Raw genomic sequence first — 230686 nt, 5'->3', positions numbered from 1 at the left:
ATGGCAATGCACCCGGCAGGATCACCTGGCGGAACAGGCTGAACCCGGACAAACCATAGCTACGGGCCATTTCCACCAGCGCCGGATCTACGTTACGAATACCGTGGTAGGTATTGAGGTAAATCGGAAACAACGTGCCTAAGGCGACCAGAAAAATCTTCGCTGATTCGTCGATGCCGAACCACAGGATCACCAGTGGAATCAACGCCAGGTGCGGCACGTTACGAATCATCTGCACCGAACTGTCGAGCAGGCGTTCGCCCCATTTCGACAACCCGGTGATAAACCCCAGGGCCAAACCAATACTGCCGCCAATGGTGAAACCGAGCGCCGCACGCCAGCCGCTGATAGCCAGATGCGTCCAGATTTCACCGCTGCGCACCAAGCTCACACCGGCTTCGATAACGGCAATCGGCGCGGGGAGAATCCGCGTCGACAACCAGCCTGCCGACACCGATAACTGCCATACCGCCAGCAGCAAGATCGGTAACGCCCAAGGCGCCAGATTGTGGATGATTTTTTTCATGGCGCGCCTCAGCTCTGGGACGCGGCTTTGGGAAGAATATCGTTGGCGACCATCTCACCGAACGGGCTGACGTAATTGGCGCCTTTGGGTAGCTCAGGTCGTTCGATGTCCAGGTGCGGGAATAACAATTCGGCTACGCGATACGACTCTTCCAGGTGTGGGTAGCCAGAGAAGATGAACGTATCAATGCCCAAGTCCGCGTATTCCTTCACGCGGGCGGCCACGGTCGGACCGTCACCCACCAGCGCAGTACCCGCACCGCCGCGTACCAGACCGACGCCGGCCCACAGGTTGGGGCTGACTTCCAGATTGTCGCGACTACCGCCATGCAATGCGGCCATGCGCTGCTGCCCGACCGAGTCAAAACGCGCCAGAGAAGCCTGGGCGCGGGCGATGGTTTCTTCGTCCAGGTGCGAGATCAGACGGTCGGCTGCTTGCCACGCTTCGGCGTTGGTTTCACGGACAATCACATGCAAACGAATACCGAAACGTACGGTGCGACCAAGCTTCGCTGCTTTGGCGCGCACTTGTTCAATCTTCTCGGCAACAGCCGCCGGTGGCTCGCCCCAGGTCAGGACCATTTCAACCTGTTCGGCCGCGAGGTCTTGCGCCGCCTCGGAAGAACCGCCGAAGTACAGCGGCGGACGCGGCTGCTGGATCGGCGGATAAAGCAGTTTGGCGCCCTTCACGCTGATGTGCTGGCCGTCGTAATCAACGGTTTCGCCTTCCAGTACCCGGCGCCAGATGCGGGTGAATTCTACTGAAGCCTGATAACGCTCTTCGTGGCTGAGGAACAAACCGTCACCGGCCAATTCTTCCGGATCGCCGCCCGTGACCAGATTGAACAACGCGCGACCGCCAGACAGTCGATCCAGCGTCGCTGCCTGACGCGCTGCAACCGTCGGGGAAATGATCCCGGGGCGCAGCGCAACAAGGAATTTCAAACGCTGGGTCACCGGAATCAGCGACGCGGCAACCAGCCACGAGTCTTCGCACGAGCGGCCGGTAGGGATCAAAACCCCGCCAAACCCCAGACGATCGGCCGCTTGCGCGACTTGTTGCAAATAACCGTGGTCGACGGCGCGAGCGCCTTCAGCGGTGCCAAGGTAATGGCCGTCGCCGTGAGTAGGCAGGAACCAGAAGATATTGAGGCTCATGGAGTGGTCTCCTTAGGGATTCGATTACGGTGCTGTGGCAACGGCCGCCGGTGGCGTCCAGATCACGTCTTTGATGCTCAGCGGCTTGGGAATCAGCTTGAGCTGATAGAAGCTGTCGGCAATTTTCTGTTGGGCGGCGATCACCTCAGGGGTCAAAAATTGCGCACCGTAACCTTGGCGTTTCACCGAGGTCAGGGTGATGTCCGCAGGCAGACCGAGCAGGGGCGCAACCTGTTGGGTGACATCGTCCGGGTTGGCTTTGGACCACTCACCGACCGCGCGCACTTCTTCCACCAGGGTCTTGATCACCTCAGGATTTTTCAGCGCGTAAGGCTTGGTCGCCAGGTAGAACTGATGGTTGTCGACGATGCCTTGCCCGTCGCGCAAGGTGCGCGCTTGCAGTTGCTGTTCGGCGGCAGCCTGGTACGGGTCCCAAATAACCCAGGCATCGACGCTGCCACGCTCGAAGGCGGCGCGGGCATCGGCGGGTGGCAGGAACACGGTCTGGATGTCGGTGTATTTGAGGCCGGCATCTTCAAGCGCACGCACCAACAGGTAGTGCACGTTGGAGCCTTTGTTGAGGACGACTTTCTTGCCTTTGAGCGCCTGCACCGATTTGATCGGCGAGTCCTTCGGCACCAGGATTGCTTCGCTGTGTGGCGCTGGCGGTTCATAAGCGACATACAGCAGATCGGCACCGGCCGCTTGGGCGAACACGGGCGGCGTTTCACCGGTAACGCCAAAGTCGATAGAGCCTACGTTCAGGCCTTCCAGCAACTGCGGACCGCCAGGGAACTCAGTCCATTGCACGTCCACACCTTGTGCAGCGAGACGTTTTTCCAGCGTGCCCTTGGCTTTGAGCAGCACCAAAGTGCCGTACTTTTGATAACCGATTCGTAGCGTCTCGGCCTGAGCCTGAGAAATAACGCCGAAGGACACAGCCGCCACAAACAGAGCGACCAGACCGCGGCGCAAAATAACAGTGCGCATAGCGCTCTCCTTTTTGCGATTGGGTGTTGGCTGCACCTGCTTGGCCGTTAGCGGCTGAGTAAGGCGAGTTTTAAAACTAAAAAATAAAAGGCTTTAAATGCTCCAGCGAGCACTCAGTAAACGTTCATTCAACAGGCGTGGATCGATCGGCTTCGGACGTCGGGCCATGGCGCTGAAGAACAGATCCAGCGATTCGTTGAGTCGCTGTTCCAGCTCCGGCGCCAACTGCGCCTGGGCGCTGCCTTCGCCATAAGCGATCTGACTGTCTTCGGCGAAAATACCGTGCAGCATTTCCTGCGCTTTCAATGCTGACAGCACCGGTTTTAGCGCGTAATCCACCGCCAGCATGTGGGCGATGCTGCCACCGGTGGCCATCGGCAAAACCACTTTATGCGCCAATGCGCGTTCGGGCAGCAGGTCCAAAATAGTCTTCAAGGCACCGGAAAAGGATGCTTTGTAAACCGGTGTGGCAATCACCAGGCCATCGGCGTTTTCAATCTGTTGCAGCAGGTCGATCACTTTCGGGCTATCGAACCGTGCGTGTAGCAAGTCTTCGGCCGGGAAGTCCCGTACCTGGTAACTCACCACTTCCACACCTTGCTCCTGCAACCAACGCTGAGAACGCTCCAGCAGCACCCCGGAGCGGGAGCGTTGGCTGGGACTTCCACCGAGTGAGACGACCAGCATTCAGATGATTCCTTGAACGGTGTTGGCGATTCGCAGTGTGCGATCTCGCTTCAATGGCATGACCTTAACAGCTGATTTATATATCCATAAATCATATTTATTCATTTAGTTATGCAATAAAGAAATATACAAACACATTTATTACGGGCAAAAAAACAGGCCGTGAAAACGGCCTGAAATCCCTGCTTATTGAATGCCCTCATCGCGAGCAAGCTCTCTCCCACAGTGCATCGGGATAAATCACACAGACAGGGTCAACCAAAGACCCCCTGCGGGAGCAAGCCTGCTCGCGAAGCTGTATCAGAAGCAACGCACTGATCACTTGTTCGGTTGTGGCGTCAGGCGCAGGTAAGGTTTCACTGCGCGATAGCCCTTGGGGAAGCGCTTTTTGATTTCGTCTTCGTCTTTGAGCGAAGGCACGATCACCACTTCATCACCGTCCTGCCAGTTGGCTGGCGTGGCCACTTTGTAGTTGTCGGTGAGCTGCAGCGAATCAATCACCCGCAAGATTTCATGGAAGTTGCGGCCGGTGCTCGCCGGGTAGGTGATGGTCAACCGCACCTTTTTGTTCGGATCGATCACGAACAGCGAGCGCACGGTGAGCGTGTCGTTGGCGTTCGGATGGATCAAGTCGTACAGGTCCGACACCTTTCGGTCGGCATCCGCGAGAATCGGGAAGTTGACGGTCGTGCCTTGGGTTTCGTTGATGTCTTCGATCCACTTGTGGTGCGAGTCCACCGGGTCTACCGACAACGCGATGGCCTTGACCCCTCGCTTGGTAAATTCATCTTTCAACTTGGCGGTGAAGCCAAGCTCGGTGGTGCACACCGGGGTGAAGTCCGCCGGATGGGAAAACAGCACGCCCCAGCTATCGCCCAGCCATTCATGAAAACGGATGGTGCCGGCACTGGAATCCTGTTCGAAGTCGGGGGCGATGTCGCCAAGTCTGAGGCTCATGGTGCTGCTCCTGGTGAGTGCTTGATGAGCTCAACTGTGCCTGTATTTCGCTGACATTAAAAAGAATAAATATCGATTTATTTAGATCTTTTTTGAATATTAAACATCTGTTCACTGGACCTCAATGACTAACCGGACGAGTATCGCCCTCAAGGTTCGAGAAGGCCTTGAGTAGCTGCAAAGAGGGAAATTCAAGGCGGGATTACGGGGGTGACCTCGCCTTGAAAACGTAAAAGCCCCGCGCGGCGAAATGCCGGGCGGGGCTTTTTTTACAGCAGTTACGCGATGGCTATTACAACAGCGGGATCGAGTAGCTGACGATCAGGCGGTTTTCATCCTGGTCACGTTGACCTGGGATGTCGTTACGCCACATAGCGTTTTTCCACATGAAGCCGAGGTTTTTCAGCGGGCCTTCTGGTACGACGTAAGCCAGGGTCAGGTCGCGTTCCCACTCGGTCTTGTCGCCGGTAGCGTTATCGATGTTGTCACCACGCAGATAGACAATACCGGCGGTCGCGCCTGGCAAGCCAAGCTTGGCGAAGTCATAAGAGTAGCGACCTTGCCAAGTACGTTCGCCGGCACGGCCGAACTTCTGGATCTGCATGTCGGTGATAGTGCCGTTCGAAGAACCGTCACCCTGGTTCAGCCATGGGAAGTCGCTGTCGCCATTGCTGACCTGGTAACCGCCACCGAAGGTGTGACCAGCAACCGTATACAGGAACAGGCCGCTGTAAAGATTGTTGTCGACTTTACCCTTCGTGACAGTACCGCCGTAGTAACCGGTGGTGAAGTAGTTCTTGTCGTTAGCGTTGGCACCGTCGTCCTTGCTGTTGAAGTAACGCAAGTCAGATTTCAGTACGCCAGGACCGATCGACCAGTTATGCACCAGGCCCAGGAAGTTCTGTTTGTAGAAGTCTTCCAGTTTGCCGTAGTAGTACTGAGCGGTCAGATCCTTGGTGATCTTGTAGTCACCGCCCGCATAGATGAAATTATTGCTGTCGCGGCCCGTCGCGGTAGGGCTGTTGGCACCCGAAATCGACAGTTGCTCGTTGTTGCTCGAGTTACGACCCTTAACCTGTTCGATCTTACCGCCAACCAACGTCAAGTCAGTGATGTCGTTGGAAGTGATCTGGCCACCCTGCCAGGTTTGCGGCAGCAAACGACCATCGTTGGTTACGATGACCGGGTTTTTAGGCTGCAAGGTACCCAGTTTCAGTTCGGTCTTGGAAATCTTGGCTTTGGCAGTCAGGCCCAGGCTGGAGTAGTCATCAACCGCTTCGCCGTTGGACTTGCTTGGGAACACAGTGCCGCCGTAAGAAGTAGCAGTGGCGCCGTTGGTGCCGCCGCCCGAATCCAGCTTGATACCCAACAGGCCGATAGCATCGACACCAAAGCCGACAGTACCTTGGGTGTAGCCGGAGATGAAGCGCAGGTCGAAGCCTTGGCCCCATTCTTCGTTTTTGCTCTGAACGCCTGCTTTTTTGTTCGCAGCCGAGCCAGCAGCCGCATCACGGTTGTCAGTGTTGATGTAGAAGTTGCGCAGCCCCAAAGTAGCTTTGCTGTCTTCGATGAAACCGGCGGCGCCTGCTTGCTGCGCCAAAACCCCTACGGCCACAGCCAGGGCCAAGGTGGACTTGTTCATTGTTTCGCTCCTCTCGTTCTAATTCTTGTGTTCCTGGTCCTGGGTCGAGTGCCCGGGATCCTAAGATGCGCGATTAGCGCCAGACCGTGACTAACAAGTCAATCGTAACCATGTGTGTCTACGACCAAGGTCTAACCGCAGTAAATCTGTCCCGCAGAGTAATGGCTTCTTGATAATTCCAAAAAGAATTATTTCGTCCTTTTTCATATCGCTTAGGAATATACGCGTCTGCCGTTGACCCAACACTGTAGTCGAGACAATCCGCAGGCTCATTCCTAAACGGAATTGATCTGCTTTTTTTTAGATCATTCAGCTTTGATCAATGCCTTCAAGCGTCAAGCCCTGACGAGAAGGCGACGCATGATGGCCAGACGGGCACTATCCAGTCAAATTGTTACAGTTTGTATATCGGTTTTATTTCGACGAGCATTCCCCCGCAAAACGGGGGAACGATCACTTCAGAGGGTTTTTTCGAAAATCTTCGAATTACGCTGGTAGTTGTACAGCGAGGCTCGCGCCGATGGCAGGCGCTCGACGCTGCTGGGCACAAAACCGCGCTCACGGAACCAGTGCGCGGTGCGGGTCGTCAGTACGAACAGGGTTTTCAAACCCTTAGCGCGGGCGCGGGTTTCGATGCGCTCCAGCAGCTCATCGCCACGGCCGCCGTGGCGATACTCCGGATTCACCGCCAGGCAAGCCAGCTCACCCGCATCCGAATCGGCAATCTGGTACAGCGCTGCGCAGGCGATGATCATGCCTTCGCGCTCAACCACGCTGAACTGCTCGATCTCACGCTCCAACACTTCGCGCGAGCGACGCACCAGAATGCCCTGCTCTTCCAGTGGACTGATCAAATCCAGCAAACCGCCGACGTCTTCGATAGCCGCTTCGCGTACCACCTCAAACTGCTCTTGCGCCACCAATGTACCGCCGCCGTCACGGGTGAACAGCTCAGTGAGCAGCGCGCCATCTTCGGCGTAACTCACAATATGACTGCGAGCCACCCCGCCACGGCAAGCTTCAGCGGCCGCATCCAGCAGCTCAGCCTGATAATTGCTGCCCAGTCGCTGCAAATGCGCCGGTACTTGTTGCGGGCGCAATTCACGTACCAGCCGACCGTTTTCATCGATCAAACCCAGGTCAGCGCCGAACAGCAGCAATTTGTCGGCACCCAGGTCGATAGCGGCACGGGTGGCCACGTCTTCGCAGGCCAGGTTGAAAATTTCACCGGTCGGCGAGTAGCCCAGTGGCGACAACAGCACAATGGAGCGCTCGTCCAGCAGCCGATTAATGCCTTTGCGATCAACCCGACGCACTTCGCCGGTGTGGTGATAGTCGACCCCTTCGAGCACGCCGATTGGCCGCGCGGTCACGAGGTTGCCGCTGGCGACGCGCAAACGCGAGCCCTGCATCGGCGAAGAAGCCATGTCCATCGAGAGCCGCGCTTCAATGGCGATGCGCAACTGGCCGACCGCATCGATCACACACTCAAGCGTTGCAGCATCGGTGATGCGCATGCCGTGGTGATAATGCGGCGTCAGGCCGCGTGCGGTGAGGCGGGTTTCAATTTGCGGGCGGGAACCGTGAACCAGCACCAGTCGCACGCCCAGGCTGTGCAGCAGCACCAGGTCGTGGACGATATTGCCGAAGTTGGGATGCTCCACACCGTCGCCGGGCAGCATGACAACAAAGGTGCAATCGCGGTGGGCATTGATGTAAGGCGAAGCGTGACGAAGCCAATTAACGTATTCGGGCATGAACCTGGGCCTGTAATAAATAGCAGCCAAAAAATGGGCGAAACTGAAAACGCACAGCGGGCTGGTGGTTATCGTCGGAACAGGCTTGGCGACACGCGCGCTCTCCTCATGAATACGGGTTTTAACAACGGCGATTAAAGGCTTTGCGCCGGTGTCAGGCAATAGTGTTCGATCAATTGACGTAATAGATGCACGGTAGGCTGCAAACGTGACATTTCGAGGTATTCCCCCGGTTGGTGCGCACAGGCGATATCACCCGGGCCCAACACCAGCGTTTCGCAGCCAAGTCGCTGAAGATAAGGCGCTTCGGTGCCGAACGCTACTGCTTCGGCGCGATGACCGGTGAGCTTTTCAGCCACCCGCACCAATTCGGCATCCTCGGCCTGCTCGAATGGCGGCACTTCTGGAAACAACGGCGCGTAGTCGATTTTCACCTGATGCCGCTCGGCAATCGGGTTGAGCTTCTGCAAAATCGCTGCCCGCAAGGCTTTAGGGTCCATGCCTGGCAGTGGCCGCAAGTCGAATTCCAGAGAACACTGGCCGCAGATACGGTTGGGATTATCGCCGCCATGAATGCAACCGAAGTTCATGGTTGGCTGCGGCACGCTGAACTGCGGATTGCGAAATTCACGCTGCCATAGCAGCCGCAAACCGCGCAGCTCGCCAATGGCATCGTGCATCGCTTCAAGGGCGCTGTGGCCCAGGCTTGGGTCGGAAGAATGACCACTGCGCCCCAGAATATCGATGCGTTCCATCATAACGCCTTTGTGCAGGCGTATTGGCTTGAGGCCGGTCGGCTCGCCGATAACCGCCGCACGACCCAGCGGGCGCCCGGCAGCGGCCAAGGCGCGAGCGCCGGACATCGAGCTTTCTTCATCGCATGTCGCAAGTATCAGCAGCGGCTGTTTGAAAGGCTGGTCGAGCAACGGCTTGACGGCTTCGATGGCCAGCGCGAAAAAGCCCTTCATGTCGCAACTGCCCAACCCCACCCAACGACCATCGACCTCTGTCAGTTTCAACGGATCGGTTTTCCACAACGCACCGTCAAACGGCACCGTGTCGCTGTGACCGGCGAGCACCAGGCCACCGGGGCCGGAACCAAAACTGGCCAGCAGATTGAATTTGCCGGGGCTGACGGGCTGGATGTCGCACGCAAAACCCAGGTCACTGAGCCAGGTCGCCAGCAAGTCGATGACCGGGCGATTGGTTTGGTCGAGGCTGGGTTGTGTGCAACTGACAGACGGAGCAGCGATCAACGCAGCGAATTGTTCTTTCATGGACGGCAAAGGCATCGCTGACTCCCAACACACGATTTGAAGTCCATCATAGAACCATCCGGCGACAGGAATAAACCGTCGCGGCGCGGAGGACAGATGAGTCCTGTACACTGCACGACCTTGGCAGCCACACATTCCCCCGGCTGCGCTCCCGATCCTGGATTTTCCGGCCATGCAGAAAGAAACTGAAATCAAACTCCGCGTCAGCCGCGAAACCCTCGCAGCCCTGCGCGAGCACCCGCTACTGAAAAAACGCAACAAAAGTGGCTGGGAACGCCGTGAACTGATGAACCAATACTTCGACACGCCAGAGCGCGACCTGGCACGCGCCAAGGTTGCCCTGCGCTTGCGCCGCGACGGTGAAGAAGTGATCCAGACGCTCAAGACCCGCGGCCAAAGCATTGCCGGCCTGTCGGAACGTAATGAATACGACTGGAATCTGCCGAAAGCCAAACTCGACGTAAAAAAACTCGACGGCGAATGCTGGCCTGCAGAACTGGCCGAACTCGACAAGAAAACCCTGAAGCCGATCTTCACCACCGATTTCGTTCGCGAACGCGCTGAAATCGCGTGGGGCCGTGGCAAGACCAAAGTGGTCATCGAAGCCGCGCTGGACCTGGGCCATGTGGTGGTCGGCAAGCAGAAAGAAGAAATCTGCGAGCTGGAGCTGGAATTGCGTGAAGGCGAGCCGGCCGCCCTGCTGGAACTGGCCGCCGAGCTGGCCGCAACGCTGGCCTTGATGCCTTGCGATATCAGCAAGGCCGAGCGCGGCTATCGCTTGTACGACGCCAACAGCTATTCGCTGAGCCTGCCTGCGCCTCAGATCACTGCAGAGATGCCGCTGGACGACGCCTTCGCCGCGCTGGCCTGGCACCTGCTGGGCAGCAGCCAGCGACTGGCCGAGCAGTATCGCTTCAATGGCCATTGGCGCCTGCTGCAAGACTGGGTCGAGAACCTCGCCGAATTGCGCGCGCTGCTCAGCAGCCTGGGCCAAGCCGCGCCGCGCCAATCGACTCACGATCTGCGCATTGCGCTGGACGCATTGCTGGAAGACTGGCGCCCGCTGGTTCAAGCAGGCCTTGATGACGAAGACGTGCGCAAAGCGGCGCCGGAGCAGTTCCTCGAAGAGCTGCAAGACCCACGTTGGGGCCTGTTCTCGCTGAACACCTCGCGCTGGTTGCTGGCCCGCACCTGGACTGCCGATCGCAACGTGCGTGGCAATCGCCAGGGCGCTGCCCAACTGGGTAGCTGGTTGCCGCGCCTGCTAGGCGAGGAAGCGACGTCCCTGCAATTGCAACGGTATCAGCAACAGCCAGAAGACCTGGCAGAGCAACTGCCGCGCATCGAACGCATCCAGGCGTGGATGCACCACGCCCGCAACGTGCTTGATATCCCGGAAATGGATCGCCTGTACGGTGAGCTGAACAAACTCGCGCAACTGGCCAATGAGCCGATCACCGATGAATCGCTGGATGCGCGCAAGCAGCAGGCGATTGCGGTGTATCAGAATCGCGCGTGGAAAATGCTGCTGCGCATGTAATACCGCCGTCGCCAGCAGCAGGTTGGCTGGCTGGCTGGCTGGCTCCCACAGTTGCAATGCACGCCACTGTGGGGGCAAGCCTGCTAGCGATGGGGGCAGCAAATCCCCCTGAATTTCAGACCGGCAAACAGGTGGTGGACTTGATCTCCGATAACGCCACGATCGAGTTGACCTCCTGGATCCCCGGCACCATCGATAATTTTTCGAAGAAGAAGCGCTCGTACGCTTCGATGTCCGCCGTCACGATTCGCAGCAAAAAATCCACCGACCCCATCAAGACATAACACTCCAGCACTTCAGGGAAGCCGCGGATCGCCTCGGTGAACTCGGTGAAATTCGAGCGGCCATGGGCGTTGAGTTTGATCTCGGCGAAAATCTGTGTGTTCAGCCCGATTTTCTTGCGATCAAGCAGTGTCACCTGACCCCGAATGATTCCCTCCTCCTTCATCCGCTGAATACGCCGCCAGCACGGTGATTGAGAAAGCCCTACCTGTTCGGCTATTTGCGCACTGGACAGCGAAGCGTCCTCTTGCAGTAACGCCAGAATCTTGCGGTCATAGCCATCCAGCTCGCTGTGCATAATTGAACCTTAAATTGATGATTTGGCGAATCATTCGATTCGAAAAATGCCTGATACGGCCCATCATAGATAAGAAATGCCCCGCGCAGAATGTAAAAATTCCTCCAGTAATTAAGGGGAATCACCATGCCGCACTTGGAAGCTGTCAACACACCGCAAACCCGGGCAGATGCCTGGAACGTCGGCAATGCTCACTGCCGTGTTCAGTATCAATTACTGGCCGAAGCCGAGCCGGATGTGCTGTGCCGCGCACTGAATCTGTTTGCCCTGCAGTGCCTGACGCCGCAGCAGGTGAATGTGCAGCGAACGGACGATTTGATGTCGATCGACATCGTCATCGACGGCCTCAGTTGGCACCGTGCACAGGTAATTGCAGAAAAATTACGTAACCTGATCAGCGTCTGCTCGGTAGACCTGCAAGCGGCTGATTGTGCGTGGGATGAACCCGCTCAAGCGGCGGGTTGAGAAAACTCGACACGGCTTTGTCGAGTAGTGGCCCAACGGTTGGCGGGTGCGCGACTATCCTTTGCGAACTGTTGTTCATGAGGAGCCCGCATGTCCGTTCAACTTGCCATTCAGGACCGCTGGCTGGATCTCAATGATTTGCTGCGTGAACTGGTCGCCCAAGGCTTTATCAGCCAGGATGCGGCCGAACAAGCGCTGAATGCCCGCCGCCGACACGCTGCCAATGGGCAACTGCATCCGCTGGAGTTCATCGCCAGCCAGCACCTGGACGACCTTAGCCGTCCGGGCAAACACCTCGACCTGGAGAGCCTGACGCTGTGGCTGTCGCAGCAGGCTGGCCAGCCGTACCTGCGCATCGATCCGCTGAAAATCAACGTCGCGGCCATCACCCCGCTGATGTCTTACGCGTTCGCCCAGCGCCACAAGATTCTTGCGGTGTCCATCGACCGTGACGCGGTGACCGTTGCCAGCGCCCAGCCTTACGTCACTGGGTGGGAGGCAGACCTGACCCACGTGCTGAAGTTGCCGATCAAACGGGTTGTGGCTAATCCAGTCGACATCCAACGCTTCAGCGTAGAGTTTTTTCGCCTGGCAAAATCGGTCAGCGGCGCAACCAATGCCGACCAGCAAATCAACACGCTGGGCAACTTCGAACAATTGCTTAACCTCGGCGCCAGCGACCAGGAGCCGGACGCCAACGATGCGCACATCGTCAACATCGTCGACTGGTTGTTCCAGTACGCCTTCCAGCAGCGCGCCAGCGATATCCACATCGAGCCCCGACGCGAGCAAGGTACGGTAAGGTTTCGCATCGACGGCGTGCTGCATAACGTTTATCAATTCCCGCCACAAGTGACCATGGCGATCGTCAGCCGCCTGAAGAGCCTCGGGCGAATGAACGTCGCGGAAAAACGCAAGCCGCAGGATGGCCGGGTCAAAACCAAAACCCCGGACGGTGGCGAAGTCGAATTAAGGCTGTCGACGTTACCGACAGCCTTCGGCGAAAAAATGGTCATGCGGATCTTCGACCCGGAAGTCCTGCTAAAAGACTTTGACCAGTTGGGGTTTTCCGCCGAAGACCTGCGCCGCTGGCGTGACATGACCAGCCAGCCACACGGCATCATTCTGGTCACGGGCCCCACAGGTTCGGGCAAGACCACCACGCTTTACACCACACTGAAGAAACTCGCGACGCCAGAGGTCAATCTCTGCACCATCGAAGACCCGATCGAAATGGTCGAACCGGCATTCAACCAGATGCAAGTCCAGCACAACATCGACCTGACCTTTGCCAGCGGTGTACGCGCATTGATGCGCCAAGATCCGGACATCATCATGATCGGCGAGATCCGCGACCTCGAAACCGCCGAAATGGCGATTCAGGCCGCGCTCACCGGTCACTTGGTGCTTTCGACGTTGCACACCAACGATGCGCCAAGCGCCATCAGCCGCTTGCTGGAACTGGGCGTGCCGCATTACCTGATCAAAGCCACGGTACTGGGGATCATGGCCCAGCGATTGGTGCGCACCCTGTGCCCGCATTGCAAGGCACCCCTGACGCTGGGCGAAGAAGACTGGCAAACACTGACCAAACCCTGGCAAGCACCGTTGCCCGGCAATGCCCAACGCGCCATTGGCTGTCCCGAGTGCCGCGACACCGGGTATCGCGGGCGCGCCGGGGTGTACGAAATCATGCAACTGACTGACGGCGTGAAAGCGCTGATCGGCCCAGACACCGATTTGTTGGCAGTACGACGCCAGGCCTTCAAGGAAGGCATGCGCAGCCTGCGGTTATCAGGCGCTCAAAAAGTGGCCGCCGGGCTTACCACCATCGAAGAAGTGCTGCGGGTGACACCGCAGAGCGAACAAAAATGAAATCCTTTTGTGTCTCCTGATGATGCAGCGGGGACTAACCGGTTCTTATCCCCGACCTACGCCGCTACACTCCTGCGATTGCAACTTCATAGATCCACAATCAACAGGGAATCGTTATGCAGATCGGTAGCGTGCTTTTACTTTTTGTCGGCCTGGTGGTCGTCATTCTGTTCATGGGCTTCAAGGTTGTACCTCAGGGTTATCAGTGGACGGTCGAGCGTTTCGGCCGCTACACCAACACCCTCAAGCCAGGCCTGAATATCATCATTCCAGTGATGGATCGCATTGGTCGCAAGATCAACGTGATGGAAAGCGTCCTGGACATCCCGCCACAGGAAGTCATCACCGCCGATAACGCCACCGTGCAAATCGATGCCGTGTGTTTCTTCCAGGTAGTCAATACCGCCCAGGCGGCTTATGAAGTAAACAACCTCGAGCACGCCATTCGCAACCTGCTACAAACCAACATTCGTACCGTACTGGGTTCCATGGAGCTGGATGCAATGCTCAGCCAGCGTGACGGTATCAATGAGAGGCTGTTGCGCACCGTTGATGAAGCCACGGCGCCGTGGGGCATCAAAATCACCCGGATTGAAATCAAGGACATCAGTCCTCCGGCAGACCTGATGGCTGCAATGTCGGGACAGATGAAAGCCGAGCGGATCAAACGTGCCCAAATCCTTGAAGCCGAAGGCCTGCGTGCTGCAGCGATCCTGACCGCCGAGGGTAAAAAGCAGGCCCAAATTCTCGAGGCCGAGGGTGGTCGTCAGGCCGCGTTCCTCGAATCGGAAGCGCGTGAACGTCAGGCCGAAGCCGAAGCCCAGGCTACCAAAGTGGTGTCCGAAGCCATCGCTGGCGGCAACGTGCAAGCGGTCAACTATTTCGTCGCACAAAAATACATCGATGCGCTGGGCCGACTGGCCTCCGCCAACAACAGCAAAGTGATCCTGATGCCGCTGGAAGCCAGCTCGATGATCGGCGCCGTGGGTGGTATCGGTGAAATCGTCAAAGCCACGTTCGACAACAAGAAAGTCTGAGGCACGCCATGTGGGCATTCCTGCAACATTTATCGTTCTGGGATTGGTTGGCATTAGGCACGGTGCTGCTGATACTTGAAGTGTTCGGTGCGGGTGGTTACTTGCTGTGGATCGGCATGGCCGCCGCAGCGGTGGGCGTGGTGACATTCGTGTTGCCGGGCATTTCGTGGGAATGGCAGTTTCTCCTGTTTGGCATGTTGTCCATCGGCACGGCCCTTTTCTGGTGGTGGCGCCAACGCAGTGCGGTACGCGAAAGCGATCAACCAAACCTCAACTTGCGCGGACAAGAACTGATCGGCAAAACCTTCGTGGTGCATGAAGCCATCGTCGATGGCCGCGGCAAGATAAAGGTCGCCGACGGCGTGTGGATAGCACGAGGGCCTGACGCAGCGCTCGGTAGTCGAGTGCGGGTGATCGAGCAGCAAGGTGCGGTTTTGCTGGTCGAACCGGTGTAATCGGCCTCGATGGAACTCGACTGGGTGATTGGCAATCAAACGCCGTAGATAACCCAGTGGAGTCACCCATCATGCGTCTCAGAATTGCTGTCGCTACAATCGCTTTGCTGTCCCTTCCAGTCGGCTCGGCGATGGCCGACGGCTTTTGGCGTAACGTCATATCGTCGGGTGCAACTACCGGCTCTACGTACCTGACCTTCAAGGATCACAAGTTGATCGTTGCCGCTCAGGATGACGCCGGCAGCTTCGTTGCCAGCGACGGCAATATCCGCGGCCCATACCTGGAAGCCGCAATGCAAAAAGTACGCGCCGACAATCCGGACCTGCACGCCACCGACATGGAACTGGCTAACGCCATCCTGGCCAAGAATGCGGTTGCGTCCGAATAAGCCTTGAAACCCTGTGGGAGCGGGCTTGCTCGCGAATACCGTGTAACGGTTACAGATCATGTGGCTGATAAAACGTATTCGCGAGCAAGCCCGCTCCCACATTGGTTTGAGAGTGCGATGCCTCAGCGGTAATCGTCGACCGGCACACACGCGCAAAATAGATTGCGATCGCCGTAGACGTTGTCCACCCGATTCACCACTGGCCAATATTTATGAACCTTGGTGTGAGCATCCGGCGTTACGGCTTGCTCAATGGTGTAAGGCCGATCCCACACCCCGGTGATGTCCGCCAACGTGTGCGGCGACCTTTTGAGCGGATTGTCTTCAGCCGACCAGTTGCCGTTTTGCACTTCGGTGATTTCTGCACGAATACTCAGCATTGCGCCGATAAAGCGGTCCAGTTCAGCCTTCGATTCACTTTCAGTGGGTTCGACCATCAATGTGCCCGGCACCGGAAATGACATGGTCGGCGCATGAAAGCCGTAGTCCATCAGACGCTTGGCAACGTCTTCCTCACTGATACCGGTCAGCGCCTTCAGCGGTCGCAAATCCAGAATGCATTCGTGGGCGACACGCTCGTTTCGTCCGGTATAGAGAATCGGAAATGCGCCTGAAAGATGCCGGGCCAGATAGTTCGCAGCCAAAATCGCTACTTCACTGGCATCGGCCAGTTGCGGCCCCATCATGGCGATATACATCCAACTGATCGGCAGAATGCTCGCGCTACCCCAAGGTGCCGCGCTCACGGCCCCGTTCTGCGGTAAAGGCCCCTCGATGGGCACCACAGGGTGATTGGCCACAAAAGGCGCCAGGTGCGCCCGAACACCAATCGGCCCCATGCCCGGCCCGCCGCCGCCATGCGGAATACAAAAGGTCTTGTGCAGATTCATGTGGGACACATCGGCGCCGATGTCCGCCGGCCGCGCCAAACCGACCTGAGCGTTGAGGTTGGCACCATCCATATACACCTGGCCGCCATGGCTGTGGATAACTTCGCAGATTTCGCTGATGCCCTCCTCGTACACCCCGTGAGTGGACGGATAAGTAGCCATCAGGCAGGCGAGTTTTTCACCCGCATTCGCGGCTTTGATTTTCAGGTCATCCAGATCCACGTTGCCCGCCTCGTCGCATTCGACGATGACCACCCGCATGCCGGCCATTTGCGCCGAAGCAGGGTTGGTACCGTGGGCAGAGGATGGAATTAAACAGATATCCCGTGCAGCTTGATGGCGGCTCTCGTGATATTTACGAATCGCCAGTAACCCTGCGTACTCGCCTTGCGCGCCAGAATTGGGTTGCATGCAGATCGCATCAAAACCGGTAATCGCGCAGAGCCAACGCTCCAGTTCCTCGATCATCAGCGAGTAACCTAGCGCCTGCTCCTTGGGTACAAACGGGTGCATGTTGGCGAATTGCGGCCACGTAATGGGGATCATTTCACTGGTGGCATTGAGTTTCATGGTGCAGGAACCCAACGGGATCATTGACTGGTTGAGCGCAAGGTCTTTGTTTTCCAGCTGTTTGAGATAGCGCAACATCTCGGTTTCGCTGTGATGGGCGCTGAACACCGGATGGCGCAGATACGGTGACGTGCGCAACAAACGGTCGGGAATGCCGCTAGCCAGCGCTTCAGCATCGAGGGCTTCGATATTCAACCCATGGTCCGCCCCGAGGAACACGTCGAACAGTTTGGCCACGGTAGCTTCGTCAGAGGTTTCATCGAGGCTCAGCCCCAGTCGCCCACGCCCCAAAATTCGCAGGTTGATGTGCGCAGCTCGAGCGCTGTCGATAATCGCAGTTTGGGTACCGCCGACGTCTAGAGTCAGGGTGTCGAAAAAGTGCTGGTTAAGCCGAGCGATGCCGTGACGCTCAAGGCCAGCGGCAAGAATGCACGTCAACCGATGAACACGCTGGGCGATGCGCTTCAGACCTTCAGGGCCGTGATAAACCGCATAAAAACTCGCGATATTGGCCAGCAGCACTTGAGCGGTGCAGATGTTCGAGTTGGCCTTCTCACGCCGAATATGTTGCTCACGGGTTTGCAAGGCCATGCGCAGCGCGACATTGCCACGGGCGTCTTTCGATACGCCGATGATCCGCCCCGGGATTGCTCGCTTGTACTCATCGCGGCTGGCAAAAAAAGCGGCATGCGGACCACCGTAGCCCATTGGCACACCGAAACGCTGCGACGAACCGAACACCACGTCAGCCCCCAACTCTCCCGGCGGCGTCAGCAGTAACAGGCTTAGCAGATCGGTCGCTACACACGCCAGCGCTTGTTGCGCGTGCAGGTAATCGATCAAGGGCTGTAAGTCGCGGATCTCGCCGTGGGTGTCAGGATATTGCAGCAGCGCGCCAAATACCTGGTGCTGCTTCAAGTTATCCACAGCATCGACAATCAACTCAAAACCAAAACCTTCGGCTCGAGTCTGCACCACCGAAATAGTCTGCGGATGACAGTTTTCATCAACGAAAAACAGCGTGCTCTTGGACTTGGCCACGCGTTTGGCCAGGGCCATGGCCTCCGCCGCCGCAGTGGCTTCATCCAGCAACGAAGCATTCGCCAGTTCCAGCCCCGTAAGGTCGATGGTCAGTTGCTGGAAATTCAGCAGTGCTTCGAGCCGGCCCTGAGCTATTTCCGGCTGGTAAGGTGTGTATGCGGTGTACCAGCCAGGATTTTCCAGCACATTACGCGCGATCACCGAGGGCGTGAGTGTGCCGTGGTAGCCCATGCCGATAAGGCTAGTCCAGAGTTGGTTCTGCTCGGCGTAACCGCGCAATTTGGCCAGCGCCGCCTCCTCGTCGAGGGCGGGCGGCAAATCGAGCGCCCGGTTAAGGCGGATTCCCGGCGGCACTGTTTGCTCGATCAGCTCGACGCGGCTGCCCAAGCCGAGGCTGTCGAGCATCGCTTGTTGCTCGGCGGCATCCGGTCCAAGGTGGCGGCGAAGAAAAGCGTTGGGGTCGCGTAACTGGCTCAAGGACGGCAACTGGGACATGACGGGCTCTCTCTTGACTGGCGCTCAGCGTCGATGCAACACGGTCAAAGCAGCATAGCAGTCGATACTCATGCGCACGGATGGCGCCGTCGGCCAATCGGGATCATCATGCTCGGCGCATGCCTACTGTCCGCTGATCGGGTGTTTACGTTTATGAGCCAATTGCCTTTCCTGCCCTTTTCCAAACCCACCATCGACGAAGCCACGATTGCGGCTGTCGGCGACGTACTGCGCTCAGGCTGGATCACCAGCGGCCCCAAGGTTCAGGCTTTCGAAGCCCAACTGTCGGAATATTTTGGCGGGCGCCCGGTGCGCACGTTCAATTCCGGCACTTGCACCATGGAAATCGCTTTGCGCATTGCCGGCATAGGGCCGGGCGATGAAGTGATTACCACGCCCATTTCCTGGGTCGCCACCGCGAACGTGATTCTGGAAGTCGGCGCGACGCCGGTGTTCGCCGACATTGATCCGGTCACGCGCAACATCGACCTTGATCAGCTGGAAGCGGCGATCACGCCGCGCACCAAAGCGATTATTCCGGTGTACCTCGCCGGGCTGCCGCTGGACATGAGTCGCCTGTATGCAATCGCTGAAAAACACAATTTGAGGATTATCGAAGATGCGGCTCAAGCGCTGGGTTCGAGCTGGAACGGGCAGCGCATCGGAGCGACTGGCGACTTCGTGTCCTTCAGTTTCCAGGCGAACAAAAACGTCACCAGCTCTGAAGGCGGCTGTTTGGTGCTGAACACGGAAGAAGAGGTACGGCTGGCAGAAAAATACCGTTTGCAGGGCGTGACTCGCAGCGGGTTCGATGGACTCGACGTGGATGTGCTGGGCGGGAAGTTCAACATGACCGACGTCGCCGCAGCCATCGGCCTGGGGCAATTCGCCCACATCGAGGCCATCACCGCGCACCGTCGAATGTTGGCCAAGCACTACTTTGCATGTTTCGGGGACGATTTCGAAGCGCAATACGGGGCTCAACTGCCGCCGGCGGATTTCGAAAACAGCAACTGGCATTTGTTTCAACTGGTGCTGCCGGAACGCAGCGACGGCAAGCCAGCGCGAGCCACATTCATGGAGCAGATGCAGGCGTTAGGGGTGGGGATCGGTTATCACTACCCGCCGATTCACCTGCTGAGCCTTTACCGCGAGCGCGGTTTCAAGGAGGGCATGTTTGCGGTGGCGGAACGTGTTGGTCGGCTGATTGTTTCATTGCCGATGTTCACTGCCATGAGCAAAACGGATGTTGAGCGGTCGGTGGCAGCGGTCAAAGCTGTACTGAAGCCGTAAACCTGTGGGAGCGGGCTTGCTCGCGAAGAGGGCGTGTCAGTCGAGATAAATATTGACTGATACACCGCTTTCGCGAGCAAGCCCGCTCCCACATGGATGTTTCAGGTCGAAGATTATTCGCCGATAGCGGCTTTGTAGCCTGCGGCATCAAGCAGCTTTTGCATCTCGGCAGCGTTGCTCGGCTTGAGCTTGAAGATCCATGCGCCGTACGGGTCGGTATTGAGCAGTTCAGGCGAGCCGCTCAGGTCTTCATTGACTGCAATGACTTCACCGGCAACCGGGGAGTAGATGTCCGAGGCAGCCTTGACCGACTCCACTACACCCGCCTGGCCGCCAGCCGCGAAGACTGTTCCGACTTCGGTCAGCTCAACGAACACCACATCACCCAGAGCCTCCTGAGCGTGATCGCTAATGCCCACGGTGACGGTGCCATCGGCTTCAAGTCGGGCCCATTCGTGACTTTCGGCAAAACGCAGGTCCGCAGGGATATCGCTCATGTTCTGTGTCCTCAAAAGAATTGTCAGCGGTCGTTGTCCGCCAGAAAAAGGTTTAGATCAAGGTTTTACCATGGCGTACGAAGGTCGGCTTGACCACTCGGACCGGGTACCACTTGCCACGGATTTCCACTTCCGCGCGGTCGGCAGTCGCCATCGGCACGCGCGCCAGTGCAATCGACTTGCTAAGCGTAGGAGAGAAACTACCACTGGTGATCTCCCCTTCGCCAACATTGGCGACGCGGACCACCTGATGAGCGCGTAAAACCCCGCGTTCTTCCAGTACCAGACCGACCAATTTGTGCTGTACCCCACCCGCCCGCTCGCCTTCCAGGGCCGTACGGCCGATGAACTGACGCGTGCCCGGCTCCCAGGCAATGCTCCAGGCCATGTTGGACGCCAGAGGCGAAACGTCCTGGTGGATGTCCTGACCGTAAAGGTTCATGCCGGCTTCGACTCGCAAGGTGTCACGCGCGCCCAGGCCGATCGGGGAAATGCCCGCGCCCACCAGATCGTTTAAAAACCCCGGTGCCTGGCTGGCTGGCAGCATGATTTCAACCCCATCCTCGCCGGTATAACCGGTGCGCGCGATGAACCAGTCACCGTCGGGCTGGCCTTCGAAAGGCTTGAGGAGCTGGATGAGATTGCCGCGAGACTGGCTCACCAGTTCGCCTATTTTGTGCCGGGCGTGCGGGCCCTGAATGGCCAGCATCGCTAACTCCGAGCGCTCGATGATCTGCGCATCAAAGCCATCGAGATGAGCGCGCATCCACGCCAGGTCTTGATCGCGGGTGGATGCATTGACCACCAGGCGATAACCGTCCTCAAGACGGTAAACGATCATATCGTCGACGATCCCGCCATTCTCGTTGAGCATGGCGCTGTACAAGGCGCGGCCGGTGCTGTGCAGGCGTTCAACATCATTGGCCAGCAAATGCTGAAGCCATTCCTTGGCCTGAGGGCCGCTGACATCGATTACGGTCATATGGGATACATCGAAAACTCCACAATCGCGGCGCACTTGATGGTGTTCCTCAACTTGCGAGCCGTAATGCAGAGGCATATCCCAACCGCCAAAATCGACCATCTTCGCGCCAAGGGCGAGATGAAGGTCATACAGAGGCGTACGCTGTCCCATGGGTTTCTCCTTCCGGGCGTGGCGAAGGTGCGGGCAAGCACTGCACGGGTGAAAGCCTTGAACTAGAGGGCTTTCAGCCGATTTCAGCCACTTGGTCTGTAGGACGGACCGCACCGAATGCCGCGCATTGTAGCTGCAAGGTGTAGGACTGACACCTAGGTGTTTCGATGCGCCGACCTTCGAATCAATCCGATGACTGGTAGCAAGCCGACCAAAACCAGGGTCAGGGCTGGCAGGGAAGCCCTCGCCCACTCGCCTTCGCTGGTCATTTCAAAGATACGAACCGCCAGCGTGTCCCAGCCAAACGGGCGCATCAGCAGGGTCGCAGGCATTTCCTTGAGCACGTCGACAAACACCAGCAGTGCGGCGCTCAGGGTGCCGGGCAATAACAACGGCAGATACACTTTGAAAAACAGTCGTGGCCCGCTGACTCCAAGGCTACGCGCTGCTTCGGGCAAAGAAGGCCGTATACGCGCCAGGCTGTTTTCCAGTGGCCCGTAAGCCACCGCAATGAAGCGCACCAGATAAGCCAGCAGCAACGCCGACAAGCTGCCCAGTAACAAAGGTTTACCCGCGCCGCCCAGCCAACTCGACACCGGGATGACCAGTTCGCGGTCCAGGTAACTGAACGCCAGCATGATCGACACCGCCAGCACCGAACCCGGCAAGGCGTAACCGACGTTGGCCAGGCTGACGCCGGAACGAATGGCCCGCGTCGGCGCCAGACGCCTGGCAAATGCCAGCAGCAGGGCGACGCTGACGGTCATCAACGCCGCCATTCCCCCCAGGTAAAGCGTATGAACGATAAGCCCGGTGTAACGCTCATCCAGATCAAAACGCCCGCGCTGCCAGAACCACACCACCAATTGCAGCATCGGAATGACAAATGCGCAGGCAAACACCAGCGCGCACCAACTCGTGGCCGCCAGCGCTTTGAAGCCGTGCAGGTGATAAAGAGCCTTGATGCGTGGACGCTCATTGCTTGCCCGGTTGGCACCGCGCGCGCGACGTTCGCCATAGAGCACCACCATCACCACCAACAGCAGCAGGCTCGCCAGTTGCGCGGCGGTTGATAGGCTGAAGAAGCCGTACCATGTTTTGTAGATGGCGGTTGTGAAGGTGTCGAAATTGAACACTGACACCGCGCCGAAATCCGCGAGGGTTTCCATCAACGCCAAGGCCACGCCTGCGCCAATGGCTGGACGGGCCATTGGTAACGCAACGCGCCAAAACGCCTGCCATGGCGATTGGCCAAGGACTCGAGCGGCTTCCATCAAGCCTTTGCCTTGCGCTAAAAACGCGGTGCGGGCCAACAGGTAAACATAGGGATAGAAGACCAGCACTAATACCAGGATCACACCACCGGTGGAGCGGACCGTGGGCAAACGCAGCCCCGCGCCGAACCCTTCTCGCAGCAATGTTTGCACGGGGCCGGCAAAATCCAGCAAGCCGACGAAAACGAATGCCAGCACGTAGGCGGGAATCGCGAACGGCAGCATCAACGCCCAATCCAGCCAACGCCGCCCAGGGAATTCACACAGGCTGGTCAGCCACGCAAGGCTGACACCCAGCAGCGTCACGCCGACACCAACCCCAAGCACCAGCGTCAGCGTATTACCGAGCAGACGCGGCATCTGGGTTTCCCAAAGATGGGACCAGATCTGATGATCGATGGTTTGCCAGGAAAGCAGCAGGACACTAAGGGGCAGCAGGACCAACGCAGCGATGGCGAAGACCAGTGGATACCAACGGCGTTGAGCGGGGTGGGCCAAGGAGATTCTCGTTCAAATGATTGTGCCCACGCTCTGCGTGGGCACACATCTTGTGACGCTCAGCGTCACGCCTCGACGCCGAGCGTCGGTTGATGCATTCCCACGCCGCGCGTAGACGCTATCCGTGTTGCAGTCAGTTCCAGCCAGCGCGATCCATCATGCGAATGGCTTCAGCCTGGCGCTTGCCAGCGATTTCAACGGGCAAGGTATCAGCTACAAACTTGCCCCAGCTAGCGACTTCTGCAGAAGGTGGCACGGCAGGGTTGGCCGGGAACTCCTGGTTGACGTCAGCGAAAATCTTCTGCGCTTCTGGAGTGGTCATCCATTCCACCAAGGCCTTGGCTGCTTGCGGGTGTGGCGCGTGCTTGGTCAGGCCAATGCCGGACAGGTTGACGTGTACGCCACGATCACCCTGGTTTGGCCAGAACAGCTTCACCGCCAGATCAGGCTTCTGCTTGTGCAGGCGACCGTAGTAGTAAGTATTGACGATGCCGACGTCGCACTGACCGGCGTTGATCGCCTCCAATACCGCGATATCGTCGGAGAACACATCGGTGGACAGGTTATTGACCCAGCCTTTGAGGATTTTCTCGGTTTTCTCGGCGCCGTGGACTTCGATCATCGTTGCCGTAAGCGACTGGTTGTAGACCTTTTTCGCAGTACGCAGGCAGAGACGACCTTCCCAGTTCTTGTCGGCCAGCGCTTCATAAGTGGTCAACTCGCCCGGTTTCACTCGTTCGGTGGAATAGGCGATGGTACGCGCCCGCAGGCTCAGGCCCGTCCAGGCATGAGCAGAAGAGCGGTATTGCAGCGGGATATTGGCGTCGATCACTTTGGAGGTAAACGGTTGCAGGATGCCCATTTGCTCGGCTTGCCAAAGGTTGCCGGCATCAACGGTGAGCAACAGGTCGGCGGTGGCGTTTTCGCCTTCAGCCTTGATGCGCTGCATCAACGGCGCTTCCTTGTCGGTGATGAACTTCACCTGCACACCGGTCTTCGCGGTGTAGGCATCGAAGACCGGTTTGATCAGCTCGTCGATGCGTGAGGAGTAGACCACCACTTCGTCGGCAGCCTGGGCAAGCGTGCTGCCAATCAGGGTCAGGGCGAGTGCTGTCAGTAGACGCTTCGGTGCCAACATGGGAGCAGTCTCTCGATTGAAAAATGAGGCCAAATGATAAGGACTCACATTTACCTTCTCAATCGAACAGTTCGCGGGTGAGTTACCAGATGTTACCTACAAAGACTTGCGCGAATGGGTCAGGCCTTGGCCAGTGCCGGTAAATCCCCGGTCAACCCCAGTGCCTCACGCACAAAAAGCGCTTTGGCTTCTGGCATCTGCTCAACCAGCTTCAGCCCGGCGTTACGCAACCAGCGCATCGGCAGTGGGTCGGCCTGGAACAAGCGTTCAAAGCCTTCCATCGCCGCCATCAACGCAAGGTTATGCGGCATGCGCCGACGCTCATAGCGGCTGAGCACTTTAGGATCGGCCAAGCGTTCGCCGCGAGCAGCCGCTTGCAACAACACCTCGGCCAGCACTGCAGCATCGAGAAAACCAAGGTTCACGCCTTGCCCGGCCAACGGGTGAATTGTGTGAGCGGCGTCACCGATCAGCGCCAGACCTTCAGCGACGTAACGCTTGGCATGACGCTGGCGCAGCGGCACGCATAACCGCGGATCGGCGTGCGACACCGTACCGAGCCGCCCCTCGAACGCCCGCTCCAGTTCTTGACAGAAAACTTCGTCGTCGAGCGCCATCAGTCGTTCGGCTTCGCTGGGCGTGGTCGACCAGACGATCGAACACCAATCGTGCTGACCGTCCCGCTCAAGCGGCAAAAATGCCAGAGGACCATTGTCGGTAAAGCGCTGCCATGCAGTCGATTGATGCGGTTTGGAGCTGCGTACACTGGTCACAATCGCGTGATGCAGGTAATCCCATTCGCGCGTGGCTACACCGGCCAGACGCCGAACCGCCGAATTGGCGCCATCCGCGGCGATCACCAGCGGTGCGCGTAACGTGCGGCCATCAGCCAGGGTCAGCAACCAGTCGTCGCCAGATCGGCGTAACTGCTCCAGCCGCGCATTGGCCAACATCCCCAAATCGCACTGATGCAAACGGTCGAGCAAGGCGTCCTGAACCACACTGTTTTCGACGATATGCCCCAGCACTTCAGCGTGCACACTGGCTGCCGAAAAATGTATGTGGCCGGTGCCGCTGCCGTCCCAGACATGCATGTCGGTGTAAGGGCTGGCGCGCCGATTGACGATGCCGTCCCACACGCCAAGGCGCTCGAGAATCCGCTGGCTGGCGGCCGACAACGCACTCACTCGCGGCGCGAACGGTGCCTGCTGATCGAAGGGTTTTACGCTCATCGGGCTGCCGTCCAGCAGCAGGACTTCAAGCCCACTGTCCTGCAACGCCAGCGCCAGGGCGCTGCCGACCATTCCGGCCCCGACAATCAGCAGATCTGCACGCATGTCCATGCTTAAGCCTGTCTCGCTTGCGGCTTGAGCCGCACGTAAAGGGTTTTCTCGACGCGCGCCACCAGGGTGCCGGCGCCGTCGTGAATATCGACCTGCAACTGCGGAAGGTATTTTTCGCCATTCGCCGTTTGACGACGAATCTCGTCGAGCAGGGTTTCGTCAATCGTGAACCGGGCAAATACCGGGCCTTTGCCCGGCGAGATGAAATCGATGTCGGCCGCTTTGTCCCAGACGATGTAACGATGACCGAGATTTTCCATCAGCATCAGCATGTAGAACGGGTCGACCATCGAGTACAGGCTGCCTCCGAACTGAGTGCCGACGTAATTGCGATTGAACCAGTTCAGGCCCATCGAGACCCGTACTTCACGAAAATCATCGCTGATGTGTCGCACCCGAACGCCGGCGCCGAGGTACGGCGGGTAGAAGGTCATTATCCAGCGCATCAGATGCGCCTTGCCTAACTTGTCGGCCAGCCACTTAAGCATCGGGACGTGTTCCCAAGCCCATGGCCTGACGGGCAAACCAGCGCTTGGCTGGTGGCAGCAGATCAAGGCCGAGCAAACCGAGATTGCGGCCAAACGAAACCAACGGCTGGGTGTTGCCGAACAGGCGCGTGACCTGATCCGAAAAGCCTACGGTCAGGTTCTGATCCATCCGCTGACGCTCGCGATAGGCCTGCAATGTCGCGAAATCACCGGGCTTCGTTTCGCTGGCCAACAGCGCATCGGCCAATGCCTGCGCATCACGCAGTGAAAGGTTGAAACCCTGGCCGGCAATCGGGTGCAGGCTGTGGGCGGCGTTGCCGAGAATCGCCAGATGCGGACGCACCTGTTCTTCGGCTTCAATCAGCGTCAGCGGGTACAGGTGCCGCGCGCCGACTTGCTTCAACGTGCCCAGGCGATAGCCGAACACGCCCTGCAACTCGCTGAGAAAACTGCGCTCATCCAGCGCTGCCAGTCGTTGCGCGTCCATGCCCAAACGGGTCCAGACCAATGCACAGCGGTTGTCTGGCAAGGGCAGTAATGCCATCGGGCCTTCGTCGGTGAACCGCTCGAAGGCCATGCCGTTGTGCGCTTCGCTTGGTGTGATATTGGCGATCAACGCGCTCTGGTTATACGGGCGTTTTTTGATGCCGATACCCAGTTGCTCGCGCAGGCCGGAGCGGCCGCCATCAGCAAGCACCGCCAAATCGCATTCCAAGGTGGTTTCATCGTTCAGGGTCAGGCGGTAACCATCAGTCAGCGGCTCCATGCGCGTCACTTCCGCAGGGCAACGCCAGCTGATGACATCCTTGTCCAGACCTTGCCAAAGACACTGTCCGAGCCAGGCGTTTTCCACGACATAACCCAGCGCTGGAACACCTTCTTCCATCGCCGACAGTCGCGCGGTGGAAAAACGCCCGCGGTCGGAAACGTGAATCTGCTTGATCGGCTCGGCGCGACGGGAGATTTCCTGCCACACACCCAGCCGTTGATAAATCTGTTTGGCGCCGTAAGACAGCGCTGAAGAACGCGCGTCATAACTGGGTTGGTACGTGTCGCCGGGGGCGAAAGGCTCGATCAGCACAATCTTCCAGCCACGGGCCTTGGCGCCGGCTTGTAACGCCAACGCGAGGCTTGCGCCGACTAAACCGCCTCCGATGATTGCCAGATTGACTCGACTCATGCCGCTTGTGTCCGTGCTTGCGCCATCAAGGCTTCGATCTCGGCAACCGTTTTGGGTACGCCTTTAGTCAGGATTTCACAGCCGGTTTTAGTCACCACCACGTCATCCTCGATGCGCACGCCAATGCCGCGCCATTTTTTCGCTACGTTCTGGTTGTCCGGGCCGATGTAGATCCCCGGCTCCACGGTCAGCGCCATGCCGACCTCCAGCACGCGCCACTCGCCGCCGACTTTGTACTCGCCGACGTCATGCACATCCATTCCCAGCCAGTGGCCGGCGCGGTGCATGTAAAACGCCTTATAAGCTTCACTGGCGATCAATTCGTCGACGTCACCTTGCAACAGCCCCAGCTTCACAAGCCCCGTGGTAATGACCCGAACCGTGGCTTCGTGGGCCTGGTTCCAATGCTTGTTCGGGGCAATTTCGGCGAACGCCGCTTCCTGCGACGCCAACACCAACTCGTAAATCGCCTTCTGTTCCGCCGAATACTTACCGTTGACCGGCCAGGTTCGGGTGATGTCGCTGGCGTAGCAGTCGATTTCGCAACCCGCGTCGATCAATACCAGGTCACCGTCCTTGAGCACCGCGTCATTCTGCTGGTAGTGCAGGATGCAGCTATTGCGCCCCGCCGCGACGATGGAACCGTAGGCCGGCATCTTCGCCCCGCCCTTACGGAACTCGTAATCCAGTTCGGCCTCCAGGCTGAACTCATGCAGCCCGGCACGGCTGGCCTGCATCGCGCGAATATGCGCCTGAGCGGAAATGCGTGCGGCTTCGCGCATGACCTTCACTTCTGCCGCCGATTTATACAGGCGCATGTCGTGCAGCAGATGATCCAGCGCAACAAATTCGTTCGGCGGCTGGGCACCGAGGTGCGCCTTGGAACGGATGACGTTGATCCAGTCCATCAGGTGCCGATCGAATTCCGGGTTGCTGCCCATCGCCGAATACACCCGGTCGCGCCCTTCAATCAGGCCCGGCAGGATGTCGTCGATGTCGGTGATCGGGAACGCATCGTCGGCACCGAAGTCGCCAATAGCGCCTTCCTGACCGGCGCGCAGGCCATCCCATAGCTCCCGTTCGGCGTTGCGCTCACGACAGAACAGCACGTACTCGCCGTGCTCGCGCCCGGGCATCAACACGATAACGGCCGAAGGTTCGGGGAAACCGCTGAGGTACTGGAAGTCGCTGTCCTGCCGGTAGACGTGCTCGACGTCACGGTTGCGTATCGCCACCGCGGCAGCAGGCAGAATCGCGATGCTGTTGGGTACCATCTGCGCCATCAAGGCCTTGCGGCGACGGCTGTATTCCGACTTCGGGATATGAATCATGGGCAGATGGCTTTTCCTGGCAGGCGATTAATGCAACGACGGCTTGGCAGCAGCGGGCGCATCCGGTTTTTTGGTTTCGGTGAACAGCAGCAAGGGTGCTACGCGCAAGTACTCCATGACTTCCATGTAGTCGCTTTCGCCGTCGTCGGACTCTTCCAGGGCATCTTGTACCTGGGCAATGGCGGCCAGGTCCTGCAGCACTTCCGAGGCTTCAGTGCTCAACGCGTTGTCACGGTAGGTCAGGCCAAAACCGGTGAGGAAGCCCTGGCACCATTGGCCCAATGCGGCTGCACGGTCGGCAAGTGGCGCGTCATCGGTCGGCAGCAACAGCACGACAGTCATGTCATCGCCGGTCAGCTCTCCCTTGACCATTTCCTGCAAGCCGATCAGGGCATTGCGAACGTTGTCTTGTGGCTCACCTTCGAGCAACTCGGCGGCATCGACCAACCAGCTGTCGGCTTCGAAACCGGCACCGCCGCAACTACGGCCTAACAACAGGCCATGCAGTTCTGCAGGCGAGACGGGATGGCCGCTGGTGGACAGCAGAGTGGCGAAGGCTTGGTACGGGGAATTCTGAATGGGCATGGGCAGCTAGGCGCCAGACGGCGCTATGTCTAGAATGAAGGCCTTGTATCCTACATCGACTCCTGCGAAGGAGCGAGCTTGCTCGCGATGAACCCCGGAACGCCGCGGAGCGTCAGGGACCAAGCGTTATCATTGGCGACCGTCGCGAGCAAGCTCGCTCCTACCGTCCAACACCCATCAGACAGTGAAGACAATGGAAGACACCGACCTGCAAGCGCTGATGGCGAGACTTGAGCTACTAATTAGCCGAGTCGAGCAACTAAAGAGCCAAAATGGACTCCTACTAGCTCAGGAAAAGACCTGGCGCGAGGAACGCGCGCACCTCATTGAAAAAAATGAAATCGCCCGGCGTAAGGTCGAATCGATGATTTCGCGCCTCAAGGCCCTGGAGCAAGACTCATGAGTTCAAGCAATAGCGTTACCGTGCAGATCCTCGATAAAGAATATTCGATTATTTGCCCGCAGGAAGAGCGCAGCAATCTTGTGAGCGCCGCCCGTTACCTGGACGGCAAGATGCGTGAAATCCGTAGCAGCGGCAAAGTCATTGGTGCCGATCGCATCGCCGTGATGGCCGCGTTGAACATCACACACGATCTGCTGCACAAGGAAGAAAGCCCGGATCTACAGGCCAGCGGCTCGACTCGCGAGCAGGTTCGCGACCTGCTGGATCGCGTCGATCTGGTGCTCGCCACCGATCCGGACGTCACCAAGGGCTGAAACGCGAAACCGCTTGGGGTATACTTGCGCTACTCCCTGGGGTGCTTGCCAGTTGACGATGTCCCTGAGCCGATTCGCACTACCCTGGAGGTTGCACGTTGGGCTGGTGTGCATGTCCGCTAGACGGAAAGCCTTAAAGCCTACTGCATCTTCCACCTTGAACTTTCGGGTTCAAGGGCTAAGTCAGCAGCGGTTCATCCGGGGAGCCTGATTCCAGTCCGATGCAGGTTTAAATACCGGCATCGGCTTTTTTACGGGTACGCTTTGAGTACCCGACCCGCGAGCCCGAACCCATGACCGAACCTGCGCTGCTTTCCCGCCCGCAACTTCGACGCATGCTGCGCAAGGCTCGCCGCGCGCTGACACCCAGTCAGCAGCGCCATGCCGCACTCGGGCTGTACAAACAATTGGCCCAGCAGCCTGCTTTTCGCCGTGCAAAACACATATCCCTGTACCTGCCCACCGACGGTGAAATCGACCCCCGCCTGTTGTTGCGTGCGGCACAACGCCGAGGCAAGGCGACTTACCTTCCGGTACTGAGTGCCTGGCCACGAACCAAAATGGTCTTCCAGCGCATTCGCCCCGGCGAGAAACTGACGCCCAACCGCTTTCGCATCCTCGAACCACGGGCCAATATCGCCCGTCAACGCAAGGTATGGGCGCTGGACCTGGTGTTATTGCCGCTGGTGGGGTTTGACGATGTCGGCGGACGCCTGGGGATGGGCGGCGGTTTTTATGACAGAAGCCTTGCGTACATGGCGCGCCGCAAAAACTGGCGCAAGCCGACGCTGCTGGGGCTGGCCCACGAGTGTCAAAAGGTCGAACGGTTGGCTCAAGCGAGCTGGGATGTGCCGTTGCAGGGAACGGTTACAGACAAGGCGTGGTATTTCGCAGATCAGGCGCCACTGTAGTCAGCAGCGCCCAAAAAAACCTCAGCGTTTGAAGGCTGCTGGCTGTTGTTGAGCGATTTCTATCGGTGCGTCAGTCTTGTTGTTCCACAAGCTTTGGGCATAGCCAGTGGTCACGACGCCCAGACCGAACAAAATAACCAAAATCCATAATAAATCCGGTTTGCGTTTCATCGATTGCCCCCCAAAGGCATATCAACACGATGACAGCAGCGGTTTCCGTTGTAGGCCGTGCAGCAGCGTCAAGCTAAGAAGGCCGGCATTTTGCGGCAACGTGAACCTACACGCAAACGCTGGCGCCAACCGACCGTCGGTTTGTCATAAAATTGCCAGACAACTTGCCCAATGATCTCGCAAGGAGCAAAAACCATGGCCTATTGGCTGATGAAATCCGAGCCCGACGAACTCTCTATCAAGGATCTTGAACAGCTCGGTAAAGCGCGCTGGGACGGAGTTCGCAACTATCAGGCGCGTAATTTCCTACGCGCCATGGCCGTAGGTGACCAGTTTTTCTTTTATCACTCGAGCTGCCCCGAGCCCGGCATAGCCGGTATTGGCAAGATTGACGTGGCGGCGTATCCGGACCCAACGGCACTCGAGCCTGCGAGCCACTACTTCGATCCCAAGGCAACGCCTGAGAAGAACGCCTGGAGCGCGATAGACGTCGCCCATGTCGAGACGTTTCCCAAGGTGCTGAAGCTGGATTATTTAAAGCAGCAAACCGCGCTGGCAGAGATGCCATTGGTGCAGAAGGGTTCGCGGCTGTCGGTGATGCCCGTGACGCCGGAGCAATGGGCAGCAGTTATTGCATTACGAGCTTGAGCGGTACGGAGCCCGAAGAATTTATTCGCGAGCAAGCCCGCCCCCACAGGAGATGCGTGGACACCGAAAGTCCAATGTGGGAGCGAGCCTGCTCGCGATGAGACTCGCACAAGCAATGAAGGCCTTATTGAATAATGAGGTTGTTGAACAACAGGTCTTCAACCACCGGCTTACCGGTTTCGTCATTCATCACTTGCTGGGTTTGCTTCAAGGCTTCTTGACGCAACTTTTCCTTCGCATCGACATTATTCATGGTGTCGGTAGTCTGCTGGGCGAACAGCGCCACCAGTTGATTGCGAATCAACGGTTCATTAGCTTTCACTGCCTTGGCGGCCTCGTCACCGGTCACCCGCAACGCCACGTCCGCTTTGTAGACCTTAAGCTTGGGCGTGCCATCCAGCCCATAATTGCCCACGAATGGCGGGCTGAGGGTGATGTAACTGACCTTTGGAGCTTCACCTTCTTTAGCTTCTTCGGCCATCGCTGCCACTGGCAGGGAAAGGGCCAGCATCAACATGATCCACGCTTTCACAATTCGCTCCTTATCCGGTTTGCGGCCTAGCATAACGACCCTCCGCTCAAGCACAAGCTTATGGCTGGCTATCAGGTTGGGGCATGCTCGTTGACCCATCGACTCACACACCTACACTTATCGGCCATCACTCCCAAAGGAATAGCCCTGATGAAAGCCGTGCTGTGCAAAGCCTTCGGCCCTGCCGAATCGTTGGTGCTGGAAGAGGTCGCCAGCCCTGTGGCGAAGAAGAATGAAATCTTGCTGGAGGTGCATGCCGCCGGGGTAAATTTTCCGGACACGTTGATCATCGAGGGCAAATATCAGTTCAAGCCGCCCTTCCCCTTTTCGCCGGGCGGTGAAGCGGCCGGCGTTGTCAGCGCGGTCGGCGAAAAAGTCAGCCATTTGAAGGTCGGTGATCGGGTCATGGCATTGACCGGTTGGGGCAGCTTCGCCGAAGAGGTCGCCGTGCCGGGTTACAACGTGCTGCCGATTCCACCGTCGATGGACTTCAACACCGCCGCCGCTTTCAGCATGACGTACGGCACTTCGATGCACGCGCTCAAACAACGTGCAAACCTGCAACCGGGCGAAACCCTGCTGGTACTCGGGGCTTCTGGTGGCGTTGGTCTGGCCGCCGTAGAGATCGGTAAAGCCATGGGCGCTCGCGTGATCGCGGCGGCCAGTAGTGCCGAAAAACTCGCCGTGGCCAAGGCAGCCGGCGCCGACGAATTGATCAACTACAGCGAAACCAACCTCAAGGACGAAATCAAACGCCTGACCGATGGCCAAGGTGCTGACGTGATTTACGACCCGGTTGGCGGTGACCTGTTCGACCAGGCCATCCGAGCCATCGCCTGGAACGGGCGTTTGCTGGTGGTCGGCTTCGCCAGCGGACGCATTCCGGAGTTGCCGGTCAACCTCGCACTGCTGAAAGGGGCTGCCGTGCTCGGGGTATTCTGGGGCTCATTCGCCCAGCGCCAGCCACAAGACAATGCGGCAAACTTCCAGCAATTGTTTAGCTGGTTTGCCGAGGGCAAGTTGAAGCCGTTGGTGTCGCAGGTGTATCCGTTGAGCAATGCGGCGCAAGCGATCAATGATCTTGGGCAACGCAAAGCGGTCGGGAAAGTGGTGGTGCAGGTCCGTTGAACCCAAGGCGATCCGAACTTCATATAAAGTTCGGAGCGCTGCCCGCTATGTGCCTATCCTCGTGATCATTATCGAGCATTGCTGTTAAGTGATTAACTGCAATGCCGGTCAGGGCCGCAAAGCGATTGCCTGATCAGTCTTGGACTTGCAGCGTTTGAGCCGCGCTTCCAGATTGCGATCCGGCATGGCGTGACTGCGCAGCGCATGGGCGGTCTGCTCGACATAATCGCGTGTCGTACCGTAGCGCCCACAAGCATTTTCGAATACCTGGCTCAGCACATGATCCGGCAAGTTGCCGGCATAGCTGGGCAGGTGACGCTCCAACACAAAACCCAACGCCTGAACCTGGCTGCCATCTTCAAGACGGCAATTGAGCCAATGCGGGCGATAGGATGGAAATGGCATTTCGCGTTGCCACAACGCGTAAAGCGAGGCGTCGAGTTGCTCCTCAGGCAGGCGATAAGCAAATCCACTGCAAGAACCGCCACGATCCAGGCCAAACACCAGCCCCGGCACTTCCGGGGTGCCACGATGTTCGTGCGACCACAGGTATAGGCCGCGGTGATAACCGTGCACCCGGCCACGCATACGTTCCACCGCGGGGCATTCCGGGCGCCAGATCAGCGAACCGTAGGCAAATAACCACACAGGGCCGCCCTTGTGGCGGGCCATGGTCGACTGCATAGAACTGAGCAATTGTTCGTGAGTAAGCTGCGGCCCAAGATCGAGTCGCGGAGGGTATGGCAGATTCAGAAAAGCAGATTCAATGGCGCTCATGGCGAATAGCGTTCAGCTCCCCGCGGATAAAGAATTACTTAATAGAACGCACCGCTGTAACAATAAGGCACATATGTTTTAAGGCAATTAAAGTGCCAGGGCACAACGCGTCACTCATCTCGTGATTGATATATAACCTACCGGCATTTATATAAATCTATAAATACCGATCAGCTATATACAGCGTTATAAGGCATGAACTGGATCAAGATTAATGATCAAGATCGAGGATCAAGATCGAGGCGCGTACGCAAAAACATCGGCGCGCATCTGGTGGGCATCCATTCCGGCTTCGACCAGTGCGTCCAGCGTGCCGTAGACCATCGCCGGCGAGCCACTGGCGTAGACATGCAGCGGCTTGAGGTCAGGGAAATCCTCGCAGACCGCCTCATGAAGCATGCCGCAACGACCTTCCCATCCGCATTGGTCGCTGACCACTTTGTGCAGGAACAAATTGGGCAGTTTCAGCCATTCGTCCCAATGCTCGATCTCGTAGAAGTCTTCAGGGCGGCGCACACCCCAATACAGATGCACAGGGTGTTTGAAACCCGCCGCGCGACAATGCTCGATAAGGCTATGGATCTGGCCCATGCCGGTACCGGCAGCGATCAGTACCAAAGGGCCGTCCGGCAATTCCGCCAGATGGGTGTCGCCGAAGGGCATTTCGATTCGCACCATGGCATTGCGCTGCAACTGCTCAATCAGGCTCAACGCACTGCTTTCGCGCGCCAATACATGAATTTGCAAGTCACGGCCCGCGTGCGGTGCCGAGGCGAGGGAAAATGCTGATTTTTCACCACTCTCGCGCTCGATCATCAAGTACTGACCGGCGTGATAGCGAGGCGGCTTGCCCGCCGGGGCACGTAAGCTGACACGCCAGGTGTCACCGCCGACGTCCCTGCACTCAATGACCTGACACGACAAGCTGCGCACCGGCAGTTCTCCCAGCGCGAGCACGCCATCCCACAGCACAATGCAGTTTTCCAGCGGCTCAGCTATGCAAGTGTAGAACTCACCATGGTCGCGCACATTACCGTCCTGCTCGACCCGACCTTCCACCAGCAGCGCTGCGCACACATGGCAATTACCGTTGCGACAGCTTTGCGGGCATTCATAGCCCAGACGGCGTGCGCCATCTAGAATCCGCTCGCCGGGCAGAATCTCGAGCACTGCTCCGGAGGGCTGCAAGGTTACGCGCATCAATCTATTCCTAACTGGTTCCAGATGGCATCGATCCGCTGGGTGACGGCATCGTCCTTGACGATGACACGCCCCCACTCGCGGGTGGTTTCGCCCGGCCATTTATGCGTGGCATCGAGCCCCATCTTCGACCCCAGGCCGGAAACCGGTGAGGCGAAGTCCAGGTAGTCGATCGGCGTATTGTCGATCATCACCGTGTCGCGCTTGGGGTCCATGCGCGTGGTGATGGCCCAGATCACGTCATTCCAGTCGCGTGCGTTGATGTCGTCATCAGTGACAATAACGAACTTGGTGTACATGAACTGTCGCAAAAACGACCAGACGCCCAGCATTACGCGCTTGGCGTGCCCCGGATACGACTTCTTCATGGTCACGATGGCCATGCGATACGAGCAACCTTCAGGCGGCAGGTAGAAGTCAGTGATCTCCGGGAATTGCTTTTGCAGGATCGGCACGAACACTTCGTTCAGCGCCACGCCCAGAATCGCCGGCTCATCGGGTGGCCGGCCGGTGTAGGTACTGTGGTAGATCGGTTTGATCCGATGGGTTATACGCTCGACGGTGAACACCGGGAAGCTGTCGACTTCGTTGTAATAACCGGTGTGATCGCCATAGGGGCCTTCGTCCGCCATTTCACCTGGGTGAATCACGCCTTCGAGGATGATCTCGGCAGTGGCCGGCACTTGCAGGTCATTGCCGCGACACTTCACCAGTTCCGTACGGTTACCGCGCAGCAAACCGGCAAAGGCGTATTCGGAAAGGCTGTCTGGCACTGGCGTCACCGCGCCGAGAATGGTCGCCGGGTCTGCCCCCAGCGCCACGGACACCGGGAACGGCTGCCCCGGATGTTTTTCGCACCATTCGCGGTAATCCAGAGCACCGCCACGGTGACTCAACCAACGCATGATGACTTTGTTGCGACCGATCACTTGTTGCCGATAAATACCGAGGTTCTGGCGATCCTTGTTTGGACCTTTGGTAACGGTCAGGCCCCAGGTAATCAGCGGGCCGACATCGCCAGGCCAGCAGGTTTGCACGGGCAACATGGCCAGGTCGACATCGTCGCCTTCGATAACCACTTCCTGGCACACCGCGTCTTTGACGACTTTGGGGGCCATGGCGATGATCTTGCGAAAAATCGGCAGCTTGGACCAGGCGTCTTTCAGACCCTTCGGCGGCTCTGGCTCCTTGAGGAACGCCAGCAGCTTGCCGATTTCGCGCAGTTCGCTGACGGCCTCGGCGCCCATGCCCATGGCGACCCGCTCGGGGGTGCCGAACAGGTTGCCGAGTACCGGAATGTCGTAACCGGTCGGGTTTTCAAACAGCAACGCCGGGCCTTTCGCCCGCAACGTGCGGTCACAGACCTCGGTCATCTCCAGCACGGGAGAGACGGGAATCTGGATGCGTTTCAACTCTCCGCGCTGCTCAAGTTGCTGCACGAAATCCCGAAGATCCTTGAATTTCATTGAAGATGCCACCCCGAAAATAGGCGTACATCCTACCTGCTCTGACGCTCAAACAGCAGCATTGTCAGTGCTGCGTATCGATCAATCTTCAATTGTGCCCAGCAAAACCGGAGTGAACAAAGGACTCAATCTGGCACTGCCGATATCGGACAGGTGATCTTCGTCCTTGTACTGCGAATGACCACCCACTTCGATACTGCACACGCCGTCCGGACACATCAGCGGCGTCGGGTCGATGACATGCACGCCTGGGTCAGCCGCGCTCATCGAGTCGAACAGCTCGCTGAGGAAGTGTTGCCGCGCCAGGTGCTCTTTGAGTGGACGCCCCAAACCCTCGGCCGAGCGACCGATGCGGGCCAGGCTCGTCAAGCGGGCAATGGTGCCCTTGCGCTGCAGCGGCACTTCCTTGAACAGCCAGACCTGGGCGCCCGCCTCTCTCAATGCAGCGACACGCGCCTTGAGCGCAGCGGCCATGCGCTGTTCTGCCTGGGCAGTATTGTCGTGTTCGTTAAGCAGCACTTTTTTGTCACCGTCTTCACGTCCGTAAACGTAAAGGCTCCAATTGGAGGCGAGGACAACATCCTTGATATGCAGGCTACGAACCCTCTCCATGGTTTTTTCGTTGAAGTCCTTGCAACGCTGGCGCGGTTCGTCACTGAGCACGGGCGGACAGGCGCTCATGCTATACAGCCAAACCGGGCGTCCTTCACGTTGTGCGTTATGTTCGATGGCAGGTAACAGCGCCGCTGCGTGACTGTCGCCCCAAAACAGCTTGGTGGGCGCAACGTCAGTATTGCCGCCAACCAGGCAAGCCTTGTCGAGATTTTTGTCCGAGGTGACGAGCATGCATTTCATCTGCCCGGCCTTCCAGTCCCTGGACTCGGCATACTCCAGCGCCTTGCCGGTAAGCCGCTGAGGAACACCGTCTGCCGATCGTACCGCCGAACCGATAATCGCCAGAGCGGCCATGGTCAGCAAACCCGTAGCCAACACCGGCCTGCGCCCTGCGAGCAGACGTTTTTCGCGAAACGGCAGTTCGACGAAACGATAGCTCAACCAGCCAAGACCCAGCGCCAACGCAATCCAGCCAGCCGCTTCGAGTGGCTGAATTCCGTCGATCGATATGGCATTGGCGTAAACGTAGACCGGCCAGTGCCACAGGTACAGCGAGTAGGAGATCAAACCGATCCACACCATCGCGCGCAAACCCAACAATCTGCCGACCCATGTCGAGCCTTGGCTGCCCGACCAAATCATGGCGGTCGCACCCAGAACCGGCAGCAACGCTGCCCAACCCGGGAACGCAGTGCCTTTGTTGAAAGTAAACACCGCAACCAGCACCGCAGCCAACCCCGCAAGCCCTACAGCCTGGTAAAGCCAAGGTCGCACTGGCTGCCTGGATGCAGGCAGAACTGCCAGCATCGCACCGCACAACAGCTCCCAGGCCCGGGTCGACAACGAGAAGAAGGCCACATCGGGCTTGCGCTCGATATAGGCGATGTTCAGCCCAAAAGACAGCAACAACACGGCGAACAACATCCAGCGCCAATGTCGGACATAGCGCATCAACAACGCCATCAGCAGCGGAAAGAAAATGTAGTACTGCTCTTCAACAGCCAACGACCACATGTGCAGCAGAGGCTTCAGATCGGAGGCCGGCTGAAAATAGCCATCCTCGCGCATGAACAGGATGTTGGAGGCAAACAACGCCTGATAGCGCACCGTGCGCCCAAGTTCCGAGAAGTCCTTGGCTGTCAGCAGTAGCCAGCCCAGCGCCAGCGTTACCAGTAGCACCACGCTCAAGGCCGGAATGATGCGTCGGGCACGGCGTGCCCAGAAATCGACGAAGCTGAAACGCTGCGCACTGATCTCACGGAACAGGATGGAGGTAATCAGGAAACCGGAAATGACGAAGAAGACATCGACGCCGACGAAGCCGCCACTGAACGTGCTGAAGCCGAAGTGAAACAGCACGACCGGAATGACGGCCAGAGCCCGCAAACCGTCGATATCACGGCGATTGCCAAACGTGTGCATGACGCCCCTTGTCGTTTTAGATACAAAACCGGTTAAAAAAGGGGCTCACCGGTAGCGCGAATGGGATATTCGAAGGAGGTCAACCAAGGACGTACCTGTCAGAACACGCGATCAATCGCCAGCCAGATTAAACGCACGGTACGCCCGGCGATATATCAGCTGTGTGCGGGCGGTGACGCCCCTGGAATGGGCGCCAGTTTATTACAGCCCGCTGCGTTTGTATCCAGATACAAATGCACCAGTACATTTCTCACAGGCAAAAAAAAACGCCCGGTTAAGGGCGCCCTTTTTGAAACGTGTTACGACTTACTTGCGCTTCATCGACAAGAAGAACTCGTCGTTGGTCTTGGTCGTTTTCAACTTGTCGACCAGGAACTCGATGGCGGCGATTTCGTCCATCGGGTGCAGCAGCTTGCGCAGGATCCACATACGCTGCAACTCGTCGTCAGCCGTCAGCAACTCTTCGCGGCGGGTGCCGGAACGGTTGATGTTGATGGCCGGGAACACACGTTTCTCAGCGATACGACGGTCCAGAGGCAGTTCCATGTTGCCGGTGCCTTTGAATTCTTCGTAGATCACTTCGTCCATCTTCGAGCCGGTTTCAACCAGCGCGGTGGCGATGATGGTCAGCGAACCGCCTTCTTCGATGTTCCGCGCAGCGCCGAAGAAACGTTTCGGTTTCTCCAGGGCGTGGGCATCGACACCACCGGTGAGGACCTTGCCGGAGCTCGGGATCACGGTGTTGTAGGCTCGAGCCAGACGCGTGATGGAGTCAAGCAGGATGACCACGTCTTTTTTGTGTTCAACCAGGCGCTTGGCCTTTTCGATCACCATTTCAGCAACCTGCACGTGGCGGGTTGGTGGCTCGTCGAACGTCGAGGCAACCACTTCGCCGCGAACGGTACGCTGCATTTCGGTTACTTCTTCCGGACGCTCGTCGATCAGCAATACGATCAGATGAACTTCAGGATTGTTACGAGCAATGTTGGCTGCGATGTTCTGCAGCATGATGGTCTTACCGGCTTTCGGCGGTGCAACGATCAAACCGCGCTGGCCTTTGCCGATCGGGGCGCACAGGTCGATGACACGACCGGTGAGGTCTTCGGTGGAACCGTTGCCGGCTTCCATCTTCATGCGCACGGTCGGGAACAGCGGGGTCAGGTTCTCGAAGAGAATCTTGTTTTTCGCGTTCTCGGGACGATCGTAGTTGATCGTGTCGACCTTGAGCAGGGCGAAATAGCGCTCGCCTTCCTTCGGAGGACGAATCTTGCCAACGATGGTGTCACCGGTGCGCAAGTTGAAGCGACGGATCTGGCTCGGCGAGACGTAGATATCGTCTGGGCCGGCAAGATAGGAAGCGTCAGCGGAGCGAAGGAAGCCGAAGCCGTCCTGGAGAATCTCCAGCACGCCATCACCGGAGATTTCCTCGCCGCTTTTAGCGTGCTTTTTGAGCAGGGAGAAAATCACGTCCTGCTTGCGCGAACGGGCCATATTTTCTATGCCCATCTGTTCGGCCAATTCGAGCAGTTCGGTAATCGGCTTTTGCTTGAGTTCAGTCAGATTCATATAGGAATGACGTAATCATTTATGGAGGGGGGGAAATTAAGCTTTTGGCTTAATGAGGCCGCGCCGCAGAGAAGGCGACAGGATCGCGTACTTATTCGAAAAGGAGTGCGTCGGCGACGGCTAGCAGGGGGCAATGGAGAAACCAGTGCGGGGCCGAATGTACCACCTGAGTTTCGGAGCGTCTAGCCCTCAATAACGAAAAAGCCCCGCAATTTGCGGGGCCTTTTTTTGACACGTTACAACGACACTCAGATGTTGGCGTCGAGGAAAGCCGCCAGTTGCGACTTCGACAGTGCACCGACCTTGGTCGCTTCAACGTTGCCGTTCTTGAACAACATCAGCGTCGGGATACCACGCACGCCATGCTTGGCCGGGGTTTCCTGGTTTTCATCGATGTTCAGTTTGGCAATGGTCAGCTTGCCTTTGTAGGTCTCGGCAATCTCGTCCAGAACAGGAGCGATCATTTTGCAAGGGCCGCACCATTCAGCCCAGTAGTCGACCAGTACAGCGCCTTCGGCCTTGAGTACGTCGGCCTCGAAGCTAGCGTCGCTAACGTGTTTGATAAGATCGCTGCTCATGGAAGTCTCCAGGTTGTAAGCAAAAAAACGTGGCCCATCATAGCCGCCCTTCCCTCGTTCAGGAAGCCGCAGATGATTGAGTCTCGCTATGGTGGTCCATGAATTTGGGTATAGCTCAAGTCACGAGGCCGCGGGGGCGACAAACGTAATGCCGGTACGCAGCGCCGCATTACGCACATGCTCGCGCATTGCCTTTTGCGCGGCGCCGCAAGATCGACGCGCCAGCGCGCGGAGGATTTTGCGGTGCTCCTGCCAGGTTTCCATGGCTCGCTCGGACCGGATGAACGGTAGCTTTTGGCTTTCCAGGAATATATCGGCGCTGGCTGTCAGGATGCTCAGCATCGCTTGATTGCCGCTGGCCAGCAGGATGCGCCGATGAAATTCAAAGTCCAGACGCGCAGCCGCCTCGAAATCACCGGCCTTCAATTCGTTGCGCATGGCAGCAACGTTGTCCTCCAGAGCATCGAGCTCAAACGTACTTAATGTGAGCGCCGCCAGCCCCGCCGCGAAACCCTCCAAGGCATAACGCAACTGGAAAATGTCCAGCGGCGAAGCCTGGGCTGCGAATGGCCAGCTCAGGGCACAATCCGCAGCAGGCAACGCCACCGACGACTGCACAAACACGCCTTTGCCCGGCTGAATACTGATGACGCCCAGCGCACTCAACGATGACAACGCTTCGCGCAGCGATGCACGACTGACCCCCAATTGCACGGCCAGGTCTCGCTGCGAAGGCAAGGCATCCCCCGGCCCGAAACCCCGTTCGATAATCAATTTACGGATCGCTTGCAGTGCCACTTCAGGTACGGCTCGGGAGATCGAGTTCATGGTGTTTTCAGACGAACCAGGCCAATGAGCCGCTAGTTGTAAAGCTATTCGAGGTGCCCGGCAAGTCGTGCCCCATGCGGGTTCGGTGAGTTGCGGCGATGCGCTATCGGAGTGCGAAAAGCCCTTCAACTGTTCAGACCAGTAAGACCGATTTCATCCAGCAAATCCGGGGTTGGCGCTATCGAATTCCGAGGTTGGCATGGGCCGTGCTCTGTCGAACCGCAGAAATCACTTCTCGCCGATTCGGAGATTTGCCATGACCCAGCGTTACAGCACCCTTCTCGCAGCCTTGTTTGCCAGCCTGATGCTGAGCCAGGCACCCGCCCACGCTGATGGTCTGGAGGATGTGGTGAAACGCGGCGTGCTAAAAGTTGCCGTACCGCAGGACTTCCCGCCCTTCGGCTCGGTCGGCCCGGACATGAAGCCGCGCGGCCTCGACATAGACACTGCCAAATTGCTGGCCGACCAGCTCAAGGTCAAACTTGAACTGACCCCGGTGAACAGCACCAACCGCATTCCATTCCTGACCACCGGCAAGGTCGACCTGGTGATTTCCAGTCTCGGCAAAAACCCGGAGCGCGAGAAAGTCATCGATTTTTCCAGCGCCTACGCGCCGTTCTACCTGGCGGTGTTCGGCCCGCCCGACGCCAACATCAAGAGCCTGGACGATCTCAAGGGTAAAACCATCAGCGTTACTCGGGGCGCTATCGAAGACATCGAGCTGACCAAAGTGGCGCCCGAAGGCGTCACCATCAAGCGCTTTGAAGACAACAACTCGACCATCGCCGCTTACCTCGCAGGTCAAGTTGACCTGATTGCCAGCGGCAACGTGGTGATGGTCGCAATCAGCGAGAAGAACCCGAAACGCGTGCCAGCGTTGAAAGTGAAGCTCAAGGATTCACCGGTGTACGTCGGCGTGAACAAAAACGAGCCGGCGCTGTTGGGCAAGGTCAACCAGATACTTGCCACCGCCAAGACCGACGGCGCGCTGGAGAAAAACGCCCAGACCTGGCTGAAAGAACCGCTGCCGGCTGATCTCTGATCGTCGCGGAGGAATCTCTATATGGCTTATCAGTTCGATTTCATGCCCGTGGTGCAAAACACCGACCTGCTGTTGCGCGGCGCCCTGTTCACCCTTGAGTTGACCGCCATCGGTGCGGTGTTCGGGGTTGGCCTGGGCATCGTCGGGGCACTGGTACGCGCGTGGAATATCCGCCCTTTTTCAGCAATCTTCGGGGTTTACGTCGAATTAATCCGCAACACGCCGTTTCTGGTGCAGTTGTTCTTCATCTTTTTCGGTTTGCCGTCGCTGGGCCTGCAAATTTCTGAATGGCAGGCCGCGGTGCTGGCAATGGTGATCAACCTGGGCGCTTATTCCACCGAAATTATCCGCGCGGGCATTCAAGCGATTCCGCGCGGCCAACTGGAGGCCGCAGCTGCGCTGGCGATGAGCCGTTTTGAAGCCTTCCGACACGTCATCCTGCTGCCAGCATTGGGCAAGGTGTGGCCGGCACTCACCAGCCAGATCATCATCGTCATGCTCGGCTCGGCGGTCTGTTCACAAATTGCCACAGAAGAACTCAGCTTCGCCGCCAACTTCATTCAGTCGCGCAATTTCCGCGCCTTTGAAACCTACGCCCTGACCACGCTGATCTACCTGTGCATGGCGCTGCTGATCCGCCAATTATTGAACTGGATCGGGCGTCGCTACATTTCGAGGAGCAGCCAATGAGCGATTTCACCTTGTGGGACATCGTGCGCAACCTGCTCACAGGCCTGCAATGGACGTTGGCGTTGTCGCTGGTGGCGTTTATCGGCGGCGGCGTGATCGGGCTACTGGTGATGGTCATGCGCATTTCCCACAAAGCCCTGCCGCGCAATCTCGCGCGTACCTATATCGAACTGTTTCAGGGAACGCCGCTATTGATGCAGTTGTTTCTGGTGTTCTTCGGCGTCGCATTGGCCGGCGTGGAAATTTCAGCGTGGATGGCGGCGGCAGTGGCCCTGACGTTGTTCACCAGCGCTTATCTGGCCGAGATCTGGCGTGGCTGCGTCGACTCCATCCCCAACGGCCAGTGGGAAGCTTCGTCGAGCCTGGCGCTTAATCCGCTGGAGCAATTGCGTTACGTGATCCTGCCGCAAGCGCTGCGCATCGCGGTGGCGCCGACCGTGGGTTTCTCGGTGCAAGTGGTCAAAGGCACCGCTGTCACCTCGATCATCGGCTTCACCGAACTGACCAAGACCGGCGGCATGCTCGCCAACGCGACGTTTGAACCGTTCATGGTCTACGGCCTCGTTGCCGCCGGCTACTTCCTGCTCTGTTACCCCTTGTCCCTCAGTGCGCGCTACCTGGAAAGGAGACTGCATGCCTCTGCTTAGAATTTCGGCCCTGCACAAATATTACGGCGACCACCATGTGCTCAAGGGCATCGACCTGAGCGTCGAGGAAGGTCAGGTGGTGGCAATCATCGGCCGCAGCGGTTCGGGTAAATCCACTTTGTTGCGCACATTGAATGGTCTGGAGTCGATCAATGACGGTGTGATCGAAGTCGACGGCGAATACCTCGATGCCGCCCGGGCTGACCTTCGCAGCCTGCGACAGAAAGTCGGGATGGTGTTTCAGCAGTTCAACCTGTTCCCACACCTCACCGTCGGCGAAAACGTGATGCTCGCGCCGCAAGTGGTGCAAAAAGTACCGAAGGCCAAGGCTAAAGTGCTGGCGCGAGAAATGCTGGAGCGGGTGGGCCTGGGGGAAAAGTTTGATGCGTTCCCGGATCGCCTGTCTGGCGGGCAGCAACAGCGGGTTGCGATCGCCCGCGCGTTGGCAATGTCACCGAAAGTGCTGCTGTGCGACGAAATCACCTCGGCCCTGGACCCGGAACTGGTTAACGAAGTGCTGAGCGTGGTCCGACAACTGGCCCGGGAAGGTATGACGCTGATTATGGTCACCCACGAAATGCGCTTTGCGCGGGAGGTTGGGGATAAGTTGGTGTTCATGCACCAAGGAAAAGTGCATGAAGTGGGCGATCCGAAGGTGTTGTTTGCCAATCCGCAGACGGCGGAGCTGGCGAACTTTATTGGGACGGTGGAAGCGACAGCCTGAAAAACTTCAGGGCCTTTGCGGCCTTCATCGCTAGCAGGCTAGCTCCCACACTGAAGTGCATTCCAAGTGAGGGCGATACTGACCTCCATAAGGGCAGCACTCCAAGGCGCAAGCAATGCTGACCTCCACAAGGGCATGCATTCCAATGTGGGAGCAATGCAGGCCTCTACAAGGGCACGCATTCGAATGTGGGAGCAATGCTGACCTCTACAAGGGCACGCATTCCAATGTGGGAGCAATGCTGGCCTCTACAAGGGCACGCATTCCAATGTGGGAGCAATGCTGGCCTCTACAAGGGCACGCATTCCAATGTGGGAGCAATGCTCACCTCCGCAAGGGCACGCATTCCAATGTGGGAGCTAGCCTGCTAGCGATTGACCGCGCAGCGGTCACAGACTTTCTGTGCTGAATCAAGGCTTTCAGCTCTGCGCGTTGGCGGCAGCGTTTGATCGTGGCACGATGTCTGGGTTATCGACCGAGACCCCCAGACCATGCCGCAATCCCAAGCCAAGAATCTGTCCCTGATCGCCGCAATCGACCTGGGCTCCAACAGCTTTCACATGGTCGTGGCCAAAGCCCAGAACGGCGAAATCCGTATTCTCGAACGCCTCGGAGAGAAGGTTCAGCTGGCCGCCGGCATCGACGAAGAGCGCCAACTCAACGAAGAATCCATCCAGCGCGGGCTCGACTGCCTGAAGCGCTTTGCCCAACTGATCAACGGTATGCCGCTGGGCGCCGTGCGAATCGTGGGGACCAACGCCCTGCGTGAAGCGCGCAACCGTGGCGAATTCATCCGCCGCGCCGAAGAAATCCTTGGCCACCCGGTAGAAGTCATCTCTGGCCGCGAAGAAGCACGCCTGATCTACCTTGGCGTATCCCACACCCTCGCCGACACGCCGGGCAAGCGCCTGGTTGCGGATATCGGCGGCGGCAGCACCGAGTTCATCATTGGCCAACGATTCGAGCCATTGTTGCGCGAAAGCCTGCAAATGGGCTGCGTCAGCTTCACCCAGCGTTATTTCAAGGACGGTAAAATCACCCCGGCCCGCTACGCCCAGGCTTACACCGCGGCGCGGCTGGAGATCATGAGCATCGAGCACGCTTTGCATCGCCTCACCTGGGATGAAGCCATTGGCTCCTCGGGCACCATTCGCGCCATCGGCCTGGCGCTGAAGGCCGGTGGCCACGGTACGGGCGAAGTGAACGCGCAAGGCTTGGCCTGGCTCAAGCGCAAGATTTTCAAACTGGGTGACGCCGACAAGATCGACTTCGAAGGCATCAAGCCTGACCGCCGTGCGATTTTCCCGGCCGGCCTGGCGATTCTTGAAGCGATTTTCGATGCGCTAGAGCTGCAACGCATGGACCACTGTGAAGGTGCATTGCGTGAAGGCGTGCTTTACGACCTGTTGGGGCGTCATCACCACGAAGACGTCCGTGAACGCACGCTAAGCTCGCTGATGGAGCGTTATCACGTCGATCTGGAACAAGCAGCCCGGGTTGAGCGCAAAGCGCTGCATGCCTTCGATCAGGTCGCTGAAGATTGGGATTTGGATGACGGCATCTGGCGCGAACTGCTGGGCTGGGCAGCCAAAGTGCACGAAGTGGGCCTGGACATCGCTCACTATCACTATCACAAACACGGCGCTTACCTGATCGAGCACTCGGACCTGGCCGGGTTCTCCCGCGAAGACCAACAGATGCTTGCACTGCTGGTGCGCGGCCATCGTCGCAACATTCCGCGGGATAAGTTTGCCGATTTCGGCAACGACGGCATCAAGCTGATCCGCTTGTGCGTACTGCTGCGCTTTGCGATTTTGTTCCACCACATTCGCGGCACCCAAGAAATGCCTCAGGTCGTTCTGAGGGCTAACGGTGACAGCCTGGACGTGTTGTTCCCGAAAGACTGGCTGGACGAAAACCAGCTGACCCAAGCCGATTTCGCCCTGGAAGCGGAATGGCTGACGCGGGTTGGTTTTACCTTGAACGTTCGCTGACACAACACCTGTTCGTGTGGTGGCGGGCTTGCCGTGGTGAGGGGATTTATCCCCGTTCGGCTGCAAAGCAGTCGTGAAGTCGCTGGATGCGGCCTGCTGATGCGCCACTGTTCAAGTTTGGGGGTTACTTCGCAGCCCTACGGGGATAAATCCCCTCGCCACAGAATCGCTACACCGTTGTCGATCCAAACAAAAATGGCGATCCGCAGGGATCGCCATTTTTTTACCTCGATTGCAGCAGGTTAGCGCACCGCCAGGATCGGGCTGCCCAGACGCTCCAGCAGCGTGGCCTGGGCACTGCGCGGGTTCTGGTTGCCGGTCGGCGTATTGCGGATATAACGACCGTCGGCCTGCAGGCTCCAGCTGTGGGTGTTATCGGTGAGATACAACTCCAGCTCTTTCTTGACCCGCATGATCAGCTTCTTGCCCTCTACCGGGAAGCAAGTCTCGACGCGCTTGTCGAGGTTGCGCTCCATCCAGTCGGCGCTGGACAGGAACATTTGCTCTTCGCCGCCATTGAGGAAGTAGAAGACTCGCGTGTGCTCCAGGAAACGCCCGATGATCGAGCGCACGTGGATGTTGTGCGAGACGCCGGCAATGCCAGGACGCAAGCAGCACATGCCGCGTACCACCAGATCGATACGAACGCCAGACTGACTGGCCTTGTACAGCGCGCGAATGATCTTCGGATCGGTCAACGAGTTGAATTTTGCGATGATGTGCGCCGGTTTGCCGTCGAGGGCGAACTGCGTCTCGCGGGCAATCATGTCGAGCATGCCCTTCTTCAACGTGAACGGCGCATGCAGCAGTTTTTTCATGCGCAGGGTTTTACCCATGCCGATCAACTGGCTGAACAGTTTGCCGACGTCCTCGCACAACGCGTCGTCGGAGGTGAGCAAGCTGTAGTCGGTATACAGGCGCGCGTTGGCGGCGTGGTAGTTGCCGGTACCCAAGTGGGCGTAACGGACAATCTCGCCAGCCTCGCGTCGTAGAATCAGCATCATCTTGGCGTGCGTCTTGAAGCCGACCACGCCGTAGATCACCACCGCGCCGGCCGCTTGCAGACGGCTGGCCAGTTGCAGGTTGGACTCTTCGTCGAACCGTGCCCGCAATTCAATGACCGCCGTGACTTCCTTGCCGTTGCGCGCGGCGTCCACCAGCGCATCAACAATTTCCGAGTTGGCACCGGAGCGGTAAAGAGTCTGACGCACGGCAAGAACATGCGGGTCCTTGGCAGCCTGGCGCAGCAGATCGACCACCGGCGTGAACGACTCAAAAGGGTGCAGCAGCAGAATGTCCTGCTTGCTGATCACACTGAAAATATTCTCGCTGTTCTGCAGCAATTTCGGAATCTGCGGCGTGAACGGCAAGTATTGCAACTCTGGATGGCTGTCCAGGCCCGTGATGCTGAACAGACGGGTAAGGTTGACCGGACCGTAGACTTTATAGAGCTCGGTCTCGTGCAAGTTGAACTGTTTCAACAGGTAGTCGGACAAGTGTTTCGGGCATGTGTCGGCCACTTCCAGTCGCACCGCATCGCCGTAGCGCCGCGAGAACAACTCGCCACGCAGGGCGCGCGCCAGGTCTTCCACGTCTTCGGTATCGACGGCCAGATCAGCGTTACGGGTCAGGCGGAACTGGTAGCAGCCCTTGACCTTCATGCCCTGGAACAAGTCATCGGCGTGCGCGTGAATCATCGATGACAGGAACACATAGTTGTCGCCGGGGCCGCCAACCTCTTCCGGCACCTTGATGATGCGTGGCAGCAAACGCGGGGCCGGGATAATTGCCAAGCCGGAATCACGGCCAAACGCGTCAATACCTTCGAGCTCGACGATGAAGTTCAGGCTCTTGTTCACCAACAACGGGAACGGGTGAGTCGGGTCGAGGCCGATCGGGGTGATGATCGGTGCGATCTCGTCACGGAAATAACGGCGAACCCAGGTTTTGAGCTTGGTGGTCCAGTAACGACGACGGATGAAGCGAACCTGATGTTTTTCCAGTTCCGGCAACAGAATGTCGTTAAGAATCGCGTATTGGCGGTCGACGTGACCGTGCACCAACTCGCTGATTCGGGCCAGGGCCTGATGCGGCTGCAAGCCATCGGCGCCGGCTTGTTCACGGGCGAAGGTGATCTGCTTTTTCAGCCCGGCCACACGAATTTCGAAGAACTCGTCCAGGTTGCTGGAAAAAATCAGCAAAAACTTCAGCCGTTCCAGCAACGGGTAGGACTCATCAAGCGCCTGTTCCAGCACGCGGATGTTGAACTGCAGTTGCGATAACTCGCGGTGGATGTACAGGCTGCTGTCATCCAGGCCGGGTATGGCAATCGCCGGCACCGCCGCAGCGGCTTCGGCCACCACCGCGGGTGGAGCTGGCTCCAGCTCCGGCGGGGTTTCGGCGATTTGCTCTACCACGGGTTGAGCCTCTTTTACGGCAACTTCAGTGAGTCCTTCGGTATTCATGGAATGTTCCTGGGAGGGCTATTTTTGCTCTCGTAACAATTGAGCAGCACGAACGGCAAAGTACGTCAGGATGCCATCAGCGCCTGCACGTTTAAAAGCGGTCAGGGATTCAAGGATAACCCCTTCGCTCAACCAGCCATTCTGTATTGCCGCCATGTGCATGGCGTATTCGCCGCTGACTTGATAAACAAACGTCGGCACTTTGAATTCTTCTTTGACCCGGTAAAGGATGTCCAGGTAGGGCATGCCTGGCTTGACCATGACCATGTCCGCACCTTCTGACAAGTCAGCCGCCACTTCGTGCAGGGCTTCGTTGCTGTTGGCCGGGTCCATCTGATAAGAGGCCTTGTTGGCCTTGCCCAGGTTCAACGCCGAACCGACCGCATCGCGGAACGGGCCGTAATAGGCACTGGCGTACTTCGCCGAGTAGGCCATGATCCGCACATTGACGTGATCGGCCAGTTCCAGCGCTTCACGGATGGCCTGGATGCGACCGTCCATCATGTCGGAGGGGGCAACTACCTGAGCGCCGGCGGCAGCGTGGGACAAGGCTTGCTTGACCAGCGCATCAACGGTGATGTCGTTTTGCACATAGCCTTCTGCGTCGAGAATGCCGTCCTGGCCGTGCGTGGTGAACGGATCGAGCGCAACGTCTGTAATCACACCCAGCTCAGGGAATTGCGCACGCAGGGCACGTGTGGCGCGTTGGGCAATACCGTCCGGATTCCAGGCTTCGGCGGCGTCCAGCGACTTGAGCGCTGGCGGCGTAACCGGAAACAATGCCAATGCCGGTATGCCCAACTCGACCCATTTGGCCGCCTCGATTAGCAACAAGTCGATGGTCAGGCGTTCAACGCCCGGCATCGAGGCCACCGCTTCACGGCGGTTTTCACCGTCCAGGACAAACACCGGCAGGATCAAGTCATCGACGGTCAGCACGTTTTCACGGACCAGTCGACGCGAGAAATCATCGCGGCGGTTGCGGCGCAGGCGGGTGGCGGGGAACAGGCGATTGGCGGGGGTAAAGCTCACGGCAGACTCCAAAGCCCGCGCTGGCAGGCGAGCGTGACAGTTATAAGCGGCCATTATGACGAACAGATGACAGTTGTGCTTAGCCCCGTTACACGTAGCCGCATTCCATTGTCATTGTAGGAATTGTTCACGTCGAGACACATTTGGACACTTTCATGAATGTGCACGAAGGGGTAGGCTGCGCGTTCATTTCGCCAGCACCCAGACAATGCTCCAACAATTTCTTCAGGAATTCGGCTACTTCGCCCTCTTTCTCGGCACGTTCTTCGAAGGCGAAACCATCCTGGTACTCGCGGGCTTCCTCGCGTTCCGCGGATACATGGACCTCAAAGTGGTCATGATCGTGGCGTTCCTCGGCAGTTACGCCGGTGATCAGCTGTGGTATTTCCTGGGGCGCAAGCACGGCCGTAAATTGCTGGCGCGCAAGCCGCGCTGGCAAATGATGGGTGATCGGGCACTGGAACACATCCGCCGGCATCCCGACATCTGGGTCCTGAGTTTCCGTTTTGTTTATGGACTGCGCACGGTAATGCCAGTGGCAATTGGCTTGTCCGGTTATCCGCCCGGCCGTTATTTGCTGCTGAACGGTATCGGCGCAGCCATCTGGGCTGCCGCGTTGGCCGCTGCTGCGTATCATTTCGGCGCGGTACTGGAAGGCATGCTCGGCAGCGTCAAAAAGTACGAGTTGTGGGTACTTGGCGCGCTGCTGCTCCTCGGCCTGGGCTTGTGGCTGCGTCGACGCTTCAAGAACGCCCGCCTGGCCAAGAAGATCTACGCCGACGAGCAAGCCTTGAAAGCCGAACAAGCCAAGGACGACACTAAGACGCCAGTCGAGTGAAGCGGTTTCTGCAACAGTAGAGACCGATACCGCTAAGTAGGCTGTAGCTGAGTACACCAACCCAGCCTACGGCGCTCGCCGGCCACAACCCGACTGTCGGCGCCAGCCAGATCAGCGGCAAGTTGGAGGCCAACCGCAGCAGCTCCAGCTTCAACGCCCACGGGCGATTCTCCAGGGCCACGCCCAACGTGAACAATCCAAGTGCCACCGCGCCCCAACCCAGTACCAATGCGGCTGTCGGCAAGCTCTGCTCCAGGTTCATCAAGTAGCTGCCCAGCGCGATATAAACGCAAAACTGCAAGGCCACGTACCACTGCTGGCGACCGTCCAGCGCTACCTCGAATTTACGAAACTGACTCAGGTCCGGTTTGCTGATCGGGTACCGGGCCGCGACATCCGCTGGCCGCCAACCGGTCGGCATGAACCAGATTCGCAGCTTGTCCCATACGCTCCCGGCACGCCGCGCATCGCTCCAAAGCTGCGCGTAAAACTGCACGTTTGCCCACAATGGATTCCAGCTCGACAGCGGCGTGGTAACACCGAAAATCACCGGCTCGTTGTCGTCTTCTTCCTGAAACGAGCCAAATAGACGGTCCCAAATAATGAACACCCCGCCGTAGTTGCGATCCATGTAAAGAGCATTTTGTGCATGGTGGGCCCGATGATTGGACGGCGTGACGAAAAACCACTCGAACCAGCCGAGCTTGGGAATGTGTTTGGTATGCACCCAGAATTGATACAGCAGATTCAGTGCGGCAACGCTGACGAATACCAGCAATGGCACGCCAAGCACCGCCATTGGCAGGTAGAAAATCCAGCTCAGCAGGAACCCGGTACTGGTCTGGCGCAGGGCCGTGGAGAGGTTGTAGTCCTCGCTTTGGTGATGCACCGAATGCGCCGCCCAGAGGATGTTGCGTTCATGCCCCATGCGGTGCAGCCAGTAGTAGCAGAAGTCATAGAGGACAAAGGCAAATACCCAGACCCACAGGCTGTCGGAGGCGAGTTCGAACAGCGCCAGATGCTTGAGGGCAAATGCATAGGTCACCAGGCCCACGCCTTTGGTCAGCAGGCCCGTGGTGGTCGACAACACGCCGGTGCTGAGGCTGTTGATGGCATCCGCTACCCGATAATTGCTCACCCCGCGCCAACGATCAGCCAGCAACTCGACGGCAATCAGCACGAAGAAAAACGGCACCGCATACAGAATGAAGTTCATGGGGCGACCTGATCGCAATCATTCAGCAAAGATTAGGTGTAGCTGCGAATTAACCCTATGGCAACGAGTGACAAATTAGTGGACATTTAACGCCATGAATCTGGAGAAAAAGCCCATGAGCAAAAAAATTGCAGTGATCCTTTCCGGCTGTGGCGTATACGACGGCGCCGAGATCCACGAAAGCGTGATCACCTTGCTGCGACTGGACCAACGCGGCGCTCAGGTTGAGTGTTTCGCACCCGACATTGCGCAGTTGCACGTGATCAATCACCTCACTGGCGAGGAAATGCCTGAGTCGCGCAATGTGCTGGTTGAATCGGCGCGGATTGCCCGGGGCAACATCAAGGACATCCGTGAAGCCAACGTCGAGGATTTCGACGCGCTCATCGTACCCGGCGGTTTCGGGGCGGCGAAAAACCTTTCCAATTTCGCCGTTGAAGGCGCTGCCTGCGCTGTACAGCCAGAGGTTCTGGCGTTGGCAGAGGCCTTCGCCGAAGCGGGTAAACCGGTCGGGCTGATCTGCATTTCGCCGGCGCTGGCTGCAAAAATCTACGGCCCGGGTGTGACCTGCACCATCGGCAACGATGCCGACACGGCGGCGGCGATGAACAAAATGGGCGCTACCCACACAGAGTGCGCCGTCGGCGATATCGTTGAAGACAAAGCGCGCAAACTGGTCAGCACCCCGGCCTACATGCTCGGACAGTCGATCGGAGAGGTAGCGACCGGCATCAACAAACTGATCGACCGCGTGCTCGAACTGACCCACGAAAACGACGCCTGACACTGTTCAACTGTAGGAGGGTTGCAGGTAATTCAGGGTTTTCGGGTCAGCCGCGTAAGGATCCGGTCCAGCGCATTGGCGAACGCCTGCTTTTCGCGGTCGCCAAACGGTGCCGGGCCGCCGCTCATCTGGCCCTGTTCACGCAGATCGGTGAACAGGTTCCGTACCGCCAAGCGGTCTCCCATGTTCTGCGCATCGAACTCCTTGCCGCGCGGGTCGAGTGCAGCAACACCCTTCTTTACCAGCCGATCAGCCAGCGGCACGTCACTGCAAATCACCAGTTCACCGGGCACCGCGTGTTCCACCAGGTAATCATCGGCGGCATCCGGGCCACTCGGCACGACGATCAGTTTGACCAGCGCCAAACCCGGTTTGATTTGCGGCTGGCCCGCCACCATCACCACTTCGAATTGGCGCTTGAGGGCGAACTTCACCACCAGATCCTTCGCCGCCCGAGGGCAAGCATCGGCATCGATCCAGACACGCATTGTTTTTTCCTTTTCCAAAAAGCATCGTCGGATCGCTGCCCGGAACTAGCTCGCCCCCCCAGGTTTTATGCAACCTTGGGGGAGCGAGCCTGCTCGCGATTGTGAGCGCAGCAAATGCCGTTAAGAAACCGGCACTCGACGCTTTTCAGCTACCCGACTGCGGCCATACAGCACGATGATCGCGAAGATAGCCACCGCCTGAGCACTCAGTGAATAGGCATCAGCGTGGATCCCCAGCCAGTCGAAGTCAAAGAACGGCACCGGCCGCGTACCGAAAATCCCGGCCTCCTGCAGCGCTTTCACGCCATGACCGGCAAACACCACCGACAACGCGCACAGCAAACCGGCATTGATGCTGAAGAACAACGCCAGTGGCAGCTTCGCCGAGCCGCGCAGGATTACCCACGCCAGCCCCACCAGCAACACCAGCGCCGTCGCACCACCCGCCAACACCGCGTCATGCCCCGCAGGTCCGGCCTGCAGCCACAAGGTTTCATAGAACAGGATCACTTCGAACAACTCGCGATAGACCGAGAAGAACGCCAGGATCGCAAACCCGAAACGACCGCCACCGCCCACCAGGCTGCTCTTGATGTAATCCTGCCAGGCCGCCGCATGACGGCGGTCATGCATCCAGACGCCGAGCCACAGCACCATGACGCTGGCAAACAACGCCGTCGCACCTTCGAGTAACTCGCGTTGCGAACCGCTGACGTCAATCACGTAAGCAGCCAACGCCCATGTCCCCAGACCGGCCAACAACGCCAAGCCCCAACCGACGTTAACGCTGCGCACCGCCGATTGTTGGCCGGTATTGCGCAGGAAGGCGAGAATCGCCGCCAGCACCAGAATTGCTTCCAGACCTTCACGCAGCAAAATCAACAAACCGGAGATAAAACTCAGGGACCAGCTCAAACCATCACTGCCCAGCAGCCCCGCAGACTCTTTCAATTTTGCCTTGGCCGTGTCCAGCCGCTGTTCGGCCTGAGCCACTGATAGCCCGTCCTGCAACGACTGACGGTACGCCATCAACGATTTTTCGGTGTCTTTGCGCACCGCTGCATCGACGTTGTCCAGAGAGCTTTCAACCAGTTCAAAGCCTTCCAGGTAAGCCGCAACCGACAAGTCATACGCCTGATCGCGGTCACCCGCACGGTAAGCGGCAATGCTCTTGTCGAGGGTGGCAGCGGTGTAATCAAGCAACTGCGCAGGCCCACGCTTGACCTGAGGCGGCTGAGCACGCTGCGCACGGAACGTCGCCGCCGCCTGCGGACCTTCGGCGGCCTGCACTTCGGCCGGCGTCTGACGGGCCAGGTCGGCAATATTGTAGGTCTTGTCGGATTTTGCTGCCGCGGGATCCGCGCTGAAGCTGGCAATGTAAGTCGCCAGGTCCCAACGCTGACGGTCATCCAACTGATCGGCGAACGCTGGCATATCGGTGCCTTCGACGCCCAGACCCAAGGTGTTGTAGATCGCGAAGAGACTCAGGTGATCGGTGCGCACTGCATCGCGAAGGTTCGCTGGAGGCGGCGTCAGACCGACAGCGGCCGGACCATCACCGGCGCCCGCCTCGCCATGGCAAACCGAACAATGCTGGGCATACAGCGGCGCACCGCGAACCGGGTCCGGGGTAATGATCGGCGCTTGACTGACTTCATAGGTCACGGCCAGTTTCGCGCCCAGTTGCCGGGCCTGGCGGGTAACGTCAGCGCCGTCCTTGCGGGCATCGACCGCGCTGCGCAGGTCACTGGCGCCTTGCTCCAGATCCGCGCGCCCAGGCGTGGCTGGCAGCTCGGCGATCACGCCCTGCAGCACGCTCAGAAACTCCTGTTGTTCGCGGTATTCGGTGTCATTGATGACCTTGCCCGCCTCGACCGATTGCGGGTAATCAGCGCCGATGTAATCAAGCAAATGCAGCGCCTTGTGTGCGTTATCAGCAGTGTCGGCCAATGCGTAGGCGCTACAGAACGCGAGCATCGGCAGTGCTAGCCACGCCAGAAATCGGGAGGGGGCGGTCATGAATCGATCTCAATGGGTAATACGAAGTAACACATTGTTCCCTTCCAGGTGATTTCACTCAAGCGTTGTCGATTGTTTCGTCCGGTGGGGCGGCAACATAGGGCATTAAAAAAATGCCATCACCAAGCCATTACACTTGTTTATACTGCCGCGCCTTCGATAGATCGAAACGGCATTTAAGCTCCTCGGTTTATGAGGAATTGGCAGGACGCCAGTCTGCGCCAATAGGTCTTAACAGCCCGACCAGCATTTCGGCTGCTAAAAATAATCAGGGAAGAAACACCTCCATGGCATCCCGCGCCTTAACTTTGATCGCGCTCAGCGCCGTCACGCTGTTGTCCGGCTGTTCAGCCTTTCGTAATTACGATTCCGAACTCGCGCAAACCAACCAGCAATTGGCCTCTGGCAATGTCGACGCCGCGCTGACCCTGCTGGAAAAGAACAACACCGGCGATGACAAAGACCTGCTCTATTACTTCGAGAAGGGTGAGCTGCTGCGTGCCAAGGGCGATTTGTCCGGCAGCCAGAACGCTTGGACCAGCGCCGATGTGGTGGTGGGCAAATGGGAAGATTCGGTCAAGCTCGATACCGATAAATACCTGGCTCAGTTCGGCAGCTTCATGGTCAACGACAAGGTTCGTCGCTATGAAGGCTATGACTATGAAAAAGTCATGCTGACCACGCAAATGGCCCTCAATCTGCTGGCAGTCAACGACTTCGACGGTGCGCGCACCGCTATCAAGAAGACCCATGAGCGTGAAGCGGTCATCGCCGACTTGCGTGACAAGGAATACCTCAAGAGCGAAGACGAGGCTGAAAAACAAGGCATCAAGACCCAGTACAAAGACTTGCAGGGTTACCCGGTCGCCAGCCTCGATGCGCCTGACGTGGTCAGCCTGAAGAACAGCTACCAAAGCGCTTTCAGCCACTACCTGGCCGGTTTCGTTTACGAGGCGCTGGGTGAAAAAGACCTCGCCGCGCCGGGTTATCGCAAGGCCGCCGAGCTGCGCCCCAACACTGCGCTGCTGGAGCAAGCGCTGGTGAATCTCGACAAGCCAAGTGGCAAGGACGAGGAAAGTGACATCCTGATCGTCGTGCAAAGCGGTCTGGCGCCCTCCCGAGACTCGATCCGTGTACCGCTGCCACTGCCTATCAGCGGCAATGTGGTGATCACTGCGCTTTCGTTCCCGATCATCAAGGCCGACACTTCCACCGCGCCGTTCGCCCAAATCGGCGTCGATGGCCAGCAACTGAACCTGACCCAACTCAACAGCACCACCGCCATGTCGCGCCGCGCCCTGCGTGACGACATGCCGGGGATCATTCTGCGCACCACGGTTCGCGCGGTAACTCGTGGCGTTGCGCAAAAGAAAATCAACGAAACCAATCCGCTCGCAGGCCTCGCGGTCGGCATTACTTCTGCCGTACTTGAAGGTGCCGACACCCGTACCTGGCGCACCCTGCCGGATAACACCCAAGTGGTGCGTCTGCGTCTGAAGAAGGGTGAGCATCAGGTCACGCTGCCAAACGCTGTCGGCGGATCGGTGGTTCGGGTCACCGTGGATCAACGCTATCAAGTGATCAGCCTGCGCGCCGTGAGTAACCAGGTGTTCGCCAGCGGCTTGGCCGCCCATGTGATCACGAGCGTTAACCCGACGGCCGTGGCCACCCTTAAACAACCTTGAGAATGGAGTCTTGTATGCGTTTCAAATTCATCGCCGTGGTTGCCCTGGCCCTGCTGGCTGGCTGCGCAACACCGCCGCCACCAGAGCCAGGCAGTGCGGCCAGCAAAGTCGTGGCCATGGGCAAGCTCAAGAACATCGTGGTCGGCGCCATGCGCGTCGCCCGGGAAAACGGCTTCATGACGGTCAACGCACAACTGAGCAACACCAGTTTCAACAACAAGACTTTCTACTACCGCTTCGCCTGGCTCGGCCCTGAAGGCTTCCCGATTGGCGATGAGGAAACCTGGAAAAGCCAGATGATGTACGGCGAACAGACCAGTTTCATTCAAGCGATTGCGCCCTCCGCCAAAGCCGTGGATTTCCGTCTGGAAATCAAGACGCCTTAAGTCACAGCCACTATTCGTTCAGTTATAGAGAGCATTCCCATGTTTTTACGCTTTTCGTTCATTGCCGTTATCGCCCTTCTGGCCAGCGGTTGCGCCAACACTTCGCCAACCCTGGGCAGCAAAAACATCAGCTATGGCGACACCAAGGCTGTAGAAACCGTGACCAACGAGTTCGGTTCCACCGACTTGCAGATGATCGCCGAAACCATGACCCGCTCCCTTGCCCAGTCTGGCATTTTGCAGGGCCGTCCAGTGGTGCAGGTTTACGACGTGAAGAACAAGACCAGCGAGTACATCGACACGCGTGAAATCACCACGAGCATCAAAACTCAGCTGATGAAAACCGGTACCGCGCGCTTCGCCAGCGACAATACCGCGATGCAAAGTCAGGTTGATCAACTGAAGCTGCAAAACCAGAGCGGCCTGTACAAGAAAGGCACTGTGGCCAAGACCGGCAACATGATCGCGGCCAAATACCGCCTCGAAGGTTCGATCAGCTCGATCGTCAAGCGCAGCGCCGACTACAAGGACGTCTTCTACAAATTCAGCCTGCAATTGATCGACGTTGAAAGCGGTCTGGCCGAGTGGATGGACGAAAAAGAGATCCGCAAGACCACGGAGCGTTAACCAATGCGTGCATGGATTGGCATGATGGCCCTGGTTTGCGCATTCAGCGCCCAAGCGGCGCCTAAAGTTGCAGTGACCGACCTGGCCTACCAGGAGCGAGTGGAGCAATACATCCACATCGTTTCGGCGCAAAGCAATTTCCAGGCAAACCGCTACAGCGCCAGTGGTTCTTCGAGCTACAACGAAATCGAAGCCACCAGCAGCTACATCGAACAAGGTGAGCTGCGTAAATTCACCGGCGACATCAAGGGTGAAATGCTGCGCTCCGGGATGTTCCAGTTAGTGCAAGGCACGCCTTACACCGCAGCGTCCAAGGGTGATGTCTATGACGTGATCAAACGCATCAAGGCCGGCAACTTCAAAGGCGCCGACTATGTGCTGTTCGGAACGGTGTCGGACATCGACTTCAACCGGGACATTAACGAACTCGCCAACACCAACAGCTATTCGGCGGTATTGGCGCTGACGCTGGTGGCAGACTTCAGCCTGATCAACACCAAAACCTTCGAAATCACCTCGGCCTTCACGGCGATGGGCGAAGGTCAGGACACCAAGTTGATGAACCATCGCGATGTTCGCATCTCGCTGAATCGCCCGCGCGTAGTCCGTGACGTGTCCAAATCGCTGGGTGAAGACGTGGCCCGCCAATTGAGCGAGCAACTCGGTGGCAACGTCAGTGAGCAACCGGGGCAAGCGCCGTTGCGCAACAACCTGCCGAGGGACACGGCGCCGGTTATTTTGCGCTGAAGCGTGTTTGCCGCAATGAAAAAGGCGACCTGAAGAGGTCGCCTTTTTTGTACCTGACCGCTTTTACATCGCCGCTTTGCGCAGCGTCGCCATGAACGCAGCCGCACCGATGAACAGGCCGGCAAAGGTTCTGTTCATACGTTTTTGTTGCTTGGGCGTGCGTAACAAACGCAGCACCTTCGACGCCAGCCCGGTGTAACCGGCCATGACGACCAGATCAACGCACACCATTGTCACGCCGATGATCAGGTACTGAGCCAGCAGCGGCGCGTGCGGGTCAATGAACTGCGGCAACACAGCCAGCATGAACACCAATGCCTTCGGGTTGCTGATGTTCACCAGGAAACCGCGAAAAACCAGTACCAGCGGTTTGCCGATCGGCCTTACCGCCGCGTTGTCGGTCATCTCGCTGGGTAGCGCGCGCCATTGCTTGACCGCCAGATAAACCAGATACGCCACGCCAAACCATTTGATCGCATAGAAAGCCGTCGCCGAGGCCGTGAGAATGGCGCCCACGCCTGCACCGACAATCGCAATTTGTACCGCCAGGCCCAGTTGCAGCCCCAATGCGTTCCAGTAACCGCGCCAGAAACCGTATTGCAGACCACTGGACATCGACGCAATGGCGCCGGCACCGGGCGACAAACTGATCACCCAGCAGGCGGCAAAAAATGCCAGCCATGTTTGAATCTCCATTGCACACCTCGACTCGGACTCGTTTCAGGTGTCTAAGCTAATGCGGCTTTGGCCGGATGACTACCGATTTTTACCGGGTGCGGGCGTCAGCCGACCAATGTTCAGGGGGACCGGCCCATTCGCCAGCAAGCCCGCGCCCACACTGATCGAGCCACTGGATAAGAAAGTGGTCAACGGTAGGAACGGGCTCGCTTACGAAGGCGGTGCGTCAGGCGAAAGAAGAACTACTTTTCAAACCCGCTGGAGGGGAATACATCCGTGCCGCGCCAACGCCGGACAGAACGCTGGAAGAACAGGCTGTTAGGCACTTGCACCATGGCGCTGCCGGTGCCGAGCTCTTCGGCTTCGATCAGTGTGGTGTACAGCAAATTGATTGCCACCACCCGGCCTTTGACGCCTGGCTTATCGGTGGTGTCTACCAACTCGACCACGTCGCCCAAACGAAACGGGCCGACAGTGAAAATCAGAATGGCGCACAACAGGTTGGAGAGCACGCTCCACATGGCGAAAAACGCCACGGCCGCTACGGCAACAAACCCCGACAGCGCGGTCCAGAGCACCGTCGCCGAGACCCCAAGCCGTTCGAGCACGAAGATCAGCGCACTGCCCATGATCAGCCAACGCAAGCCTCCGCGCAGCGGCATCAGCAACTGCGGCGGAAACGGATAACGCTCGCCCAACCGGGTCAGGCATTTGGCGACGAAGCGCTGAGCGAAGTAGCCCGCCAATAGAATCAGCAGGATCTGTACGCCGAGCCAGATTGGCTCGACCCACATTGCCGGCAGCGGCAATTTGAAAGCGTCCATCAGGACAACGCCTCCAACTCCGCCTGCATGCTTTCAAGCAGTTCCAGAGCTTCCATCCAGGCCTCTTCCAGCTCTGCTTCACGCACCTTCAGCTTGGCTTGTTCAGCCAGCAGATCACGCAACTCATTCTTGCGTGCAGGTTCGTAAATATCACTGTCGCCCAGACTGGTATCGATTTTCGCCAGCTTTTCGTGCAGCTTGCCCAACTCGGCTTCCAGCTTGTCGGCTTCACGTTTGTGCGGCGCCAGTTGCTGACGCAACGCCGCTGCAGCCTGACGCTGAGCCTTCTTGTCAGTCTTGTCAGGATTAACCGGTGTATTGCTGACCGGGGCATTGCGCTGACGATATTCGACCAGCCAGCGGGTGTAGTCTTCCAGGTCGCCGTCGAACTCCTCGACCTTGCCGTCCGCCACCAGATAGAAATTGTCGGTGGTGCTTTTGAGCAAATGACGATCGTGGGACACGACCAGTACCGCACCACTGAACTCCTGCAGGGCCATGGTCAGAGCCAGGCGCATTTCAAGGTCCAGGTGGTTGGTCGGTTCGTCGAGCAGTAACAGGTTCGGTCGGCCCCAAGCGATCAGTGCCAGTGCCAGGCGAGCCTTTTCGCCACCGGAGAAGTTCAGCACCGGTTCGTCGATGCGCGCACCACGAAAGTCGAAACCGCCGAGGAAGTCGCGCAGGGTCTGCTCACGCTCGGTCGGCGCCAAGCGCTGCATGTGCAGCAACGGGCTGGCCTTGGAGTCGAGGGAATCGAGTTGATGCTGGGCGAAGTAGCCAACCACGGTGTTTTCGCCACGGGTCAGGCGACCGGACAACGGCTGCAGCTCACCGGCAAGGTTTTTGATCAGGGTCGATTTACCGGCACCGTTGGGACCGAGCAAACCGATGCGTGCGCCAGGGGTCAGTTGCAGCTTGACCTTCTCCAGCACCGCGCGCTCGCCATAACCCAGGCGAGCGTCGGAGATATCAATCAACGGGCTGGAGATCTTGTGTGATTCGCGGAAAACGAAGTCGAACGGCGAATCGACGTGGGCAGCCGACAGCTCTTCCATCCGCTCCAGGGCCTTGATGCGGCTCTGCGCCTGACGGGCCTTGGTGGCCTGAGCCTTGAAGCGGGCGATGTAGCTTTCCATGTGCGCACGTTGCGCCTGTTGCTTCTCGTAGGCCTGTTGTTGCTGGGCCAGACGTTCGGCGCGGGCGCGTTCGAAGGCGCTATAACCACCGCGATACAGAGTGATCTTGCGCTGGTCGACATGAGCCACGTGATCAACCACAGCGTCGAGGAAATCCCGGTCGTGGGAAATCAGCATCAAGGTGCCGGGGTAACTTTTGAGCCAGTCTTCGAGCCAGATGATGGCGTCGAGGTCCAAGTGGTTGGTCGGTTCGTCGAGCAGCAGCAGGTCCGATGGACACATCAAGGCCTGCGCCAGGTTCAGACGCATCCGCCAGCCACCAGAGAAATCACCGACCTGACGGTCCATCTGATCGTTGGTAAACCCGAGGCCCGCGAGCAGCTTGCGCGCCCGGGCATCCGCGGTGTAACCATCGGCGCTGTCGAGTTCTGCGTGCAAGCGGGCCTGAGCGGCACCGTCATGCGCTGCTTCGGCCGCGGCAAGGTCTCGTTGCACCTCGCGCAACCGCAGGTCACCATCGAGCACATAGTCGACCGCAACGCGTTCGAGCGTGTCGATCTCCTGGCGCATGTGGGCGATGCGCCAGTCGCCCGGCAGCAAGCAGTCACCCGAGTCCGGGTGCAGGTCACCCAGAAGCAAGGCGAACAGGCTCGATTTGCCGGCGCCATTGGCACCGATGAGGCCGGCTTTGTGGCCGGCGTGCAGGGTCAGCTCGGCGTCTTCTAGCAGACGTTGCGGGCCACGCTGTAAAGTCAGGTTCTGAAGTCGAATCATAATGGCGGCGGAGTCTACCAGCTTCGCTCGCAACTAGCGCGAGTAGCACTATGTCCTCTGACCTGTGGAGCTTTTCCATCACCACCTACGCACTACCCGACGTTGAACGGGCCTGCCTGCAATTACAGTCAGCGGGAATCAACGTGTGCCTGTTGCTTTGTGGAATGTGGCTGGAAAAACAAGGGGTGGCCTTTAGCGCGCATCGACTACAGCAGCTAGGTAGCCTGGCCGAAGCCTGGGACGCGGATGTTGTACAACCGCTAAGGACATTGCGCACGCGATGGAAAACCGTCGCGCAAGAAGATCAGGCACTGAATGCGCTGCGCGAGAAAGTAAAGTCTCTGGAACTGGAAGCCGAACGACATTTGCTGTTGCGGCTGGAACGATTGGCGCAGAGCTGGCCACGTGATGAAGCAAACGATCTATCGACCTGGCTGGAAGGTATAGCGGCGGGCGCCGCCAACCTTGACCGCGACGCGCTGCATCAGCTGCGCGTCGCGATCACCAACGCTTAAGAAGCGCTGGTTGGGGTGCTGCTGACGCTCGACACATTCGCCGGCGATGCCGCTGGCGTGGTTGTCGAGGCGCTCGCGGCAGGTGCCGACTGCGCTGGCGATGCTGGGGTAGCCGGTTTGGCAACCGGTGCAGCAGCGGGTTTAGCAGCAGCAGGCTTGGCTGCAACTGGCTTTTTCACGGCTGGTTTTGCAGCAGGCTTGGCAGCGGGTTTAGCCGCGACTGGCTTGGCAGCAGGTTTGGCTGCAGCCGGTTTGGCAGCGCTGGCGGTGGCCGGTTTGGCAGTTGCTGCAGGCTTGGCCGAAGCAGGTTTGGCGGGTGCTTTTGCAGCAGGTTTAGCGGCTGGCTTAGCCACAGCTTTGACCGCTGGTTTAGCAGCAACAGCTTTGGCGGCTGGCTTGGCAGCAGGTTTGGCGGCTGCAGTTTTTGCTGCTGGCTTAGCGGCTGGCTTGGCAGCGGTTTTCGCAGCTGGTTTCGCAGCAGCTTTTGCCGCAGGTTTGGCAGCTGGTTTTGCAGCTGGTTTTGCAGCAGCTTTCGCCACTGGTTTGGCAGCGGCTGTTTTTGCTGCAGCAGGCTTCGCGGCCGCTGTTTTTGCAGCAACAGGTTTGGCTGCTGCAGGCTTGGTGGCTGCCGGTTTAGCGGCTGGCTTCGCAGCGCTGGCTGCGACTGGTTTTTTCGCTGCAGGTTTGGCGGCTGCTTTGGCAGGCGCTTTTTTGGCAGGTGCTGCTGCAGGCTTGGCCGGTGCTTTTACGGCCGCAGGTTTAGCTGCAGCTTTCTTGGCAGGGGCCGCAGCAGGCTTGGCTGAACGCAGGGACAGCGCCTTGCCGACAGCTTCTTGTACACGACCAACACCCTGGGCCAGTTTCAGGCTTTCTTGAGCATCGCGTTTGAGTTGCACAATGTAGGTACGAGTCTCGGACTGACGATCCTTGAGGGCATCGAGCAAGTCCTCCAGTTCTTTCACCGCGCCTTTGGCTTTGGTCTGCGCCTTGGCCTTACCGGCCGACGCAGCACCTTGCAATTTGGTACGGGATTTGTGCAGTTTTTCCTGTGCTTTTCCGCGCTGCTTCTCGAGCTTGGCGAGCAGTTTTTCAGCATCAGCCAAGGCTTGCGAACAAGCGGTTTCCAAATGCTCGAGCAAGCTGCCCGAGAGTTGTTGGAGTAAGTGCAACGGAGTATTTACAGGCTTCTTGGTGGCCGACATGGTTTACCTCCTGGCTGACGTGAGTGCGGCTCATACTAGACCTCTGCTGCTACCGCCGCTAGGTCATGTTGACAGTATCGAATGCGCTGCGTTGCAACGAATTGAAAACTCTTCTTCGCCAAGGCGAAACCAGTTCACCGTTGAGCGCTTTCACACTGGCATAATCCGGCACATCTCAGGTCGGAGAGCGCCCATGTCGCGTTACCTTTTTTTATCGCTGTGCATGTTTTTTCCAGTGGCTCATGCCGACGAAAAATCCCCCGCAAATGATCCTCACAATCTCGCTTACAGCTTGGGCGCAAGTCTTGGCGAGCGTCTGCGCCAGGAGGTTCCCGACCTGCAATTGCAGGCATTGCTCGATGGTTTGCAGCAAGCCTATCAAGGTAAACCGCTGGCATTGAGCGACGCACAGATCGAACAAATCCTTGCCGACCATGAAGCGCAGATCGCAGAGCAACCGGCCATGCCACAGAGCGAAGTGGCGCTCGCAAAAGAGCAGCGCTTTCTCACTGAAGAAAAAGCCAAGCCTGGGGTTCGTGAGCTCGCAGATGGAATTTTGCTGACGGAGTTAACGGCGGGTAATGGCGCGAAGGCCGGTCCGAATGGCAAAGTTCAAGTGCTGTATATCGGTCGTTTACCCGACGGCACCGTGTTCGATCAGAACAGCCAACCGCAGTGGTTCAGCCTCGACAGTGTGATCACTGGCTGGCGCACTGCTCTGCAAAACATGCCGGTCGGCGCAAAATGGCGACTGGTGATTCCATCGGCCCAAGCCTATGGCGCCGACGGTGCCGGCGACTTGATCGCGCCATTTACTCCGCTGGTATTTGAAGTCGAATTGCGCGGCGCGACGAGCTAAATACCGGACACAAAAAACGGCGCGCATAGCGCACCGTTTTTGAGGTCTTGCACAGAAGAGATTCAGGCTTGAACCGAATCCTCTTCCTTGTGAGCCGTGTGCAGCACTTCGATCAAGCAGTCTTCGAGTTCGAAGCGCTCATGCAACAGACCGCCAAGCTTCTTGAATTCGTCGGCGACGCACTTGCCAGCATCGCAAAGGTCATTGAACGCCAGCAGTTTCTCGGTAATGACATCGATCCGTGGATAGATCGTCTCGGCCAGTTTCAGGCCTCGCTCGTCATTGAAAGCCTTGGCTTCCCCTGTCAGCTGTTCATAGATTTCGAAATGCCCGGCAGACACGTAATCAACCAGCACCCCGCAAAATTCCTGCAGCGGCTTTCGGTCTTCGCCCAGCGCCTCAGGCTTGGCGCCGAGAGCATCATAGGCCCGAACCAGTTCGTGACGCTCCTGCAACCAGCGATCGATCAGCAGATGCACTCCACCCCAGCGTTCCTGAGCATTCTGACAACTTTCGAGCATGGTGATCTCTCTTCCCTTGTGGGCATGCTGCTCTACACCTGCGCGCACTTGAAAATCAAGAATCGGCCAGGCAGAGCGTCATTCGAGCAACATAATTCCAATGACACGTGCGGGCCAGATTATGCCCGCGCGACAATGGCTTCAAGGTACGCAGGAGATAAAGTTCATACAAGTGTTTAATCGCCTGCCACTGCGCGGTGCGACGGTTCGCCGCTGAGCGGTCGCTGACAAGCGATCCGAACCAGGCGCAGCAACTGGCAAACGCTTAGGGTCAGTAGGCCAACGAAGAGCAACAGGCTCCACTCGGGAATGCTCAGGTCGACCATCGTCCAGGAAATGTCCACTGCGTCGGGAACGCTTTGCGATAACACCTGCCGCGCCGCCGCCACCGTACCTCCCACGCTGCAAAACAGGCCGAGCAGCCAGTACACGAAGGAGCCGATATCGCCAGGCCCATGCACTGAAGCCAACAGGCAAACACCGGCAAATAATGCGAGGCATATCCGCTGCAACAGGCATAACGCGCAAGGTTCGAAGCCGATGACATATTCCAGATAATAGGAGACGCCCAACGCCAAAGCAGTTGCAGCGAAAGCCGTGAAAAACAAGGAGCGAGAGCAGGCCAAAGACATGGCTTTTCCGAGACAGTGGAGACAGGCCGTTACGGTAGAGGAAAGCGCGCCAGCGTTTCAAGACGGGCTGACAGGGACACTTCAACAGAAGCGTAGGGAAATCCCGACAGAATCGAGAGGATCAGGTGTAATCCTTTGTAGGACTCTGCCGAAGACAGCTGACGAAAGAGGAAAATTGGTAGTTTAGAGCTGCTTTCAGGCTGAGTGAGCAAGTCCCTCAGCCTGAAATCAAGCGTATACCGGCGCCGGCAATGGAGCCGCCAGTAACCGCTCATCCAACAATCCGAGGCCTTCCTGAAACAACTGATTACTGCGCTCGGTATCGCCCAATTGCGCCAGCAATCGAGCCAGCTCCGCACAGGCTTCCGGATTGCGCTGCACTCGCAGGCTACTTTCCAGATAGTCGCGCGCCTTGCCCCACAAGCTGCTTTGCAAACAGAGACGACCCAGTGTCAGCAGCAAGCTTGGGTCAGCGGGATGATCCTTGAGCCAGCCTTCCGCGGTTTGAAGCTGGCGCGCGGGATCACTGCCCCGAACCAGTCCGTAGAGACGCGCCAGGTGGCTGTCGTAATTGCGCTTGAGCGCTGTGCGCAGCACTTCCTCGGCCTCGACCTGAGCCCCTAACTGGCGAAGTTGCTCGGCGTAGGCAAGCACCAATTGCGGCTCTTGGCGCTGCGCAGAACTGAGTTGCTGCCAAGCCCGGTTCAGCGATTGCAAACCGACCGCGCCGTCCTCCTCCTGATGCGCCGCCAAGGAAAGATTTTCACCCCAGGCGCGGCGCTCCAGCTCCGACAGCTCGGCGGGTGGAAGCACCTTGTCCTTACGCAACTCCGGCAACAGGCGAATGACCGCCGACCAATCACCGCGCTGCTGATGCAGACGCTGCAACTGGCGAAGCGTCTGTACGTTATGCGGATGACGCTCGTGCATGGCCTGCAAGGTTGCCAAGGCGCCTTCGGTATCACCACGATCGGTTTGCAATTGAGCGTGACTAAGGGCAATCGCTAATTCGGCTTGAGGCTGGCGCTCTAATGCGCGCTCCAGAAGATTGTCGCTTTCTTCGTAGTGACCTTGCTCATTCGCCGCCCGAGCGGCCCCAAGGTAGTACAGCAGTGGCTGGCGCTCCGCCTCAGCCGCCCGGTGCAAGTGGCGCTGTGCGCTGGCCCAACGGCCTTCGGCAAGGTCCAGCTGACCGTGTTCGATAGCCGTTTGTACGCGTCGGCTGCGATTGCGTCGCGACCAGGGATTGACCACGCCACTTGAAGCCATGACCAATTCGATCAATGCCTTGATGCCCCAGAAGATCAGCCACAGGACCGCGACCAATGCCAGGGTGGCCCAAAGGCTGGATTCGAAGCGGAAACTTTTGTAGGCAATCAACACGTAGCCAGAATGCTCGGCTATAGCCAGCCCCAACGCAGCCGCAGCGGCGATGACCAAAAACACAATCACGTACAGACGCTTCATGGCGTGGGCTCCTGCGCAGTGTCGGCGGCAGGCTTGGCCATCGGCTTGATCGAGTCTTCGGCATTGACATTACGCCGCTCCAGATAACCCTGAACAGCGCTCAATGTGGCAGTCAGGTCTGGAGTAATCACGGTGACGGGCTGCTTGCTCAACTCGCCAACCTGTTCAAGCATCACCTTGCTCTGCGGGTTGTCCGGGTTGAAATTGCCTTTGAGTACATCGCGCGCCTCGCTCAGCGCCTGGGTATAAACCTCGGCCTGACCATTGAGTGCGGCCCATTGCGCCTGCTCAAGCGCCAGGCTCAGGGCAAGGCGTACCTGGCTCAGACTCTGGCCAGCGAGCAACGGACGGACATTTTTATCGGCATTGAAATCAATGCGGATGTAGCGCGAGATTTGATCCCACCATTGCGCCCAACGACTGGCGCCATCGCCATCAGCGGTCAGCCCCAACAGTGATTCACCCCGGTCCTTGTACTCAGGCGCCAGCTCCGTGAGATTGATGACTTGATCTCGCAATGCGCCGAGGCGCAGGAAGAGCCCGGTGCGATCTGGCTGTTCGGTGCTGCGCAACGCGACCAGCGTTTTGGCCACTTGCTCGCGGGCAGCAAATGAACCCGGGTCATTTTGTTCTCGAAGGATTTCATCCGCGCCCTGCACCAAGGCTTGAGCACTGCTGATGTCTTGCAAAGCGGAAAGGCGCAGGCTGGCAAGACGCAGCAGATGCTCGGCCTCCGCCAAGCGCCAGTCTTTACGACTCGCACCCAGGACCGTTTCCAGACGCTGATTCAAACGCTGCTGATCACCCTGCAACTGAGTGACCAACCGGCTGCGCGCGTCCAGTTCCTCGGCGGGAGGCAGTTGCTCAAGGCGCGCACTCAGGCGTTGCTCATTGAGCTTGAGGCTCTGCGCTTGATCATTCAGCGCCTGCATCTGACTCAGTTGCTGCTGGTTATTGGCTTGCAGGTGACGCACCTGCCAGACACCCCAGCCGCCAACGGCAATACCGGCGGCGCCCAGCAACAGTGCGACGATTGCCAGCCCATTGCCTCGGCGCTGCGCTGTAGCGGGTGGCACGGTTTCAGCAGTTGATTCAACCGGCGCCACAGGCACGGGCTGAACGTCATCTTTTGGCAAGGCTGTTTCGCTCACGTATCCATCCTTTGCATTAGAGAACGGGTTCGGGATGCTCCCGCAACGCCGTCAGCAAAGCCGCGGCACTCGCGCCACGGCAATCCACAACTGTTTGGGCACCGGCGGCACGTGCCAGCTCGGCGACCCTTGGGCTTGGCACAAACAACGGCAACTTTGCCCATTGCGGCCATGCATCGCCAGCCAAGTGGCGCAGATGCTCAAAACCCTGTCCACTGCTGACCACCAGCCCGTTCAAGCGTTCCGCCTGAATCTGCTCAGCTAACACAGCCTGTGGGTAGTCGGGCAAGCCGCGACGGTACAACTCCAGATAGTCGACACTAGCACCAAGCTCACGCAAACGCTCAGAGAGCCACTCACGGCCACCCTCCCCGCGCATGATCAACACGCGCGGATCAGGCCCGGCGATAGCCTCGCGCAAGCCTGGATGTCGAAGTAACGCCTCACTGTCGTCGCCTTCTACCGGGAAGCTGACGTCCAGGCCACGCGCTTCGAGAATCTGCGCCGTTGCTGCGCCCACGCTGAACCACTTCTGGCGCGGGGCCAGCGGGCAGTATCGAGTGATAAGTTCGACCGCGATTCGTGCGGCAGGCTTGCTGACCACAATCACTGCACAAAAATGATCCAGCGCCTGAATCACTGTGCGCATTGCATCAGAGACCGGGACCGGTTCTATTTCCAGAAGCGGCAAACTGCTGCTGAAAATGCCTGCCTCGGCCAATACAAGGGCCAGCGCCGCCGATTCATCGGCAGGACGCGTCAGCAACAAGCGCCAACCTGTCACTCGTGACCTGCCTCGCCGTACACCGCTCTGAGAATATCGCCGGCGCCCTGGCCAAGCAGGTCTTCGGCAACCTGCACGCCCAATGCCTCGGCATCCCGATGCGGTGCTCGCGCCTCGGCGCTCAGCAATAAGCCGCCGCTCGGATCGCCCACCAAACCCCGTAACCAGATTTGCTCGCCTTCAAGCACGGCATAGCAGGCAATCGGCACTTGGCAGCCGCCGTTCAGGTGTTTGTTGAGAGCACGTTCGGCACTGACGCGAATGGCAGTGTCGTGGTGATGCAGCGGCGCGAGCAAGGCATGGATTTCGCTGTCGACACTGCGACACTCGACGCCAACGGCACCTTGGCCACCGGCGGGCAAGCTGTCGTCAACGCTGATTGCCGAGGTGATGCGATCTTCGAAGCCCAGTCGAATCAAACCCGCGGCGGCGAGGATAATGGCGTCGTACTCGCCGGCGTCGAGCTTGGCCAGGCGCGTGTTGACGTTGCCCCGCAGGAAGCGGATTTCCAGGTCCGGGCGGCGCGTCAACAATTGAGCCTGCCGGCGCAGGCTGGAAGTGCCGACGATGCTGCCCGCCGGTAACTCATCAAGGCTGGAGTAATTATTGGAAACGAAGGCGTCGCGTGGGTCTTCACGCTCGCAGATGCAGAAAAGTCCGAGGCCCTCGGGGAAGTCCATCGGTACATCCTTCATGGAATGCACAGCGATATCGGCTTCGTTTTCCAGTAGCGCCGTTTCCAGCTCCTTGACGAACAGGCCCTTGCCGCCAATTTTCGACAACGGCGAGTCGAGCAGCTTGTCGCCGCGACTGACCATAGGCACCAAAGTCACGAGCAGACCCGGATGGGCCTCTTCCAGACGGGCTTTGACGTATTCGGCCTGCCACAGGGCGAGAGCACTTTTGCGGGTGGCGATGCGGATTTCGCGAGAGGACATGGATCAATCCGTACTGAATAGATACGGCGGATAATAACAGCTCAGCCAAATCCACTTTGACTTGTATCAGAAACTGCGTGGCCTCCCTGGCCTTGGATGTCCGGTAAATGGCGGTGAAAATCGCTGTGAGTGCCGAGTTAAAGCTGTTGCATCATTTTGCGTACGCCGGCCACATGACGCCGACTGACAATCAGGGCATCGCCATTCAAGCCTTTGAGAAATAGCTGAAAATGGCCCAAAGGTGTGCGTTGCAAGCGTTCTATTCGTTCACGAGCGACCAGAGCATTGCGGTGGATACGCACAAAACGGTCGCCGAATTCATCTTCAAGCGCCTTCAACGGCTCATCAAGCAGCACTTCGCCGCCCTCGTGGCGCAAGGTCACGTATTTGTGATCGGCGATAAAATAGACCACCTGATCCAACGGGATGAGTTCAATGCCTTTACGGGTTCGGGCACTGATGTGGCTGCGCGGACCGCTACCGGTCTCGGCGGCAGGACGAGTGAGGGCCGCGAGCTGGACCCGATTGGGGCGCTCGGCCTTTTTCAAAGCTTCATGCAACAGTTCTGTTCGCACAGGTTTCACCAGATAGCCTACGGCGCTAGCCTGAAGGGCTTCCACGGCAAATTCATCGGGGCCTGTGCAAAACACCACGGCGGGTGGGGTTTCGCGTTCGCACAATCGCGCAGCCACTTGCAAGCCATCAAGGCCTGGCATGCGGATATCGAGCAGCACGATATCCGGTTTATGGCTGTCGATCAGTGCCAACGCCTCTTCGCCGTTCGTGGCGCCGGGCTCCAGGACACTGTATCCCTCGAGTTCGCCGACCATTCGGCTCAGGCGCTCGCGGGCCAAGGGTTCGTCATCAACGATCAGGACATTCATATTGCGCTGGATTCCTGCGTGAGTCTCGCACAAGGATAGCGTAGACAGGTGAAGTGACGTCCGTCACCGCGATCCACGCTAAGACTAGCGCGAGGGCCAAAAAGTGCCGCCAGAGCGACGGCTAAATTTTCATTTGCCGGGCAATTGGCGGCCCGGGCCCGCATTGGCGAGGCGTCGCCATAGGGTTTGCTGATACACAATATGAACACCCCCTCTTCCTATAGTCAGGCGCAACATTCAAAAGTGCGCGGATCCTACTGTCCAACTGTAGACGGTTGCTGGGACGATATTGCTCAATTGAAAAATATCGTTATGCAAACTGCTCAAGCTCAAGGGTTGAGTATGGACCGCGCCATAAGAAAAAAACGTATCGACCAGTGTCAACGACAGGATTGGCAACCCTGTTATTATTCGCGCCAGCTTCCAACGCCATTTTTCTTCAGCCGATACGAGCGAATTCATGAGCACTGACAAGACCAATCAGTCCTGGGGCGGCCGCTTCAGTGAACCCGTCGACGCCTTCGTCGCCCGCTTCACCGCCTCCGTCACCTTCGACCAGCGCCTGTATCGCCACGACATCATGGGCTCGATCGCCCACGCCACCATGCTGGCAAAGGTCGGCGTGCTGACCGATGCCGAGCGTGACAGCATTGCCGATGGCCTGAAGACCATCCAGGGTGAAATCGAGGCTGGCCAGTTCGACTGGCGCATCGACCTCGAAGACGTGCACATGAACATTGAGGCGCGCCTGACCGACCGTATCGGCGTGACCGGTAAAAAATTGCACACCGGGCGCAGCCGCAACGATCAGGTGGCCACCGACATTCGCTTGTGGCTGCGTGACGAGATCGACCTGATCCTGGCCGAAATCACTCGCCTGCAAACAGGTCTGCTTGAGCAGGCAGAGCGCGAGGCAGGTAGCATCATGCCAGGGTTCACTCACCTTCAAACCGCACAACCAGTCACGTTCGGACACCACATGTTGGCCTGGTTCGAAATGCTCAGCCGCGACTATGAGCGCCTGGTCGACTGTCGCAAGCGCACCAACCGCATGCCGCTTGGCAGCGCGGCGCTGGCCGGCACCACCTACCCGATCGACCGCGAATACACCGCACAATTGCTGGGCTTCGATGCCGTCGGCGGTAACTCGCTGGACAACGTTTCCGATCGCGACTTCGCCATCGAGTTTTGCTCGGCGGCGAGTATCGCAATGATGCACTTGTCCCGGTTCTCCGAAGAACTCGTTCTGTGGACCAGCGCGCAATTCCAGTTCATCGATCTACCGGACCGGTTCTGCACCGGCAGTTCGATCATGCCGCAAAAGAAAAACCCTGACGTGCCGGAGCTGGTTCGCGGCAAGACCGGGCGTGTGTTCGGAGCATTAATGGGTCTGTTGACCCTGATGAAAGGCCAGCCGCTGGCCTACAACAAGGACAATCAGGAAGACAAGGAGCCGCTGTTCGACGCCGCCGACACTTTGCGCGACTCGCTGCGGGCCTTTGCCGACATGATCCCGGCGATCAAACCAAAGCACGCGATCATGCGTGAAGCGGCCCTGCGCGGCTTCTCCACCGCCACCGACCTCGCCGATTACCTGGTACGCCGCGGCCTGCCATTCCGTGATTGCCACGAAATCGTCGGCCATGCCGTGAAGTACGGTGTGGAAAGCGGTAAAGACCTGGCGGAAATGAGCCTGGAAGAGCTGCGCAAATTCAGCGACCAGATCGATCAGGATGTGTTCGCCGTACTGACCCTGGAAGGCTCGGTGAATGCGCGCGACCATATCGGCGGGACTGCGCCGGCACAGGTCAAGAAGGCAGTGGTTCGAGGTCAGGCGCTGCTCGCCAGCCGCTAACAGCATCGCGAGCAGGCTCGCTCCCGCTGGGTTCACGTAATCCCGGTGGGAGCGAGCCTGCTGCGATGACTGACTTCAATGCGCCACGACGCTCATTTCTTGGACGCGACCATCGCCATGAATGCCGGCATCGCCGCTTCCTTGTCTGCCGCGATCCGCTGCACATGCGGATTCTGTTCCAGACGCTCCAGCAATGCTTTGGCCGCCGGCATTTCTGCCAACAGGTCCAGGCCAAACAACTTCTGTCCTACTGCACACGCCAACGGCACGCTGTAGAGGAAATACAAATCCGCCACGCTCAAACTGTCGCCTGCTACATACGGGGCGAATTTGCCGTGCCTGGCGAGTGAGGCGAAGCCCAGTAGCAACTCGGCTTTGGTCTTGTCCTTGATCGCATCCGGCACCGGCATGCCGAAGAACGCTTCGCCATAACTGGCCCGCCCGGGCAACTCGATGTACAACTCGATTTCCTTGGCCAGCGCCAACACTTGCGACCGCTCGAACGGATCGATAGGCAACAGCGGCGCGCCCGTTTGGGTCTGCTCGATGTACTCGAGGATGACCATGGTTTCGTTGATGAAGCCCTGTTCGGTGCGCAGCACCGGCACCTTCCCCCGCGGGCTTATGGCCAGCGCTTCAGGGCTGGTGCCTGCGTAAAACGGCACTTCTTCGAAGGGCAGGCCTTTTTCCAGGAGCGACAGTTTGACCATGTTGTAGTAATTGCTGACACAAAATCCATAAAGCTTGAGCATGGTGAAGCCTCCAGGCCGTGCGGGGTTGGCAGTGCCTGTTTATAGAACGCCCGAGGCTTTCTTGCCAGCAGCATCACAACGCTGAATGCAGGTAAACTGGCCGCCTTAACTTCAGGAGCCTGCCATGAGCGAGCCAAGCGACATCGATAGCGACGAAGAAGAATTCGCTGAAAACACCCTGATTGAAGCCATCGAGAACCAGATCGAAAGCGACAATCCGCCAGCCGCCAAGGCAACGTTCAACAAACTGACCTTGGTGGGTTACGAACGAGAAGAAATTCTTAGCCTGATGGCGCACGTCCTGGCAGTAGAAATCGACGCCATCCTCGAAGAAGACCGCGCTTTCAATACCCAATGGTACGAAACCGCACTGCGCGCGTTGCCAGAGCTGCCACCGGAAAAGAAATAACCTTAAAGGATCGCAGCCTGCGATTGTTTGAATTTCAGCGGCCATTTTCCAGACGCTGACTACACTGGTACGCATTCCGTTATCAGGGAATGCCTACCCAGGTAAAAAACCCTGATGCGAGCACTGGACATGCCGCACGAGTGCGCTCACCTTAGTGGCGCTGTCGTCCAATTCCTAGAAAGTCTGGAGTCCTTATGTCGCTTACCCCTGAGTTGGTTGCCGAACTGGAAATCCTTGCCCTCTTCAACCTGGACAGTTCCCAGGAAGGTTTGAAAATTCATCAAACCGCTGCCCCAAAAGCCATTGCCGCTGCCCAACGCCTGTATGAAAAAGAACTGATCGATCAGCCTGACGGTGGTTATCTGACCAGCCTGGGCCGTGACGCCGCGCAAAGTGTACAAATCCTGCTGACCATTCTGAACGTCGAAGAAACAGCCTGAACACCCCCGAATCGCCCCCGGAAACCCCAGCTGCGGGATTTCCGCGGGCAAACGGGCTATCTGCGCCGCCAGGCGCTGTCGCGCTGCGATAGATATCTGACGCCAGAAATACAAAATCAGCTTAAAAGTACCGGGGCCGAGGCGCTAAACTGCCCCTCATCCGCAGACCCCACGTCCGAGCTTAGCGAGCCGGTTTGAGCTGAAATGACCCGCAACCATGAAATCCGTCCCGACCTGGACGAGGGAATCGACCGCAAGGTTCTCAGCCAGTTGCGCGCACGCTTTTTGACGCTCAATGAAAAACGCATGGCTCGCGCCATGGAAGGACTTTCTACACGCCAGCAAGGCGTGTTGACGCTGTTACCGCTGTTCTTCCACGTCAACCATCCGCTGTTGCCAGGTTACGTTTCAGGCAGCACGCCGGCCGGACTATCGAATTACGAACCTGATGCCAATGTGCTTGCCGAAGCCCTGCGCCTGACTCGCTCTTTTTCCTACAAGCCACGCCACGGCAGCAATCCACCACGGCCCATCCATGGTCTGTTTCTGATGGGGAGCCTCGGCACACTGGCGCAAGCGGATCAAAGCGACATGGACGTGTGGGTCTGCCACGGGCCGGACCTGAGCGAAACCGAACTCATCGAGCTGCGCAAGAAATGCCAGTTACTTGAAACCTGGGCCGCCAGCCAAGGCGCCGAAGCGCACTTCTTCCTGATCGACCCGGTGCGCTTCGTGCGCGGTGAGCGCGACACTCAGTTGAGCTCCGAAAACTGCGGCAGTACGCAGCATTATCTGTTGCTGGACGAGTTCTATCGCACGGCCATCTGGCTGGCGGGGCGCACGCCAATCTGGTGGCTGGTGCCGGTTTACGAAGAGGCAAGCTACGACCGCTATACCCACACGCTCCTTTCCAAACGTTTTATACGTGCCGACGAAACCCTGGACCTGGGAAACATGGCTTACATCCCGCCCGGTGAGTTCATCGGCGCCGGGCTCTGGCAACTGTTCAAGGGCATCGAGTCTCCTTACAAATCGGTCCTCAAGTTGTTACTGACCGAGGTCTACGCCAGCGAACATCCACGGGTTCACTGCCTGAGCCTTCGCTTCAAGGAAGCGGTGTTCGCCAATCAACTCGACCTGGATGAGCTTGACCCGTATGTCGTGGTTTATCGGCGTATCGAGGAATATCTCACCGCCCGTGGCGAACCGCAGCGCCTGGAACTGGTGCGTCGAGCGCTGTACTTGAAGGTCAATCGCAAGCTCACAGGCAACAGCCGCACTCAAAGTTGGCAACGCTCGCTGCTCGAACGCCTGGCTCACGAATGGCAATGGAACCCGCGTCAGCTAGCGCTGCTCGACAGCCGCAGCCAGTGGAAGGTCCGTCAAGTCAGCGCGGAACGTCGGGCCCTGGTCAACGAGCTGAATTACAGTTATCGCTTTCTGACCGAGTTCGCTCGCAGCGAGCAAACAGTCAGCCTGATCAACAAACGCGACCTCAGTGTGCTGGGCCGGCGTTTGTACGCGGCCTTCGAACGCAAGGCCGACAAGGTCGAGTTCATCAACCCGGGTATCGCCCCGGACTTGGCAGAAGACACGCTGACGCTGGTGCATGCGCCGGACAAGAAAGAGCCTGGGCAAACACAATGGGGGTTGTACAACGGCAGCCTGGCGACCCACGAGTGGGAGCATTTTGCGCCGATCAAACGCAACCGGCAGTTGCTCGAGCTGCTGACCTGGTGTCATCGCAACGGTGTCATCGACAGCAGCACTCGCCTCGCTTTGCACCCTGGCACCAGCGACTTGAGCGAGTTCGAACTGTTCAATCTGCTTGGAAGCCTGCAACAGAGCATCGCCTTGCCCCTGCCCACGGTTGCCGAGGAGCCCTTGTTACGCGCCAGCGTGCCAAGCGAAGTACTGATTCTGGTAAACGTCGGCATTGATCCGCTCAAGCATCACCGCGACCTGAATATCTTGATGACCACCGAGCGCACGGATTCATTGAGTTACGCCGGGGTTCGGGAAAACCTGGTCCTGACATTGGACCAGGTCACGCTCAATAGCTGGAACGAGGTGATGGTCAACCGCTTCGAGGGTCCTCACGCCTTGCTCGACTGCGCACGTGATTACCTCAACAACCTGCCGAACAGCCCACAACAACCCTCGTTGCGCGTGCGTTGTTTCTGCCACAACCGCGCTCAGTTCATCGCCCGGCGAGTGGAAGAGATCCTCGACACCGCGCAAAACCTGTTGCTGAGCAAGCTCAATCACCGCTACCTGATTCAGGTGCAGCAGCATTACCACGTGCTGGAGTTGGTACCTGGCCAGGTCAATCATGTCGCCCTGGACAATTTGCCGGCGCTGATGGAATACCTGGGTGAGGAACTGGCGAGCTACAGCCCATTGCACCTGGATGCAAGAGCGTTGGAAGGCAACGACCTGGCGATGATTCTGCCAATGGGTCAGCCCGAGTGCATTCAGGTGTTTTACCGGATCAACGAGGATCTGGCCGACGTATACGTGCTGGATGAACTGAATGCCTTGTGGCAACAACGTCTGCCCTATCACGACGAGCAGAGTCTGATGGTGCCACTGCAGCGCTTTCTGCAATCGATCCAGTACCGACGCGAAGCCTTGCTGCCCATGGAAGCAGCCCAACCGTCCGGTTTCGACACCTTGTATTACCAGTTATTGCCATCGGGCACTGGCCGGGCTCGCCGGGTTGAAGCTCGATCAGCCCCGCAAACCCCGGTCAATAAACCGTTTTATGACGTGCAGGCAATCATCGGCAAAGCCACCCCGGGCAAGGTGCAAGTGACGCTGTACTGCAATCAGCAGGAGTTTTCGGAGTTGGAGCATGGCGACCAATTGTTCAGCGTGGTCGCCCGGGAAATTGTCGCGCAGCGCAGCGAGGTCGAGCGATACCGCTGCTACATCACCGATCTGGACCTGTCGGGCCTGCTCGGTGATGGTCAGAGCTCAAGCAATCTGTATCTGCGCTACAAGGCAGACTTGGAGCGCGCGTTGAACGAAGCCCTCGAGCAAGTCTGAGGGCTTTATTCGGTGAACTCGCCGCCATTGGTAGGCTGCGATTCGACTTCGAGCAGGGTCAGTTTCAAGGTTTTACCGCCCGGCGCTGGCCAGTCGATGTGCTGGCCAACCTTCAGCCCGAGCAGTGCGCTACCGACAGGTGCCAGAACGGAAATCTTGCCTTCATCGGCATTGGCATCCTTCGGATATACCAACGTCAGGTGATAGTCCTTGCCACTGCTTTCTTCACGGCAATGGACGCGCGAATTCATGGTCACGACATCGGCAGGCACTTCATCGTGACCGACCAGGGTATCGGCGCGGTCCAGTTCGGTTTGCAGCGCGATAACGCCTGGCAGCGTGTCATCCAGGCTGTCAATCAGACGCTCCAGACGCTGAACGTCCAGACGGGTAAGGGTAATGGAAGGTGCGGTCATGATTCGGGCAGACTCCTTTCTTCTGCACAGAAAAAGCAAAACCCCGCCAGAAAAAGGCGGGGTTTTCACGAGCCTCGATGGGTTGAGGCGTAACCGGACACTATCACAGCTCAATAAATATACAAGTCAGGCGCCGGCGACGTGTTTACGCTGCGAAGCCTGCGCGCAAATCACCCGCCGCCGCTCATCATCGGCCGAACGCCATTCGCGGATATCTTCGACATGGCGAAAACACCCCAGACAAACCTTTTGCTCATCCAGCCGACACACGCCGCTGCAAGGCGAAGCCACTGCAGGGCTGACATTGCTGTAAAGCGGCTTCGGCGGACGAACAGGCGCAGGCTGGCTCACAACTTCACAGACCTTCGAAATCAAATTCGGCACCGGCCTGTTGCTTGACGATGCGTTCCAGCATTTCGCCCAGTTGTTCTTCGCTCTTGTCACACATCCAGCGCTCACTTTCTTCGTCGTAGTCGAAGTGAAAACCGCCCGACACCGCCGCCAGCCAAAGCTGACGCAAGGGTTCCTGACGGCTGAAAATCAGCTGGCTGCCGTTTTCGAACTTCACGGTCAACACGCCAGCGGAGCTCTCCAGATCAATATCCAGGTCACTCTCGTCGAAAATATCCTCCAGCGACTGCTGGGTGGCATCGACCAGATCGTGGAAGCGGGCTTCGGTCAAACTCATTACGGCAACCTCAAAAAGTGTCTACTCACGCTCAAGCGCCGCAAGATACGGGCGAGCCCCGGTGATTGCAAAGGATAACGACCAAGGGCCGATATAGGTACATCAAACACAGCACCTGTGGGAGCAAACCTTTGTCGCAAGGGGATAAGTCCCTTCACCACAAGGCCCGCCGGACGGGAGGCACGTCGCATAGGCAAGCTGCCGGGTGGCCGGTATACTCCGGCGCAATTAACGCATTTTCAAGGATTTCGCCATGAAGCGCCTGATCTCTTCCTTTGCTGCCCTCGCCGCGGTTGCTTGTCTTGTGTCGGCTTGTGGTCAAAAGGGCCCGCTGTATTTGCCTGACGATACTCAGGATCCTGCCGAGCAGGCCAAGTCGTCGCAGCAGCAGCCGGCTTCCAAAGCACACAAGCACGACGTCTACCAATAAGGGAACGCCATGGACGCTTTTAACTACCGTGGCGGTGAGCTGTTCGCGGAAGGTGTTGCCCTGTCCGCCATTGCCGAACGCTTTGGCACACCGACCTACGTCTACTCGCGCGCCCACATCGAAGCCCAGTACCTGGCTTACGCCGATGCACTGGCCGGCATGCCGCACCTGGTGTGCTTTGCAGTCAAAGCCAACTCCAACCTCGGTGTACTGAATGTCCTGGCACGATTAGGTGCTGGTTTTGACATCGTGTCCCGGGGCGAACTGGAGCGTGTGCTGGCCGCTGGCGGCAGCGCCGACAAGATTGTGTTCTCCGGTGTCGGCAAAACCCGTGACGACATGCGTCGCGCACTGGAAGTGGGCGTGCATTGCTTCAACGTCGAATCTACTGACGAGCTGGAGCGCCTGCAAATCGTGGCCGCCGAGTTGGGCGTTCGCGCGCCAATCTCGCTGCGCGTGAACCCGGACGTCGATGCGGGCACACATCCGTACATCTCCACCGGTCTCAAAGAGAACAAGTTCGGCATCGCCATCGCTGATGCCGAAGACGTGTACATCCGTGCTGCGCAGTTGCCTAACCTGGAAGTGGTGGGCGTTGATTGCCACATCGGTTCGCAACTGACCACGCTGCCGCCGTTCATCGATGCGCTCGATCGCCTGCTGGACCTGGTCGACCGTCTCGGCGAATGCGGCATCTACCTGCGCCACATCGATCTCGGTGGTGGCCTGGGCGTACGTTATCGCGATGAAGAGCCACCCTTGGCTGCCGACTACATCAAAGCAGTGCGCGAGCGCCTCGACGGTCGTGACCTGGCGCTGGTGTTCGAGCCGGGCCGCTTCATCGTTGCCAACGCCGGGGTATTGCTGACACAGGTCGAGTACCTCAAGCACACCGAACACAAAGACTTCGCCATCGTCGACGCCGCCATGAACGACTTGATCCGTCCGGCGCTGTATCAAGCCTGGATGGACGTCACTGCCGTGCGCCCCCGCGATACCGCTGCACGCGCCTACGACATCGTCGGGCCGATCTGCGAGACCGGCGACTTCCTGGCCAAGGATCGTCAGCTTGCGCTGGAGGAAGGCGACTTGCTGGCCGTGCATTCCGCTGGCGCTTATGGGTTTGTCATGAGTTCCAACTACAACACTCGCGGGCGTACCGCTGAAGTGCTGGTGGACGGTGATCAGGCATTTGAAGTGCGTCGCCGTGAGACGGTAGCCGAGTTGTTCGCTGGCGAAAGCCTGCTGCCGGAGTAAAACCATGCTGCTGCGTTTTACCAAGATGCACGGCCTGGGCAATGACTTCATGGTTCTCGACCTGGTCAGCCAGCACGCGCACATCCTGCCCAAACACGCAAAGCTATGGGGCGATCGGCACACCGGCATTGGTTTCGACCAGTTGCTGATTGTTGAAGCGCCGAGCAACCCGGATGTGGATTTCCGTTACCGGATCTTCAACTCCGATGGCTCCGAGGTGGAACAGTGCGGCAATGGTGCGCGCTGTTTTGCGCGCTTCGTGCTCGACAAGCGCCTGACCGCAAAACGGCAGATTCGCGTCGAGACCAAAAGCGGCATCATCGAGCTCGACATCCGCAGCGACGGCCAGATCAGCGTCGACATGGGCCCACCGCGCCTGATACCGGCCGACATTCCGTTTGTGGCGACCGAACAGGCTTTGAGCTACCAGGTTGACGTCGATGGCACACCGGTCGAATTGGCCGCCGTGTCGATGGGCAACCCGCATGCCGTACTGCGGGTCAACGATATCAACAATGCACCGGTGCATGAACTGGGACCGAAAATCGAACATCACCCGCGCTTCCCCGCGCGGGTCAATGTCGGTTTTCTCCAGGTCATCGACCGCAATCGCGCGCAGTTGCGCGTCTGGGAGCGCGGCGCCGGGGAAACCCAGGCGTGCGGCACCGGCGCTTGTGCTGCTGCAGTGGCCGCGATCAGCCAGGGGTGGATGGATTCGCCACTATTGATCGACTTGCCCGGCGGGCGTCTGTCCATTGAATGGGCAGGCCCAGGCCAACCGGTTTTGATGACCGGCCCGGCAGTGCGTGTATATGAAGGACAAGTGCGTCTTTGAGTGAGTTAAAACCATGACCGATAAGCCCCAGGTTCCCGCCCGACAGCCCGACGAATCCCCTTCCGAAAGCCTTGAGGCGGCGGCAATTGCCGCGTACCTGGAGGCTCATCCGGATTTCTTCATCGAGCACGAAGAACTGCTCCCGGCGTTGCGCATCCCGCACCGGCGTGGCGACACGGTGTCCTTGGTCGAGCGTCAGATGACCATTCTGCGCGATCGCAACATCGAGTTGCGCCATCGTTTGTCGCACTTGATGGACGTGGCTCGCGATAACGACCGCCTCTTCGATAAAACCCGTCGCCTCGTTCTTTCGCTGATGGACGCCGCCAGTCTGGAAGACGTGGTGATCAGCGTTGAAGACAGTCTGCGCCAGGATTTCCAGGTGCCTTTTGTCAGCCTTATCCTGCTTGGCGACAACCCGATGCCCGTGGGCCGCTGGGTCACTCACGCCGACGCGCAAACGGCCATCGGCGGTTTGCTCTCAGAAGACAAAAGCGTCAGTGGCAGCCTGCGTGAGCATGAACTGGATTTCCTGTTCGGCGAAGAGCAGCGCAAGCAGATCGGTTCCACAGCCGTCGTCGCCATCAGCCACCAAGGCATTCACGGTGTCCTGGCCATCGCCAGCCGTGATCCACAGCATTACAAAAGTTCGGTCGGGACGCTGTTCCTGAGCTACATCGCCGAAGTCATGGGCCGCGTGCTGCCACGGGTCAACAATCCCCTACGCTCGGTACGCTGATCATGGAACGGCAACTGGACGCTTACTGCGAACACCTGCGCAGTGAGCGACAGGTGTCGCCTCATACGTTGTATGCCTACCGCCGCGACCTCGACAAAGTGCTGGGCTGGTGCGTTAAACAGAACATCGGCAGTTGGGCCGCACTGGACATCCAGCGCCTGCGCAGCCTGATCGCCCGCCTGCACTCGCAAGGCCAATCGTCGCGCAGCCTGGCCCGCCTGCTGTCGGCGGTGCGCGGTCTGTATCACTATTTGAACCGCGAAGGCCTTTGCGACCATGATCCGGCGAATGGTCTCGCGCCGCCAAAAGGCGAACGCCGTTTACCGAAAACCCTCGACACCGATCGCGCATTACAGCTGCTTGAAGGCGCGGTAGAGGATGATTTCCTGGCGCGCCGGGATCAGGCGATCCTGGAGCTGTTTTATTCCAGCGGATTGCGGCTTTCGGAACTGACCGGGCTAAATCTCGATCAACTGGACCTGGCTGACGGGATGGTTCAGGTGATCGGCAAGGGCAGTAAGACCCGACTGTTGCCGGTGGGCCAAAAGGCTCGCGAAGCCCTGGAGCTTTGGCTGCCTCTACGCGCATTGACCAACCCGGCGGACGATGCAGTGTTTGTCAGCCAGCAGGGCCGACGCCTGGGACCTCGGGCAATTCAAGTGCGGGTCAAGGCTGCCGGCGAACGCGAGCTGGGCCAGAACCTGCACCCGCACATGCTGCGACACTCTTTTGCCAGCCATTTGCTGGAGTCTTCGCAAGACTTGCGGGCCGTGCAAGAGTTGCTCGGCCACTCGGACATCAAGACCACGCAGATCTACACCCACCTGGACTTCCAGCATCTGGCGACGGTTTACGACAGCGCCCATCCACGGGCCAAACGCATTAAGGGCGATGACTCATGACCATCCAATTGATCACCTTCGACCTCGACGACACCTTGTGGGACACCGCCCCGGTGATCGTCAGCGCCGAAGCCGTACTGCGTGAATGGTTGACCGAACACGCACCGAATCTGGGCGCGGTACCGGTGGAGCATTTGTGGACGATTCGCGAGCGTATTCTGAGCAGCGAGCCAGGCCTTAAACATCGCATCAGTGCATTGCGCCGCCAAGTGCTGCTTCACGCACTGCAAGAAGCCGGCTACCCCCACGCCGAGGCGTCTGAACTGGCCGATCAGAGTTTTGAAGTGTTCCTGCATGCACGCCATCAGCTCGAAGTCTTTCCTGACGTGGAGCCGACGCTGACGACGCTGGCCAAGCATTACGCCCTTGGCGTCGTCACCAACGGCAACGCTGATGTGCGTCGGTTAGGGCTGGCGGATTACTTCAAGTTTGCGTTGTGCGCCGAGGACATCGGCGTCGCCAAACCGGATGCGCGACTGTTCCATGAAGCATTGCAGCGTGGCGGCGCAACGGCCGAGACGGCGGTGCATATCGGTGATCATCCCGGCGATGACATTGCCGGAGCCCAGCAGGCAGGATTGCGGGCAATCTGGTTCAACCCGCAAGGTAAGGCGTGGGAAGCACCAAAAGCGCCGGATGCAGAGATTGGCAGCTTGACCGAGTTGCCAGCGTTACTGGCGCGCTGGAACGCCAAACATTGACCTTGAACTCACCAACCGACCCACAGGGGATCATCGCCGGCTCCTGATTTCATCTCGTCCATGAAAAAGCCCGCAGCGACGGCGGGCTTTTTCAGCAAGCAAGGCTCGGCCTTAGATAGGCCGGCTGCCGTACTTGTTGTCAGGCTTCTTGGGAGGATCGGCGACCACGTTGGCCTCCACTTCCTGCACCTTTCCGCCTTTAGCCAAAAATTCTTCCATGGCCCGCGCCAGAGCATCGCGTTCCTTGTTTTTGGCTTCGACGCTCGGCAACTCATCGACCGACACCGCTGCCTTGGCTTTGCCTTTGGCTGCCGGGGCCGGCGTATCATCGCCACCGTCGTCGTCAGCAACGTCTTCCGCCGCTGCTTCCAGGCCTTCTTCAGCCTCGTCTTCGTCGCCTACTTCGAGGTCGTCGTTTTCCAGATCATCGTCGCTCATGTTCTACCTCATGACTTGCGAAAAGCAGATTAGTTATAGCCCAGCTTCGCCGTCTGTCGACGGCTGCCGGAAAAAATTCAACCGCCACTGGTGACCAATGGCTTATGCCCCTTCACCGTACAAGGTGGCGAGGACTTTACGGGCACCGCCATGATCACGGTGCTCGCCCAGATAAACGCCTTGCCAGGTTCCCAACGCCAGTCGGCCTGCCGAAATCGGCAAACTGAGCTGACAGCCAAGCACGCTGGCCTTGAAGTGCGCCGGGAGGTCGTCCAGGCCTTCGTCGTTATGCTCATAGCCGTCTGTTCCTTGTGGGATCAGACGATTGAAGAATCGTTCGAAGTCGCGACGTACCGCCGGATCGGCGTTTTCGTTGATGGTCAACGACGCCGAGGTATGCTGTAGCCACAAATGCAACAGACCGACCCGACATGCCTTGAGTTCAGGCAAGCCGGCGAGTAACTCGTCCGTTACCAGATGAAAGCCCCGGGGCCTTGCCCGCAGAGTAATCAGAGTCTGTTGCCACATACAGTTCTCCGCACGTTCGGGGCGCATTCTAGCGCGCTCAGGGAAAAAACAAAGGCCCTAATATTCCTTCAATCATGTAAGCCATTGGCTGCGCAAAATCGCCCGTCGCAAACTAACCGAATGGCGCCAGAAAAAACCTTTCAGATGTCCTTTCAATGACAAATTCCAGACAAAAAAATGCCCGGCGAACCGGGCAATTTTTTTTCGCGTACTTACAAGTTGTAGCCGCGTTCGTTGTGTTGTGCCAGATCGAGGCCGACGGCCTCCTCTTCCTCGGTAACACGCAGCCCCATGACGACGTCCAGGACCTTGAGGATGATGAAGGTGACGATCGCGGTGTAGATCACCGTGAAGCCTACGCCTTTGCACTGAATCCAGACTTGTGCGGCGATGTCGGTGACGGTGCCGAAACCACCCAGCGACGGTGCAGCGAACACACCGGTCAGGATCGCGCCGAGGATACCGCCGATACCGTGTACACCGAAGGCGTCCAGGGAATCGTCATAGCCAAGTTTGCGTTTCAGGGTGGTCGCGCAGAAGAAGCACACGACGCCAGCCGCAAGGCCAATGATCAGTGCGCCCATCGGACCCACAGTGCCAGCGGCAGGAGTGATTGCCACCAGACCGGCGACAACACCCGAAGCGATACCCAGTGCGCTTGGTTTGCCGTGCGTCAGCCATTCAGCGAACATCCAGCCCAGGGCCGCAGCAGCCGTAGCGATTTGAGTAACCAGCATGGCCATACCGGCAGTGCCGTTGGCGGCGGCAGCGGAGCCGGCGTTGAAGCCGAACCAGCCGACCCACAACATGGCAGCGCCCATCAGGGTGTAGCCCAGGTTATGTGGCGCCATCGGCGTAGTCGGGAAGCCTTTGCGCTTGCCCAATACCAGGCACGCTACCAGGCCTGCGATACCGGCGTTGATGTGCACCACGGTGCCGCCAGCGAAGTCCAGTACGCCCCAGTCGCCCAACAGCGAACCCGGACCACTCCAGACCATGTGCGCAATCGGTGCGTAAACCAGGGTGAACCAGACACCCATGAAAATCAGCATCGCGGAGAACTTCATGCGCTCGGCGAATGCACCGACGATCAGCGCCGGAGTAATGATGGCGAAGGTCATCTGGAAGGTCACGAAAACCGACTCAGGGAACAGCGCTGCAGGGCCGGTGATGCTGCCTGGCGTGATGCCGTGCAGGAACGCCTTGGACAACCCGCCTACAAACGAATTGAGGTTGACGACGCCTGCTTCCATGCCGGTAGTGTCGAACGCCAGGCTGTAGCCATAAATGAACCACAGGATGGTGACAAGGCCGGTAATGGCGAAGCACTGCATCATCACGGAAAGAATGTTTTTGGACCGAACCATGCCGCCGTAGAACAGCGCGAGGCCGGGAATGGTCATGAACAGCACGAGGGCTGTCGAGGTCAGCATCCAGGCGGTATCGCCGGAGTTGAGGACTGGGGCCGCCACTTCGTCTGCCGCCATAGCCAGGCTGGGCATTACGAGGGACAACAGGGCTCCTAGCCCTGCGAATTTACGCAGAGTCATATTGTTTTCTCCTGGGGCGTTGGGTGTGTGGCGGCTTAGATTGCGTCGGTATCGGTTTCGCCGGTACGGATGCGAATCGCCTGTTCCAGATTGACCACGAAGATCTTGCCGTCACCGATCTTGCCGGTGTTGGCTGCCTTGGTTATCGCCTCGATAACCCGGTCAAGATCCTTGTCGTCAATGGCGACATCGATCTTCACCTTGGGCAGAAAATCGACCACGTACTCCGCGCCGCGATACAGCTCGGTGTGACCCTTCTGCCGACCGAAGCCTTTGACTTCAGTAACGGTAATGCCCTGCACGCCGATCTCGGACAGCGACTCGCGCACGTCGTCCAATTTGAACGGCTTGATGATGGCAGTGACTAGCTTCATGAAAACTCTCTCCCGAATAGGTGGACTTGCCCCAGGAAAACAAACCCGTCTCAAGTCTAAGCGCAGTGCCTGGCTTTGTAACGCATCGTCGGCCTTACTTGCCCGTCCGACGCCAGCGAACCACTCCGCACGAAACACTTCCCCCGTTTCGCTTGGCGCACTGCATTCGTCACAGCGACTGCATCAGTGCATGGGTCACTAGGCTCTAAGCAGAAAGCTTGCCATCTCGTCAAAAACCACTGAATTCAGTCGTTTGGCCACGACGTTCAGCCAGTTGGCCCGAAGGGTCCGGCGGATACGCACAACAACGGTGCGTTGCCGTCCGTCCCTATGCGCGAAAAGCGTGCATGTCCACCTGCGAGATTGACTATAGACACTGCGTGATACACTGCCGCCCATTGTTTCCAGGACTTTCCCCATGCTCGCGCCCAAAGACTTCCTAGACGCCCTGAGCGGCACCGCCTCCCGCCTTTTCAGCGGCGAAACCCCTCTGCCAAAAAGCGAAATCGAAAGCCAGTTCAAGGCTTTGTTGCAGAGCGGCTTCAGCAAACTTGATCTGGTTAGCCGGGAAGAATTTGACAGTCAGATGGTTGTGCTCGCACGGACCCGGGCACGCCTGGAGAACCTTGAGGCGAAGGTGGCGGAGCTGGAAGCGAAGCTCAATCCACCGACCGAATAAACACTGCTGCCCCAATATTCCAAAAATATTGTCCCGAATACCGAAACCTGCGCGAATGGCTTACCCCCGCGTGATGCCCGCACTCAGAGACGCAGAAAGACCCACTTCACCCGAACGCCCAATCCTGAGCCGGCTGAGTGGGTCGCAGATGTCGCTGAACTTGCTTCACTGGAACAACCAACAGTGGATTCGACTGCAAGAGGTATCGCACATGCTCCGTGACAGGGAGGAGCCGACAAGCGCAGTCAGTGCGCCGTGGTGGACACGCGCCTCGCGGATGCTTCAGACGGCTTGGATAAAAAAACCCCACGCTTTCAACGTGGGGTTGGCTCAATAACAAGTACTAGGCGCATGGCGTATTCACATCTTCATTTGTAGAATGTAGTGCCACTCTCAATCTTTCCAAGGTGCTGTAAAGTATCATTGATAGCATCCAGCAACCCCAGCTCTTTCTTTCCAGCCTTGTTATTCAATACGCTTCTTAATGTCGTATAGAAAAACAACTCGCCAACGGCCAGCTCATCTGACGAGTCACTTTTTTCAATGATACGCTTTGCATAAGAATTAACCTGCTCATCAATAAAAGCTTTCAATGTTTCTGATGACATACACACCTCTGCATAAAAATACGCATGACTTGCTTTTTAGATGAAAAAGCAAAATGGTCAACTCAGATTCAGGGCGACACGCCGTAACGCGCAAAAAAAGCAACTCAACTTCTTCGCCTAGCTATAAGTCACTTCAGCAAATTTACGGCTGCTTTAGCAAGCTCGATGAACAACGCATCATCTTTCGCATCAAAGTCGCCATCGTTATTAGCATCCCCTTTTACGTCAACTTTATCGTAATTGCCGTTTTTCTTGGAAGAAGACACGGAAGTAGAAAAAACAATTTCTTTTCCGTCATATAATTCTAGCAGCACCTCAGGGCTACCATTATGGTTAAGGTCTACAGTTGAAATACGAATTTCTTTAACAGCCATTTTCACACCTCATTATTTGATAAAGTAAAAGCAGCGCTGCTCCCCTTGGAAAAGCGGGCCGAAATTCACTCTACAATCAAACTCTCACAACTATCTACTGATACAAATGACAGGTTTACGGCTTTTTCAATGTAAAAATGCTTTGTTTTTTTAAACTTTCGACAGATAAATTTTAATTACCAGTACTACTGCAACATCCTGCGAAATATTGACTCCTGCGCCAAGACGCTAAATCACCGACTCACGACTACCCTTGAAAAGCCGCAGGAAGCAGCCCTCGTCAATTCAAGGAACGATCATGTCCCTCTCCATCGTCCACAGCCGCGCCCAGGTTGGCGTGGATGCTCCCGCCGTCACTGTAGAAGTCCATCTGGCCAACGGCTTGCCATCGCTGACAATGGTCGGATTGCCCGAAACAGCCGTGAGGGAAAGCAAGGATCGCGTGCGCAGCGCGATCATCAACTCGGGGCTGCAATTTCCGGCTCGACGTATCACGCTGAATCTCGCGCCCGCCGATTTGCCCAAGGATGGCGGGCGCTTCGACCTGGCGATTGCCTTGGGGATACTGTCGGCCAGTGTGCAGGTGCCCACGCTTACGCTGGATGATATCGAGTGCCTGGGCGAGCTGGCGCTGTCAGGCGCAGTGCGGGCGGTTCGGGGTGTGTTGCCGGCGGCGCTCGCCGCGCGCAAGGCCGGCCGTTCTTTAATGGTGCCTCGGGCGAATGCCGAGGAGGCTTGCCTGGCATCCGGATTGACGGTGATTGCAGTGGATCACTTGCTGGAAGCGGTTTCACATTTCAATGGTCATACGCCCATCGCGCCTTATGTCTCCGATGGTTTGATGCACGCCAGCATGCCCTATCCGGATTTAAATGAAGTACAAGGCCAGATGGCGGCCAAGCGCGCATTGCTGATTGCGGCGGCGGGCGCTCACAACCTGTTGTTCAGCGGGCCACCAGGAACAGGCAAAACGCTGCTGGCGAGCCGACTTCCAGGGCTGCTGCCGCCGCTGGCCGAGAGCGAAGCACTGGAGGTCGCGGCGATCATGTCGGTGGTCAGTTGTGTGCCCCTGAGCCACTGGCCGCAGCGCCCGTTCCGGCAACCGCACCATTCGGCTTCCGCCCCGGCACTCGTCGGTGGAGGTTCGAAACCGCAACCCGGTGAAATCACCCTCGCCCATCATGGCGTACTGTTTCTGGACGAACTTCCCGAATTTGATCGCAAAGTGCTGGAGGTTCTAAGGGAGCCGCTGGAGAGTGGTAGGTGGTATTCTCATACTTTCTGACACGGACACAGGAAGCTCGGAATGCCTACCGCTTACGCATACATACGCTACTCATCAAAAGCCCAAGGTGAAGCCGGTAGGGACTCCGTAGACCGTCAAATGGCTTCAATCCAAGCCATTACAAAGCAACAAGGTATTGAGTTGCCGCCCGAGAATATCTACTCGGATACGGGCATATCTGCACACGATGGAAGCAACAAACGAAAAGGAAAACTAAAAGAACTCATTGATATGATTAGCGATATGCATATCAAAGAGGGCGATTATATATTCGTTGAAAGTATCGACCGGCTTAGCCGTCAAAGACTTCTACAAGCAAAAGAACTAGTCAATGGCATCCTTGAAAAAGGCGTTATTTTAATAACCACTATTGATGGTCAACGATATGAAAAACCAAACGAAACAAACCGTATTGACGACTTACAACAAGATATTCTTTTAAGTGTTATCGCAAAGCGAGCATACGAAGAAAGTAAGACAAAATCAGTTCGTAGAAAGTCCGCATGGAATAGAGCCAAAAAATTAGCGGAAGAAGAAAAGGTCATTTTCAACGCCCATAACCCACCCTATGGCATCCGATACAATACAGAGCTTAACTGCTTTGAAATCGAGGAAGAAGAAGCTCAGGAAATAAGAGATTTCTTTGAGAGCTTGAAATATGTTGGCGTGTCGTTGTCAATTAAAAAGCTCAACGCTTATTCAAAACGAAAATGGTCAAGTAGAAATATAAAGCATCTAATAGATACGAAATACGTTCTCGGTGCTTACATGGCTCAACGAAGAGACGAAAACAAAAAGAAAGTATTTGAGCGATACATTGAAAACTATTATCCGCAAATCGTTTCATATGAACTATTTAATGAAGCAATAGCGGCGATGAAAAACAGAGCACAAAGAAAAAACTATGGCAACCAAAGCGTTGGCAGCTTGAACATTTTCCGCCACAGCATCAAATGTGATTGTTGTGAGGCATCTATGTTGTTTGAAAAACAAACAAACCCCAAAGGCGTCGTTTATCCGTATTTTCAATGCTACACACGCAAAGAATTAAAAAATGGATGTGACCAACCACGCTTTCGTTTTGACTTGGCTTTTGGGTTATTTCTTGAACTTATATATCAATCCACAACAGATAAAGACTTCGACGTTCACCCATGGCAGAACGAAGACCCAAACCCTGAACGTCAACATGAATGGATAACTCGTGAAAGCGGGATGATTTATCGTCTCCCAACACAAGAAGACATTGATGAAGAGGAACGGGTAGAGAATTTTAGAGAATTATTAATCAAGCTACTGTCAAACAGAGAGAGCCAAACCAAAGACAACAAGAAAATTGTGGAACTGAACAACTTTTTGCTTGAACAAAAAAGTTATAGAGACAACCTAATGAAATCTTTTGCTGGTTTCACCAGTGGAGTCATCCCAAAAGAATTCTTAGAGGTAGTTAGCAAAACAGAAGCAAACATCAACTATGTTGAACAAAAACTTGCAGAACTACAAACACAAATAAACATCAAGAAAACAACAATAAACATTTACTCGGAAAACGACATAATTGATTTATACAAAACAGAAAATGGTCGTTTGAAAATAAATCAATTCTTCGTTGCTAACGACATCACTTTCAAATTCAACTTCGACAAAGCCACAAGAACTTTGTTTGCTAAGATTTTCCAGAACGGATTTGAAATTGACCGCATAGCTAAGCAGTTCAGCCTACATAATCCGCTTAAAGAGTTTGGCATCAACAATCTCAACGAATATTTTAATTGACGCCATCACAATCAAAGTGGCGGCCTAATCAGGTGGCCTTTATATTTCTGCATGCGACCCACGAAATCACTATAAGAACATGATGGCGTTTTAATATTATTTCATGATAGGATTTAATGGCTTGACTGGATTTTACAAATTGAAAAGGAATGAAAATGAATAAAACCATCGGATTGTGTTTTTCAGTAGTTTTGGCCGCTTCATCGGTTGCTGCGACAGCGGATACTGTTACGCGACTTGAACTTAGTAGCGATAGAACAAGTGTTGAATATGCTGGCCCTATTAAATCCTTAGCTAAATCTATTGAGGGTTATAAATGGCTTGGTCAAACACCAGAAATGAATGGTGGGGTTGTTTTTGAAGCTTATGACAACCCAAAGTTCGGTAAAAACGATAAGATTTCTGGCAGCTCAATTATGGTTAAGGCTATTTTCTACACTTATGAAGATGTAAGTAAAGAAGAAATTATGATTGCACGCCAAAGTGAAATTGATGGATTTGTTGAGCTTTATGGTGATGACTCACCCGATATTCAAATGCACATAAAAGTTCTTGATGATAATACATTTCAAGCTTTCAATAGTGTGTATGATTACCAGAAAAAAGGAAAATCATTCACGTATAGAAAAGTTGAACAGTTTAAGAAAAGCCCCTACGGTGACCGGTTGAAGTCTGCCGAAGAAGATGGGACTTTTTATTGATACACTCCGTTAGGTGAAGACTATTCTCACAATGCACCTTACGGTGTAATTATAGTGTCGTCTAAAAGGCTGCCTAATCAGGTGGCCTTTTTTTATCTGCTATACGTCACTATACACTGCTACACATAACTAGCACGCCCCCTATTTCTTTTTGAACACTATACAAACTTGAAAACATTTTAATATATGGTAACTTGATATTATTAGTGCGAATTCTTTATATGCGAGCAATGTAAATGTATAGCAATTTCACTCCGTTCATTGCTTACATTTACGCTCGATTTTTCGCACTACGTTTGAAAAATTAAAATCAAAAACAAATAAACAACCATGAGGAATTTATGAATGACAATAAAAAACCAAGACAATTGAATGTAAGAGTATCCGAAAGTGATTACATTAAAATTGAACATCAACGAGATTTGATAGGTAAGAGCCAGTCCGGCTTTATTTCACACATCGTTAACAATGGCATCAGTGAAGTTATTGAAGTCACCCATCCCGAGCTTAGACAAGATATTGATAAGATTGAAAAGTTGCTAGGCGGATATGGAAACAACTTAAATCAAATCGCCAAAAGTTTAAATGCAAAAGAAGAACCGCCCCTTGATATTATTCAGCAAATAAATGCTCTTGATAAAAACATAATCATACTTACTAAAAAATTGGACAAGCTAAAAAAGGAGAAGTTAACCATCGTAGGTAAGTCATGATACGTGAAAAGCTAAGCACTCAAAAATCTAAATCAGCGATTTACAAAACAGCCAAATATTTCAACAAAGAAGAAGGCTGTGTTTTATTCGAGTCAAACATCTACATGCCTTTGAATGCTTCAAAGAAAGACATTGCGAAAGCAATATCAAAATCAATTGAAAGTGATGTTACTGACAACAAGAAAGGTAGAAAGCATTCAGTTAGAACTCAACATGACGTTGTTAGCTTTCACACAAATGACAATATCACACCGGAGCAAGCCCGAGATATTGCAAAAGAACTTTATGAGGCTACGCATAAACTTTCAAACAGAAAGTATGCGTTAGGTGTTCACATCGACACAAACGAGGTTCACGTTCACATTGTATGGTCGATAAAAGATTTTGATGGTAATTGCTATAACGTTGGCAACGACTATCGCAAGATAGAAAGAGAATGTGACAAGTTAGAAAACAAATATGGACTAATGAAACCAGAGAACAGGATTGCAACAGACATTGATAGATTGGAAAAACATCCAGACCTAAAAGGTAAAAGTGAAGCCGTTAAGAAAAGAGCAATTGCCAATGCAATCAATAAAAAGTATTCCGAGAAGCTTCCATCATCTAATGAACGCATGCTTGAAGTACGCGGAATAATTTCAAATAAAGAAGAAATGAAAGCTGATTTAAAAGTCTTCCTGCAACAGTCTAGCTCTCCAAGTGACTTCATAAACAAAATCACAGATAACGGATACAACATCATTCATAATGGGCAATCTTCCTTTTCCGTTCAACATGAAGACCAGATATTCAAAGCATCCGAGCTTGGCTTATCTTACAAAACACTCAAAGCAAAATTAGGTGAAGACACTGGCTTTGAGCAAACTTTGAAAAACAAGCATAACGTTAAGGAATACGAAGGCTGCTCTATTGCTTCAACCGAAGCAGAACCCGACTACATGAAAAAAATTAAGCCTAACTCAGTGCTTGCCACTAAGTTCAAGTTTATTCAGCATAGTGACAAGGTTGAATATTTCTATAATTCAGTCAGCAGCAAGAAATCATTCGAGTATTACAAAGACCCGTCAAAAGTCTCATTCAGTGACTTATCAAGACAGTCAGCAAAGGCTGGTATTCAAAGGCTTGTTGCCGACGCCAAACCACCGCAATCATTCACAGTGAATGGCCCTAATTTCTTTAAGAAAAATATATGGCTTGAATTTCAATTGATGGGCTTGGAAAACAAAGGGTTCAAGTTAGAAGGCTATAAACCTACACCAGCAGATTTAGAAGAATTGAACAAAATCCAAGAGCACTACGCTTCTATGAACAAGAAGCCAGAACCTAAACCAGAAGCTGCTACGGTGGCCATAGAAGCACCTAAACCAGTTGAGCCTGTCGTGCCTACACCTGTTAAAAAAGCCCCTGAGAAGCCACCAGAGCCTACAAAGCAGGTGGATCAGCACAAGGTTGCAGCGACCAATGATGACTTGATTGACGAGTTGAATAGTATGTTTAAACCTACCCCACAAGACGCCTTACGTGAGGTATTGAATAAGGTCACACCAGAAATGCTTTGTATGGAACACGGTTCTATTACCTGCCGTAGATGTTTCGGAAATGAATTTGACAATGCACCAGCAGAAAAAAAAGCAGAGTTCAAACAACTCAACACAGAATTATTTGTGGCTTACACTGACCACCCAAGCTTGAAAGGTGAGTTTGATGAAATCATCACCGACCACAAACAATTGTTAAAGGATACCCCTATTTATGCGGAATCACTTAATGCGTATCAAGCTCAAAAGACAATCGAGATTAAAGAAGATTTCAATATCTTCCTTAAAGACATTGAACACAATAACCCCGGCTTTGACTTTCTTGATGAGGACGCCTATGAAGCTAACAAGGAATTTGTAGAGAGACTTAAAGAATTTGATGTTGATGGCTTAGATGAAGCAAGGCAAGAAATTGAACTATATGAAGTAATACATAAAAAACTTGAAAAGATAGAAAGCCCGGAAATCAGGGAAGAGATACTACAAGAGAAAATAAACGAACGTAATGAGAAAGTTGAAGAAACACGAAAACAGAAGCAGCTAGATAATGACCAAAACAAAAGAACCCGTCGCCGTGGGGTTGGAATGGATTTAAAGCCAAGACGTAAAGAAGACAAATAAAAAGCCCTATGGGCTTTTTTCGTATTACATAACTCGTTTAAAAAGGCAGTTCTTCATCACATAACGATAAGTCATCAGTGATGTTTATTTCTTTTTCGTTTTCTTTTGGCTCAGGCAGTGCCTTCTCTCTTCTTTTCTTAAACTCAACCTTATAAGCAACCAATTCCCTGCCGTCTTTAATCGGTTCTACACGCTTCAAAAAATCAATACTTATTAGTTCGTCGTGTGCTTTTTTTATACTTCTCAACGCTTCATTTTTTACCGATGCTCCTGCTTGCAATCTTGTTATTATGTCGCAAGCATTGAAAATAACCGCATCATCAAATCTATTAGTTAGGTAGAACATGTATAGTGCCTTAGCATAATCGCCTTTTATTTCTTTGAACTCATCAAACTTAAAATTGAATATCAAGTCAGTATCATGCTTGTAGAAGTTCTCAAACTCTCTATTAAACGTAATTACACTATTTTCTTTATCATTTGCATCTTCCACAACATTATTCAACAAATGGCACTTGTAAGTGACGGAATCATATCTAAATTCAAGATAGAACTTCATCATATTCTTCAAGGACTTTCTTAGCTTTTCTATGTAAACCTTCTTGTTGCTTGGGTGAACCTTGTGAAACTTCATGAACTTCTTCATGTTTATAGTGAATGTTAGTTTGTCCGATTTTAATTTCATTTGCAGAATGTAATAGAAAACATCAAAATCGAAATCAACGGATAGCGGTATGAAGTCCATTTCAACATCTTCAAATGCATAAAGCCTTGCAATTTTGAGTATGACTCTCGGGCTTTTCGAGTTCTTTACTGATTGAAATATAGGCAAGTGAAGAATTGACTTGGCGAATGTCATATATGTATCTTGTGCGTAAATCTTTTTGTTGGTTTCATGCTGGTTGAATATTAGCTCCATTGGTGCTCCTTTGGTTGTATGTATACATATATAAAAGCACGGCGTTAATAAATGTCAATAGAACAACGCCACACATATCAATAGCATTTTAATGCTACATATAACGCCACATGTATTTATGCAGGGCGTCACATGCATTCACATAGAACGCCCCATATACCTGCATAGAACGCCACACATATCAACATAGAACGCCACATACATATGCATAGGACGCCACATATATCTACATATAACGCCACATATATGGACCTAAAAAATGGCGTGTTCTAAACATAAAACAACCATCTTAAATACCTTTAAATACTACTAATTACTTTAAAATACCTTTATTGATTTCAAATCTCATTTTTTGAGTTCAGCAGAGCACGCCCCATCCGGGGCTAAAACCATCTGGGAAAGGCGAACGAAGTTCGCAGATTTGAGAAGCGAAGCGAAACAAATCATAAAACGCAGTTTTTCAGTGGTTTGCTGCCGGATGTCTAACACTTTGAAGATTTAAATCAAAATCAAAGTCCCTTGCCCTATTGGGTTGAACTGGGAATACAGTCAAAAGCATCTGGTAGCTTCGCTTTTAGAAAAGCAACGAAATGCTTTGAAAAATACAGCTCACGCAAATAGCGTTTTTAGAGTGGGTAAGCGTTTAACGCTACCCTAATATCAATTAATTGAAATACTGAGTTTTATGGTGGTTTTTGTAAGTTGTGCTTTATTTTGAAATCGAGTGGTAGGGTTTGAAAATTTTCATTCTTGTAGGTGGCCTACCCCCCACGTTTTTGATGAAATCAAACTGGGAGCGATTTTTAAGTGTGTCGATGATTTTTATTCGGGTGGTTAGTTGCAAAATGTAATTAAGTAAAATGCGAATAGAGTTGACCGGTAAATGTGAATATGGTCGGACTATATATTTATTTTTGTTTTGCTATTGACAATGTTTCTCGCCGTATTTAAGCCATTATTTGATAGTCGGAAAAATTGAAATATCAATAACTTGCCATAAAGTTACAAAAAATTTTGTAATTTTTTTTGAAAAAGCATTTTAATGTTTGCAGAGCGAAGATGAGATTTTTGGTCGAAAAAGAGTTGTTTTTGATTTAGGACAAATTTCATTAATAAAATTTCTATGTGCTCAATTTTTATGCTTGAACAAGTTCAACCACAAAAATCGACCTTGACGAAAGCGTTAATGAACTTAAATGATTCTCGAAAACACATATAGAACGTTTGATAGCTCCACTGATAAATAATACCATTTAGGTCGTTATTATTTTTGGAGATTTTCATCGTGAAGATTGAAGCTGCTCGCGATTACTATGAAGTCGTCGTTAAGCCCACTATTGCGGAGTTCCTTGTTAGTAGTTATGACGTGCGTAGGGGGCGGATAACGGCTATTGTTCTCTTCCATACTTGGGACTATCTTAAAGGCCTTGCCGTCAAACCAAATACAGCAGACGGAAGATTGATGTATCAAACTATCCGGGCAGCAGCGAACGCAAGTAAGCACTTTGAATTAACAGACCCCAAAAATCCTCACATTGCCAGTAAGGCGGACCAAGTAGTAGCAGAAAAAAATGAGGGGATTTTTGGTTCGCCTTTCGGTGAGGCTTGTTTTGGAGAGTCCAATTACGTTTATCTAGTTTTAGATGAAACGGCACAAAAAAAATACGGATGTAAAATTGTCGTGTTAGCTGATGCCGTGAAATATATGCAAGACTATTTGGACCAGCAGTTCGAAAACTTGGCCTGATTTTGATATGAAACATCACAGGCTAAACGCTTCCGACTTGATAAGGCCAGCACTCCCAATATCCATATGCTGATGTGTGAGATTTACCCCTACCATTCGAGTCGGGTTGCATCGTTATTGCCCGCGCCAGGGACCGTGTGCGGTTTCCGGCGCGTTTCCAACTGGTCGCGGCGATGAATCCTTGCCCCTGCGGATACCTTGGCGAACCTACGGGTCGCTGCTCCTGCACCCCGGACATGGTTCAGCGCTACCGCAACAAGCTTTCAGGCCCATTGCTGGACCGCATCGACCTGCACCTGACCGTTGCCCGGGAAGTCACGTCGCTGAACCCGGGGCCCAGTCCAGGGGACAACACCGCAACCGCAGCGGCGCTGGTGGCCGACGCTCGCGCACGACAGTACAAGCGTCAAGGTTGCGCGAATGCGTTCCTCGATCTGCAAGGTTTGCGCGCCCACTGCATGTTATCCGCCGCCGATGAAAAGTGGCTGGAATCTGCCTGTGAGCGACTGACGCTGTCGTTGCGTTCGGCCCATCGGTTGCTCAAGGTAGCGCGTACATTGGCAGACCTTGAACAGGTCGACGCAATCACTCGCGAACACGTGGCGGAGGCGTTGCAATATCGACCTGCCTCAGCATGAAACATGACGTCGATTTCATCCGACGCCTGTTTGATGCTGGACAAGCCTCAAACAGGCGACTTCCGTTTTAGCCCTTCGACGAGCAGAGAATTCAGATCCACAACTCATCCCGGCAAGGTTGCCGACTCCTTGCTCAATTCCACTAACGGCGCCTGCCTTACCTCGGTCGCCCGCCACCGTGCAAGGCGCACTTGATCACGAAGAACTCAGCACATCTGCGCAAAGCGAGATCACAAGATCGCGTGTTTCGGCAGCTCCGGCACGGTCGTGTTGTCTTCAATACCCAGCAATAGCCCAGCCACTTCCATCACTTCGTCCAACGCTGCAGCGGCAGATTCAAATGACGGCTTCAGCAACAAATCATCGGCATACCCCATGGTTTGGGCAAAGATCTGCCGCGCTACCCGTTCAGATGAAGCACAGCGAAACACGCCAGCCGCCACGCCCTGCTCGATGATCCCGGCCAACATCGCCTGCCACTGTGCGTTGACGATCAAATACACCGCCGCCAGATCAGCGTCATGCATCGCCTCGTCCCAGGCATCGAGCCACAACGCCCACGCGTCATCGGCCGAGGAAGGCAGGCAATCGGTGAGGAATCCCAGCAAGGCTTGCTGCGGCGTCGAGTCCGCCAGCGGTGCACGAGCCTCCTCCAACTGTTCATTGGCAAAGCGCACAAATGCTTCGCGGCGCAGTTCTTTCCAGTCAGTGAAGTAGTGATAGACGTGACTGCGGGACAGGCCGGCGTATTCGGCCAGGTCACGGGTAGAGACGTTGGCGAAACCCTTGCTGCGAAAAAGCTCCAGCGCGGCGGCGATGATCTGGTCTTTGCGGTCGATACGTGACATTTGGACATAACCTCGTGGCGCCGGTAGATGGACGGCGCTTGCACTTTGAGCAATCGCTCAAGGATACTTGAGCGGCCGCTCAATAGTAGCGTTTATCTTTCCTCCGGTGCACCCATGACAGCCGTTACGCCACAAATCCTGATCGATGAAAGCAAGAAAATCGGTCAACAATCCGCCAGCCAGACGCTGAAAGCGATCGCCAAGGCCTACCCCGCAAAACTGTTTCTGACGTTGTCATTGGTGGCGCTGGAGAACGCGTTGTTATTGGCGTACCCGCTATTCGCCGGGTTTGCCGTGGACTCGATCATCCGCGGCGACGCCACCAGCGCACTTTTTTATGCCGTGGTGGTGCTCGCATTCTGGGTCGTGGGCGCAGCACGGCGGGCGGTGGACACACGCACGTTCACGCGGATTTACGCCGACCTGGCCGTGCCGGTGATCCTCAACCAGCGCCTGCAAAACCAGAGCACCTCGACCTCTGCAGCACGCGTGGTATTAGCCCGTGAGTTTGTGGATTTCTTCGAGAAACACGTACCGACAATCGCCACGGCGCTGGTGTCGATTGTCGGTGCGGCGGTGATGCTGCTGGTGATTGAACCGTGGATCGGCCTGGCCTGCCTGGGGGCGTTGTTGCTGTGCATGACCCTGCTGCCGCGTTTTGCCCGGCGCAATCAAGAGCTGCATGAGCGCCTGAATGATCGGCTCGAGAAAGAGATCGGTCTGGTGGAAAAGGTCGGCCCCGACACTTTGCAGCGCCACTATCGGGTGCTGTCGCGGCTGCGAATCTGGCTCTCGGACCGTGAAGCGATTGCTTATCTGTTCGTCGGCTCGGTGGCGGCGGTGTTGTTTGTGATTGCCATCAGTCAACTGGCACTGTCGCCGGCGGTGAAGGCCGGGCATGTGTATGCGGTCATGACGTATCTGTGGACGTTTGTCAGCAGCCTGGATGAGGCACCGTCGATGGTGGATCAGTTGGCGCGGTTGCGCGATATCGGCAAGCGGGTTGATCCGGGGCTTGGGGATAAGTCTGAAAATTGAGGCGATACCCTCGCGAGTACGCTCACTCCCACATGGGTTTGGCAGGTGATCACAAAATGCGTGAACACCCAAAGCCAACGATGGGAATAAGCCTGCTCGCGACAGCTGTTTCGCAGGCGACTCAACGAAACCGATCAACCTCTTGACGCAATTCCGCCGCCAGCGATTCCAGTTCCTTGGCCGTAATCGCCAGGTTCGACACCACTTCCCGCTGCTCGCTGTTAGCCAACGCGATGCTTTGCAGATTGCTGCTCAGTAACGTCGCGGTACTGCTTTGCTCTTGGGTTGCGGTAGTGATCGCCGAAAATTGCTGACCCGCAGAACGGCTTTGCTCATCAATGCGCGCCAGGGCTTGCGCGACATTGGCATTACGCGAAAGCCCTTCCTGCATCAGCACATTGCCCTGCTCCATGGTGCTGATGGCGTTGCCGGTTTCGTGCTGGATGCTTTGGATCATCACCGAAATTTCATCCGTGGCCTGCCGTGTGCGCGAAGCCAGGTTTCGAACCTCATCCGCCACCACCGCAAAACCACGGCCCTGCTCACCCGCACGGGCCGCTTCGATGGCGGCGTTCAATGCCAGCAAATTGGTCTGTTCGGCAATCGAGGTAATCACCCCGACAATCCCGCCGATTTCCTGAGAGCGCTGGCCCAGGGTGTTGATCACCGTCGCAGTGCTGTTCAGCGCGCCGGCAATTTGCTCCAGCGAGGAAGAGGCTTCGTCCATCGACGTGCGACCGATACGGGTTTGCTCTGCGTTTTCCTGAGCCAAACGCTGGGTGTCGCTCATGTTGTCGGCAATGTTCAGCGACGTAGCGCTGAACTCTTCGACAGCGCCGGCCATGCTGGTGATTTCACCGGACTGCTGTTCCATTCCCTCGTAGGCGCCACCGGACAGACCCGACAAGGCCTGAGCACGGCTATTGACCTCGCCCGAAGCTTTGCGGATGTGCTCGACCATGGTCGACAAGCCTTGGCTCATCTGATTGAAGGCGCGGGCCAACTGCCCGATTTCATCGTTGCTCGACACATCAAGACGCACGCTCAAGTCACCGGCGCCCAAGGCTTCGGCCTGCCGTACCAGATCACCCAGCGGCGCAAGTTTACTGCGCAGCAACCAGACTGCCGCCACGACGGCAATCAGCATGGCAAGCAGACTGCCAATCGCCAGTTGAATCCCGACACTCCAGGTTACGGCGCGAATTTCGGCTTGCGGCATGCTGGCCACAACCGACCAGGGTCCGCCGTCGAATGGCACGGCAACACTGTAGAAATCTTCTGATTTATCGCTCCAGAAATTGCCTTTGCCTGGCGTTTTGGCCAAGCCGACAATGCTTGGAATCGCTTGATCCAATGCTTCTACGCCCGCAATCGGCACCAGCCATTTGCTTTGCTCATCCAACAACGCCAGGGACCCGGTCCGGCCAATTCGAAAGCGTTTGAGGTTGGCGAATTGTGCGTTCTGCGCATCGGTGTAATCGAACCCTACGAACAATGCAGCAATGACCTTGCCCGCCGCATCGCGAACCGGGGAATACTGAGTCATGTAGAAACGATCAAACAGCACCGCACGACCGACATAGCTTTGCCCTGCCAGCAAACGCGCGTAGGCCGGGTTCGCGTGATCGAGCAGCGTACCGATCGCCCGCGCACCATCCTGTTTGCTAAGGGACGTGCTGACCCGAATAAACTCTTCGCCGCTGCGAACAAATACCGTGGCAACGCCGGCGGTCATTTGCTTGAAGTCGTCCACTTCCTTGAAATTGTTGTTCAGTACTTCGCTGCCCAAGTGCAGACCGGGCGTCTGGGCACCCGCCACTGCGACCGGCTCATCCGGATGCAGGCTCAGGCCGGCGCTGAAGCGCTTTTCGAACAAGCCGCTGAGGCGCTGGGTGCTTTCGCGCAACGTACCGTGAAACGTACTCAGCTGATCGGCCAGCAACCGCGCTTCGCTCGCCAAATGCTCTTCGCGGGTGGCGAGGTTGGCGGCGTCCAGCGAACGCAGTGCAAAAACGGTACTGCCGGTGATGACGATTGCCAGTATCGCGGCAAGCGCAAGCCCCAGCTGTGAGGCTATCCGGGCGCGAGGTTGAGACATGACAGCTCCTGGCCGAGCGACCGGATCTTCCTTGATCGCGATTCACGCTCGGCAAAATTTCTAATAATGGGGAATGCGTCGAACCTGCACGAAGGTTCCATGTGCAGACTTTCGGCGGCGAAACCGAATACTTGAGTATTTAACCGGGATATAGCAAATAGCCATCATTGCGACAGCTCTATCGATTCAGCTCAAGTGGTGGACGTCGGGTAATTCCATGGCGCGCGCTTCGCCTTGCAGGAAGTCGCTGAGGCGGCGCAAACGATCGCCTCCGGGGCGGGTTTTCGGCCAAACCAGGTAATACTTTTCACCGCTGGCGACCGCCGTCGGCCAAGGCAAACTCAAGCGCCCCTGCGCCACATCCTCGGCGACCATCAACAGGTCGCCCATCGAGACACCATAACCGCGCGCCGCCGCAATCATGCCCAGCTCCAGCGTATCGAACACCTGGCCGCCCTTGAGTGACACGTGATCGGTCAGGCCCATGCGCTCCAGCCAATTGCGCCAGTCGCGACGATCCGGCGTCGGGTGCAACAATTCGGCAGCGGCCAGGCGCGCGATGTCCCACGGCTGATTGTCCTGCAGAAGATTCGGTGCGCCGACAGGAATCAGTTGTTCCGAGAACAGGAAACTGGCCTCCCAGTCCGGTGGAAAATGCCCGTTGCCGAGAATGACGGCGCAGTCAAAAGGTTCATGGTTGAAGTCCACCGAATCAACGTCCATCCAGGCACTGGTCAATTGCACCTCATTGCCAGGCTGCAGGTGGCGAAAACGACTGAGCCGCGCCAGTAACCAGCGCATGGTCAGGGTCGATGGTGCCTTCATGCGCAGAATATCGTCTTCGGCGCGCAAGGCATTACAGGCCCGCTCCAAAGCGGTGAACCCTTCGCGAATACCGGGCAAGATCAGGCGTGCCGACTCGGTCAATTGCAGGTTGCGTCCGCTGCGGTGAAACAGCCGACAGGCGAAATGCTCTTCAAGCGTACGAACATGCCGACTGACTGCGCTTTGGGTTATCGACAGCTCCTCGGCGGCGCGGGTAAATGAACTGTGTCGTGCGGCCGCTTCAAATGCGCGCAGGGCATACAACGGAGGAAGACGACGCGACATCAGGAAAACTCCTACGGCGGGATCCGGCAAATCTATCAGAAACTTCTTAGCATGAGTTTTAATCATGCTACCCATCCTTTTTATCCCTTTGTGTAAACCCTGCAAAGCGCCGAGAATCGGTCCTTTGCTGTTTCCGTTGATAATTGAGCGTGATGACCATGAAGCATCCAGCGCGTATTGAACTCTCGGCCATTTTGCGGTTGGCAGGGCCGCTGATTGCCTCGCAGTTGGCGCACATGCTGATGGTCCTCACCGACACCTTGATGATGGCGCGCCTGAGCCCGGAGGCCTTGGCCGGTGGCGGCCTCGGGGCGGCCACGTATTCCTTCGTATCGATCTTCTGCATCGGCGTCATTGCCGCCGTGGGCACATTGGTCGCGATTCGTCAGGGCGCCGGTGACATCGTCGGTGCGGCACGCCTCACACAGGCTGGATTGTGGCTGGCGTGGTTGATGGCGCTGGTGGCGGCATTGTTGCTGTGGAACCTGAAACCGGTATTGCTGATGTTCGGCCAGACCGAAACCAACGTGCACGCGGCCGGGCAGTTTCTGTTGATATTGCCTTTCGCCCTGCCCGGCTATTTGAGCTTCATGGCCTTGCGTGGTTTCACCAGCGCCATCGGCCGGGCGACACCGGTGATGGTCATCAGCCTGTGCGGTACGGTGGCCAATTTCCTGCTCAACTATGCGCTGATCACGGGGATGTTCGGTCTGCCGAAAATGGGCCTGGTCGGGATTGGATTGGTCACCGCCATTGTCGCCAACCTGATGGCTGTCGCACTCGCGTTGCACATTCGCCGGCATCCGGCCTATGACGCGTACCCGCTGCTTGAAGGCTTGTCGCGGCCCAACCGCCACTACCTGAAAGAGCTATGGCGGCTCGGATTGCCGATTGGCGGCACTTATGCGGTGGAAGTCGGGCTGTTTGCCTTCGCCGCGCTGTGCATGGGCACCATGGGCAGCACGCAACTGGGTGCGCATCAGATCGCCCTGCAAATCGTCTCGGTCGCGTTCATGGTTCCGGCCGGGCTCTCCTATGCGATTACCATGCGCATCGGCAAACACTATGGCGCCGGCCAATTGCTGGATGCGCGATTGGCCGGGCGGGTCGGGATTGTGTTCGGGGCAGTGGCGATGCTCGGCTTCGCCATGGTGTTCTGGCTGTTGCCCAACCAATTGATCGGCTTGTTCCTTGACCATAACGACCCGGCGTTTCGCCCGGTTATCGACCTGGCCGTCAGCCTGTTGGCGGTGGCGGCGTGGTTCGAGTTGTTCGACGGCACGCAAACCATTGCCATGGGTTGCATTCGCGGGCTCAAGGATGCCAAGACCACGTTCCTGGTCGGGCTGGGTTGCTATTGGCTAATCGGCGCGCCAGCGGCTTGGTGGATGGCGTTCCATCTGCATTGGGGGCCAACGGGCGTCTGGTGGGGATTAGCATTGGGACTGGCGTGCGCGGCGGTGAGCCTGACGTTGGCGTTTGAATGGAAAATGAAACGAATGATTCGGCGCGAGTCATCGGTGCAGCGTTTCGAAGTCGCCCAGCCAGACTGAAATCACTTGTGATGCGGGTTTGCTCGCGAAGGCGCTGAGTCAGTCAAAAATGATGGCGACTGACACGGCCTCTTCGCGAGCAAGCCCGCTCCCACAATTATCCGTTGTTAAACCACCACTTCCATCAGTGGCTGTTGGCTGTTGCCGAAGCTCAAATACTCGACCAACTCCGCCAGCGGCAACGGCTTGCTGATCAGATAACCCTGCACCTGGTCGCAACCAAAGCCACGCAACAGATCCAGTTGCTCCGACGTTTCAACACCTTCGGCAACCACTTCAAGATTGAGGTTGTGCGCGAGGTTGATCATCGCGTGGACCAGTTTGCGATTCTCTTCACGCTCCTCCATGCCGCCGACAAAACTCTTATCGACCTTCAACAAGGCGATTGGCAGGCTGTTGAGGTGCACGAATGAGGAGAATCCGGTACCGAAGTCGTCTAGCGAAAAACGTACGCCCAGTCGCCCGAGCGCGTCCATAGTCTGCTTCACCAGATCGCTGCGACGCATCACCGCGGTTTCGGTCAGTTCAAACTCCAGCCATTGCGCTTCGACGCCCCGTTCGGCAATCAGCCGGCTCAACGTCGAGAGCAATTGGCTGTCCTGAAACTGCCGGAACGACAGGTTGATTGCCATGTGCAGTGCCGGCAAACCGCGCTCGCGCAGTGCCTGCATGTCGCGCAAGGCACGGGAAATCACCCAGTAGCCGAGTGGCACGATCAAACCGCTTTGCTCGGCCAATGGCACGAATTCACTCGGTGGCAGCAACCCGCGCTCGGCATGACGCCAGCGCACCAAGGCTTCGAGGCCGACGATCTGGCCGTCCTCAAGGTTCAGACGAGGCTGGTAATGCAGCTCCAGCTCATCGCGGCGCAGTGCACGGCGCAACTCGCTTTCCAGGTCCGCCATGCTGCGGGCATTGCGGTTTATGCGTTCGTTGAAGATATGAAACGTGCAGCCCTGGGTGCTCTTGGCCTGCTGCATGGCGATGTGTGCGTGCCACATCAGCGGGTCTGCGCCAGCCTGGGCCCGGGCATGGGCGATGCCCAGGCTGGAACCGATCAACAGGCTTTCACCGTCGACCCAGTAAGGCTCGGCGAGTGCTTCGGTAATCCGCTCCGCCATCCACTCTGCACGTTGTGGTGCCCGGCGGGTATCAATCAGCAACGCAAATTCATCACTGCCCAGCCGCGCCAGTTGATCACCGGCCTCAAGCTGACTTTTCAGCCGCGAGACCACTTGCAGGATCAGCCTGTCGCCAGCCTGATGGCCGAGGGCATCATTGGCGTGTCGGAAGTTGTCGAGGTCAAGGTGACCGAGCGCCAAGCCGCGACCTTCGTTTTCTGCAAGGCGCGCTGCCAGCAAGGTCTGGAAACCCTGGCGATTGGCAATGCCGGTCAGGGGATCCTGTTCGGCGAGGCGTTGCAGGGTGTTTTCGAGCATGCCGCGCTCACGCACGTGCCGCAGGCAACGACGCAACATGCCGGCATCGAGCAGATCACGCACCAGCCAATCGCTGACACCATCGGGCGGCGACGCAGGTTCGTGCTCCAGCAGCAGCACCGTGGGCAAGTTGCAACGGCCGGGTGCGGGCTGAAGTTCAGGAATAGTCAACAAGACCGCGCTGCGGTTGTCATCGAACAGAGTGCTGACCGAGTCCCAGTTCGGCGCGCTGATGAGCACGGCCGAACTCCCCATCGGAGCCAGACACTCGCGCAACAACGCTGACCACGCTGGCTCTTCGGCCAATAGCAGCAAACGCAAGGGTTCGACAGGCGTAGACAAGCTAGCTCCCTAGACTCTGCAATGATGTTGGCGGCGTGCATTATGCCGCGCCAATAACCAATGACCAAATGACATCGGTTATCAAACGAGACGTTTGTATCCGGAATTACGAACATTAGACGCAATTTCACCGCGCATCCTGCGTGAAAGTATCAAAACCGGCAAATATAGATAGCGTGCTGCGTCACAAGTCGGAGAGAGCAGCACAATTCGCTGAGCCTGTTAAAATGCCGGCCCATTTCGCAAACGACTTTCTGATTTCATATGTCCCGACTCAATCCCCGGCAGCAAGAAGCCGTGAACTACGTCGGCGGCCCTCTTTTGGTGCTCGCCGGCGCAGGCTCCGGCAAGACCAGTGTGATCACGCGCAAGATCGCGCACCTGATCCAGAACTGCGGTATTCGCGCCCAATACATCGTCGCCATGACCTTTACCAACAAAGCCGCGCGCGAGATGAAAGAGCGGGTCGGCACACTGCTCAAGGGCGGCGAAGGCCGAGGCCTGACGGTTTGCACGTTCCACAACCTGGGCCTCAACATCATCCGCAAGGAACACGTGCGGCTGGGCTACAAACCGGGTTTCTCGATTTTTGACGAAACCGACGTCAAAGCCCTGATGACCGACATCATGCAAAAGGAATACGCGGGCGACGATGGCGTCGACGAGATCAAGAACATGATCGGCTCGTGGAAAAACGACCTGATCCTGCCGGCCGAAGCCCTCGAAAACGCGCGTAACCCCAAGGAACAGACTGCCGCCATCGTCTACACCCACTATCAGCGCACCCTGAAGGCATTCAACGCGGTGGACTTCGACGACCTGATCCTGCTGCCGGTAAAACTGTTCCAGGAACACGCCGACATCCTCGAAAAGTGGCAGAACAAAGTTCGCTACCTGCTGGTGGATGAGTACCAGGACACCAACGCCAGCCAGTATTTGCTGGTGAAGTTGCTGATCGGTACGCGCAACCAGTTCACCGTGGTCGGTGATGACGACCAGTCGATTTATGCCTGGCGTGGTGCGCGTCCGGAAAACCTGATGCTGCTCAAGGACGACTATCCGTCTCTGAAGGTGGTGATGCTGGAGCAAAACTATCGCTCCACCAGCCGCATTCTGCGTTGCGCCAACGTGCTGATCTCGAACAACCCGCATGAATTCGAAAAGCAGCTGTGGAGCGAAATGGGCCACGGCGATGAGATCCGGGTGATCCGCTGCCGCAACGAAGACGCCGAAGCCGAGCGCGTGGCCGTCGAGCTGCTGACCCTGCATCTGCGCACGGATCGCCCTTACAGCGATTTTGCGATCCTGTATCGCGGCAACTACCAGGCCAAGCTGATCGAGCTGAAACTGCAGCACCACCAGATCCCGTATCGACTGTCTGGCGGCAACAGTTTCTTCGGCCGCCAGGAAGTGAAAGACCTGATGGCGTATTTCCGGCTGATCGTAAACCCCGATGATGACAACGCCTTCCTGCGGGTGATCAACGTCCCACGCCGGGAGATCGGCTCGACCACGCTCGAAAAACTGGGCAACTACGCCACCGAGCGCAAGATCTCAATGTACGCCGCCACCGATGAAATCGGCTTGGGCGAGCATCTGGATACGCGCTTCACCGATCGTCTGTCACGTTTCAAGCGCTTCATGGACAAGGTGCGCGAGCAATGCTCCGGCGAAGACCCGATCTCGGCGCTGCGCAGCATGGTCATGGACATCGACTACGAGAATTGGCTGCGCACCAACAGTTCCAGCGACAAGGCAGCCGATTACCGCATGGGCAACGTGTGGTTTCTGATCGAAGCGCTGAAGAACACGCTGGAGAAAGACGAAGAAGGCGAAATGACGGTCGAAGACGCCATCGGCAAACTCGTCTTGCGCGACATGCTGGAGCGTCAGCAGGAAGAGGAGGACGGCGCCGAAGGTGTGCAGATGATGACCCTTCACGCGTCCAAGGGACTGGAGTTTCCTTACGTGTTCATCATGGGCATGGAGGAGGAAATTCTCCCGCACCGTTCCAGTATCGAAGCCGACACCATCGAAGAAGAACGCCGCTTGGCCTACGTCGGGATTACCCGCGCGCGTCAGACGTTGGCTTTCACCTTTGCAGCCAAGCGTAAGCAGTACGGCGAGATCATCGATTGCGCGCCGAGTCGCTTCCTTGATGAGCTGCCGCCAGACGATCTGGCCTGGGAAGGCAACGACGACACGCCGGTGGAAGTCAAAGCCGTTCGCGGAAATACCGCACTGGCGGATATACGCGCGATGTTAAAGCGATAGAATTGTCTACTTTTTAACCGAACACTTTTTGACAAACTAGGCGCACACGGCGCCAGTAGAGGAAACGCTTCATGGAAGCACTGCACCAGAAAATTCGCGAACAAGGCATCGTGCTTTCCGATCAGGTCCTGAAGGTCGACGCCTTTTTGAACCATCAGATCGACCCGGCCCTAATGAAGTTGATCGGCGACGAGTTCGCCGCGCTGTTCAAGGATTCGGGGATCACCAAGATCGTCACCATCGAGGCCTCGGGCATTGCCCCGGCGATCATGACCGGGCTGAACCTCGGTGTGCCGGTGATCTTCGCCCGCAAGCAACAGTCCCTGACCCTGACTGAAAACCTGCTGTCGGCGACCGTTTACTCGTTCACCAAGAAGACCGAAAGCACCGTGGCGATCTCCCCGCGCCACCTGACCAGCAGCGACCGCGTGCTGATCATCGATGACTTTTTGGCCAACGGTAAGGCGTCGCAAGCGCTGATCTCGATCATCAAACAAGCCGGCGCTACCGTGGCCGGTTTGGGGATCGTGATTGAAAAGTCGTTCCAGGGTGGTCGTGCGGAACTGGACGCCCAGGGTTACCGCGTTGAATCGCTGGCACGCGTTCAGTCGCTGGCCGGCGGCGTTGTGACCTTCATCGATTAACGCCAGCTACACCGCATTTCCCCTGTGGGAGCCAGCCTGCTGGCGATGACATCGTGCCAGTCAACAGCTTCATGACTGACAGACAGCCATCGCCAGCAGGCTGGCTCCCACAGTTGGTTTTGCGTTGGGCGTTATTGCGCGGTGGCTTTCAGTCCGGTAAGTAACAACCGCTGAAACAAATCCTCCTTCAGCCCGTCCGGGTTGGTCAGCTGCATCCGCTCCAAATGCGCGGGAAATTCCGACGCTGGCGGCGCATCCAGCGCAGCCTTGCCCAGCTCCAGAATCTCCGTCAGCTTGAACTTGCTCTTCAGCCAGTTCAGCGCGCGCAACAGATCACGCTCGACCTCGGTGAAATCACACCCCAGCGGATACTCAGGAAACAAATGCGGATGCCGCGCCTGAATATCCTGTAACCGATGCGGATTGTTCTCGGCAAAACGCGGGTCAAGCCGAAAATCCTTCGGCAACTTGCCCACCTTCTGCGCCTGCTCGATCAAGCCCTGCTGGAAGCGTGAGTCGCTGATGTTCAGCAACGCCTCGATCACTGCCGCATCGGTTTTACCGCGCAGGTCGGCGATGCCGTACTCGGTGACCACGATGTCTCGCAGGTGCCGCGGTATGGTGCAATGGCCGTATTCCCAGACGATATTCGAACTGACATCCCCGCCCGACTCACGCCAACTGCGCAAAATCAGCACCGAGCGCGCGCCGTCCAGTGCATGCCCCTGCGCGACAAAGTTGTACTGCCCGCCAACGCCGCTGAGCACTCGCCCATCTTCCAACTGATCCGCCACGCCGGCACCGAGCAGCGTCATGGTGAATACGGTGTTGATGAACCGCGCATCAAGGCGCTGCAAGCGCTTGAGCTCTTCCTGGCCGTAGAGTTCGTTGATGTAGCTGATACGGGTCATGTTGAATTCGAGCCGCTTGCTTTGCGGAAGCTCTCGAAGGCGTTCGTAATAACTGCGCGGCCCCAAAAAGAAGCCACCGTGCACCGAGATGCCGTCAGTCTGTGCGGCTTCGTCCAGCGTGCCGGCGTTTGCCTGTTGCTGCGTCAGTACATCCGGGTAGACCTTGCGCCGCACAATGCCGGCATCCGCCAGCACCAGCAGTCCGTTGACGAACATTTCGCTGCAACCGTACAAGCCCTTGGCGAAGGGCTCAATGCCGCCCTCGCGGTCAATCAATTGCGCCCATTGGCTGAGGTTTACATCCGCCAGCAGTGCCTTGTAACCGGCATTATCGGCTTGACGTGCCAACAACGCGGCGGTCAACGCGTCGCCCATCGAGCCGATGCCAATCTGCAACGTGCCGCCGTCGCGCACCAGCGTGCTGGCGTGTAAACCAATGAAGTGATCCTGGAAACCGACCGGCATGTTCGGCGTGGAAAACAGCGTGGTGTTGTCCTTCTCATCGATCAACAGGTCGAAGGTGTCGATGCCGACTTCCGCATCGCCGGGCATGTATGGCAAGTCGTTGTGCACCTGGCCCAACACCAGAATGGTCTCCCCTGCTTCGCGACGCTTGGCGACCATGGGCAACAAATCCAGCGTGATGTCCGGGTTGCAGCTGAGGCTCAGGCGATCCGGGTGATCGCTATGGCTGGCGACCAATTGCGCGATCAGGTTGAGGCCGGCGGCGTTGATGTCGCGGGCTGCATGGCTGTAGTTGCTGCTGACGTAATCCTGCTGCGCCGATGCGCTATTGAGCAAACTGCCGGGCTGCATGAAAAATTGATGAACGTGGATGTTGGGCGGCAAACTGTCTTTGCGCAGGCCGGCGAGGAAGTCCAGCTCTGGATAATCACCGAAAACCCGTTCGATAAAGGGTTCGAGAAAACGCTTTTGCAGGCCATCGCCCAATGCAGGCCGGCCAAGGCACAGCGCGGTATAGACGGTGAGCTGGCGCTCGGGCAGTTGCGCTACACGCTGATAAAGCGCATTGGCGAAATGGTTGGGCTTGCCCAACCCCAGCGGCATGCCCATGTGGATATGCGCTGGCAATCGCGCCAAAACGTCATCGACCGCTTGCTCGATAGAACACAGCTGCACCATCTGATCCTCCCTTACATTCCGTGAATTGAGGTTGGACCGAGCTTGCCGGGTCTTTGCTGCAATGAACAGTCCTGGACGGCAAATCGCGGGCACAAAAAAACCGCTCGCAAGCGGCTTTTTCGCTGGAAGCGTCGGGCTTATTTCAGGCCGGACATCTTCTCGATTGCACCTTTGAGCTCAGGATCGGAGCAGTCGGCGCACGTACCTTTAGGTGGCATGGAGTTGATGCCGCTGATGGCTTTTGCCAACAGACCGTCGAGTCCACCTTGTTCTTTGGCACGTTTGCCCCAGTCCGCCGCATCACCAATTTTCGGCGCGCCCAGCAGGCCGGTACCGTGGCAAGCGTTGCAATGTTTTGCAATCACTTCATCAGGGGTTTTGGCACCGCCACCGCCACCGGCAGATGCAGCAACTTCCATACCCTTGCATTCTTGACCGGTGACACACACCTGGCCAACAGGCTCGAGGCGTTTAGCAATATCGTCGTTAGTCGCAGCTTGAGCGCTGACAGCCCATAGGGCCAATACGGTTGCTGGTACGGCCAGCATTTTCATAATTAGGTTCACGCGTTCACCCTCAATGGTGGCTATTCACGCCTGCGGCCACGGTTCGCAGGCGGGCGCAAGTATAACGGTAAGCCCGCCGCACTGAAACAACCCCAAAGTCGAAGGGGTCTTGTTGTGCAACGGAAAAACAGTCCGGGCAGCTCTGCCGTATTGGCAGGACGCCTCTTTTGTTAAAAGTTCGCGGGCGTGGCTGCGCTGATTAGTCGCGCCGGCGCGTCGAACGGATTACGGAAACGATGTGGCTTGGTACTTTCAAAGTAGTAGCTGTCGCCAGCTTCGAGCACAAAAGTTTCAAGTCCGACCACCAACTCAAGTCGACCTTCCAGCAAAATCCCGGTTTCCTCACCCTCGTGGGTAAGCATCTCGTCACCGGTGTCGGCGCCTGGCGGATAAATTTCATTGAGGAAGGCGATGGCACGGCTCGGATGAGCCCGGCCGACCAGTTTCATGGTCACTGCGCCATCGGAAATATCGATCAGTTCGTTAGCTTTGTAGACGATCTGAGTCGGTTTTTCCTGCAGTATTTCTTCGGAGAAGAACTCGACCATTGACATGGGAATCCCGCCCAATACCTTCCTCAGCGAGCTGATCGAGGGGCTCACGCTGTTTTTCTCGATCATCGAAATGGTGCTGTTGGTGACACCCGCACGCTTGGCGAGCTCACGCTGGGAAAGTCCTTTGAGCTTACGGATGGATTGCAGTCGTTCACCGACGTCCAATGCTTGCGCCTCCAGGATTCAGGTTGTTGGAATATTGAGCGTTATCATGGCGACAGCGTTCAGTATTTACAACACTTTGGCCTGAATCCTGTTCAGGGCGGGCGACACAGGGCCGCAACGCGTTGCGCTAAACCCCGGAATAGAGCTTCGGCACTCGACGCAGGTTGCAGAAGATCTGGTAAGGAATCGTGTCGGCTGCGGCAGCCACGTCGCTGGCGAGGATATTATTGCCCCACAGCTCCACTGTCGACCCAAGGCCTGCTTGCGGTACTTCGGTCAAATCAATGCAAAGCATGTCCATGGACACTCGGCCAAGCAATTGACTGCGCTGCCCTGCGACCCAAACCGGTGTACCCGTGGGTGCCTGGCGGGGGTAACCATCGGCATACCCCATCGCGACGACGCCCACGCGCATCGGTTTTTGGGTGATGAATTTGGCGCCGTAGCCGATGGGCTCACCGGCCGGCAGTTCACGCACGCAAATCACCTTTGATTCGAGCGTCATTACCGGTTTCAGGCGGGAAGCTACCGCGTTGGCTTCTTCAAACGGAGTCGCGCCGTACAGCATGATGCCAGGGCGCACCCAATCACTTGGAATTTGCGGCCAGCCGAGTACGGCCGGCGAATTGCGCAAGCTAATCTCAGCTGACAAGCCTTGGCGCGCGGCTTCAAACACGGCGACTTGCTCGGCGCTGCTTTGACTGTGCAGCTCATCGGCGCGGGCGAAGTGGCTCATCAGCACAATCTTCGCGACCTTGCCGCTGGCCAGCAGCCGTTGATACGCCGCTTGATAATCCTTGGGATGTAACCCGACACGGTGCATGCCCGAATCGAGTTTGAGCCACACCGTAATCGGCTTGCCCAACGTTGCGTTCTCGATTGCTTCTAGCTGCCACAGCGAGTGCACCACACACCAAAAGTCATGCTCGACGATCAGCGCCAGCTCATCAGCTTCGAAGAAACCTTCCAGCAACAATACCGGCGCCCGAATGCCAGCAGTACGCAGTTCCAGCGCCTCCTCGATGCAGGCCACGGCAAACCCCTGCGCATCGTTTTCCAGCGCCTGGGCACAACGCACTGCGCCATGGCCATAAGCATCGGCCTTGATCACAGCGAGGGCCTTCGCCCCCGTGACTTCACGGGCAAGTTGGTAGTTGTGACGCAGCGCTTGGAGGTCGATCAGGGCACGGGCTGGACGCATGGCGGCAGACTTCTAGTCGGTCATTGAAAAAAACCGGCGCTGGCCGGCGGCGTAAACCGCCAGTAGCACCGGGAGAGGGATTTTGTCAGCGGTGTGTACCTGGGCCGTTATGGCAGCGCGGCAACAACCGACAGCTCAACCAGAATTTCTGGTTCGCACAACTTCGACTCAACCGTGGCACGGGCCGGGGCGACGCCTTTTGGCAGCCACTTGTCCCACACTGCGTTCATGCCTTCGAAGTGCGCGTCGATGTCTTTCAGGTAAATCGTCACCGACAACACATGGCTCTTATCAGTGCCGGCCAAATCCAGCAATCGCTCGATGTTGGCCAGTGCTTCGCGGGTCTGCTGTTCAATCCCGGCACTCATGGTGTCGCCGACTTGCCCTGCCAGATACACGGTACCGTTATGAGCAACGATCTGACTCATGCGCTCATTGGTGAGCTGGCGCTGGATTGCCATGTTTTGCGGACTCCTGAGGTGTTTTACCGTAACGGGAAATATCGAGGCCTTCGGCGCTGATCTGCGGCGTTTTCTTCGCCATCAGGTCCGCCAGCAAACGGCCGGAACCACAGGCCATAGTCCAGCCTAGCGTGCCGTGGCCGGTGTTCAAGAACAGGTTGCTGAACGGCGTAGCACCGACGATTGGCGTGCCGTCCGGCGTGGTTGGACGCAGACCGGTCCAGAAACTTGCCTGGGCCAGGTCGCCACCTTGAGGATAAAGGTCGTTGACGATCATCTCCAGGGTTTCACGCCGACGCGGGTTCAGCGACAGGTCAAAACCGGCGATCTCAGCCATGCCGCCCACACGAATGCGATTGTCGAACCGGGTAATGGCAACTTTGTACGTTTCGTCAAGAATGGTCGAAGTCGGTGCCATTGCCGGGTTGGTGATCGGCACGGTCAAGGAGTAACCCTTGAGTGGATACACCGGGGCCTTGATGCCCAGGGGCTTGAGCAACTGCGGCGAATAACTGCCGAGCGCCAGCACGTAGCGGTCTGCGGTTTCCAGTTTGCCGTCGATCCATACACCGTTGATGCGATCACCGGCGTAGTCCAGACGCTGAATGTCCTGACCGAAGCGGAATTCCACACCCAGTTTCACGGCCATTTCAGCCAGGCGAGTAGTGAACATCTGGCAGTCGCCAGTCTGGTCGTTCGGCAAGCGCAAGGCACCGGCGAGGATGTCGGTGACGTTGGCCAGTGCCGGCTCGACGCGAGCAATACCGGCGCGATCGAGCAACTCGAACGGTACGCCGGACTCTTTCAATACGGCGATGTCTTTCGCGGCGCCATCAAGCTGTGCCTGGGTGCGGAACAGTTGTGTAGTCCCCAGGCTGCGACCTTCGTAGGCAATACCGGTTTCTGCACGCAATTCGTCGAGGCAATCGCGGCTGTATTCGGACAAACGCACCATGCGTTCCTTGTTCACCGCATAACGGCTGGCGGTGCAGTTACGCAGCATCTGCGCCATCCACAAGTATTGATCGATGTCGGCGGTCGCCTTGATCGCCAACGGCGCGTGGCGTTCCAGCAGCCATTTGATGGCTTTGAGCGGCACGCCGGGTGCGGCCCACGGCGAGGCATAACCCGGCGATACCTGCCCGGCGTTGGCGAAACTGGTCTCCATGGCAGCGGCCGGCTGACGGTCCACAACCACCACTTCAAACCCGGCACGGGCCAGATAATAAGCACTGGCGGTACCAATGACGCCGCTACCCAAGACCATAACGCGCATTTTCATATCCCTCATCGCGGCGTACCGCCGACGTTTGTTGTGTTCAAGCAATGATGTGCGCAGTGTAAAAAAGTTTAGGCAGTGCTTTTCACTATATAAGTGCCTATATTTGGCGACAATTCTCGGCAAAAACCCTTTTCACGGAGGCGCATCCCCTATGCGTACCAACACTCAAACCAAACGTGAGCTGGACAAGATCGACCGCAACATCCTGCGGATCCTGCAAGCGGACGGGCGCATTTCCTTCACCGAGCTGGGGGAAAAGGTCGGGCTGTCGACCACGCCGTGTACCGAGCGGGTACGGCGCCTGGAGCGCGAAGGGATCATCATGGGCTACAACGCCCGGCTGAATCCGCAGCACCTCAAGGGCAGCTTGCTGGTGTTCGTGGAAATCAGCCTGGACTACAAATCCGGCGATACTTTCGAGGAGTTTCGACGCGCGGTGCTCAAGCTCCCTCACGTGTTGGAGTGCCACTTGGTCTCAGGTGATTTCGACTACCTGGTGAAGGCGCGTATCTCGGAGATGGCCTCGTACCGCAAGCTGTTGGGCGACATCCTGCTCAAGTTGCCCCATGTGCGCGAATCCAAGAGCTACATCGTGATGGAAGAGGTGAAAGAGAGCCTGAGCTTGCCGATTCCGGATTGAGGGTGCTGGTTCGGGGCTCATCGCGAGCAGGCTCACGCCCACAATGAAGGGGTGTGGTGCAGCCAATGTTCGACCAGAATCCCTATGGAGGCGAGCCTGCTGGCGATTCAGGCGCTGCAGTCTTATTGAATGAACATGCCGCCTAGACCAACACCTGCCGGGTGCTGGCCATGTATTCATGAATCTGCTTTTCCACCCGTGGATGAATCAGCTCCACCGGTGCCCGGCCATTGGGGCATGGCAACGTCTTGGTGGTGCCGAACAACCGGCAGATCAGCGGCCGCTCGTCATACACGGTGCAGCCGTTGGGCCCCAGATGAACGCAGTTGAGTTCATCCATCGCGGCATCTTGCTCGGCTCGGGTCTTGCGCGGCAGACGGGACATTTCTTCCGGCGAGGTCGTCACCGGACCACAGCAGTCATGGCAGCCTGGCACGCACTCGAACGAGGGAATCTGCTGGCGCAGCGTGCGGATTTTCTGACTGTTGCAGCTCATTGCGGCGATGACCCAACGCGAAATAGAGCGTGATTCTGAAGCAAAGGCACTGATCCATACAGCAGCAACCGACCAATGTTGCCCGCATTCGAAGGTCCGGCTTATGCTCCGTCAAATTTTCTAAACACAAGAATCAGGAACACGCACATGAATGCCCGTGCCCAACAACCGGTTGCGAGCCAACAGCACACCGCCTCTTACTACGCCGCCAGCAGCCTGCCACAGCCAGACTACCCGGCGCTTACAGGCGAGTTGGTGGCCGATGTGTGCGTGGTCGGCGGAGGGTTTTCCGGGCTGAACACTGCACTAGAACTGGCCGAACGCGGCCTGAGCGTCGTGCTGCTCGAGGCCCGTAAAATAGGTTGGGGCGCCAGTGGACGTAATGGCGGGCAGCTGATTCGCGGCGTCGGTCATGGCCTTGATCAGTTTGCTAACGTCGTCGGCGCGCAAGGCGTGCGCCAGATGAAACTTATGGGCCTGGAAGCAGTGGAAATCGTTCGCCAGCGTGTCGAACGTTTTCAAATTCCTTGCGACCTGACGTGGGGCTACTGCGACCTCGCCAACAAACCTCGCGACCTCGAAGGTTTCGCAGAGGACGCCGAAGAATTGCGCGAATTGGGTTACCGCTACGAAACCCGTTTGCTGCAAGCCAACGAAATGCACTCGGTCGTAGGCTCCGACCGATACGTGGGCGGCCTGATCGACATGGGTTCCGGTCATTTGCACCCCCTCAACCTGGCCTTGGGCGAAGCCGCCGCGGCCCGGCAATTGGGGGCGCAACTGTTCGAACAATCAGCAGTCACCCGTATCGACTACGGCACCGAGGTCAGGGTGCACACCGCCAAGGGCACGGTCCGCGCTAAAACACTGGTGCTGGGCTGCAATGCCTACCTTAACGACCTCAACCCTGAACTCAGTGGCAAAGTGTTGCCGGCCGGCAGCTACATCATCGCCACCGAACCCCTGAGTGAAGATCAGGCACGCGCCTTGCTCCCGCAGAACATGGCCGTGTGTGATCAGCGGGTGGCGCTGGACTACTACCGGCTCTCGGCGGATCGCCGTTTGCTGTTCGGCGGCGCTTGCCATTACTCGGGCCGTGACCCGCATGACATTGCCGCTTACATGCGGCCGAAGATGCTCGACGTTTTCCCGCAACTGTCCGGGGTAAAAATCGATTTTCAATGGGGTGGGATGATTGGCATCGGCGCCAACCGCTTGCCGCAAATCGGGCGACTCAAGGACCAGCCGAATGTGTATTACGCCCAAGCCTATTCAGGCCACGGTGTGAATGCCACGCACCTCGCCGGCAAATTGCTCGCCGAAGCGATCAGCGGCCAACACAGCGGCGGGTTCGATCTGTTTGCCAAGGTGCCGCATATAACGTTCCCCGGCGGCAAGCATTTGCGCTCACCGCTGCTGGCGCTGGGGATGCTGTGGCATCGAATGAAAGAGTTGGTTTGATGAGGTGATGGCGCTCCTGCGAACGCCGTCGCCGGCATGCCAGCCTGCTCCAGATTTAGCGATAAACACCGCAATTGCGGGCGTTAACACACGATCTGTAGGAAACCCGCTTGCCGGCGATGGCGATTTCGCTGAAGCCACACACCTCATAGCCGCCAGAAAGGCTTAAGCGCCTCATCCCGCGCCTGCTCGCGGCTCAACCCCACATCCTTGAGCTGCTCGGGCGTCAAGTCCAGCAAGGCTCTGCGCGTATGCAGACGATGCCAGAACAGAGACCAACGACTCAGGCCGGACGGCGCATTACGCATGATTTCGCGCGTGCCGTTTATTTGCCCTGCCGTCAGTTCCTGACTGTGTAACGTCAGCCGCACATCGCTCATGCCGTTCATTGCAGTTGCTCCTGTTTACTTGGGTAGCCAGAGGTTTCATGATGCGCGGGCGACACAAACCATTACAGATTCAAAGCAACTGTATTAACTAGATACAGATTTGTTATTTTGCCCACTGAATGACAAATTTTTGCCTCATCTGTACTGGTCGACCGAATCACTCACACCGAGACTGCGCCATGACCCTTTACGTCAACCTCGCCGAATTGCTCGGCACGCGTATCGAACAGGGCTTCTACCGCCCCGGCGACCGGTTGCCGTCGGTGCGGGCGCTGAGTGTCGAGCACGGTGTGAGCCTGAGCACCGTGCAGCAGGCTTATCGCCTGCTGGAAGACAGCGGACTGGCAATGCCAAAACCCAAGTCCGGGTACTTTGTGCCGGTCAGCCGTGAGTTGCCGGAGCTGCCAGCGGTAGGTCGTCCGGCGCAGCGCCCGGTGGATATTTCGCAGTGGGACCAGGTGCTCGAACTTATCCGCGCCGTGCCGCGCAAGGATGTGGTGCAACTGGGTCGCGGCATGCCCGACATCACCACGCCCACCATGAAACCGCTGCTGCGCGGCCTCGCACGGATCAGCCGGCGGCAGGACATGCCGGGCCTGTATTACGACAATATCCATGGCACGCTTGAACTGCGCGAGCAGATCGCCCGCCTGATGCTCGACTCTGGCTGTCAGCTAAGCGCCAGTGACCTGGTGATCACCACCGGATGCCATGAAGCGCTGTCCACCAGCATTCGCTCCATTTGCGAGCCAGGCGACATTGTGGCGGTGGACTCACCGAGCTTTCACGGGGCCATGCAAACGCTCAAGGGCCTTGGCCTGAAAGCGCTGGAGATACCCACCGATCCGCTGACCGGAATCAGTCTCGACGCCCTCGAACTGGCGCTGGAACAATGGCCAATCAAGGCCATACAGTTGACGCCCAATTGCAATAACCCGCTGGGCTACATCATGCCGGAGTCGCGCAAACGCGCGCTGTTGACGCTGGCGCAGCGTTTTGACGTGGCCGTTATCGAAGACGATGTGTATGGCGAACTGGCCTACAACTACCCGCGACCGCGAACCATCAAGTCTTTCGACGAAGACGGCCGCGTGCTGTTGTGCAGCTCGTTTTCGAAAACCCTGGCGCCGGGCCTGCGTATTGGCTGGGTGGCACCCGGGCGCTATCTGGAACGCGTGCTGCACATGAAATACATCAGCACCGGCAGCACCGCGCCGCAAGCGCAGATCGCGATTGCCGAGTTCCTCAAGGCGGGGCACTTCGAACCTCATTTGCGGCGGATGCGCACTCAATACCAACGTAACCGCGACCTGATGATTGACTGGATCAGCCGCTACTTTCCGCCCGGCACCCGCGCCAGCCGCCCGCAAGGCAGCTTCATGCTTTGGGTCGAGCTGCCGGAAGGTTTCGATACGCTGAAACTGAATCGTGCCTTGCATGATCAAGGCGTACAGATCGCCGTCGGCAGCATCTTTTCCGCTTCGGGCAAGTACCGTAATTGTCTGCGGATGAACTACGCTGCCAAACCAACACCACAGATCGAAGAAGCGGTGCGCAAAGTGGGTGCTGCGGCGATCAAACTGCTGGCTGAAACAGATTTCATCACCGACTGACTTTTATCGGAAAACCAACGTCCATATGCCGACATTTGCCGCCAATGGGAACGACCTCACGTGAGAGTCCGCCAGCCACTGCTCGCTCTTCTGCTGTTCGCCTCGTTCCTCAGTGGCTGCTCCACCCTCGATGTTCCCCGCGAACCTAGCCAGGCGCTGCCGGCGTCGAACTCGGCGTTCGGCCGCTCGATCCAGGCGCAAGCCGCGCCCTATCAAGGCCAGTCGGGATTTCGCTTGCTGCCCAATAGCACAGAAGCTTTCCTGGCTCGCGCGGAGCTGATCCGCAACGCGCAAAGCAGCCTCGATTTGCAGTACTACATCGTTCACGACGGCATCAGCACACGCATGCTGGTAGACGAATTGCTCAAAGCCGCCGACCGTGGCGTGCGCGTGCGCATCCTGCTCGATGACACCACCAGCGATGGCCTGGACCAGATCATCGCCACACTGGCCGCTCACCCGCAGATTCAGATCCGCCTGTTCAATCCACTGCATCTGGGGCGCAGCACGGGCGTGACGCGAACCATGGGCCGGTTGTTCAATCTGTCCCAACAACACCGGCGCATGCACAACAAACTGTGGCTGGCGGACAACAGCGTGGCGATTGTGGGCGGGCGCAATCTGGGCGACGAGTATTTCGATGCCGAACCGAACCTGAATTTCACCGACATCGACATGCTCAGCGTCGGCCCGGTGGCCGAGCAACTCGGGCACAGTTTTGACCAGTACTGGAACAGCGCGCTGAGCAAGCCAATAGATGAGTTTCTGTCCAGCAAACCGACCGACAAGGACTTGGCAAACACCCGGACCCGACTGGAGGAATCACTGGCTGAAACGCGCAAACAGAACCACGCGCTGTATCAGCAGCTGATGACGTACACCACACACCCACGCATGGACATCTGGCGCCGGGAGCTTATCTGGGCCTGGAATCAGGCGCTGTGGGATGCACCGAGCAAAGTACTGGCCAAAGACGAGCCCGACCCTCAACTGCTGCTGACGACGCAGTTGGCGCCCGAACTTAACGGGGTCAACAAAGAGCTGATCATGATCTCGGCGTACTTCGTCCCCGGCCAACCGGGGCTGGTGTACCTGACCGGTCGCGCCGATGCCGGGGTATCGGTGAGCTTGCTGACCAATTCACTGGAAGCCACCGACGTACCCGCCGTACATGGCGGTTATGCGCCGTATCGCAAGGCGCTGCTGGAGCACGGCGTGAAGCTGTTCGAGTTGCGCCGCCAGCCCGGCGAGCGTGGCGGCAGCGGACCGCATCTGTTCCGACGCTCCGCATACCAGGGGTCAGACTCCAGCCTGCACAGCAAGGCGATGATTTTTGATCAGCAAAAATCGTTTATCGGCTCGTTCAACTTCGACCCGCGCTCGGTATTATGGAACACCGAAGTCGGCGTGCTGGTGGACAGCCCTGAACTTGCTGGCCACTTGCGCAACCTGGCGCTGCAAGGCATGGCGCCGGCCTTGAGCTACCAGGTGAAGCTTGAACAAGGACACGTGGTCTGGGTCACCGAAGACGATGGCAAAATCCACACGCTGACCAAAGAGCCGGGTAACTGGTGGCGGCGCTTCAACGCATGGATGAGCACCACCGTGGGCCTTGAGCGGATGCTTTAGGCTGGCTCGGCAACGGCGCCAAATGCGCCTTGTCGAGAAACCAGAATCACCAGCCCCAACGCGCCCGCCGCCATCAGTAGCGGCAACGCATGGCCGCTGATCCATTGGCTGCCGGCACCTGCGGCCAACGGGCCAATCAGGCAACCGATGCCCCACAGCTGCGCGATGTGCGCATTGGCGCGCACCAGCGCATCGTCGCGATAACGCTCGCCGATCAGAATCAGCGACAAGGTGAACAAGCCGCCCGCGCTGGCACCGAACAAGACCCAAAGCGGCCAGATCAGCAAGGTATCGATCAACGGCGGGATCGCCAGGCTCGACACCAGCAACACCACCGCGCACCCGGTGAACAGCGTGCGTCGCGACAAGTAATCGGCCAATGCGCCAATCGGCAATTGCAACAATGCATCACCCACCACCACGGTACTGACCATTGCCAGCGCTATTTCGGTGGTGAAGCCCTGCTGCAGGCAGTAAACCGGCAACAGGGTCAAAATCATCGCTTCAAACGCGGCAAACAGCGACACCGCCCAGGCTATCGCCGGCAGCCCCCGACAAAACTTCAGCAAGTCAGTAAGCGTTACGCTGCAGGCTTCGCTGGTCGGTGCGCCGCTACGACCCAGCAACAGGAAGGGAGCAACCGTCAGCAGGCCGACGCCCACCCAGAAACCGTAATCCTGCGCGGTGCCCAGCGCTCCCAGCAACAAAGGCCCGGCGAGTTGGCTCAGCGCATAACTACTGCCATACAGCGCCACCAGCCGCCCGCGCCACTGTTCGACAACCAATTGGTTGATCCAGCTTTCGCCGAGGATGAACACCAGCGTCAGGATCACCCCGATCATCAACCGCAGCACCAGCCACACCGGATAGCTCGGCAACAACGCCAGCAAACCGATGGACAAAGCGCCCGCCCACAAACACAGGCGCATCAAATTGGCCGTGCCAAAACGGGCCGCAAGGTCACCGGAGATTTTCGCGCCCAACAACACGCCAATGGCCGGCATTGCCGCCATCACACCGATGGCGAACGAGCCATAACCCCAACTTTCAAGGCGAAACGACACCAGCGGCATGCTGACGCCCAAGGCAAGACCGACACTCAAGACAGACGCCAACACGGCGAAATAAGTCGCCCAACGCATGCTCCACGCTCCTGTGGATGTTCTTATGGACTAACGCAAAGCACTGTGGGAGCGAGCCTTTTCGCGGTAACAGAGCAACATTCAACACTGACGTCGACTGTTACACCGCTATCGCGAGCAGGCTCGCTCCCACAGGGGATCTGCGTTGTTCGGGCGCCCGTTACGACAGCGAGCGCCCTTTAACCGCTTACAACTTGATCCAGGTCGCCTTCAGTTCGGTGTACTTGTCGAACGCGTGCAGCGACTTATCGCGGCCGTTGCCCGACTGTTTGAAACCACCGAACGGTGCGGTCATGTCACCACCGTCGTACTGGTTGACCCAGACACTGCCGGCACGCAGCGCTTTAGCGGTCAGGTGAGCCTTGGAGATGTCCTTGGTCCACACCGCAGCAGCGAGGCCGTACGGCGTGTCGTTGGCGATCTGAATGGCTTCTTCGGCGGTATCGAAAGCGATCACCGACAGTACCGGGCCAAAGATCTCTTCTTGAGCGATTTTCATCGCATTGCTCACGCCATCGAAAATCGTTGGTTCGACGTAAGTGCCACCGGTCTCTTGAAGAATGCGCTTGCCGCCCGCCACCAGTTTGGCGCCGTCGGTGTGGCCGGATTCAATGTAAGACAGCACGGTGTTCATTTGCTGGGTATCGACCAGCGCGCCAACGTTGGTCGCCGGGTCCAGCGGGTTGCCTGGTTTCCAGGTTTTCAGCGCTTCGATTACCAGCGGCAGGAACGCATCCTTGATCGAGCGTTCGACCAGCAGACGCGAACCGGCGGTGCAGACTTCGCCCTGGTTGAAAGCGATGGCGCCAGCAGCCGATTCAGCAGCCGCTTGCAGGTCCGGTGCGTCGGCAAACACGATGTTCGGGCTCTTGCCGCCGGCCTCGAGCCAGACACGCTTCATGTTCGATTCGCCGGAATAAATCAGCAGCTGCTTGGCAATTTTGGTCGAGCCGGTAAACACCAGCGTGTCGACGTCGTTGTGCAGCGCCAGCGCCTTGCCGACGGTATGACCATACCCTGGGAGGACGTTCAGCACGCCTTTCGGGATACCGGCTTCAACGGCCAGCGCAGCGATACGGATGGCGGTCAGCGGTGATTTTTCGGAAGGCTTGAGAATCACCGAGTTACCGGTGGACAACGCCGGCCCGAGTTTCCAGCACGCCATCATCAACGGGAAGTTCCACGGCACGATAGCGCCAACCACACCGACTGGCTCGCGGGTTACCAGACCCAGCTGATCATGCGGGGTCGCGGCCACTTCGTCGTAGATTTTGTCGATTGCCTCGCCACTCCAGCTCAGCGCTTGGGCAGCACCAGGAATGTCGATGTACAGCGAATCACTGATGGGTTTGCCCATGTCCAGGGTTTCAAGCAAGGCCAGTTCTTCAGCGTGCTGCTTCAACAGGCTGGCGAAACGAATCATCGTGCCTTTGCGCTTCGCTGGCGCCAGGCGTGACCAGACACCGGAGTTGAAAGTGGCGCGGGCGTTTTCAACGGCACGTTGGGCATCGGCGGCGTCACAGCTGGCAATTTTGCCCAGCAGACGGCCATCGACCGGGCTAATGCACTCGAAGGTCTCACTGGAGACAGCATCGGTGTACTCGCCATTGATGTAAGCGCGGCCTTCGATCTTCAGATCGCGAGCACGTTGCTCCCAATCGGCACGAGTCAGGGTGGTCATACGAGTGTCCTCCTCTTGTTGAATAAGGGCGCTCGACGCTGTTCGCGAGCGCTCCCAGGAATTCTGCCCGGCTGACCAGTTTTTTCCGGCCCAAGGCAAACGCCACCCTAAACCAGCGGCAGGTGAAGTTTCAATATATTTGACATAAGACCGGCAAACAGCCTTGCGATGTTCATTTTAATAAACATAGACTTTGGGCCTTCCAACCACTCGCGCCGCAATCACGGGGGATTACAAGAAATGAGCATCCAAAACATCGTCGACTTCAGCCAGGCCACCACCGAGCCCGATCGCTATCGACCAGACCCGGCGAAAGTCCTCAAGGGCGACCCGGAGCAAGCGGTGTACAACCACTACAACAGCCCTTGCGGTCAGCTGAACGCAGGCGTGTGGGAAGGCGCAATCGGCCAGTGGCATGTGAACTTTACCGAGCACGAATATTGCGAAATCGTGCAAGGGGTTTCAGTACTGCGCGACAACGACGGCAACAGTAAAACCGTGCGTGCGGGTGACCGCTTCGTGATTCCAGCCGGATTCAGAGGCACCTGGGAGGTGCTGGAGCCGTGCCGCAAGATCTACGTGGCGTTTGAACCGAAGGCTTGATTGCGACACGAATGGTCACGATCCCGATCAGACATGCGTGCTCCGTTGGGTAAAAGTGCTTGCCGGCCCTGAAAGGTTCAGAGCCGAACATTAGGGTCAGCACAGGTTGTGCAGGCCCATCATTTACGGCATCGCGCCGACCCAACTAATGCACGGAGGCATCATGTCGGACACAGATTATTGCGACTTCGGGATCGCTGAATACACCATTGGCCGGTTGTACACACCCCAATTGCTCGAAGAGGTTCGGGCCAAAGCCAATGGTGCGACGGTCCGGGTTACCGGGCCAAGATTCGCATCGGATCGAAAACGAGTCCCGGGCCGCATCAGCCTGCTAACCAATGCTGACAGGATCATCATCAGCATCCAGTGCGGCTGAACCAGCAGTATTTTTAACCAGCACAAAAAAGGCCCGTATCTCGCGATACGGGCCTTTTTTGTAAGAGGGAAAAATCAATTACTTGATTTTGCCTTCCTTGTAGATCACGTGCTTGCGAACAACCGGATCAAATTTCTTGATCTCGATTTTGTCCGGAGTAGTGCGCTTGTTCTTGTCGGTAGTGTAGAAATGACCAGTACCGGCGCTCGAAATCAAACGAATCAATTCACGCATGATTAGCTCCCTTAGATCTTGCCAGCTTTGCGGATTTCGGCCAGCACGACAGTGATGCCACGCTTGTCGATGATACGCATGCCTTTGGCAGATACGCGCAGACGCACGAAACGTTTCTCTTCTTCAACCCAGAAGCGGTGATGCTGCAGGTTCGGCAGGAAACGACGACGGGTTTTGTTGTTTGCGTGGGAAATGTTATTCCCAGTCACCGGACCCTTACCGGTAACTTGACATACTCTCGACATGCCTCAGCCCTCTAAAACCACATGCCCAACCCGGCATGGGTTGGCCGCTTAATCTCTCAGTCATTTGGCGCCAGGCGCCGCGTTTCTTTAGAGGTCTTACCGGCTACACCTACAAGTGAAGGAACCGGGCCCCTAGAAAAGAGCGCTGCTTTATACCAGAAAGACTTGAGAGCAACAACTTTCCGTGTGCGTTGAGTTGATAAAAACCCCACATTTCGTGCTGCGAGCGCCTTGGACAAAGGCTATCGCCGACAGCGACCGCTCGTCGCAGAAATCGGCAAACGCACCAATCCAAGGTTTTGCTCAACCATCGCACGCGCAAATCAGACGCACATACTCCCCTCAAAATGAAAAAGGGGATAGTCATTTGCAAAAGAGCCCACTAGGGTAAGCCTTTTCCAGACTGCATAAGCAGATGGGCCTTCGATTCTGCACAGGAAACCAATATGCGCCTCGCTGCCCTACCGCTGCTGCTTGCCCCTCTTTTGCTGACCCCGCAGGCCATGGCTGCTGCCCTGAGCGTGTGCACCGAGGCCAGCCCTGAAGGGTTCGACGTGGTGCAATACAACTCACTGACCACCACCAACGCATCGGCCGATGTGCTGATGAACCGCTTGGTGGACTTTGATACGGCCAGCGGCAAAGTGGTCGCCAGCCTGGCGGACAGTTGGGAAGTTACCCCCGACGGCCTGACCTACGTCTTCAAATTGCACCCTCAGGTGAAGTTTCACCGTACCGAATATTTCAGCCCAACGCGTGAACTGACCGCAGAGGATGTGAAGTTCAGCTTCGACCGCATGCTTGACCCAGCGAACCCTTGGCACAAGATCGCCCAAAGTGGCTTCCCGCACGCACAATCGATGCAGTTACCTGCACTGATCAAGAAAATCGACGCACTTGACCCGTTGACCGTGCGCTTCACTCTCGACCACCCGGATTCGACGTTCCTCGCCACTCTGACCATGGGTTTCGCGTCGATTTATTCGGCCGAATACGCCGACAAGCTGATGAAGGCCGGCACTCCCGAGAAACTTAACAGCCAACCGATAGGCAGCGGGCCGTTCATTTTTACGCGTTTTCAGAAAGACGCCGCGATTCGTTACAAAGCCAACCCTGACTACTTTGGCGGCAAACCGTCGGTGGATCCGTTGATTTTTGCCATCACCCCGGATGCTAACGTCCGACTGCAAAAATTGCGGCGCAACGAATGCCAGATAGCACTCTCGCCCAAACCTCTGGACGTAGAGGCGGCGCAGAAAGAACCGACGCTGAAAGTGGAAAAAACTGACGCCTTCATGACTGCTTTCCTCGGCATCAACACTCAGCATCCGCCGCTGGACAAGCCTGAAGTGCGCCAGGCCATCAACCTAGCGTTCGATAAGGCCTCCTACATCAAGGCTGTCTTCGAAGACACTGCCGAGCCTGCCAGCGGCCCTTACCCGCCCAACACCTGGAGTTATGCCAAAGGTCTGCCGGGCTACCCGCATGACGTTGAAAAAGCCAAGGCATTGATGGTCAAGGCAGGATTGAAGGATGGCTTCCAGACCACCATTTGGACGCGCCCTTCCGGCAGCTTGCTGAACCCTAACCCGAGCCTTGGCGCACAGATGTTGCAGTCTGACCTGGCGGCAATCGGCATTCAGGCCGAAATTCGTGTCATCGAATGGGGCGAGTTGATTCGTCGCGCAAAAGCCGGCGAGCATGACTTGCTGTTCATGGGCTGGGCGGGTGACAACGGCGACCCGGACAACTTCCTCACACCGCAATTTTCCTGCGCGGCCGTCAAGTCAGGCACCAACTTCGCCCGCTATTGCAATCAAGACCTGGACAAGTTGATCAGCGCCGGCAAAACCACGGGCGAGCAAGGGGTGCGTACCAAGCTTTACGAACAGGCGCAGGCACAAATCCAGCAGCAGGCATTGTGGCTCCCCCTGGCCCATCCGACAGCCTTCGCGCTGACCCGCAAAGACGTCGAGGGCTATCAGGTCAGCCCATTCGGCCGACAGGATTACTCGAAGGTCAGCTTCAAGCCATAAGGTTCAAGCCTCAAGCTAGAGCCGTCCGCGGGCTGCTTTAGCTTGCCTCTTGAAGCGTTAAACTTGCACCTGATCCGCTACATCCAGCCGTACTCGGCCATGGACAACGGCTCGCCGTCACCGACGATAAAATGGTCGAGCACCCGCACATCAATCAGCTCAAGCGACTTGCGCAGGCGATCGGTCAACGAGCGGTCAGCTTGACTGGGGGTCGAGTTACCCGACGGATGGTTATGGCAGAGAATAACCGCGGCGGCGTTGTTGGCCAGTGCACGCTTGACCACCTCGCGCGGGTGAACGCTGGTGCAATCGATAGAGCCCCTGAACAGGGCTTCAAATGTCAGCACCTGATGACGTGAATCCAGAAACAGGCAGCCAAACACTTCATGAGGTTCGTGACGCAACATCGACTTCAGATAATCACGAACCGCCTGTGGGTTCTCCAGCGCCGATTTGTTGCGCAAGCGCTCGGCCATATGGCGACGGCCCATTTCCTGAACCGCCTGTAACTGCGCGAATTTTGCCGGCCCCAGGCCCAGTTGCTCACTGAAGGCCTTCTGATCCGCCTCCAGCAACCGCCTCAGGCTGCCAAACTGCTGCAGCAGGTGCCGCGCCAGGTCCACTGCACTTTTACCGGACACACCGGTGCGGATGAAAATAGCCAGCAATTCGGCATCCGAAAGACTTGCCGAGCCCATCTCAAGCAGCTTTTCCCGCGGGCGCTCGGCCGCCGGCCAATCACGAATACTCATAGCACTTCCCTGTGTGAGCGCCGCTGTTCCGTAGCGGTCGCTGTGATATCTTAGCCCATCTTTTTTGCGGGCGATTTCACTCTGGGGAGGGGGTTTCGCCACGTATGTCACCAACGAATTGAAAGGCAGACCTATGCAGCGGCTGTATCGGAAACGCATCGTTCTGGGCGTCGGTGGCGGTATCGCTGCCTACAAAAGCGCAGACCTGGTACGTCGACTGATCGACCAGGGCGCCGAAGTGCGCGTAGTAATGACCCGCGGCGGCAGCGAATTCATCACCCCGCTGACCATGCAGGCCTTGTCTGGGCACCCGGTTCATCTCGACTTGCTGGACCCGGCCGCAGAAGCAGCCATGGGCCACATCGAACTGGCCAAATGGGCCGACCTGGTACTGATCGCCCCCGCCACCGCCGACCTGATCGCGCGACTGGCACAGGGCATCGCCAACGACCTGCTGACCACGCTGGTGCTTGCCACTGACGCCGTAGTCGCCGTCGCGCCGGCAATGAACCAGGCCATGTGGCGCGACCCGGCCACACAGTCCAACCTGCAAATCCTCGAAAGCCGCAATATAAAAGCCTTTGGCCCGGCCTCCGGTAGCCAGGCCTGCGGCGATGTCGGCATGGGCCGCATGCTCGAAGCCACTGACCTTGCACAGTGCGCCGCAGATTGCTTTCAGCGCCAGGCACTGACCGGCAAGCACGTGCTGATCACGGCTGGCCCCACCCAGGAAAACATCGACCCGGTGCGCTATATCACCAACCACAGCTCCGGAAAAATGGGCTTTGCCCTCGCCGAAGCAGCGGTTGAAGCAGGCGCCCGCGTGACACTCATCACCGGCCCGGTGCACCTGCCGACACCAGATCGGGTCACGCGCATCGATGTGGTCAGCGCCCGCGACATGCTCGCCGCCTGCGAATCCGCGATTCCTTGCGACCTGTTCATCGCCTCTGCGGCCGTCGCGGACTACCGACCGGAAGTCGTGGCCCCACAAAAACTAAAGAAAGACCCTACGAACGGCGACGGTCTGTTACTACAAATGGTGCGCAATCCAGACATTCTCGCCACCATTGCCACCCGTCCCGACCGCCCATTCAGTGTCGGTTTCGCCGCCGAAACCGAACATCTGCTCGATTACGCTGCCCGCAAGCTGAAAGACAAAAACCTCGACTTGATCGTCGCCAACGACGTCGCCAATCCGAGCATTGGGTTCAACAGCGAAGAAAACGCCTGCAGCGTCATCGACCGCGAGTTACACGCCACACTTTTCGCCCAGACCAGCAAGAGCAAGATTGCTCGCCAGCTGATCACATTTATCGCCGAACGTCTGAACCAGGTTTAATTTACATGCACGCTTTGCAAGCCAAGATCCTCGACCCTCGCATCGGCACCGAATTCCCGCTGCCGCAATACGCCACACCAGGCTCCGCTGGCCTCGACCTGCGTGCCATGCTCGAAAAAGACACCGTGATCAAGCCCGGCGAAACCGTGCTGATCCCAACCGGGCTGTCGGTTTACATCGGCGACCCAGGCCTGGCAGCGCTGATTCTGCCTCGCTCCGGCCTGGGCCATAAACATGGCATCGTGCTGGGCAACCTGGTCGGCCTGATCGACTCCGACTACCAAGGCCCATTGATGGTTTCGTGCTGGAACCGTGGCCAGACCGATTTCAACATGGTGGTGGGCGAGCGCCTGGCCCAACTGGTTCTGGTGCCCGTGGTTCAAGCACATTTCGAGATGGTCGAAGAGTTCGTTGAAACCGAACGCGGTGCGGGTGGTTTTGGGCATTCCGGCAGCCATTGATACTGCTGAAGGCTTTGCTGGCGAGGCAAGCAAACTCCCTCGCCACATGCGCTCTGCAGGCCGAAAATTGCCTATTCGTCATCTGAAAGGTTTAACACTGAAAATCAAGGCATTGCGCGGTCAAATGGTCACCGATGCAGGTGACATGGCCTTTTCGCACCACGAACTCTCTGCGGAAAACGCCGTCATACCCTTCAGTTTGAGCCTGCCGACGAGTCCTTCTCGGCCAAGTCCAGCCCCTTTCAAGATGGAGCATCACCCGTAATGAGCAGCCCAGCCCAAGTTCCACCCCAGTTCCCCGACAGCATTTTCCGCGCCTATGACATTCGCGGCACCGTCCCGGAATTCTTGAACGCTGAAACCGCTTATTGGCTCGGCCGTGCCATCGGTGCGCAAAGCCTGGCCCAAGACGAACCGAACGTTAGCGTCGGTCGCGACGGGCGCTTGTCTGGCCCTGAGCTGGTCGAGCAATTGATCAAGGGCCTGGCAGACAGCGGTTGCCACGTCAGCGACGTTGGCCTGGTGCCGACACCTGCGCTGTATTACGCAGCCAACGTATTGGCAGGCAAGTCGGGCGTGATGCTCACCGGCAGCCATAACCCGTCGAACTACAACGGTTTCAAGATCGTCATCGCTGGCGACACCCTGGCCAACGAACAGATCCAGGCCCTGCACGAACGCCTCAAGACCAACAACCTGAGCCGCGGCAACGGCAGCATCACCAAGGTCGAGATCCTAGACCGCTACAACACCGAAATCGTCCAGGACATCAAACTGGCACGCCGCCTGAAAGTGGTAGTGGACTGCGGCAACGGCGCCGCTGGCGTGATCGCCCCGCAACTTATCGAAGCGCTGAACTGCGAGGTCATCCCGCTGTTCTGCGACGTCGACGGCAACTTCCCGAACCATCACCCGGACCCGGGCAAGCCTGAAAACCTCGTCGACCTGATCGCCAAGGTCAAGGAAACGAATGCCGACCTGGGCCTGGCGTTCGATGGTGACGGCGACCGCGTTGGCGTGGTGACGAACACCGGCAGCATCGTCTTCCCGGATCGCTTGCTGATGCTGTTCGCCCGCGATGTGCTGGAACGCAACGCGAACGCGCAAATCATCTTCGACGTCAAATGCACTCGCCGCCTGACGCCGTTGATCAATGAATATGGCGGTCGCCCACTCATGTGGAAGACTGGTCACTCGTTGATCAAAAAGAAAATGAAACAAACCGGCGCCCTGCTCGCTGGCGAAATGAGCGGGCATATCTTCTTCAAGGAACGCTGGTTCGGTTTCGACGACGGTATTTACAGCGCCGCGCGCCTGCTGGAAATTCTCAGCAAGGAAAAATCCACCGCCGAAGCGCTGTTTGCGACCTTCCCGAACGATATTTCTACGCCAGAAATCAATATCCATGTGACCGAAGAGAGCAAATTCAGCATCATTGATGCACTGCACGACGCAACGTGGGGCGAAGGCGCTGACCTGACCACCATCGACGGCGTGCGAGTCGATTACGCCAAAGGCTGGGGCCTGGTGCGTGCATCCAACACCACGCCGGTGCTGGTGCTGCGCTTCGAGGCCGATGACGAGGCTGAACTGCAACGCATCAAGGACGTTTTCAAAGTCCAGTTGAAGCGTGTTGCGCCTGATCTCCAACTACCGTTTTGATCTTCTGATTCACCCGGAGCCCTGAATGACCCTCGAACGCGAAGCCGCCGCCAACACCGCCAAGGTCCTGTCCGAAGCACTGCCTTACATTCGTCGCTACGTCGGCAAGACGCTGGTGATCAAATACGGCGGCAACGCGATGGAAAGCGAGGAGCTGAAAACCGGCTTCGCCCGTGACATCGTGCTGATGAAAGCCGTGGGCATCAACCCGGTGGTGGTTCACGGAGGCGGCCCGCAAATCGGCGACCTGCTCAAGCGCTTGTCGATCGAGAGCCACTTCATCGATGGCATGCGCGTCACAGACGCTCAGACCATGGACGTGGTGGAAATGGTCCTCGGCGGCCAGGTCAACAAGGACATCGTTAACCTGATCAACCGCCACGGCGGCAGTGCCATCGGCCTGACCGGTAAAGATGCCGAGCTGATTCGTGCGAAAAAACTCACCGTGACACGCCAGACGCCGGAGATGACCCAGCCGGAAATCATCGACATCGGGCAAGTGGGTGAAGTGGTCGGTATCAACACAGACCTTTTGAACCTGTTGGTGAAAGGCGACTTCATTCCGGTCATCGCACCCATTGGCGTGGGCGCCAACGGCGAGTCGTACAACATCAACGCCGACCTGGTAGCCGGTAAAGTGGCTGAAGCACTGAAAGCTGAAAAGCTGATGCTGCTGACCAACATCGCCGGCCTGATGGACAAGTCAGGCACTGTCCTGACCGGCCTGAGCACGCAGCAGGTCGACGACCTGATCGCCGACGGCACTATCTACGGCGGCATGCTGCCGAAGATCCGCTGTGCGCTGGAAGCGGTTCAGGGCGGCGTGGGCAGCTCGCTGATCATCGATGGCCGTGTGCCAAATGCGATCCTGCTGGAAATCTTCACCGACACGGGTGTGGGCACGTTGATCAGCAATCGCAAGCGTCACTAAGCCAAAGATGTAAAAAGACCCCGTCCAGCCAGGCTGAACGGGGTCTTTTTTTGTCGGCGATTCCTGCAGGGCGATTACACGCCAAACTGGGCGCGATAGGCCTCAACCGCTGGCAAATGCTGCTTAAGCTGTGGATCGTCGGCCAGGTATTCCAATACCTGATTAAGCGAAACGATGCTGATAACCGGAATGCCAAAATCACGTTCTACTTCCTGAATCGCCGACAACTCGCCGTTACCACGCTCTTGGCGATTGAGGGCGATCAGCACGCCCGCCGCCTTGGCGCCATCCTGGGAAGCGATGATTTGCATCACTTCACGAATCGCCGTGCCGGCGGTGATGACGTCATCGATGATCAGCACGTTGCCGGTCAACGGTGCGCCCACCAGGCTGCCACCTTCGCCATGAGCCTTGGCTTCCTTGCGGTTGAAACACCATGGCAGATCAAGCTCATGATGCTCAGCCAACGCCACGGCGGTGGCCGCCGCCAAAGGTATGCCTTTGTACGCCGGACCAAACAACACATCGAATGCAATGCCGCTTTCGACGATGGCCGCCGCATAAAAACGCCCAAGCTGCGCAAGGGCTTTGCCTGAGTTGAACAGGCCCGCATTGAAGAAGTAAGGACTGGTGCGCCCGGACTTCAGGGTGAACTCACCGAAGCGCAAAACGCCGCGATCGATGGCAAAACGAATGAAATCGCGCTGATACGCTTGCATGAAAAAAACCCCAAATACCACGGATTTAGCTAATTAGGTTGACGCCGTGTATCATACACGCACGCGATTTTTGGGGCCATTTATGCGGATCATCAGTGTGAACGTCAATGGTATTCAGGCTGCAGTCGAGCGCGGTTTGCTCAGTTGGCTGCAAGCACAGAATGCCGACGTCATCTGCCTGCAGGACACCCGCGCCTCCGCCTTTGAACTGGACGATCCAGCTTTCCAACTGGATGGCTACTTCCTTTATGCCTGCGAAGCCGAAGTTCCCGCCCAAGGTGGCGTGGCTTTGTATTCGCGGCTGCAACCGAAGGCAGTCATCAGCGGTCTCGGTTTCGAGACAGCGGACCGCTACGGGCGCTACCTGCAAGCCGATTTCGACAAGGTCAGCATCGCGACCTTACTGCTCCCTTCGGGGCAGAACGGCGATGAAGACTTGAACCAGAAATTCAAGCTAATGGACGATTTCGCCCGTTATCTGGATAAACAGCGGCGTAAACGTCGCGAGTACATTTACTGTGGCTCGCTGTACGTGGCGCAGCAAAAGCTGGACATCAAGAACTGGCGCGACAGCCAGCAATCACCGGGCTTCCTGGCACCTGAACGTGCCTGGATGGACGAAATTGTTGGCAACATGGGTTATGTTGACGCATTGCGCGAAGTCAGCCGTGAAGGCGACCAGTACAGCTGGTGGCCGGACAATGAACAGGCCGAGATGCTCAACCTGGGCTGGCGCTTCGACTACCAGCTGCTGACCCCTGGCCTGCGCCGCTTCGTACGCAGTGCGCGCCTGCCACGTCAACCACGGTTCTCGCAGCACGCGCCGCTGATCGTGGACTACGACTGGACGCTGACCATTTAAGCGTCCCGGCGAAGTTCAGACACCGCTGGAATCTGGCAATCCGCACGCCAGGTGCAAAAAATGCCCATATCGAAAGATATGGGCATTTTTTTATGCGCGTGACCTGACTTTCAACTGGCGACGAAAAAAGGCAGCGCCAGGTACAACTTGATCACCACGACATTAATAATGTCGATGAAAAAGGCACCGACCATCGGCACCACCAGAAACGCTATCTGCGAAGGCCCATATCGCTGCGTCACTGCCTGCATGTTCGCAATCGCAGTGGGTGTGGCGCCCAGTCCAAAACCGCAGTGCCCTGCCGCCAACACGGCCGCATCGTAATTGCTGCCCATGACCCTGAACGTCACGAAAATCGCGAACAACGCCATGACCAATGTTTGCGCAGCCAGGATGAGGAGAAACGGCAGAGCCAGTGCAGCCAGATCCCACAGCTTGAGTGACATCAAGGCTATTGCCAAAAATAGCGACAAGCTGACATTTCCCAACACCGAGACTTCACGTTCGAACACCTGATACAAGCCGAGTGCCGAAAGCCCGTTGCGCAACACTACTCCCACAAACAAGACACAGACGAACGTTGGCAATTCGAACGAGGTGCCGTGCAGCAATCCATTCAAGAGCGTACCTGCCAGCAAGCTGACAGCAATCAGGGCAAGTGTCTCGATAAACGAAAATGGGGTGATTGACCGCTCTTCATCTGGCTGCTCAAACCCCTTTGGCAACCGGGGCTTCTCCTGCTCCAGGCCCGGTACCTTGACACGCTTGATCAGCAAGCGAGCCACTGGGCCACCGATCAAGCCACCCAACACCAAGCCAAACGTGGCAGACGCCATCGCAAGTTCCGAAGCGGATGCCAAACCGTACTTCTCACTGAACGTCGCTCCCCACGCGGCGCCTGTACCGTGACCACCCGCCAACGCTACCGAGCCTGTTAGCAACCCTATCAATGGATCAAGACCCAACAGTGTTGCGAGCCCGATACCCAAGGCATTCTGGACCAGTAATAGCCCGGTGACCGCCAGCAGAAAAATTCCGACTACGCGCCCGCCCTTTTTCAGATTGGCGAAGTCTGCACTCAAACCAATGGTCGCAAAAAACGTCAGCATCAAGGGAGTCTGCAGCGTGGGGTCAAAACTGACTTGAATATCGAAGAACCGTAAGGCCAAAAGACCAAGGGCAACTAAAAGGCCGCCTGCCACAGGTTCGGGAATATTATAAATGCGCAAGAAGCTCACACGTGCAACAAATACGCGCCCCAACAGAAGCACTAAAGAGGCGGCCACAAGTGTTCCATAAAAATCGAGCTGAACCATTGGGATATTCTGCTTGAACATTCAGAGGCGTACTTTTTAAGTAGCACGCTCATTGAACGTGTTGATATGTCTCAACACTGATTGTTTTTAATTCAGGGACCGTCAATGGTGTGAACACATCGAAATATTTTTTTGATAAATATGCCGTTGAGCCACCTTAACAACCGCCAAGCCTCATTGCCACGCCGACAGGCGTCAGCGGCGTTTTGCAGTTGTGACTAGAAGTGTAGATTCCGAAGAGTACGAGTAGTTTTCATTCAAGCAACGCACACGAATCCGTGTATCTGCGCGCTATTCGCGCACTCAACTTATGAAATAACAGGAAGAACATTGTAGGATTAATCTGATAACACCCAGGCCACTTGAATATCCTTAAACAAACTTGTAAGCGGCAGGCGATTTGTATCCAAATAAAAATGCCCCATCAATATGGGGCATTCTTTTTAAGCGCAACAGGGGCACGATTCACAAGCACAGGCGCCTGCTTACTTGATCACCCGCCAGGTAAAAGGATACCGATAAGGCAGCCCTTCATTGGCCTTGACGCCGCCGATGATGGTCAACACAAGCGCGCCGATAGCCACCAACCCGAACATGAAGAATCCGATGATTACCACCATCAGCAACAAACAAATGGCGGAGGCGATGGCGACAGTGATCTGAAAATTCAGCGCCTCTTTGCCTTGCGCATCGATGAACGGGTCCATCTCGCGCTTCATTTGCCAGAGAACCAGCGGGCCGATCAACGTACCGAACGGAACCCAGATCCCCAGCAAGGCGGACAGGTGACAAAACATCGCCCACTGACGAACATCTTTGTTCGGGGTGGGAAGTAGCTCTTGCTCGTCACTCATAGCGTCCTCCTTGCGTGGAGCAGCTTGGTTAGTCTGCCAGTGCGGCCTGCTGCAATTCGAAAATTTCGCTCATGCCCTTCTTCGCCAGCTCCAGCATGGCGGTCAGCTCTTCAGGCTGGAACGGCGCACCTTCGGCAGTACCCTGCACCTCGATGAAGCCACCAGTGCTGGTCATCACGACATTAAGGTCGGTCTCGGCAGCCGAGTCTTCGAGATAGTCCAGGTCAAGAACGGGTTCGCCTTGATACATGCCAACCGAAACGGCAGCAATCATCTGCTTGAGCGGGTCGCCGCCCTTCAAGCCACCACGCTTCTTGATCACTTTCAAGGCATCGACCAGTGCGACCATTGCGCCAGTGATAGACGCGGTGCGAGTGCCGCCATCCGCCTGGATCACGTCGCAATCGACATAAAGCGTAACGTCGCCCAGCTTGGACATGTCCAGCGAGGCCCGCAGCGAACGACCGATCAGTCGCTGGATTTCCAGAGTGCGGCCACCTTGCTTGCCGCGACTGGCTTCACGCTGGTTGCGCTCGCCGGTAGCGCGCGGCAGCATGCCGTATTCGGCGGTCAACCAACCTTGGCCCTGACCTTTGAGGAAACGCGGCACGCCGTTTTCGACACTGACGGTGCAGATGACTTTGGTATCACCGAATTCGACCAGTACAGATCCCTCGGCGTGTTTGGTGTAGTTGCGGGTAATGCGGATCGAGCGGAGCTGATCGGCAGCGCGACCACTTGGACGTTTCATAGGGAATACCTGTACGGGGGACGGAAAACTGCCGAGCATTATAGAGCCGACCGCCGTAACAGGGCACTTCTTAAAAATTTGCCCGACGATTGAAGGCCCGCTTTCAAGCTTGAGACACACCTTTACCGACAGCCTGCAGCCCTTTGTCACACCGTGTGTTTGGGCGCATCTGCCGCACTGCGCTACAATCCTGCGCCTTTACTGCCTGCAGGCTTTAATTCTTAAACAGCGGGTCCGCGAACCTTGGTTGAGCGACGACCTGCATTGCGAGGTACCTCCATGGTGCACAGCATGACCGCCTTCGCCCGCGTTGAAAAAGCCGGCACCCAAGGCACCCTGAGCTGGGAGTTGCGCTCGGTCAACAGTCGCTACCTGGAACCCCACCTGCGTCTGCCGGAGTCGTTTCGCGACCTCGAAGGCGCGGTCCGCGAAGCGCTGCGCCAGGGCATCTCGCGCGGCAAGCTCGAATGCACCCTGCGTTTCACCGAAGAAAACACCGACAAACCCCTGCAAGTGGACCGTGAGCGCGCCGCCCAATTGGTCGCTGCCGCTGAGACCATCGCCAGCCTGATCAAAAATCCGGCAGCGTTGAATCCGCTGGAAGTGCTGGCCTGGCCTGGTGTGCTGGTCGGTGACGCGACGGACCCGCAAGCCTTGAACGCCGAAGCGCTGGCACTGTTCAATCAAGGCCTTCAAGAGCTCAAGGCCGGGCGCGAGCGCGAAGGTGCCGAGTTGGCAAGGCTGATCAGTGACCGCCTGAATTCAATTGAAGAAGACGTCGTAACCCTGCGTGAGCTGGTGCCGCAGATGCTCGCGACTCAGCGCCAGAAAGTCCTCGACCGTTTTGCTGACATGAAAGCCGAGATGGACCCGCAACGGCTGGAACAGGAAATGGTGATGCTCGCTCAAAAGAGCGACGTTGCCGAAGAACTGGATCGCCTGAGCACTCACATCATCGAAGTCCGCCGGGTGCTCAAATCCGGCGGTGCTGCCGGTCGGCGCCTTGACTTCCTGATGCAGGAACTCAACCGCGAAGCTAATACACTGGGCTCCAAAGCCTTCGACCCGCGCAGCACGACGGCTGCGGTCAACCTCAAGGTGTTGATCGAGCAGATGCGCGAACAAGTGCAGAATATTGAGTAAGGCAAACCTGACATGACCCACAGCACCGGCATTCTTTACATCATTTCCGCCCCTTCAGGCGCGGGCAAGAGCAGCCTGGTCAAAGCTCTGACCGACGCTAATCAGGAGATACGTGTCTCGGTCTCCCACACCACTCGCGCCATGCGCCCTGGTGAAGAGAACGGCGTGAACTACCACTTCGTCGAGCGTAGCGAGTTCGTGAAGATGATCGAACATGGTGATTTCCTTGAGCGCGCCGAAGTGTTCGGCAATCTCTATGGCACCTCGCAAAGCCACCTGCAGCAGACACTGGACGAAGGTCATGACCTGATTCTGGAAATCGACTGGCAAGGTGCTGAGCAAGTACGCAAACTGATGCCACAGGCCCGCTCGATCTTTATTTTGCCGCCGTCCGCGCAGGCCCTGCATCAGCGCCTGACCAACCGCGGCCAGGACAGCGACGAAATAATTGATGGCCGCATGCGCGAAGCCGTTAGCGAAATGAGCCACTACGTTGACTATGACTACCTGATCATCAACGACGATTTCGCCCACGCCCTGGACGATCTGAAGGCGATTTTCCGCGCAAATCAGCTGCATCAGAAGCGTCAACAACAGCGTCACGGTAAATTATTGGCCGAATTGCTGGGTTGATTTGCTCTTCCCAAAACAGCTGCAAGGGCTTTAAATTGGCACTTGCAGCGCGTTGAAGAGTCTGGTCAAAAAATCAGCGCTTCCCTAATCGCTGGTGATTTTTTAAACTGTTGAGTCCGCTCGCCCAACCGGGCAGCGCGCATATTGCATTCGCTCCGAGGAATACCATGGCCCGCGTAACCGTTGAAGACTGCCTAGAACACGTGGAAAACCGCTTTGAGCTGGTCATGCTCTCTACCAAGCGTGCCCGTCAACTGGCCACCGGCGGCAAAGAGCCCCTGGTTCAGTGGGAAAACGACAAGCCTACCGTTGTAGCCCTGCGTGAAATCGCGGAAGGCCTGATGAGCTACGAGTTCATCGCCAACGCTGAAATCGTCGAAGACGAACCGCTGTTCGCAGCGTTCGAGGACGAGTCCAACGAGGCCGTCTAAGCCTATGCCTGGTCGACGTAGCACGGCGCGGGGTCACAGCGAACGGCAGGAGTCATCATGCCGAGCATAGACGCCCTCGCCGATCGCTTATCGACCTACCTCGGCAAGGACCAGGTCAACCTGGTCCGCCGAGCGTATTTCTACGCCGAACAAGCCCACGACGGTCAACGCCGCCGTAGCGGTGAGGCGTACGTCACGCATCCTCTTGCAGTGGCGAATATTCTTGCCGACATGCACATGGACCATCAGAGCCTGATGGCCGCGATGCTGCATGACGTGATCGAAGACACCGGTATTGCCAAAGAAGCGCTGCAAGCGCAGTTCGGCGAAACCGTGGCCGAACTGGTCGATGGGGTCAGCAAACTGACCCAGATGAACTTCGAAACCAAAGCCGAAGCACAAGCCGAAAACTTCCAGAAGATGGCCATGGCCATGGCCCGCGATATTCGCGTGATCCTGGTCAAATTGGCGGACCGCCTGCACAACATGCGTACGCTGGAAGTGCTGTCCGGCGAAAAACGCCGGCGAATCGCCAAGGAAACCCTGGAAATCTATGCACCCATTGCCAATCGGCTGGGCATGCACGCCATTCGCATAGAATTCGAAGACCTGGGCTTCAAGGCCATGCACCCGATGCGTTCCGCGCGGATCTACCAGGCTGTAAAACGCGCCCGGGGCAACCGCAAGGAAATCGTCAACAAGATTGAAGAGTCACTGAGCCATTGCCTGGCAATCGACGAAATTCAGGGCGAGGTCAGCGGGCGCCAGAAACACCTTTACGGCATCTACAAAAAGATGCGCGGCAAGCGTCGGGCCTTTAACGAGATCATGGACGTCTACGCGTTCCGGATCATCGTCGACAAGGTCGATACCTGCTATCGCGTGCTGGGTGCTGTACATAATTTGTACAAACCGCTGCCGGGGCGCTTCAAGGATTACATCGCGATCCCCAAGGCAAACGGCTATCAGTCGCTGCACACCACGCTGTTCGGCATGCATGGCGTACCGATTGAAATCCAGATCCGCACCCGTGAAATGGAAGAGATGGCCAACAACGGCATCGCGGCCCATTGGCTGTACAAATCCAGCGGCGACGAACAGCCAAAAGGCACTCACGCACGCGCACGCCAGTGGGTGAAAGGCGTGCTGGAAATGCAGCAACGCGCCGGCAACTCGCTGGAATTCATCGAAAGCGTGAAGATCGACCTGTTCCCCGACGAGGTCTACGTGTTCACGCCCAAAGGCCGGATCATGGAGCTGCCAAAAGGCTCCACGGCCGTGGATTTCGCTTACGCGGTGCACACCGATGTGGGCAACAGTTGCATCGCCTGCCGGATCAATCGCCGTCTCGCGCCGCTGTCCGAACCGCTGCAAAGCGGCTCCACGGTCGAGATCGTCAGCGCCCCCGGCGCGCGCCCGAACCCGGCCTGGCTCAACTTTGTGGTCACCGGCAAGGCGCGAACCCACATCCGCCACGCGCTGAAACTGCAACGTCGCTCCGAATCCATCAGCCTCGGCGAACGACTGCTGAACAAAGTCTTGAACGGCTTCGATAGCACGCTGGAAAAAGTCCCGGCCGAGCGCGTGAAGGCGATGCTCGCCGAATACCGCCTCGAACTGATCGAAGATTTGCTGGAAGACATCGGCCTGGGCAATCGAATGGCTTATGTGGTTGCCCGTCGCCTGCTCGGCGAAGGCGAACAGCTGCCGAGTGCAGAAGGCCCACTGGCGATTCGTGGCACTGAAGGCCTGGTACTGAGCTACGCCAAATGCTGCACGCCGATCCCGGGCGACCCGATTGTTGGCCATCTGTCGGCCGGCAAAGGCATGGTCGTGCACCTGGACAACTGTCGCAACATCAGCGAAATCCGCCACAACCCGGAAAAATGCATTCAGCTCTCCTGGGCCAAGGATGTTACCGGCGAATTCAACGTCGAACTGCGCGTCGAACTGGAACACCAGCGCGGCCTGATCGCACTGCTGGCCAGTAGCGTCAATGCCGCCGACGGCAATATCGAAAAAATCAGCATGGACGAACGCGATGGTCGCATCAGCGTGGTCCAACTGGTGGTCAGCGTGCACGACCGCGTGCACCTGGCCCGCGTGATCAAGAAACTGCGCGCCTTGACTGGGGTGATTCGCATCACCCGCATGCGTGCATAAGCCGCCTATTACAAGGAGTCATACATGACCAAGACTGTTATCACCAGCGACAAGGCCCCGGCCGCCATCGGTACTTATTCCCAGGCGATCAAGGCTGGAAACACCGTCTACATGTCGGGTCAAATTCCTCTGGACCCAAAAACCATGGAACTGGTTGAAGGTTTCGAAGCCCAGACCGTCCAGGTTTTCGAGAACCTCAAAGCCGTGGCCGAAGCCGCTGGCGGTTCGTTCAAGGACATCGTCAAACTGAACATCTTCCTCACCGACCTGAGCCATTTCGCCAAGGTCAACGAGATCATGGGCAAATACTTCGACCAGCCTTACCCTGCACGCGCCGCCATCGGCGTTGCGGCCCTGCCAAAGGGCTCGCAGGTTGAAATGGATGCCATTCTGGTCATCGAGTAATGCGTGCGGCGCAGCTTCATCGCTGCGCCAACCGATCTTGTAAAGAAAGGGTTCTGTAAGGATTCCATCATGCGCAATGCGCTTGTTCTCTCGCTGCTCGCCCTGTTCATGGGCGGTTGTGCCAGCAACCCTGCCGATCGTGATATCAGCGGCACCTGGATCAATCAGGTGGCGATCGATGCCGCATCCAAAGGTGGACCTCTGCGTGAAGCACTCCAGGCTTACGGTCCGAACCTGGAATGGGACGTCAACACCAAGGCTGGTCAGGCTCGCTACACCAATGGTTTTGAAAACGTCGAAGGCAAGCTGCTGGGCGAAGAGTCCGGCGCCTGGAAAGTCGACTTTTATGGCAGCTCCGCCAGTGAGCTGAAGCGTGACGGCAAGCAACTCAGCCAGGCCGCCAGCGATAACGAACCTGCACAAGTGTTCGACCGCGCACTGATTCCAGTGCCGGACGGCGCACCGATTGGCGCCAGTTTCGAACGCGCGCTGTATTCCGCCTACATGGGCGGTAGCTGGAAAATCGTCAGCGGTAATGGAGAAGGCAACACCGTGCAATTCCAGGCTGACGGCCAGGTTTCAGGTCTGCCGGGCGCGGATCGCTATGCGTTATGCCTGGCCGGTGACTGTGCTTCGATGAGCGGCGGCAACGACAATATGTGGCTGCAGCTAAACAGCCAGGGCAATACCTGGATCTTTGCGCGCAAGGGCAAAGAGCTGGAAATATTCCAGGCCGTGAACACCGCCCAGGCAGACGAGATGCCTTCGTTCACCCCGGGTGATCGCAAATGGTTGCTGGAAAAGCAGTAATCCGGCAACAAGTCAGCGCGAAACCAATGTGGGAGCACGTCTGCTCCCCTATTGGGTTTGTGGCGTTTGGAAATCAGCGACTGCCTTCGAGGATTGCGGCATACCCTTCGCGATAACTTGGGTAACGAGGCACCCAGCCCAGCGCCCTGGCCCGCGCATTGCTGCACCGCTTGCTGCCGGTGCGACGCACGCTAGCGTCATCAGCCCATTCGGTCACACCCAGATACTCGCGTAACCAATCCACCACTTCAGCCAGCGGTGCCGGTGCGTCATCAACACCTATATAGACGCCATCCAGTGCCACGCCTCGATGATCCGCTTCAAGCAGATACGCCATCAACCCCGCCGCGTCATCGGCGTGGATACGATTGCCATATAACGGCGGATCGGTGACCACGCGATATCCTCGACGCACCTGGGTCAGCAGCCATTCACGCCCCGGTCCATAGATGCCGGTCAAACGCACAATGCTCGCCGGAATGCCGCTATCAAGCGCCACCTGTTCGGCCTCCAGCATCAAGCGACCGGAGTAACCGCTGCCCGTCACGGTCGGCGAAGTTTCATCGACCCACTCACCCTCCTGCTGCCCATACACACTGCTACTGGATACGAACAACAGTCGCTCAGGCACTTGCCCGTAGTCGCCCAGCCACTCCAGAACATGCTGCAAACCCTCCACATAAGCGGCGCGATAACCTGCTTCGTCGTGTTCGGTAGCGGCCGCGCAATACACAACGTAATCGACGGCGCCAATGGGCCATGTCTGCGGGCAATCCTTGTTGAACAAGTCCCCAGCGACGCCAATGACTCCGTCGGGCAAGCGCGAGACGTCACGACGCAAACCGTAGACTTCCCACCCAAAAGCCAGCAATTGCACGGCCAAACGACTGCCGACATCACCACAACCGGCGATCAAAACAGAGGGCGCAGACATCGAAAAACTCCTGTTGCGAAGGCACAAACCAGCGCTGTCAAAGGACGAGCGGCTAGCAATGGAAGAAAAAAAGATACTCTATTACTTTTGTTAACAAGAATTACTTGCAATAATGCCTGCCACTTTTGTTCTCGGCCTCGCGAGGCCTGGAAGAACATTTACCGTCTTTTCCTCTCAGGTCCGGCCAGCATGACACGCAATCAATCTCCCGCTTCGCCTACCAAACGACCTCGCGCATGGAGCGCTGTGGCCGCCCTGTTGCTCAGCCTGATGCTGGCACCTACCGCCGCATTCGCCGACGCACAAGCACCCGCGACCCCGGCAGCCACCGCACCTGCGGCCACCGATCACGCAGCCCCGGCCGTGACCCCAGTCGCAAACGACCCGGCTCAGGCGGTAGACGCTAACGCCGAAGAGGCCCCTGAAGTACTGGAAGCCGATAATACACTGGGCATGGCGCATGACTTGTCGCCTTGGGGCATGTACCAGAACGCCGACATCATCGTGAAAATCGTGATGATCGGCCTGGCCATCGCCTCGATCATTACCTGGACCATCTGGATCGCCAAGGGTTTCGAGCTGATGGGCGCCAAGCGTCGTCTGCGCAACGAAATCGTCCACCTGAAAAAGGCCACCACGCTTAGAGAAGCCAGCGCAACGGCCACCAAGGAAGGCACTCTTGCCAACTTGCTGGTCCATGATGCGCTGGAAGAAATGCGCCTGTCAGCCAACAGCCGCGAAAAAGAAGGCATCAAGGAGCGTGTCAGCTTCCGTCTTGAGCGCCTGGTTGCGGCCTGCGGTCGCAACATGAGCAGCGGCACCGGCGTGCTGGCAACCATCGGTTCCACCGCACCCTTCGTAGGTCTGTTCGGCACCGTGTGGGGCATCATGAACAGCTTCATTGGTATCGCCAAAACCCAAACCACCAACCTTGCTGTCGTTGCCCCCGGTATTGCCGAGGCACTGCTGGCGACTGCGCTGGGCCTGGTTGCCGCAATCCCGGCTGTCGTGATCTACAACGTGTTCGCACGCTCCATCGCCGGTTACAAGGCGCAAGTGTCCGATGCATCGGCAGAAGTCCTGCTGCTGGTCAGCCGTGACCTGGATCACTTGCCGACCACCGAGCGCGCCTCGCAACCCCACGTGGTCAAAGTAGGGTAATCAGCCATGGGCTTGCATTTGAAAGAAGGCGCAGACGACGATCTGGCCGAGAACCACGAAATCAACGTCACGCCGTTTATCGACGTAATGTTGGTACTTTTGATTATTTTCATGGTGGCTGCCCCGTTGGCCACCGTGGACATCAAGGTTGACCTGCCAGCCTCCAGTGCCAAACCAGCGCCGCGCCCGGAGAAGCCTGTGTTCCTCAGCGTAAAAGCTGACCAGCGCTTATTCCTCGGCGAAGACGAAGTGAAAGCCGAAGCACTCGGCGCCACGCTGGACGCCAGGACCCAGGGCAAAAAAGACACGACGATCTTTTTCCAGGCCGATAAGGGTGTGGATTACGGCGACCTGATGAGCGTGATGGATAACCTGCGCTCCGCCGGGTACCTGAAGGTTGGTCTGGTCGGACTCGAGACGGCAGCCAAAAAATGATCAAGACGCGCCATAAGCTGACGCGTTACGGCACGAGTCTGGCCGTGGTGCTGGGCGTTCATGCGCTGGCCATTGCGCTGGCACTGAACTGGACAGCCCGCCCGCCCATCGAGCTGCCACCACAGGCGATGATGGTTGAGCTGGCACCGGTTCCGGCCCCGCCACCGCCCGCTCCGCCGAAGGTGATCACGCCGCCACAACCGCCCGCCCCGGTGGAAGAGTTGCCGATACCGAAACTGGCTGAAGTACCGAAAGCCGAGATCGCGGTACCCAAACCGGTCAAGCCCAAACCCAAGCCGCAACCGCCAAAGCCTGTGGAGAAAAAACCGGATCCGCCGAAGGAGAAACCTTCCGAAGAAAAACCGAGCGACGCGAACCCTACTCAGACGCCAACGGAAAAATCCGCACAACCGGCACCGGGTCCTTCGCCCGCACAGCAAGCCGCCAAGGCCAGTTGGCAAGGCACACTGCTCGCTCACTTGGCCAAGTACAAAAAGTACCCGGCCAGTGCTCAGGCTCGGGGCAAGGAAGGCTTGAACCGTCTGCGCTTCGTGGTGGATGCCGAAGGTAATGTGTTGTCGTTCGAACTGGTGGGCAGCTCCGGCACAGCCGATCTCGACCGGGCAACCCTGGACATGATCCGCCGCGCCCAGCCGCTACCCAAGCCGCCGGCCGACATGCTGACCAATGGCTCTATCGAAATCGTTGCACCGTTTGTTTATTCGCTGGAAAAACGCCGGCGTTGACGCAAACCGCATCATCAAAAGGCACCGAAAGGTGCCTTTTGCTTATCTGTCAGCGGCAAAGGTGCATTGGCCGGTGTCACGCAGCACACTCAGTCTGATAACGTGCGTCTATCGATTGCAGCCGGTATGCTTGGCCCGCAACTTCATGGACGCTTGCTATGACTCTCACAGAATTACGCTACATCGTTACCCTCGCCCAAGAGCAGCATTTCGGCCACGCGGCCGAGCGTTGCCACGTCAGCCAGCCGACGTTGTCGGTGGGTGTGAAAAAGCTTGAAGACGAACTCGGTGTGCTGATTTTCGAGCGCAGCAAGAGTGCCGTGCGCCTGACTCCGGTCGGCGAAGGCATTGTGGCCCAGGCGCAAAAAGTCCTGGAACAAGCCCAAGGCATTCGCGAACTGGCCCAGGCTGGCAAAAACCAGCTGACCGCCCCCCTTAAAGTAGGTGCGATCTACACCGTCGGTCCGTACCTGTTCCCGCACCTGATTCCGCAACTGCACCGGGTTGCCCCGCAGATGCCGTTGTACATTGAAGAAAACTTCACACACATCCTGCGCGACAAACTGCGCAACGGTGAGCTGGACGCGATCATCATCGCCCTGCCGTTCAACGAAGCCGATGTGTTGACCCTGCCGCTTTATGACGAGCCGTTTTATGTGTTGATGCCGGCTCAGCACCCGTGGACGCAAAAAGAATCGATCGATGCCAGCCTGCTTAATGACAAGAGCCTGCTGTTACTCGGCGAAGGTCACTGCTTCCGCGACCAGGTGCTGGAAGCCTGCCCTACGCTGGGCAAAGGCAACGATGGCGCCAAGCACACCACGGTTGAGTCCAGTTCGCTGGAAACCATTCGCCATATGGTTGCGTCTGGGCTTGGTATTTCGATCCTGCCGTTGTCCGCCGTGGACAGCCATCACTACGCCGCTGGCGTTCTGGAAGTCCGCCCACTGACGCCGCCCGTGCCGTTTCGCACGGTCGCTATCGCCTGGCGCGCAAGTTTCCCACGGCCGAAAGCGATTGAAATCCTCGCCGATTCTATTCGCCTGTGCTCGGTGGCCAAGCCGCCAGCGCCGGTGGTTGCCGGTTAAGTTGAAGCCATGACCGAGTTGTCGCAAGTGTCGGTGACGGCACTCAAGGGTGTCGGTGAAGCCATGGCCGAGAAATTGGCCAAGGTCGGCTTGGAGAACCTTCAGGACGTACTGTTTCACCTGCCGCTGCGCTATCAGGATCGCACTCGTGTGGTTCCGATCGGCCATCTGCGCCCGGGGCAAGACGCGGTGATCGAGGGCACTGTCAGCGGCGCCGACGTGGTCATGGGTCGCCGCCGTAGCTTGGTCGTTCGTCTACAGGACGGCACCGGCGGCCTCAGTCTGCGCTTCTATCATTTCAGCAATGCCCAAAAAGAAGGCCTGAAACGCGGCACGCGGATTCGCTGTTATGGCGAAGCGAGGCCCGGCGCTTCGGGGCTGGAAATTTACCACCCCGAATACCGTGCCATTACGGGTGACGAGCCGCCGCCAGTAGATGAAACCCTGACACCGGTTTATCCACTTACCGAAGGCCTGACGCAGCAGCGCTTACGTCAACTGTGCATGCAAACCCTGACACTGCTCGGCCCGACCAGCCTACCTGACTGGCTGCCGACCGAACTGGCGCGTGACTATCAATTGGCCCCGCTGGCCGATGCTATTCGCTACCTGCATCATCCACCGGCCGATGCCGATGTCGACGAACTCGCGCTCGGTCATCACTGGGCTCAGCACCGCTTGGCGTTTGAAGAACTGCTGACGCATCAGCTGTCACAGCAACGGCTGCGCGAAAGCATGCGTTCGTTACGTGCGCCCGCCATGCCGAAAGCCACCAAGTTACCGCCCAAATATTTGGCGAACCTGGGCTTTGCACCTACTGGCGCGCAGCAACGTGTCGGCAATGAAATCGCTTACGACCTCAGTCAACACGAACCTATGTTGCGCTTGATTCAGGGCGACGTCGGCGCAGGCAAAACCGTGGTCGCCGCACTCGCCGCGCTGCAAGCGCTGGAGGCCGGGTATCAAGTGGCGCTGATGGCGCCCACCGAAATTCTCGCTGAGCAGCACTTCATTACCTTCAAGCGCTGGCTCGAACCGCTGGGCATTGAAGTGGCGTGGCTGGCCGGCAAGCTCAAGGGCAAAAATCGCGTAGCTGCGCTGGAACAGATTGCCAGTGGCACCCCAATGGTGGTTGGTACTCATGCGCTGTTCCAGGACGAAGTGAAGTTCAAGAACCTGGCATTGGCGATCATCGACGAACAACACCGATTCGGCGTTCAGCAGCGTCTGGCGTTGCGCCAAAAGGGTGTTGGCGGCCGTATGTGCCCGCACCAGTTGATCATGACCGCCACCCCGATTCCACGGACGCTGGCCATGAGCGCTTACGCGGATCTCGACACCTCGATTCTTGATGAACTGCCGCCTGGCCGAACCCCCGTCAATACGGTGCTGGTCACCGATACCCGGCGCGTCGAGGTGATCGAGCGCGTGCGTGGAGCGTGTGCCGAAGGGCGTCAAGCCTATTGGGTGTGCACGCTGATCGAAGAGTCGGAAGAGCTGACCTGCCAAGCCGCCGAAACCACGTTTGAGGACCTCACTGCCGCCTTGGGCGAACTGAAAGTCGGGTTGATCCACGGCCGCATGAAACCTGTCGAGAAGGCCGCCGTAATGGCAGAATTCAAGGCTGGAAACCTGCAACTGCTGGTCGCAACAACAGTGATCGAAGTCGGCGTGGACGTGCCAAACGCCAGCCTGATGATCATCGAAAACCCGGAGCGTCTCGGGCTCGCGCAGTTGCACCAGTTGCGTGGCCGTGTCGGTCGAGGCAGCGCCGCCAGTCATTGCGTACTGCTCTACCATCCGCCGCTGTCGCAGATTGGTCGCCAGCGACTCGGTATCATGCGTGAAACCAACGACGGCTTTGTCATCGCCGAAAAAGACCTCGAGCTACGTGGCCCTGGCGAAATGCTCGGCACTCGTCAGACGGGTCTTTTGCAGTTCAAGGTCGCTGACTTGATGCGCGACGCCGACTTGTTGCCCGCCGTGCGCGATGCCGCCCAAGCCCTTTTGGAGCGCTGGCCCGACCACGTCAGCCCGCTGCTTGATCGCTGGTTACGCCACGGCCAGCAATACGGCCAAGTGTGAACCCCGTCGCACTTTGTGGAGCATGGTTTTAAACAAGCTGGTTATACTCGTGCAATTGTTTGAGAACGGATACAGACCATGACCGAAGTTGCCCTCGCACCCGCCACCCCGCACGTTCCGTCGGTTATTCGGCTGTTGCTGGGCAAACTCGGCATCGCTTACGAAGAAGTCAGCGATCATCACGGCCTGAACCCTGCGCGCAAAGTGCAGGCCGTGTTGGTGGACGATGCGGTTGGTGCGTTGATGGTGCTGTTCCCACAAAGCCAATTGCTGGACCTCAATCGTCTGGCTGAATTGACGGGGCGGCGCCTCACGGCCGTGCCGACCGAGCGCCTGGAGCGCATGCTCGGCAAACACAGCCTTAGCCTGCTGCCCGGCCTGCCAGCGCTAACCGCGTCACCGTGTCTCTATGAAGAAAGCCTGCTGCGCGAACCGAAGTTGCTGATCAACTCCGGTGAGCCGGGTATCTTGCTGGAAGTTACCAGCGAAGCCTTCAAAACCATGCTCACCAAAGCCAGTGCCGCTAATTTTGGCGAGGCGCTGAGCAGCATTCGCCCTAACCTCGACCGGCCGGATGATGACGGCGAGGAAATCACCCAAGCCGTTCAAGCATTCACTGCGCGACGCATCCAGCAACGCCTGGAAGCGACCATCGAGATACCACCGCTGGCCGAGACGGCGCAAAAAATCATTAAGCTGCGCGTCGACCCTAACGCCACCATTGACGACATTACCGGCGTGGTCGAAACCGATCCGGCGCTGGCCGCACAAGTCGTGAGCTGGGCAGCCTCGCCGTATTACGCATCGCCCGGCAAGATCCGCTCAGTGGAGGACGCCATCGTGCGCGTGCTGGGCTTTGATCTGGTGATCAACCTGGCATTGGGCCTGGCCTTGGGCAAAACCCTGAGCCTGCCTAAAGACCACCCGCAACACACTACGCCGTACTGGCAACAATCGATCTACACCGCCGCCGTCATCGAAGGCCTGACCCGTGCCATGCCGCGTGCCCAGCGCCCGGAAGCAGGCCTGACCTACCTCGCCGGCCTGCTGCACAACTTCGGTTACTTGCTGCTTGCACACGTATTCCCGCCGCACTTCTCGCTGATCTGCCGTCACCTGGAGGTCAACCCGCACCTGTGCCACAGCTACGTTGAACAGCACTTGCTGGGCATCAGTCGTGAGCAGATCGGTTCGTGGCTGATGCGCTATTGGGACATGCCTGACGAGCTGGCCACCGCGTTGCGTTTCCAGAATGACCCGACCTACGACGGCGCCTATGCGGAATATCCGAACCTTGTTTGCCTGTCGGTTCGCCTGTTGCGCAGCCGCGGCATCGGTGCAGGTCCCGACGAGGAAATCCCCGACGCATTGCTGGAACGTGTCGGCCTGACCCGCGAAAAAGCCAACGACGTAGTCAGCAAAGTCCTCGAAGCCGAAGTGCTGTTGCGCGAACTGGCCTCGCAGTTTTCCCAGGCATAAAAAAGCTCCCACATTCGGTCAGAATGTGGGAGCGAGCCTGCCCCGAAGAACCCAACGCAGTCTATTTGAAAGCTCTCAAGCCTTCGGCTTGGCCTTGCGCGGCTTCAAATATTTGGTCAGCCCCTGAAACCATATCACCAGCGCCGGGTTGCCGTTGATCTGGATCGACTTGTCCTGAATCCCCGTCATGAATGCCAACTGCTTGTTCTTCGCCTGCATCGTGGCAAAACCATACGCGGCGTCCTTAAAAGCAATCGCAAATGCCGGTTCGGCATACACACCCGACCGACTGGTGATGCGTTGATCTTTTACAATGAAATGCCGCGCCACTTTCCCGTCCAGGGTGTGTAGTTGAAAGACTAAATCCTTGTCACCCAACTGCTGCTGGAACGCAGGATTAGTCCGGCCGGCCTTACCCATCAACATACCCAGCATCCACAACAGAAAACGGAATTTCATGCGTAAGCCTCAAAAGAAATGAATGGCCGGCGCAGTGTAGCGATTTCAAGCTGTGGCGCCAGCATCTAGATGCTTTTGAAGAAGATAAGATGGTTTTTGACGCTGATGACTACCAAGTCATTGACGAAACATCAGGCCGCAGCTCTTCTCGGAAGCTACGATGTAATGATCCTAATCTGCGTAATTGCATAGACTCGCCTAACCGTTTAGCTCGAACAAGACGAGCTCGCATTATGGCCGGGATAGGCAGAGAACGGCCAAAAGCGGTCATTGGGTAACTCCAGCTTGATTGATCCCTCCGCACCCTTATGCTATGTGCATACCTGATTTTGTTTTTACCTATAGCCAAGGAAGTGCGGGATGTTCGTATACCTCGATGAGACTGAGTTCGGAGAAGGCGCATTCAGTGGTTATGCCAGCCTCATAACTGAGGAGCGGATCGGCCAAGAGGTTATTGATGACGCATTAGAAAATCTTCGAATCGATATGGATCGCTTCCTGATGCCTCAAAAAGCTATGGATGATAGAACGCTTGAAAGAGGATACTTTCACGCCGCAGATGACAGCAAAAATGCTCATTCACATCTTTGTAACGCTATAAACAAACACGTTGTTGGGAATTTTAAATCACATATTTTCCATGCAAGAAAGCACAGTTTTTCCGGTGTTGAGGAAATTTACAATCTTGCATCAAAGCTTGCTGTAGTAGGTTTATTTTCCAAAGCGCGAGAGCTAACGTTTATTTTTGAGGGTAGGAGTGGACTTAGTGTGCAGGTGCTACTAGAAAAGTGGTGGCCAGACCTTTGGAAAGGGTTGAGCCAAAACTGCTTTTCAGCTCCATTTATCGTAAAATATTACCCAGATGTAAAATTCGAAATTTCCGACAAAAGTAATCCAGGGTCACAGGTAGTAGATTTTATGCTTTGGTCTTCGCAGCGAGCAGCCTACGCGAAAGATCCCAAATGGTATGATCGGTTACATGGATGGGCCAAGAGCAGCATAACTACCGTCGATGGCGGCTGGGATGGTCATGGTATAACCAGAATTATTCCTGAAGATTTGAATCTGAAACGATATGACATAGAGGACTTCCTGAGAGAGACCCCGCTCTTGGGCGTGGATAATGATCTCCCTACGATTTTAATAAATGTACAAAAAGTAATTAACAATAGTCATTCGGCCCTCAACAAAAGCCACATTAATCATTTTATTTCAGATGTGGATTTTCTTGTTAGGAATCGGCGGGCTCAGCACGGCGTTGACTTTATCGTTAAAATGGCTGATTGCTTTATAAAATTATTTGACAACATTGCATTAATCTCCAGTGAAACCCCTACTACGGAGAAGACTTTTTGGCTTATGGCACGTAAGTGCATGGCCTTAGCGCTACGCGATGAGTTAGAGGCTAGAATTCACGCAATTAGACTTTGCGATATTCGGAGTGATTTGATTGAAAATCACCCCGCGCTATTCGAAGAAGGTCTTTCATAGGGGCATGCATGTCCGCTATGGGGCCAGGCTGTGTGAAAACGTTTTAGAGCGAGTTTGACAGTCAGGATCGCAACGAAAAACGCGATCCTACGCGTGCCACGGCGCTCACATTGGATTAACCTCACCCACTGCTATTTTCGTAGTCAGCGGATGGGCTGTATTTGTGATGGTCATTACTCGACGGAGACCGAAAATACCTTCATAAGTTTGTTTTTGAGATTTTTGTCGCAGATCTGATAGGTGTCTACTGCCCTGATCAATGCATCCACCTGCAGCTCACTGTGCTTGGGATAAGAGAGGACTGCCTCAATTTGAGAGGGTGAAAGAAATTTTGCTAAGTATTGATAAGGATTTGTACCATTCTTTACATGCGAAAGGATCATGTTCCATTTTAGATACTGGCGCAGGCCCTCATGGATTTTTGTGTACTCAAAATATTGTTGTAGGGCTTGAGCGTTTTGATCAATTACAGCGCCTTTGTGCCAGGCGTAATATGCTTGTGCTTGTTTCTTGTATGTTGTAAGTATTTCGTAAAGGTCAACACTACCGTCTAAGTCTTGGATGTATTTTTTTGCATTAGCAGTTCAGCCGCTCCAGGCGAGCAAGTCTTCCTTGTTTATCTTAAAGTGCGCCGTCCGTATATCATTCTCCATTTCGTAGTTTATCGACCAGTTGGCTTCGGCAATACGCCAATGTGTGTTGAAATTTCGCAAGTCCTGTAGAAAATTGTGCAGCCCAGGCGTGGTGAAGATTTCAGCTCTTTTTATGCCTGGCCCATCTACTTTGTGTCTGTTGTCAAAGTTTCTGGCGATATCTACCAAGGTCATAAGCGAGGAAGTGCAATAGTATAGTTTTCGCTTTACCTCTCTAGTGTAGTGCTCTGCCGTTTTTACATTGCTCTTATTCCAGAATTCTGGGTCCTTGCTTCGTTCACCAAAAATACAAATTTCATCAATGAGATCGGAAATGCTGGTATAGAAAATCCATTCTGTGTCATCCAACGCTTTCAAGTCATTCCAGATTTTTCCTCCAGGAAGTCTATCAATTGAAGGCTTAACTTCCGTAAATTTGTGCGTCATTGCCGCCATAATCTGCTTCCGATTCCATGGATGCGAAATAGTGTCTAAGTAGCCAGTCATGTAAAACTTCCATAATGAACTAGTGTTTGCAATCTACCCGACTACTCAATTCCAGAAGTCGGCGTAAGGCGCCTTTAGCGTAGCGCCTTCGCCGTCGTAGGCAAGATCAGCTGAGTGTACTTAAATCGCCCCTGATTTTCTGGACGCATCCGACTGGCTCCTTTTGGCCGATTGTGGCCTGTCGCTGCTCTCGGCAGAGATGCGTATTTCGTTGTCATTCATGGTTACAAAACACATGATGAAATTTGTTATTTTCGGCTGGTCAGGTGCAATGCAAGCGGCTGTTTAAGCGGAGTGCGATTTCGCACCGAATCCCCTCAACCTTCTCAGACTTTTCCTTCGAAAAGTCGAGCCACCCATGAACTATGCAACCTCCACATCAGCAGATAACCTCTGTTCGCCACCGCAAAAAACGGTGACACGGACGTGCAAGTCCGGTACATATCGGCGCACAAATGCCTCGCAAACCATTTAGCATTAAAAATGCTTTTTGGATCGCTATATGGTGGCTGTGCGTGGGAGGTCCCTTTGGGGTCTGCCGGGGTCCGATATGCCCGGTCTTGCACACCTGCGTACAGCTGCCACCATCATTCGAATGCAAGCGAAACGGTGTCAGTCCCCTCAATACACATATCGGGATACATCAATGATCAAGCCAACGCCGAATCCGCCAGGAAATCCTGGCACATCTCCTTACGAATCCTACGATTCCAAAAAACTCCACGAAGCCGCCGAGCGCGCCCTCGACGTCCATTTCGTCCCACCAAAGCAGACACCACCGCCGAAACGCAAAGGCCAACTTTTCAGCGTCTGCCCGGACATCAACATTGAAGCACTCCTCGCCAACGCCTCTGAAGATCTACTGTCTATCAGCGCCATCGCCGCCGACCTCGCCGACGATGTGGATGGCTCACGCCGCTCCATCGCGTTGGCTCTTAGCCGCATGGCCGACGGGGTCCATCTGTTGGTGGACCGAGCGTTGGATTATCTGGATGAACCGGAAATGGCGGCGGTAATCGCCAGTCAAAAAATCCGAGCCAGCTGACTTTCAAAGCAGTAAACAACCCCGATGGGTATGTTCCTCCCCATCGGGGGTTTTCTCGTCACGGTGCCCAGCACACAGCTGAGAGCACAAAAACCATCACAGTTATCTTCCCTGTTTCCGAATCACATGTAGGACGTGTCTGGTTTGGTCTCCTTGGTCTTGAAATGCCGCTCTGTCTCGGTACTTTGCACAAGCACACTCAATGTCGATTCGGTGCGGCACATCACTCATGGCAGCGCGCCCACGCTTATGGCGCCAGTAGACAGGGAGTTCAATCAGATCATGGCTACTCGACACAATAAAAAATGGACCGTGCCCTTTGGGTGCTTTTGGGGTGCCATGTTCGCACTCGTAGCTAGCGCCACTGTTCGGGCTGAAATGTGCAGCGGTCATAACTGCAAATTAGCTAGTGGCCCCTTTGAGTACTCGGCAATAACTGGATTTGGGTTGATCTTCACAACGGTCGGGCCGTTTATTGCCACGTCAGACAAAATCGAGGATGGCCTCTCCAAACACTACGTCCAAGCGATGAAAGACGATGCCGCCGCGTATCTTGCTACCGACGGCGATCTCGATGGAGCCATGCTTGAATCTGCATGGCGCACGTACTTGGAGCAGCACGCTGATCTTCAGCCAAGCAAGAAAGAGTTTGCCCACTTGGTATTAGCTACCTATGGATGAACAACCAAGCTCCTCTTCAGCGTCTGCCCAGCCATCAATTCCGAAGCCCTCCTGGCCAACGCCTCGGAATATCTGCAGTCCATCAGCACCATCGCCACCGACTTTACTGACGATGTAGCCCTGTAGCCGCTGGCGAAGCCTGCGTTCGGCTGCGTAGCAGTCGTAAAGTCAGACAATGCGGTGCGTCAGACTCACCGTGCACTCAGGTTTGACGACTGCTACGCAGCCGAACGCAGGCTTCGCCAGCTGCTACACGGATCGTGTTTTGGATTGTCTGGTCGGCGTTACTTTCGCGCCCCATAAAAAAATGGGCGCCCAACCTCGTTGACGTGCCCATTTTTTATCCCGCTTACCCGCTAGGCGGGAAGTCGGTGCGTGTTACGGATTGACGCTGTCTTTTAACGATTTGCCAGGCTTGAAAGCAACGGTGTTGCTGGCCTTGATTTTGACGGGCTCACCGGTTTGCGGATTTTTGCCGGTGCGGGCACCGCGATGGCGTTGCAGGAAGGTGCCGAAGCCCACCAGCGTTACGCTGTCTTTGCGGTGCAGAGCGCCGGTGATTTCTTCGAGAACGGCGTTGAGAACGCGGTTGGCCTGCTCTTTGGTGAGATCTGCTTTTTCAGCGATTGCAGCGGCGAGTTCTGGTTTACGCATTAGTGAAGCCCCTTTGACGGTTTTTTGTTGTTATGTCCGTGCTGTTCTCGTTGGAACAGCGCCCAAAGCGCCGCAGGTGCTCTACTCTGCGGCAGACGGGAGTGAGAATGGCACGCGAGGGAGAGCCGCGCCAGTCTCGACGCGACCTTTGTAGGGGCAAAACCTGGGTGATTCCGACAGAACGACCTGTATTTACGCCAGTAAGGCCGGAAGCTCTTTGTTCAGCGCTAATTTTTCCATCACTGCGGCGCCTGTCAGGGCATAACCCAGCAGTTGGCCGTTGGCATCGCGGCATAAGGCTTTGATGTCTGCGCCCTGCCCTTCAACGGTCCAGACGCCCTCCAGCCCGCGTGGCGGCGGCGAAACCACCAAAGGACAAACTGGCGTTTTAACGGTGATCGGCATTGCGCCATAGCTCACTGTCGTCGGGTTGCCGGCAAGCGTTTGAGCCAGTGCCCTCGCGCAGCTCATGAGTGGCATCACGTACAGAAGATTTAGCCCGTCAACTTCGGCGCAGTCGCCCAGCGCATAAATGTGGGTGTGGGAAGTTTTCAGATGACGGTCGACCACAACCCCACGATTGACCAACAGACCAGCAGCGGCCGCCAGATCGATGCGCGGCCGCAAGCCAATCGCTGAAACCACCACATCACACGCAATAACCTGTCCATCCGACAGATGCGCTTCCAGACCATGCGCAACGCGCTGCAAACGATTCAGTACAGGGCCGAGATGGAAACGGGCGCCCAGGCCCTCCAGCGCAGTCTGTACCGCAGCAGCAGCGGCCGGATGCAGCAGCGTTGGCATGACTTGCTCGCACGGCGCTACCAATTGAACTTCGTAACCACCCAGCATGAGGTCGTTGGCGAACTCGCAGCCAATCAGGCCCGCGCCCAGCAGCAGCACCCGACGCTTACCGGCAGCGGCAACGCGAAAGCGTGCGTAATCTTCCAGGTCGTTGATCGGGAACACTGCATCAGCGGCGTCGCCCTCGATGGGGACACGCACGGTCTCTGCGCCCCACGCCAGGATCAGGTCGCGATAAATCACCGATTCTTCGCCGATCCACAGGCGTTTATGGCCGGGGTCGATGCCACTGATGCGTGTGTGGGTGCGCACTTCGGCCTTTAGTTGCTCAGCCATCGCGCCCGGTTCGGCCATACTCAGGCCGTCGGCGTCTTTGTTTTTGCCGAAACCGGTAGAAAGCATCGGTTTGGAGTAAGAGCGTCCGTCATCAGCGGTAATCAGCAGCAGCGGGGTTTCGCCATCGAGTTTGCGAAACTCCCGGGCCAGGTTATAGCCTGCGAGCCCGGTGCCGACGATCACGACAGGTGCGTTCATTCCTTACTCCTCTGGTGTATTAGTTGATTTCGATCATTTCGAAATCCATCTTGCCGACGCCGCAATCCGGGCACAGCCAGTCTTCCGGTACGTCTTGCCACAGCGTGCCCGGCGCAATGCCGTCATCCGGCCAACCGTCGGCTTCGTTATAGATGAGGCCGCAGACCACACATTGCCACTTTTTCATTCAGGTACATCCTCAGGATTCAGGCTTTAGCCGGCGCGGACGGTCAATAGGTGAAGCGCTGCCGTCCGGCTCAGGGCGTTTTGTACTGATCGGGCACGCCAGATGCAAGCCTGTTCGACGCACCGGCGCCCGGCCCAGTCAAAATCACCGAATGACATGGTAAGCTCGCCGCCTCATTTGCTGCCAATAATGACTCACCGTGCCGCACTCAAAATCCTCTCTCTCGGCCCCGCTCTGGCTCTCCCAAAGTCAACTCATGCCGCTGCCCGATGCCGTGACGCTTGACTGGCTGTTCGATGAAGGTTCGCTGACACGACGGCTGATCCGCTTGTCGAATGACGGTTTTAGCGTCACCCCGCTGTTCGAAGGTTGGCAAGCGTTGCGCGCGGATGAATGTGCTGCGCTGACGTTGCCTGAAGACAGCGAGGGCTGGGTGCGTGAGGTGTATTTGCGTGGGCATGGCGAAGCCTGGGTATTCGCCCGTAGCGTCGCGGCGCGCAGTGCGTTGCAGGGCGATGGCTTGCACATGGACGAACTGGGCAGCCGCTCGCTCGGCGAATTGCTATTTTGCGATCAGGCGTTCCAGCGCCGTGCCATCGAGGTGTGTGAGTATCCTCAAGCTTGGCTGCCGACAGAATGCCGGGCACCACAACTGTGGGGCCGTCGCTCGCGATTCGACCGGGGCGCACTGAGCGTATTGGTCGCCGAGATTTTCCTGCCGACGTTGTGGCGTGCCGCCCGCGCGCATCCGGAGAACTGCTGATGTATCAGAGCCTGCTCAAGTCGCTGAATCGCGTGAATCCCAGGGCTTGGGATTTCGTTCAATTGACCCGCATGGACAAGCCGATCGGTATTTACCTGCTGTTGTGGCCAACGTTGTGGGCCTTATGGATTGCAGGTAAGGGCTCGCCTTCGTTGGCTAACGTGGTGATTTTCGTCTTGGGCGTGATACTGACGCGCGCGGGTGGTTGTGTGATCAACGATTGGGCAGACCGCAAGGTCGACGGCCACGTGAAGCGCACTGAACAGCGGCCATTGGTCAGCGGCAGGATCAGTTCCAAAGAAGCCTTGGTGTTTTTCGCGTTGCTGATGGGTGTCAGTTTCCTGCTGGTGTTGTGCACCAACGCGGCAACTGTCTGGCTGTCATTTGGCGGCTTGGCACTGGCTTGCAGCTACCCATTCATGAAGCGCTACACGTATTACCCGCAAGTGGTGCTGGGCGCGGCGTTTTCGTGGGGAATGCCGATGGCGTTCACCGCCGAAACCGGCGAACTTCCGGCAGCGGCGTGGTTATTGTGGATCGCCAATCTGCTGTGGACGGTGGGCTACGACACCTATTACGCGATGACCGACCGCGATGACGATCTGAAGATTGGTGTGAAATCCACGGCCATTCTGTTTGGTGACGCAGATCGGGTGATCATTCTGACCCTGCAAGTGATGGCGTTGGGTTGCCTGCTGCTAGCCGGCTCTACCTTTGAACTCGGCGGCTGGTTCCACATAGGGCTGTTGGCGGCAGCAGGTTGTTTTGCGTGGGAGTTCTGGTACACCCGAGGCAAGGACCGGATGCGTTGCTTCAAGGCGTTTTTGCACAACCACTGGGCCGGGTTGGCGATTTTCGTCGGAATTGTGCTGGACTACGCGATGCGCTGAGGCGCGAGGACTGCGAGAGCGAGCAAGCTCGCTCTCGCAGGAAGCAGGGGCTTACATCGGTTTGGCGACGTGCCACGCACCGTCCATTTTGCCTTCGCCGGTCATGTCACCAGCCTTTTTATCCATTACGAAGGTGTACAGCGGTTTGCCTTCGTAAGCCCACTGCATCTTGCCGTCGTCACGTTTGACGACCGTCCATTTGCCCATGGCTTTAGCCATGCCATCAGCCATCAGCGGCGGCCAGTTTGTGGCGCATTTGTCGTTGCACATGGACTTGCCGTCGGAGTCCTTGGCAAAGGTGTAGAGAGTCATGCCTTTATGGTCGACCATCATCCCGTCTTTCATCATCGCCGGGTCTGCAGCAAACGCCATTGCAGGCAAGGCCAGGGCAGCAGCCAGCATCAGGGCTTTAAAGGATTGCGTGTATTGAGACATGGAAACCTTCTGTTGTGGTTGTCAGGATTCGGAATTAGAGCTTAGTTCAGGATCGTGACAATCGCTGGCCAGCAAAATACTGTCACACGACTGCAATAATTCCGTTATCTAATGCGCGCAAGACAGTTAAATGACAAGAGGATTTAGGCATGGTTGGCAGGAGCATTCTGATCGTCGACGACGAAGCGCCCATTCGCGAAATGATCGCCGTTGCGTTGGAAATGGCCGGCTATGACTGCCTGGAGGCTGAGAACTCCCAACAGGCCCACGCCATCATCGTCGACCGCAAGCCGGACCTGATTCTGCTGGACTGGATGCTGCCCGGCACATCTGGCATTGAGCTGGCCCGTCGCCTGAAGCGCGATGAGCTGACCGGCGACATCCCGATCATCATGCTCACGGCCAAAGGCGAAGAGGACAACAAGATTCAAGGCCTGGAAGTGGGCGCCGACGACTACATCACCAAACCGTTTTCCCCTCGTGAGCTGGTAGCACGCCTCAAAGCCGTGCTGCGCCGTGCTGGCCCGACCGATGGCGAGGCTCCAATCGAAATCGGCGGCCTGCTGCTGGATCCTATCAGCCACCGCGTGACCATCGACGGCAAACCTGCGGAGATGGGTCCCACAGAATACCGGTTGCTGCAGTTTTTCATGACTCACCAAGAGCGCGCCTACACCCGCGGCCAGTTACTGGACCAGGTTTGGGGCGGCAACGTTTATGTCGAGGAGCGCACCGTGGACGTGCACATCCGTCGCCTGCGCAAAGCCCTCGGCGATGCTTACGAAAATCTGGTACAAACCGTGCGCGGCACCGGTTACCGGTTTTCCACAAAAGCTTAAAAGCAGTTGCAAGCTTCAAACTTTAAACGGCAAGCAGAAGCACAGCCGCTATACCTTGCAGCTTGCGGCTTGAAATCGACGTTGCGCTAGGACGCCCCTTTGAACCAAAACTGGCATGGCACCCTGATCCGCCACATGCTGCTGCTGGTCACCGCTTGCCTGGTGATCGGGTTGATTACCGGCTACTACGGCTGGAGTCTCGCGGTGGGCCTGGGTCTTTATCTGGGCTGGACTCTGAAGCAATTGCTGCGCTTGCACGAATGGCTGCGCCTGCACAAACCCGATGAAGCACCGCCCGATGGCTATGGCCTGTGGGGCGAGGTGTTCGACAGCATCTACCACCTGCAACGCCGCGACCAACGCGTGCGCGGGCGGCTGCAAGCAGTCATCGACCGCGTGCAGGAATCCACAGCAGCACTTAAAGACGCGGTAATCATGCTCGACAGCGACGGCAACCTGGAATGGTGGAACCGCGCTGCCGAAACCCTGCTGGGCCTCAAGACTCCACAAGACAGCGGTCAGCCGGTGACCAACCTGGTGCGTCATCCGCGCTTCAAGGAATACTTTGAACAGGACAGCTACGCCGAACCCCTGGAAATCCCCTCGCCGATCAATGATCGCCTGCGCATTCAGCTGTACATCACCCGCTACGGCAACAACGAGCATTTGATGTTGGTGCGTGACGTGACACGCATTCATCAGCTGGAACAGATGCGCAAAGACTTCATTGCCAACGTGTCCCATGAGCTGCGCACACCGTTGACGGTCATCTGCGGCTACCTGGAAACCCTGCTCGACAATGTCGAGGATGTGAACCCACGCTGGAGCCGGGCGCTGCAACAAATGCAGCAGCAAGGTGGGCGCATGCAAACCTTGCTCAATGACTTGCTGTTGCTGGCCAAACTTGAGGCCACCGATTACCCGTCGGACAATCAGCCAGTGGCCGTCGACGGTTTGTTGCAGTCGATAAAAGGCGATGCCCTGCAGTTATCCGGCCAGAAAAACCAGCGCATCACGCTTGAGGCCGACCCGACGCTTTTGCTCAAGGGCAGTGAGGCCGAGTTGCGCAGTGCGTTCTCTAACCTGGTGTTCAATGCGGTGAAATACACGCCGGCCGAAGGCAACATCCGCATCCGCTGGTGGGGCGACGGGCAAGGCGCGCACTTGAGCGTGCAGGATTCCGGGATTGGTATCGACAGCAAACACCTGCCGCGCCTGACCGAACGGTTCTACCGTGTCGATTCCAGCCGCAACTCCAATACTGGCGGCACCGGGCTGGGGCTGGCCATCGTCAAACACGTACTTTTGCGTCACCGTGCGCGAATGGAAATCAGCAGTGTGCCGGGGCACGGCAGCACGTTTACCTGCCATTTTGCGCCGGTACAGGTCACCAAATCCCTGGTGCCTGGCGCCGCCGACTGATACCGGCCAGCACTCACCACTAGGCAATTGGCCAGTCAGCCGCTACATTGGCTGACTTGTGCCTGCCCTTCAGGCGCACTTTTTCCTTTTCTTTCGAATACACGGAACCCGCAAAACTCCATCATGGACCCATCCCCTGGCTTGACCCTCGCGACACTCTTCGCCGATTTCGGCATGATTCTTTTTGCTCTGATCCTGGTTTTGCTCAACGGATTTTTCGTTGCGGCGGAATTTGCCATGGTCAAATTGCGCTCGACCCGAGTCGAGGCCATCGCAGACAAAAACGGCTGGCGGGGACACATTCTGCGCACCGTTCACAGTCAGCTTGATGCGTACCTTTCGGCATGCCAATTGGGTATCACCCTCGCCTCGCTCGGTCTCGGCTGGGTCGGCGAACCAGCGTTCGCTCATATCCTGGAGCCAATGCTCGAAGCCGTCGGCGTGCAGTCGGCCGAAGTCATCAAAGGCGTCTCGTTCTTCGCGGCATTCTTCGTTATTTCGTACCTGCACATTGTCGTCGGCGAGCTGGCGCCCAAGTCCTGGGCCATCCGCAAACCCGAGTTGCTGTCGCTCTGGACGGCCGTGCCGCTGTACCTGTTCTACTGGGCCATGTACCCGGCCATCTACTTGCTCAACGCCAGCGCCAACGCGATTCTGCGGATTGCCGGCCAAGGTGAGCCCGGCCCTCATCACGAACACCATTACAGCCGCGAAGAACTGAAATTGATCCTGCACTCCAGCCGTGGCCAGGACCCGAGCGACCAAGGCATGCGTGTCTTGGCTTCTGCTGTGGAAATGGGCGAACTGGAAGTGGTTGATTGGGCCAATTCTCGCGAAGACCTGGTGACGCTTGAGTTCAACGCACCACTGAAAGAAATCCTGGCGATGTTCCGCCGCCACAAGTTCAGCCGTTATCCGGTGTACGACACGGATCGCCAGGAGTTCGTCGGCCTGTTGCACATCAAGGACTTGTTGCTGGAACTGGCCGCGCTGGACCACATCCCCGAGTCGTTCAACCTTGCCGAACTGACTCGGCCACTGGAGCGCGTGTCACGGCATATGCCGCTGTCGCAGTTGCTGGAACAGTTCCGCAAGGGTGGCTCACACTTCGCACTGGTTGAGGAGGCTGACGGCAACATCATCGGCTACCTGACCATGGAAGACGTGCTGGAGGTGCTGGTCGGCGACATTCAGGACGAACACCGCAAGGCTGAGCGCGGCATTCTCGCCTATCAACCGGGCAAGCTGCTGGTGCGTGGCGATACGCCGCTGTTCAAGGTGGAGCGCCTGCTGGGCATCGACCTGGATCACGTCGAAGCGGAAACGCTTGCCGGGTTGATCTACGAAACCCTGAAACGGGTACCGGAAGAGGAAGAAGTGCTGGAGGTCGAAGGCTTGCGGATCATCATCAAGAAGATGAAAGGCCCGAAAATCATTCTGGCCAAGGTGTTGATGCTCGATTAATCAGGAGATGGCGGGCTTTTGTGGCGAGGGGATTTATCCCCGTTGAGCATTGGGACGGCTTCGCCGTCCAGCGGGGATAAATCCCCTCACCACAGATGAATCCTCTCACCATGGGTGAGTCCCCGCACCACAGGTGATCCACTTACCGCAGGTGAATCTTCTTACCACGATGGATTCCTGCCACGTTCACTGCTTGCCCAGCGCAAAGTTGGGCAACGCGCTAACCGGTTGGTTGAACTGGTACGGAATCGACACCAGCCCCAAACCAGTATTGCGCTGCACCACGAAGTGCAGGTGCGGCCCGCTGCTGTTGCCTGTATTACCCGACAGCGCCAGCGCACTTCCTACCGAAACTTTCTGACCCTCGCGAACCACCACCGAACCTTGTTTGAGGTGCAGATACACGCCCATCGTCCCGTCATCGTGCAGCACTCGCACGAAATTGCCTGACGGATCGGTACCACGCCCGGACTGTGCATTTTCGATTTTCACCACCACGCCACCGCGCGCCGCAATGATCGGCGTGCCTTCGGGCATGGCGATGTCCAGCGCGAAGCGATTTTTAGGGCCGAAATGGCTGTACTGACCGTTGGCGCCCTGGCTCAGCCGAAACGGGCCGCCACGCCAGGGAAACGGGTATTGATAGTCCTTGGAGGCGCCTGACGGGTCGCCCAGCGAGTACTCGAACCTAGGAACATACACGAGCGGCAAGTCAACTTGAGTCGGAGTGAGCAGCGCCAGGCGTATGCTACTGCGCGCCGGCATCACCCGCCGAATGGGCCGGCTCGGTGCACCACTGACGTTTTGCAGGCCAGCGAAACTCAGCTCGATTTCTACCGGCGCAAATAAGTCGTTGCGCACGTAGACACTGTCTTCACCTTTTTTCTTGGTGATGACCATGTACACCTGACGCTCAAGGTGCTCGACCATGCGGTCCTGAAAAGTAAAGACCTGGGAGCCTTTCGATGGGCGATCGCTATAGGAAACCACGCCATTGGCGTCGGTGGACTTGTAGACCGTGGCGGCCATGGACGAGGTCGAGGCCATAAAAAGACCGCAAAAAAACAGCAAGCGCGCGAGCATGGCAAGATTCTGTATGAGGATGGCCTGGCGAGCAGCCTAGCATTTGCAAAGGTCCCCAGTCCTCGACAGATGTTGCAAAGTGGCCGTATCAGGGTCGCCATCGCGAGCAGGCGTGCTTCCAAAGGATTCACGCTGCACGTGTGGGCGAGCCTGCTCGCGATGGCGGAGTATCAGCCGATGAAGATCACGCGCCGGGAATGAAATGCTTCTGTGCGGTACCGCGCGCAATCAGACGCGAAATGTAGTCGAGCTTTTGCGCGTCCTGATCGACAAAGCGGAAGGTCAGTTGCAGCCACTCGCTGTCGGGCTTTTGTTCGTGGGCGACGATGGCGTGCAGGTAACCGTTCAGACGAGCGATTTCAGCGTTATCGCCCTGTTCCATGTCGAGCACGGCGCTGTCGAGCACTTGCGGCAGGGCCTCGGTGCGTTTCACCACCAGCAGCGCTTCCTTGAGGCTCAGGGCCTTGATCACGCACTGCTGAATGCCGTTCGGCAGGCGCAACTGACCGTGTCCACGACCGCCGGAGGCAGCGGCCACTGGAGCTTTTACCGGGGGGCTGCTGAGAAGACCGCGCGATGGGGCGGCAGCGGGTGCGGCGACTACCACTTCAGCTTTGCCATTGGTCAAGGCACTCAAGGAGTCGTTGCCGAAAGCTGAGTTCATCTTGGTCGGTGCGCTGTTCATCAGGGTGTCGAGCTTGCCAACCCTGTTCAGTGCCTGCTTGACCTTGGTCAGCAGTTGTTCGTTGGTGAATGGCTTGCTGACATAACCCGATACGCCGGCCTGAATCGCCTGCACGACGTTCTCTTTGTCGCCGCGGCTGGTCACCATCACGAACGGCATGGTTTTGAGGTTGTCCTGCTCACGGCACCAGGTCAGCAGTTCCAGGCCAGACATCTCCGGCATTTCCCAGTCACACAACACCAGGTCGAATGCTTCGCGTGCCAGCAGTGCCTGGGCCTTCTTGCCGTTGACAGCGTCTTCGATGCGAATGCCCGGGAAGTAGTTGCGCAGGCACTTCTTCACCAGGTCACGAATGAACGACGCATCGTCCACGACCAACACACTGACCTTACTCATCCAAAACCCCTTTAAAAAATCCCGGCAAGCATACCGCTTTGCTGATGGCACATTGCCAAAAACCTTCAGTCACGCCGGGACTTTTAACTCGCGGGTGCTGCTGTCGAATTCGTAATCCGCAAACAAAAACGCCCGGCCACAAGGCCGGGCGTTTTACTCGGGCAATCTTACTTATCGTCAGCTTTACCCGGAACATTAGCGGTTTCGGCACTTGTGCCTTCTACTTCTGCCTTCATGCGCTTGAGGCCCATATGACGGACGTCAGTACCGCGCACCAGGTAAATCACCAGTTCCGAAATATTGCGTGCGTGATCGCCGATCCGTTCCAGCGAACGCAGCACCCAGATGATGCTCAGTACCCGCGAGATAGAACGCGGGTCTTCCATCATGTAGGTCGCGAGCTCACGCAGGGCGGTCTTGTATTCGCGGTCGATGATTTTGTCGTACTGCGCCACCGACAATGCCAGGTCGGCGTCGAAGCGAGCGAAGGCATCCAGCGCATCACGCACCATGTTGCGCACCTGATCGCCGATGTGCCGCACTTCGACGTAACCGCGCGGGGCTTCACCTTCTTCACACAACTGAATCGCGCGGCGGGCAATCTTGGTCGCTTCGTCGCCGATGCGCTCCAGATCGATCACCGACTTCGAAATGCTGATGATCAAGCGCAAGTCAGACGCTGCCGGTTGACGACGTGCCAGGATACGCAGGCATTCTTCGTCGATATTGCGTTCCATCTGGTTGATCTGGTCGTCGATCTCGCGAACCTGCTGGGCCAGGCCAGAATCAGCCTCGATCAGCGCAGTCACTGCGTCGTTGACCTGTTTTTCCACCAGCCCACCCATGGCCAGGAGATGGCTGCGCACCTCCTCCAGCTCGGCGTTGAACTGCGCGGAAATGTGGTGAGTAAGGCCTTCTTTACTAATCATGCGATTGCTCCGCAAAAGCTGTAAGCCGCAAGCTACGAGCTGCAAGCCAATTTGTGTCGTTATGCTGAACCGCTTTAAATTGCCGCTTGAAGCTTACGGCTTGCAGCTGTACGGCTAGCCGTACCGGCCGGTGATGTAGTCTTCGGTCTGCTTCTTCGCCGGATTGGTGAACAGGGTATCGGTATCGCCAAACTCCACCAGTTTGCCCATGTACATGAACGCCGTGTAATCGGAAACCCGGGCGGCCTGTTGCATGTTGTGCGTCACGATGACGATAGTGAACTTGGATTTCAGTTCGTAGATCAGCTCTTCGACTTTCAGCGTAGAGATCGGGTCGAGTGCCGAGCAGGGTTCGTCGAGCAGCAGCACTTCCGGCTCCACGGCGATGGTGCGCGCGATCACCAGACGTTGCTGCTGACCACCGGACAAGCCCAGCGCCGACTCATGCAAACGGTCTTTGACTTCGTCCCACAGCGCCGCGCCCTTCAACGCCCACTCGACCGCTTCGTCGAGGATGCGCTTTTTGTTGATGCCTTGAATGCGCAAGCCGTAAACCACGTTCTCGTAAATGGTTTTCGGGAACGGATTTGGCTTCTGGAACACCATACCGACACGGCGACGCAGCTCGGCTACGTCTTCGCCCTTACGATAAATGTTGTTGCCGTACAGGTTGATCGCGCCTTCGACGCGGCAGCCATCCACCAGATCGTTCATGCGGTTGAAGGTGCGCAGCAGCGTGGACTTGCCGCAACCGGACGGACCGATGAAGGCGGTCACGCGCTGTTTCGGAATGTTCATGCTGACGTCGTACAGCGCTTGTTTATCGCCGTAGAACAGGCTCAACCCAGGCACTTCAATTGCCACAGTTTCCTGCGCGAGGCTCAGGCTCTGTTTGTCGCGACCCAGGGCCGACATGTTGATGCCGTGGGTGTGTGTTTCGTGCTGCATGGGAGGCTCCCTGTGCTAACAAATTCGGTTCATTTTTGTGGGAGCCCGCCTGCTGGCGAAGGCATCACCACGGTTTCAGAGGCAAACCGCAGTGCCTGAATCGCCAGCAGGCTGGCTCCCACATAGAAATCAATGCTGCAAATCAGCTATCCAGCGCTTTGTATTTTTCGCGCAGGTGGTTACGAATCCACACCGCAGACAGGTTCAATGTCGCGATCACCAGCACCAGCAACAGCGCCGTGGCGTATACCAGCGGTCGTGCGGCTTCGACGTTCGGGCTCTGGAAGCCGACGTCATAAATGTGGAAGCCCAAGTGCATGATCTTCTGGTCCAGGTGCAAATACGGGTAGTTGCCGTCCACTGGCAGCGACGGCGCCAGTTTCACCACACCCACCAGCATCAGTGGCGCCACTTCACCAGCGGCGCGTGCCACCGCGAGGATCATGCCGGTCATCATTGCCGGGCTGGCCATTGGCAACACGATCTTCCACAAGGTTTCAGCCTTGGTCGCACCGAGGGCCAACGAGCCCTCACGCACCGTGCGAGGAATTCGCGCCAGGCCTTCTTCGGTGGCCACGATCACCACTGGCACCGCCAGCAAGGCCAGGGTCAACGAAGCCCAGAGCAAGCCCGGTGTGCCGAACGTCGGCGCCGGCAGTGCTTCAGGGAAGAACAAACGGTCAACCGAACCGCCCAGCACGTAGACGAAGAAGCCCAAGCCAAACACGCCGTAAACAATCGCCGGCACACCTGCCAGGTTGTTCACCGCGATGCGGATCAGCCGCGTCATGGTGTTCTGCTTCGCGTACTCACGCAGGTAAACCGCTGCCAGAACGCCGAACGGTGTCACGATCATCGCCATGATCAACGTCATCATCACGGTGCCGAAAATCGCCGGGAAGATCCCGCCTTCGGTGTTCGCTTCACGCGGGTCGTCGCTCAGGAACTCCCAGACCTTGGCGAAGTAGAAACGGATTTTGGTGAACGTACCCATCGCATTCGGCTGGTAGGCGTGTACCACTTTGCCGATCGCGATTTCGATCTCTTTACCATTGGCATCGCGGGCCGTCAGGCTGTCGCGGTTGAACTGGGCATGCAGATCGCCAAGGCGTGCTTCGATGTCCTGATAGCGAGCATTGAGCTCGGCGCGCTCGGATTCCATGTCTGCTTGCGCAGTGGCGTCGAGTTTGCCCGCCAGCTCCAGTTTGCGGCCATGCAGGCGAATGCGTTCCAGCCCGGCGTTGATCGCACCGATGTCGCTCTTTTCCAGCGTTTTCAACTGCGCCGCAAGTTTGTTGACGCGATCCACGCGGGCCTGCAACTCAGGCCAGGCAGCCTCGCCTTCGGCAATGACTTTGCCCTCCTGTTTGACGTTGACCAGGTAACCGTAGAAGTTGCCCCATTCGCGACGCTCGATGGCCATCAACTCTGGCGGCGTCTTCTGATTGGTCAGCCACTCGCCCACAATCCAGGTGAAGTCGTTGCCGTTCAGGTCACGGTTGCCGACTTTGATCAGCTCGCGGGTCATGAACTCCGGGCCCTGATCGGGCACCGGCAGGCCAGCACTTTTCAGGCGCTCACGTGGCACTTCTTCCTTCTGAACCACTTCACCAATGACCAGGTGATTAGCCTGGCCCGGCACGTCGTAACTGGCGTGTATCAGGTCCGCTGGCCAAAAGTGGCCCAGACCGCGCACGGCAATTACCGCCAACAAACCAATGGTCATGATGACCGCGATGGACACCGCGCCACCGCTGATCCAGACGCCTGGGGCGCCGCTCTTGAACCATCCATTCAGGGAGTTCTGTTTCACAGACTTCTACCTTTCTTAAAGCGACGAGTATTTCTTGCGCAGACGCTGACGAATCAGTTCCGCGAGGGTGTTCATGACGAAGGTGAACATCAGCAGCACCAGCGCCGAGAGAAACAGCACGCGGTAGTGGCTGCCGCCGACTTCCGATTCGGGCATTTCCACCGCAACGTTGGCAGCCAGTGTGCGCAGGCCTTCGAACAGGTTCATCTCCATGACTGGCGTGTTGCCGGTGGCCATCAGCACGATCATGGTTTCCCCGACCGCTCGGCCCATCCCGATCATCAGCGCCGAGAAAATACCCGGGCTGGCGGTGAGGATCACCACCCGCGTCATGGTCTGCCAAGGCGTGGCACCAAGCGCCAGGGAACCGAGGGTCAGGCCGCGAGGAACACTGAACACGGCATCTTCGGCGATGGAATAGATGTTCGGAATAACCGCGAAGCCCATGGCCAGACCGACCACCAGTGCGTTGCGCTGGTCGTAGGTGATGCCCAGGTCATGGGAGATCCACATGCGCATGTCGCCGCCGAAGAACCAGGTTTCCAGGTACGGGCTCATGTACAGCGACAGCCAGCCCACAAATAGAATCACCGGGATCAGAATCGCGCTTTCCCAACCGTCCGGCACTTTCAGGCGGATGGATTCAGGCAGACGGCTGAAAACGAAACCGGCGACCAGAATGCCAATTGGCAGCAGCATCAGCAGGCTGAAGATGCCCGGCAAATGCCCTTCGACATAAGGCGCGAGGAACAGGCCGGCGAAGAAACCGAGGATCACCGTCGGCATCGCTTCCATCAGCTCGATCACCGGTTTGACCTTGCGGCGCAGGCTCGGCGCCATGAAGTAGGCGGTGTAGATGGCAGCGGCAACGGCCAGCGGTGCCGCCAGCAGCATGGCGTAGAACGCAGCCTTGAGCGTACCGAAGGTCAATGGCGCGAGGCTCATCTTCGGTTCGAAGTCGGTGTTCGCCGCCGTCGACTGCCAAACGTATTTAGGCTCGTCGTAGTTTTCGTACCAGACCTTGCTCCACAGTGCGCTCCAGGAAACTTCCGGGTGCGGATTGTCGAGCAGCAACGGTTGAATCTTGCCGCCAGCCTCGACGATCACTCGGTTGGCGCGTGGCGACAGACCGAAGATGCCTTGGCCGTCGACCACTTGATCGACCAGCAGGGTGCGGTGCGCGGTGCTGTGGAACACGCCGAGCTTGCCGGAAGCGTCGAGGGCGATGAAACCTTTGCGACGTTCTTCAGCAGTGATTTCAACGATGGGCGTGGTGCCCATCTGGAAGGTCCGGATCTGCTTCAGGCGCAGCTCGCCATCCGTGTCGCGGGCCATGAACCACTGGGCCAGGCCACCTTTGGAGTCGCCAATGATCAGCGAGATACCGCCGACCAATTGCGTACTGGCGGTGACTTGCGCCTCGCCATCTTCAAGCAGCTTGTAGCGACCGTTCAGGCTCTTGTCGCGCAGGCTGAAGACGTCGGCCTGGGCGCGACCGTTGATTACGTATAGCCATTGCTGACGCGGGTCGACGAAGATGTTCTTCACCGCCTCGTTCATCTGCGGCAAATCAATGCGTTTCTGCTCGTTGGTGACTTCGCCGGTCATCATGTTTTCTTCGCTGGTCAGCGACAGCACATTGAGTTGCGAACCGGTGGAGCCGACCAGCATCAGGGTCGTGTCGGAGGCGTTGAGGCTTACGTGTTCCAGTGGACCACCCGCCTCGTTCAGCGCAATCGGCGTTTCGCCGTACGGGTATTCGATGGCCGGCGTGATGGTCTTTTTGCCGTCCGGGTAACTGACTCTATACGTGTGACGGAACACCAGCGCCTTACCGTCGGACAAGCCTACCGCTACCAACGGGTGACCAGGCTGGTCTTCGGCGATGGATGTCACGGTGGTGCCGGCCGGCAGCGGCAAATCGACGCGCTTCAGTTCAGCGCCACTGTCGATGTCGAAGAACAGCGCCTGGCCCTTGTCGGAAACCCGCATCGCCACCTGGTTCTGCTCCTCAAGGGAGATCATCAACGGCTTGCCGGCATCTTGCATCCAGGCTGGCGTGATGGCGTCCTGAGTCGTCAGGCGCGCACCTTGGAACAGCGGCGCGACTACATAGGCAAGGAAGAAGAAGATCAACGTGATCGCGCCAAGGACGGCAAGGCCGCCGATGAGGACGTACCAACGAGTCAGGCGGTCTTTGAGCGCGCGAATTCGGCGCTTGCGTTGCAGCTCAGGCGTATTGAAATCAATGCGCTTGGGAGGGGAAGTCGTAGTCATTGTGGAATTGGCCAGATCATTCATTCGCACACCCTAGCGATCCTGTATGACAGAAAGATGACAGTGCAGTGACGCAACAAATCCGCCGCCAGCGGGAACTGGCAGAGGACCGAAAATTTGGGGGTGTGAGGGCGGGCCGTGGCGAGGGATCTATCCCCGTTGGGGAGCGAAGCGCCCCCACAATCAGCCAACGCATTCTATGCGTCGACCGACTTACGACTGCTTCGCAGCCGAACGGGAATAAATCCCCTCACCACAAGCTCGCGCCTACACAGATCCGAGGCTAGCCCCGGATCAAGGTGTTACTTCTTTGCGACTTCAGCGCCGCCTTCTTGCAGACCCAGGTCAGCCAGTGCTTTGGCAGCAACTTTGGCTGGCAGAGGGATGTAGCCGTCTTTCACCACAACTTCCTGGCCCTGTTTGGACAGAACCAGTTTCACGAACTCGGCTTCCAGCGGGGCCAGAGGCTTGTTCGGGGCTTTGTTGACGTAAACGTAGAGGAAGCGCGACAGCGGGTATTTGCCGTTCAGGGCGTTTTCTTCGCTGTCTTCGATGAACTCGGTGCTGCCTTTCTTCGACAGAGCAACGGTTTTCACGCTAGCGGTTTTATAACCGATGCCCGAATAACCCACGCCGTTCAGCGAAGAGCTGATCGACTGCACGACCGACGCCGAACCTGGTTGTTCGTTGACGTTTGGTTTGTAATCGCCTTTGCACAGGGCTTCTTCTTTGAAGTAACCATAAGTGCCGGATACCGAGTTACGACCGAACAGTTGAACTGGCTTGTTGGCCAGGTCGCCGGTCACGCCCAGGTCGCCCCAGGTTTTCACGTCGGCTTTGGCGCCGCACAGACGGGTGGACGAGAAGATCGCGTCAACCTGTTCCATGGTGAGGTGCTGGATCGGGTTGTCTTTGTGTACGAATACAGCCAGGGCGTCCACTGCAACCGGGATAGCGGTTGGCTTGTAGCCGTACTTCTGCTCGAAGGCAGCCAGTTCGGTGTCCTTCATCTTGCGGCTCATCGGGCCCAGGTTAGAGGTGCCTTCAGTCAACGCAGGTGGCGCGGTGGCAGAGCCAGCGGCCTGAATCTGGATGTTTACGTTCGGGTATTCTTTTTTGTAGTTCTCAGCCCACAGGGTCATGAGGTTGGCCAGAGTATCGGAACCAACGCTGGACAAGTTGCCCGATACACCAGTGGTCTTGGTATAAGCCGGAATTGCCGGGTCAACACCAGCGGCCACCGCGTGGGCAGTCGCGACGCCAGCAGCGACAAAAGTCATTGCCGCCATCAAACGCTTCAGTTTCATGCCTTACTCCTAGCAGATAGGGTGTGTTAAGTCGCAGCCAGTATCAGCAGGCCGTGTGAACACTCTATGACTGAAATATGACAATTGGATGAAAGGCCAGCATTCAGGCTATTGCAGGATAATTCGTGTCGCCTTCATCGCGAGCAGGCTCGTTCCCACAAGGATCTGCGGCAAACACAGATCCAATGTGGGAGCGAGCCTGCCCACCATGAGGCCGGTACATTCGATGAAAAAGGACGGTTTAACGCCCCTTTTTCCAGAGATAAGCGCCCACCACAATCCCGACTCCGCAAATGATCGCTACGTAGTAGGCCGGCCCCATCGGGCTTTCCTTCAACAACAAGGTCACGACCATCGGGGTCAAACCACCGAAAATTGCGTAAGCCAGGTTGTAGGAGAACGACAACCCGCTAAAACGCACAACCGCCGGGAACGCCTTGACCATCACATACGGTACCGCGCCGATGGTGCCGACCAGCAAACCGGTGATGGCGTACATCGGGAACAGCCAGTCAGGGTGATTGAACAGGCTGTGATAGAAGGTCCACGAACTGATCAACAACAACCCACTGCCGAACACAAATACCCGGCCAGCGCCGAAGCGGTCCGCCAACGCACCCGAGCCGATGCAGCCCAGGCTCAGGAATACGATGGCCAGGCTATTGGCCTGCAACGCAACGGTTGGCGAGAAGTGGTAGACCGTCTGTAGAACGGTCGGTGTCATCAGGATGACCACAATGATGCCGGCAGACAGTAGCCAGGTCAGCAGCATGGAAATCACGATCGCACCGCGATGATCGCGCAACACGGCGCGCAGCGGCACTTCTTCAGCCAGTGCCTTGCGCAGCTGCAGCTCGGCGAACACTGGGGTTTCATGCAACCAGCGACGCAGATAAACCGAGAACAAGCCAAACACACCGCCCAGCAGGAACGGGATTCGCCAGGCGTAATCCGCCACTTCCACCGGGGTATAAATGCTGTTGATCGCCGTAGCGACCAGCGAGCCCAACAGGATGCCGGCCGTCAGACCGCTGGTCAGCGTGCCGCAGGCATAACCGATATGGCGCTGCGGCACATGTTCAGAAACGAATACCCAGGCGCCGGGTACTTCTCCGCCAATGGCTGCGCCCTGAATCACCCGCATCAGCAGCAGCAGGATCGGCGCCCACATGCCGATTTGGGCGTATGTGGGCAGTAAACCCATGATCAGCGTTGGTACAGCCATCATGAAGATGCTCAGGGTGAACATCTTCTTGCGTCCAAGCAGATCACCGAAGTGCGCCATGACGATGCCGCCCAGAGGCCGCGCGAGATAGCCGGCGGCGAAGATGCCGAAAGTCTGCATCAGGCGCAGCCACTCAGGCATGTCGGGCGGGAAGAACAGTTTCCCCACCACCGTGGCGAAGAACACAAAAATGATGAAGTCGTAAAACTCCAGCGCACCGCCCAGGGCTGACAGCGACAGAGTCTTATAGTCGTTACCGGTCAAAGGACGTGCGGGCTGGGTGGGCTGCGCGGTGCTCGAGGGCGCTGTGGTCATGGCAAAAGCTTCTCTTATAGTCGGATCTGCAACCTCAACAACGCAGGCAGAGGCTTGGGCAGGTGCGGCACGATAGCAAATTGTTCGAAAAAGCACATGGAGGCGCATATTTGACGGTCAAAATGCGAACCCGATGGTCGTCTCGGAGTCTACCGACCGATATACTCGTATCCTTGCAACAGTTTGAAAGGGTTGCTGTGCGAAAACGCCTGCCAGGTTCACAGGCGATTTCGCAGAGTTTCCCTTTAGGCGCCTTTCGAAAAACGTGACGAACGTAGTATGTTCGGGGTTGAATCGTTTTTCCCGAAGACGGCTATTCACCTGAAGTACTAATGAAGCGTCACGGGTCAGAGGCCCCTCCGGCATGATAGAGCTCGAACAAGAAGATCCAATCCCGCAAGGCGACCTGGCCCTGCAAATCACCGCACTGCCGCGCGAAACCAACGGTTTTGGCGATATTTTCGGTGGTTGGTTGGTAGCGCAGATGGATTTGGCAGGCACTGCAATGGCCAGCAAGGTTGCGGGTGGGCGAGTTGCCACCGTTGCAATCGACCGCATGGCATTCCTGGTGCCAGTCGCAGTGGGCGCTCAGTTGTCCTTTTATACCCAGGCGCTGGAGATCGGCCGCAGTTCGATTCAAATGATGGTCGAAGTCTGGAGCGACGATCCACTGTCCAGCGAATGGCGCAAAGTGACCGAAGCCGTATTTGTCTTCGTCGCGATCGATGGCAGCGGCCGCACTCGCTCGGTTCCCCCGCGCGCTCGCTAAACGCGCGGGCCGTTTTGCGGTCCACTGCAGTCATTGTTCCTGATCGAGAGTTGCCCCATGAGCACGCCCAACGTTGAAGCCATGAAACTGGATGAACTGAATTGCTGGCGTATCCGCCACGGTCAGGCTGAATTGCTGGTAGCCCAGCAAGGCGCACACATCCTCAGTTATCAATTGGCCGGCCAACCGCCGCTGATCTGGCTTAACGACGAGGCGCAGTTCAAGACGGGTAAAAGCATTCGCGCCGGGGTGCCCGTTTGCTGGCCGTGGTTTGGCAACCTCTCACGCAATCCGCAGAGCGTTCAGGCGATGCGCGCCAGCGATGAACCGCCGACCGCTCACGGTTTTGTACGAACGATGGATTGGGAGTTGGCAGGCATCGAAATCGAGGGTGAAAGCCTGAAAGTCGAGTTTATCCTGCCCTACCCCGAAAGCGGCTTTGCGCAATGGCCGCATCAGGTGGACTTGAAACTGAGCATTCGCCTGGATCAGCAATTGCACATCAGCCTGACCAGCCATAATCGGGGCGCCGACGACGTCACTATCAGCCAGGCTCTGCACAGTTATTTCGCCGTCAGCGATGTGCGCAACGTACACGTCGAAGGGCTGGACGGCTTGAGCTATATCGAGACGCTGGATGATTGGAAAATCGTGGCCCAGGCCGGTGATCTGCATTTTACCGGCGAGACCGATCGCATCTATCTCGATGCGCCAGCGCAACTGAGCATTGTTGATCCGGCGTGGGAACGACGCATTGAATTGACCAGCAGCGGCTCACGCTCTGCAGTGATCTGGAACCCCTGGATTGAACGCGCAGCAGCGTTCAGCGACATGGCTGACGATGGCTGGCAGCGCATGCTGTGCATCGAGACGGCGAATGTGATGGACGACGTGATCACGCTAAAACCGGGCGCCACTCACACCCTTGGCGTCAGCATCGCCAGCAAGCCTCTGTAAGCAACACCACAAAACTAATGTGGGAGCGGCTTGCTCGCGAATGCGGTGTGTCAGGTGACATTAATATCAACTGACATTTCCTCTTCGCGAACATGCCTGCTCCCACATTTGAATCTCTACAGATCTGATTCTTTCACTACCCGCACTTTCGCCGCGTCCAGCGCGTACGCTGCATCGGCCAGATCGTTGTTGACCTTCTCGATTTTCAGCGTTCCGGTGACCCACAGCGGCGTATAGATATCATCCAGCTTCAAGCCTTTCGGGTAACGCACCAGCACCAGTTGATTGGGCGGCGGAGGCGGTACGTGAATGCAGGCGCCCGGATATGGCACCAGGAAAAACAGTGTGCTGCGCCCTTTCGCGTCAGATTCCAGCGGCACAGGATAACCACCGATACGAATGGTCTTGTCGTTCATCGACGCCACGGTTTTGGTTGAATACATCACCGCTGGCAAGCCCTTGCTCTGCTTCATGCCACCCTTTGCGGTAAAGGTGCCATCGCCTTCGGGTGAGTTGTGGTCGATTTCGGGCATGGCCTCGAGGGCCTTCTGGTCTGACTTGGGCATCAGTTCGAGCCAGTCGGTTTCCGGCAATTCGCCGGCATGGGCCAAACCACTGCCCAGGAAAAGGAGCGTTAACAAAAGACGTCGCATTGAGGTGCTCGGCAAAGTAAGGACAGGTCAGTCGCCGAGCATTCTAGCCCTCTCTGCGTGCGGCGCAGAGGGGGCTTTGTCGCTTGGATCAGTTCTTTTTGATCAAGCCGTAGATCACCAGCAACACCACGGCGCCGACCAGCGCACCGATAAAGCCTGCGCCCTGCCCGGCCTGGTAGATGCCCAGAGCCTGGCCGCCGTAAGTGGCTGCCAACGAACCGCCGATACCGAGCAGGATGGTCATGATCCAACCCATGCTGTCATCGCCCGGTTTGAGGAACCGAGCCAGCAGGCCGACGATCAAGCCGATAAAGATGGTTCCGATAATTCCCATGGCATTTCCCTCTCATTGAATGGCTCTGTCAGTCAGAGCCTAGTCAGACTTTGGCATCCTGCCATGAGAGATCGGCGGCACCCGAATGGTTCCGCCGTTGCCACACGAAACTATTCGGCGATGAGCGCTTCGACCTTGAGGATCTGCTGCTCTAGCGTGGCCTTGTCAGCGCAGCGCAGATTGGCATGACCTACTTTGCGCCCAGCCTTGAATGCCTTGCCGTAATGGTGCAAATGGCAGTCGGCAATCGCGATCACCTTCTCGACTGGCGGCACAACGCCGATGAAGTTGAGCATCGCGCTCTCGCCAACCTTGGCCGTCGAACCGAGCGGCAGACCGGCAACGGCCCGCAGATGGTTTTCGAACTGGCTGCACTCGGCGCCTTCGGTGGTCCAGTGCCCGGAGTTGTGCACGCGCGGTGCGATTTCATTGGCCTTGAGGCCGCCGTCGACTTCAAAGAACTCGAACGCCATCACGCCGACGTAGTTCAGCTGCTTGAGCACGCGGCTGGAATAATCTTCAGCCAAGGCTTGCAACGGGTGATCGGTGCTGGCGATCGACAGCTTGAGAATGCCGCTGTCGTGGGTGTTGTGAACCAACGGGTAGAATCTGGTTTCGCCATCGCGAGCGCGTACGGCGATCAGCGAGACTTCGCCGGTAAACGGCACGAAACCTTCCAGCAAGCAGGCCACGCTACCCAACTCGGCGAACGTACCCACCACGTCTTCAGGTTTGCGCAGGACTTTCTGGCCCTTGCCGTCGTAGCCCAAGGTGCGGGTTTTAAGCACCGCTGGCAGGCCGATGGCAGCCACTGCCGCGTCGAGATCGGCTTGGGATTGAATGTCGGCGAACGCCGGGGTTGGAATCCCCAGGTCCTTGAACATGCTTTTCTCGAACCAGCGATCACGGGCAATACGCAAGGCTTCGGCGCTTGGATACACCGGCACGAACTGCGACAGGAACGCCACGGTTTCAGCCGGGACGCTTTCGAACTCGAAGGTCACCAGATCGACTTCATCGGCTAACTGACGCAGGTGATCCTGATCGCCGTAATCGGCCCGCAGGTGTTCGCCCAATGCGGCTGCGCACGCATCCGGCGCCGGGTCCAGAAAAGCGAAGTTCATGCCCAGCGGAGTACCCGCCAGGGCCAACATGCGACCCAATTGGCCGCCACCGATTACACCGATCTTCATCGTCAACAACCTCAGGCGATGCGTGGGTCTGGATTGTCCAGGACGCTGTCTGTCTGCTCGGCACGGAACGTTTTCAGCACCGCGTGGAACTGCGGGTGCTTGGCACCGAGGATGCTTGCCGACAGCAGGGCCGCGTTGATCGCGCCGGCCTTGCCGATGGCCAGGGTGGCAACCGGAATGCCTGCCGGCATCTGCACTATAGAGAGCAGCGAATCGACACCGGAAAGCATCGACGACTGCACCGGCACGCCCAATACAGGCAAGTGGGTCTTGGCTGCACACATACCGGGCAAATGGGCCGCGCCGCCGGCACCGGCGATGATCACCTCGATGCCACGCGCCTCTGCTTCTTCAGCGTACTGGAACAGCAGGTCCGGGGTACGGTGGGCAGAGACCACTTTCACCTCGTAAGGGATGCCGAGCTTTTCCAGCATATCGGCGGTGTGGCTAAGGGTGGACCAATCGGACTTGGAGCCCATGATCACGCCAACCAGTGCACTCATCGTCGTGCCTCTTCTCTCTGGGCGCCCGCAGGCGCGTCAAAAAACAACAAGCCACGCGGGAAATCCGGCGTGGCTTGATTGTACGAATTAAGGCCGGTTGGACCGGCCGAAGGCCGCGCAGTATACCGTAATGAAGCAGATAAACAGCCCCTTGAATGACCATCTGTCACATGACTGATTTCGGTCGCTGGCAGGCTGCGTAATTGACTCTAAAGTCAGATGCCGGCACGCCTGGCATCTTTCGCTTTTTAGTAAAGTAACCCGGTCACATCCTCTGCAACATACCTGCTCATTACAAACAACTTAATAACCTCTATTAATAGCGGCGACGGCTACGAATACCAAACTTCCACAACCACCATTATTAGAGAACCGCATGCCTAAACACTTTAAGTACACACTGCCATTATTACTGTCATTGTTGAGTCACACTTCAACTTACGCAACGGTTGCCATTGATGAAACTCCTTGGCCTAGCGCGCTAAATCCGACACCCAGAAGCTTCAATAACTCGCCAATAGACAAGAGGCCTATTTTTGTCTTTGCCTTCGTGCACGACGATATCCCCGAATCAATGATCAGTTCTATATTCCCAGACCATCTGATTCCGGCGATCAAAGAAGTCGAGCTGACCACGGGACGTAGAATATCCGTGCAGTTTATTAGAAGTACCCCGCCCTACACCACGTATGATTACAAAACAACAGGGCAGGTGGCTTACGATGGATGGAGCCTACTCGCCGGTAACTATCGGGATATTAAGAACCTTCCCCGAAACAGGGCAACAAAGTTTATCTTGTTGACCAAGGATTTCATCGACGGCCGAATGGCGGGCATTGCCGGCGTCGGACAACCTTTCGCCATTGCATCATTAACCAACCAACAAGTTTTCGGGCATGAGCTAGGGCATACACTTGATGCGCAACACGAACTGGCAGAGGTCAGGTTTAACGGCTGGGCTTGCGAAACCTACATGGTCGCAGTTTCCAGTTCATTACGATCCAACTGCTACGTGTACACCGAGCCCAATCGTTCGCGTATTAACGCCTATCTAAAAGGCACGCCCTGAATCGGCCCGCATCAGTTATTCGCCGCCGCCCCACCCTCCAGTTTGCGCCACAGCAACCGCACGTTGGCTTTACGCACCAATGCGCAACGGTACAGCCGAATTTCAAGTGGGACATGCCACTGCGGGCCGCCACAGACCACCAGTTCACCGCGCGCCAGTTCGGCACGCACACTCAATTGCGGCACCCAAGCGATGCCCAAGCCTTCGAGTGCCATACTTTTCAGGCTGTCGGCCATGGCGGTTTCGTAAATAGTGGTGAAGCGCAACGCTCGCTGACGCAGTAGCAAATTCACCGAGCGGCCGAGGAATGCACCCGCGCTGTAAGCCAAAAGCGGCACGCTGGCCTCGCCCTCAACATCGAACAGTGGCTTGCCATCGGCATCCGCTGCGCACACTGGGAGCATTTCAGTATGACCAAGGTGCAGCGAAGGGAATATTTCCGGGTCCATTTGCATCGCGGCATCCGGGTCGTAGAACGCCAACATCAGGTCGCAGCCACCTTCGCGCAGGGCATGCACCGCATCGCCTACGTTGGTCGCCACCAGCCGCGTCGCGATGTTCAAGCCTTCGTTGCGCAGCTGTGCGATCCAGCGCGGAAAAAAGCCCAAGGCTAGCGAGTGAGCAGCAGCCACCTGCATCACTTCGCCCTGCCCACCTTCCAGATGATGCAGGTGGCGCAGCACTTCACCCAGTTGTTCAACCACGGTTCGCGCGGTTACCAAAAACAATTGCCCCGCAGCCGTGAGCTCGATGGGCGTGCGCGACCGATTAACCAGTTGCAGTCCCAACGCAGCTTCGAGGCTGCGAATTCGTCGACTGAACGCGGGCTGCGTCACGAATCGGCGTTCGGCAGCCTGGGAGAAGCTACGGGTGGCGGCCAAGGCGCTGAAGTCCTCAAGCCATTTACTTTCCAGATTCATCACGTCCTCCCGGACACGCACCAATTTAGGTCACACGCTCGCCGAACACACGGCGTCACACCGTCATTATGCCGAATGTGCATAGGCCAGTGTTTAACAGCATTGGCCGAATATTCTCTACAAGCCTAGCATTTGCAGCGTTCCGGCACAGACCGGGTCCATATCGAGATGATTTCTATCATGTCCTCCGCTGCATCTTTCCGCACAGAAAAAGACCTGCTTGGCGTACTCGAAGTACCAGCGCAAGCGTATTACGGCATCCAGACCCTGCGAGCGGTGAACAACTTCCGACTCTCCGGCGTTCCGATTTCGCATTACCCGAAACTGGTTGTCGGCCTGGCAATGGTCAAACAGGCCGCTGCTGACGCCAACCGCGAGCTGGGTCACCTGAGCGAAGCCAAGCACGCTGCCATCAGCGAAGCCTGTGCACGATTGATCCGCGGCGATTTCCACGAAGAGTTCGTGGTGGACATGATTCAGGGCGGCGCTGGCACTTCAACCAATATGAATGCCAACGAAGTCATCGCCAACATCGCGCTGGAGGCCATGGGTCACCAGAAGGGCGAATACCAATACCTGCACCCCAACAATGACGTGAACATGGCGCAGTCGACCAACGACGCCTACCCCACCGCAATCCGCCTGGGTCTGCTGCTGGGTCACGACGCACTGCTGGCCAGCCTCGACAGCCTGATTCAGGCGTTCGCCGCCAAAGGTGTTGAATTCAGCCACGTACTGAAGATGGGCCGCACCCAACTGCAAGACGCCGTGCCGATGACGCTCGGCCAGGAATTCCGTGCATTCGCCACCACGTTGGGCGAAGACCTGGCACGCCTGAAAACCCTGGCGCCAGAACTGCTGACTGAAGTGAACCTGGGTGGCACCGCGATTGGTACCGGCATCAACGCCGACCCGCGCTACCAGCACCTGGCCGTTCAGCGCCTGGCCCTGATCAGCGGCCAACCGCTGGTTCCAGCTGCCGACCTGATTGAAGCCACCTCTGACATGGGCGCGTTCGTGCTGTTCTCCGGCATGCTCAAGCGTACTGCGGTCAAGTTGTCGAAGATCTGCAATGACTTGCGCCTGCTGTCCAGCGGACCACGCACCGGCATTAACGAAATCAACCTGCCAGCACGTCAACCAGGCAGCTCGATCATGCCTGGCAAGGTCAACCCGGTAATCCCGGAGGCGGTCAACCAGGTGGCGTTCCAGATCATCGGTAACGACCTGGCGCTGACCATTGCAGCCGAAGGCGGCCAACTGCAGCTGAACGTGATGGAGCCGCTGATCGCGTTCAAGATTTTCGACTCGATCCGCTTGCTGCAGCGCGCCATGGACATGCTGCGCGAACACTGCATCGTCGGCATTACCGCCAACGAAGAGCGCTGCCGCGAACTGGTCGAACACTCGATCGGACTGGTCACCGCACTGAACCCGTACATCGGCTATGAGAACGCCACCCGTATTGCTCGCATCGCCCTTGAAAGCGGCCGCGGCGTACTGGAACTGGTGCGCGAAGAAGGCTTGCTCGACGACGAAATGCTCGCCGACATCCTGCGCCCGGAAAACATGATTGCTCCGCGCCTGGTGCCTCTCAAGGCCTGAACCGACGCGTTATTTGTAGCACCGCTCACCAGGTTGAGGGACTAGACACCTCTCACCTTTTGAGGGCTTGGGGATTTTTTCCCCAGGCCCTTTTTTTTAACTCGCGCAATACCAAGCTTTCTCGCTACCACTGGAAAGCATAGGTATAGTGCCGCCCCTCTTCGCGTGAGCGGTCGTCGGTAACGAGGCCCAATCCCACGCGAAACCGAACGCATGACAAACCCGCAATTTGGAACCGGGACGATTCCTCGCCTCGCCTGTTGTGCTGCGCGCAAACCGGTGTAACGCGATGTTTCGCCCCACCCAGCATTTGCTTAAATAAAAGAACAGCGAGGAATACTCCATGCTCGAAGTCATCAACGACTTCCTCTCAGGGAAAGTACTGATCGTGCTCATTGTCGGGCTCGGCAGCTACTTCACGATCCGCTCGCGTTTCGTACAACTGCGTCACTTCTTCCACATGTTCGCGGTGTTCCGCGACAGCCTCAAAAGCAGCGCCGGTCAACTCAGCTCGTTTCAGGCACTGATGCTTAGCCTTGCCGGCCGCGTCGGTGCAGGCAACATTGCCGGTGTCGGCATCGCCGTGACGCTGGGAGGTCCTGGCGCAGTGTTCTGGATGTGGGTGACGGCACTGGTCGGCATGTCCAGCAGCTTCTTCGAATGCTCCCTCGGCCAGCTCTATAAGCGCTGCGATTCGGACGGCACGTACCGCGGTGGTCCGTCCTACTACATACAGCACGGCCTGCAAAAACGCTGGTTGGGCATGATCATGGCGTTCCTGTTGCTGGTGACCTTCGGGTTTGCCTTCAATGGCCTGCAATCTCATGCCGTTACCCATTCGCTGAACAACGCCTTTGGCCTCAACACTACTTACACCGGGCTGGCGCTGGCGATACTGCTGGGCCTGGTATTCATCGGTGGCATCAAGCGCATTGCCAAGGTCGCAGACCTGCTGGTACCCGTGAAAACCCTGGTGTACATCGGCGTGACCCTTTACGTGATCGTGCTGCAGTTCGATCACGTGCCTGGGATGCTGATGACCATCGTCAAAAGTGCTTTTGGTCTTGATCAAGCGTTCGGCGGCCTGATCGGCAGCGCCATCATCATGGGCGTGAAGCGCGGTGTGTTCGCCAACGAAGCGGGCCTTGGCAGCGCACCCAACGTCGCCGCAGTCGCGTCGGTCGAGCACCCGGCGGCACAAGGCGTGGTTCAAGCGTTCAGCGTGTTCCTCGATACCTTTGTGATTTGCACGTGTACCGCGTTGCTCATTTTGCTGTCGGGCTTCTACACCCCGGGTTTTGAGGGTGACGGCATTGCCCTGACCCAGAACTCGCTGGCTGCCGTAGTGGGCGACTGGGGCCGGATGTTCATTTCGGTGGCCCTGTCGTTGTTCGTGTTCACCTCGATTCTCTATAACTACTATCTGGGCGAGAGCAATTTGCGCTTCCTGATCGGTGAAAACCGCAAGGCGCTGATTGGCTATCGTGCGCTGGTCCTGGTGTTGATTTTCTGGGGAGCTATCGAAAACCTCGGCACCGTGTTTGCGTTCGCTGACATCACCATGACGATGCTCGCTTTCGTCAACCTGATCGCCCTGTTCCTGCTGTTCAAAGTCGGCATGCGCATCCTGCGTGACTACGATGACCAGCGCGCTGCCGGCATCAAGACCCCGGTGTTCGACTCCGCCAAATTCCCGGATCTGGACCTCGACCTGAACGCCTGGCCAGCCAATCCGCCAGCGGCTGCCGCCAAGGCAGAAGCTGAGCCACAAGGCGTACCCGCAGCGCAACGCTGATCGGTACACAACGGGTGCACACCCTGTGGGCACCCGCCTGCTGGCGATGACGGACTGTCAGTTGACGCATTAGTGTCTAACATACCGCTATCGCGAGCAGGCTCGCTCCCACACGTCATCTCTTGCGGAGACTTCCCATGGTTCCCAATTCCTTTCCTGCCGCCCAGCACGTCATGGTGCTCTACACCGGCGGCACTATCGGCATGCAAGCCAGCGCGAGTGGCCTGGCCCCCGCATCTGGTTTCGAAGCACGCATGCGTGAGTACCTGCACAGCCAACCCGAATTGATGGTGCCGCAGTGGCGCTTTCGCGAGATGTCGCCGCTGATCGACAGTGCCAACATGTCACCGGCTTACTGGCAACAACTGCGCGAAGCCGTGGTCGATGCAGTGGATGTACAGGGCTGCGACAGCGTGCTGATTCTGCACGGTACCGACACCTTGGCTTACAGCGCGGCCGCCATGAGTTTCCAATTGCTGGGCCTGCCTGCCCGCGTGTGCTTTACCGGTTCAATGCTGCCGGCCGGCGTAACCGACAGCGATGCCTGGGAAAACCTCGGCGGTGCACTGGTTGCTCTGGGCCATGGCTTGGCACCCGGCGTTCATTTGTATTTCCACGGCGAACTGTTGGACCCGACACATTGCGCAAAGGTACGCAGTGTTGGCCGGCATCCTTTCAAGCGTCTGGAACGTCAGGGCGGCGGCGTAAAAGCGCCCATGCTGCCCGAGGAGTTGCATTACCGAAAACACAAGCAGCAGGCGAAGGTCGCTGTGCTGCCCTTGTTCCCGGGAATTGATGCCGAACAACTCGATGGCGTGCTCAACAGTGGCATCCAGGGCTTGGTGCTGGAGTGCTACGGCAGCGGCACCGGACCGAGTGATAACCCGGCGTTTCTCACAAGCCTTGAGCGAGCGCGGGACAACGGTGTCGTAGTGGTTGCAGTGACGCAGTGCCATGAAGGTGGCGTAGAGCTGGATGTGTACGAGGCCGGCAGCCGATTGCGCGGCGCAGGCGTGTTGTCCGGTGGCGGCATGACGCGTGAAGCGGCCTTCGGAAAACTTCACGCCTTACTCGGTGCCAACCTGGAAATTGCCGAAGTCCGACGTCTGGTCGAACTGGATTTATGTGGTGAGCTGCGCTGACTTTGCGCCGTCAGGCATTTGAGCCCTGCATTAACACAGCAGCAATATCGACAAGGCCTACATAGTTAACGCACCCCTGGCTGGCAGCTCCCTAGTATGAAAGTCACCCGAGGCATCGCCCGGATAGCTTCCAAACAATTGCCAGACAGGGATGTCCATGCGCTCACCAAAAACACCCGCTATTCAGCAAAAGCCTACCCCGCTTAGCGCCCGCGAAGCACTGATTACTCAATTGTGCGTGGGCCCCGATTTTACCGAGGTCGCATCTGCGCTGTTAAAGACGGCGTTAAGTTCAGCGTATCCAAACATTGATATCGACCCGAACCTCGCTTTGGTTGGAACACCCGTCTGGGAAATTGTCGAGGACGAAGTCACCGCCTTACCACCTTTTTATCAGGCGCTCAGCGACATCCTCATCAGGCAAGCACTGCTCAATACTTCGCTTGTTTACCTTGAAGGCGAGCACTTCCTCACTCAACTGCCTAGTGCAGACCCCGTCATTCATCTACCCGTGCGTATTGGGGAGATCTCCAGCACCGTTAATCTTCTGGCGCGCCTTATGCCCGACGCTTACCAGAAGCTACAACTCGACTTTTGGAACACTACCAGTGGAGACGGGCCGCAGTGGCATGAGTTGTCCAAAACCCTGCGCGGTATCTGGAATGTAGATCAAGTGGCTGGATGGACTGACGATGACTGCCGTATGGCACGCCATCTGTTCAATGCTGCAGACCTTTCCAGCCGAAAAATCAATAACCCCTATAACAGCCAAGCCTGCTTGATTGATTTCGACGAGATCGACGGTCTGAACCTGAAACATCCAAAAAGTATTTCGCTCGCCGTTCTCATCGGCACACAGCCCACCGGCACCAGCATCCTCATGTTCTCAATCCTGAATGGGTATGAAAAATTCGACTCACTGCAAGCACTAGGTTCAGCCCTGCTTGCGCATCTGATTCCCTCCTCGGCGCGCAAGGAAATACAGTGGCGGCTATTCGAGCCTGAGGGTCATTTTTTTGACCAGCAAGCCTGTGTGTTGATGAGTATGCAAATTGAAGCCATTGGCGAGATTTTCTCTGCGACCATCGACCCGATTGGTGAGCAGCCCTCTGCCGTCAGGCAACCTGTACACGGTGTGGAACTGCTGTCGCAGAAAGGACAGAGCCTGCAGTGGTATTACGATTTGCTGCCCGCCTGGTTACTCAAGGCGTCCAGCAGCGACCTGTCACTGTATTCCCGACGCCTGAAAGATCTGGTAGCGATGCACAGTTTGAACGCGGGCCAGTCCTACCTTGATGACATTCTGCCCATCAAGCAGTTCGCGCTTAAAGCTTTGAAAGATGAGATGGTTAAAGCGCACGCCGATGCCGAGCAACTGGAGCTCGAAGTGTTCGAAATACGTGTTCGCAGCCAAGTCATCTGGGGATACTTCAGCGTTCCAGGAAAGACCGAAACCCGCGTCTTTAGCTTTGTCGAACTCGCGTTGGAGAATCTGATCGCATTGCCCATTGGCAACAAGACTCTTTACTCGAAAAACGGCAAGCCCCCACCCACGTGGATGACGGTCAGCTACATAGAAACGCTTATCAGCCGGATAAATATTGGTAGCACCTACCCCGCTCTGGTCAAACGTACGCTGCTTGATGATCCTGGGGAGTCATTGCGTCGACAGGCTTTGTACACGCGGCAACTGCAAACTCAACTACCGCTATTGGCACTGCAGTGCAAAATAAACAACCAGGCAGGAATTGACGAAAGAGGCTGCCGCTACGTATCAGCGATCTTGCAACCCGACGTCGCTGACCGCCAGGTAGAGGGACAGCTAATCGTTGTACGCCCATTGGCCTTCGCCCCTGAACGCAGGGGTACAGATGCCGCGGACGTCGTTAGCAACATGTTCGTGATCGGCCCTCAAGACCTGACTGCTGGCCCCTGCCTGCTTTATCGCCCGATGCTCGACCAGCCATTGACCCAATACCCCTCGTTTACCAACTTGTTATATGCCATTCAGCAATCGCCCAGCTTGCGCAACTCAGTGTTGGCCTGGCTTGCGGATGACGTGCGTAGCGACTATGAGCGTTATGTTTTTCCAGGAAAGCTCCCTTCCCCATGGACGGTTGCAGAGTTTGCGGTCGAACCAGACAAACTTTGGACAATGAGCGGCCCCATGTCCTTGGGCACCCAAGTAATCAGTGGCGATCTGTTTGCAGCGCTGTTCAACGCCAACGCCAACGCACTGGTCGGACTGGCTGATCGTCAATCGGTATCAAATACCGAAAGCCGTTGGGCAACCTTCAAGCAATCTGGCTGGCTGATATTCAACATGGTTCTCCCATTTCTAGGCCGGACCGCGGGCATCACAACCTGGATCTGGCAAATCGTGGACCAACTGCAAGCGCTCGTCGAAGCCACAGAACAGGGTGAAAAAAAGGAGCAATGGGGGGCTCTTGTCGACGTCTTGCTCAACCTCAGCATGGCGGTAACCCTGCACATCGCCAGCCGCAGCGAACCTGTCGGGGAGCGTGTCGACATTGAGAGCGTTACCCTCACCACCCCATTGAAAAATCCCACTGTCGTAAAACAGGCACCGGAGATCACCGTCGGTGAACGGCTTCCTAGTCCATATAAATCCTTGCACACCAACGGCGCCTTGAATCGAGACCCCGGGACTCTGGCGACGGTGCTGGACAGTTTCAAAATTGCCAAGCCTGAAGGAGTGGGCAATGCCTCAACCGTTATCGGTGCGCACCATCATCTTTATCCGCTGAGGCAACACTGGTACGCCCCGGTCGGACAACACTGGTTCGAGGTGACAGTCGATGAAAACGGTCTCGTCTTGATCATTGATCCAAAGGTTCAGGGCCGAACAGGCCCGGCGTTGATTTCCAACGCCAGGGGGCAGTGGTTTATCGACACCCGCCTTCGCCTGCGCGCTGGCGGATTGAAAAGCCTGAACGATAAAGCCAAGGCTGAACTGGCAAAAACAGAAACGCTGCTGCGCATGGAGCTCGGGAAGTTTGAAAGCGAGAAGAAAAGCTCACAAGAGCAATTGCAAAAAACCCGTCAGGAGATGACCGACGCGCCCAGCACATCGGTCAGCGCCAAGCGGCAACTCTACCTGCAAAAACTCGAGGCGCAGCGCACCGACTACGAAACTGCGCTGCAAAAACTTAAAGCCCTCAACGTCTCCGTAGCGTTGCCTGATTATCAGCAAAAATCAATCAGCTACATAAAGGCGCAGCTCGACCTCACACAGGCAGGCATCACAGAAGCGCTAACGACGTTCACGCCAACAATCAGAACTGTCCTGGATCAAATTGAGCGCCAATCGCTAGACCCACAAGTACGTCACATCGAAGACGCGCAAGTCATGAATGAAATGAGCCAGGATATGATTGAGCGCCTGGACTACCTTCAGGAACGCTTTGTCGCGTTGAAGGCATTGGGCAAACAAGGAATGCTGCTGATTCAAAGCACAAAAAAAACGCTGCCTTCCTATACCAGCGATGACCTGAGAGCATTGCAGGTCATGATGTCGCGTAATTTGTGTTTGCGCCAAGACACCACCACAACATCGCCTGCGGCATGGGCCGCCATTGATAGCATCGTCGATAACGCCGACATCGCTATCCAGAGTTTGCGCGACAGTCTGGAGGAGCGGAGTGAAGCACGTCTCGACGAGCGAATCGATACACTGAGCGGTTTGTACGAACAGTTCAATTCCGTGGACGAACGCCTGCAGGATTTCCAGCAAGAATTTCCCGTACCCGTGCAATTGGAACACGTTGCCAGTTTGCGCCAACAGGTCAAGGGCTTCAATCAAAGGGCGATGACCCATCTCGTCATATTACTGGGGGAAAGGACCCTCCTGCGCTCTCGGCCATCCACGCCCCAGTTCACGCCTCGTCCCAAAAGAACGTTCATCAGAACGCTCTACAACGGCGTGCTCATCGGCGAGCCCCGTCTATCCGCTCTTGGCCTGGAGACTCATCTGGTGGACATCAAATCTCCTTTTACCAGCAAGGTCCTCGCGACCTTTCATGAAAAAATACCGGGGGTGTGGGTGCAGCGCATAGAAACCTCCCAGTCTGTACCTGTTCCCCAAGACCTTCAGGCCAGCGTTGACGCCGGACAGGCATTGCTCGATGGAGTAGCTGCGTTTAATACGCGTGCCGCCGAGCAAATGAACCGAGCGGGTCGTACACCCATGGGCGTCGAATTCCTGTTTCATCAGCAAGCCTTGAAGCTAGAACGAGCCAGCAGTGCCATTGATCAATCCTTGACCAATGCCAACCTGACAGAAAGCAGTTCAATCAAGGCCGCTAGCGTCAATAAAGCGCTTTCCACCGCAACACAGAACATCTACACGCAAGCCCACATCAAAATGTTGAATATGATCAAGGAGCAACCGCCTATCGCCTCCAGCATTGAGTGGCTCAACAACAGAAAAAAAATAAACATAAAAAAAACCGTTAGCCGTCGGCGTATTTCCCGTAGCGCCAAGTATCAATACCTGGACGAATACGCAATCAGTGATCGTGCCACCCATAAAGTCCTCTGGTATGCGCACTTTCAATACTCCACTTCATGGACCCCTTCCAAGTCCTTTATAACGGCACGGTTGAAGACCGTTGAAGAACAGAGCAGAGGCCCTGCAGCGGATATCACCGAAGGGTTGAACGAGGCACAAAAAATTGCGTTCAACCGCAGCGAGATCAACCTGCAACAGGCAAGCAGACTGTTCTTTGCCCTTTAAGACTCACGACCATCAGGTGAAGTGTTCCTGCGCGGCATACAACTTGCTCGCATTCAGTCAACCCACGGCTGGAAGCGAGCATGCTGCACTCCCACCTCACCACCCTGAATGCCGTCTCTCTGGTGCTCAACACCTTCAAGGATGAAGGCTTGTCCAGCGAGGCGCTGCTCGCAGGAAGCGGCATCAGCGCCGCAGATTTAAGCCGCGCAGACACACGCATCACCACCAATCAGGAGATGCAGGTCTGCGCCAATGCGGTTGCCCTCAAGCGTGATATTGGCCTTGAGCTGGGCCGACGAATGCACGTTTCTTCCTATGGCATGCTTGGTTACGCGTTGCTCACCAGTGCCACCTTCGGTGACGCGTTACGCTTGGCGATGCGATATCCAGCGCTGTTGGGAACACTTTTCGAACTCAGCCTTGCAGAGGACGGTGAGCGCGTGTGGTTCGTGGCCGCCGACTACCGAGAGAATCCGGCACTGGCGGTGTTCAATGCAGAGTTTTGCCTGGTGTCGCTGAAAGTCATCTGCGACGACTTGCTCGGCCATTCGTTGCCGCTGCTGTCCGCGCGCTTCGAGCATGCCGCACCGGACTATCAAACCTCATACGCCGAACACTTCGACTGCCCACTTCAATTCGAGGCACGAAACAACGCGTTCGCTTTCGATAAGCGCTGGCTGGACCAACTGTTGCCACTTGCCGACGTTATCACCCACCAGGCTATGGCAGAACGTTGCCGCAAACAGAACATCGAGTTCACCGGAAGGCAGGCATGGTTGGGACGGATTCGCCATTTGCTGGGCGCGCAATTGAACGCAGCGCCAGGACTTGAAGGTCTGGCACAGCAAATGAAATGCTCGGCGCGCACACTGCGCCGGCACCTAAAGGATATGGGGTGCAGCTATCAAGAACTGCTGGATGAACTGCGCTTCGAGCAGGCCAAGCAAATGCTTTGCGAAGACCAAGTGCCTATCCATCGCATCGCCGAAGCGCTGGGTTTTAGTGAGACTGCGAGTTTCCGCCACGCCTTTGTGCGCTGGAGTGGCGTAGCGCCCAGCCAGTTTCGCCCACACTGATACCCCGACGAGTTCAGCTTCAGCGCCCCGAGCTGGCGCACTCCTGCGCCAATAAGGGGCGAATTTCGGTCAAAGGTTTTGGCCATATCAATCCCCTTTTGGCCTTTCCTGCCGTTCCTTGAAAGGCAGCGCGCCGCAAGACTGTGTTCAACCGAATCAGCCTGCGGAGAACAAGAAAATGCTGACGATCTACTCGGACGATCACCACCTGCACCACGGCCGTTGTGAATTGATGGACGGGCAACTGATGCCCTGCTTTGAAATGCCCTCGCGTGCCGACCACGTTCTGCAACGCGTGCAAAGCCAACAACTCGGCCCGGTCGAGGCGCCGCAGGATTTCGGGCTCGCACCAATCGAACGCATCCACAGCCGCCAATACCTGGACTTCTTCAAAGGTGCATGGGCACGCTGGACCGAATTCAACACCGACGGCGACCTGCTGCCTTACACCTGGCCGGCCCGCACGTTGCGCCGAATCATACCGACCAGCCTGCACGGCCAACTCGGCTATTACAGCTTCGACGGCGGCGCGCCGATCACCGCCGGTACCTGGCAAGCGGCTTATAGCGCAGCGCAAGTGGCGCTGACCGCCCAAGCAGAAATCCAGCGTGGTGCGCGCGGCGCCTTCGCCCTTTGCCGGCCACCGGGACATCACGCCGCCAGTGATTTAATGGGCGGTTACTGCTACCTCAATAACGCCGCCATTGCGGCCCAAGCCTTCCTTGATCAGGGCCATAAAAAGGTCGCGATTCTCGACGTCGACTACCACCACGGCAACGGCACGCAATCGATTTTCTATGAGCGCAGCGACGTGCTGTTCACTTCCATCCACGGTCATCCTGAAGCCGAGTTTCCGTTCTTCCTCGGTTATGAGGATGAGCGCGGCGAAGGCGCCGGCGAAGGTTTCAACTTCAACTACCCTTTGCCCGCCGGCAGCGGTTGGGACAGCTGGAGTGCGGCCTTGGAACAAGCCTGCCAGGAGATCGAAAAATACGCCGCCGACATCGTCGTCGTCTCGCTGGGCGTTGATACGTTCAAGGACGACCCGATCTCTCAATTCAAGCTCGACAGCCCTGATTACCTGGCGATGGGCGAGCGCATTGCGAAGCTCGGTGTACCGACGCTGTTCGTCATGGAAGGCGGTTATGCGGTCGAAGAAATCGGCATCAATGCCGTGAACGTTCTCGAAGGTTTTGATCACGCCCAATGAGGAATTAGAACGATGAAAAGACTCAAGCGTTTTATCGCTCCCGCGCTCTGTGCCGCTGTGCTCAGTAGTGCGGTCCACGCTGAAGAACGAACGTTACGTGTCTACAACTGGTTCGACTACATCACCCCAAAAGCACTGGAAGATTTCAAGGCGCAGAACACACAGACCAAACTGGTGTACGACATTTTCGATACCAATGAGGCGCTGGAAGCCAAGCTGCTGACCGGCAACTCCGGTTATGACGTGGTGGTGCCATCCAACGTGTTCCTCGCCAAGCAGATCGAGGCCGGCGTTTTCCAACCGCTGGACCGTAGCAAACTGCCGAACTGGAATCACCTCGATCCCAAGCTGATGAAGCTGATCGAAGCCAATGACCCGGGCAACAAATTTGCCGTGCCGTACATGTACGGCACCATCCTGATTGGGTTCAACCCGGACAAGGTCAAGGCTGCGCTGGGCGACAAGGCACCGGTGGACAGCTGGGACCTGATTTTCAAGGAAGAGAACATCAGCAAGCTCAAACAGTGTGGCGTCGCCCTGCTCGACTCGCCGTCGGAGATCCTGCCGCTGGCCCTGCAACACCTCGGCCTGGACCCTAACAGCAAGAAGCCGGCGGACTACGAAAAGGCTGAAGCACTGCTGATGAAAATCCGGCCGTACATCACCTACTTCCACTCCTCAAAATACATGGCCGACATTGCCAACGGTGACATCTGTGTCGCCGTGGGTTATTCCGGCAGCTTCTCTCAGGCAGCCAACCGCGCCAAAGAGGCCAAGAACGGTGTGATCGTCGATATGCGCCTGCCAAAAGAAGGCGCGCCGATCTGGTTCGATATGCTCGCTATTCCGAAGGGCGCGAAGAATACGGAAGACGCGTACACGTTCATCAACTACCTGCTGCAACCGCAGGTGATCGCACCGGTCAGCGACTTTGTCGGCTACCCCAACCCGAACAAGGACGCCACGGAAATGGTCGATCCGGCGATCCGTAACAACCCCAATCTGTACCCGACCGAGGCGGCCATGAGCACGCTTTACACCTTGCAACCGTTGCCACGGGATGCCGAGCGTGCGCGAACCCGCGCCTGGACCAAGATCAAGTCCGGAACTTGAAACATGGCAAATAAAAAAGACCCGCCAATGTGCGGGTCTTTTTTTGCCTGCGATAACTATCTACCGCCCCGCTCACCTGGCCGCCCATTACTTTGCATGGATACAGCGCTGCACAGTCGTCAGTGCTCACATCGGCAAAGGAAACGGCCATGCCTTATATCCCTTCGACAGTCTCCGACGATTTACTGATGCAACTGGTTACAGGCCCCTCGGTCAGGGAAGTCGCCTCGTATGCACTCAGCCAAGAGCTTGGCATCGCCTACCCGGGCCTGAATATCAACCCGGCACTGGCCATGGTCGTGACGCCGACCTGGAACATCACTGAGGGTCATGTCACAGCGGGCATAGCCCGGTTTGAATCACTTACCGATGCCTTGGTGCGGCTTAGCCAGTCAGCAAAGATTGCGAATTACATTGACGGTGAGCACTTCCTCACCCTGCAGCCGCATGCCATACCCGCGATTCATCTGCCAGTAAAAATCGATGTCATCGCACGCATGATCAACCGACTCATCCCACAGTTATTCTTGATCTATCAAGAGCAACAACTGGATTACTGGAGCGAGTCTGCCGACGATACAAAACCCCGCTGGCATAAGTTATCCAACTCGTTGCGCAATCTCTGGAACACAGAGCAGATATCAGACTGGGACGCTGACCAAAAGGCCATGGCACGGGCCGTGTTCGAAAACCCGGACCTGACAACCCGCAAGCTTGACGATAAATACCAAACCCAGGCCTGCCTGATTGACATCGACGAAGCGGAGGACCATTTATGGAACCTCGAAGTGGCGGTATTGGTGGGTACTCTGGGTGATCGCACACTGGTAATCACGCACTCGGTCATCGAGGGTTTCAGACACTTCGATTCACTGCAATCATTCAGTGAAACATTGCCTCAGCGCATTGCCCCAACGTCGACTGCACATGAGTTGCGATGGCACTTGTATGAGCCCACCGGGAATTTTTTCGATCACCAGGCCTGCGCAATAATCACCCTTGAAGTCGACGCCATTGGTCTATTGAGCGAGACAATCTCGACACAGACACCCTCTGCGCGAATCAACGCAACGGCCGAAAATTTCAACGAGCTCAACCAGGAACCCGAGTCAAATTTCAGCCGCATCCAGCAATGGATACCTGACTGGATGCTTGACGCAAAAACCGAAGATCTCAGCCGTTACAGTCGGCACTTGATGGACCTGGCTTCACTGCGCGAGAAGCAGGCAGGAAAGTCTTTCCTGGATGACATCCCCCCGCTGCCGACTTTTACGCTGCAAGCATTGCGCGACCGGGTCACCAAAGACCATCCGGAAGCCTTGGGTATCGCGCTTGAGAATATTGAAATCACCATTGTCAGCCCGGTCATCCTGGGCACGATAGCCATCCCGGGGGCTATTGATACAGTTACCCTTTCGCTGACCGACCTCGCGCTTCAAAACCTGATAGCCGTGCCACTGGGTAACAAGAGCGTAAGGCGTACCGACGGCAGCACGGTCGAACAATGGATGACGCCAGCCTACCTGGAAAAATTGATTACCGATGTCAACGTCGGTGAAGCCTATCCCGCCCTGATTAAAAATAAACTGCTCGCAAATGCAGCAGAAACCCAACGACGCGAAGCGCTTTTCAGCAGTCACCTGAGCATTGAGCTGCCGTTGCAAGCGCTGCAATTGAAAATTCGTGGCGAGGCCGGCATAGACGATCAGGGTTACCAGTATGTGGTCGCTGCGATGCAAAATAAGGTCACCGATCGGTATGTCAGCGGCCAAGAGATTGTCATTCGACCGCTGGCGTTTATTCCCGGAGGCGGCACAGGCGACAACGCTGACGAGGTCGCCAATATGTTCATCATTGGTCCCCGGCATGCCGACCAGGGACCGTGCCTGCTCTTTCGCCCAATGCTCCTCCCTGCGCTGCTGCAATATCCGTGCGAAACCAACCTGCTGTACGCGATCAAACACAACCAACTGCTTCGCCAATCGGTTCTGGCCTGGCTGCCGGACAACGTACGGTTCAACTATTCGCAATATGTGTTTCCCGGCCAGCTCCCGTCAGCCTGGACGTTGACGCAATGGCTGGTGGACTCAACGTCGACATCGGCCCTGATGGGCGACGCCAGGCTTGCTGAAACACCATTGGCGCAGCCCTCCCTGTCGACGATGTTCACCGCCAATGCCAATGCACTGATCACCCTGGCGGACCGCCAGTCCGTTTCCAACGCACAAAGTCGCTGGGCCACCCTCAAGCAAGGGGCCTGGATGTTGTTAAACATTGCGTTGCCGTTCATGGGACGGGCAGCAATGACGACAGCCTGGATATGGCAAATCATGGATGACTTGCACGAAGCCAATGAGGGCAATGAAAAGGGTGACACCGAACACACCTGGTCGGCACTGACGGACCTGCTTCTGTCATTGAGCATCGTGCTGGCCCATCACGCAGCGGCGCGCCACAAATCGCCCTCACGAGCACTCGAAAAAGCACTTGACGCACTGTCGGAGAATACCGTTACACAATCCCCTCGCAAAATCACGATCGTTCAGCAATCGAGTGTGACCGATCAGCCGCTGGCAGCGACGCACGAGACGTCGCTGTATGCCAAAGGCGCCCTGCTGCGTTCGAGTCTTGGGGATACGCTTGATGGGTTAGCCATTCCAAAACCGCGAGGCTTATCAAGTCCTTCGCTCCTGGCAGGTCCTCATCAGCATTTGAGCACGCTGAATAGCCGATGGTATGCACAAGTGGGTCAACGCTGGTTTGAAGTCATGCTCACGGATCAAGACTACGTTCAGCTCATCGATACACGTAAAACCCCATCGCGGACCGGCCCGCTGCTGACCCACTCCGCAGCAGGCGAATGGTTCATTGATACGCGGCTCCGACTGCGCGGAGGGGGACGCACTCGTAAGGACATCGCGCGAGAAAATGAACAGAGAAAAACCGAATTGAAACACCAGCTCTCAATATTTGACTCGAACCGGGAGGTGATGACGGCCGAGCTGAAAACTGCTGAGGAGGCATTCGGGGCACTGACCTCAGAGATCGACAACCCCACCGCTCAACAACTGACCAGGACCCTGCAATTACAGATTACTGCCTACGGTATCTACATCGATCAGCTCAAGGGGTACAACGCGCTTGAGTCCATCCCCAACTACCGTGCGGTCCTCGTCAACTGCATAGACAGTGAGCTATTGCTGATAAAAAAATGGTTCACTCTGCAAAATTCAGATTTCGGTAGCACGCTGCTGCGCTCACTTGCCTTTCTGGATAACAAGCCGACCGGAACGACCCAAACCGCGCGTCAGACTCATCAATACAGCATCGACTTGACCCAGGAAGTGATCGTAAAGAGCGAGTTCGCGCTGGCCCGAATCGAGGAAATGAAACGACTGGGCCGAGAAAGTACAGAGATAGCCAAGGAGTACATCAAGATGGCTTCCAGGTATGTCGTTCCGGATCTCAAGCTTCTCCAGATCAACCTCGCTCAAGAGCTTTGCATCGTTGAGGCTGACGGCATTGCCACCGGTGCAGCCCACGAGACACTGGTTAATCTTGTCTCAGACGCGGTTATCACCATTCAGTCGTCCATGAACCTCGCCAACGAAAGCTATGCCCTTGCACTTTCTGAGCGGATTGATGGGCTCAGTGATCTTGTGGACCAATTTGCAAACATTGACCAGCGCATCCTGGATCTGCCCGGAGAGTACACCGGGCAACTATTGCAACCTTCGCTAGACCTTATGCGTCAGCGTATCGAAGCCTTCAATCAGCAAACGGTGAAATACCTGGCCGGCCTGCTATATGAACGCAAGACTGTCGAACCGACACCAGGGCCATCTCGCCCCTCTGTTTTACCCCAGCGGCTGATAAAAACCCGCTTCAAAGGCACAGTGGTCGGCAAGCCCAGAGTGCGGGCGAATGTTACCGACACCGATCTGGTGGACGTAACCTCCCCCCTCACCGGCAAAATCATCGCTACCTTCCACGAAAAAACACCTGGCATGTGGGTTGAGCATGTATCGCCCAAATCACGAACGCCGGTTACCCATCGTGCCACGTTGAATACCAGCATGAAGAACGGTGAAACGCTGCTCGAACAACTGACAGCGTTCACCCGCCGGACCGAGTCGCACTCAAGGATTGCGCATCGTATCCCTTGGGAAATTGAAGAGATGTTTCATCAACAAGCCAATCGTATGGAGGCGGCAGCCCAAGCGATCGATAAAGCCTTGATTGACGAGAACGCTACCGACACTGGTCCCAAGTCTGCTAACGACGTGATAAAGCAACTCACTGATGGAGCAGCCGAGCTCTACAAAAAAGGTCGCGATATCCGCATCAGCATGACCAAACAGCAGCCACCAACCGCCGGGCGATTGGTATGGCTGCACGGTAAAAACCTGGTGAAAATCAGTAAGTCGGCGAAACGTCAGCACCTTAAGGGTTTGCGCAAAGACTTTATGGATGAGTATGAGATTCGCGATAAGGCCACCAGCGAAGTTCTTTGGTATGCACACTTCCACTACCCAAAGGAGAACACCCCAATCGGGTCCTTTACTAAGGCGCACCTGAAGACCGCCAAGCAACGCATGCTGGGAGGCGCGTTCGAACCAGGCGCAATAGCGAGTGAGCTTCAGTCCATCGCTATTTATCGGGCCGAAATTAATCATCGACTGGCGACTTCATTGTTCTTCAACTAAATCCATCAACCCTGGTTCAGGACCTGCTGGATGAGATCCCGAACACTGGCATCGCAAGGAAGCGGCCATGACCGACAGTGATACAAAAAACGGCGCATCACCCCTCAAGGAAAAAAGTGATCTCGTGAGCCAGACCAGCCATGGCACTACGCTTAACGAGGTGGCCTCGCGTCTGCTGCAGCCTGCGTTGAAAGAGCGGTACACAGACTTGGAAATCGACCCCAATGTGGCACTCGTTGCAACGCCTCAATGGCTCGTGGTTGAGGGGAGCGTCCAAGCGGGACAATTGCGCTTCGAAGTCCTCACCGATGTGCTGGTTCGCCAGAGCCTTTCAGGCGAAAAGGCCAATTACGTTGAGGGTGAACATTTTCTCACCCTCGATTCAAAACAGAAGAATCCTGTTTGTCTGGCGGTCAGCATCGAAGAAATCGCCGGGATGCTTAACGATATGGCACCTTTTTTGTTTGTTGAGCTTCAGGCCCGCCAATTGGAGTTCTGGAACACAAAAGGAAAAAAGATCGCCCGTTGGGCAGAGCTGTCCGACTCATTGCGCAAGGCGATGAATGTGCAACAAGTGCCTGGTTGGGACGTCGTCGAATGCGAAATGGCACGGGAAGTATTTAAAGATCCGGACAACACCACGCGCAAAAACGCCGACGCTAACTTATCGGCGATTCAGGCCTGCCTGATCGACATCGACACGCTGAACAATGATATTCCCAGTCATCTGGTGATCGGCGGTGCGCTAGTGTTGAAAGCGACGTATCGCCAGCGTGAACTGCTCACGATGTATACGATCGAGCGTGGCTACGAGTCTTTCAGCTCAATGACACAGTTGGGACAAACCCTGCTGGCTCGCATTAACGATCTACTGCAAGGGGATGATCTGGATTGGCGATTGTACGAGCCTGAAGGCAACATTTTCGACTACATGGCATGGGCACTGGTCTCGGCGCAACTCGATGCCATAGACCTGCTGAAATTTCCTGAGGTATCCGATGCCGATAGCTTAGAACCGCAAGCAGGCCTCGACACGCTGGATCAGGCGCGTTTCGAACAACTCGTGGCGTCAGTACCGCAGTGGCTTGGCAGCGCCTCTGCGCATGATATTGGGGACTACAGTCGTTATGTAACGGCACTCGGCAATCTTTACCGTGAACCCGCTTACAAGGCCGCCAGAAATAAAATCCCTTTCATCAGTGATCACGCGCAGCACTTGATGCATGAAGCCATTATCGCGGACCCGCGCGCAGTGGATGCGGCGAGTCTTGCCCTGAATGAACTTCAAATCAACGTCACCAACAGCTTTACGGTCAATAACTTAACCCTGCCCAACCCACTCGATCACCGTGTTGAAACACTGGCTGACTTTGCATTGGAGAACGAGGCACCCTACCTCGCGACGCTGTCGTTCAAACACGGCCAGCCCGTTCCAGACTGGCTGACGCCCTCCTTCCTGACGTCCATCGCGGAGCGGATAAACATCGGCGATGCATACCTCAAGCTTCTCAAGCGCACGCTGATCGAAGACCCCCAGACGTCTCGACAACAGGAAAACTTCTACCGCGAGCAGCTGCGTCTTCTGATGCCACTCACCGCGCTGGAAGGCAAGGTGCGCCAACGAGGCGGCCTTGATGAACAGGGCTATCGCTACATTTGCAACCTGTTCGATCCCGGCCCGGATGGAGTAGCAGACATTGCCATTTATCCACTGACGATGACGCCTCAACACCGTCTTAACAGCGTCAGCGACACCGTCGAAAACATGTTCATCATACGACCCCGCAAAGAAGAAAATGCGACTTGCCTGCTCTACCGTCCGCTGCTGGATCAACCTTTGTTGCAGTTTCCGTCTCGACAGAATCTGCTGTATGCGCTGCATCAACCCGGTGAACTCAGGGACTCGGTGCTGGCCTGGCTTCCAAACAAATCACTGAGTTTTGAATACGCTCAATACGTTTTCCCTGTCGGGTTGCCCTCGCCCTGGTTGATAACAGAACAGCTGATCAATCCCTTACATCGCTTCGACCGGTTCGGGCGCGTAGTTTTCGAAAGTGATGAAATAACCGGTCATGTTCCGGCAGCCTTGTTCAAAAGCAACGCCCAGGCCCTGTTAACGTTGGCCGATAAGCAATCGCAGTCTAATTCCGAACGGCGTTGGCATTTGCTCAAGGACAGCAGTTGGGCACTATTCAACGTCACTACCAACTTGCTCAGCGGCACCGTGGGCACCGCGGTCTGGTTATGGCAGACCATCACCCAATTGCAGCAGGCAATTGACGCCCACGAACGCGCTGACAGCTTCGTCGAATGGGCGTCGGTAGCAGACATCCTGCTCACCGTCGGCATCATCCTCAGCCATCACGCTGTCATGCGGCGTAACACACTATCGCAAGCCATTCGAGGGCTTGAACACGCGAAGCGACCTGAAATCGAGCGCACGCCTACCATCGTCAACTTGCGACCCGCCGTGTTGGGTGGCGAATTGGCACCCGCGCATTGTCGCTCACTCGAAGTGGCAGGCACTGTGCCGCGCCGCACAAGTACGGCCCTGGCGGCGTATCTCAACACGCTCAGCGTCGACGCGCCCGACCTTACCGATAACGATTTATCGACGCTGGGTGATGCACCTCCGCACCTCTATCAACTTAGCCAGAAAACCTATGCTCGAGTTGCCGAGCGCTGGTTCAACATCGTCGTAGATGCAGAGGAACAGGTGAGCATCGTGCATGCGGATGACCCCCTCAGACTCGGTCCTTTACTGGCACAAACCCGGGCCGGCGAATGGGTGCTTGATTTGCGCTTGCGATTACGGGGTGGCGGCCCGAAAAATCGACTGAAGTTGCTGAAGGCGGAGAAAGAACATCGCAAGCGTGAATTGGAAAACACCCTTCGTTCATTCAAGGCGCAGGAAGCCTCGAAGGATGCAGAGCTGAAGAAAATACAAGCAGAGATGTTCTCGGAAAATAACGCCATCTACGACGAGCAGTCTGCTCGTTACATCGAAAAACTGGAGGAAATGATCAATGCGTTTCAGCAGGCACTGGAGCAGTTTCGCGAATGGCGAAGTCTCGGGGGGACGGTGGGTTATACCTACGACTTGCTGCGTATGAGCACCGAGCAGCAAAAGTACCTGGCGCTATGGTTCACCGTCAAAAAGCACCGATACATTGCTGCCAGCAATGCCCTTTCGCAAGACTCTGGACCAGACAGGTTGCCGCTGCACAAATACATAGAGAAAATTCAACTGACAAACGGCCTGAGTAATCAAATGGTCGAAAAATTCGAGATCTCGCGTAACACGCTGGAGGGCATGAGTGCCGCGGGCCGATCGGGGGTCACTGAAGCACTGAAAATCGGGCGCCTGTTGCCTTCGTTTACGGCACTGCAACTAAAAGCCAATGAAATCGGCATGGCCCAGGAGCTCTGCATGCAAGAGCAAGCCAGCTCAAGTATGGACGAAGCGCGTAACTCCATCGGCAGCATCATTGTGGCTACCGCCAATGCCGCACACACAGTGGCTGAACGGATGAAAGCAGACCGGACCACCAGTGATCTCCCGCCAGCCATCGAGACATTCAGCGGCATAGTCGACGTATTTGCAGACGCTAATCAGCGCCTGCAAGAACTACCAGACGCCTATCCCGGGTTATTCAAACAACCTCAACTCGATCGCTTGCACAGCCTGTTCACAGAATTCTCTGAACTCGCGCAAAACCGTCTGCAGTCACTGCTACCTGAGTCCGAAATACCAGACACGCAACAATCGCTCGAGCGAGGGCACCCGCCGTTACCTCGTGCAACGATCAAAGTCAGTAAGTCACGACCGCGTAATCCCGTCGAATCCCAGGCACCAAAAACAACTGACGCGCCCTTCAAGCCGTTTACGCCCGGCACGCGTCACCAGCCGGTACAGCGGCTGGATGACGCGGAAGTTATCGAGGTTGGACTAAAACTGAACAGTGGCGCGGAAAGCTTCATAAAGCATTGCCGCAAAGACGCTGCACGACCCGGGCGAATCCCCACCGAAATGCAGGACCTGTTTAATCAGCAAGCGGTGAAGCTGGAACAGAGTGCGACTCGCGTGGATCAAGTCATGGCGAGAACGAACAACGAGCTACCGGTTGGCGCGCTCAGTTCGGAAATGCGTCAAGCAGCCAAAAAAATGCGTACACAAGGGATTGCTGTGAGGGCGGACATGTATCAACAACGCAAACCCACACAAAGCAGCTTCCAGTGGATGCATGAGAACCAGCAGGTCGACGTCTTTCGTAACAGCCAAGGGCGCATCAAGACCAAGCAGCTTGGCGACTATTTCCAGGAATACCGGATTCTCGACAAGACTCACGGCGGGCGAGAATTATGGGTAGCTCACTTCCATTATGAAACGTTTAAAAGCTCCGCCAACCATCCCACGGCGGCTCATTTGAAAGTCTCGGACACCTTTTTGAAAACACTGACGGCAGAACATCAGGCGGCGCTTGTCACTTTCGAGCCGATCGATGGCGCTCTTCGCAAGCTGGATGATCCTGAACTGCGAAAGCTATTCCTGGACCTCGAGCCCAAAAGCGTTAAATCAGGGTAAAGCTTCACGTGCACCAGGCTGCCCGCAGCCTTTGAAGCGCCTCAATAATGGCGGTTTCAGGCACCGCAGCGAACCCCAGAACCAGTCCGGCTCGCTGGTTCTGCGGTGTCTGGGAATCCGGCAGCCAATAACTGCTGAGCGCATTGACCTCAACACCCACCCCGGCAGCCGCTTCGACCAGTTCTCGCTCGCGGGCCAAAGATTCGACAGCGACAGTCAAATGCAGACCTGCCGCGACATTCGGCAGAAGTCCAACGCCAGGCATATTTTGTGGCCAATTGGCGAGCAAGGTATTGCGTCGACTCAAGGCCGCACGCCGCATGCGGCGGATGTGCCGTTGAAAGTGTCCGGCCGCCATGAACTCCGCCATCACCGCTTGGGTGCTGACTTCGGAATGTCGAACATCCACCGCGCGGCGCTGTGAAAAAGCGTCAACCAGGCCAGAAGGTAAGACCAGGTAGCCCAGACGGAGCGCTGGGAAGGCGACTTTGCCAAACGTACCAACGTATAAAACCCGCCCCTGGCGGTCGAGCGCAGCCAAGGGCGCCAATGGCGCACCGCTGTAGCGGTATTCGCCATCGTAATCATCTTCGACGATCCAGCCTTGGTGTTGTTCAGCCCAAGCCAGCAACTCGAGGCGGCGAGCCAGGCTCATGACCACGCCGGTCGGGTATTGATGCGACGGCGTGACATATGCCAGCCGACAATCACTCAGCTTGGCCAATGCGTTGCAGTCGATGCCTTCGCTGTCCACCGCTACACCCTGCAATTTCGCGCCCGCCACAGCGAACGCATGCCCAGCCGCGCGGTACCCCGGATTCTCGATGGCTACACCATCGCCCGGCTCCACCAGCAGCTGTGCACAAAGGCTAATTCCCTGTTGCGCGCCACTGGTGATCACTATTTGCTCAGCCGAGCACTGCAGTCCGCGTGAACTGCGCAAATACGCGGCAATTAGCCCTCGCAATCGCGGGTCACCGGCAGGATCGCCATAACACAGCTGCTGTAAATCCGGTTTGCGCCAGAAAGCCGCGTTCAGCTTGGCCCACACTTCAAAAGGAAATAAATCGAATGCCGGCACACCCACGCGAAATGCGCGAGGCGGACCACTGGGCGGCTTGGCTAAATGATTGTTTTCGACACGCTGCAGGGCACCGTTGTGGATAACTTTACTGGATGAAACAACAGGTAAATCCAGCCAGTTTGTGGATAAGGCTGTGGGTAACCCTGTTGAAAACCCTGTGGATAGTTTTGTGGATAGTTTTTTTCCCGTAGGCACATTTTGCGGCAGTTTCGCGACATACGTGCCGTCACCGACACGGCCCTCGATAAAGCCTTCCGCGTACAGCTGATCGTAGGCGCGGACCACGCTGTTTCGGGAAATTGCTAGCGCCGAAGCCAGGTCTCGGCTCGCCGGCAATCGCGTTCCACTGGCCAGCCTGCCGTCAAGCACGCGCACGCGCAGCGCTTGATAGAGCTGGCGACTTAACCCCAGGCGTCGATCAAGCTCGATTCCCGCGGGGTTGAATGACAACGGCAGTGGCTGGCTGGACATGGCATTGGACCTACGAAATTGGTCATTAATGGCTCTTACAACAGACCAATAGCCTGCCTACGATGAAGGCATTCGCCAAGGGAAACTTCCATGTACCTGCCAAGCAGCTTTGCCATCAATGATTTGCAAGAAATGCAGAAACAGATGCTCGGCACCCGACTGGCCATTGTGATTACTCAGGGTGAACAAGGGTTGCAAGCCACTCATCTGCCGCTGTTGCTGAATGCTGACGAAGGGCCGAACGGTACCCTTTACGGCCATTTCGCAAGGGCGAATCCACAATGGAAAGAACTGCAGAATGGCGCCGAAGCCCTGGTCATATTTGCCGGCGCAGAGGCTTACGTCAGCCCGGGGTTTTACCCAAGCAAAGCCGAGCACGGCAAAGTGGTGCCGACCTGGAACTACGTTGCGGTGCACGCTTACGGTACGGCTGAAGTGTTCAGCGATGCCAATCGCCTGCTCACGCTTGTAAGTGCGTTGACTGACCGTCATGAAGGCAACCGTGCACAGCCCTGGAAAGTCGCCGACGCACCCGCCGACTACATCGACGGAATGCTTAAAGCCATCGTTGGTTTTGCCCTGCCCATCCAGCGTCTGGAAGGCAAGCGCAAACTCAGTCAAAACCGCAGCGCCGAAGACATCGCCGGTGTGCGCAAAGGGTTGGCTGCCAGCCCTGATGTGCAAGACCAGGCCCTCGCCCACTTGATGCGTTAAGGAATGAACATGAGTCAGATCGAGATCCGCCAGGTCGCCGCCGACGATCACGCCGCGTGGTTGCCGTTATGGCAAGCCTACCTGCGCTTTTACAACACCGAATTACCAGACGCTGTCACTCAAAGTAGTTGGCAGCGCATGCTCGACCCCAGCGAGCCGACACATTCAGCACTGGCCTGGATCGATGGCAAAGCAGTGGGCATGGTCAACTTCATCTACCATCGCTCGAACTGGAGCATCGAAAACTCCTGCTACCTGCAAGATTTGCTGGTAACGCCGCAGAGTCGTGGCACCGGCATCGGTCGTCAGCTGATTGAATTCGTCTACAGCACCGCTAAAGCAGATGGCTGCTGCAAAGTACATTGGCTGACCCACGAGAGTAACGCCACCGCGATCCAGCTCTATGAGCGCTTCGCCGAACGCCCAGGTTTCATCCAGTTTCGTAAAGCCATTTAAGGTTCATGGAGAACAGCATGTCGACTTCACTCGCCGATTGGAAAGGCGTCCCAGCCCCCACCGCCACACTGCTCGAAGGGCGTTTCATTCGCCTTGAAAGACTCGATCCGGCGCGTCACGCCGACGGTTTGTTCAAGGCCTTGCAAGGTCCGGGAGCCGATCCGAAACTGTGGGACTATCTGCCGTACGGTCCTTTCCCTGAGCGCAGCGCATTCAACGATTGGTTGAACAATCACGCAGCCTCCAGTGATCCGTATTTCTTCAGCGTCATCGACGTCGCCAGCGGCGATGTGCAGGGCATTCTCAGCCTGATGTCGATTGTGCCAGCGCAGGGTCGCATCGAGATCGGTCACGTCACATTTGGCGCAGCGATGCAGCGGTCGCCGAAGAGCACCGAAGCGGTTTACCTGCTGGCGAAAGAGTCGTTTGCCTTGGGCTATCGACGCCTGGAGTGGAAGTGCAACAACGCCAATGCCCGCTCCAAATATGCAGCCGAGCGCCTGGGTTTCAGTTTTGAAGGGGTGTTCCGCCAGCACATGGTGGTCAAGGGACAGAACCGCGATACGGCGTGGTATTCGATTCTGGACTCGGAATGGCCAACGGTCGGGGCAGGTTTTGAGCAGTGGTTGAGCGATGAAAACCAGACCGGTTCAGGCCAGGTAAAAACATTGGCGCAGTGCCGCGGGTAAATCAATGCGCGCCTGGAGAGACTCTCCCGGCGCTACGCCAACCCTCAGTTGATGTTGCGCTGAATACGCACCACGCCCATCTTCAATCCAAACGGACGTAACACTGCATTGAGCGACTTGAGCGTCTGATTACCTTCCCCGTGTTCGATGTGCACCAGCGTACGCACCGATATTTTGCACATTTTGGCAAATTGGGTCTGATGCATACCTGTGACTTCCAGACGCAGTCGACGAACAGCCTCGCTCAACTCTAGGGTGCCTTGAGCAAGTGACTCTTGAATGCTTGCGATCAACAACGCCCGGGCATCAATGCTAATTGTCATTTCAGCCCCCAGTTTTTCAAGCGCTGTGCAAGATTTCGCAGGGCAATCGCAGGATGATTCATGGTGGCGTCAGGAAGACCGCTAGCGCTAAGAATATCTGGCAGAGCCATTAAGTGATCTGCGTCCTCGCGCAATCCTTCATACAGTGCGTCAGGGTCTGAGACCCCACGCAATGAACTACAAACCTCTCGCCATTGCACCTCGCCTGCGACCTCCAGCGCTCTGGGCCATTTAGTTGTGCGCGTTACGCCTTCGTCATCCATCACCATCGGCGCTAAATCATAGATTGGAGCAAGGCGCAAAGCATCAGCGGTGCGGATGATCGAAGTGTTACGGCCATGATTATCCGAGTTGCCAAGAATTTTATTGAGCAAGTCGCGACGCAAGTAGTCACGTGCCAGGTCAGGAATCTCAGCTTCCTGCCCAGCCGTCCTCCAGAGCTGAGCCAGGAGTTGCATCACTTCTAGATGGTTCATGTAACTACCAGGAACGATCACGCCCGCCAGCGAGTAGATGGATTCAACCGCGAATCGCTCAACACCGTGGTCTGTCACGTTGCGATCAAAGCGCTTCATCCAAAGGCTGGGCTTTGCCGCTTCTTCCAGGGCGAGCCCCTCTGCTGCGACCGTCTCTATCCCTAAAGCATGCAAGGCCTTGTAGTAGTGAAACTCGCTTTTAAGAATGTTCTGATCTGTTTGGCTAGACTTATTACGGGCAAATTTCACAAACCAATGCTGAACTACCTGATCGTCGTTCAGCACCGCATCTGGATACAACAAGCCATCACGTCCTTGCGTCATCAACAGTTTTGGGGCTTCACCACCTGCCCCGGTTGCACCTCCAATTGCGGCGCCCTGCTCGTAGGCGTACTCCAGAAATGTGTTATCGCGAGCAATCACTTCCTCGCGTGCAAAACCCATTGCAGTCCTTTCAACGGAGGCTTCAACCGACTCCTTGATGCGCATGTGGCCAATAGGTGCGGGAGTGCTGCGCCCCAGCAAGTACAAATCTGCACTTATTCCCTCAGGTTTTTCCTGACCAAGGCGCGCCATAAGGAATCGCTTGGCCGCTCCGGCAGGAACTATATCGAGCAGGAAAGCAGGCGCTTTTTTCAGAGAAAAGCTATCCCAGTCCAGTGGTAACTTCGCGCTGACTGCTTTGGAGAAAGGTGATTCGATGCATTCAAAATTAGCTGCCACGTAGTCGTTTTTGTAACCAAACCGGCAAGGACCTTCGAAGCCTTTTTCAGGGTCAGCAAACACCAGCGTCATTGCATCCAGCCACTTCCCGGACGTATACGTCTGGAGCGTCAACGTGTACATAAAATCACCTGCATTTAAATGCGCTTTTGCACAACGGAAGAACGGCATGAATGCAATATAGTGCAGACAAGAATGAAATGCGCGGTCGGTTTACGCATTAAAATGCATTTTTTCATGCATTGTCAGCGCTAATACGCATTAAAATGCAGATAGCCAAATAAACCGCAGACATCATTCTGTAAAAACCCTCCGCTATACAGGACGCCCCCGTTTATAACAAAAAGGCTGTCCACTCATGCCCTTCTCGCCCCAGCGCTTGGCGCTCACCATTGCACTGCTGATCAGTGCCAACGCCGCCGTGGCCAAAACCGTGCAAATCGATAACGCCACCACCACTGCGCAAACCCTGGGTGGCAGCGACACGCTGACGATTTCCGGCCCTGGCAGCATTTCCAGCGGCGACAAGACTGTGAGCCTGAAAGATGGCACGAGCGGCGCCGGGGTGATCATCGACAACTCGGGCAAGATCGTTGCGACAGGTGCCAGCGGCAGAGCCATCGACAGCAGCGGCGACATTACCCAGGCACGTAACTACAGCATCTATAACCGTGCGGGCGGACAGATCCTGGGTGGCAACGACGCCTTGCGCATCAACAGCAACTTCGCCAGCGGCAGCCTGTTGATCGACAACAGTGGCGTCATCCGTTCGACGAGCGGCCAAGCCCTGGACCTGGATGCAATACGCAGCGCCAACGTAAAAACCACCATCATCAACCGCGCAGGCGGGCTGATTCGAGGGGACGCCAGCGACGGCATGAAGACCGGTGCGAATGCGACGATCACCAACTATGGCGAAATCTCCACGGGCGATTCGCACAATGCCGACGAAAAATTCGACGGCGTCGATATCGACAGCGCAACCGGTGTGACAGTCACCAACTACGGCACCATTTCCGGCGGCCGCCACGGCATCACCACCGACCTCGGCGCCACGCTGACCAACTACGGCCAAATCACGGGCCGTAACGGTTCGGGTTTTGGCTCCGATGGCGACGGTACGGTGATCAACTACGGCATCATCACCGGCGCCTACTCGGGCCTGCAACCGAATGGCGACGGCGATGGCGTAGACATCGACAAGATTGCCCATATCGAAAACTACAACATCATTCGGGGTGTCGGCGCGGGCGGCGTGGACAAGGGTGGTTTCGCCAATGGCAGTGAGGGCATTGCGTTGGGCGGCGGCTACATCCTGAACGCCAAGGGTGCGCTGATCAGCGGCGCCAATAGTGCAATTCTGGTGGATGACGGCAGCGGTGGTTCCGGTGTGGCGGCGACCACTCTGGAGAACTTTGGCACCATTCAGGGCCTTGATGGTTTCGGCGTGAAATTCGTCGGCGAGTTCGCGGACACCGTGATCAACGGCGGCACCATCAGTGGCAGTAACGGTTTGGCGCTGGACCTGGGCGGCGGCGATGACAGCCTGACGCTGCGCAATGGCAGCCATTTTATCGGCATGGTCGACGGTGGCACCGGCTACGACCGCGTGGTGATGGACGATGCTGCAGGAGGTAGTTTCGGCGCCAGTCGCAACTTCGAATGGCTGGAGGTCAAGCAAGGTGCCTGGACCCTCACCGGTAGCGGCGACTTCAGCGACGGCGGTGCCGTGCGCAACGGCGCAACGCTGATCAACCAGGGCGGTATCGCGGGCAGCATGACCGTTGATGCGGGCGGCGTGTATGCCGGTGGAGGATCGGTAGGCAATTTGCTGGTCAATGGCACCTTGCGGACCAACACCCAACTCGGCACCGCCACGGTGGTGCATGACCTGACCATGGGCAGTGGCTCGACCCTGGCCTACGGCGTCAATGCCGATGGCAGCAGCGCGCCCGTCAAGGTCGGTGGCGTGGCCAATCTGAATGGCGCAACGCTGGCGGTCAATCCTGCCAGCGGTACTTATCCATGGCAGAACCACTACACCGTGCTGCAAGCGGCGAGCATCAACGGGCGCTTCGGCAATGTCACCAGCGACTACGCGTTCATCACGCCGACCCTCGCTTACACACCGACTCAAGTCGACCTGACCTACACCCGCAACGACGTCGCCTTCAACGACTTCGCGGTCACCGGTAACGGCAGCAGTGCTGCCAACAGCCTCGCATCAATGGGCAAAAACAACGCGCTGTACAACGCACTGCTGAACACCACGACCGCCACGGCGGGCACTGCAATCGAGCAACTGGCCGGCGCCAGCAACGCCAACCTGACCAGCGCTACGCTCGGCGCCAGCAGCCAGGTAGGCTCAAGCATGATGTCGGCGATGCAGCAAATGGGTGGAGGATCAGGACTGTTGGTGGGCCTCGATCAGCGTGATACCCCGGTGCTCGCCGCCAACGGCGTGCCGTCCGAGGCACGAAACCTCAACGACCCAAATGCGCAAGGCCGGCTCTGGCTGCAAGCCATCGGCGGCTACGGCAAGCTCGAGGGTGAACATGGCAGCAGTGGTTTGGAGCAGCGCACCAAAGGCAGCGTGCTCGGTGCTGACTGGGCGCTCAATCCGCAATGGCGCGTGGGCGTGCTCGGTGGCTATTCGAGAACTGATCTGGACGCCACTGGTGTCGATGGCAATGTTGAGAGCTGGCACGCCGGTGTCTACGCCCTGCGCCAAAGCGGCCCGTTCGCGCTACGCCTCGGCGCGGCTTACAGCGGTCACCAAGGGATGAGTAAACGCACGGTCGCCTTCAACGGCTTTAGCGATCGTCCAAAAGGCGACTACGATGCCGACAGCCAGCAGGCCTTTGCAGAATTGGGCTACGCGATGGGTCGTGGAAGACTCAGTGCCGAGCCGTTTGCCAATCTGGGCTATCAGCGTTATCACCGCGACAGCTACCAGGAAAAAGGCGGCGCCGCGGCGCTGCAGGTCGACCAGCAAACCCAGGACAACTTCAGCAGCACCTTCGGCCTGCGCCTGGCTCACTTGGGCACCCTGGACAACGGCATGAGCCTGACCCCACGCATGACCGCAGGCTGGAAGCACACGTATGGCGACGTCAGCAGTTCGACCCGCCAGGCTTTCGTGGTAGGCGGCACGGCGTTCAGCGTCGACGGCAGTTCGCTGGACCGTGACAGTTTGGTGCTGGAGGCGGGTCTGGACCTGGGCCTATCCGCAAGGCATACGGTAGGCCTTGGTTACAGCGGGGAAATCGGCAGCAATAGCCGCAATCACGGGTTGATCGGGCAGTGGCAGATGAGCTTCTGAAACGCTGTAAATCACGGGCAAAAAAAAGGGGAGCACATGCCCCCCCGAGGTTTAAAACGGTGTATCGAGGCTGTTAACTCAGCCTTCGATCTCGATCAGGATTTCGCCCGGGTTTACCCGGTCGCCCTTGGCCACATGAATGGCGGTGACTTTGCCGGCGATGGCTGCCTGGACTTCAGTTTCCATCTTCATCGCTTCAGTGATCAGCACGGCCTGGCCAGCTTTCACCGTGTCGCCTTCCTTGACCAGCACGTCGACAATGTTGCCCGGCATGGTGGTGCTGACGTGGCCCGGTGCAGTGGCTTGCTTGCGCTTACTGCTGCCACCGCTGACGAACTCGTTGAGCGGCTCGAACACCACTTCTTCCGGCATGCCATCGATGGACAGGTAGAAGTGACGCTTGCCTTCAGCCTTGACGCCGACACCAGTGATGTCGACGCGGTAGGTTTCACCGTGCACGTCGATCACGAACTCGGTCGGCACGCCTTCGCCACCTGCCGAGGCCACACCGCCCGCTTCAGGAATCGGCAGTAGCACTTCTGGAGTCAGGGTGCCGGCAGCACGTTCTTCGAGGAACTTGCGACCAATGTCCGGGAACATGGCATAGGTCAGCACGTCTTCTTCAGACTTGGCCACAGCGCCGATTTCAGCACGCAGCTTGGTCATTTCCGGCTTCAGCAAATCAGCTGGACGAACATCGATCACTTCTTCGCTGCCGATGGCCTGGCGACGCAGTTTCTCGTTCACGGTGCCCGGCGCCTTGCCGTAGCCGCCTTGCAGGTAGAGCTTCACTTCGTTGGTGATGGTCTTGTAGCGCTCACCGGCCAATACGTTGAAGAACGCCTGGGTACCGACGATCTGCGAGGTCGGGGTCACCAGCGGCGGGAAACCGAGGTCTTCACGCACGCGCGGAATTTCGGCCAGCACTTCGCTCATGCGGTTCAGCGCGCCCTGCTCTTTCAACTGGTTGGCCAAGTTGGAAATCATCCCACCCGGCACCTGGTTGACTTGAACGCGGGTGTCGACGGCGGTGAACTCGCTTTCGAACTGGTGGTATTTCTTGCGCACCGCGTAGAAGTACAGACCGATCTCTTGCAGCAACTCCAGGTTCAGGCCTGTATCGAATTCGGTGCCTTTAAGGGCCGCGACCATCGACTCGGTGCCTGGGTGGCTGGTGCCGGATGCGAAGCTGGAGATCGCGGTGTCGATGTGATCGGCGCCGTTTTCGATAGCCTTGAGTTGGCACATGGTGGCCATGCCAGAGGTATCGTGCGAGTGAATGAACACGGGCAGCGACTGCTCGGATTTCAACGCTTTGACCAGTTCGCCCGTCGCGTACGGGGTCAGCAGGCCGGCCATGTCCTTGATCGCCACCGAGTCGCAACCCATCGCTTCCATCTGTCGGGCTTGCGCCACGAAAGCGTCGATGGTGTGCACTGGGCTGGTGGTGTAAGCGATGGTGCCCTGAGCGTGTTTGCCGGCTGCTTTGACAGCCTCGATGGCCGTGCGCAGGTTACGCACGTCGTTCATGGCGTCGAAGATGCGGAACACGTCGATGCCATTCACCGCGGCTTTGGCGACGAAGGCTTTGACCACATCGTCGCTGTAGTGGCGGTAGCCCAGCAGGTTCTGGCCACGCAGCAGCATTTGCAGGCGAGTGTTAGGCAGTGCCGCACGCAGTTGGCGCAGACGCTCCCACGGGTCCTCCTTAAGGAAGCGAACGCAGGCGTCGAAGGTCGCGCCGCCCCAGCATTCCAGCGACCAGTAGCCGACTTTGTCGAGCTTGTCGCAGATAGGCAGCATGTCTTCGGTGCGCATGCGGGTGGCGAGCAGCGATTGGTGGGCGTCGCGCAGGATGGTGTCGGTTACGTGAATACGCTTTGTAGGTAAAGAGTTGGACATTGTTATTTTCCTCACAGGCCTGCGTGGGCGGCGATGGCGGCGGCGATGGCCAGGGCCAGCTCTTCGGGTTTGCGCTTGATCGAGTAGTTGGTCAGTTCAGGATGGCTTTCAACGAAGCTGGTATTGAACTGGCCGCTACGGAATTCCGGGTTACGCAAGATTTCCTGGTAGTACGCGGCGGTGGTCTTGACCCCTTGCAGACGCATGTCGTCGAGGGCGCGCAAGCCACGGTCCATCGCTTCTTCCCAGGTCAACGCCCAGACCACCAGTTTCAGGCACATGGAGTCATAGAACGGCGGAATGGTGTACCCGGTATAGATCGCCGTATCGGTACGCACACCTGGACCGCCGGGCGCGTAATAACGGGTGATCTTGCCGAAGCTCGGCAGAAAATTGTTTTTCGGGTCTTCGGCGTTGATCCGGAACTGCAGCGCAAAACCGCGGTGCTGGATGTCTTCCTGTTTCACCGAAAGCGGCAAACCGGAGGCGATGCGAATCTGCTCGCGAACGATGTCGATGCCAGTGATTTCTTCGGTGATGGTGTGCTCGACCTGCACCCGGGTGTTCATCTCCATGAAGTACACCTCGCCCTCGGCGAGCAGGAACTCCACGGTACCGGCGTTTTCGTAACCCACGGCTTTGGCCGCACGCACCGACAAGTCGCCGATATAGGCACGTTGTTCCGGGGTCAGTTGCGGGCTCGGGGCAATCTCGATGAGCTTCTGGTTGCGCCGCTGAATCGAGCAGTCTCGCTCGAACAGGTGCACGACGTTGCCAAAGCTGTCACCGAGGATCTGCGCTTCGATGTGTTTCGGGTTAACGATGCACTTTTCCAGGAACACTTCTGCCGAACCAAATGCTTTGGTGGCTTCGGAAATGACCCGAGGGAAGGCTTGTTCAAGGTCTTCGCGGCTGTCGCAGCGGCGAATACCACGGCCGCCACCGCCAGAGGTGGCCTTGAGCATCACTGGATAACCGATGCGGTCACCTTCGACCAACGCTTCGGCGATGTCTGCGACATTGCCTTCAGTGCCGGGAGTGACGGGTACGCCAGCCTTGATCATGCTGCGACGGGCTTCAGTCTTGTCGCCCATGCGGCGAATCACTTCCGCCGACGGGCCGATGAACTTGATGCCACGCTCTGCGCAAATATCTGCCAGTTCAGCGTTTTCAGAGAGGAAACCATAACCTGGGTGTAACGCGTCGCACCCGGTTTCCACTGCCAGATTCACCAGTTTGCGCGCATTCAGGTAACCCGCCAGTGGCTCGGCTCCAATGCTGTGGGCCTCGTCCGCGCGCTTCACATGCAAGGCATGCCGGTCAGCGTCGGAATAGATCGCAACTGAGCGAATGCCCATCTCGGCGCAGGCACGCACGATTCGTACGGCAATCTCACCACGGTTGGCGATCAGGATCTTTGTTATCACTTGGAATTTCCCTTGAGCCGGTGGCACCCACGACCTGCTAGACCAGGTCGACGCGTGACTAAATGTTTCAATTCAGTCGCGAGACCACACTAGCGCCCACAAGGGATTAACAAAAATGAATAATAATTGGGTTAGCCATAAGTAAAGACTTATAGTTGAGCCATTCGCCTATGGCCAGAGTCTCTAGACAATGCGTAAGTCGCTGATGCGTATGACATTGCGTCAATTGCAGATTTTCAATGAAGTCTGTGATTTGCGTTCTTACAGCCGTGCGGCTGATGAAATGTCGCTCACACAACCGGCAGTTAGCCTACAGATTCGTCAGCTCGAGGAGCTGATTGGCCAGCCGTTGTTCGATTATGTCGGTAAAAAACTCTACATGACCGAGGCCGCCGAAGCACTTCAACGTGCCAGTCGCGATATTTTCGGGCGCCTGGAAAACCTCGACATGCAGCTTTCAGACATGCAGGGATCGCTTCAGGGGCAACTGAAACTGGCGGTTGAATCCAGCGCCAAGTATTTCGTCCCGCATCTGTTCGCCGCCTTCAAACGCCAACATCCAGAAGTGAACCTGCAACTGACGGTGGTCAACCGGGGCCAGGTGATCAGGCGTCTGTCAGATAACCGCGACGACCTGGTGATCATGTCGATGGTGCCACAGGACATGGGGCTGGAATTTTTGCCGTTCCTCAACAACCCGATCGTGGCTGTTGCACCGCCCGATCACGCGCTATGCCATATGGGTCCGTTACGCTTACAGGATCTGGAACCCTACACGCTGCTGATGCGCGAGTCGGGCTCGGGTACGCGGCTGGCGTGCGAGGAATACTTCAAAGAGAAACGCGTGCACTTCAACCAGACCCAAGAGGTTTCCTCAGCCGAGGCGCAACGAGAATGTGTGCTGGCGGGTCTGGGCGTGGCGTTGTTGACTCGCCACGCCCTGAACCTTGAATTGGCAACCGGAGGGTTGATCGAGTTGCCGGTCGAAGAGCTGCCGTTGTATCGCAGCTGGTGCCTGGTGCAAGCCAAAGCCAAGCGGCTGTCACCGGTAGCGCATGCGTTTCTTGCGTTTATCCGCAGCGAGCGGGTGCAGATCAGCGCGCTGGTTGAGCGTTTCGACGGGACGCTACGGGAGCTGCCTGCCAGTAATTGAGTTCCAGGTCGGCCGGGAAGTCACCAATCTCGGCCAGCAGTTGGCGACGTTCGCAGCGGTCTTCAATGGCGCGGCGAAATTCCATGCGGCGTTGATCTTCTTGCTGACGACGGGTTTTGGCGACGCTGTTGCGTTCTTCGTAATGCTGGGCCATTTCGAGTCTCCCAAGGCGATGACGGGAGTTTCAAGATAGGCGCCGGGGATGACGGTTTGGCGGCGGGTGGGTTACAGGCAGATGAAAGTTGTCATGTTTGAGGGCGCCTTCGCGAGCAGGCTCGCTCCCACAAGAGAACGCGATCAAATGTGGGAGCGAGCCTGCTCGCGATTAAGGTCGGAGCGACCTTACGGCAACGTCAGTCGTCCAGCGCTTTCACTGACTTGGGCGACAACCGCAGGCTGCGTAAGCTGCGTTTTACGCTTTTCAGGTGATTGACCAGGCTTGGACCGCGCGCCATGGCCACACCCATTGCCAACACGTCGATCACCACCAGGTGGGCGATACGCGAAGTCAGCGGCGTATAGATTTCGGTGTCTTCGTGCACATCAATCGCCAGATTGACGGTCGACAGCTCAGCCAACGGTGTCTGGCTCGGGCACAGCGTAATCAATGACGCGCCGCTCTCGCGAACCAGGTTGGCGGTAATCAGCAGGTCCTTGGAGCGCCCGGACTGGGAAATACAGATAGCCACGTCAGTCGGCTTCAAGGTCACCGCCGACATTGCCTGCATGTGCGGGTCGGAATAAGCCGCCGCCGTCAGCAGCAGGCGAAAGAACTTGTGCTGGGCATCTGCAGCCACCGCACCCGAAGCACCAAAACCGTAGAATTCAACCCGCTGCGCCTGAGACATCAGCGTCACCGCCCGCTGCAACTCCACCGGATCGAGTTTCTCGCGAACCTCCATCAAGGTGTGCAGCGTGGTATCGAAAATTTTCAGGCTGTAATCCGCGACGGAATCGTCTTCATGGATCGCGAACTGACCGAAGCTCGCGCCGGCCGCCAGACTCTGCGCCAGTTTGAGCTTCAAATCCTGGAAACCGGAGCAACCAATGGCGCGACAAAACCGCACGATGGTCGGCTCGCTGATGCCGACGCTGTGAGCAAGGTCCGCCATGGAACTGTGCATCACCGCCGCAGGATCAAGCAGCACGTGGTCGGCGACCTTGAGCTCCGACTTGCGTAAGAGGTGGCGTGACTGGGCAATGTGTTGCAGCAGATTCAAGGGGCTGGACTCTTTGTTATTGGCAGGTGCCGGGGATGTAGCGCGCTTGTAGTTATACTACAAGAAATCGCTTTTTGCCTGCTCAAAACGTAACCACGCGCCTCTATTTCAGCTGCGCTCGCGCCATGTAGCATGACGCACCTGGCAACAGACACGGCGTCAAAAACGTCGACTATCACCTGCTCTTATATTAACAAGCTAATCGCTAGTTTAATTTATCACTATAAATTAAATCCACAAACCCCCTCACACATGCACTAATCAATACACCACGCGCCACACATTATTTAGGTACATTACTTAAGCAGGAAGCAACTAACTTAATTAAAGGAGCTACACCCATGAGCATTAAAACCAAAGACTGGACCGCACAAATCGATCGCATGCCAAACGCTAATTCTTTCCGCACCTTTGGCACCGTAACCGTTGCGCACACTGGCATCACGCCAACCCTGGTGATGACGGCGATGCAAGACAAGTCATTTGATCTGCGCCTGGAATTGAAACTTGAGAAGTCCGACGGCATTTCATTGCAGGTTGAAACGGACAAGTTCGTTGAATTTAAAGAGTTGGGGAGTTCGTCGGTGAGCGGCGTCAGCATCTTCTTTGAAGGTGAACTACTGCACCACATTGATGAAGTATTGATTACACACTAAGTCCTGATTAAAGCCCGAAGCGCTTTTCGCCAGCCAGCCCCTTGCCTGGCCAGAAGCTGCTTCGGGCTTTTTGCATTCATTCACTCGATAGCTGCTTTTGTAGCAGCCTCGCCAGCCCGCCAGCCTCGATGGGCCGACTGATCAGATAACCTTGCACCTCGTCACAGTTTTCTGCTCGGAGAAACTCAAGCTGTTCCTGGCGCTCTACGCCCTCCGCCACCACCTTCAACGACAATCCGTGAGCCATCGCAATGATTGCCCGGGTAATCGCCGCATCCTCGCTGCTCTGCCCCAGGCCACGGATAAACGTTTGGTCGATTTTCACGTAATCCACTGGAATGCGCTTCAAATAGCTCAGTGACGAATAACCGGTGCCGAAGTCGTCGATGGCCAGTTTCACGCCCAGGTCACGCAGTTGCTGGAACGTCGCAATAATGTGCTCGACACTGTCCAGCAACTGGCTTTCAGTCAATTCGAGCTCCAGGAAATGCGGCGCCAGGCCGGTTTCTTCCAATACCTGCCTTACCAGGCTTACCAGTTTGCCTTGGCGCAATTGGTGCACCGACAAATTCACCGATACCCTTATTGGCTCCAGGCCCTGACGCTGCCATTCGCAGGCTTGCCAGCAGGCTTGGCGCAATACGAACTCACCGATGGGGCCAATCAATCCGGTTTCTTCGGCGAGGCCGATGAAGTCAGCGGGAGGCACTTGACCCATGGTCGGGTGATCCCAGCGCACCAGGGCTTCAGCGGCGTTCAGTCGGCCGGTGGCGAGGCACAATTTCGGCTGATAGAAGACTTTCAGTTGTTTTTCTTCGATGGCTTTGCGCAGTTGATTTTCCAGTTGCAAGCGCTCCAGCGTGCTGGCTTGCAGGCTGTCGGTATAAAACTGGAAATTATTCCCGCCCAAATGTTTCGCATGCTGCATCGCCATATTCGACTGGCTGACCAATGCGGAAATTTCCCGGGCATTGTCGGGCAACATGCTGATGCCCATGGAAGCGCTGACCACCAGCTCATGCCCCTCTACCGTTACTGGCACGCGCAACTTGGTCGACAAGCGCGTGGCCACCCGAGCCAGGCTCGAGAGGTTGCCGTAGGCGTCGAACAACACCGCAAACTCATCGCCTGACAACCGCGCGATGGTGTCGGCTTCTGGCAGCGCATTCACTAGTCTGCGCGCAATTTTCTGCAACAACTGATCGGCAACTTCGTGGCCAAGGCTGTCGTTGAGTAATTTGAAGCGGTCGAGGTTGATGTGCAGCAACGCCAGGCTGCGACCGCCCTGCCGCACTCGCTGATGAGCTTCGCGCAAACGCTCACGGAACAATGAACGGTTGGCCAAACCGGTGAGTTCGTCGTAATGGGTCAGGTAGCGCATGCGCTCCTCAGACTCACGCCGAGCCGACAGATCGGCGAAGAAACCGACAATGTGGCTTACGTTGCCCCGCGTATCGCGCACAGCGTTCAGTTGCAGCCATTGCGGGTACAACTCGCCGTTCTTGCGGGTTTCCACTAACTCACCTTGCCAGGTGCCGTGCTGCTCAAGCGCCTGGTGAATCGTCGCGTAGTGTCGGCGAGCGTCGCGGCTGCACGGCAGTTCCACCACGTTTCGCCCGAGCATGTCCTCAATCTCGTAACCGGTTACGCGGCTGAACGCCTGATTGCCGGCAATCAGCGCGTAATCGGGATCGAAGATGACAATGCCTTCGCTGGCCGCTTCAAAAACCGTCGCCGCCAGTTGCCGCTGTTCTTCCAGGCCTTTACTGACACTGATGTCGCGGCGGGTGCCGACCATGCGGATAACCTGGCCATCTTCGCCGCGCTCGACCGCTCTTCCACGGTCCTCGATCCAGACCCAATGCCCATCGCCATGCCGTACACGGTACTCAATCTGGTAATCCTCGCTGCGCCCCTTCAGGTGTTCGACCAGTGCGCGCTTCAATGAAGGCAAATCGTCGGGGTGCAGGCGCGGTTTCAGGTGGGCAAGCATCGCGGTGACGAACTCCGGCGCAATGCCGAACAGCTCTTGTAATTGTGTGTGATGAACTTCGTCGGTTTGCAGGTTCCAGTCCCACAACCCGAGCTCACTGGCCTTGAGCGCCAGCGCCAGGCGCGCCTCGCTTTTGCTCAGGGCCTGATTGGCAGCATCCAGCTCCACGCTGCGCTGAGCGACGCGGCTTTCCAGATCAGTCTGGATTTCGCGTAATTCATCTTCCGCACGACGACGCTGCTCGATTTCCTGGGCCAGTTTTTGATTGAGCTGGTCACCCACGTTTTGAGCCTGCTGCAAATGCTCGATCAAGGCCTGATTCTGGAAACGCCGCAGCATTCCTCGATCGATCAACCGGTTGACCTGCCAGGCCACCACACTCAACGAGCCGAGCAAAATCAAGCCGAACCAGCCCCAGCCCTGCCCTTGATCATCACCACCCCAGAACAGATAACCGATGGCAGGTAACAAACACGGCAAGGTAAAAGAAAGGAACGCCGGCAAGCTGACCGCATAAGCGACGCTGGCCGAGAGCGCGGCCGCCCCGATCAAGCCAAACACCCACGCTTGTTGCATGAAGTTGTCGGCAGGCGCCAACGCAATGCCGGCGCCGGCCAGCGTCAACCCGGTCATGGCCGAGCCCAGCAAAAACATTCGACGCCAAACCGGATGGGCCTGACGATTGGGAATTGCCGAGTCGAAGGCGGCCACCTGAATCACCCGAAGCGCCACCAACGACAACAGCCACACCAGCCAGACGCTGACGAGGAAGTAGCGCTGCGGGCTCCAGAGCAAACCGGCGCACACCAGACCATTAATCAGCATGAATAGAGTGGGCAGCAACGACCCTTGATAAAGCAGACGCGTGCGCTCGACCGCCATTTCCATGGCGTAGTGTTTGCGGATAACCCGGGGCTCCACAGTGGGGCCCGACAGGTCAGTGCTGAGGGTCATAGGCAATGTTCTTGTTCTTATAATGAGGAGCATGAGCCCGAAACGTGCTCGGAGCATACACAAGCAATTGCCGGGACCAAACTGCTGCAGACCATAAAATACGCAAAAAATATCGCCACCATTGCCCTCCTGAAAGCCTTGAAGCGAGCCCGGCCACTGCCTGCAGGCAGTGACTGACCGGTCGTCATCCATGCTTCTTTCATCGGCAAATGCAAAGCTCGGTTTGCCCGGTGTGACGGCGCACCCTAGAATGCCCCGATGCGCGATGATCTCTCCCTTCTGCTGAACTCCCTCAACGATGCCCAACGCCAGGCCGTAGCTGCCTCCGTGGGTCGTCAGTTGGTCCTGGCCGGTGCTGGCTCCGGCAAAACCCGAGTGCTGGTGCACCGTATCGCCTGGTTGATCCAGGTCGAAAACGCCTCGCCTCATTCGATCCTGTCGGTGACCTTTACCAATAAGGCCGCCGCCGAGATGCGTCATCGCATCGAACAGTTGATGGGCCTCAACCCGGCCGGCATGTGGGTAGGCACCTTCCACGGCTTGGCGCACCGCTTGTTGCGGGCGCACTGGCAGGAAGCAGGCCTGAGCCAGACCTTCCAGATTCTCGACAGCGATGACCAGCAACGCTTGGTCAAACGTGTAATCCGTGAGCTGGGCCTGGACGAGCAACGCTGGCCGGCACGTCAGGCTCAGTGGTTCATCAATGGGCAAAAAGACGAAGGTCTGCGTCCACAACATATTCAAGCCAGCGGCGACCTGTTTCTCGCCACCATGCGCAGCATTTATGAAGCCTACGAGGCCGCGTGCCTGCGCGCAGGCGTTATCGACTTCTCTGAACTGTTGCTGCGTGCGCTCGATTTGTGGCGCGATAACCCGGGTTTGCTGGCCCACTATCAAAAGCGCTTCCGGCACATTCTGGTGGACGAGTTCCAGGACACCAACGCCGTGCAATACGCCTGGTTGCGTCTGCTGGCCAAGGGTGGCGACAGTCTGATGGTGGTGGGCGACGACGATCAGTCGATTTACGGCTGGCGTGGCGCGAAAATCGAAAACATCTATCAGTATTCGGATGACTTCCCGGACGCCGAAACCATTCGCCTGGAACAAAACTACCGTTCAACGGCCGGCATTCTAAAAGCCGCCAATGCCCTGATCGCCAACAACACCGGGCGCATGGGCAAGGAACTGTGGACCGACGGCGGCGAAGGCGAAGCGATCAATCTGTACGCCGCGTTCAACGAGCACGATGAAGCGCGCTACGTTGTTGAAACCATTGAAAGCGCGCTTAAAACCGGCTTGGCACGCAGCGATATCGCGATTTTATATCGTTCTAACGCCCAATCGCGGGTGTTGGAAGAAGCGTTACTGCGCGAGCGGATCCCGTACCGTATCTATGGCGGTCAGCGCTTTTTCGAGCGAGCTGAAATCAAGAACGCCATGGCGTACCTGCGCTTGCTCGAAGGTCGCGGCAACGATGCGGCACTGGAACGGGTGATCAACGTTCCTGCGCGCGGCATCGGCGAAAAAACCGTGGAAGCCATTCGTGACCACGCACGCCACAGCGATGTATCGATGTGGGAAGCCATGCGCCTGCTGGTCGCCAATAAAGGGCTGACCGGTCGTGCCGCAGGTGCGCTGGGCGCTTTTATCGAACTGATCGAGAACCTGGCGGCCAAGTGCATGGAAATGCCGCTGCATCTGATGACACAAACAGTCATCGAGCAGTCCGGCCTGATCGCTTACCACGAAGCGGAAAAAGGCGAGAAAGGCCAGGCCCGGGTAGAAAACCTTGAGGAATTGGTCAGCGCCGCCCGCAACTTCGAAAACGCTGAAGAAGACGAAGACCTGACGCCATTGGCGGCATTCCTCGGCCATGCATCGCTGGAGGCTGGCGATACCCAAGCCGACGAGCACGAAGACAGCATCCAGTTGATGACCTTGCACAGCGCCAAGGGCCTGGAATTCCCCTACGTGTTCCTGGTGGGCATGGAAGAAGGTCTGTTCCCGCACAAGATGAGCCTGGAAGAACCCGGTCGTCTTGAAGAAGAGCGCCGTCTGGCCTATGTCGGTATCACCCGCGCCATGCAGAACCTGGTGCTGACCTATGCAGAAACGCGGCGGTTGTACGGTAGCGAAACCTACAACAAGGTCTCGCGGTTCGTACGTGAAGTGCCGAAAGGTCTGATACAGGAAGTGCGTCTGTCCAACAGCGTCAGTCGACCATTTGGCGGCGGGCAGCAACAGAGTTCAAGCAGCCTGTTCGGCGGCAGCGAAATCCCGGACACCGGGTTCAGCCTCGGCCAGGCAGTGCGTCATTCGGTATTCGGCGACGGCGTGATCCTGAACTTCGAAGGCGCCGGGGCACAGGCCCGGGTGCAAGTGAACTTCAGCGAAGGCAGCAAGTGGCTGATGCTGGGTTACGCGAAGCTGGAAGCAATATAAAGCCCACCTCAGGGCTAATGTGAGAGCGGGCTTGCTCGCGAAGGCTACACTGCGGTTTTTCAGTAACACCGCGTTATCGTCCTTCGCGAGCAAGCCCGCTCCCACAGCATCGGGTGCTTCATCCAAGCTGATACGGTTGATTTTAAAAGGGCGCAAACACATGGGCTCAGGTTTCTTTTCCTCGTGGACATTCTGGGCCTTGATGTCGGCGGCGTTTGCGGCAATGACCGCTATCTTCGCCAAAATCGGCATTGAAAACGTCAACTCGGACTTCGCTACGTTGCTGCGAACCATCGTGGTGTTGGTCAGTCTGGCCTTGATTTTGTACGCCACGGGCCAATATCAGTCATTAGGATCGATCTCTGCCAAAAGTTACCTGTTCCTGTTGTTATCGGGACTGGCGACCGGAGCTTCGTGGATCTGCTATTTCCGCGCACTGAAACTGGGACCAGCCTCACTGGTGGCGCCAGTGGATAAACTCAGCGTAGTGCTGGTGGCGGTGCTCGGTGTGATCCTGCTGGACGAGAAGCTCGACCTGCGCCAATGGGGCGGTATCGGTCTGATAACGGCCGGCGTGGTCATGCTGGCGCTGCGGCGCTAGGTTCATTTCACGCTGAACCTATCCACTTTTCCTACAGACAAAAGTACATAGGCCTCTCGCCTCGACCGAGCTGAACATAACCTGTCAGGCAAAAGCCCGAAACACTCTGCCGCTAGCCAGTAACACTTCAGCTGTGCAACATGGCGCGCGTGCCATCCACAAATGGGAATTCCCTTTATGAAACGTTTTCTTAGCATCGCCATGGCGTTGTGCATCGGCCTGACGATGAGCCTGGACGCCAACGCCAAGCGCTTTGGTGGCGGCAAAAGTGTCGGCGCCGCGCCGACCCACCAAACCAGCCAAATGGCTCCTTCTTCTTCAGGCATGGGCGGCGCTGCGGCGACTGCTGGTGCTGCCGGTGCCGCTGGCGCTGCGGCCAAGGCTGGCGGTGCTTCACGCTGGTTGGGCCCTCTGGCCGGCCTCGCCGCCGGTGGCCTGTTGGCCTCCATGTTCATGGGCGGCGGCTTCCAGGGCATGCAAATGTTCGACATCCTGATCATGGCGGTCATCGCCTTCCTGATCTTCCGCTTCATCGCCGCTCGTCGTCGCAAGCAACAGGAGCACATGGCTCCAGCTGGCGCACCCATGCAGCGTGAAGTGTTCGAGCAAAAGCCTGCTGGCGGTTCGATTTTCGGCGGTTCGGCAGCGCCCGTTGCCGCTCGTCCGGTGATCAACGCCCCGGCATGGTTCAATGAAAAGAACTTCATTGAAGCGGCTCGCAACCACTTCCAGTCCCTGCAGCAGCACTGGGACGCTAACGAAATGGACAAGATCGCCGAGTTCGTGACCCCGCAAATGCTCGAGTTCCTCAAGCGCGAACGTGCCGATCTGGGCGACGCTTTCCAGTCGACCTATATCGATAACCTTCAGGTTCAGCTGGACGGCGTTGATGACCGTGCAGACAAGACGATTGCTACCCTGACCTTCAGTGGTGTGTCGAAGACTTCTCGTTTCGACCAGGGCGAAGTGTTCAGCGAAAGCTGGAACATGGAACGTCCGCAGGGTGAAAACCAGCCTTGGCTGGTTGCCGGTATCCGTCAGAACGGCTGAACCGACTCGCGCTGAACCTGTCGCAATAAAAAGCCCCGGCCTATGCCGGGGTTTTCTATTTCGCGGTTACATTCATAGCAAGCTACTGTATAAACCGCCCCAACTAAACCGCGCCATCGAACAAGAGGATCCCGGACGTGGAAGAAATCATCGAACAACTGCGTGAAGCCAACGAACCGGTACCGGTCCCCTTGGAGCTGCCCGACGAAGATCAACTCGTCGAAATCGAAGAACAGCTGTTCATCGACATTCCATTCGTCTTCAGGGAGTTTTTGCTGACCGTCAGCGACGTGGTCTACGGCAGCCTGGAGCCGGTGACTGTCACCGACCCGCAATCACATACCTACTTGCCAGACGTTGCCGCCAACGCCTGGGACGCGGGCGTTGATCGCAGCATGATCCCGATCTGCCAGGACGGTGATGACTACTACTTGGTCGAAGAAGATGGCACCGTGGTGCTGTGGCAAGCCGAAGAAGAGCTGATTGCCGAAGAAACCTGGGAATCGGTATGGCACTGGGCGCGAGACGTCTGGCTGGAAAGCTGAGACGCCCTGTCGCGGGTTGTTTAATGGCCGGAAGCGTCCTTGTGGTTGTCCAGCGTATCGAGCAAGGCAACTTGCATCCGCGTGTGTACGCGGATGAACCAACGCCAGAGCAGCGCCGCTACAGCGGCCGCCACCACGGCAATCAGCACCAGTAACTTGTTGGTTGGCAAAATACTGGCCGACAAGGCTGCCAATAGCAGGAAAATCACCAGCAGCGAGAGAATCGGGATCACTTCAGCGATCACCCGACGCACTCGTTGCGTGTGACGACCGGCCATCTCGGGTTTCACGCCCATTTCTGCCAGTAACATCGAGAGCGCCTTGAGCTTGCGATAGGCAGCGATCAGGAATGGCAGCGACAACAACAATGCCCCGCCCCAAATCAACGCTTTTTGCCAGCTCGGATCGCTGATCCAGTCCTGCAAGTACGTAGAGATACGCGCGGCGAAAAAAGCGCCCGTGAAGAAGATCGCAATCACCAGCGCCAGATTGACCCCCACCTGCAACAGAATCCGCCGAATCATCGATGCCAGCAGCGCGCCCTCGCCTTGCGGCTGGATGCTGCGCAACCATTCGCCATACATGCCGAAAACCCGCCCCAGTCGTTGCGGCATGACGGCTGCCAACTTGATCGACAGCGGATCGGCCGCGCGAATCAGGTATGGCGTCAGCAGCGTAGTAATCACCGACACAGCGACTGCAACCGGGTACAAGAAGTTACTGGTGACCTGAAGCGTCATCCCCAGCGCCGCAATAATGAAGGAAAACTCCCCTATCTGTGACAGCCCCATCCCAACCCGAAGGGACGTGCGCCCGTCATTGCCGGCAATAAACGCTCCGAGGCCGCAGGACAGCATCTTGCCGAGCACCACCGCCACGGTGATAACCGCGATTGGCCAGGCGTACTGCAGCAAAATCATCGGGTCGAGCATCAGCCCGATGGCGACGAAGAAAATTGCACTGAACAGATCCCGTACCGGTTCGATCAAGCGCTCAATTTTCAGCAACTGCCGGGATTCCGCCATGATCGCGCCGATCAGGAATGCGCCAAGCACCATGCTGTATTCGAGTTTGACCACCAGTAAGCAGAAGCCGAAACACAGCCCCAGCACGGTGATCAGCAACATCTCGTTGCTTTCGAATTTGGCGACATAGGCCAGCAGTCGCGGCACCAGCAAAATACCGATGACCAACGCAACGATCATGAACAGTGAGAGTTTGCCGACCGTTGAAAAAACCTCACCGGAGCTGACGGTGCCGCTGACCGCAATGCTCGACAGCAAGGCAATAATCCCGATCCCAAGAATGTCCTCGACGATCAACACGCCAAAGATCAACTGCGCAAAGCGCTCGTTCTTCATCTTCAGGTCGTTAAGTGCCTTGACGATGATCGTGGTCGAAGAGATCGCCAAAATCGCCCCCAGGAACAACGAATCCATGGTGTTCCAGTCAAACCAGCGGCCGATTTCGTAACCGATCCAGATCATCAGCACAATTTCGAGGAACGCCGCAATAAAAGCCGTCGCGCCGACTTTGAACAGCTTGCGCAGGCTGAACTCCAGGCCCAGGCAGAACATCAGGAAAATCACCCCCAGTTCGGCCAGGGTCTTGATGGTTTCTTCATCGTGGATCAGTCCGAACGGCGGCGTGTGCGGGCCGATAATAAAACCGGCAACAATGTAGCCCAGCACCACCGGCTGTTTCAGCCGATGAAAGAGCACGGTCACCACACCCGCAACCAACATGATCACTGCCAGATCCTGGATAAAACTGATGGCATGCATGGCGCGGGCTCCTTAGTGAACAATCGCTCAGCCGTCAGTCGCGTGAAAGATCTGACTGAGCTGGGGTAAAAATCCGATTTAGGTGTAGGAATCGCCCTTGGGGTGGGCTTTTGCAGGTTAACACCGCGACTTCCGGCGCAAAGGCGGTGCAATATAAGGAAACAGATCGATTGGGCGTGACGGCGACCACGCGCCCGGCGTCCCGATAACGGTGGTTTAAAAAACCGACCAGGCATCCGCAGAGGTGCGCCCCCACAAACCTGCCTTGAACCGTGAGTACGCTATGGAACCCGGAAACGCCCAACTGTCGATGACGGTATTGATGACCCCCGACATGGCCAATTTCTCTGGCAATGTTCACGGCGGCACCCTGCTCAAATATCTCGACGAAGTGGCCTATGCCTGCGCCAGCCGCTACGCCGGCCGTTATGTGGTGACCCTGTCGGTAGACCAGGTGATTTTTCGTGAACCGATCCATGTCGGCGAATTGGTAACCTTTCTGGCGTCGGTCAACTACACCGGCAACACCTCGATGGAGGTGGGCATCAAAGTGGTGACCGAAAACATCCGCGAGCGCTCGGTGCGCCACACCAACAGCTGTTTCTTCACCATGGTCGCGGTGGATGATCAGCGCAAACCAGCCGCCGTCCCACCGCTGCAACCGCAAAACAGCGAAGATAAACGCCGCTTCATGCAGGCGCAGCAACGCCGGCAGATTCGCCAGGAGTTGGAAAAGCGTTATCAGGAAATCAAAGGCGACGCTTGAGGTCTGCGGATAACGTCAGATAGCCATCGCGAGCAGGCTCGCTCCCACAGGGCAACCGGATCGAACACAGCTTCTGTGTCCACGCAGATCCGGGTGGGAGCGAGCCTGCTTGCGATGGGGTCGATGCAAAATCAGAGACTGATCGCAGTCGCTTCAAACCGCACTCGCGGATGCGCGATTCGGTCTTGCGCGCGCACCAGCTCCAACTCGTAGCTGGCGCACGCTTGGGTTTCGAGCAGCACTTCATGCACCGCTGCTGCCGCAAACTCAAAAGCCGCCACCAGGCTATCGCCCAATAGCACGCGGGCCAGGAACATTCCGGATGTCAGGTCGCCAACACCCACCGGTTGGCGCGGAAAAGCCAGCAGCGGACGACGCAAGTGCCAACTCTCATCGGCCGTTACCAGCAACATTTCAAACACCTCAGCCGGTTTTCCGGGGTAATCCAGGTGCTTCACCAGCACGGCTTTCGGCCCACGGGCGAGCAGTGCCCGCGCCATGGCCAGGCAATCGAACAGTGACTGCGGCTTGCGCCCCGAGAAGCTGTCCAGCTCCAACTGATTCGGGCACATGAAATCCGCTACCGCGGCCGCCTCTTGCAGCAGGAAATCGCTGACCTCGGCAGGCACGCTGCAACCCTTTTCAGGATGACCCATCACCGGATCGCATAAATACAGGGCCTTGGGATTCATCGACTTGATGCGCGCGACGCCGGTCAAAATGGCACGCCCCTGGGCTGCACTGCCCAGATAACCGGACAGCACCGCATCGCAGTTCCCCAGTTCGCCAATGGCCGCGATCCCTTCCACCAACTCGGGAATCTGCAACGGCGCCAGCACTTCGCCGGTCCACTGGCCATATTGGGTGTGGTTGGAAAACTGCACGGTATTGAGCGGCCAGACGTTCACCCCGACCCGCTGCATCGGGAAAACCGCGGCGCTGTTGCCAGCGTGGCCGAACACCACGTGGGACTGGATGGCGAGCAGATGGGGCGTACGTTTCATGCGGTGATTTTTCCGTCAAACAAATGAAATTCGAGCCGCGCAGTATGCGACTAAACGCAGCCTGTACGACAGACCGGCGACACAGTTAAGCTGACGCTATCTTGTTGGAGCAACCTGTTGATGCTGACCCTCGGAAATATCTTCGTGTTGATGCTGCTCGCCACCGGTGGCGCATGGCTATGGCACAACCACGGCTTGCGCGAGCGTGCATTGGAACGCGTCAAACAGCACTGCAGCAAGCTCGGGATCGAGTTGCTGGATGGCAACGTGGCCTTGAAAAAAATCGCCTTCATCAAAGATGCAAACGGCCGGCGGCGCCTGGCACGAGTGTACAACTTCGAATTCACGGTGACCGGTGAAACCCGGCACAACGGCACCATCACCCAGTTCGGCGCCCACAGCGCACTCATTGAGCTGGCGCCCTATCCGATGCCGTTCGACGACACGCCAGCGGTGGCCGAAGTGGTCAAGCCACGAGCGCAAGTCATCGAGCTGAGTCAATGGCGGCAAGAACACACCAAATGGCGTCCCTGATTTAAACAGGCGTCGACCGGCAGTCGGCCAGCGATTTTTTTAGCGCCTCGGTGTCCTGCGGCGTACTGAAAATCAGTTCCAGTCGTGAATCCAGCCGCCATTCACTGGCGCGCCATTCAAGCGGCAAATTATCCAGCGCATTCGCCGACACCCAACCATCATTGCTGTGGATAACCAGCTTCGCTCGCCGCCAGGCAAAGCTTTGCAGCCATCGCTCAATCGATTCTTTAGCGAACATCTGGCTCGGATGCCAGCGCCAGCCAATACTCCAGCCGTCCTGTTGTGCCTGGCTCAAGCAAATGGGCAGTGCCGGATCAGTCCACAGGGCAGGCAACTGAGCCACACCTTCAGGCGCGATAAAGTTATCCACACCCGCCACGGCCTGAGCATCAAGCCCCGGTAACTCCCGCAACGGCAACCGGGATTGTTGCGTCCAGTACATCGCACGCGCAGGTAACCGCGTGATGATCCGCTGCCTGGCGTCTTCGTCGAGATTTTCAGACTTGTTCAGCAACAACA

General features: G+C 57.0%; 211 protein-coding genes, 1 other RNA gene and 2 pseudogenes (2 of these 214 only partly in view). 107 read left to right on the top strand and 107 right to left on the bottom strand.

Annotated elements, in window-relative coordinates:
• The 8 genes from ssuC to argE form a co-directional block, all read right to left on the bottom strand.
• On the bottom strand, positions 1-526 hold the 5' portion of the coding sequence (ssuC, locus tag ACQR3R_RS18790; RefSeq protein WP_428274117.1) for an aliphatic sulfonate ABC transporter permease SsuC. 257 nt of this gene lie to the left of the window's left edge; the window shows 526 of its 783 coding nt (coding positions 1-526); the start codon lies at positions 524-526; the stop codon falls past the left edge of the window.
• 8 nt (positions 527-534) lie between these two features.
• Complete coding sequence (gene ssuD, locus ACQR3R_RS18785; RefSeq protein ID WP_428274115.1) at positions 535-1683, bottom strand: FMNH2-dependent alkanesulfonate monooxygenase; 1149 nt, start codon at positions 1681-1683, stop codon at positions 535-537.
• 24 nt (positions 1684-1707) lie between these two features.
• The gene (locus ACQR3R_RS18780) at positions 1708-2673 is read right to left on the bottom strand and encodes an aliphatic sulfonate ABC transporter substrate-binding protein (RefSeq protein ID WP_428274113.1); all 966 of its coding nucleotides are present in this window, start codon (positions 2671-2673) and stop codon (positions 1708-1710) included.
• 93 nt (positions 2674-2766) lie between these two features.
• On the bottom strand, positions 2767-3360 hold the full coding sequence (gene ssuE, locus ACQR3R_RS18775) for an NADPH-dependent FMN reductase (protein WP_428274111.1): 594 nt from the start codon (positions 3358-3360) through the stop codon (positions 2767-2769).
• A 318-nt stretch (positions 3361-3678) separates the two neighbouring features.
• On the bottom strand, positions 3679-4317 hold the full coding sequence (locus ACQR3R_RS18770) for a peroxiredoxin (protein ID WP_428274109.1): 639 nt from the start codon (positions 4315-4317) through the stop codon (positions 3679-3681).
• Positions 4318-4609: 292 nt separating this feature from the next.
• Positions 4610-5959, bottom strand: coding sequence for an OprD family outer membrane porin (locus ACQR3R_RS18765; RefSeq protein ID WP_428274107.1), 1350 nt, complete (start codon positions 5957-5959; stop codon positions 4610-4612).
• A 458-nt stretch (positions 5960-6417) separates the two neighbouring features.
• On the bottom strand, positions 6418-7716 hold the full coding sequence (argA, locus tag ACQR3R_RS18760; RefSeq protein WP_428274105.1) for an amino-acid N-acetyltransferase: 1299 nt from the start codon (positions 7714-7716) through the stop codon (positions 6418-6420).
• Between the two features lie 134 nt (positions 7717-7850).
• Entirely contained in the window at positions 7851-9008 is a 1158-nt protein-coding gene (gene argE, locus ACQR3R_RS18755; protein ID WP_428274103.1) for an acetylornithine deacetylase, read from the bottom strand.
• Between the two features lie 157 nt (positions 9009-9165).
• Between argE and ACQR3R_RS18750 the strand changes: the two genes are divergently transcribed.
• Positions 9166-10533 carry a CYTH domain-containing protein gene (locus ACQR3R_RS18750; protein WP_428274101.1) on the top strand — a complete coding sequence of 456 codons (1368 nt, stop codon included), beginning with the start codon at positions 9166-9168 and terminating at the stop codon, positions 10531-10533.
• A 115-nt stretch (positions 10534-10648) separates the two neighbouring features.
• Here the strand turns inward: ACQR3R_RS18750 and ACQR3R_RS18745 are convergent, their stop codons facing one another.
• On the bottom strand, positions 10649-11113 hold the full coding sequence (locus tag ACQR3R_RS18745) for an Lrp/AsnC ligand binding domain-containing protein (protein ID WP_428274099.1): 465 nt from the start codon (positions 11111-11113) through the stop codon (positions 10649-10651).
• A 126-nt stretch (positions 11114-11239) separates the two neighbouring features.
• Between ACQR3R_RS18745 and ACQR3R_RS18740 the strand changes: the two genes are divergently transcribed.
• The 5 genes from ACQR3R_RS18740 (at position 11240) to ACQR3R_RS18720 (ending at position 15334) form a co-directional block, all read left to right on the top strand.
• Positions 11240-11578, top strand: a complete 339-nt coding sequence (locus tag ACQR3R_RS18740; RefSeq protein WP_428274097.1) for a hypothetical protein — start codon at positions 11240-11242, stop codon at positions 11576-11578.
• A gap of 90 nt (positions 11579-11668) precedes the next feature.
• Positions 11669-13453 (top strand): type IV pilus assembly ATPase TfpB, encoded by a 1785-nt coding sequence (locus ACQR3R_RS18735; RefSeq protein ID WP_428274095.1) that lies wholly within the window; start codon positions 11669-11671, stop codon positions 13451-13453.
• A 116-nt stretch (positions 13454-13569) separates the two neighbouring features.
• Positions 13570-14490 (top strand): SPFH domain-containing protein, encoded by a 921-nt coding sequence (locus ACQR3R_RS18730; RefSeq protein ID WP_428274093.1) that lies wholly within the window; start codon positions 13570-13572, stop codon positions 14488-14490.
• Positions 14491-14498: 8 nt separating this feature from the next.
• On the top strand, positions 14499-14945 hold the full coding sequence (locus ACQR3R_RS18725) for an NfeD family protein (RefSeq protein ID WP_428274091.1): 447 nt from the start codon (positions 14499-14501) through the stop codon (positions 14943-14945).
• 71 nt (positions 14946-15016) lie between these two features.
• Entirely contained in the window at positions 15017-15334 is a 318-nt protein-coding gene (locus ACQR3R_RS18720) for a DUF2388 domain-containing protein (protein WP_428274089.1), read from the top strand.
• A 122-nt stretch (positions 15335-15456) separates the two neighbouring features.
• Here the strand turns inward: ACQR3R_RS18720 and gcvP are convergent, their stop codons facing one another.
• Positions 15457-18330, bottom strand: a complete 2874-nt coding sequence (gcvP, locus tag ACQR3R_RS18715) for an aminomethyl-transferring glycine dehydrogenase (RefSeq protein WP_428274087.1) — start codon at positions 18328-18330, stop codon at positions 15457-15459.
• A 153-nt stretch (positions 18331-18483) separates the two neighbouring features.
• On the opposite strand from gcvP, the gene ACQR3R_RS18710 reads away from it, so the two are divergent.
• The gene (locus ACQR3R_RS18710; RefSeq protein ID WP_428274085.1) at positions 18484-19623 is read left to right on the top strand and encodes a DegT/DnrJ/EryC1/StrS family aminotransferase; all 1140 of its coding nucleotides are present in this window, start codon (positions 18484-18486) and stop codon (positions 19621-19623) included.
• A 113-nt stretch (positions 19624-19736) separates the two neighbouring features.
• Here the strand turns inward: ACQR3R_RS18710 and gcvH are convergent, their stop codons facing one another.
• From gcvH to ACQR3R_RS18665, 9 genes are all read right to left on the bottom strand, one after another.
• The gene (gene gcvH / locus ACQR3R_RS18705) at positions 19737-20120 is read right to left on the bottom strand and encodes a glycine cleavage system protein GcvH (RefSeq protein ID WP_428274083.1); all 384 of its coding nucleotides are present in this window, start codon (positions 20118-20120) and stop codon (positions 19737-19739) included.
• Between the two features lie 52 nt (positions 20121-20172).
• Positions 20173-21255: a glycine cleavage system aminomethyltransferase GcvT gene (gene gcvT / locus ACQR3R_RS18700; protein WP_428274079.1), complete on the bottom strand. Its 1083-nt coding sequence runs from the start codon at positions 21253-21255 to the stop codon at positions 20173-20175.
• A gap of 155 nt (positions 21256-21410) precedes the next feature.
• Positions 21411-23027 (bottom strand): ABC transporter permease subunit, encoded by a 1617-nt coding sequence (locus ACQR3R_RS18695; protein ID WP_428274077.1) that lies wholly within the window; start codon positions 23025-23027, stop codon positions 21411-21413.
• A gap of 133 nt (positions 23028-23160) precedes the next feature.
• Positions 23161-24165 (bottom strand): extracellular solute-binding protein, encoded by a 1005-nt coding sequence (locus tag ACQR3R_RS18690; RefSeq protein ID WP_428274075.1) that lies wholly within the window; start codon positions 24163-24165, stop codon positions 23161-23163.
• 119 nt (positions 24166-24284) lie between these two features.
• A complete protein-coding gene (locus ACQR3R_RS18685; RefSeq protein ID WP_428274073.1) occupies positions 24285-25508 on the bottom strand; it encodes a 2-octaprenyl-3-methyl-6-methoxy-1,4-benzoquinol hydroxylase in 1224 nt (407 codons plus the stop codon).
• A gap of 2 nt (positions 25509-25510) precedes the next feature.
• Positions 25511-25996, bottom strand: coding sequence for a DUF4442 domain-containing protein (locus ACQR3R_RS18680; protein ID WP_428274071.1), 486 nt, complete (start codon positions 25994-25996; stop codon positions 25511-25513).
• Complete coding sequence (ubiH, locus tag ACQR3R_RS18675; RefSeq protein WP_428274069.1) at positions 25989-27176, bottom strand: 2-octaprenyl-6-methoxyphenyl hydroxylase; 1188 nt, start codon at positions 27174-27176, stop codon at positions 25989-25991. Before ubiH ends, ACQR3R_RS18680 begins: the two co-directional genes overlap by 8 nt.
• Positions 27173-28507 (bottom strand): Xaa-Pro aminopeptidase, encoded by a 1335-nt coding sequence (gene pepP, locus ACQR3R_RS18670; protein WP_428274067.1) that lies wholly within the window; start codon positions 28505-28507, stop codon positions 27173-27175. The genes ubiH and pepP overlap by 4 nt, the downstream gene beginning before the upstream one ends.
• 27 nt (positions 28508-28534) lie before the next feature.
• A complete protein-coding gene (locus tag ACQR3R_RS18665) occupies positions 28535-29092 on the bottom strand; it encodes a UPF0149 family protein (protein ID WP_428274065.1) in 558 nt (185 codons plus the stop codon).
• A gap of 193 nt (positions 29093-29285) precedes the next feature.
• Between ACQR3R_RS18665 and ACQR3R_RS18660 the strand changes: the two genes are divergently transcribed.
• From ACQR3R_RS18660 to ACQR3R_RS18645, 4 genes are all read left to right on the top strand, one after another.
• On the top strand, positions 29286-29495 hold the full coding sequence (locus tag ACQR3R_RS18660; protein ID WP_007942437.1) for a TIGR02449 family protein: 210 nt from the start codon (positions 29286-29288) through the stop codon (positions 29493-29495).
• A complete protein-coding gene (locus ACQR3R_RS18655; RefSeq protein WP_428274063.1) occupies positions 29492-29809 on the top strand; it encodes a cell division protein ZapA in 318 nt (105 codons plus the stop codon). The genes ACQR3R_RS18660 and ACQR3R_RS18655 overlap by 4 nt, the downstream gene beginning before the upstream one ends.
• 30 nt (positions 29810-29839) lie before the next feature.
• Positions 29840-30018, top strand: a non-coding RNA gene (gene ssrS / locus ACQR3R_RS18650) — 6S RNA.
• 84 nt (positions 30019-30102) lie between these two features.
• Positions 30103-30720, top strand: coding sequence for a 5-formyltetrahydrofolate cyclo-ligase (locus tag ACQR3R_RS18645; RefSeq protein WP_428274061.1), 618 nt, complete (start codon positions 30103-30105; stop codon positions 30718-30720).
• A 21-nt stretch (positions 30721-30741) separates the two neighbouring features.
• On the opposite strand, the gene ACQR3R_RS18640 is transcribed toward ACQR3R_RS18645, so the two are convergent.
• Positions 30742-30891 carry a hypothetical protein gene (locus ACQR3R_RS18640; protein WP_428274059.1) on the bottom strand — a complete coding sequence of 50 codons (150 nt, stop codon included), beginning with the start codon at positions 30889-30891 and terminating at the stop codon, positions 30742-30744.
• A 195-nt stretch (positions 30892-31086) separates the two neighbouring features.
• Between ACQR3R_RS18640 and ACQR3R_RS18635 the strand changes: the two genes are divergently transcribed.
• Positions 31087-31539 (top strand): EVE domain-containing protein, encoded by a 453-nt coding sequence (locus tag ACQR3R_RS18635; protein WP_428274057.1) that lies wholly within the window; start codon positions 31087-31089, stop codon positions 31537-31539.
• 124 nt (positions 31540-31663) lie between these two features.
• Here the strand turns inward: ACQR3R_RS18635 and ACQR3R_RS18630 are convergent, their stop codons facing one another.
• Positions 31664-32071 carry a flagellar basal body-associated FliL family protein gene (locus ACQR3R_RS18630; RefSeq protein WP_428274055.1) on the bottom strand — a complete coding sequence of 136 codons (408 nt, stop codon included), beginning with the start codon at positions 32069-32071 and terminating at the stop codon, positions 31664-31666.
• Between the two features lie 150 nt (positions 32072-32221).
• On the opposite strand from ACQR3R_RS18630, the gene ACQR3R_RS18625 reads away from it, so the two are divergent.
• Entirely contained in the window at positions 32222-33199 is a 978-nt protein-coding gene (locus ACQR3R_RS18625; RefSeq protein ID WP_428274053.1) for a zinc-binding dehydrogenase, read from the top strand.
• A gap of 108 nt (positions 33200-33307) precedes the next feature.
• Here the strand turns inward: ACQR3R_RS18625 and ACQR3R_RS18620 are convergent, their stop codons facing one another.
• The 7 genes from ACQR3R_RS18620 to ACQR3R_RS18590 form a co-directional block, all read right to left on the bottom strand.
• Positions 33308-33871 (bottom strand): gamma-glutamylcyclotransferase, encoded by a 564-nt coding sequence (locus ACQR3R_RS18620; protein WP_428274051.1) that lies wholly within the window; start codon positions 33869-33871, stop codon positions 33308-33310.
• A 336-nt stretch (positions 33872-34207) separates the two neighbouring features.
• Entirely contained in the window at positions 34208-35176 is a 969-nt protein-coding gene (locus ACQR3R_RS18615; protein ID WP_428274049.1) for a 2Fe-2S iron-sulfur cluster-binding protein, read from the bottom strand.
• Positions 35176-36642: a 4-hydroxy-3-polyprenylbenzoate decarboxylase gene (gene ubiD, locus ACQR3R_RS18610; protein WP_007942423.1), complete on the bottom strand. Its 1467-nt coding sequence runs from the start codon at positions 36640-36642 to the stop codon at positions 35176-35178. The genes ACQR3R_RS18615 and ubiD overlap by 1 nt, the downstream gene beginning before the upstream one ends.
• A gap of 81 nt (positions 36643-36723) precedes the next feature.
• Positions 36724-38679 carry an SGNH hydrolase domain-containing protein gene (locus tag ACQR3R_RS18605; protein ID WP_428274047.1) on the bottom strand — a complete coding sequence of 652 codons (1956 nt, stop codon included), beginning with the start codon at positions 38677-38679 and terminating at the stop codon, positions 36724-36726.
• Positions 38680-38985: 306 nt separating this feature from the next.
• On the bottom strand, positions 38986-40245 hold the full coding sequence (rho, locus tag ACQR3R_RS18600) for a transcription termination factor Rho (protein WP_007942421.1): 1260 nt from the start codon (positions 40243-40245) through the stop codon (positions 38986-38988).
• 248 nt (positions 40246-40493) lie between these two features.
• Complete coding sequence (gene trxA, locus ACQR3R_RS18595) at positions 40494-40823, bottom strand: thioredoxin TrxA (protein ID WP_003177349.1); 330 nt, start codon at positions 40821-40823, stop codon at positions 40494-40496.
• Between the two features lie 120 nt (positions 40824-40943).
• Complete coding sequence (locus ACQR3R_RS18590; RefSeq protein ID WP_428274043.1) at positions 40944-41651, bottom strand: FCD domain-containing protein; 708 nt, start codon at positions 41649-41651, stop codon at positions 40944-40946.
• A 256-nt stretch (positions 41652-41907) separates the two neighbouring features.
• Between ACQR3R_RS18590 and ACQR3R_RS18585 the strand changes: the two genes are divergently transcribed.
• The 5 genes from ACQR3R_RS18585 to ppx all read left to right on the top strand — a co-directional run bounded on the left by ACQR3R_RS18585 (position 41908) and on the right by ppx (position 46748).
• A complete protein-coding gene (locus ACQR3R_RS18585) occupies positions 41908-42693 on the top strand; it encodes a transporter substrate-binding domain-containing protein (RefSeq protein ID WP_428274041.1) in 786 nt (261 codons plus the stop codon).
• Positions 42694-42714: 21 nt separating this feature from the next.
• A complete protein-coding gene (locus tag ACQR3R_RS18580) occupies positions 42715-43383 on the top strand; it encodes an ABC transporter permease subunit (RefSeq protein ID WP_428274039.1) in 669 nt (222 codons plus the stop codon).
• The gene (locus ACQR3R_RS18575) at positions 43380-44030 is read left to right on the top strand and encodes an ABC transporter permease subunit (protein ID WP_428274037.1); all 651 of its coding nucleotides are present in this window, start codon (positions 43380-43382) and stop codon (positions 44028-44030) included. Before ACQR3R_RS18580 ends, ACQR3R_RS18575 begins: the two co-directional genes overlap by 4 nt.
• Positions 44017-44754, top strand: coding sequence for an ATP-binding cassette domain-containing protein (locus ACQR3R_RS18570; RefSeq protein WP_428274035.1), 738 nt, complete (start codon positions 44017-44019; stop codon positions 44752-44754). The genes ACQR3R_RS18575 and ACQR3R_RS18570 overlap by 14 nt, the downstream gene beginning before the upstream one ends.
• A gap of 491 nt (positions 44755-45245) precedes the next feature.
• Positions 45246-46748 carry an exopolyphosphatase gene (gene ppx, locus ACQR3R_RS18565; protein ID WP_428274034.1) on the top strand — a complete coding sequence of 501 codons (1503 nt, stop codon included), beginning with the start codon at positions 45246-45248 and terminating at the stop codon, positions 46746-46748.
• A 242-nt stretch (positions 46749-46990) separates the two neighbouring features.
• Here ppx and ppk1 read toward each other — a convergent pair whose 3' ends face one another.
• Positions 46991-49213 (bottom strand): polyphosphate kinase 1, encoded by a 2223-nt coding sequence (ppk1, locus tag ACQR3R_RS18560; protein WP_428274032.1) that lies wholly within the window; start codon positions 49211-49213, stop codon positions 46991-46993.
• 18 nt (positions 49214-49231) lie between these two features.
• On the bottom strand, positions 49232-50245 hold the full coding sequence (gene hemB, locus ACQR3R_RS18555) for a porphobilinogen synthase (protein ID WP_428274030.1): 1014 nt from the start codon (positions 50243-50245) through the stop codon (positions 49232-49234).
• 208 nt (positions 50246-50453) lie between these two features.
• On the opposite strand from hemB, the gene ACQR3R_RS18550 reads away from it, so the two are divergent.
• Positions 50454-51083 (top strand): VTT domain-containing protein, encoded by a 630-nt coding sequence (locus ACQR3R_RS18550; protein ID WP_428274028.1) that lies wholly within the window; start codon positions 50454-50456, stop codon positions 51081-51083.
• Here the strand turns inward: ACQR3R_RS18550 and ACQR3R_RS18545 are convergent.
• Complete coding sequence (locus ACQR3R_RS18545) at positions 51064-52299, bottom strand: sterol desaturase family protein (RefSeq protein WP_428274026.1); 1236 nt, start codon at positions 52297-52299, stop codon at positions 51064-51066. The genes ACQR3R_RS18550 and ACQR3R_RS18545 overlap by 20 nt on opposite strands.
• Before the next feature lie 115 nt (positions 52300-52414).
• Between ACQR3R_RS18545 and elbB the strand changes: the two genes are divergently transcribed.
• Complete coding sequence (elbB, locus tag ACQR3R_RS18540) at positions 52415-53083, top strand: isoprenoid biosynthesis glyoxalase ElbB (protein WP_428274024.1); 669 nt, start codon at positions 52415-52417, stop codon at positions 53081-53083.
• A gap of 32 nt (positions 53084-53115) precedes the next feature.
• Here the strand turns inward: elbB and ACQR3R_RS18535 are convergent, their stop codons facing one another.
• Together ACQR3R_RS18535 and ACQR3R_RS18530 are read right to left on the bottom strand one after the other, a co-directional pair.
• Positions 53116-53571 carry a YaiI/YqxD family protein gene (locus ACQR3R_RS18535; protein WP_428274022.1) on the bottom strand — a complete coding sequence of 152 codons (456 nt, stop codon included), beginning with the start codon at positions 53569-53571 and terminating at the stop codon, positions 53116-53118.
• A gap of 120 nt (positions 53572-53691) precedes the next feature.
• Positions 53692-55590: an FTR1 family protein gene (locus ACQR3R_RS18530; RefSeq protein WP_428274020.1), complete on the bottom strand. Its 1899-nt coding sequence runs from the start codon at positions 55588-55590 to the stop codon at positions 53692-53694.
• 287 nt (positions 55591-55877) lie between these two features.
• Here ACQR3R_RS18530 and ACQR3R_RS18525 point away from each other — a divergent pair, with 287 nt between their 5' ends.
• Genes ACQR3R_RS18525 through ACQR3R_RS18510 form a run of 4 tightly spaced genes read left to right on the top strand, consistent with a single transcriptional unit; the run spans position 55878 to position 59035 of the window.
• Positions 55878-57275 carry a COG3014 family protein gene (locus ACQR3R_RS18525; RefSeq protein WP_428274018.1) on the top strand — a complete coding sequence of 466 codons (1398 nt, stop codon included), beginning with the start codon at positions 55878-55880 and terminating at the stop codon, positions 57273-57275.
• 14 nt (positions 57276-57289) lie between these two features.
• Complete coding sequence (locus ACQR3R_RS18520; RefSeq protein WP_428274016.1) at positions 57290-57661, top strand: DUF1425 domain-containing protein; 372 nt, start codon at positions 57290-57292, stop codon at positions 57659-57661.
• A 39-nt stretch (positions 57662-57700) separates the two neighbouring features.
• A complete protein-coding gene (gene lpoB, locus ACQR3R_RS18515; RefSeq protein ID WP_428274014.1) occupies positions 57701-58288 on the top strand; it encodes a penicillin-binding protein activator LpoB in 588 nt (195 codons plus the stop codon).
• A gap of 3 nt (positions 58289-58291) precedes the next feature.
• Positions 58292-59035: a hypothetical protein gene (locus ACQR3R_RS18510; RefSeq protein ID WP_428274012.1), complete on the top strand. Its 744-nt coding sequence runs from the start codon at positions 58292-58294 to the stop codon at positions 59033-59035.
• Between the two features lie 63 nt (positions 59036-59098).
• Here the strand turns inward: ACQR3R_RS18510 and ACQR3R_RS18505 are convergent, their stop codons facing one another.
• The 3 genes from ACQR3R_RS18505 to ACQR3R_RS18495 form a co-directional block, all read right to left on the bottom strand.
• Positions 59099-59731, bottom strand: a complete 633-nt coding sequence (locus ACQR3R_RS18505; protein WP_428274010.1) for a LysE family transporter — start codon at positions 59729-59731, stop codon at positions 59099-59101.
• 224 nt (positions 59732-59955) lie between these two features.
• Positions 59956-60537, bottom strand: coding sequence for a mechanosensitive ion channel domain-containing protein (locus ACQR3R_RS18500; RefSeq protein ID WP_428274008.1), 582 nt, complete (start codon positions 60535-60537; stop codon positions 59956-59958).
• The gene (locus tag ACQR3R_RS18495) at positions 60537-62447 is read right to left on the bottom strand and encodes an ATP-binding cassette domain-containing protein (RefSeq protein WP_428274006.1); all 1911 of its coding nucleotides are present in this window, start codon (positions 62445-62447) and stop codon (positions 60537-60539) included. The genes ACQR3R_RS18500 and ACQR3R_RS18495 overlap by 1 nt, the downstream gene beginning before the upstream one ends.
• A gap of 50 nt (positions 62448-62497) precedes the next feature.
• On the opposite strand from ACQR3R_RS18495, the gene ACQR3R_RS18490 reads away from it, so the two are divergent.
• The gene (locus tag ACQR3R_RS18490) at positions 62498-62962 is read left to right on the top strand and encodes a TIGR02444 family protein (RefSeq protein WP_428274004.1); all 465 of its coding nucleotides are present in this window, start codon (positions 62498-62500) and stop codon (positions 62960-62962) included.
• Here ACQR3R_RS18490 and ACQR3R_RS18485 read toward each other — a convergent pair.
• Positions 62959-64164, bottom strand: a complete 1206-nt coding sequence (locus ACQR3R_RS18485; protein WP_428274002.1) for an AlgP family protein — start codon at positions 64162-64164, stop codon at positions 62959-62961. The two genes, ACQR3R_RS18490 and ACQR3R_RS18485, sit on opposite strands and share 4 nt — an antisense overlap.
• Positions 64165-64357: 193 nt before the next feature.
• On the opposite strand from ACQR3R_RS18485, the gene ACQR3R_RS18480 reads away from it, so the two are divergent.
• The gene (locus tag ACQR3R_RS18480; protein ID WP_428274000.1) at positions 64358-65023 is read left to right on the top strand and encodes an FKBP-type peptidyl-prolyl cis-trans isomerase; all 666 of its coding nucleotides are present in this window, start codon (positions 64358-64360) and stop codon (positions 65021-65023) included.
• Between the two features lie 62 nt (positions 65024-65085).
• On the opposite strand, the gene rsd is transcribed toward ACQR3R_RS18480, so the two are convergent.
• The 7 genes from rsd to ACQR3R_RS18445 form a co-directional block, all read right to left on the bottom strand.
• On the bottom strand, positions 65086-65544 hold the full coding sequence (gene rsd / locus ACQR3R_RS18475; RefSeq protein WP_428273998.1) for a sigma D regulator: 459 nt from the start codon (positions 65542-65544) through the stop codon (positions 65086-65088).
• A 176-nt stretch (positions 65545-65720) separates the two neighbouring features.
• A complete protein-coding gene (locus ACQR3R_RS18470) occupies positions 65721-66176 on the bottom strand; it encodes a disulfide bond formation protein B (RefSeq protein ID WP_428273996.1) in 456 nt (151 codons plus the stop codon).
• A 228-nt stretch (positions 66177-66404) separates the two neighbouring features.
• Positions 66405-67643, bottom strand: a complete 1239-nt coding sequence (locus tag ACQR3R_RS18465; protein WP_428273994.1) for a heme biosynthesis HemY N-terminal domain-containing protein — start codon at positions 67641-67643, stop codon at positions 66405-66407.
• Complete coding sequence (locus ACQR3R_RS18460; RefSeq protein ID WP_428273992.1) at positions 67640-68794, bottom strand: uroporphyrinogen-III C-methyltransferase; 1155 nt, start codon at positions 68792-68794, stop codon at positions 67640-67642. The genes ACQR3R_RS18465 and ACQR3R_RS18460 overlap by 4 nt, the downstream gene beginning before the upstream one ends.
• Before the next feature lie 16 nt (positions 68795-68810).
• A complete protein-coding gene (locus ACQR3R_RS18455; RefSeq protein ID WP_428273990.1) occupies positions 68811-69578 on the bottom strand; it encodes a uroporphyrinogen-III synthase in 768 nt (255 codons plus the stop codon).
• Positions 69575-70516: a hydroxymethylbilane synthase gene (gene hemC / locus ACQR3R_RS18450; protein WP_428273988.1), complete on the bottom strand. Its 942-nt coding sequence runs from the start codon at positions 70514-70516 to the stop codon at positions 69575-69577. Before hemC ends, ACQR3R_RS18455 begins: the two co-directional genes overlap by 4 nt.
• Before the next feature lie 137 nt (positions 70517-70653).
• Positions 70654-71400: a response regulator gene (locus ACQR3R_RS18445; protein ID WP_428273986.1), complete on the bottom strand. Its 747-nt coding sequence runs from the start codon at positions 71398-71400 to the stop codon at positions 70654-70656.
• A gap of 460 nt (positions 71401-71860) precedes the next feature.
• Between ACQR3R_RS18445 and argH the strand changes: the two genes are divergently transcribed.
• Positions 71861-73255 carry an argininosuccinate lyase gene (gene argH / locus ACQR3R_RS18440; protein ID WP_428273984.1) on the top strand — a complete coding sequence of 465 codons (1395 nt, stop codon included), beginning with the start codon at positions 71861-71863 and terminating at the stop codon, positions 73253-73255.
• A 92-nt stretch (positions 73256-73347) separates the two neighbouring features.
• Here argH and ACQR3R_RS18435 read toward each other — a convergent pair whose 3' ends face one another.
• Positions 73348-74007 carry a glutathione S-transferase N-terminal domain-containing protein gene (locus ACQR3R_RS18435; protein ID WP_428273982.1) on the bottom strand — a complete coding sequence of 220 codons (660 nt, stop codon included), beginning with the start codon at positions 74005-74007 and terminating at the stop codon, positions 73348-73350.
• 124 nt (positions 74008-74131) lie between these two features.
• Here ACQR3R_RS18435 and ACQR3R_RS18430 point away from each other — a divergent pair, with 124 nt between their 5' ends.
• From ACQR3R_RS18430 to ACQR3R_RS18420, 3 genes are all read left to right on the top strand, one after another.
• Positions 74132-74416: a hypothetical protein gene (locus ACQR3R_RS18430; protein ID WP_428273980.1), complete on the top strand. Its 285-nt coding sequence runs from the start codon at positions 74132-74134 to the stop codon at positions 74414-74416.
• A gap of 194 nt (positions 74417-74610) precedes the next feature.
• Entirely contained in the window at positions 74611-74856 is a 246-nt protein-coding gene (locus tag ACQR3R_RS18425; RefSeq protein ID WP_428273978.1) for a TIGR02647 family protein, read from the top strand.
• Positions 74857-75060: 204 nt separating this feature from the next.
• Positions 75061-77904, top strand: a complete 2844-nt coding sequence (locus ACQR3R_RS18420) for a class I adenylate cyclase (RefSeq protein ID WP_428273976.1) — start codon at positions 75061-75063, stop codon at positions 77902-77904.
• Positions 77905-77909: 5 nt separating this feature from the next.
• Here the strand turns inward: ACQR3R_RS18420 and rnk are convergent, their stop codons facing one another.
• The 3 genes from rnk to cyaY all read right to left on the bottom strand — a co-directional run bounded on the left by rnk (position 77910) and on the right by cyaY (position 79008).
• On the bottom strand, positions 77910-78320 hold the full coding sequence (gene rnk, locus ACQR3R_RS18415; protein ID WP_428273974.1) for a nucleoside diphosphate kinase regulator: 411 nt from the start codon (positions 78318-78320) through the stop codon (positions 77910-77912).
• Positions 78321-78446: 126 nt separating this feature from the next.
• Positions 78447-78611, bottom strand: coding sequence for a DUF1289 domain-containing protein (locus ACQR3R_RS18410; RefSeq protein ID WP_428274448.1), 165 nt, complete (start codon positions 78609-78611; stop codon positions 78447-78449).
• Between the two features lie 64 nt (positions 78612-78675).
• Positions 78676-79008 (bottom strand): iron donor protein CyaY, encoded by a 333-nt coding sequence (gene cyaY / locus ACQR3R_RS18405; RefSeq protein WP_017341439.1) that lies wholly within the window; start codon positions 79006-79008, stop codon positions 78676-78678.
• Positions 79009-79261: 253 nt separating this feature from the next.
• Here cyaY and lptM point away from each other — a divergent pair, with 253 nt between their 5' ends.
• Genes lptM through ACQR3R_RS18375 form a run of 6 tightly spaced genes read left to right on the top strand, consistent with a single transcriptional unit; the run spans position 79262 to position 83872 of the window.
• On the top strand, positions 79262-79438 hold the full coding sequence (lptM, locus tag ACQR3R_RS18400; protein WP_428273971.1) for an LPS translocon maturation chaperone LptM: 177 nt from the start codon (positions 79262-79264) through the stop codon (positions 79436-79438).
• A gap of 9 nt (positions 79439-79447) precedes the next feature.
• Positions 79448-80695: a diaminopimelate decarboxylase gene (lysA, locus tag ACQR3R_RS18395; RefSeq protein ID WP_428273969.1), complete on the top strand. Its 1248-nt coding sequence runs from the start codon at positions 79448-79450 to the stop codon at positions 80693-80695.
• 4 nt (positions 80696-80699) lie between these two features.
• The gene (gene dapF, locus ACQR3R_RS18390) at positions 80700-81530 is read left to right on the top strand and encodes a diaminopimelate epimerase (RefSeq protein WP_428273967.1); all 831 of its coding nucleotides are present in this window, start codon (positions 80700-80702) and stop codon (positions 81528-81530) included.
• A 13-nt stretch (positions 81531-81543) separates the two neighbouring features.
• Positions 81544-82269, top strand: coding sequence for a DUF484 family protein (locus tag ACQR3R_RS18385; RefSeq protein WP_428273965.1), 726 nt, complete (start codon positions 81544-81546; stop codon positions 82267-82269).
• Positions 82270-82271: 2 nt separating this feature from the next.
• Positions 82272-83171, top strand: coding sequence for a tyrosine recombinase XerC (xerC, locus tag ACQR3R_RS18380; protein WP_428273963.1), 900 nt, complete (start codon positions 82272-82274; stop codon positions 83169-83171).
• Positions 83168-83872: an HAD-IA family hydrolase gene (locus ACQR3R_RS18375; protein ID WP_428273961.1), complete on the top strand. Its 705-nt coding sequence runs from the start codon at positions 83168-83170 to the stop codon at positions 83870-83872. The genes xerC and ACQR3R_RS18375 overlap by 4 nt, the downstream gene beginning before the upstream one ends.
• 111 nt (positions 83873-83983) lie before the next feature.
• Here ACQR3R_RS18375 and sutA read toward each other — a convergent pair whose 3' ends face one another.
• From sutA to glnK, 4 genes are all read right to left on the bottom strand, one after another.
• Complete coding sequence (gene sutA, locus ACQR3R_RS18370; RefSeq protein ID WP_095057586.1) at positions 83984-84310, bottom strand: transcriptional regulator SutA; 327 nt, start codon at positions 84308-84310, stop codon at positions 83984-83986.
• 102 nt (positions 84311-84412) lie between these two features.
• Positions 84413-84838: a secondary thiamine-phosphate synthase enzyme YjbQ gene (locus tag ACQR3R_RS18365; RefSeq protein ID WP_428273959.1), complete on the bottom strand. Its 426-nt coding sequence runs from the start codon at positions 84836-84838 to the stop codon at positions 84413-84415.
• Between the two features lie 212 nt (positions 84839-85050).
• Positions 85051-86388 carry an ammonium transporter gene (locus tag ACQR3R_RS18360; RefSeq protein ID WP_428273957.1) on the bottom strand — a complete coding sequence of 446 codons (1338 nt, stop codon included), beginning with the start codon at positions 86386-86388 and terminating at the stop codon, positions 85051-85053.
• 35 nt (positions 86389-86423) lie between these two features.
• Positions 86424-86762 (bottom strand): P-II family nitrogen regulator, encoded by a 339-nt coding sequence (gene glnK, locus ACQR3R_RS18355; RefSeq protein WP_002555808.1) that lies wholly within the window; start codon positions 86760-86762, stop codon positions 86424-86426.
• Between the two features lie 418 nt (positions 86763-87180).
• Here glnK and ACQR3R_RS18350 point away from each other — a divergent pair, with 418 nt between their 5' ends.
• Complete coding sequence (locus ACQR3R_RS18350) at positions 87181-87441, top strand: accessory factor UbiK family protein (RefSeq protein WP_428273954.1); 261 nt, start codon at positions 87181-87183, stop codon at positions 87439-87441.
• Between the two features lie 368 nt (positions 87442-87809).
• On the opposite strand, the gene ACQR3R_RS18345 is transcribed toward ACQR3R_RS18350, so the two are convergent.
• On the bottom strand, positions 87810-88049 hold the full coding sequence (locus tag ACQR3R_RS18345; RefSeq protein WP_428273952.1) for a hypothetical protein: 240 nt from the start codon (positions 88047-88049) through the stop codon (positions 87810-87812).
• Positions 88050-88177: 128 nt separating this feature from the next.
• The gene (locus ACQR3R_RS18340) at positions 88178-88423 is read right to left on the bottom strand and encodes a hypothetical protein (RefSeq protein ID WP_428273950.1); all 246 of its coding nucleotides are present in this window, start codon (positions 88421-88423) and stop codon (positions 88178-88180) included.
• 298 nt (positions 88424-88721) lie between these two features.
• On the opposite strand from ACQR3R_RS18340, the gene ACQR3R_RS18335 reads away from it, so the two are divergent.
• The 5 genes from ACQR3R_RS18335 to ACQR3R_RS18315 all read left to right on the top strand — a co-directional run bounded on the left by ACQR3R_RS18335 (position 88722) and on the right by ACQR3R_RS18315 (position 95060).
• Positions 88722-89708 carry a YifB family Mg chelatase-like AAA ATPase gene (locus ACQR3R_RS18335; RefSeq protein ID WP_428273948.1) on the top strand — a complete coding sequence of 329 codons (987 nt, stop codon included), beginning with the start codon at positions 88722-88724 and terminating at the stop codon, positions 89706-89708.
• Positions 89709-89729: 21 nt separating this feature from the next.
• Positions 89730-91484, top strand: a complete 1755-nt coding sequence (locus tag ACQR3R_RS18330; protein WP_428273946.1) for a recombinase family protein — start codon at positions 89730-89732, stop codon at positions 91482-91484.
• A 155-nt stretch (positions 91485-91639) separates the two neighbouring features.
• Positions 91640-92185: a hypothetical protein gene (locus tag ACQR3R_RS18325; protein WP_428273944.1), complete on the top strand. Its 546-nt coding sequence runs from the start codon at positions 91640-91642 to the stop codon at positions 92183-92185.
• A gap of 341 nt (positions 92186-92526) precedes the next feature.
• The gene (locus tag ACQR3R_RS18320; RefSeq protein WP_157711847.1) at positions 92527-92898 is read left to right on the top strand and encodes a plasmid mobilization protein; all 372 of its coding nucleotides are present in this window, start codon (positions 92527-92529) and stop codon (positions 92896-92898) included.
• Positions 92895-95060, top strand: a complete 2166-nt coding sequence (locus ACQR3R_RS18315) for a relaxase/mobilization nuclease domain-containing protein (RefSeq protein WP_428273941.1) — start codon at positions 92895-92897, stop codon at positions 95058-95060. The genes ACQR3R_RS18320 and ACQR3R_RS18315 overlap by 4 nt, the downstream gene beginning before the upstream one ends.
• A gap of 37 nt (positions 95061-95097) precedes the next feature.
• Here ACQR3R_RS18315 and ACQR3R_RS18310 read toward each other — a convergent pair whose 3' ends face one another.
• Complete coding sequence (locus tag ACQR3R_RS18310; protein WP_428273939.1) at positions 95098-95979, bottom strand: RepB family plasmid replication initiator protein; 882 nt, start codon at positions 95977-95979, stop codon at positions 95098-95100.
• A gap of 1285 nt (positions 95980-97264) precedes the next feature.
• Between ACQR3R_RS18310 and ACQR3R_RS18305 the strand changes: the two genes are divergently transcribed.
• From ACQR3R_RS18305 to ACQR3R_RS18295, 3 genes and pseudogenes are all read left to right on the top strand, one after another.
• Positions 97265-97726, top strand: coding sequence for a hypothetical protein (locus ACQR3R_RS18305; protein ID WP_428273937.1), 462 nt, complete (start codon positions 97265-97267; stop codon positions 97724-97726).
• A 101-nt stretch (positions 97727-97827) separates the two neighbouring features.
• Positions 97828-98025 (top strand): annotated as a pseudogene (locus ACQR3R_RS18300) (ATP-binding protein); the annotation flags it as partial.
• Complete coding sequence (locus tag ACQR3R_RS18295) at positions 97999-98364, top strand: magnesium chelatase subunit ChlI family protein (RefSeq protein ID WP_428274446.1); 366 nt, start codon at positions 97999-98001, stop codon at positions 98362-98364. The pseudogene ACQR3R_RS18300 and the gene ACQR3R_RS18295, both read left to right, overlap by 27 nt.
• Before the next feature lie 230 nt (positions 98365-98594).
• On the opposite strand, the gene ACQR3R_RS18290 is transcribed toward ACQR3R_RS18295, so the two are convergent.
• Positions 98595-99212, bottom strand: a complete 618-nt coding sequence (locus tag ACQR3R_RS18290) for a TetR family transcriptional regulator (protein WP_428273935.1) — start codon at positions 99210-99212, stop codon at positions 98595-98597.
• A gap of 114 nt (positions 99213-99326) precedes the next feature.
• Between ACQR3R_RS18290 and ACQR3R_RS18285 the strand changes: the two genes are divergently transcribed.
• On the top strand, positions 99327-100250 hold the full coding sequence (locus ACQR3R_RS18285) for an ABC transporter six-transmembrane domain-containing protein (RefSeq protein ID WP_428273933.1): 924 nt from the start codon (positions 99327-99329) through the stop codon (positions 100248-100250).
• A gap of 121 nt (positions 100251-100371) precedes the next feature.
• Here ACQR3R_RS18285 and ACQR3R_RS18280 read toward each other — a convergent pair whose 3' ends face one another.
• Together ACQR3R_RS18280 and ACQR3R_RS18275 are read right to left on the bottom strand one after the other, a co-directional pair.
• The gene (locus ACQR3R_RS18280; RefSeq protein WP_428273932.1) at positions 100372-102348 is read right to left on the bottom strand and encodes a Cache 3/Cache 2 fusion domain-containing protein; all 1977 of its coding nucleotides are present in this window, start codon (positions 102346-102348) and stop codon (positions 100372-100374) included.
• Between the two features lie 186 nt (positions 102349-102534).
• Positions 102535-103458, bottom strand: a complete 924-nt coding sequence (locus ACQR3R_RS18275; RefSeq protein WP_428273930.1) for a LysR substrate-binding domain-containing protein — start codon at positions 103456-103458, stop codon at positions 102535-102537.
• Between the two features lie 158 nt (positions 103459-103616).
• Here ACQR3R_RS18275 and ACQR3R_RS18270 point away from each other — a divergent pair, with 158 nt between their 5' ends.
• Positions 103617-105011 carry a NorM family multidrug efflux MATE transporter gene (locus ACQR3R_RS18270; RefSeq protein WP_428273928.1) on the top strand — a complete coding sequence of 465 codons (1395 nt, stop codon included), beginning with the start codon at positions 103617-103619 and terminating at the stop codon, positions 105009-105011.
• A 107-nt stretch (positions 105012-105118) separates the two neighbouring features.
• Here the strand turns inward: ACQR3R_RS18270 and ACQR3R_RS18265 are convergent, their stop codons facing one another.
• Positions 105119-106792, bottom strand: a complete 1674-nt coding sequence (locus tag ACQR3R_RS18265; protein WP_428273926.1) for an EAL domain-containing protein — start codon at positions 106790-106792, stop codon at positions 105119-105121.
• A gap of 264 nt (positions 106793-107056) precedes the next feature.
• On the opposite strand from ACQR3R_RS18265, the gene rep reads away from it, so the two are divergent.
• Both rep and ACQR3R_RS18255 read left to right on the top strand, forming a co-directional pair.
• The gene (gene rep, locus ACQR3R_RS18260) at positions 107057-109066 is read left to right on the top strand and encodes a DNA helicase Rep (protein WP_140664723.1); all 2010 of its coding nucleotides are present in this window, start codon (positions 107057-107059) and stop codon (positions 109064-109066) included.
• 71 nt (positions 109067-109137) lie between these two features.
• The gene (locus ACQR3R_RS18255) at positions 109138-109710 is read left to right on the top strand and encodes a xanthine phosphoribosyltransferase (RefSeq protein WP_046030651.1); all 573 of its coding nucleotides are present in this window, start codon (positions 109138-109140) and stop codon (positions 109708-109710) included.
• Positions 109711-109841: 131 nt separating this feature from the next.
• On the opposite strand, the gene ACQR3R_RS18250 is transcribed toward ACQR3R_RS18255, so the two are convergent.
• The 6 genes from ACQR3R_RS18250 to dadA form a co-directional block, all read right to left on the bottom strand.
• The gene (locus ACQR3R_RS18250; RefSeq protein WP_428273923.1) at positions 109842-111764 is read right to left on the bottom strand and encodes an acetyl-CoA hydrolase/transferase C-terminal domain-containing protein; all 1923 of its coding nucleotides are present in this window, start codon (positions 111762-111764) and stop codon (positions 109842-109844) included.
• A 137-nt stretch (positions 111765-111901) separates the two neighbouring features.
• Positions 111902-112330, bottom strand: a complete 429-nt coding sequence (locus ACQR3R_RS18245; RefSeq protein ID WP_428273921.1) for a c-type cytochrome — start codon at positions 112328-112330, stop codon at positions 111902-111904.
• A 170-nt stretch (positions 112331-112500) separates the two neighbouring features.
• Positions 112501-113049 carry a cupin domain-containing protein gene (locus ACQR3R_RS18240; protein WP_008150195.1) on the bottom strand — a complete coding sequence of 183 codons (549 nt, stop codon included), beginning with the start codon at positions 113047-113049 and terminating at the stop codon, positions 112501-112503.
• A 127-nt stretch (positions 113050-113176) separates the two neighbouring features.
• Positions 113177-114250: an alanine racemase gene (alr, locus tag ACQR3R_RS18235; RefSeq protein WP_428273919.1), complete on the bottom strand. Its 1074-nt coding sequence runs from the start codon at positions 114248-114250 to the stop codon at positions 113177-113179.
• 107 nt (positions 114251-114357) lie between these two features.
• The gene (locus tag ACQR3R_RS18230) at positions 114358-114711 is read right to left on the bottom strand and encodes a Rid family hydrolase (protein WP_428273917.1); all 354 of its coding nucleotides are present in this window, start codon (positions 114709-114711) and stop codon (positions 114358-114360) included.
• Positions 114683-115987 carry a D-amino acid dehydrogenase gene (gene dadA / locus ACQR3R_RS18225; protein WP_428273915.1) on the bottom strand — a complete coding sequence of 435 codons (1305 nt, stop codon included), beginning with the start codon at positions 115985-115987 and terminating at the stop codon, positions 114683-114685. Before dadA ends, ACQR3R_RS18230 begins: the two co-directional genes overlap by 29 nt.
• Before the next feature lie 157 nt (positions 115988-116144).
• Between dadA and ACQR3R_RS18220 the strand changes: the two genes are divergently transcribed.
• Positions 116145-116633, top strand: a complete 489-nt coding sequence (locus tag ACQR3R_RS18220; protein WP_003177284.1) for an Lrp/AsnC ligand binding domain-containing protein — start codon at positions 116145-116147, stop codon at positions 116631-116633.
• A 142-nt stretch (positions 116634-116775) separates the two neighbouring features.
• Here the strand turns inward: ACQR3R_RS18220 and ACQR3R_RS18215 are convergent, their stop codons facing one another.
• On the bottom strand, positions 116776-117129 hold the full coding sequence (locus ACQR3R_RS18215; protein ID WP_109785732.1) for a YkgJ family cysteine cluster protein: 354 nt from the start codon (positions 117127-117129) through the stop codon (positions 116776-116778).
• Between the two features lie 147 nt (positions 117130-117276).
• Between ACQR3R_RS18215 and ACQR3R_RS18210 the strand changes: the two genes are divergently transcribed.
• Positions 117277-118590, top strand: coding sequence for an FAD-dependent oxidoreductase (locus ACQR3R_RS18210; protein WP_428273912.1), 1314 nt, complete (start codon positions 117277-117279; stop codon positions 118588-118590).
• A 146-nt stretch (positions 118591-118736) separates the two neighbouring features.
• Here ACQR3R_RS18210 and ACQR3R_RS18205 read toward each other — a convergent pair whose 3' ends face one another.
• Positions 118737-118979, bottom strand: coding sequence for a YjiS-like domain-containing protein (locus ACQR3R_RS18205; RefSeq protein WP_428273910.1), 243 nt, complete (start codon positions 118977-118979; stop codon positions 118737-118739).
• Between the two features lie 179 nt (positions 118980-119158).
• On the opposite strand from ACQR3R_RS18205, the gene ACQR3R_RS18200 reads away from it, so the two are divergent.
• Both ACQR3R_RS18200 and ACQR3R_RS18195 read left to right on the top strand, forming a co-directional pair.
• Complete coding sequence (locus ACQR3R_RS18200) at positions 119159-120592, top strand: aminotransferase class I/II-fold pyridoxal phosphate-dependent enzyme (protein WP_428273908.1); 1434 nt, start codon at positions 119159-119161, stop codon at positions 120590-120592.
• Between the two features lie 60 nt (positions 120593-120652).
• Entirely contained in the window at positions 120653-122221 is a 1569-nt protein-coding gene (locus tag ACQR3R_RS18195) for a phospholipase D-like domain-containing protein (protein ID WP_428273906.1), read from the top strand.
• On the opposite strand, the gene ACQR3R_RS18190 is transcribed toward ACQR3R_RS18195, so the two are convergent.
• The gene (locus tag ACQR3R_RS18190; RefSeq protein ID WP_428273904.1) at positions 122218-123363 is read right to left on the bottom strand and encodes an MFS transporter; all 1146 of its coding nucleotides are present in this window, start codon (positions 123361-123363) and stop codon (positions 122218-122220) included. The two genes, ACQR3R_RS18195 and ACQR3R_RS18190, sit on opposite strands and share 4 nt — an antisense overlap.
• 187 nt (positions 123364-123550) lie before the next feature.
• Entirely contained in the window at positions 123551-125044 is a 1494-nt protein-coding gene (locus tag ACQR3R_RS18185; RefSeq protein WP_428273902.1) for an aldehyde dehydrogenase family protein, read from the bottom strand.
• 240 nt (positions 125045-125284) lie between these two features.
• Between ACQR3R_RS18185 and ACQR3R_RS18180 the strand changes: the two genes are divergently transcribed.
• On the top strand, positions 125285-125647 hold the full coding sequence (locus tag ACQR3R_RS18180; protein ID WP_428273900.1) for a cupin domain-containing protein: 363 nt from the start codon (positions 125285-125287) through the stop codon (positions 125645-125647).
• A 163-nt stretch (positions 125648-125810) separates the two neighbouring features.
• Positions 125811-126026: a hypothetical protein gene (locus tag ACQR3R_RS18175; protein ID WP_428273898.1), complete on the top strand. Its 216-nt coding sequence runs from the start codon at positions 125811-125813 to the stop codon at positions 126024-126026.
• A 78-nt stretch (positions 126027-126104) separates the two neighbouring features.
• Here ACQR3R_RS18175 and rpmG read toward each other — a convergent pair whose 3' ends face one another.
• The gene (gene rpmG, locus ACQR3R_RS18170) at positions 126105-126260 is read right to left on the bottom strand and encodes a 50S ribosomal protein L33 (protein WP_007894709.1); all 156 of its coding nucleotides are present in this window, start codon (positions 126258-126260) and stop codon (positions 126105-126107) included.
• 11 nt (positions 126261-126271) lie between these two features.
• The gene (gene rpmB / locus ACQR3R_RS18165) at positions 126272-126505 is read right to left on the bottom strand and encodes a 50S ribosomal protein L28 (RefSeq protein WP_007894701.1); all 234 of its coding nucleotides are present in this window, start codon (positions 126503-126505) and stop codon (positions 126272-126274) included.
• A 446-nt stretch (positions 126506-126951) separates the two neighbouring features.
• Here rpmB and ACQR3R_RS18160 point away from each other — a divergent pair, with 446 nt between their 5' ends.
• Positions 126952-128541 carry an ABC transporter substrate-binding protein gene (locus ACQR3R_RS18160; protein ID WP_428273895.1) on the top strand — a complete coding sequence of 530 codons (1590 nt, stop codon included), beginning with the start codon at positions 126952-126954 and terminating at the stop codon, positions 128539-128541.
• A gap of 77 nt (positions 128542-128618) precedes the next feature.
• Here the strand turns inward: ACQR3R_RS18160 and radC are convergent, their stop codons facing one another.
• Entirely contained in the window at positions 128619-129293 is a 675-nt protein-coding gene (gene radC, locus ACQR3R_RS18155) for a RadC family protein (RefSeq protein ID WP_428273893.1), read from the bottom strand.
• A gap of 133 nt (positions 129294-129426) precedes the next feature.
• Here radC and coaBC point away from each other — a divergent pair, with 133 nt between their 5' ends.
• From coaBC to argB, 5 genes are read left to right on the top strand one after another with little or no spacing between them, the layout of a single operon-like run.
• The gene (gene coaBC, locus ACQR3R_RS18150; RefSeq protein WP_428273891.1) at positions 129427-130635 is read left to right on the top strand and encodes a bifunctional phosphopantothenoylcysteine decarboxylase/phosphopantothenate--cysteine ligase CoaBC; all 1209 of its coding nucleotides are present in this window, start codon (positions 129427-129429) and stop codon (positions 130633-130635) included.
• Between the two features lie 5 nt (positions 130636-130640).
• Positions 130641-131096 (top strand): dUTP diphosphatase, encoded by a 456-nt coding sequence (gene dut / locus ACQR3R_RS18145; RefSeq protein ID WP_059403885.1) that lies wholly within the window; start codon positions 130641-130643, stop codon positions 131094-131096.
• Positions 131047-131361, top strand: coding sequence for a hypothetical protein (locus tag ACQR3R_RS18140; RefSeq protein WP_428273889.1), 315 nt, complete (start codon positions 131047-131049; stop codon positions 131359-131361). Before dut ends, ACQR3R_RS18140 begins: the two co-directional genes overlap by 50 nt.
• Positions 131361-132758: a phosphomannomutase/phosphoglucomutase gene (locus tag ACQR3R_RS18135; RefSeq protein WP_428273887.1), complete on the top strand. Its 1398-nt coding sequence runs from the start codon at positions 131361-131363 to the stop codon at positions 132756-132758. The genes ACQR3R_RS18140 and ACQR3R_RS18135 overlap by 1 nt, the downstream gene beginning before the upstream one ends.
• Before the next feature lie 25 nt (positions 132759-132783).
• The gene (argB, locus tag ACQR3R_RS18130; RefSeq protein WP_428273885.1) at positions 132784-133689 is read left to right on the top strand and encodes an acetylglutamate kinase; all 906 of its coding nucleotides are present in this window, start codon (positions 132784-132786) and stop codon (positions 133687-133689) included.
• Between the two features lie 74 nt (positions 133690-133763).
• Here the strand turns inward: argB and pyrE are convergent, their stop codons facing one another.
• Positions 133764-134408, bottom strand: a complete 645-nt coding sequence (pyrE, locus tag ACQR3R_RS18125; protein WP_428273883.1) for an orotate phosphoribosyltransferase — start codon at positions 134406-134408, stop codon at positions 133764-133766.
• Positions 134409-134490: 82 nt separating this feature from the next.
• Between pyrE and ACQR3R_RS18120 the strand changes: the two genes are divergently transcribed.
• A complete protein-coding gene (locus tag ACQR3R_RS18120) occupies positions 134491-135270 on the top strand; it encodes an exodeoxyribonuclease III (protein ID WP_007934608.1) in 780 nt (259 codons plus the stop codon).
• A 110-nt stretch (positions 135271-135380) separates the two neighbouring features.
• Here the strand turns inward: ACQR3R_RS18120 and gltS are convergent, their stop codons facing one another.
• From gltS to rph, 3 genes are all read right to left on the bottom strand, one after another.
• Positions 135381-136586 (bottom strand): sodium/glutamate symporter, encoded by a 1206-nt coding sequence (gltS, locus tag ACQR3R_RS18115; RefSeq protein WP_428274444.1) that lies wholly within the window; start codon positions 136584-136586, stop codon positions 135381-135383.
• Between the two features lie 485 nt (positions 136587-137071).
• Positions 137072-137440, bottom strand: coding sequence for a magnetosome magnetite crystal formation protein family (locus ACQR3R_RS18110; protein WP_428273880.1), 369 nt, complete (start codon positions 137438-137440; stop codon positions 137072-137074).
• Positions 137441-137468: 28 nt separating this feature from the next.
• Positions 137469-138191 (bottom strand): ribonuclease PH, encoded by a 723-nt coding sequence (rph, locus tag ACQR3R_RS18105; protein ID WP_428273878.1) that lies wholly within the window; start codon positions 138189-138191, stop codon positions 137469-137471.
• 291 nt (positions 138192-138482) lie between these two features.
• On the opposite strand from rph, the gene ACQR3R_RS18100 reads away from it, so the two are divergent.
• The 6 genes from ACQR3R_RS18100 to ACQR3R_RS18075 all read left to right on the top strand — a co-directional run bounded on the left by ACQR3R_RS18100 (position 138483) and on the right by ACQR3R_RS18075 (position 143776).
• Complete coding sequence (locus tag ACQR3R_RS18100; protein ID WP_428273876.1) at positions 138483-139334, top strand: YicC/YloC family endoribonuclease; 852 nt, start codon at positions 138483-138485, stop codon at positions 139332-139334.
• Between the two features lie 12 nt (positions 139335-139346).
• Positions 139347-139967, top strand: a complete 621-nt coding sequence (gene gmk / locus ACQR3R_RS18095; protein WP_428273874.1) for a guanylate kinase — start codon at positions 139347-139349, stop codon at positions 139965-139967.
• Between the two features lie 167 nt (positions 139968-140134).
• Positions 140135-140398: a DNA-directed RNA polymerase subunit omega gene (gene rpoZ, locus ACQR3R_RS18090; protein WP_003177259.1), complete on the top strand. Its 264-nt coding sequence runs from the start codon at positions 140135-140137 to the stop codon at positions 140396-140398.
• Between the two features lie 57 nt (positions 140399-140455).
• Positions 140456-142561 carry a bifunctional GTP diphosphokinase/guanosine-3',5'-bis pyrophosphate 3'-pyrophosphohydrolase gene (gene spoT, locus ACQR3R_RS18085; protein ID WP_428273872.1) on the top strand — a complete coding sequence of 702 codons (2106 nt, stop codon included), beginning with the start codon at positions 140456-140458 and terminating at the stop codon, positions 142559-142561.
• A 24-nt stretch (positions 142562-142585) separates the two neighbouring features.
• Positions 142586-142966, top strand: coding sequence for a RidA family protein (locus ACQR3R_RS18080; protein ID WP_003229509.1), 381 nt, complete (start codon positions 142586-142588; stop codon positions 142964-142966).
• Positions 142967-143035: 69 nt separating this feature from the next.
• Complete coding sequence (locus tag ACQR3R_RS18075; RefSeq protein ID WP_428273869.1) at positions 143036-143776, top strand: hypothetical protein; 741 nt, start codon at positions 143036-143038, stop codon at positions 143774-143776.
• 73 nt (positions 143777-143849) lie between these two features.
• Here the strand turns inward: ACQR3R_RS18075 and ACQR3R_RS18070 are convergent, their stop codons facing one another.
• Entirely contained in the window at positions 143850-144710 is an 861-nt protein-coding gene (locus tag ACQR3R_RS18070; protein ID WP_428273867.1) for an NAD-dependent epimerase/dehydratase family protein, read from the bottom strand.
• A 189-nt stretch (positions 144711-144899) separates the two neighbouring features.
• Between ACQR3R_RS18070 and exbB the strand changes: the two genes are divergently transcribed.
• The 6 genes from exbB to ACQR3R_RS18040 all read left to right on the top strand — a co-directional run bounded on the left by exbB (position 144900) and on the right by ACQR3R_RS18040 (position 151704).
• Positions 144900-145871 carry a tonB-system energizer ExbB gene (gene exbB / locus ACQR3R_RS18065; protein WP_428273865.1) on the top strand — a complete coding sequence of 324 codons (972 nt, stop codon included), beginning with the start codon at positions 144900-144902 and terminating at the stop codon, positions 145869-145871.
• Positions 145872-145877: 6 nt separating this feature from the next.
• Positions 145878-146306 (top strand): TonB system transport protein ExbD, encoded by a 429-nt coding sequence (exbD, locus tag ACQR3R_RS18060; protein WP_428273863.1) that lies wholly within the window; start codon positions 145878-145880, stop codon positions 146304-146306.
• Positions 146303-147052: a TonB family protein gene (locus ACQR3R_RS18055; protein ID WP_428273861.1), complete on the top strand. Its 750-nt coding sequence runs from the start codon at positions 146303-146305 to the stop codon at positions 147050-147052. Before exbD ends, ACQR3R_RS18055 begins: the two co-directional genes overlap by 4 nt.
• A 158-nt stretch (positions 147053-147210) precedes the next feature.
• Entirely contained in the window at positions 147211-148140 is a 930-nt protein-coding gene (locus tag ACQR3R_RS18050) for a LysR substrate-binding domain-containing protein (RefSeq protein WP_428273859.1), read from the top strand.
• Between the two features lie 9 nt (positions 148141-148149).
• A complete protein-coding gene (gene recG / locus ACQR3R_RS18045) occupies positions 148150-150225 on the top strand; it encodes an ATP-dependent DNA helicase RecG (RefSeq protein ID WP_428273857.1) in 2076 nt (691 codons plus the stop codon).
• 78 nt (positions 150226-150303) lie between these two features.
• Positions 150304-151704, top strand: coding sequence for an HDOD domain-containing protein (locus ACQR3R_RS18040; RefSeq protein ID WP_428273855.1), 1401 nt, complete (start codon positions 150304-150306; stop codon positions 151702-151704).
• A 75-nt stretch (positions 151705-151779) separates the two neighbouring features.
• On the opposite strand, the gene ACQR3R_RS18035 is transcribed toward ACQR3R_RS18040, so the two are convergent.
• The gene (locus tag ACQR3R_RS18035) at positions 151780-152130 is read right to left on the bottom strand and encodes a hypothetical protein (protein ID WP_428273853.1); all 351 of its coding nucleotides are present in this window, start codon (positions 152128-152130) and stop codon (positions 151780-151782) included.
• A 393-nt stretch (positions 152131-152523) separates the two neighbouring features.
• On the opposite strand from ACQR3R_RS18035, the gene ACQR3R_RS18030 reads away from it, so the two are divergent.
• The gene (locus ACQR3R_RS18030) at positions 152524-153654 is read left to right on the top strand and encodes a hypothetical protein (protein ID WP_428273851.1); all 1131 of its coding nucleotides are present in this window, start codon (positions 152524-152526) and stop codon (positions 153652-153654) included.
• A 584-nt stretch (positions 153655-154238) separates the two neighbouring features.
• On the opposite strand, the gene ACQR3R_RS18025 is transcribed toward ACQR3R_RS18030, so the two are convergent.
• Positions 154239-154793, bottom strand: coding sequence for a hypothetical protein (locus ACQR3R_RS18025; protein WP_428273849.1), 555 nt, complete (start codon positions 154791-154793; stop codon positions 154239-154241).
• A 646-nt stretch (positions 154794-155439) separates the two neighbouring features.
• Between ACQR3R_RS18025 and ACQR3R_RS18020 the strand changes: the two genes are divergently transcribed.
• The 3 genes and pseudogenes from ACQR3R_RS18020 to ACQR3R_RS18010 form a co-directional block, all read left to right on the top strand.
• Positions 155440-155838, top strand: a complete 399-nt coding sequence (locus tag ACQR3R_RS18020) for a DUF6124 family protein (protein WP_428273847.1) — start codon at positions 155440-155442, stop codon at positions 155836-155838.
• Positions 155839-156120: 282 nt separating this feature from the next.
• Complete coding sequence (locus ACQR3R_RS18015; protein WP_428273845.1) at positions 156121-156519, top strand: DUF2388 domain-containing protein; 399 nt, start codon at positions 156121-156123, stop codon at positions 156517-156519.
• Between the two features lie 24 nt (positions 156520-156543).
• Positions 156544-156645, top strand: a pseudogene (locus tag ACQR3R_RS18010) (DUF6124 family protein); the annotation flags it as partial.
• A 252-nt stretch (positions 156646-156897) separates the two neighbouring features.
• Here the strand turns inward: ACQR3R_RS18010 and ACQR3R_RS18005 are convergent.
• From ACQR3R_RS18005 to ACQR3R_RS17995, 3 genes are all read right to left on the bottom strand, one after another.
• A complete protein-coding gene (locus ACQR3R_RS18005) occupies positions 156898-157173 on the bottom strand; it encodes an HU family DNA-binding protein (protein WP_003213368.1) in 276 nt (91 codons plus the stop codon).
• Positions 157174-157365: 192 nt separating this feature from the next.
• Positions 157366-158514 carry an FAD-dependent oxidoreductase gene (locus ACQR3R_RS18000; RefSeq protein WP_428273842.1) on the bottom strand — a complete coding sequence of 383 codons (1149 nt, stop codon included), beginning with the start codon at positions 158512-158514 and terminating at the stop codon, positions 157366-157368.
• A gap of 19 nt (positions 158515-158533) precedes the next feature.
• Positions 158534-158701 (bottom strand): rubredoxin, encoded by a 168-nt coding sequence (locus ACQR3R_RS17995; protein WP_007954349.1) that lies wholly within the window; start codon positions 158699-158701, stop codon positions 158534-158536.
• Between the two features lie 199 nt (positions 158702-158900).
• Here ACQR3R_RS17995 and ACQR3R_RS17990 point away from each other — a divergent pair, with 199 nt between their 5' ends.
• Entirely contained in the window at positions 158901-159464 is a 564-nt protein-coding gene (locus ACQR3R_RS17990; RefSeq protein WP_428273839.1) for a chorismate lyase, read from the top strand.
• Positions 159464-160354 (top strand): 4-hydroxybenzoate octaprenyltransferase, encoded by an 891-nt coding sequence (ubiA, locus tag ACQR3R_RS17985; protein ID WP_428273837.1) that lies wholly within the window; start codon positions 159464-159466, stop codon positions 160352-160354. The genes ACQR3R_RS17990 and ubiA overlap by 1 nt, the downstream gene beginning before the upstream one ends.
• Before the next feature lie 51 nt (positions 160355-160405).
• Here ubiA and ACQR3R_RS17980 read toward each other — a convergent pair whose 3' ends face one another.
• Positions 160406-160789 (bottom strand): COG4315 family predicted lipoprotein, encoded by a 384-nt coding sequence (locus ACQR3R_RS17980; RefSeq protein ID WP_428273835.1) that lies wholly within the window; start codon positions 160787-160789, stop codon positions 160406-160408.
• A 149-nt stretch (positions 160790-160938) separates the two neighbouring features.
• Between ACQR3R_RS17980 and phoB the strand changes: the two genes are divergently transcribed.
• The 3 genes from phoB to ACQR3R_RS17965 all read left to right on the top strand — a co-directional run bounded on the left by phoB (position 160939) and on the right by ACQR3R_RS17965 (position 164514).
• Positions 160939-161628 carry a phosphate regulon transcriptional regulator PhoB gene (phoB, locus tag ACQR3R_RS17975; protein WP_428273833.1) on the top strand — a complete coding sequence of 230 codons (690 nt, stop codon included), beginning with the start codon at positions 160939-160941 and terminating at the stop codon, positions 161626-161628.
• A 99-nt stretch (positions 161629-161727) separates the two neighbouring features.
• Positions 161728-163050 carry a phosphate regulon sensor histidine kinase PhoR gene (gene phoR, locus ACQR3R_RS17970; RefSeq protein ID WP_428273831.1) on the top strand — a complete coding sequence of 441 codons (1323 nt, stop codon included), beginning with the start codon at positions 161728-161730 and terminating at the stop codon, positions 163048-163050.
• A gap of 123 nt (positions 163051-163173) precedes the next feature.
• On the top strand, positions 163174-164514 hold the full coding sequence (locus ACQR3R_RS17965; RefSeq protein ID WP_428273829.1) for a CNNM domain-containing protein: 1341 nt from the start codon (positions 163174-163176) through the stop codon (positions 164512-164514).
• Between the two features lie 186 nt (positions 164515-164700).
• On the opposite strand, the gene ACQR3R_RS17960 is transcribed toward ACQR3R_RS17965, so the two are convergent.
• The 8 genes from ACQR3R_RS17960 to ACQR3R_RS17925 all read right to left on the bottom strand — a co-directional run bounded on the left by ACQR3R_RS17960 (position 164701) and on the right by ACQR3R_RS17925 (position 175492).
• Complete coding sequence (locus ACQR3R_RS17960; RefSeq protein WP_428273827.1) at positions 164701-165597, bottom strand: peptidoglycan DD-metalloendopeptidase family protein; 897 nt, start codon at positions 165595-165597, stop codon at positions 164701-164703.
• A gap of 184 nt (positions 165598-165781) precedes the next feature.
• Entirely contained in the window at positions 165782-166678 is an 897-nt protein-coding gene (locus tag ACQR3R_RS17955; protein ID WP_428273825.1) for a response regulator, read from the bottom strand.
• Between the two features lie 167 nt (positions 166679-166845).
• Positions 166846-167607 carry a phosphate signaling complex protein PhoU gene (phoU, locus tag ACQR3R_RS17950; RefSeq protein ID WP_428273823.1) on the bottom strand — a complete coding sequence of 254 codons (762 nt, stop codon included), beginning with the start codon at positions 167605-167607 and terminating at the stop codon, positions 166846-166848.
• 114 nt (positions 167608-167721) lie between these two features.
• Entirely contained in the window at positions 167722-168522 is an 801-nt protein-coding gene (gene pstB / locus ACQR3R_RS17945) for a phosphate ABC transporter ATP-binding protein PstB (protein ID WP_428274442.1), read from the bottom strand.
• Positions 168523-168697: 175 nt separating this feature from the next.
• Positions 168698-170368 (bottom strand): phosphate ABC transporter permease PstA, encoded by a 1671-nt coding sequence (gene pstA, locus ACQR3R_RS17940; RefSeq protein ID WP_428273821.1) that lies wholly within the window; start codon positions 170366-170368, stop codon positions 168698-168700.
• Between the two features lie 15 nt (positions 170369-170383).
• Entirely contained in the window at positions 170384-172645 is a 2262-nt protein-coding gene (locus ACQR3R_RS17935; RefSeq protein ID WP_428273819.1) for an ABC transporter permease subunit, read from the bottom strand.
• A 302-nt stretch (positions 172646-172947) separates the two neighbouring features.
• A complete protein-coding gene (locus tag ACQR3R_RS17930) occupies positions 172948-173952 on the bottom strand; it encodes a phosphate ABC transporter substrate-binding protein PstS family protein (RefSeq protein ID WP_428273817.1) in 1005 nt (334 codons plus the stop codon).
• Between the two features lie 241 nt (positions 173953-174193).
• Entirely contained in the window at positions 174194-175492 is a 1299-nt protein-coding gene (locus ACQR3R_RS17925) for an MFS transporter (RefSeq protein ID WP_428273815.1), read from the bottom strand.
• Between the two features lie 364 nt (positions 175493-175856).
• On the opposite strand from ACQR3R_RS17925, the gene ACQR3R_RS17920 reads away from it, so the two are divergent.
• Together ACQR3R_RS17920 and ACQR3R_RS17915 are read left to right on the top strand one after the other, a co-directional pair.
• A complete protein-coding gene (locus tag ACQR3R_RS17920; RefSeq protein WP_007896491.1) occupies positions 175857-176261 on the top strand; it encodes an acyl-CoA thioesterase in 405 nt (134 codons plus the stop codon).
• Positions 176262-176318: 57 nt separating this feature from the next.
• Positions 176319-177218: an aldose epimerase family protein gene (locus tag ACQR3R_RS17915; RefSeq protein ID WP_428273812.1), complete on the top strand. Its 900-nt coding sequence runs from the start codon at positions 176319-176321 to the stop codon at positions 177216-177218.
• Positions 177219-177334: 116 nt separating this feature from the next.
• Here ACQR3R_RS17915 and ACQR3R_RS17910 read toward each other — a convergent pair whose 3' ends face one another.
• From ACQR3R_RS17910 to purE, 4 genes are all read right to left on the bottom strand, one after another.
• A complete protein-coding gene (locus ACQR3R_RS17910; protein ID WP_428273810.1) occupies positions 177335-177871 on the bottom strand; it encodes a DUF3299 domain-containing protein in 537 nt (178 codons plus the stop codon).
• An 88-nt stretch (positions 177872-177959) separates the two neighbouring features.
• Positions 177960-178205, bottom strand: a complete 246-nt coding sequence (locus ACQR3R_RS17905; RefSeq protein WP_008030708.1) for a GlsB/YeaQ/YmgE family stress response membrane protein — start codon at positions 178203-178205, stop codon at positions 177960-177962.
• Between the two features lie 110 nt (positions 178206-178315).
• Positions 178316-179398 carry a 5-(carboxyamino)imidazole ribonucleotide synthase gene (locus ACQR3R_RS17900; RefSeq protein ID WP_428273808.1) on the bottom strand — a complete coding sequence of 361 codons (1083 nt, stop codon included), beginning with the start codon at positions 179396-179398 and terminating at the stop codon, positions 178316-178318.
• An 11-nt stretch (positions 179399-179409) separates the two neighbouring features.
• On the bottom strand, positions 179410-179901 hold the full coding sequence (gene purE / locus ACQR3R_RS17895; protein WP_019694319.1) for a 5-(carboxyamino)imidazole ribonucleotide mutase: 492 nt from the start codon (positions 179899-179901) through the stop codon (positions 179410-179412).
• A 376-nt stretch (positions 179902-180277) separates the two neighbouring features.
• Between purE and ACQR3R_RS17890 the strand changes: the two genes are divergently transcribed.
• Positions 180278-180970 carry a hypothetical protein gene (locus ACQR3R_RS17890; RefSeq protein WP_428273806.1) on the top strand — a complete coding sequence of 231 codons (693 nt, stop codon included), beginning with the start codon at positions 180278-180280 and terminating at the stop codon, positions 180968-180970.
• 11 nt (positions 180971-180981) lie between these two features.
• Here the strand turns inward: ACQR3R_RS17890 and ACQR3R_RS17885 are convergent, their stop codons facing one another.
• Entirely contained in the window at positions 180982-181890 is a 909-nt protein-coding gene (locus ACQR3R_RS17885) for a LysR substrate-binding domain-containing protein (protein ID WP_428273804.1), read from the bottom strand.
• 180 nt (positions 181891-182070) lie between these two features.
• Between ACQR3R_RS17885 and aspA the strand changes: the two genes are divergently transcribed.
• From aspA to ACQR3R_RS17840, 9 genes are all read left to right on the top strand, one after another.
• Positions 182071-183495, top strand: coding sequence for an aspartate ammonia-lyase (aspA, locus tag ACQR3R_RS17880; protein ID WP_133835321.1), 1425 nt, complete (start codon positions 182071-182073; stop codon positions 183493-183495).
• Positions 183496-183838: 343 nt separating this feature from the next.
• Positions 183839-185290, top strand: a complete 1452-nt coding sequence (locus tag ACQR3R_RS17875) for an amino acid carrier protein (RefSeq protein ID WP_428273801.1) — start codon at positions 183839-183841, stop codon at positions 185288-185290.
• A gap of 137 nt (positions 185291-185427) precedes the next feature.
• Positions 185428-186432, top strand: a complete 1005-nt coding sequence (locus ACQR3R_RS17870; RefSeq protein ID WP_428273799.1) for an asparaginase domain-containing protein — start codon at positions 185428-185430, stop codon at positions 186430-186432.
• 157 nt (positions 186433-186589) lie between these two features.
• Positions 186590-191188, top strand: coding sequence for a dermonecrotic toxin domain-containing protein (locus ACQR3R_RS17865; RefSeq protein WP_428273797.1), 4599 nt, complete (start codon positions 186590-186592; stop codon positions 191186-191188).
• Between the two features lie 80 nt (positions 191189-191268).
• The gene (locus ACQR3R_RS17860; RefSeq protein WP_428273795.1) at positions 191269-192264 is read left to right on the top strand and encodes an AraC family transcriptional regulator ligand-binding domain-containing protein; all 996 of its coding nucleotides are present in this window, start codon (positions 191269-191271) and stop codon (positions 192262-192264) included.
• A gap of 178 nt (positions 192265-192442) precedes the next feature.
• Positions 192443-193474 carry a histone deacetylase family protein gene (locus tag ACQR3R_RS17855; protein ID WP_428273793.1) on the top strand — a complete coding sequence of 344 codons (1032 nt, stop codon included), beginning with the start codon at positions 192443-192445 and terminating at the stop codon, positions 193472-193474.
• Between the two features lie 12 nt (positions 193475-193486).
• On the top strand, positions 193487-194587 hold the full coding sequence (locus ACQR3R_RS17850) for an extracellular solute-binding protein (RefSeq protein ID WP_428273791.1): 1101 nt from the start codon (positions 193487-193489) through the stop codon (positions 194585-194587).
• A 149-nt stretch (positions 194588-194736) separates the two neighbouring features.
• Positions 194737-199293 carry a hypothetical protein gene (locus tag ACQR3R_RS17845; protein WP_428273789.1) on the top strand — a complete coding sequence of 1519 codons (4557 nt, stop codon included), beginning with the start codon at positions 194737-194739 and terminating at the stop codon, positions 199291-199293.
• A 67-nt stretch (positions 199294-199360) separates the two neighbouring features.
• A complete protein-coding gene (locus ACQR3R_RS17840) occupies positions 199361-203878 on the top strand; it encodes a dermonecrotic toxin domain-containing protein (RefSeq protein ID WP_428273787.1) in 4518 nt (1505 codons plus the stop codon).
• A gap of 4 nt (positions 203879-203882) precedes the next feature.
• Here the strand turns inward: ACQR3R_RS17840 and ACQR3R_RS17835 are convergent, their stop codons facing one another.
• A complete protein-coding gene (locus tag ACQR3R_RS17835; RefSeq protein ID WP_428273785.1) occupies positions 203883-205433 on the bottom strand; it encodes a MocR-like pyridoxine biosynthesis transcription factor PdxR in 1551 nt (516 codons plus the stop codon).
• Between the two features lie 90 nt (positions 205434-205523).
• On the opposite strand from ACQR3R_RS17835, the gene ACQR3R_RS17830 reads away from it, so the two are divergent.
• From ACQR3R_RS17830 to ACQR3R_RS17820, 3 genes are read left to right on the top strand one after another with little or no spacing between them, the layout of a single operon-like run.
• A complete protein-coding gene (locus ACQR3R_RS17830) occupies positions 205524-206147 on the top strand; it encodes an FMN-binding negative transcriptional regulator (RefSeq protein ID WP_428273783.1) in 624 nt (207 codons plus the stop codon).
• 9 nt (positions 206148-206156) lie between these two features.
• Positions 206157-206603 (top strand): GNAT family N-acetyltransferase, encoded by a 447-nt coding sequence (locus ACQR3R_RS17825; protein ID WP_428273781.1) that lies wholly within the window; start codon positions 206157-206159, stop codon positions 206601-206603.
• Positions 206604-206620: 17 nt separating this feature from the next.
• The gene (locus ACQR3R_RS17820; protein WP_428273779.1) at positions 206621-207292 is read left to right on the top strand and encodes a GNAT family N-acetyltransferase; all 672 of its coding nucleotides are present in this window, start codon (positions 206621-206623) and stop codon (positions 207290-207292) included.
• 44 nt (positions 207293-207336) lie between these two features.
• Here ACQR3R_RS17820 and ACQR3R_RS17815 read toward each other — a convergent pair whose 3' ends face one another.
• Positions 207337-207615 carry a helix-turn-helix domain-containing protein gene (locus ACQR3R_RS17815; protein ID WP_428273777.1) on the bottom strand — a complete coding sequence of 93 codons (279 nt, stop codon included), beginning with the start codon at positions 207613-207615 and terminating at the stop codon, positions 207337-207339.
• A complete protein-coding gene (locus ACQR3R_RS17810; protein ID WP_428273775.1) occupies positions 207612-208937 on the bottom strand; it encodes a HipA domain-containing protein in 1326 nt (441 codons plus the stop codon). The genes ACQR3R_RS17815 and ACQR3R_RS17810 overlap by 4 nt, the downstream gene beginning before the upstream one ends.
• Before the next feature lie 235 nt (positions 208938-209172).
• Between ACQR3R_RS17810 and ACQR3R_RS17805 the strand changes: the two genes are divergently transcribed.
• Positions 209173-212136, top strand: coding sequence for an autotransporter domain-containing protein (locus ACQR3R_RS17805; RefSeq protein ID WP_428273773.1), 2964 nt, complete (start codon positions 209173-209175; stop codon positions 212134-212136).
• A gap of 78 nt (positions 212137-212214) precedes the next feature.
• Here the strand turns inward: ACQR3R_RS17805 and oadA are convergent, their stop codons facing one another.
• Both oadA and ACQR3R_RS17795 read right to left on the bottom strand, forming a co-directional pair.
• The gene (gene oadA, locus ACQR3R_RS17800; RefSeq protein ID WP_428273771.1) at positions 212215-214038 is read right to left on the bottom strand and encodes a sodium-extruding oxaloacetate decarboxylase subunit alpha; all 1824 of its coding nucleotides are present in this window, start codon (positions 214036-214038) and stop codon (positions 212215-212217) included.
• Between the two features lie 11 nt (positions 214039-214049).
• The gene (locus ACQR3R_RS17795; RefSeq protein ID WP_201199131.1) at positions 214050-215465 is read right to left on the bottom strand and encodes an acetyl-CoA carboxylase biotin carboxylase subunit; all 1416 of its coding nucleotides are present in this window, start codon (positions 215463-215465) and stop codon (positions 214050-214052) included.
• 190 nt (positions 215466-215655) lie between these two features.
• On the opposite strand from ACQR3R_RS17795, the gene ACQR3R_RS17790 reads away from it, so the two are divergent.
• A complete protein-coding gene (locus ACQR3R_RS17790) occupies positions 215656-216618 on the top strand; it encodes a LysR substrate-binding domain-containing protein (protein WP_428273769.1) in 963 nt (320 codons plus the stop codon).
• On the opposite strand, the gene ACQR3R_RS17785 is transcribed toward ACQR3R_RS17790, so the two are convergent.
• Positions 216560-216772 carry a PA3496 family putative envelope integrity protein gene (locus ACQR3R_RS17785; RefSeq protein ID WP_428273767.1) on the bottom strand — a complete coding sequence of 71 codons (213 nt, stop codon included), beginning with the start codon at positions 216770-216772 and terminating at the stop codon, positions 216560-216562. The two genes, ACQR3R_RS17790 and ACQR3R_RS17785, sit on opposite strands and share 59 nt — an antisense overlap.
• A gap of 199 nt (positions 216773-216971) precedes the next feature.
• Entirely contained in the window at positions 216972-217838 is an 867-nt protein-coding gene (hexR, locus tag ACQR3R_RS17780; protein ID WP_007927594.1) for a transcriptional regulator HexR, read from the bottom strand.
• A 341-nt stretch (positions 217839-218179) separates the two neighbouring features.
• Between hexR and ACQR3R_RS17775 the strand changes: the two genes are divergently transcribed.
• Entirely contained in the window at positions 218180-218494 is a 315-nt protein-coding gene (locus tag ACQR3R_RS17775; RefSeq protein WP_428273764.1) for a hypothetical protein, read from the top strand.
• 76 nt (positions 218495-218570) lie between these two features.
• Here ACQR3R_RS17775 and ACQR3R_RS17770 read toward each other — a convergent pair whose 3' ends face one another.
• Entirely contained in the window at positions 218571-221441 is a 2871-nt protein-coding gene (locus tag ACQR3R_RS17770; protein WP_428273762.1) for an EAL domain-containing protein, read from the bottom strand.
• Positions 221442-221699: 258 nt separating this feature from the next.
• Here ACQR3R_RS17770 and uvrD point away from each other — a divergent pair, with 258 nt between their 5' ends.
• The 4 genes from uvrD (at position 221700) to ACQR3R_RS17750 (ending at position 226079) form a co-directional block, all read left to right on the top strand.
• The gene (gene uvrD / locus ACQR3R_RS17765) at positions 221700-223883 is read left to right on the top strand and encodes a DNA helicase II (protein ID WP_428273760.1); all 2184 of its coding nucleotides are present in this window, start codon (positions 221700-221702) and stop codon (positions 223881-223883) included.
• 160 nt (positions 223884-224043) lie between these two features.
• Positions 224044-224484 (top strand): EamA family transporter, encoded by a 441-nt coding sequence (locus tag ACQR3R_RS17760; protein ID WP_428273758.1) that lies wholly within the window; start codon positions 224044-224046, stop codon positions 224482-224484.
• 177 nt (positions 224485-224661) lie between these two features.
• On the top strand, positions 224662-225534 hold the full coding sequence (locus ACQR3R_RS17755) for a TIM44-like domain-containing protein (protein ID WP_428273756.1): 873 nt from the start codon (positions 224662-224664) through the stop codon (positions 225532-225534).
• A 137-nt stretch (positions 225535-225671) separates the two neighbouring features.
• Positions 225672-226079 carry an SMI1/KNR4 family protein gene (locus ACQR3R_RS17750; protein ID WP_110657681.1) on the top strand — a complete coding sequence of 136 codons (408 nt, stop codon included), beginning with the start codon at positions 225672-225674 and terminating at the stop codon, positions 226077-226079.
• A gap of 20 nt (positions 226080-226099) precedes the next feature.
• Here the strand turns inward: ACQR3R_RS17750 and ACQR3R_RS17745 are convergent, their stop codons facing one another.
• Positions 226100-227863 (bottom strand): cation:proton antiporter domain-containing protein, encoded by a 1764-nt coding sequence (locus ACQR3R_RS17745; RefSeq protein ID WP_428273754.1) that lies wholly within the window; start codon positions 227861-227863, stop codon positions 226100-226102.
• A gap of 283 nt (positions 227864-228146) precedes the next feature.
• Between ACQR3R_RS17745 and ACQR3R_RS17740 the strand changes: the two genes are divergently transcribed.
• Complete coding sequence (locus ACQR3R_RS17740; protein ID WP_016772447.1) at positions 228147-228629, top strand: acyl-CoA thioesterase; 483 nt, start codon at positions 228147-228149, stop codon at positions 228627-228629.
• Between the two features lie 131 nt (positions 228630-228760).
• Here the strand turns inward: ACQR3R_RS17740 and pdxY are convergent, their stop codons facing one another.
• Positions 228761-229633, bottom strand: a complete 873-nt coding sequence (pdxY, locus tag ACQR3R_RS17735) for a pyridoxal kinase PdxY (protein ID WP_428273751.1) — start codon at positions 229631-229633, stop codon at positions 228761-228763.
• Between the two features lie 120 nt (positions 229634-229753).
• Between pdxY and ACQR3R_RS17730 the strand changes: the two genes are divergently transcribed.
• Positions 229754-230167 (top strand): DUF3301 domain-containing protein, encoded by a 414-nt coding sequence (locus tag ACQR3R_RS17730; RefSeq protein ID WP_428273749.1) that lies wholly within the window; start codon positions 229754-229756, stop codon positions 230165-230167.
• A gap of 1 nt (position 230168) precedes the next feature.
• On the opposite strand, the gene ACQR3R_RS17725 is transcribed toward ACQR3R_RS17730, so the two are convergent.
• Positions 230169-230686: the 3' portion of a GTP-binding protein gene (locus ACQR3R_RS17725; RefSeq protein WP_428273747.1), read on the bottom strand. It continues 454 nt past the right edge of the window; 518 of the gene's 972 nt are visible here — the last part of the coding sequence; its start codon lies off the right edge, out of view; its stop codon occupies positions 230169-230171.

The organism is Gordonia sp. IEGM753 (genome assembly GCF_050321825.1).
Classification (GTDB): Bacteria; Pseudomonadota; Gammaproteobacteria; order Pseudomonadales; family Pseudomonadaceae; genus Aquipseudomonas.
The sequence above is the reverse complement of the archived record's forward strand: the minus strand, read 5'-3'. Positions and strand labels throughout refer to the sequence as shown.

Bases quoted from the DNA above. Each gene is read 5' to 3' on its own strand.
- gcvT (WP_428274079.1), bottom strand. From the start codon at position 21,255: ATGGGACAGCGTACGCCTCTGTATGACCTTCATCTCGCCCTTGGCGCG.
- ACQR3R_RS18425 (WP_428273978.1), top strand. From the start codon at position 74,611: ATGTCGCTTACCCCTGAGTTGGTTGCCGAACTGGAAATCCTTGCCCTC.
- ACQR3R_RS18200 (WP_428273908.1), top strand. From the start codon at position 119,159: ATGACCCTTTACGTCAACCTCGCCGAATTGCTCGGCACGCGTATCGAA.
- ACQR3R_RS18325 (WP_428273944.1), top strand. From the start codon at position 91,640: ATGAATAAAACCATCGGATTGTGTTTTTCAGTAGTTTTGGCCGCTTCA.
- ACQR3R_RS18550 (WP_428274028.1), top strand. From the start codon at position 50,454: ATGCTCCAACAATTTCTTCAGGAATTCGGCTACTTCGCCCTCTTTCTC.
- ppx (WP_428274034.1), top strand. From the start codon at position 45,246: ATGCCGCAATCCCAAGCCAAGAATCTGTCCCTGATCGCCGCAATCGAC.
- ubiA (WP_428273837.1), top strand. From the start codon at position 159,464: ATGTATCAGAGCCTGCTCAAGTCGCTGAATCGCGTGAATCCCAGGGCT.
- oadA (WP_428273771.1), bottom strand. From the start codon at position 214,038: ATGTCCAACTCTTTACCTACAAAGCGTATTCACGTAACCGACACCATC.
- pepP (WP_428274067.1), bottom strand. From the start codon at position 28,507: ATGATTCATATCCCGAAGTCGGAATACAGCCGTCGCCGCAAGGCCTTG.
- ACQR3R_RS18385 (WP_428273965.1), top strand. From the start codon at position 81,544: ATGACCGATAAGCCCCAGGTTCCCGCCCGACAGCCCGACGAATCCCCT.
- ACQR3R_RS18435 (WP_428273982.1), bottom strand. From the start codon at position 74,007: ATGCTCAAGCTTTATGGATTTTGTGTCAGCAATTACTACAACATGGTC.
- dut (WP_059403885.1), top strand. From the start codon at position 130,641: ATGCACGCTTTGCAAGCCAAGATCCTCGACCCTCGCATCGGCACCGAA.
- dapF (WP_428273967.1), top strand. From the start codon at position 80,700: ATGCTGCTGCGTTTTACCAAGATGCACGGCCTGGGCAATGACTTCATG.
- ACQR3R_RS18500 (WP_428274008.1), bottom strand. From the start codon at position 60,537: ATGGACGCTTTCAAATTGCCGCTGCCGGCAATGTGGGTCGAGCCAATC.
- lpoB (WP_428274014.1), top strand. From the start codon at position 57,701: ATGTTTTTACGCTTTTCGTTCATTGCCGTTATCGCCCTTCTGGCCAGC.
- trxA (WP_003177349.1), bottom strand. From the start codon at position 40,823: ATGAGCAGCGATCTTATCAAACACGTTAGCGACGCTAGCTTCGAGGCC.
- exbD (WP_428273863.1), top strand. From the start codon at position 145,878: ATGGGCTTGCATTTGAAAGAAGGCGCAGACGACGATCTGGCCGAGAAC.
- ACQR3R_RS18040 (WP_428273855.1), top strand. From the start codon at position 150,304: ATGACCGAAGTTGCCCTCGCACCCGCCACCCCGCACGTTCCGTCGGTT.
- ACQR3R_RS17995 (WP_007954349.1), bottom strand. From the start codon at position 158,701: ATGAAAAAGTGGCAATGTGTGGTCTGCGGCCTCATCTATAACGAAGCC.
- gcvH (WP_428274083.1), bottom strand. From the start codon at position 20,120: ATGAGCGATATCCCTGCGGACCTGCGTTTTGCCGAAAGTCACGAATGG.
- rpmG (WP_007894709.1), bottom strand. From the start codon at position 126,260: ATGCGTGAATTGATTCGTTTGATTTCGAGCGCCGGTACTGGTCATTTC.
- ACQR3R_RS18690 (WP_428274075.1), bottom strand. From the start codon at position 24,165: ATGTTGGCACCGAAGCGTCTACTGACAGCACTCGCCCTGACCCTGATT.
- ACQR3R_RS18005 (WP_003213368.1), bottom strand. From the start codon at position 157,173: ATGCGTAAACCAGAACTCGCCGCTGCAATCGCTGAAAAAGCAGATCTC.
- hemC (WP_428273988.1), bottom strand. From the start codon at position 70,516: ATGTCCTCTCGCGAAATCCGCATCGCCACCCGCAAAAGTGCTCTCGCC.
- ACQR3R_RS18535 (WP_428274022.1), bottom strand. From the start codon at position 53,571: ATGCGTGTCTGGATCGATGCCGATGCTTGCCCTCGGGCGGCGAAGGAT.
- ACQR3R_RS18320 (WP_157711847.1), top strand. From the start codon at position 92,527: ATGAATGACAATAAAAAACCAAGACAATTGAATGTAAGAGTATCCGAA.
- ACQR3R_RS17870 (WP_428273799.1), top strand. From the start codon at position 185,428: ATGGTTCCCAATTCCTTTCCTGCCGCCCAGCACGTCATGGTGCTCTAC.
- ACQR3R_RS17905 (WP_008030708.1), bottom strand. From the start codon at position 178,205: ATGGGAATTATCGGAACCATCTTTATCGGCTTGATCGTCGGCCTGCTG.
- ACQR3R_RS18495 (WP_428274006.1), bottom strand. From the start codon at position 62,447: ATGATTCGACTTCAGAACCTGACTTTACAGCGTGGCCCGCAACGTCTG.
- ACQR3R_RS18685 (WP_428274073.1), bottom strand. From the start codon at position 25,508: ATGGACATGCGTGCAGATCTGCTGATTGTCGGGGCCGGAATGGTCGGC.
- ACQR3R_RS17775 (WP_428273764.1), top strand. From the start codon at position 218,180: ATGAGCATTAAAACCAAAGACTGGACCGCACAAATCGATCGCATGCCA.
- rnk (WP_428273974.1), bottom strand. From the start codon at position 78,320: ATGACCGCACCTTCCATTACCCTTACCCGTCTGGACGTTCAGCGTCTG.
- phoB (WP_428273833.1), top strand. From the start codon at position 160,939: ATGGTTGGCAGGAGCATTCTGATCGTCGACGACGAAGCGCCCATTCGC.
- ACQR3R_RS18330 (WP_428273946.1), top strand. From the start codon at position 89,730: ATGCCTACCGCTTACGCATACATACGCTACTCATCAAAAGCCCAAGGT.
- ACQR3R_RS18765 (WP_428274107.1), bottom strand. From the start codon at position 5,959: ATGAACAAGTCCACCTTGGCCCTGGCTGTGGCCGTAGGGGTTTTGGCG.
- ACQR3R_RS18110 (WP_428273880.1), bottom strand. From the start codon at position 137,440: ATGAGTGACGAGCAAGAGCTACTTCCCACCCCGAACAAAGATGTTCGT.
- ACQR3R_RS18250 (WP_428273923.1), bottom strand. From the start codon at position 111,764: ATGGTGCAGCTGTGTTCTATCGAGCAAGCGGTCGATGACGTTTTGGCG.
- cyaY (WP_017341439.1), bottom strand. From the start codon at position 79,008: ATGAGTTTGACCGAAGCCCGCTTCCACGATCTGGTCGATGCCACCCAG.
- recG (WP_428273857.1), top strand. From the start codon at position 148,150: ATGACCGAGTTGTCGCAAGTGTCGGTGACGGCACTCAAGGGTGTCGGT.
- ACQR3R_RS17745 (WP_428273754.1), bottom strand. From the start codon at position 227,863: ATGCATGCCATCAGTTTTATCCAGGATCTGGCAGTGATCATGTTGGTT.
- rho (WP_007942421.1), bottom strand. From the start codon at position 40,245: ATGAATCTGACTGAACTCAAGCAAAAGCCGATTACCGAACTGCTCGAA.
- ACQR3R_RS18135 (WP_428273887.1), top strand. From the start codon at position 131,361: ATGAGCAGCCCAGCCCAAGTTCCACCCCAGTTCCCCGACAGCATTTTC.
- ACQR3R_RS17960 (WP_428273827.1), bottom strand. From the start codon at position 165,597: ATGCTCGCGCGCTTGCTGTTTTTTTGCGGTCTTTTTATGGCCTCGACC.
- lysA (WP_428273969.1), top strand. From the start codon at position 79,448: ATGGACGCTTTTAACTACCGTGGCGGTGAGCTGTTCGCGGAAGGTGTT.
- ACQR3R_RS18270 (WP_428273928.1), top strand. From the start codon at position 103,617: ATGAAGCATCCAGCGCGTATTGAACTCTCGGCCATTTTGCGGTTGGCA.
- rep (WP_140664723.1), top strand. From the start codon at position 107,057: ATGTCCCGACTCAATCCCCGGCAGCAAGAAGCCGTGAACTACGTCGGC.
- ACQR3R_RS18580 (WP_428274039.1), top strand. From the start codon at position 42,715: ATGGCTTATCAGTTCGATTTCATGCCCGTGGTGCAAAACACCGACCTG.
- ACQR3R_RS17755 (WP_428273756.1), top strand. From the start codon at position 224,662: ATGAAACGTTTTCTTAGCATCGCCATGGCGTTGTGCATCGGCCTGACG.
- spoT (WP_428273872.1), top strand. From the start codon at position 140,456: ATGCCGAGCATAGACGCCCTCGCCGATCGCTTATCGACCTACCTCGGC.
- aspA (WP_133835321.1), top strand. From the start codon at position 182,071: ATGTCCTCCGCTGCATCTTTCCGCACAGAAAAAGACCTGCTTGGCGTA.
- ACQR3R_RS18050 (WP_428273859.1), top strand. From the start codon at position 147,211: ATGACTCTCACAGAATTACGCTACATCGTTACCCTCGCCCAAGAGCAG.
- ACQR3R_RS18570 (WP_428274035.1), top strand. From the start codon at position 44,017: ATGCCTCTGCTTAGAATTTCGGCCCTGCACAAATATTACGGCGACCAC.
- ACQR3R_RS18350 (WP_428273954.1), top strand. From the start codon at position 87,181: ATGCTCGCGCCCAAAGACTTCCTAGACGCCCTGAGCGGCACCGCCTCC.
- ACQR3R_RS17760 (WP_428273758.1), top strand. From the start codon at position 224,044: ATGGGCTCAGGTTTCTTTTCCTCGTGGACATTCTGGGCCTTGATGTCG.
- rph (WP_428273878.1), bottom strand. From the start codon at position 138,191: ATGAAACGTCCAAGTGGTCGCGCTGCCGATCAGCTCCGCTCGATCCGC.
- ACQR3R_RS18750 (WP_428274101.1), top strand. From the start codon at position 9,166: ATGCAGAAAGAAACTGAAATCAAACTCCGCGTCAGCCGCGAAACCCTC.
- ACQR3R_RS18055 (WP_428273861.1), top strand. From the start codon at position 146,303: ATGATCAAGACGCGCCATAAGCTGACGCGTTACGGCACGAGTCTGGCC.
- ACQR3R_RS18020 (WP_428273847.1), top strand. From the start codon at position 155,440: ATGATCAAGCCAACGCCGAATCCGCCAGGAAATCCTGGCACATCTCCT.
- ACQR3R_RS18635 (WP_428274057.1), top strand. From the start codon at position 31,087: ATGGCCTATTGGCTGATGAAATCCGAGCCCGACGAACTCTCTATCAAG.
- ACQR3R_RS17845 (WP_428273789.1), top strand. From the start codon at position 194,737: ATGCCTTATATCCCTTCGACAGTCTCCGACGATTTACTGATGCAACTG.
- ACQR3R_RS18360 (WP_428273957.1), bottom strand. From the start codon at position 86,388: ATGACTCTGCGTAAATTCGCAGGGCTAGGAGCCCTGTTGTCCCTCGTA.
- ACQR3R_RS18730 (WP_428274093.1), top strand. From the start codon at position 13,570: ATGCAGATCGGTAGCGTGCTTTTACTTTTTGTCGGCCTGGTGGTCGTC.
- ACQR3R_RS17825 (WP_428273781.1), top strand. From the start codon at position 206,157: ATGAGTCAGATCGAGATCCGCCAGGTCGCCGCCGACGATCACGCCGCG.
- ACQR3R_RS18470 (WP_428273996.1), bottom strand. From the start codon at position 66,176: ATGTCTTTGGCCTGCTCTCGCTCCTTGTTTTTCACGGCTTTCGCTGCA.
- ACQR3R_RS17930 (WP_428273817.1), bottom strand. From the start codon at position 173,952: ATGAAACTGAAGCGTTTGATGGCGGCAATGACTTTTGTCGCTGCTGGC.
- glnK (WP_002555808.1), bottom strand. From the start codon at position 86,762: ATGAAGCTAGTCACTGCCATCATCAAGCCGTTCAAATTGGACGACGTG.
- ACQR3R_RS18655 (WP_428274063.1), top strand. From the start codon at position 29,492: ATGAGTTCAAGCAATAGCGTTACCGTGCAGATCCTCGATAAAGAATAT.
- dadA (WP_428273915.1), bottom strand. From the start codon at position 115,987: ATGCGCGTTATGGTCTTGGGTAGCGGCGTCATTGGTACCGCCAGTGCT.
- ACQR3R_RS18430 (WP_428273980.1), top strand. From the start codon at position 74,132: ATGAGCGAGCCAAGCGACATCGATAGCGACGAAGAAGAATTCGCTGAA.
- ACQR3R_RS18275 (WP_428273930.1), bottom strand. From the start codon at position 103,458: ATGTCGCGTCGTCTTCCTCCGTTGTATGCCCTGCGCGCATTTGAAGCG.
- uvrD (WP_428273760.1), top strand. From the start codon at position 221,700: ATGCGCGATGATCTCTCCCTTCTGCTGAACTCCCTCAACGATGCCCAA.
- ACQR3R_RS18180 (WP_428273900.1), top strand. From the start codon at position 125,285: ATGAGCATCCAAAACATCGTCGACTTCAGCCAGGCCACCACCGAGCCC.
- ACQR3R_RS18490 (WP_428274004.1), top strand. From the start codon at position 62,498: ATGTCCTCTGACCTGTGGAGCTTTTCCATCACCACCTACGCACTACCC.
- ACQR3R_RS18605 (WP_428274047.1), bottom strand. From the start codon at position 38,679: ATGCACACGTTTGGCAATCGCCGTGATATCGACGGTTTGCGGGCTCTG.
- ACQR3R_RS18285 (WP_428273933.1), top strand. From the start codon at position 99,327: ATGACAGCCGTTACGCCACAAATCCTGATCGATGAAAGCAAGAAAATC.
- lptM (WP_428273971.1), top strand. From the start codon at position 79,262: ATGAAGCGCCTGATCTCTTCCTTTGCTGCCCTCGCCGCGGTTGCTTGT.
- ACQR3R_RS18585 (WP_428274041.1), top strand. From the start codon at position 41,908: ATGACCCAGCGTTACAGCACCCTTCTCGCAGCCTTGTTTGCCAGCCTG.
- ACQR3R_RS18480 (WP_428274000.1), top strand. From the start codon at position 64,358: ATGTCGCGTTACCTTTTTTTATCGCTGTGCATGTTTTTTCCAGTGGCT.
- ACQR3R_RS18185 (WP_428273902.1), bottom strand. From the start codon at position 125,044: ATGACCACCCTGACTCGTGCCGATTGGGAGCAACGTGCTCGCGATCTG.
- ACQR3R_RS18375 (WP_428273961.1), top strand. From the start codon at position 83,168: ATGACCATCCAATTGATCACCTTCGACCTCGACGACACCTTGTGGGAC.
- ACQR3R_RS18615 (WP_428274049.1), bottom strand. From the start codon at position 35,176: ATGCGCGTAACCTTGCAGCCCTCCGGAGCAGTGCTCGAGATTCTGCCC.
- ACQR3R_RS17850 (WP_428273791.1), top strand. From the start codon at position 193,487: ATGAAAAGACTCAAGCGTTTTATCGCTCCCGCGCTCTGTGCCGCTGTG.
- ACQR3R_RS18725 (WP_428274091.1), top strand. From the start codon at position 14,499: ATGTGGGCATTCCTGCAACATTTATCGTTCTGGGATTGGTTGGCATTA.
- pyrE (WP_428273883.1), bottom strand. From the start codon at position 134,408: ATGCAAGCGTATCAGCGCGATTTCATTCGTTTTGCCATCGATCGCGGC.
- ACQR3R_RS18070 (WP_428273867.1), bottom strand. From the start codon at position 144,710: ATGTCTGCGCCCTCTGTTTTGATCGCCGGTTGTGGTGATGTCGGCAGT.
- argH (WP_428273984.1), top strand. From the start codon at position 71,861: ATGAGCACTGACAAGACCAATCAGTCCTGGGGCGGCCGCTTCAGTGAA.
- alr (WP_428273919.1), bottom strand. From the start codon at position 114,250: ATGCGTCCAGCCCGTGCCCTGATCGACCTCCAAGCGCTGCGTCACAAC.
- ACQR3R_RS18510 (WP_428274012.1), top strand. From the start codon at position 58,292: ATGCGTGCATGGATTGGCATGATGGCCCTGGTTTGCGCATTCAGCGCC.
- ACQR3R_RS18720 (WP_428274089.1), top strand. From the start codon at position 15,017: ATGCGTCTCAGAATTGCTGTCGCTACAATCGCTTTGCTGTCCCTTCCA.
- ACQR3R_RS18190 (WP_428273904.1), bottom strand. From the start codon at position 123,363: ATGCGTTGGGCGACTTATTTCGCCGTGTTGGCGTCTGTCTTGAGTGTC.
- ACQR3R_RS17740 (WP_016772447.1), top strand. From the start codon at position 228,147: ATGGAACCCGGAAACGCCCAACTGTCGATGACGGTATTGATGACCCCC.
- ACQR3R_RS18025 (WP_428273849.1), bottom strand. From the start codon at position 154,793: ATGACTGGCTACTTAGACACTATTTCGCATCCATGGAATCGGAAGCAG.
- ACQR3R_RS18520 (WP_428274016.1), top strand. From the start codon at position 57,290: ATGCGTTTCAAATTCATCGCCGTGGTTGCCCTGGCCCTGCTGGCTGGC.
- ACQR3R_RS17980 (WP_428273835.1), bottom strand. From the start codon at position 160,789: ATGTCTCAATACACGCAATCCTTTAAAGCCCTGATGCTGGCTGCTGCC.
- ACQR3R_RS18160 (WP_428273895.1), top strand. From the start codon at position 126,952: ATGCGCCTCGCTGCCCTACCGCTGCTGCTTGCCCCTCTTTTGCTGACC.
- ACQR3R_RS18680 (WP_428274071.1), bottom strand. From the start codon at position 25,996: ATGCTTAAGTGGCTGGCCGACAAGTTAGGCAAGGCGCATCTGATGCGC.
- ACQR3R_RS18255 (WP_046030651.1), top strand. From the start codon at position 109,138: ATGGAAGCACTGCACCAGAAAATTCGCGAACAAGGCATCGTGCTTTCC.
- rsd (WP_428273998.1), bottom strand. From the start codon at position 65,544: ATGCTCGAAAGTTGTCAGAATGCTCAGGAACGCTGGGGTGGAGTGCAT.
- ACQR3R_RS18745 (WP_428274099.1), bottom strand. From the start codon at position 11,113: ATGCACAGCGAGCTGGATGGCTATGACCGCAAGATTCTGGCGTTACTG.
- ACQR3R_RS18230 (WP_428273917.1), bottom strand. From the start codon at position 114,711: ATGGCAATCCAGCGCCAGCTCACCAATGAGCGCATGAGTCAGATCGTT.
- ACQR3R_RS18345 (WP_428273952.1), bottom strand. From the start codon at position 88,049: ATGTCATCAGAAACATTGAAAGCTTTTATTGATGAGCAGGTTAATTCT.
- ACQR3R_RS17955 (WP_428273825.1), bottom strand. From the start codon at position 166,678: ATGAGTAAGGTCAGTGTGTTGGTCGTGGACGATGCGTCGTTCATTCGT.
- ACQR3R_RS18620 (WP_428274051.1), bottom strand. From the start codon at position 33,871: ATGGCCCGCCACAAGGGCGGCCCTGTGTGGTTATTTGCCTACGGTTCG.
- ACQR3R_RS18575 (WP_428274037.1), top strand. From the start codon at position 43,380: ATGAGCGATTTCACCTTGTGGGACATCGTGCGCAACCTGCTCACAGGC.
- gltS (WP_428274444.1), bottom strand. From the start codon at position 136,586: ATGGTTCAGCTCGATTTTTATGGAACACTTGTGGCCGCCTCTTTAGTG.
- ACQR3R_RS17900 (WP_428273808.1), bottom strand. From the start codon at position 179,398: ATGAAGATCGGTGTAATCGGTGGCGGCCAATTGGGTCGCATGTTGGCC.
- ACQR3R_RS17890 (WP_428273806.1), top strand. From the start codon at position 180,278: ATGCCTAAACACTTTAAGTACACACTGCCATTATTACTGTCATTGTTG.
- rpoZ (WP_003177259.1), top strand. From the start codon at position 140,135: ATGGCCCGCGTAACCGTTGAAGACTGCCTAGAACACGTGGAAAACCGC.
- ACQR3R_RS18175 (WP_428273898.1), top strand. From the start codon at position 125,811: ATGTCGGACACAGATTATTGCGACTTCGGGATCGCTGAATACACCATT.
- sutA (WP_095057586.1), bottom strand. From the start codon at position 84,310: ATGAGCGACGATGATCTGGAAAACGACGACCTCGAAGTAGGCGACGAA.
- ACQR3R_RS18465 (WP_428273994.1), bottom strand. From the start codon at position 67,643: ATGAAGCGTCTGTACGTGATTGTGTTTTTGGTCATCGCCGCTGCGGCT.
- ACQR3R_RS18310 (WP_428273939.1), bottom strand. From the start codon at position 95,979: ATGGAGCTAATATTCAACCAGCATGAAACCAACAAAAAGATTTACGCA.
- ACQR3R_RS18625 (WP_428274053.1), top strand. From the start codon at position 32,222: ATGAAAGCCGTGCTGTGCAAAGCCTTCGGCCCTGCCGAATCGTTGGTG.
- ACQR3R_RS18215 (WP_109785732.1), bottom strand. From the start codon at position 117,129: ATGAGCTGCAACAGTCAGAAAATCCGCACGCTGCGCCAGCAGATTCCC.
- phoU (WP_428273823.1), bottom strand. From the start codon at position 167,607: ATGATTAGTAAAGAAGGCCTTACTCACCACATTTCCGCGCAGTTCAAC.
- ACQR3R_RS17855 (WP_428273793.1), top strand. From the start codon at position 192,443: ATGCTGACGATCTACTCGGACGATCACCACCTGCACCACGGCCGTTGT.
- ACQR3R_RS17785 (WP_428273767.1), bottom strand. From the start codon at position 216,772: ATGGCCCAGCATTACGAAGAACGCAACAGCGTCGCCAAAACCCGTCGT.
- ACQR3R_RS18120 (WP_007934608.1), top strand. From the start codon at position 134,491: ATGCGGATCATCAGTGTGAACGTCAATGGTATTCAGGCTGCAGTCGAG.
- ACQR3R_RS18525 (WP_428274018.1), top strand. From the start codon at position 55,878: ATGGCATCCCGCGCCTTAACTTTGATCGCGCTCAGCGCCGTCACGCTG.
- ACQR3R_RS18770 (WP_428274109.1), bottom strand. From the start codon at position 4,317: ATGAGCCTCAGACTTGGCGACATCGCCCCCGACTTCGAACAGGATTCC.
- ACQR3R_RS17835 (WP_428273785.1), bottom strand. From the start codon at position 205,433: ATGTCCAGCCAGCCACTGCCGTTGTCATTCAACCCCGCGGGAATCGAG.
- pstB (WP_428274442.1), bottom strand. From the start codon at position 168,522: ATGTCGGCCCTGGGTCGCGACAAACAGAGCCTGAGCCTCGCGCAGGAA.
- ACQR3R_RS17865 (WP_428273797.1), top strand. From the start codon at position 186,590: ATGCGCTCACCAAAAACACCCGCTATTCAGCAAAAGCCTACCCCGCTT.
- ppk1 (WP_428274032.1), bottom strand. From the start codon at position 49,213: ATGAATACCGAAGGACTCACTGAAGTTGCCGTAAAAGAGGCTCAACCC.
- ACQR3R_RS18100 (WP_428273876.1), top strand. From the start codon at position 138,483: ATGACCGCCTTCGCCCGCGTTGAAAAAGCCGGCACCCAAGGCACCCTG.
- ACQR3R_RS18015 (WP_428273845.1), top strand. From the start codon at position 156,121: ATGGCTACTCGACACAATAAAAAATGGACCGTGCCCTTTGGGTGCTTT.
- ACQR3R_RS17860 (WP_428273795.1), top strand. From the start codon at position 191,269: ATGCTGCACTCCCACCTCACCACCCTGAATGCCGTCTCTCTGGTGCTC.
- ACQR3R_RS17810 (WP_428273775.1), bottom strand. From the start codon at position 208,937: ATGTACACGTTGACGCTCCAGACGTATACGTCCGGGAAGTGGCTGGAT.
- ACQR3R_RS18210 (WP_428273912.1), top strand. From the start codon at position 117,277: ATGAATGCCCGTGCCCAACAACCGGTTGCGAGCCAACAGCACACCGCC.
- ACQR3R_RS18530 (WP_428274020.1), bottom strand. From the start codon at position 55,590: ATGACCGCCCCCTCCCGATTTCTGGCGTGGCTAGCACTGCCGATGCTC.
- ACQR3R_RS18290 (WP_428273935.1), bottom strand. From the start codon at position 99,212: ATGTCACGTATCGACCGCAAAGACCAGATCATCGCCGCCGCGCTGGAG.
- exbB (WP_428273865.1), top strand. From the start codon at position 144,900: ATGACACGCAATCAATCTCCCGCTTCGCCTACCAAACGACCTCGCGCA.
- ACQR3R_RS18665 (WP_428274065.1), bottom strand. From the start codon at position 29,092: ATGCCCATTCAGAATTCCCCGTACCAAGCCTTCGCCACTCTGCTGTCC.
- elbB (WP_428274024.1), top strand. From the start codon at position 52,415: ATGAGCAAAAAAATTGCAGTGATCCTTTCCGGCTGTGGCGTATACGAC.
- purE (WP_019694319.1), bottom strand. From the start codon at position 179,901: ATGAGTGCACTGGTTGGCGTGATCATGGGCTCCAAGTCCGATTGGTCC.
- pdxY (WP_428273751.1), bottom strand. From the start codon at position 229,633: ATGAAACGTACGCCCCATCTGCTCGCCATCCAGTCCCACGTGGTGTTC.
- ACQR3R_RS18315 (WP_428273941.1), top strand. From the start codon at position 92,895: ATGATACGTGAAAAGCTAAGCACTCAAAAATCTAAATCAGCGATTTAC.
- ACQR3R_RS18420 (WP_428273976.1), top strand. From the start codon at position 75,061: ATGACCCGCAACCATGAAATCCGTCCCGACCTGGACGAGGGAATCGAC.
- ACQR3R_RS18590 (WP_428274043.1), bottom strand. From the start codon at position 41,651: ATGAACTCGATCTCCCGAGCCGTACCTGAAGTGGCACTGCAAGCGATC.
- ACQR3R_RS18735 (WP_428274095.1), top strand. From the start codon at position 11,669: ATGTCCGTTCAACTTGCCATTCAGGACCGCTGGCTGGATCTCAATGAT.
- argE (WP_428274103.1), bottom strand. From the start codon at position 9,008: ATGCCTTTGCCGTCCATGAAAGAACAATTCGCTGCGTTGATCGCTGCT.
- ACQR3R_RS18645 (WP_428274061.1), top strand. From the start codon at position 30,103: ATGACCGAACCTGCGCTGCTTTCCCGCCCGCAACTTCGACGCATGCTG.
- ubiD (WP_007942423.1), bottom strand. From the start codon at position 36,642: ATGAAATTCAAGGATCTTCGGGATTTCGTGCAGCAACTTGAGCAGCGC.
- ACQR3R_RS18365 (WP_428273959.1), bottom strand. From the start codon at position 84,838: ATGTGGCAACAGACTCTGATTACTCTGCGGGCAAGGCCCCGGGGCTTT.
- gcvP (WP_428274087.1), bottom strand. From the start codon at position 18,330: ATGTCCCAGTTGCCGTCCTTGAGCCAGTTACGCGACCCCAACGCTTTT.
- ACQR3R_RS18335 (WP_428273948.1), top strand. From the start codon at position 88,722: ATGTCCCTCTCCATCGTCCACAGCCGCGCCCAGGTTGGCGTGGATGCT.
- ACQR3R_RS18205 (WP_428273910.1), bottom strand. From the start codon at position 118,979: ATGAACGGCATGAGCGATGTGCGGCTGACGTTACACAGTCAGGAACTG.
- xerC (WP_428273963.1), top strand. From the start codon at position 82,272: ATGGAACGGCAACTGGACGCTTACTGCGAACACCTGCGCAGTGAGCGA.
- ACQR3R_RS17770 (WP_428273762.1), bottom strand. From the start codon at position 221,441: ATGACCCTCAGCACTGACCTGTCGGGCCCCACTGTGGAGCCCCGGGTT.
- ACQR3R_RS17915 (WP_428273812.1), top strand. From the start codon at position 176,319: ATGAGCACGCCCAACGTTGAAGCCATGAAACTGGATGAACTGAATTGC.
- ACQR3R_RS18740 (WP_428274097.1), top strand. From the start codon at position 11,240: ATGCCGCACTTGGAAGCTGTCAACACACCGCAAACCCGGGCAGATGCC.
- ACQR3R_RS17925 (WP_428273815.1), bottom strand. From the start codon at position 175,492: ATGACCACAGCGCCCTCGAGCACCGCGCAGCCCACCCAGCCCGCACGT.
- coaBC (WP_428273891.1), top strand. From the start codon at position 129,427: ATGCAGCGGCTGTATCGGAAACGCATCGTTCTGGGCGTCGGTGGCGGT.
- ACQR3R_RS17920 (WP_007896491.1), top strand. From the start codon at position 175,857: ATGATAGAGCTCGAACAAGAAGATCCAATCCCGCAAGGCGACCTGGCC.
- ACQR3R_RS17910 (WP_428273810.1), bottom strand. From the start codon at position 177,871: ATGCGACGTCTTTTGTTAACGCTCCTTTTCCTGGGCAGTGGTTTGGCC.
- ubiH (WP_428274069.1), bottom strand. From the start codon at position 27,176: ATGAGTCGAGTCAATCTGGCAATCATCGGAGGCGGTTTAGTCGGCGCA.
- rpmB (WP_007894701.1), bottom strand. From the start codon at position 126,505: ATGTCGAGAGTATGTCAAGTTACCGGTAAGGGTCCGGTGACTGGGAAT.
- ACQR3R_RS18505 (WP_428274010.1), bottom strand. From the start codon at position 59,731: ATGGAGATTCAAACATGGCTGGCATTTTTTGCCGCCTGCTGGGTGATC.
- ACQR3R_RS17815 (WP_428273777.1), bottom strand. From the start codon at position 207,615: ATGACAATTAGCATTGATGCCCGGGCGTTGTTGATCGCAAGCATTCAA.
- ACQR3R_RS17875 (WP_428273801.1), top strand. From the start codon at position 183,839: ATGCTCGAAGTCATCAACGACTTCCTCTCAGGGAAAGTACTGATCGTG.
- ACQR3R_RS18080 (WP_003229509.1), top strand. From the start codon at position 142,586: ATGACCAAGACTGTTATCACCAGCGACAAGGCCCCGGCCGCCATCGGT.
- ACQR3R_RS17885 (WP_428273804.1), bottom strand. From the start codon at position 181,890: ATGAATCTGGAAAGTAAATGGCTTGAGGACTTCAGCGCCTTGGCCGCC.
- ACQR3R_RS18035 (WP_428273853.1), bottom strand. From the start codon at position 152,130: ATGTTGATGGGTAAGGCCGGCCGGACTAATCCTGCGTTCCAGCAGCAG.
- argA (WP_428274105.1), bottom strand. From the start codon at position 7,716: ATGCCCGAATACGTTAATTGGCTTCGTCACGCTTCGCCTTACATCAAT.
- ACQR3R_RS17820 (WP_428273779.1), top strand. From the start codon at position 206,621: ATGTCGACTTCACTCGCCGATTGGAAAGGCGTCCCAGCCCCCACCGCC.
- ACQR3R_RS18000 (WP_428273842.1), bottom strand. From the start codon at position 158,514: ATGAACGCACCTGTCGTGATCGTCGGCACCGGGCTCGCAGGCTATAAC.
- ACQR3R_RS18710 (WP_428274085.1), top strand. From the start codon at position 18,484: ATGAGCCAATTGCCTTTCCTGCCCTTTTCCAAACCCACCATCGACGAA.
- ACQR3R_RS18075 (WP_428273869.1), top strand. From the start codon at position 143,036: ATGCGCAATGCGCTTGTTCTCTCGCTGCTCGCCCTGTTCATGGGCGGT.
- ACQR3R_RS17790 (WP_428273769.1), top strand. From the start codon at position 215,656: ATGCGTAAGTCGCTGATGCGTATGACATTGCGTCAATTGCAGATTTTC.
- ACQR3R_RS17965 (WP_428273829.1), top strand. From the start codon at position 163,174: ATGGACCCATCCCCTGGCTTGACCCTCGCGACACTCTTCGCCGATTTC.
- radC (WP_428273893.1), bottom strand. From the start codon at position 129,293: ATGAGTATTCGTGATTGGCCGGCGGCCGAGCGCCCGCGGGAAAAGCTG.
- ACQR3R_RS18445 (WP_428273986.1), bottom strand. From the start codon at position 71,400: ATGAATGTCCTGATCGTTGATGACGAACCCTTGGCCCGCGAGCGCCTG.
- ACQR3R_RS18780 (WP_428274113.1), bottom strand. From the start codon at position 2,673: ATGCGCACTGTTATTTTGCGCCGCGGTCTGGTCGCTCTGTTTGTGGCG.
- ACQR3R_RS18220 (WP_003177284.1), top strand. From the start codon at position 116,145: ATGCGTACCAACACTCAAACCAAACGTGAGCTGGACAAGATCGACCGC.
- ACQR3R_RS17840 (WP_428273787.1), top strand. From the start codon at position 199,361: ATGACCGACAGTGATACAAAAAACGGCGCATCACCCCTCAAGGAAAAA.
- ACQR3R_RS17935 (WP_428273819.1), bottom strand. From the start codon at position 172,645: ATGACTACGACTTCCCCTCCCAAGCGCATTGATTTCAATACGCCTGAG.
- gmk (WP_428273874.1), top strand. From the start codon at position 139,347: ATGACCCACAGCACCGGCATTCTTTACATCATTTCCGCCCCTTCAGGC.
- ACQR3R_RS17805 (WP_428273773.1), top strand. From the start codon at position 209,173: ATGCCCTTCTCGCCCCAGCGCTTGGCGCTCACCATTGCACTGCTGATC.
- ACQR3R_RS17730 (WP_428273749.1), top strand. From the start codon at position 229,754: ATGCTGACCCTCGGAAATATCTTCGTGTTGATGCTGCTCGCCACCGGT.
- ACQR3R_RS18030 (WP_428273851.1), top strand. From the start codon at position 152,524: ATGTTCGTATACCTCGATGAGACTGAGTTCGGAGAAGGCGCATTCAGT.
- ACQR3R_RS18660 (WP_007942437.1), top strand. From the start codon at position 29,286: ATGGAAGACACCGACCTGCAAGCGCTGATGGCGAGACTTGAGCTACTA.
- ACQR3R_RS18545 (WP_428274026.1), bottom strand. From the start codon at position 52,299: ATGAACTTCATTCTGTATGCGGTGCCGTTTTTCTTCGTGCTGATTGCC.
- ACQR3R_RS18485 (WP_428274002.1), bottom strand. From the start codon at position 64,164: ATGTCGGCCACCAAGAAGCCTGTAAATACTCCGTTGCACTTACTCCAA.
- ACQR3R_RS18280 (WP_428273932.1), bottom strand. From the start codon at position 102,348: ATGTCTCAACCTCGCGCCCGGATAGCCTCACAGCTGGGGCTTGCGCTT.
- ssuD (WP_428274115.1), bottom strand. From the start codon at position 1,683: ATGAGCCTCAATATCTTCTGGTTCCTGCCTACTCACGGCGACGGCCAT.
- ssuE (WP_428274111.1), bottom strand. From the start codon at position 3,360: ATGCTGGTCGTCTCACTCGGTGGAAGTCCCAGCCAACGCTCCCGCTCC.
- argB (WP_428273885.1), top strand. From the start codon at position 132,784: ATGACCCTCGAACGCGAAGCCGCCGCCAACACCGCCAAGGTCCTGTCC.
- ACQR3R_RS18640 (WP_428274059.1), bottom strand. From the start codon at position 30,891: ATGAAACGCAAACCGGATTTATTATGGATTTTGGTTATTTTGTTCGGT.
- ACQR3R_RS17830 (WP_428273783.1), top strand. From the start codon at position 205,524: ATGTACCTGCCAAGCAGCTTTGCCATCAATGATTTGCAAGAAATGCAG.
- ACQR3R_RS18340 (WP_428273950.1), bottom strand. From the start codon at position 88,423: ATGGCTGTTAAAGAAATTCGTATTTCAACTGTAGACCTTAACCATAAT.